The following is a 229554-nucleotide window of genomic DNA, read 5'->3' as shown; positions in this document are numbered from 1 at the left end:
CCAGAGCCTGCGCACTGCCCCAGGCACGCAGTTCATCGGGCCGGTGGGCATCGCTGGCCATCGCGGTGTGCACCAGCGGCAGCCGGACGCCGTCCAGCCTTTCCTCGGCGTGGGCGAAGTCGTCCTCGGCGCTGTGCCCCGGGTAGAGCAGTCCGATGGTGGTCATGGTCGGCCTCCTTCTCGTGGCCCCAGAAGTTCCAGGATGGTCAGTGCGTAGGTCCGAGCCGCCGACAGTAATTCCTGCAGGGGCACGGATTCGTCGGCTCGGTGGGCCTGTTCGGACACCGAGCCCGGGCCGTAGACGACGACCGGCAGCCCGGCGTCGCGGGCCAGGAATCCGCCGTCACAGGCAGCAGTCCAGCCACCGGGGTCATGATCGGGAGCCGACGCTGCCCGAGCCGCCGACCGGACAGCGAGCACGAGCTGATCATCGGCCGCGGTCTCGAAACCAGGCATGTCCAGCCCCACCGATACCTCGGTCCGGTAGCCGTCGGCGGACAGCCCCAGTTGATCGAGACGGCCGGTCAGGGTCTTCAGAGCGTCCGTACCGGTTTCGCCGGGGAGCAGCCGACGGTCGGCGGTCAGTTCGCATTCGGCGGCGACGATGGAGGCGCCGGTGCCGCCGTCGATCCGTCCGACACTGACCGTCGCCGGACCGGCCAGCGGGTGCGCGTCGGCGGCGAGCTCGCGATGCCACCGGGACAGATCGTCGATCACCCGTCCGGCGCCGACGATCGCGTTCAGCCCGTCCGACGGGTGCCCGGCATGGGCCGCCCGGCCGGTCACCCGCACCGTCAGATAGGCGTCGCCGCGGGCGGCGATGATCGGCTGCAGCTCGGTCGGTTCACCGACGATGCAGCCCAGATGATCATGACCGTGTCCGGCCGCCAGGTAATGCTGCACACCGAGGGCGGCGTCCTCCTCGTCGACGGTGACCGCGAGCTCGACCGGGCCGCTGAGCGGCACCCCGGAACGACGCAGTGCGCCCATCGCGACGATCATCGCTGCCAGACCGCCCTTCATGTCCGACGACCCGCGCCCGTAGAGCCGCCCGTCACGGACCAGACCGCCGTACGGATCGGTGGTCCAGCCGTCGCCGACCGGCACCACGTCGGAATGCCCGAGCAGCAACACCCCCGGACCCGAGCCACCGGGCAGCACCGCCCGCAGGTTGGGTCGATCGGGCCGGACCTCGTCGGTTTCATGATCAAGTCCGCGCAGCGCGCAGGCCTGGGCCAGCACGTCAACGGTCGCCTGTTCCTGGCCCGGCGGATTCTCTCCCGGCGCGACCACCAGACCGGCAGCCAGTGAGGTGATCTCCTCGACACCGATCAGGTCCAGCACCGAAGCCTGCAGCAGGCTGAGCTCAGCCATCGACAGCACGCCGCAGCCGGGCAACCCCCTCGGCGATCCGGTCCGGCGTACTGGAGGCGAAACAGAGTCGCAAGGCATCACCGAACCGGCCGGACGGAGAGAACGCCGGACCCGGGATGTAGGCGACGCCGGCAGCCAGCGCCCGTTCGAAGAGCCCCTGGGTGTCGATGCCGGGCAACGTCACCCAGAGGAAGAAGCCGCCGGACGGATCGGTCCAGGTCCCCAGATCGGCGAAGTGCTCGGTCAACGCCGACTGCATCGCCGTCTTGCGTTCGGCGTAGCGGGCGCGCTGCTCGGTCAGATGGCCGGCCAACCTGCCCTCGGACAGGAACCCGGCGATCAGCCGCTGATTGGGCAGGTTGGCGCAGGTGTCCATCGCCTGCTTCGCGTTGATCAACAACGGCTGCAACGCAGGATCGGCGTCCACCCAGCCGACCCGCAGACCGGGGGCGATGATCTTGGAGAAGGTACGCACCGAGAAGACCAGCGGATCTCCCTCAGCCAACGCCCGCAGCGACGGGATCTCGGAATCGGCGAACCGCAGCATTCCGTACGGGTCGTCGTCGATGATCATCGATCCCCAGTCGCGGGCCAATTCCAGCAGCCTCAGTCGGCGCTGCAGACTGAGCGTCGTGCCGGACGGATTCTGGAAGGTCGGGATGACGTAGATCGCCTTCGGCTTCCGCCCGGCAGCCGCGACCGCGGCCTCCAACTCGTCGACGATCATGCCGTCGGCATCGACACCGACCTCGAGCAATTCAGCACCGTAGGACAGCGCGGTGGCACTGCCGTTGGTGTAGGTCGGCGACTCGATCACCACCAGGTCGCCCGGGTCGATGAAGAGTTTGCCGAACAGATCGAGCCCCTGCATGCCGCCGGCGGTGATCGTCAACCGGTCCGGCGTGGTTTCATCGGTCGTCCCGGACAGCATCTCCAGCAAGGCGGAACGGAGCTTCGGGTCGCCCTCGGTGGCGGCGTAGTCGAAGGCGTCGGCGCTCAGCGCATCGGCAGCGACAGAGGAGAAGTCCGGGATCGCCTCGGCGGCCGGACTGCCCATCGCGAACCGTACGATGTCGTGGCTCTGCTTCTGCAGCAGCGAAGTCGAGGAGTCGATCACCGACCCCACCAACTGACCCGTCCGGGCCGCCAACAGGGTGTCCCTGGTCACTGCACTCATCGCATCCTCACCTCTTCACTCGTAGCCCTTGATCAACTTCGGTCAGTCGCTCGGCGCCGTCAGCACCGATCAGGATCGGCTCACTCATCTCGTACCCCCAGCCGTCCATCCACATCCCGGCGATCACGTGGAACGCCATGTTCTCGGCCAGCACCGTCTGCTCGCCACGGCGCAGACTCACCGTCCGTTCACCCCAGTCCGGCGGGTAGCCGATCCCGATCGAGTAGCCGACCCTGGACTCCTTGGTGAGTCCGTGCCGGACCAACACCGCGTCGAAGGCGGCGTGGGCCTCGTCCCCGGTGATCCCGGGTTTGACCAGATCCAGCAGGGCCGCCATCCCATCGGTGATGATCCCGGCCACCCTGGACAACCGCTGCGGCGGCCTGCCCAGCATCACCGTGCGGGCCAGCGGTGCGTGATAACGCTGGTAGACCCCGCAGAGCTCGATCGTGGTCGCCTCGCCGGCGACGAACCGGTCCGCGTTCCAGGTCAGGTGCGGCACCCCGGCCGAGGTGCCGGTCGGCAACATCGGCACCATCGCCGGGTAGTCACCACCGAATTCGGTGGTCCCGGACGCCTGAGCGGCGCTCACCTGGGCGACCACGTCGCACTGCCGCATCCCGACCTCGACCGCCTGCATCGCTGTCAGCATGGCGTTCTGGCAGATCGTGCCGGCCCGACGCAGCCGGGCGACCTCGTAGTCGGACTTGACCAGGCGTACCCAGTTGACCAGTTCGGCACTGTCGACCAGCCGATCTGCACCGACCCTGGCACCGAGCGCGAGATAGCCACGGGCGGTGAAGAAGTTGGCATCGGCCTCGACCGCGATCTGCCCGTCCGGTGGCAGCAGCCCGAGCTCACAGGCCCGGTCGGTGATCCAGTCAAAGGGATGCACGTCGGACCGGTGCACCAGGTCCTCGGGATAACCGTGGACCCGGTCGCGATCCTCGGCCAGGTCGGAGCCGAAACCGGCGCCGGCGGCATCCATGGCGCGGGCGAAGAAATGCGGTACGCCGTCGGCCGGGATGATCAGGCATTGCGGCATGTAGAACGACCACGCGTTGTAGCCGGTCAGGTAATACAGATTGGCCGGGTCGGCTACCACCAGTGCAGCCAACGATCGGGCCGACATCTCCCGATGGACCAATCTGAGCCGCCGTTGGTATTCCTCCGGCGGTGCGGCAGTCAGTGGATCGGTGTCCAACTGCCGGGCATTCAGTGGAGCAGGACTCAATGCAGACTCCTCATCGGTTCGGCGGTCAACATCTCCGGGGTGGCCCGTCCCGGACCCCGGGGTGGTGCAGGGATCGAGCTGCCGCTCTCGATCAGTCGTTGGCCGGGTCCGACGGCCTGCCGTCCGACCAGTCGCAACGCGGCCCACATGGTGGCCTGATTGGCCGTGATCACCGGCTTGCCCAACTCGGCCTCCAACTCCGCGATCAGGTCATAGCTGGCCAGATTCGTACAACACACCACGATCCCGTCGGCATCGTCACGATCAGCGGCCAGCAACAACTGCCGCGTGGTCGCATAATCGACCCGCCAGATGTCGTGCATCATCCCCAGATTCCGCGACCCGGCCACCTCCAGACCGACCTCGTGCAGATAGTGCTCGAACGCGACCGAGATGTCATCGGCATACGGGTTGGCCACCGCCACCCGACGCAACCCCAGCTGCCGGATCGCCCGCACCAACGCACCACTGGTGGTCACCGACGGACGACCGGTCGTGGTGGTGATCGCATCCAGAATCGCCTGCTGCCCGGCCTCACCCCGGATGAAACTGCCCGACGTACAGCCATAGGCATAGGCCAACGGCTCCACGGTGACCAGATCGGTCGCCGCCCGCCCGATCATCTCCGGATCACTCAGATCGGTGACCAACTCCGCCGTCACCTCCAACGGCGAATACGGCGTCCGGGTGAACAACAACGTGACATCGTCGGGGGTCCAGCGCCACAACTCACGATCCAGCGCCATGTCGTGCGGGACCACGACCCCGATGGCGAGCCCGCTCCCCTCGACGTACATCAGCTAACCTCCTGCGCCCGACACATGCCGTGTCCCGCGAACGCGTGAAGCAACGACCTGCTGCGTTGTCGCCGCCCTACTTGCGCCCGGCATGCGCACCTCCTCCGCCTCGCAACCCACTCCGTCAGACGCCCGACCGATGCACCGCATTTCGGGTCTACGACACCTAGTCTGCATGCCAAGTAGATTGTTGACAATCTGCCATGCCGATTCCTAGGCTCGTGTCGTGCGCAGAACGATCGCGGTGCTATGCCGAGATGATCATGATCGCCCACCAGGACTGGAGGAGTTGACCGATCGAGCCGATGTGATCTACGCCACCGCGGACACCCTGCCGGAGGCGATCGAGACCGCCGACGCGTTGTTCGTCTGGGACTTCTTCTCCCCCGCCGTGCGGATCGCCTGGCCCCGCGCTCGCCGACTGGAATGGATCCATGTCGCCTCGGCCGGTGTGGACGCACTGCTGTTCGACGATCTGGTCGGCTCCGAGGTCCTGGTGTCCAATGCGCGAGGAGTCTTCGACCAGCCGATCGCCGAGTACGTGCTGGCCGCGATCCTGGCCCAGGCCAAACAGCTCTACCGCAGCAGGGACCTGCAGCAGGCCCACCGCTGGCAGCACCGGGAGACCAGGTCGATCGCCGGGATGCCGGTGCTGGTGATCGGCACCGGTGGCATCGGCCGGGCCATCGCCCGACTGCTCCGAGCCGCCGGTATGCAGGTCACCGGAGCCGGCCGCCGAACCGCCACCGACGACCCGGACTTCGGCACCGTGGTGGACAGTGCGCGGCTCGTTGATCATGTCGGCACCGTCGATCATCTGGTGATGGCCGCGCCGCTGACCGCACAGACCACCGGCATGATCAACGCCGACGTGTTGGCGGCCATGCGGCCGGGCGCCCACCTGATCAATGTCGGCCGAGGTCCCTCGGTCGACGAGGACGCGGTGCTGCAGAGTCTGCGGTCGGGGCACCTCGGCGCGGCCTCGCTGGACGTCTTCGTCGACGAGCCGCTGGCCGATGATCATCCGTTCTGGGACGAACCGGGGATGCACATCAGCCCGCACCTCTCCGGCGACACCGAGGGTTGGCTCGATCGACTGGCCACCCAGTTCGTCGAGCAGGCCGACCGCTGGCTCGACGGCCGCGAATTGATCAACATCGTGGACAAGCAGCGAGGCTATGCCGCGCCGACCGGAAGGGGGCAGCAATGAACGAGTTGTCCATGATCACTGCGACCGACCTGGTCGACCGGTATCGCAGCAACACGGTCTCTCCGGTCGAGGCGACCGAGGCCGCTTTGCAAGCCATCGAGCAGTTCCAGGACCGGGTGAACGCGTTCGTGCTGGTCGACCCCGACGGAGCGCTGGCAGTTGCTGCCGAATCGGAACGCCGCTGGCAACAGGGTCGACCGCTCGGACCGCTGGACGGCGTGCCGATGTCGATCAAGGACATCTTCCTCACCGACGGCTGGCCGACCCTGCGGGGCAGCAAACTGATCGACAAGGCCGGGCCGTGGACCGAGGACGCGCCCGCCGTCGCCCGACTGCGGGCCGGCGGTGCAGTGTTCCTGGGCAAGACGACGACCCCGGAGTACGCCTGGAAGGGTGTCACCGACTCTCCCGCCTACGGTGCCACCGGCAACCCGTGGGACGCCCATCACCATGCCGGCGGCTCCAGCGGCGGTTCGGCGACCGCGGTCGGGCTCGGGATGGGCCCGGTCTCGATCGGCACCGACGGCGGCGGTTCGGTCCGCATTCCGGCGTCGTTCACCGGGACCACCGCGCTGAAGCCGACCTACGGCCTGATCCCGATGTATCCGCCGAGCCCGTTCGGCACCCTGTCCCATGCCGGACCGATGACCCGGACCGTTGCCGACGCCGCGATCCTGCTGGATCTGATCACCGGTTTCGATCATCGGGACTGGTCGGCGATGCCGACCCCGCAGGGTTCCTTCGCCGACGGTCTCGGTGACGGTGTCGAGGGTCTACGGATCGGCTTCTCCGCCGATCTCGGCTATGGCCGTAATGCTCCCGGCGTGCTGGCAGCGGTCCGGGATGCGGTCACCGTGTTCGCCGAGGCGGGCGCGCAGGTCACCGAGGTCGATCCCGGTTTCGCCGACCCGGTCGAGGCGTTCCATGTGCTCTGGTTCTCCGGTGCAGCCAAGGTGCTGCAGGGCCACGACGAGGAGTTCGACTCCATCGATCCCGGCCTGCGCAGGATCGTCGAGACCGGGCGTGGGTTCAACGCGTCGGACTATCTGGATGCGACCGCGGTGCGGATGGCGATGGGCGTCACGATGGGCGCGTTCCACACCGACTACGACCTGTTGATCACACCGACGATGCCGATCACCAGTTTCGGCACCGAGCGGCAGGCGCCGGAGGGCTGGCCGTCGCAGCTGTGGACGAGCTGGACGCCGTACACCTATCCGTTCAACATGACCCAGCAGCCGGCGCTCAGTGTGCCCTGCGGCTTCAGCGACGGTCTGCCGGTCGGCCTGCAGATCGTCGGGCCCCGGCATGCCGACCGGCTGGTGTTGCGGGCCGGGCAGGCGTTCCAGGACCGCACCGACTGGCACCTCCGGCTGCCGAACCTGATCACCGGATGAACCCGGAAAGCACCCAAGGAGATATCTGACCATGACGCGTTACCTGCGCATCACCCTCGAATCACGCAATGTCAGCTGCCGGGCCAAGCTGCTGGACGACGAGGCGCCACGGACCGCGAACGCCGTGTGGGATGCGTTGCCGCTGTCCGGGCAGGTATACCACGGCAAGTACGCGCGCAACGAGATCTACAACCTGGTGCCGGCCTTCGCCGCAACCGAACCGGGCAAGGAGAACACCACCGTCACACCGATTCCCGGCGACCTGTGCTACTTCGCGTTCGACGGTAATGATCTTGTCACCCCGTCGCACGGCTACGAGACCGAGGACGGTCCGTTGCACGGCGAGGACAGCTCGGCGAAGGATCAGCAGAAGATCATTGATCTTGCCGTCTTCTACGGCCGCAACAACCTGCTGCTGAACGGTGATCAGGGCTGGGTTCCGGGCAACGTCTTCGGCGCGATCATCGAAGGCCTGGACGAGTTCGCCGCGGCGTGCAACGACATCTGGATGTCCGGCGCGCGCGGCGAGACGTTGAGCTACGCTCGCGACGAATAGGCCGCACCCCGTTACTCTTCTGGGGTGAGCACCGACACCCCGGCCAGGCGACCGACCATGAAGATGGTCGCCGCCCGTGCCGGTGTATCGGTGGCGACGGTGTCCTTCGTACTGTCCGGCCGGCCGAGCGGCCGGGTGGCTGCCTCGGCCGAGACGGCCGAACGGGTCCGGGCGATCGCCGAGGAGTTGGGCTACCGTCCCAACCAGGCGGCCCGGGCGGTCCGCACCGGCCGATCGGGGCTGGTGCTGTTGTCGCTGACCCAGCTGTCCGATCCGTGGTGTCAGTCGGTGAGCCAGGCGGTCAGCGCGGCTGCCTCCGGACACCGTCTGCAACCGTTGATCCTGGCCGATGGGGATTGGGGCGACGTGTTGGACGGCCAACCGGTCGACGCCGCCTTCCTGGACGCCGCCAGTGCCGATGACCTTCCCCGGATCCGCACCCTGGTCGACCGCGGGCTGCAGCTGATCGTGTTCTCCGATGATCTTGAACCGGACGGCTTCGACGTGATCCGCAGCCCACAACGTCCGGGCTGCGAGCTGGCGATGGCGCACCTGCTCGCGAGCCACTCCCGGATCGGTTGCCTGACCGGCACCGACCCGGATCGTCCGGGATGGCATCGTGAGCATGCCTACCTGGACGCGCTGCAGCAGGCGGGCATCGAACGACGACCGGACGACCTGCAGCGCTACACCCGTGATCAGGTCGGCGTGTACGAGGCTGCGTTGCGGATGCTCGACCGCGAAGATCGCCCCACGGCAGTCTTCGCCGCCTCCGACTTCGCCGCCATCACCGCGATCAACGTCGCCCTGCGGCTGGGGTTGTCGGTGCCGGATGATCTTGCCGTGGTCGGGGTCGGCAACACCGAGGAGGGCGCGCTGATGCATCCGTCGCTGACCTCGGCCGGACCGACCGACTTCTTCGCCTCGCTGGCCGAGTTGATCATCACCGTCGCCGGCCGACCGACCGACCATCGACCACGACGTCACGACTTCCCGTGGCGGGTGCACCTGCGCGAGTCCAGCCCGGCCTGACCGGGCGGGCAGCCGGAGCGCGCGCTAACGTAGCGGGCAACCCGACCGCGGCGTCGTACGTCGGCCGGGACCGACCCAGGCCGCCGTAGGAGGAGCCCGTCCCGATGTCTGCCAACCCACCCGTGCACGCCAAGCCGCTCGCCGCCAGCGATCTCGAGCGGCTGCGCAAGGAGTTCGACGCCGACCCGACCGCAAAACTGCTGCAGAACGCACTGACCACGGCCGAGTTGAAGGACGTCGCTCTTGATCATGACATCGTCGTCTCGACCGACACCTCGATGTCGAACCGGCTGGACGACTGGAAGGTCACCAATCAGAAGCAGAGCGGCCGATGCTGGCTGTTCGCCGGGCTGAACCTGCTGCGGGTCGGGACGGCGGAGAAGCTCGGCGTCAAGGACTTCGAGTTCAGTCAGAACCACGCGATGTTCTTCGACAAGATCGAACGCGCCAACTACTTCCTGCAGGCGGTGATCGATCTCGCCGACCGGCCGACCGACGATCGGACGCTGGCCACGCTGCTCGACGACTGCATGAGTGACGGCGGCCAGTGGAACATGTTCGCCGCGGTGATCGCCAAGCACGGGCTGGTACCCAAGTCGGCGATGCCGGAGACCATCAGCTCCTCGGGCACCCGGCAGATGAACGCCTCGTTGCGGACCATCCTGCACACCGCCGCCCGGGACATCCGGGTCGCCGCCGCCGACGAACGGTCCGGCATCGCCGACGCAACCGTGGCGACGGTCTGGCGGGCCCTGTGCCTGCATCTGGGCACCCCGCCGGAGCGGTTCTTCTGGCAGTGGAGCGACAGCGACAAGAACTTCCACCGGGACGGCTGGCTCACTCCGCAGGAGTTCGCCGGCAGCTACCTGACCCTCGATCTGGCCGACTACGTCTGCCTGGTGCACGACCCGCGGTCCAGTTCGCCGGTCGGACGCACCTACACCGTCGAGATGCTCGGCAACGTGCTCGGCGGGCCGCCGGTCACCTACCTGAACGTCGAGATCGACCAGATGAAGAAGATCGCCGCCGATCTGATCGTGGACGGCACCCCGGTCTGGTTCGGCTGCGATGTCGGCCAGCAGATGGATCGCGAACGCGGGATCTGGGATGCCAAGCTGCATGACCTGCCGTCGATCTACGACACCGAACTGACCCTGGACAAGGCCGGTCGACTGGAGTACCACCAGACCCTGATGACGCACGCCATGTTGTTCACCGGCGTCGACATCGTCGACGGTGCACCGCGGAAGTGGCGGGTGGAGAATTCCTGGGGTGACGAGAATGCCGATCAGGGCTTCTACACCATGAACGACTCCTGGTTCGACGAGTACGTCTTCGAGATCGCCGCCCCGAAGTCGCTGCTGCCGGACGATCTGGTCGCAGCTCTCGACACCGAACCGACAGTGCTGCCAGCCTGGGATCCGATGGGGGCCCTGGCCAATCGCTGAAGGTCCCTGAGCCTCGATCCACCGATGTGCCGCGTAGCGAGCGGCACCAGACGGGTGCATCGGCAAGTTGCCGCCGCGAGGGCGGTCTGGTTGACCGTTGAGCGGCGGCAACGCCGCCGATGGGCCCGGATGGGGTCGCGCAGTAGCGGCACAGCGGTGGATCGAGGCTGAGCCCGAGCGAATCAGCGTTCTCGGGCCGGGAGTTCCAGGGCCGCCCAGACGGCGCGCCAGATCGTCTTGCAGTCGATCCCGGCTGCCATCGCCTCGTCGACCGTACGACCGCCGAGGCTGCCCAGATTGTGTTGGGACGCCCAGACCCGGTAGTACCCGTCGCCGAGGTGGGTCCGCATCCGCTCCCAGAATTCTGTCTCCCGCATGATGCTCCAAGCCTAGTGTCAGGGTCGTCGAGGCAGTCGTGAGCTGCAGGATGGAGGAGGTGCGAAGACCCGTCAGCAGGCTGCCCGAGGAGATTGCTGTCGGCTGCTCGTCGGACAGCGATGTGCTCGGTCAACTCCCCCGGTCGACTTGCTAACCTCTGCCTGGATCCGGACGACGAGCAAGGAAGAGTGCGCTGAGTGGGCATCTACGAAGAGATCGATGGGCTGCCCCACGACGATCCGCGCTGGATGTCGCTGCTGACCGAAACCGTCGATCACCTCGAGCAGCAGGCACCCGTCGCACGGCGGGCTGCGGATCCCGCACCGGGATCGGCGCCGCCCGGACCGGGACTGTCAGGGTCCGGACTGCGGGCTGACCTGGTCCGGCTTGCGGCCATCGCCAGCACCTGGGCCGAGAAGCTGGGGACGGCCTGCGACCACTACGGCTTCGTCCGCAGCTTCCGCAACCGTGCGATCGGCGGCGGTTCGGGAGCGTTCGAGATCCGTGAACGCGTGATGTGCACCCGATGTGGGGAATCCTTCGGCGACCACACGGGTCGTCCCTGAGCGGGCCTCGGCCCCACCCGCAGCAGACTGTCGGAGTGACGCGGCAGGATGAGGACGTGATGACCGACGCACCTGATCTGATCGGGAGACAGATGTGACCGGGAGCGAGGGGTTCGACGCGCTCGCGGGCTTCGCGCTGCCCACCCGGACCTGGTTCAGCGAGGTCTTCGAGGCCCCAACGGCGGCTCAGGCCGGCGCCTGGCAGACCATCTCCTCCGGACAGAATGCCCTGGTCATCGCCCCGACCGGTTCGGGCAAGACGCTGGCCGCGTTCCTCTGGGCGCTGGACGGTTTGTCCCGCAGCGAGCCGCCGCCGACCAAACAACGCTGCCGGGTGCTCTACGTCTCGCCGTTGAAGGCGCTCGCCGTCGACGTCGAACGCAACCTCCGGGCACCGCTGACCGGCATCGCCCGGACCGCCACCCGGATCGGCGAGACCGTGCCGGAGATCCGGGTCGGCGTCCGCTCCGGTGACACCCCGGCCGGCGACCGGCGCAAGCTGTCCACCCGGCCACCGGACATCATGATCACCACGCCGGAGTCGCTGTTCCTGATGCTGACCTCCGCGGCCCGGGACAGCCTGCGCAGCGTGCGGACCGTGATCGTCGACGAGGTACACGCTCTGGCCGGCACCAAACGCGGCGCCCATCTGGCGCTTTCCCTGGAGCGGTTGGAGGAACTGGTCGGTCATGACGCGGACGGGAAGCCGATCGCGGACCATCGACCGGTGCAACGGATCGGGCTGTCAGCGACCGTACGGCCGCCGGAGCGGGTGGCCGCGTTCCTCGGCGGCAGTCATCCGGTGCAGGTGGTTGCGCCCGCCGCCGAGAAGAACTGGGATCTGCAGATCGTCGTCCCGGTCGAGGACATGGCCGATGTCGGCGCGGTCGCACCCCAGGCCCGGCTCGACCCATCGACCGACGATGTGCAGATCGATTCCTTCGCCGACGAGATCTTCGACGGAGCGGAACGGCCCAGCGGTCCCCCGTCGATCTGGCCGCATGTGGAGTCCCGGATCCTCGACCTGGTCTGCGACCACCGTTCCAGCATCGTGTTCGCCAACTCCCGCCGGCTGGCCGAGCGGCTGACCGCCCACCTCAACGAGTTGTACGCCGAGCGGCTCGGCGTCGAGGTGCCCGACGACGTCAAACCGCCGGCCCAGGTGATGGCCCAATCCAGTGCATCCAAGGGACAGGACGGCAGCGACGCCACCCCGGTGATCGCCAAGGCACATCACGGTTCGGTCAGCAAGGAGCAGCGCGCGATCGTCGAGGACGATCTGAAGTCCGGCCGGCTGCGGTGCGTGGTGGCGACGTCGTCGCTGGAACTCGGCATCGACATGGGTGCGGTCGACATCGTGATCCAGGTCGAGTCACCACCCTCGGTGGCCAGCGGCCTGCAACGGGTCGGCCGCGCCGGACATCAGGTCGGGGCGATCTCTCGGGGCGTGTTCTTTCCCAACCACCGTGGCGATCTGATCGAGTCGGCGGTGGTCGCGACCCGGATGCGCGACGGCCAGATCGAGGAAGTAGCCACGCTGCACAACCCGCTGGACGTGCTGGCCCAGCAGATCGTCGCCATCGCCTCCGACGGCGACCTCGATGCCGATCGGTTGTTCGATCTGGTCCGCCGCGCCGACGGCTTCACCGATCTGCCGCGCAGCGCCTACGAGGCCGTCCTGGAGATGCTCAGCGGCCGCTATCCGAGTGAGGACTTCGCCGAGCTCCGGCCACGGCTGATCTGGCATCGCGACAGCAACCTTCTGCAAGCCCGCAAGGGATCCCAGCGGTTGGCGGTCACCTCGGGTGGGACGATTCCCGATCGCGGGATGTTCGGCGTCTTCCTGGTCGGCGAGGGTGCCGGTCGCCGGGTCGGTGAGCTGGACGAGGAGATGGTCTACGAATCGCGGGTCGGCGATGTGGTCACTCTCGGCACCACGAGTTGGCGGATCGAGGCGATCACCCATGATCAGGTCCAGGTCACGCCGGCTCCGGGCGTTCCGGGACGACTGCCGTTCTGGAAGGGCGATGCGCCGGCCCGGCCGGCCGAGCTGGGGCGGGCGCTGGGCGGGTTCGTCCGCGAGATCGCCGCGCAACCGGCAGCCGAGTCCAAGCCGCGGCTGCTGTCGGCCGGCCTCGACGACTGGGCGGCGGACAATCTGATCGGCTATCTGGCCGAACAGCAGAAGGCGACCCGCGGGCTGCCGACCGACCGGGAGTTGATCTTCGAACGGTTCCGCGACGAGCTCGGCGACTGGCGGGTCTGTATCCATTCGCCACTCGGATCTGCCGTGCACGCACCGTGGGCGTTGGCTATCGAGGCGGCCGCCCGGGAGCGGTACGGTGTCGAGGCCTCGGCGACCGCCACCAACGACGGCATCGTGCTGCGGATCCCGGACACCGAGTCCGATCCGCCGGGCGCGGAGTTGATCATCGCCGATCCCGACGCTCTGGAGCAGATCGTCACTGAGGAGGTCGGCGGTTCGGCTCTGTTCGCCTCCCGCTTCCGCGAATGCGCCGCTCGGGCCTTGCTGCTGCCACGGCGCGATCCGCGGTCCCGTTCGCCGTTGTGGCAGCAGCGGATGCGTTCGGCCCAGTTGCTCGGGGTGGCGTCCCGTTATCCGGAGTTCCCGATCGTGCTGGAGACGATGCGGGAGTGCCTGACCGACGTCTTCGATCTCGACTCGCTGCTGGACGTGCAGCGCAGGATCGCCGGCCAGCAACTGCGGATCGTCGAGGTGGAGACCAAGGATCCGTCACCGTTCGCCAAGTCGCTGCTGTTCGGCTATGTCGGGGAGTTCGTCTACGAAGGCGACGTCCCGTTGGCCGAGAAGAAGGCGGCAGCGCTCTCCCTGGACGCCGGACTGCTGGCCGAGCTGCTCGGCAAGGACGGCCTGGAACAACTGCTCGACCCCGAGGTGATCGCCGAGGTCGAGGCCGACCTGCAATGGTTGAGCGAGGACCGGCGGGCCACCCGCACCGAACAGCTGTATGACCTGATCCGGACGGCCGGACCGTTCCGCACCGACGAGCTCGCTGCCCGGGTCGGTCCCGATGTCGATCTTGATGCCGCCGTCGCCGAGTTGATCAAGGACCGCCGGATCGCCTTGGTCCGGATCGCCGGCGACGAACGGCTCGCAGTGACCGAGGATCTGCCCCGGCTGCGGGACGGACTCGGCATCCCCCTGCCACCAGGCACCGCCGCCGACGTCGGTTCCACCGGAGACCGACCGATCACCGATCTGGTGCAGCGCTGGGCCCGCAGCCACGGTCCGTTCGTTGCCGAGACGATCGCCGACCGCTACGGCCTGGGCATCGGTGTGATCACCGCCGCGCTCAGTGACCTGATCGCCGACGGCACGGTGATCGCGGGCAGCTTCACCCGACCGACCGAGGTCCCTGAGCCTGTCGAAGGGCAGATCCCCGAGCCTGTCGAAGAGCATCAGGCACTCGACCGCCGCCGCCAGTACTGCCATCAACGCAACCTGGCGCTGATCAAGCGCCGCACCCTGGCCAAACTCCGGCACGGGATCGAGCCGGTCGATCAGGTCGCCTATCAACGGTTCCTGACCGACTGGCAGGGCATCGGATCGGGGGTCCGCGGGACCGAGGCGGTGCTCTCGGTGCTGGAGCAGCTGGCCGGCTACCGGTTGCCGGCCAGCATGATCGAATCGATGATCTTGCCGGCCCGGGTGGCCGACTACAGCCCGGCGATGTTGGACGAGCTGACCGCGGCCGGCGAAGTGGTATGGATCGGTGACGGCGCGCTCGGCGACGCCGACGGCTGGATCCGCTTCTATCCCAGGGATTCGGAGTTGCCCGACGCCGGCGGCGACGTTCCCGGGCCGTTGGCCGCGGAGTTGCTGCAACGCTTCGCCGGTGGCGGCGGGTTCTTCTTCGAGTCGCTGATCCCGGACGATCTGGAGCCGGGCCGGCGGGCCGACCTGGTGCAGGCGTTGTGGGATCTGGTCTGGTCCGGTCACGTCACCGGCGACACCTTCGCGCCGGTCCGCGCACTGACCGTCGACGGCACCATGAAGCGGCCCGCGACACCGACCGCCCGGCTTCGCGGCGGCCGCGGGATGCGGCCACGATTCGGCCCCGGAGGTGGGCTGTCCCGGCGGACGCCTCGTCCGGGATTTGCGGCGTCGTCACCGACCACGGCCGGTCGGTGGTCGGCCGTGCCTCGGCCCGCCGAGCCCGATGTCCGCGGTCGATACGCCGGCGAACTGTTCAACCAGCTCGACCGCTACGGAGTGTTGACCCGCGGCAGCGTGCTGAACGAGAACATCGACGGCGGCTTCGGCAACGCCTACCGTGCGCTGAGTACCCTGGAGGAGTCCGGCGAGTGCCGCCGCGGCTACTTCATCGACCACCTCGGCGCCGCCCAGTTCGCGGTGCCGGGAGCGATCGACCGGCTGCGTGATCATCAACGTGATCTTGATCTTGAAACTCCGACGGCCGTGGTGCTCGCCGCGACCGACCCTGCCTGTGCGTACGGCGCCGCCCTCCCCTGGCCCGAACGCGCCGGTCACCGGCCCGGCCGCAAGGCGGGGGCGCTGGTCGTGTTGGTCGACGGTCTGCTCACCCTGTACGTCGAACGCGGCGGACGGACGCTGCTGGCCTTCACCGAGGTCGATCAACTACTGGCGCCGGCAGCCAGGGCGTTGGCCGACGCCGTGACCGACGGCAAACTCGGTCGGGTGACCATCGAACGCGCCAACGGCGAACAGATCTTCACTGCGCAGCGACTGCGGATGCTTCTCGAGGACGCCGGCTTCCGGATGACCCCGCAGGGGTTACGTCTGCGCCCGAGGAGCGGTGATCGCCAACGGTGATCCCGGTGAGGCGATGGTCTGCTCACCACGGAACGGTCCGGCCGGCTTGGTCGAGGAACTGCAGTCCACGCCGTCCGGCCTGCGCTTCGATGACGTCGGCGAGGCCAGCGGTGCTCTGCTCGACACTCAGCGTGGCCTCGGGACCGCCGAGCTCGGTCCGGACCCAGCCGGGAGCCAGCAACAGCAGCGTGTGCGAGTCGTCGGGATGGCGCGCCGCGAAGCTGCGCATCAACTGGTTCAAGGCCGACTTGCTGGCCCGGTAGACCTCCCAGCCGGTTACCCGGGTGTTGTTGGTGATGCTGCCCTGTCCGGACGACGTCACGGCGAGGGTGCCGCTCGGCGTCGTCCGGTCCTGGAAGCGTTCGATGAATCGCATCGGGCTCAACGCATTGGTGAGCATCAGCCGCTGGAACGTGTCGGTGCTGACCTCGGCCACGGTCTCCCATCGGTCGTGTGTCACGCCGGCGTTGATCAGGATCAGGTCGAACGCCGACCCGGCCAGCCGCTGGTGCAGAGCCGTGACCTGATCCTCGCTGTCGATGTCGACCTGCTCCGGCTGCAAGCGGCCCGCGAACCGGTCGGCCAGATCGGCCAGGCCGTGATCGGCAGCGCGGCGGCTGGTCGCGGTCACCTCCCAGTCTCGTTCGAGCAGCCGCTCGACCAGGCCGAGCCCGATCCCCCGTGACGCTCCGATGATCAATGCTTGTTGTTTCGTCATGGTGCTTCTCCTGTCACTCGCCGTACCGCAGATTACCGACGCGGTTGGCGTAGATGGCCGTGGTCTCGGTGCCGGTCAGCTGGTCTTCGATCAGAGCACGCATCTGTGTCATCGGAATGAACGGGTGGTCCGAGGCGAACACGATGCGATCCAGCCCGTAGGTGGCGATCGCGGTGCTCAGCGCGGCGGGGGTCTGCGCGGCGGTGTCGACGAAGAAGTTGTGCCGCAGATAGTGCTCGATCGGCTGCGCTGCTCGACTACCGGGGATCGGGCTGACCCGTCCGACGACGTAGGGCAGCACGCCGCCGAGATGCGGATGGACGAACTGCAACTGCGGCAGCAGATCAAGCAGGCCGCTGTCGATGATCTCCAGCGCAGCCGCGGCCGTCTGATACACCCAGCCCAGCCCGACCTGCTGCCGGAAGCCCCGGGCGTGCGCTCGGAGCGGTGCGCGGCCGGCCGGGTGCAGAAAGATCGGCACATCGTGTTCGGCGATCTGCCGATAGACCGCGATCACGTCCTCATCGACCAGCGGTCGGCCTTCGTTCGCCGTCAGCAGCGACACCCCGCGCAAGCCCAGTTCGCCGATCGCCTGATCCATGATCTTCAGAGCAGCGCCGGCATCCTGCATCGGTAACGCCGCCAGAGCGGCCACCCGGCCGGGGTGCCGGGCCTGGGCATCCGCGTACTCCTGATGGAGCACCGACAGCAGCTCGGTCGCCTCGGCCGGATCGAGATGCAGGATCTCGCCGAGTGTCGCGGGCCCGACGACGATCTGTCCGATGCCGGCGGTGGCCGCCTGCGACAGATGATCATCGATGTCCGCGCTCAACGTCTCGACCGCGGGCTGGGTGAGGTCGCCGTCCAGCTCAAGAAGGCGGGCTCCCCCGTCGACGACCTCGACGCGTGGGTAGTCGCGCCGACCTGCCAACAGGTCCAGGTAACGACGGGGATACCAGTGGAACTGATGATCGACGATGCCGGACTCGGGCACCAGATCGCGGCGCCCCGACCTGTCGGCAGCCCTGCTGCCGGCGCTGGAGAAGTAGCGATCGACGTCGTCGGTCACTGGGTCACCGCCGGCTTCAGGACCTTCTCGGCGAATTCGCGCAACGTCGTCGGGGTCGCGTTCTGCGGTGTGCGGGTCGCAGCGTTGTTGATCCCTCGCTCGGCCGCGCGGTCCATCGCCATCGCCGACTCGGCCATGGCGGGCGACAGCCCGAAGCTGATCATCGTCTCGACATCGGCGGCCCGGTCGCCGGGAACGAACCGGATCGGTGTCCCCAGGACGTCGGAGAGCACCTTCGCGACGTCGTTGTAGGACAGGTCCTCCGGTCCCATCACCTCGACGATCTGCTGCCCGGTCCAGGAGTGGTCGGCCAGCACCTCGGCGGCAACGGCACCGATGTCGCGCGTGGCAACCCACGGCATCCGCAGGTCGGCGGGCAGGGTGCCGGTCACGAACCCCTTGCCGATCGCCGCTCGCTGCCGCAGCAGGTTGTCCATGAAGGTCGGCATCGCCAACACCCGCAGGTCGGCGCCGGTGCTGGCGAACAGGTCGTCCATGGCATGGGAGGCCGACACATGGCCGGCGTAGGTCTGCACCTGCTGCCCCAGCGCCGAGACCGTGACGACCCGCGGAACGGAGTGCCGGACGACCGCGTCGGCGGCGGGGACGGACGCCGTCACGTACGCCTCGTACGGGCTGGTGGCGGTGGGATTCGACGGCGGCAACCAGAACAACGCCTCGGCGCCGTCGAGAGCCTGGTCGATGACCGAGCGATCGGCGTGCGATCCGACGACGACGTCGACCTGGTCGCGAAGATCAGTGGGCAGCCGATCGGCATCGCGGACCACGACGCGGACCTTCTCCCCTCGATCGAGCAACGACCGCAGGACGACGGCACCGATCTGGCCGGTGGCACCGGTGAGAACAATCATGAAGAACTCCTGACCGAAAAAGTAAACTCGACCGTACCGTACCACTTGATGTTAGATTGGGGTATGGCCCGACGAGGAGAAGCACTGCGCGAACACATCCTTGACTCCGCAAAGCTCGCCTTCCTCGAGAGCGGCTTCAGCGGGACGTCGATGGACGGCATCGCGGCGCGGGCCAGGACCTCCAAGCGATCGCTGTACGCCCACTTCGAGACCAAGGATGCACTGCTGATCGCCGTCGTCCAGCGGATGCGCACCCTGTTCGAGGACCGCATCCGCACACCCGGCGACTACTCCGACGATCCCGCCGAGGCGGTCACGAAATTCTGTGCTCGAGTCCTCCAGCTGATCCGCTGGTCCAACGTGGCCCTGACGCTGCGGATCGGGATCGCCGAGGCCGATCGGTTGCCCGAACTGGCCGGCGGCCTGCACGATGCACTCTTCGCCACCACCGAGGAACGGCTCCGCGACTATCTGCGGACGCACTGCCAGCGCAGCGACGACGAGGCCGCGATGATGACCGGACGGATCATCGGTCTCGTCGTCTACCCCGCCCTGCCGAGGGTCCTGTTCGGGCTCGACCCGCTGCAACAGGATCTCGGAGAACTCGGATCCCGTGCCGTCGAGGACGTGCAGTCCCTCGCGGGGACGATGATCGCGCTGGCGACCGGTACTGCCGACGGATAGCCGATCGGGCACGTATCCGCGATCGACGATGGCAGCCCTCGACTCCTCCCCGGTCGATGGATCCGGGCTCAGGCATGCGGCACGTGTTCGTGACGCTGATGCCCGCCCGGCTCGAGCTGGAAGGTGGAGTGCTCGACGCTGACCGGGAAGTGTTCGGCAACGCAGGACTGCAATTGGTCGAGGATCTGTGGTGCATGACCGTCGGTGAAGCAATCCTCGTCGACGATCACATGGGCGCTCAGTACCGGCAGCCCGGAGGCGATCTGCGACGCATGCAGATCATGGACCTCGCGGACATGATCAACTCCGAGCAGGTGGCTCCGGACGGCATCCAGATCCAGCCCCGCCGGCGTGGACTCCAGCAGCACATTGACAGTGTCGCGCAACAGCCGCGCCGCGCGCGGAAGGATCAATGCACCGATCACGATCGCCGCGATCGAGTCCGCCCGCTGCCAGCCGGTCAGCGCAATCACGATCGCTGCGATGATCACGGCAGCCGATCCGAGGGCGTCGTTCAGGACCTCGAGGAAGGCGGCCCGCAGGTTGAAGTTCGCCGCCCGGCCGCCGGCCAACACCATGATCGAGATCATGTTGCCGACCAGCCCGATGATGCCGAAGATCAACAACCCGCGCGAGGAGATCTCCGGCGGCGAGATCAACCGCTGGATCGCCTCCACCAGGACATACAACCCGACGGCGAACAACACCGCCGCCTGGGCAGTCGCGGCAAGGACCTCGGCCCGGGCAAATCCCCAGGTCCGTTGGGATGTCGCCGGTCGCATCATCAGGTTGGCGGCCAGCAACGCGACGGCCAGTCCACCCGCGTCGGTCAGCATGTGGGCCGCGTCGACGATCAACGCCAGCGACCCGGTGATCACCGCTCCGATCACCTCCACGACCAGGATGGTCGCGGTGATCGCGAACGCTATCGCCAACCGGTTCCGATTACCTATCGCGCCGGACGCGTGGTCATGATCATGCCCACTCATTGCCGTACCACCTTCTCAACAACCGTCACCATGATCATGGTCGTGCTCACCGGAGGGCTGCTCGTCGCGGTCCGGTCAGCACCCGGGTGCTCGCCGCCATCAGCAGCAGCTCTCGGTGTCAGCGGTCGCGCAGGTGCGGTCTGCAGCAACGGCGATCACGGCGTTCTGCAGGTCGTCCAGGGCATGGCCCAGCCGGCGATCGGCCAGTTCGTAGCGCGAGCGACGACCATCCGGTACTGCCACCACCAGGCCACAGTCCCGCAGGCAGGCCAGGTGATTGGACAGTCTGGTCCGCGAGATCCCCAGCTGCTCGGCGAGGTCGGACGGATAGGCCGGTGCGTCGCGCAGCACCAACAACAGCCGACAGCGGATCGGATCGGCCAGTGCGCGGCCGAACCGCGCCAACACATCGATCCCGGCGACATCGTCCTTACGGGCTGCCAGCAACATGATCCTGACGATACAAGATGAGCTGAATTCACGAAAGGCTGAACTATCGCGGATCGGTGTGGTTCGGGGTTCGCCGATTCGAGTTGTCGGTGTCGGCGCGTAGCGTACCGGCCATGCCAGCTCCCATTCCGCCGTCGATGCCACTGACTCCGCAACGCTGCGCCGACGCCATCACCGAACACAGCCGCGGATTGGCCGACGCCGTCATCGCCGGCGATCTGCGGGCTCGGGTGGCACACTGCCCGGACTGGAATGTCGCCGACCTGGTGTGGCATGTCACGGGCGTGCACTGGTTCTGGCACACCATCGCCTCCGAACGGCTGTCGGAGCCGCCGGCCGAAGAGCGCCGACCGATTCGTCCGCCGGACGATCGACTCGTGAGCCGATTCCGGGCAGGTGCCGAGGCGATCGCCGAAACCTTGGCCACCGCCGATCAGTCCGCCCCCTGCTGGACCTGGTTCCCGCCGCAACAGGACGTCGCCTTCGTCACCCGACATCAGGTTCAGGAAGCCGTCGTGCACCACTTCGACGCGGCCGACGCCATCGGGCAATCGATCGACATCGCGGCGGACATCGCGGTCGATTGCGTCGAGGAGTTCCTGACCACCTCACTGGCCGACGCCGACGATGTAGCCGCGCTTCGCGAGACGAAGGGCCTCGCATTGGATGGCGAGCTGGTGCTGCACGCCACCGATGTCGACCGTTCCTGGACCGTCTTCGACCAACCCGGTTCGGGGTTGCTCTGGCGACCCGGGGGTGACGCACCTGCCGTCAGCGGCACCGCGGCCGACCTGCTGCTCTGGATCTACGGTCGTACCGAGCTACCCGAGCAGCAACCGGAGCTGATCGAGCGCTTCCGCCGGATGAGCAGCACCGACTGAGCCCGCCCGTGGAGTTCGCCCCAGCTCGGAGCCCGATCCGGATCAATCGACCAGCCGCGCAGCACGCTCGTCGTTTGACGACGCGCCACGAGGGCGTGTCTCTCAAACCGCGCGGGAGCGAGCCGGTGCGCGGTCGAGCGCCTCGGCGTGGCCTGCGAGGGAGACATATCGGGATCTGTCGACCGAGTCCGGCCGCGGCGAGATGCCGACCGCCTGCCGGGCAGCCCCGCGAGATTCAAGAGACACGCCCTAGACCGAGCAACCGCGAGCACTCGGCAGCCGTCTCCCGCAGCACCGGGAGCAGTGCCTGGAGTCTCCGCGGCGCCAGCCTGGTCGCCGGCCCGTTCACGCACAGGGCCGCAGCTACGCCTCCGTCGCCGCCATGGATCGGCGCCGCGATGCCGTTCACGTCGGGAAAGTTCTCACCGACACAGGTCGCGTACCCCAGCCGTCGCACCCGTGCCAGCTGTTGACGTAGCTTGCCGGCCGACGTGATCGTCCGGTCGGACCGTGCCTCGAACGTCAGCCCGTCGATCATCGTCTGGGCTTCATCGTCAGACGCATAAGCCAACAGGACCTTGCCCACCGCCGTCGCATTGAGGTCGGCCGACGCCCGCGAATGATCGCTGCGCAGCACCACCTCCTCGCCGGCATCACGGGCACCATCGACGACGGCGATGTTGAGCTGCCGCCTCTCGACAAGAACGCCGACAGCAACTTGTTCACCGACAGCGGCCGCCAGCTGCTCCAGCTGTGGTTCGAGTCGCCGCCGGACTTCTTCGTGCGCAGGATCGGTGACTCCGGCGAGCCGGAGTACACCACGCCCCAGTTGGTAGCGCCGGGTGCGGCTGTTCCGTTCGATCAGTTCGTGTTGTTCGAGAGTCGCCAGCAGGCGGTGGGCGGTCGATGGGAGCAACCCTGCGGTGTCGGCCAGCTCGGACAATGTCAGGTCGGGTGTCCGAGACACCATCCACAGTATGTCGATCGCACGGTCGACGGATTGGATTGTTTGCGCCATCTGCAAGCTCCTTGTTTGATACGCAAAGAAAAGTTACACCTGTCCTCGTGACCTTCAATGACGAACACCGCGGCAGGCCGAATGTGATCTGGTTCGTTGTGGACCAGATGCGAGCCCAGGCAACGGGCTACGCGGGCGATCCCAACCTGCACACGCCGCACCTCGACCGCCTCGCAGCCGAGGGACACACGTTCACCAGCGCAGTGGCCGGGGCACCGTTGTGCTGCCCGGCTCGCGGATCCCTGCTGACAGGTCGATATCCGCGCTTCTCCGGCGTCGCAGGGCACGAGCACCCGATGCCCGTCGGGACACCGACGATCGCGTCAGAGCTCTCCACCGCGGGGTACCGAACCGCCTACTTCGGCAAGTGGCATCTCGATGGGCGCCGACCAGAGCTCGCGGCGACGGCCGGATACGACGATTCACCTCGTTGGCGGATCATCCCTGCTGAGCGTCGGGGAGGCTTCGCGGACTGGTGGGCCTACGAGAACAACAACCGTCCGTTCGACTGCCTGCTGCACACCGACAGCGGCCAGACGCCCGACGGAGTGGATGTCCTCAGATCGGTCGACGGAATGGAGCAGTTCCGCGCGCCCGGCTATGAGACCGATGCGCTGACCGACCTGGCGATCGACTGGATGCGACGCCGCGAGCGTGACCAGCCCTTCTTCGCTGTCATCTCGGCCCAGCCACCGCACGATCCCTACGTCGCTCCAGCCGAGTGCATGGCACGGCACACACCAGCCGGGATCTCGCTTCGTCCCAATGTTCCACCGTCGCGGGCCGTGCGAGACCGCGCACGCCGCGACCTGGCGGGCTATTACGCGGCGATCGAACGCATCGATCACAATCTGGGGCGGCTGCGTTGCGAACTCGATCGACTCGGTATCGCCGACAACACCTACATCGTCTTCCTCAGTGACCACGGCGACATGCATGGCTCGCACGGCCAATGGCGCAAGACGTCGCCGTGGGAGGAGTCGGTACGGGTGCCGCTGATCATCGGTGGACCGAGTCGGGAGCATCAGTCGGCACATCGGGTCGAGACCTTGATCAATCAGGTGGACATCGCCCCCACCACCTTGGGGATCTGCGGCGTCGACGTCCCTGACCGGATGCAGGGAACCGACTTCAGCGCCGTGATCAGCAATCAGGCGCCGGCTCCCCCGAGCACCTACATCGGCATTCCTGTGCCGACCGGTCACGGGTCCAGCATCGACCAGCCGTGGAGCGGCGTGATCACCGCAGACGGCTGGAAGTACGTCTGTCTGGAGGACCGCCCCTGGCTGATGTTCGACCTGACCGATGACCCGTACGAGCTGGCGAATCATGCGCAGGACCCCGCCTACCACGCACAAAGGGCCGACCTCCACGCCCTGGTGCAGGACACCGAGTCCGCTCTGGTCGGCGGACACGTCGACCCCACCACCCAGGAAGGGTGATCGCTTGTGACCAGACTGATCTCACGCCGAGGGATGCTGTACGGATCGGCGATCATTGCCGGCGCTGCTGCTCTGGCGGGCTGCAGCCATGGTGCCAGCGCACCGGACAGTGGCGCGTCCTCATCCAGCGACGCGCGGGGCTCGGAGACGAAAGCTCTCCGGAAGCCGGGCCGATACCGTCAGGCCCCGAATCTGCCGGCCGACCTACCGCCGGTCGAGGAACGCCTCCCGGACAATCCCTATGTTGTCCCCCATCGTTGGATCCGGCAGGGAAAGTACGGCGGACGCCTGAACATGAACGTCCTCTCGACCTCCGGTGCAGCTGCAGCCTCCTCGGACCGCGAGTTCTTCTACGGCCACTCGTTGTTGCGCTTCCTCAACGACGGGCTGGACATCGGACCGGGAATTGCCGAATCCTGGGAGTCCAACGACGACGCGTCGGAATGGATCTTCCATCTGCGCAAGGGATTGAAGTGGTCCGACGGTCACGACTTCACGTCGGCCGACATCATGTTCTGGTGGGACGAATTCATCCTGGCAGGCAAGATGGGGCAATCAGTGCCGGATGAAGCTCGTTCCGGCAGGGGCACGATCGCGAAAGTCTCCGCCAGTGACGATCACACCCTGAAGATCAGTTTCGATGCCCCGGCGCCTCTGACGGCCGACCGGATCGTCAGCTGGGTCAATGGAGGTATCGGGCAGAACGGACCGATCTGGGTGCTGCCCAGCCACTATCTCAAGCAGTTCCATCCCAAGTACGGCAAGAACGTACCCAAGGACTGGGACACCGTCGGCGGACTGATGGAGCGGAAGGCTGACTGGCATCGCAATCCCGACTGCCCGACACTGATCGGGTACCGCTGCAAGTCATTCGATGCGGACAAGGGTGTCGTCCTCGAGCGCAACCCCTACTACTACGCCGTCACCCCGGACGGTGATCAGTTGCCGTACATCGACGAGATCCAGTTCACCGTCATCGCCGATGCCGAGGCCGGGAAGCTCCAGGTGCAACAGGGGTCGGTGGACTTCTGCCTGGGCTACTTCAATCAGATCGCGCTGACCGATGTCGACGGTCTGCGCAAGAGCAGCACCAAGGCCGGTACCCAGATTCGACTGTGGGACAGCGGGTCGGGAACCGGCTCGATGTTCTTCCTCAACTACGACTACATCGATGACGACCTGCGCCAGCTCTTCCGCAATCCCGCGTTCCGGCAGGCGATCTCCTATGCTTTCGATCGCCAGGTGATCAGGAAGTCGCTCTACTTCAACACCGGTGAGTTGACGACCGGAACCATGAGTCCCAAGGGTGCCGAATTCCACGCCGACACCGCCGGCGAGACCTCGTACCGGACCTGGCGCGACTCCTATGTCGATCATGACCCGGCGAAGGCCAGCGCACTACTCGACGAGATCGGCTGCAAGCGTTCGGAGGACGGCATGCGCAGGCTGCCGAACGGCAAGCCGTTGAAGCTCCGATTGGACTATTCGGCCGACGAGTCGGCCGAGCACAAGGCCAAGGACAACCAACTGGTCAGCGATCTCAAGGCCGTCGGAATTGCGATGGAACTGAACCCCGTTCCACCGCAGGCCTACGACGACCAGTGGAAGTCGGGCAAGTTGATGGCGCACAGCAACTGGGAGGTCGGCGGAGCTCCGCGACTGCTCGCCCAGCCGCAATTCATCGTCCCCATCGAGTACACCCGATGGGCACCGCTGGAGGGCCAGTGGTACCAGCAGCTCGGCACGAAGACCAACGCGACCGAACTCGACGTCGATCCCTGGCAGCGACATCCTCCCCGGATGCCGCCGGAGAAGGGCGGTCCGATCGCACGACTGTGGGAACTGTATGACGCCAGCAAGACCCAACCCGACAGCATGAAGCGCGATCAAGCCGTCTGGGAGATGATCAAGATCCACGTCTCGGACGGCCCGTTCTTCATGGGCTGCGTGGCGAACTACCCACAGGTCGTCGTCGTCAAGAAGGGGCTGCAGAACGTGCCCACCAAAGCCAACCTCGCTCAGGGCGGATTTGTCAATCCATGGATCCATCCGACCCCTGCGGTGTACGACCCGGAATGCTGGTTCTGGGACCAGCCCGATGATCATGGTGACTAGGGCGTCAGCATTCCCCGACCTGCAGACATCGAGCCGCCTCGATCAACCCTTCAGCACCAATCGGACGGTCAGGACAGCCTGACCGTGATCGGCTGAGACCTCTCCGGCGAGCCGGAGGAATCCACCGAAGTGGGCCAGTCGGACGAAGCCGGCGTCGGGACCGGACAGCTGCAAGGTGCTTCCCTCGTCGACCCAGCGGATACCGTCGGCACTGAGCTGGACGCGGAGCGCGATCTCTGCGCCGGCCGGGGTCTGGTCCTCGGCGGTGACGAAGTAGATCGCTTCATCGGCCCAGCCGCATTCGTAGGGGTAGGTGGTGAAACTACCGCTGAACGGCTGCCGCAGGTCGGTCACGCTGGTGTGGAAGGTCCTCATCGGTACTCCCCCGCCTTCTCGTCACCGGCAAGATCATCGTGGCTTGCATAGGAGATCACGACCGAGTCCAGATAGAGATTGACCCGGCGATCGGTATCGGTCTCGACGAAGAACACCGGATTGAGCAGATTGTCGATCCCTGCATACGGATCCGCCAACGTCGGCCCGGCTCCGTCCGGGAAACCGAAGCTCCTGTTGCCGAAACGGAAGTCGTGATAGGTCCGGCGTTCAAGATCAAGAGTGAGAGAGAACGGCATCCAGTTGATCTTGTCGTCGGTCTCGTTGTAGATCGGCTGCTGGATGCCGTCGTCGAACCAGGTCGTTGCCGAAGTGCTGCCGTCGGCGGCACGGACACCGAACCACTGCGGGTCGATACCGGCCTGATGCCAGCCTTCCCGGCCGTAGCTCCAGGCGGCGTCGTCGTCCTCGGTGTGCCGGTAGAACTGCCAGCGGCGTTGCCGGACACCGCCGGTAGTGTTGACGAACCGTACGCCGGGCATGAAGCGGTGCTCGGCGTCCTGCAGATCGATCATCAGCCCGAAGGCACGCATCGCATCGACGCCGAGCCCGGGCCGATCCTGATCGGTGGTGTAGGCGATCATGGTCTCGACCCGCAGCAGCCGGGCATCGTACGGCCGGGACAGCCGTTTGATCGCCAGGCTCATGCTGCCCGGCGCCGGCGCCTGGTCCGGCGCTGCGGCAGGGAATCTGGTGGCCAGCTTGAGCGAATAGGTCCCGGTCGCCGACCCGTGGGTCCCGGAAAAGGGGTACGTCGCACTGCTCAACATCACCGACCCCCAATGTTCGAGGTCGATCTCGTCGTCGTGAGCGGCGAAGTCGGGTCCGACGAAGTTGGGACGCAGGTCGAGCCAGCCGCCCATCCCGTTGTCGAAGTCGTCGGCGGTCAGCAGTCGCGGCAGCGGTCGGAACCAACCAGGCAGCAGCGTGGACGAACCAGTCGAGTTGATCATGTTCAGCGACTCACCGCCGCGTCCCGCTCGAGTTGGTGGGCGTCGGTCCTGGGCAGCGCCGCCGTGCCGGCTGCACACAACAGACAGAGCACACCGCAGTAGACACAGACCAACCACGGCTGGCCGCCGCCGAGGCCGGTCAGCCAGGCCGCAACCAACGGCAGCGTTCCGCCGACGATCGCGCCGGTGATCTCACGGCTGAAGGTGACCGAGGTGTAGCGCAGCCGGACCGGGAACAACATCGACAGCATCGACGCCTGTGATGCCAGCGACATGTCGCAGCAGAGCGTGAAGATCATCACCAACGCCGCCCAGATGATCACCGGGGTGCCGCTGTCCAGCATGAAGAAGAAGGGATAGAACAGCACCGCGCCGGCGATCGATCCGATGATCATGATCGGCTTGCCGCCGAACCGGTCGGACAGCCATCCCGCCGTCGGAATAGTGATCAACTTCAGCAGGTTGGCGATGATGATGCCTACCAGGCCGACCCAGGACGCCGTCCCTACCGACGTCGCCAGATAGCTCAACGCATATACCGATGGCAGATAGCTGAGCACGTTGGGTGCAATGCTCATCAGCATCGCCAGCGGGATCCGGCGACCGCCCTCGGCGAACATGTCGGCGAACCGGCCCCGGACCACGCCGCGCTCGGCGACGGCAGCGGTGAATTCCGGGCTGTCGGTCACCTTCATCCGGATCACGAAGCCTGCGACGGCCAGCACGAAGCTGAGCAGGAAGGGGATCCGCCATCCCCAGGACAGGAACGCCGCATCGGACATCAGGCCCTGCACCAGGAAGAACACCGCAGTCGCGATCACCGAGCCGACGGCGTTGCCGACACTGGCGATCGACGCGTTCAGTCCTCGATGCTTGGCTTGAGCATGCTCGGCCGACAGCAGCATCGCTCCTGCGTACTCACCACCGGCACCGAGCCCCTGGAGGACTCGCAGCACCACCAGCAGGATCGGCGCCAGCAGCCCGATCGTGGCGTGCGACGGCAGGCAGCCGATCAGCACCGACGATGCCGACATCAACAACAGGGTGACGAAGAGCATCTGGCGGCGGCCGAAGCGGTCACCGAGCAGGCCGATGATCACGCCACCGATCGGCCGGGCCAGGAAGCCGACGGCGAACGTCGCCAGTGAGGACAGCACCCCGATCGCCGGGTCGTCGCTGGGGAAGAAGACCTTGGGCAGCACGAGGGCGGCCGCTGTCCCGTACAGGGAGAAGTCGTACCACTCCAGTGCCGTGCCCACCGTCGAGGCAAGGGTTGCGTGTTTGATCCGTCGTGTTGGCTGCGCCATCGCTGCTTGATCCTCCGAGAGAGCCGAGTCGCCGACAACTTAGGCTGCAGGACATCGAAAAGTCAATCTTTTTGCATGTTTCTAACGTGATCGCTAACGTTAGTGCCGTGCCTTCATCCACAGACATCGCAGTCCTCCGACAGGCGATCCGGAGCGCGGATCCCGCCTTGTCCCGATTCGATCCGCTGCCGCGGATCCTCGCCCACGACGATTTCAACAGCGGGTTGCACGGTTGGGTCGAGCTCGGCGGCAACTACAACGGCCGTGGCGACTACGACTCCCTCGATGATCATTTCCGCGACTTCCGTCCGCCGCAGCTCTCCTCCTGCGACTTCTTCGACGTCGGCACCCACGGTGCGATGTCGGGAACGTACGCGATGAAGCTGGCGACCCGGCCCTATCCGGGACACACGGCAACCGCGATCCGCCGGCTCACCATGAGCGGCCGCGGATTGCTGCAGATCGAGGCCTACCTGGCCTTCAAGACCGAGGCGACCGTCGGTGGTGAGGACACCGAGAACGACTTCGGCGACATGGCCTGGGACGGCAATCAACACCCGTCCGAGGCACAGTTCGGCGCCTTCACCGTGGCCACCGACCTGTGCGGTGACGGCGGATTGCGCTATCACAACGTCGCCCGCTATCAGAACGCCGACGCCGACGGCCGACTGACCCGACAGTGGATGTACCCCGTGGTCCCGGAGCCGACGCCACGCGAACACTTCCAGGGCAAGGTCGACTACCCCTACGCCGCCGACTTCACCGCGCCCGACCCCAACGACTGGCGGACGTTCGGCGAGCCACAGGAGCTGTGCGTCAACGAGGTGCCGACCAAGGTCAACTGGCACTACCTGCGCTTCCTGATCAACACCGAGACCCGTTCCAACGTCGAGGTCCAGCTCAATGATCGGGTGATGGACTGGACGGGTGTCCCGGTCCCGCCGTACGAGGACCGCTACGGCTCCCTGGAGAACCTGCTCAACTTCTACTTCTCGGTGCGCACGCTGTCCGGCAAGCGCAACTTCCTCTTCCTCGACTCCGTCGTCATCTCTGCGGATTGGTGATCAACATGCGCGAATCACAGACCGCCGTCCTCGAGCGCGGCGCCATTCTCCATGATCAACTCGCGACCGAGCCGTTCGAGGTCGCGTGGGCCGACCAGGCTCGCTGGTTCGTCCAGTTCCTGACACCCGACGATGCCGAGGTGACGATCACTGTCCAGGTCTCCCCCGACGGCCTGACCTGGGTTGATCATGAAATCACCCCGCGGGTGGTCGTCGCCGACGGCATGACGACCGTGCCGGTGTCCGACCTCGGCCACTGGATCCGCCTGGTGCTGCGCCGAACGGGCGGCAGCAACCCACCCCTGACGAGGATCTACCTCACCCTGAAGGAATAATTCTCCGGAGTTGTCAGAACGGACCTCTGCCATGCGCAACCACGTTCTGCCAACTTTGGCGGGTGGTGGTCGAAGGGTCGATCGGAGGATGGGGCCGTGGCAGCTGGTAGGCGTACGACATTGGGCGACCTCGCCGAGGGGCTCGGGCTGTCGGCGAATACCGTCTCCCGCGCGCTCTCCGGCAAGGACGGGGTCAGCGAACGCACCCGGTCCCTGGTTCTGGCGGAGGCACGACGCACCGGTTACCTCCCGGCCGAGGACGTCACGCGACGCTCGACGAGTTCGCGCCGACCGGACGGGGCGTTGTCGTCGACGATCGCAGTGACGATCCCCTCGGCGACCCATGTCTTCTCCTCCGAACTGATCGGAGCGATCGAGGCGGGCGCCCGCTCGGCCGGCTATTCGCTCGACGTGTTCACCACCGAGGAGAGCGCGGAGGTCGAACAGCAGATCGCGGACATGATCATCGATCATGATCTTGCCGGCGCGATCGTGATCCCGGTGCAGGGTCGCAGCGAACCGTGGGCCTCGGTGGCAGCCTCCGGCCGACCGGTCGTCGCCGCCTCCCGGGAGGTGCCCGGCCTGGACTGCGACTTCGTCACCGCCGACAACGGAGCGGGTGCGTACGCCGCCGTCCGGCACCTGCTGGCGCAGGGCTGCCGTCGGATCGTCCAGTTCGAGGAGGACCTGGCGATCAGCACCATCAACCATCGGCGGGAGGGTTTCGCCCGTGCCATGGCCGAGCAGCCGGACGCGGTTGCGCACACCATCCTGGTCCCCACCCGGCGCTACGAGACCTCCGAGCCGCGCTGGCGAGCGACCGAGGCACATCGAGCCTGCCTGACCTTCCTCGATCAGCCGCGGGACGTCACCTTCGATGCCATCGTCACCGGCGACGACTACTTCGCCCTCGGTGCATTGGCAGCGCTCCGCGAACGAGACATCTCGGTTCCCGATCAGGTCCGGTTGGTCGGCTACGGTGATCATCCGTATTCGGCCTGGCTCGACCCGCCGTTGACCTCGATCCGGATCCCGACCCAGCTGATCGGGGAACTGGCTGTCTCCCTGCTGCTGCAGCGGATTGCTGGCGATTCGGGTCCCGGTGTGCGCCGGATGATCAAGCCGGAGTTGATCATCCGTCGGTCGAGTGTGCCGTCTCCCTGATCACCCGGCCCAGGAAGGCCAACTCGGCCTCGACGGTGCGTTCGTGCTCGTCGAGGAACGGCGCATAGTGGCCGCCGGGGATTTTCAGCAGCTCGGCGTGCGGAATGCGCTCGGCGGCCCGCAGTGCCGGTGCAGCGAGGACCGAACGGTCGTCGCTGCAGATGATCATCATCAGCGGGATGCGGATCCGGGCCGCGGTCCGAGCCGGTCGGTAGAGCATCAGCGGCAGCACCGATCGAGCGGCGATCGTCTGCTGCCAGTCGGGATACCGGTTGCCCGGGTTGAGCGCCCGATCGCCGTCCTGGGCATCCGGAGTGTTCAGCAACGCGACCCTGCCGCGCGGAGCGGCGAGCGGAATCGTCTGTGGTGGCCGACCCAGCAGGCCACCGATCGCATCGGCCAGCGCCAGCAGCGGGAATCCGAGCACAGCGACCGGCGATTCGTAGCTCAATGCCTTCGGCGCCGCCACCAGGTTGTCGGTCATCGGCGACTGGGCGATCACCGCCGCCAGCCGGGTCGGACCGGCTGCGATCCGGAGCAGGTGGCCGGCCGACAGGGAGAAGCTCCAGCCGGCGATCCGGGTCGGGTCCACCTCCGGAAGCTCTGCTGCACAAGCGATCGCGGCGTTCCAGTCCGCGAGCTGCTCGGCGATCCTGATCACCTGTCTCGGACTGCCCGCGCTCTCCCCCAGGTGACGGAAGTCGAAGGCCAGCACGCTGAAACCTGCGGCGTGGAAGCGCGCCGCGAACAGATCGGTCCCCGGCTCCTTGGTGACACCGCCGCCGCCCGCCATCACCACACAGCCGCCGTTGGTACCGGCGTAGTGCCAGCCGACACACTCCTCGCCGTCGCTGACGAATCGCACCTTTTCCCGTACCCCGACATCGCTCATGACTTAAGTGAACCACGTGGTTCACATCTTGTCGAGAGGCACCGGCGGTTCTACTCCGCTGCCTCCTCACGTTCCAGCGCTCGGATCAGACCCGCCATCCCGGCCTCGATCCGTTCCGCGTCGCGGGTGGTGCGCCATTCGGCGAGGAAGCCACGCATGGTGGCCAGGATCAGTTCCGCGACCTCTCGCTTGCGCGCTGCCGACCACGATTCCGGGCACATTTTCAGCAGGGCATCCAGATATTGCGCAGCCGCGTCGGTGGCCAGATGGGCGTAGCGCTCGGGGTCGTACATCGCCAGCCCGATCGCCTGATCGATCACCCGTAGCCCCGAGGCGTCGTCGGCGAGCACCGGCCAGACCCTACGGATCCGCTCGGCCAAGGTGTCGTGCTCGCGGATCGCTGCGGCGAGCACGTTGTCGACCCGGCGACGCCGGAGCCTCGTCAGGGCCTGGGCCAGCAGATCCTCCAGACCGTCGAAGTGATACAGGATCACCTTGTGGGTGGTGCCGGCGGCCCGGGCGGCCCGGCGCAACGAGTAGTCGGTCAAGCCGTTGTCCGCCAGATCGTCGGTGACCTTGTCCAGCAGTTCCAGTCGCCTCGCCTCCCCCCGAGCGGTCCCCGCCGATCGACGGTACGCCGGCTGGTCGGTCTGCTGGGCGTCGCTCATGGCAGCCGATTGTGCCAGTCCAGGACCCTGCCGACGCGCACACCACGTGGGTCATCCGTAGCGCGCTGCCAGCTCCTCGCCGATCGCCGCCAGCTCATGACGCACCGGAGCAGGACCGATCACCTCCGACACCGCGGTCCAACCGGCAAGCTGTTCGGCGACGGCTCGAACCGACTGCGCAGCCACCGTCACGGTCACCCGCTCGGGTCCATGATCATGATCGGCTGGCGCTCGGAGTCGATCATCGACAACCCTGAAGTACCGACCGAAATGCGATCGTATTGCAGACAGTCGGGAACGATCGACGAGCACGGTCGCCGACACTCGACCGCGTTCGGACTCGATCCGGTCGACGACCTCGCGCCAGTTCGCCACCAGGTCGAATCCCTGCGGTCGTTGAAAGATCTCCTCAGTCTCCGTGAGATCGGCGATCCGATCGACCCGGTAGGTCCGGGAGCCACCGGCATCGTCGGGGGTCGCTATCAGGTACCAGCGGCCGTCCTTGTCGATCATGCCCAGCGGCGCGACCGTCCGCGGTCCGGGCGAACCGGTTCGACTGCGGTAGTCGATGATGATCTTGTGCCGGTCGATGATCGCTTGCTGCAGTGGTCCGACCAGCGCGGGCCGTTCCCGGTCCAGGTCGCCCCAGGAGGCGGCATCGGTGCGGACCGCTGCTGCCGCTGCCTCAGCGTCGGCCTGGAACGTCCCGGGGAGGGCCCGGAGCAGCTTGCGCACCGCCGACCTCGCCAACTCCGAATCCGCCGAGCCCGGGCCGAGCAGCAGGAAGAGCTCGTGGGCTTCGGCCGCGGTCAGCCCGCTCAGGTCGGTGCGGGCGCCTCCGACGAGTGACCATCCGCCACCGCGGCCCGGCTGCGGATAGACCGGCACCCCGGCCGTCGACAGTGCCTCCAGGTCGCGGCGCGCGGTCGCGACCGACACCTCGAGCTCGACGGCCAACTCGGCGGCCGTGATCCGACCGCGGGACTGCATCAACAGCAGTGCGGTGATCATCCGCATCGATCTCATACTCTGCATACTGCCCGGAAAAGTGCTCATTCTGTGAGCACTTTCGGCGGAATGCTGGTGCCCATGAACGAGATCACTGCACGCAACGCCGCCGAGTGGGAAGCCTGGCTGGCGGCCCACCACGACACCACGAAGGAGGTCTGGATCCGGACCGCCAAGAAGCACTCCGGCATCGAGTCGATCCGACCGGACGAGGCCACCGAGGTCGCCCTCTGCTTCGGCTGGATCGACAGCCATCGTCGCCGCGTCGACGAGACCTGGTTCCTGCAGCGTTACTCGCCGCGCCGCAAGGGCAGCCACTGGTCGGCGGCCAACCTCACACTGGCTGCGCAGTTGATCGCCGCCGGCCGGATGCGCCCCGCCGGTCTTGCCGAATTCACCCGAGCCCGCTGACGCTGACCCGCTGACCGAACGAGGAGAACCGCCATGTTCACTGGATTCACCACCGTCACCCATTTCGTCGACGACCTGCCGGCCGCGATCACCTGGTACACCGACCTGCTCGGCTACGGCCCGTACTTCGTCCGGCCGGATCGTGACCATCCGGCCTATGCCGAGTTCCGGATCGGCCCGTTCCAGCACGAACTCGGGCTGATCAGCAGCAGCTATCGCCCCGACGGCCTGTCAGCGGCCGTCGGGGGTGGCACCGTGTACTGGCAGACCGACGACGTCGCGGCAGCGTTCGCGGAACTGATCGGGCGCGGAGCCGAGTCGTTGGAACCGGTCACGACCAGGGCCGAGGGATGGCAGACCGCGTCGGTGATCGACCCGTTCGGAATCATCGTGGGGCTGATCCACAGCCCGCTCTACGCCGACGTGATCGCCACCCGTGGGTGGCGATCAGGCCGCGGCCTGGGCCAGCGGACGGACCGGCAGCGGGGTGACGACCTGCTCGTGGATGGCGAGCTTCTCGCTGACTACCGAGAGGATGACCGAGAGCGGAACATCGAGGGCACCGCAGATGGCGGCCAGCAACTCGCTGGATGCTTCCTTCTGTCCGCGCTCGACCTCGGACAGGTAACCGAGGCTGACCCGGGCGGCCTTGGAGATCTCCCGCAGCGTCTTGCTCTGCAGTGCGCGCTCCTCACGAAGGGTCTCGCCGATCAGCTCGCGCAGCAGGATCGACTTCGCGGTTTGGACCTCTCCCATGACAGCCACTCTACTCACCCTCCGAATCACTTCCCCTCAACCTGGGCCTTGGGGTGCGTCATGTTCCACATCCTGATCGGGACCCGCAGTTCCCCATGTGTGGGACAGAACAAGTTTCCCTCTGTGTCACCACGACAACGCCACGGAAGCCGGTATTCATTCCGGTGCCGATCAGTTCGGCGAGCACACCTGCCGCACCTGGCGCAACGCAGCCCGTACGGTCTGGGCACGGATCTCCGCACGGTCGCCCGGTAGCCGCAGTTCCCGGACGCAGACCACGCTGTCCGATTCGCCGTCGTCGAAATCGGGGTCGTCGGTGCGCCGGACGACCGCGGTGAACACGGTGCCCACAGGATGACCTTCCTGCTCGTCAGGGCCGGCGACACCGGTGACCGCGACACCCCAACTGGCGTCGCACCGACGAGCCACCCCGAGCGCCATCTCGACCGCGGTCAGGGCCGACACCGCGCCGTGCTCGGCCAACGTCTGTTGCCGGACGCCGGCCAGCGACGCCTTCAGATCCGTGGCATAGCTGACCACGCCGCCGCGGTAGACAGCGGACGAGCCCGCGACGTCGGTGAATCGCGCCCCGATCAGGCCGCCGGTCAGCGACTCCGCGGTCGCGATCGTCTCACCCTTGGCCGACAGCGTCTCGATCAATTCGGTGACCAGTTCGTACAGGTCCTCGCCCTGGCCGCTGTCCGGCCCCGCACCGTCCTCGACGTCACTCATCGGCGCTCGTCCCGTCACTCGGCCCGGCCCCGGATCCCTGCCCGGCAAGGGCTGCCTTGCGGACCCGATTGGCCTCCAGCAGGTAGTCGACACCGGTCACCACGGTCACCACGAACGCGGCGCCCATCACGATCCAACCGACCCACAGCAGCGGGCCGGGCAGCGGCAACAGCAACAAGCCCAAGGCCACCGCCTGCAACACGGTCTTGATCTTGCCGCCCTTGCGCGCGGCCATCACGCCGTAGCGGAGCACCACGAAGCGCAGCAGCGTGATCCCCCACTCGCGGACCAAGATCACGATGGTGACCCACCACCACAGCTCCCCGATGATGCTCAGGCCGATGAACGCCATCCCGGTCAGCGCCTTGTCGGCGATCGGATCGGCGAGCTTGCCGAAGGTGGTGACGATGTTATGTTTACGGGCCAGGTGCCCGTCCAGGAAGTCGGTGAAGATCGCCACCACGAAGATCACCGCTGAGGCGATCCGCCAGAGCGGGTCGTGCGGATGGCTGAGCAGCACGATCGCGAAGACCGGCACCAGCACCAGCCGGAACGCGGTCAGCGCGTTGGGGACATTGAGTGACGACGGCTTCGACGTGGACCGATCCTCGGGTCCGTTGGGGCGCTGCGGCCCGGCCGCCGACGAGCTCATCATCCGACCTCGGCGATCAGATCGACACCCTCGCTGCCGGTGACCACGGCCTCGACCAGGTCACCGATCTCGGCGGCCCTGACCTGCGGCAGCCGGACCACGCCGTCGACCTCAGGGCCCTGGTGTTCGGCCCGGCCGATCGATTCGCCGTCCTCCTCCGATTCGATCAACACCGTCACCCGCTCACCGATCCGCTCCTCGGCGCGTTGGGCGACGAGTTCCTCGGCCAGGTCGGCGATCTCGGCACGGCGTCGTTCGATCTCGTCCTCGCTGATCTTGTGATCCATGCCGATCGCCTCGGTGTCCGATTCGTCGGAGTAGCCGAAGACCCCGATCGCATCCAGTCTTGCCTCGGTCAGGAAATCAGCCAAGGTCTGGACGTCCTCGGCTGTCTCGCCGGGGAAGCCGGTAATCACGTTGGACCGGATCCCCGCCTGCGGCGCCCGGTCCCGGATGCTGGCGATCAGGCCCAGGAAGGACTCCGGGTCACCGAAGCGGCGCATCCGGCGGAGCACATCGGCCGAGGCGTGTTGGAAGGACAGGTCGAAGTAGGGCACTACCTTTGCGGTGCTGGTCATCGCCTCGACCAGACCGGGTCGCATCTCGGCCGGCTGCAGGTAGGAGACCCGGATCCAGTCCAGGTCGTCGATCTCGGACAGCCGGCCGAGCAGCTTCTCCAGTAGCCGGATGTCGCCCAGGTCCTTGCCGTAGGAGGAGGAGTTCTCGCTGACCAGGAAGACCTCCCGTACGCCCTGGGTCGCCAACCAACGGGCCTCGGCGACCACCTCGTCCGGTGTCCGGGACACGTAGGCGCCGCGGAAGCGTGGAATCGCGCAGAAGCTGCAGCGACGGTCGCAGCCCGAGGCCATTTTCAGAGGGGCACTCGGCCCGGATCCGAGCCGACGGCGCAGGGCGCGCGGGCCGCTGGCCGGCGCCAGGTCGCTCGGCAGATCGGGGGCGGTGTGCATGCCGGGGGTGGCGATCGCACTGTTGCGTCGGTCGACCGGGCTGACCGGCAACAGCTTGCGGCGGTCGGTCGGTACATGCGGGACGTGCTGCTCGCCGGCCAGGATGGCGTTCAGCTTGCCGGCGATGTCGTCGTAGTCGTCGAAGCCGAGGACGGCGTCGGCCTCCGGCAACGAGTCGGCGAGGTCCTTGCCGTAGCGCTCGGCCATGCAGCCGACGGCGACCACGGCCTGAGCCTGCCCGTCGATCTTCAGATCGGAGGCGGCCAGCAGGGTGTCCACCGAGTCCTTCTTGGCGCTCTCGATGAAGCCGCAGGTGTTGACCATCACGGCATCGGCGCCCTGCGGGTCGTCGACCAGCCGGAACCCGCCCTCGGCGAGGCGCGCCGCAAGCTCTTCGGAGTCGACCTCGTTGCGGGCACAGCCCAGCGTCACGAGATGGACACTGGTCAGATCATCGGCGGCCGGGGTGCCCGGGGCGAGGGAATCGGTGCTCATCACTGGCCAGTATGTCAACACCGGGGCCGTTGGTCGTCATCGCTCGGCCGAGGTGCCGTTGGCGTCCAGCAGCCCGCGCAGCTCGGCGTCGACGACGTCGAGTGCCTCTGCTGCGTCCAGACTGCCGGCCAGTACCCGGACGCCGTACCCCTCCGACAGGGCCAGCAGCCGCTGCCCGGTCCGCCGCGGATCGAGATCGTCGCGGACCGTCCCGTCGGCCTGGGCGGCGACGAGCAGGTCCCGGGCGCGTTCGACGCCGTCGCGATGGGCGCGTCGGACCAGATCGGCGATCGCCGGCGAGTCGACCGCCAGCGCGATGTAGGCGTTCCACACGATCGTGCCGACGGCGAACTCCGGCGTCTGCGGAATGCTGTGCCGCACCAGTACGCACAGTTCCTGCCAGGGCGTCAGGTCGTCGGTGTTCCGGGCCAGCGCCTCCTGTGCACCGTCCAACATCATCCGGCAGCCGTGCAGCACCAACTCCTCCCGGGAGGAGAAGTAGTGCTGCACCCGCCCCATCGAGATCTCCGCCTCGGCCGCAACGGCGCGCAGGGTGACGCCGGCAATCCCCCGCCGAGCGATCAGTTGCCAGACGGCATGGACGATCTCGGCGCGGCGCTGCTGGTGGTCGACGACTCGGGGCACGACGAAATTATGCCATGCACTTGCATTGCAAACTTTGCGATGCAACTGTATTGCGATGAGTCGAGACCCCCTGACCGAGCCGGATCCCACCACGAGCGGCCATCGCCGGGAGCCGGGCCGTCATCGCCGACGACTGGTGATCGGAGCGCTGGCCGTCTCACTGCTGGCCAATGTCGTCCTGATCGGCACCCGGGATTCCGGGGGTATCGGGTCCTGGCGCAGCCAGGCGGGGCGGCTCGCCTACCTGTCCGCCTACGACGAGGCACTGGCGGCGATGCCATCCCACCGGGCGTACGACGTGCCGACCGACTTCGGCACCGTCCGCGGCTACCTGTTCGCCAGCCCGACCGTCGAGGATCGTCGGACCAACACCGACACGACGCCGATCGTGCTGCTCCCGGGCTGGGGGTCGGGGACGCCGATGTGGCAGATCAACCTCAGCGGCCTGGTCCGGCACCGCCCGGTCTATGCGCTGGACGCGCTCGGCGACGCCGGCCGCTCGATCCAGTCCGTGCCGCTGGACTCCGCCGCAGCTCAGGCCGCGTGGGTCGAGCAAGCCCTGGCCGGACTCAAGATCAAGAAGGCCCACATCGTCGGCCACTCCTTCGGCGGCTGGTCCGCGACGAACTTCGCGATCAGATATCCGGGACGCGTCGCCTCGTTGAGCCTGCTCGACCCGGTGCAGACGTTCGGACCGATCCGCGCCTCCGTCGTCGTCCGGTCGCTGGCCTTCACCCTTCCGTTGCTGCCGGATTCGTGGCGCGACGCCGCGCTGGCCGACATCGGCGGCACCGAGCAGATCGACCGGAACGATCCGTTGACGCGGATGGTCGCCCTCGGCAATCAGCATTTCGTCTCCCATCGCTCGTTCCCGAGCCGGTTCAGCGACCCCCAGCTGCGGTCGATCAGCTTCCCGGTGTACGCCGCGATGGCAGCCGACAGCGCAGTGAACGGTGACCCCGACAAGGCCGTGGCACGGGCCCGTCGGCTGGTCGCCGGGATCAGCATTCGGAGCTGGCCGGGCGCCTCCCATTCACTGCCGATGGAACGGCCGGCGGAGATCAACGCCGAATTGGTGGCCTTCATGGACCGGATCGGCTGATCAGCACCCGTCGACGACGGGAATGACGTCATGTGACTCAATTCTGACGTCAATTCAGTATTGACGTGGCGTCATCATGGTGCCACGATGACGCCATGACCTCCTCCACTCTCGCCGCAGCGGAGCGCGCCCCGGCCGGTCGGTTCCGACGGTGGGTCGCTACCACGGTCGGCGTCGGTCGCTCCTATCTCGGTCATGCCGAGCTCGTCTGGCGGTCGGCTCCAGCGGCGGTGATCGCCGCGCTGTCGCTGACCCTGGTCGGTGCAGCGGCGTCCACCGCCGGGATCGTGCTGTTGGGCAAGGTGGTCGGAGCTGCCACCGCAGCCGCCGACGGATCGGGCGACCTCGAGCAAGGGCTGCGCTGGATGGCCTGGCTTGCGGTGAGCTTCCTGATCCCACCGGTCTCCGGCGCCGCGGTCAGCGTGCTGAGCCAGCACATCATGTCCGCCGCGGTGGCCCGGGTCGGCGCGTTGACCAGCGAGTTCGCCAGCGCCCCGGACGGGATCGAGCAGTTGGAGGATCCGACCGCAGCACGACGACTGCATCGGATGGTGCAGGCGATCGGCGAATGGACCTATCTGGAAGGCATCGGCGCAACCTGGACGGTGCTGCAGACGAGGCTGAGTGGTATCGGCGCGTTCGCCGTCATCGCCGACTGGCACTGGTGGGCCGCGGTCCTGCTGGCGATCGGCTATCTCACCACCGGTCGCGCGTTGACGGCCTGGCTGCTGGCGATCTTCGCCGACATGGCACTCGAACCACCGATGCAGCGCCGCCGAGCCAGTTACCTGTTCGACGTCTTGATGAAAGGCAACGCAGCAAAGGAGATCCGACTGTTCGGCCTGCCGCAGTGGATGATCGAACGCTACGGCCGGCTCTGGCAGCAGGCGATGGTCGACGTCTGGCGACGCCGCAACCGGACCATCCGGCCGGTGATCGCCACGACGGTGGTGATGTTGCTGTGCGCCGTCGCGTTCTACGGCGTGCTCGGCTGGGAGACCTGGACCGGGATCGTCCCAGCAGGCACAGCAACTGCTCTGGTCGGTGCCTCGATGGGCCTACAGGCCATCGGCATGCTCGGCGACGAGCAGGTGCTCTGCACCCAGGCGATCGCCACCACCGACCGACTTCGTCGGGCCCGGATCGAGGTCGGACTGCCCGGCCTGTCGCCGGCCCCGGACCCGACGCCGCGGCCAGCACCGGTGGCCGATGATCAGCCGACGAGGCCGGCTCGGATCCGGATCGAAGATCTCCACTTCGGCTACCCGAGCCGACAGACGCCGATCTTCTCCGGCCTGGACCTGGAGGTGCCCGCCGGGCAGTCGATCGCCATCGTCGGTGTCAACGGTGCCGGCAAGTCGACCCTGATCAAGCTGCTCTGCGGGCTGTACCGTCCCGATGCCGGCAGCATCCGGATCGACGACGCCGCGCCGGCCGCCGACCGGCGCGCCCGAGAACGGGTGGCGGTGATCTTCCAGGACTTCGTCCGCTATCAGCTGTCGCTGAAGGAGAATGTCGCCCTCGGTGCGCGTGGAGCACCCGATACCGAGGCCGTGGTCAGCCGCTCGCTGCATGATGCCGCCGGCGACGACATCCTGGACCGACTGGGCGGCAATTGGGACACGGTGTTGTCCGGGGAGTATCGCGGCGGCACCGACCTTTCCGGTGGCCAGTGGCAGCGGGTCGCGCTCGCCCGAGCCCTGGCGGCGATCGCCGGCGGCTCCGGCGTGCTGGTGTTGGACGAGCCGACGGCAGCACTCGACGTTCGTGCCGAGGCGCACCTCTTCGACCGGTTCCTGGAGGTCACCCGAGGGATGACCACGGTGCTGGTCAGTCACCGACTCAGCTCGGTCCGCCATGCCGACCGGATCGTGGTGATCGACAACGGCCGGATCGTCGAGGACGGCAGCCATGATCAACTGCTCGAGCGCGGCGGTCGCTACGCCGACATGTTCACCCTGCAGGCCAGCCGATTCGTGGCGGCCTCCGGGGCCGATGCGACCGACAATGAGGAACTCCCATGCTGACCATGATCAGATCCGTCTGGCTGGTGATCGCGGCGTCGATCCGGGTCAGTCCCTGGCAGAGTGCGGTCTGCCTGCTCGAGACGCTCAGCAATGCGGCCGGGCTGCTGCAGCCGCTCTTCATCGCCTGGTTGATCACCGGCGCGATCGAACGCGACCCTGCGCTGGTGTTGCGGGCGGTCTGCTGCCTGGTCGGATCGCTGACCGTGGTGGTGGTGCTGATGATCATCGGCAACAACGCCCGGGTATCCCAGTACGAACGGGTCGGCTTCTGGTTCGACACCGAGATCTCTCGGCTGACCTCCTCGATCGCCACGCTGGATCATCTGCAGAGCGCGGAGTATCAGGACCGTGCACAGACGCTGCGTGATCATCAGGGCCAACTCGGCTTCGCCTTCAACGGCGTGTTGAACGCCTTGCGCGCCGCCGTCACCGGCGTCGGCACCCTGGTGTTGGCGCTGACCGCCGATCCGAGGATGTTGCTGGTCGTGCTGGCCGGACTGCCGGTGGTGCTCAGCACCCGCTGGACCACCCGGTGGCAGACCGCGACCGACGACGCCGCGGCCCAGCCCAGCCGCCACGTCAAGCATCTGCTGGGATTGGCGACCGAGCCCGGACCGGGTGCCGAGGTCCGGGTCTTCGGCCTGCAGAACTGGCTACGGGACGCGACCGCGACCGCGACCCGGGGATGGCTGGACCGGCGGGTCGGCCTGGCCCGCCGGCAGGGCCTGCTGGAAAGTGCCGGCAACGTGATCTTCTTCGTCGTCGCGGTCATCGTGCTGGGCTGGATGTTGATCGACACCATCCGCGGTCAGGTGTCCATCGCCGACTTCGTCCTCGCCGCCACGCTGATCACCCGGCTGCAGATGATCAGCGAGTCGCTGCAGTGGTCGATCCGGATGCTGGTCCGGGTCAGTGACGACGGCGGACGGTTCCTGTGGTTGCGCGATTACACCGCCGCCCAGGCCGCACGACAGCGCGGCACGACGACACCACCGGATCGGCTCAGCACGGGGATCAGCACCGTCGGTCTCGGCTACACCTATCCCGGTGCGGACTCCCCCACCCTGACTGACGTCGACCTCGAACTGCCTGCCGGTGCGGTGGTCGCCGTGGTCGGCGAGAACGGCGCCGGCAAGTCCACCCTGATCGGGCTGCTGACCGGGATGCTCAGACCGACCACGGGTTCGGTGCTGGTCGACGGTGTTGATCTTGAACAGTTCGACATCGCGCAGTGGCGATCACGAATGTCGGGCGCCTTCCAGGACTACGCCCGGCTGGAATTCAGCGCCCAACAGTCGATCGGTGTCGGCAATCTGGACGATCTTGACGACCGGCCGGCCGTCCGGGACGCCCTCGACGAGGCTGCGGCCACCGACGTCCTGACGGCGCTGCCATCAGGTCTGGACACCCAACTGGGCACCACCTGGCCGGACGGCGTGGAGCTGTCCGGAGGCCAATGGCAGCGACTGGCCATCGCCCGCGGCATGATGCGCGATTCCCCGCTGCTGCTGGTGTTGGACGAGCCGACGGCCGCGCTGGACGCCGGCACCGAGCACGCGCTGTTCGAACGGTACGCCGAGGCGGCTCGCCGGACCGGCGGTCATGGTGGCGTCACACTGCTGGTCACCCACCGCTTCTCCACGGTCGCGGCGGCCGACCTGGTGATCGTTCTCCGGGACGGCTCGGTGGCCGAGATCGGGACCCATGCCGAGTTGTACTCCCGGGGCAGCCATTACGCCGAGCTCTACGACCTGCAGGCCCGCGGCTACCGCTGAGTCCGGCTTGGTTCAGCTTGGCACACGACGAGATCGTGTAGCAGGATCTCCCGGGGCTTTTGAGAGGGAGTTGGCCGATGAGTGCTGAGGGTATGCCGGAGGGGCTCGTCGACGATGCGCCGAGCACGGCGACGGGCTGGACCCGCTACGGTCGGGGCGCGGTGCTGGCTGCCGCCGTCGGCTACGGGCTGGACGGCTTCGACCTGTTGATCTTGAGTTTCGCGCTCGGTGGCATCATCAGCTCGCTCGGTCTGTCCGACCCGCAGGCCGGCAGCCTGACCACGGTGACCTTGCTGGGTGCGGTGCTCGGCGGCATCGTGTTCGGCATCCTCAGCGACCGCTATGGCCGGGTCCGGATGCTGACCTACTCGGTGATCTTCTTCGCCGTCTTCACCGGTCTGTCGGCGCTCGCCCAGGGTTACTACGACCTGGCGGCGTACCGTTTCGTCGCCGGCATCGGGATCGGTGGTGAATTCGGGATCGGCATGACGCTGGCCGCCGAGGCGACCTCGGCGCGGCTCCGGGCCCGGGCCACTTCCTGGGTCGGGATCGGCTTCCAGTGCGGTGTTCTGGCCGCTGCTCTGGTGTCGGCGCCGATCATCGCCGTGTTCGGCTGGCGCGGACTCTTCGTCGTCGGCGTGCTCCCCGCGGTGGCGGCGATCATCATCCGCAAGCAGCTGCCGGAGTCGCCGACCTTCCTGCAGCGTCAGCAGGACGGCCCGGTCGGCCGGCAGCGGCTGAGACTGAGTTATCTGGTCGCCGACCGAGCCACCGTGGGCTACACGGTGGCGATGATCATCTTGACCTCGGTGCAGAATTTCGGCTACTTCGGCATCATCAGCTGGCTGCCCACCTACCTGGCCAAGAACGTCGGCCTGGACCTGACGTCGTCGGCGTTGTGGACCGCGGTCACCGTGCTCGGCATGATGACCGGGATCATCACCTTCGGGCAGCTGGCCGACCGGGTCGGCCGTCGACCGACGTTCCGGATCTTCCAGCTCGGCGCCGCGGCGTCGGTGCTGATCTACAGCCAGTTGCACGATCCGACCGCGATCCTGATCGGCGGCTTCGTGATGGGCCTGTTCGCCAACGGGATGCTCGGCGGCTACGGCGCCCTGATGGCCGAGTTGTATCCGACCCGGGCCAGGGCGACCGCGCAGAACGTGCTGTTCAACGTCGGCCGCGGGATCGGCGGCTTCGCGCCGTTCCTGATCGCCCTGGTGGCCAGCGCCAACGGCTTCGGCTTCGCCCTCGCGCTGTTGTCCAGCATCTATGTGCTGGCGTTCCTGGCGATGTTCCTGATCCCCGAACGCAAGGGCACCGAACTGACCTGAGCCGGGATCGCGTCCCGGCCCGGTCCGTCGGCCGAGTCGTCGGTGAAGTGTGATCAGCCGGCTCGGAGGTTCTCCAGCACCGCGTCCAGATCATCGGGCTTGACCAGCACGTCACGTGGCTTGGAGCCCTCCGACGGACCGACGATGCCGCGGGTCTCCAGGATGTCCATCAGTCGACCGGCCTTGGCGAAGCCGACCCGCAACTTGCGCTGCAGCATCGACGTCGAGCCGAGCTGCAGGGTGACCACCAGTTCGACAGCCTGCAGCACCAGTTCGAGATCGTCCCCGATGTCCTCGGCGACCTTCTTGGCCGCCGGTGCCTGGACGACATCCTCGCGATACTGCGGTTTCAGCTGCTCGGTGACGTGCGAGACGACCTTGCGGATCTCCGACTCGCCGACCCAGGCGCCCTGGATCCGGACCGGTTTGCCGGCTCCCATCGGCAGGAACAGCGCATCGCCCTGGCCGACGAGTTTCTCCGCACCCGGGGAGTCCAGGATCACCCGGGAGTCGGTCATCGACGACGTGGCGAACGCCAGCCGGCTCGGCACGTTGGCCTTGATCAGACCGGTCACCACGTCGGTACTCGGCCGCTGGGTGGCCAGCACCAGGTGGATGCCGGCAGCTCGGGCGAGCTGGGTGATCCGTACGATCGAATCCTCGACGTCGCGGGGCGCGACCATCATCAGATCGGCCAGCTCGTCGACGATCACCAGCAGGTACGGGTACGGCTCCAGCTTGCGCTCCGAGCCCTCCGGTGGCGTCACCGTCCCGGCCCGGACCGCCTTGTTGAAGTCGTTCACATGCCGGAACCCGAAGTGCGCCAGGTCGTCGTAGCGCATGTCCATCTCGCGGACCACCCACTGCAACGCTTCGGCGGCCTTCTTCGGCGCGGTGATGATCGGGGTCACCAGATGCGGGATGCCCTCGTAGATCGACAACTCCACCCGCTTCGGGTCGACCAGCAGCATCCGGACCTCGTCGGGTGTCGCCCGCATCAGGATCGAGGTGATCAAGGAGTTCATGAAGACCGACTTGCCGGCGCCGGTCGCACCGGCCACCAACAGGTGCGGCATCTTGGACATGTTGGCGATCACGAAGCCGCCCTCGACGTCCTTGCCCATCCCGACGGTCATCGGATGTTGATCATTGCGCGCGGTGTTGGACCGCAGCACGTCACCGAGGGAGACGATCTCCTTGTCGGTGTTGGGGATCTCGATGCCGATCGCGGACTTGCCCGGGATCGGGGACAGGATCCGGACCTCGTTCGAGGCCACCGCGTAGGCGATGTTCTTGCTCAGCGCAGTGACCTTCTCCACCTTGACCGCCGGGCCGAGCTCGACCTCGTAGCGGGTCACGGTCGGTCCCCGGCTGTAGCCGGTGACCTGGGCGTCGATGTTGAACTGTTCGAAGACGCCGGTCAGCCGTCCGACGACTCCGTCGGAGGCCTCGGTCCGAGCTCGCGGAACCGTTCCCTGCTTGAGCTCTGCGGAATCCGGCAACAGGTACTGGACATCGCCGGAGAGCTGCAGTTGCTCCACCCGTTGCGGCGGCGGCGTGTGCTGCGGCGGTTCCAGCTCGGCGTCGTCGTCCTCTTCGCCGCGGACGTGGAAGCCCGGCGGCAGCCCGGCGGTCACCGGGCCACGATCGGCGACGACCGGTTCCGGCGTCTGCGGCTGCTCCTGATCCGCTGTCCGCGCATCGTCGTCGGTCAAGGGCTCGACGTCGGTCCCGCCGTCGCCGGTCTGCTCCGGCGTGTCCTGGCTCCCGGTGTCCTCGACCAGGTCGACCCGGTCGCCGATCGCCTGCGGCTGCTCGTCCTTGTCCTTCTTCTTCCGACGGGACTTGCGTCCGTCGGTGATCATCGGGGTGTCGTAGGCCTGGTCGGTGTCGTACTCCGGCTCCTCCACGACCTCGCCGTCGATCACCCGTCCCGGCATCATCCGATCACGCAGGTCGGCGAACCGCGACGGCATCTCGTGCAGCGGAATACCGATGATCACCACCACGCCGAACATCATCAGCAGCACCAGCAGCGGCACCACGACGAAGTTGGTCTTCAGCAGGTCGTGCAACAGCGAGGAGGAGATGAACCCGAGGACGCCGCCGGCGGCCCGCAGCTTCTCCGGGTCGTTCGGCCGGGGCAGCCCCTGCGCCAGGTTGATCAATCCGAGCAGACCGAGCAGCGCAGCACTCCAGCCGACGAACTGGCGTCCGCCGGGGCCGTTGTGATCGGGATGTCGCAAGGTCCGCCAGGCCATCGCGGCCAGCAGGATCGGCGAAGCGTAGGCCAGCGTTCCGATCACGCTCGTGACGCCGACCTGCACCCAGTTGCCGACCGGGTTCGGCAAGCCCCACCAGAACTGGGCGGCGACCACGATCGCCATCGCGATCATCAGCAGCCCGGCACCGTCGCGGCGCAGCGCGGGATCGATCTCGTCGCGGCCGGTGCCGACCTTGCGGGCACCGCCTCCGACGGCATGGGCGACCCCCATCCAGGCGCCGCGCAGGCCACGTCCGATCACTGCACCCGCGGACGGGCGGTCCGGCCGCTGCTTGCGCGGCTGATTCCGCGGGGAGGAACCCTTACGAGGGGTCGCCGACTTACGGCTGGTGGGTTTCTTGCTTCCGGGCGAGCGCGAAGTCGACCCGCCCCGCGCGGACGCGGAGCTGGAGGTACGAGTCCGCGCTGGGGAAGACGCGCGGGTCGCCATGCCTCATAACGTACGCCATCGGGCCGGTCAGGCTCTTCGTCTACACGCCGCCCGGGGCGGAATATCGCCGTGCCGGCCACTACGCCTCGATAAGCTCGCGGGGTGCGCAGCGAGGCGATCATCCCGGTCTATGTGCGCATCTCGGCCGGTCATTTCGACGAGGACGCCGATTATGCGACGTTCCGCTCCCGTGGCACCGACGACTGGCTGCTGATCCACACCCTGGCCGGCGCCGGCCGTTTCGGCGACGGCGAGCAGGTTCATCGGGCGGAGCCCGGCCAGGTCACGCTGATCACACCCGGGACCCCGCACGACTACCGGACCGACCCGGACGCCGGCCGCTGGCAGTTCTACTTCGCCCACTTCCGGGCCCGCAGCGATTGGCGATCGCTGCTGGACTGGCCTGCGCTCTCCCCCGGCCTGCACCAGCTGACCGTCGACGGCAACATCCGCGAACAGGTGGAGACCAATCTGGCCGACGCTGTCCGCTGGAGTCACAGTCTGCTGCGGCAGAGCGGCCTGCTCGGTCTGAATCGGCTGGAGGCGGCCCTGTTGTGGTGTGACCTGGCCAATCCGCTCACCCAACCGCTCGATCCCCGGGTCCGCGATGTCGTCCGGACGGTGGAGGAGGATCTGCGGCGGCAGTGGACGCTGGCCGACCTGGCCCGGATCGTCGACCTGTCGGAGTCGCGAATCTCACATCTGTTCCGCAGCCAACTCGGGCTGAGCCCGTTGGGGTTCGTCGAGCAGCGCCGGATGCTGTTGGCCGCGCAGTTGCTCGACCTGACGTCCCGGCCGGTCGGTGCGGTGGCCGCCGAGGTCGGGTACGCCGACCCGCTCTACTTCTCCGCCCGGTTCAAGCGGCAGTACGGCCTCAGCCCGCGCGCCTACCGCCGCCGACCGATCCCGGCCGACGAGCCGAGCTGAACCTGCGCACGGACCGGTCCCCGGCCCGGGTCGATTCGCCCGTTCGGGTGAGGCTTCGAGTTCAGAAGGCCCGGGCGTACTGTTCGGGGACCCTGATCTCACCGCCGAGCTCACGGGCGGCATGCAACGGCCAATACGGGTCACGGAGCAACTCGCGGGCCAGCAGGATGACGTCGGCCTCGCCGTCGGCGATGATCTTCTCCGCCTGGACCGGCTCGGTGATCAGCCCGACCGCGCCCGCCGGGATCCCTGCCTCGTCTCGGATCCGGCTGGCGAACGGGACCTGGTAGCCGGGCTCCAGCGGGATACTGACACCGGCGACGTTGCCACCACTGGAGGTGTCGATCAGATCGACACCGTGCTGTTTCAGTCGGCGGGCCAGCTCGACGGTCTCATCGGCGGTCCAGGCCGGACCGGCGCCGTCGGCCAGCCAATCGGTCGCCGACACCCGGAACAACACCGGCAGCTCTTCGGGCCAGACCGAGCGCACCGCATCGGTGATCTCCAGAGCGAGCCGGATCCGGTTGTCGAAGCTGCCGCCGTAGTCATCGGTCCGCCGATTGCTGACCGGCGACAGGAACTGATGAACCAGATAGCCGTGGGCGCCGTGCACCTCGGCGACCCGGAATCCGGCGGCCAGCGCTCGGGCGGCTGCGGTACGGAACTGCGCCACCATCTCGGCGATCTCGTCGACGGTGAGCTCATGGGGCGTCGGGAAGCCGTCGCTGAACGGCACCGGGCTCGGCCCGACCGGCTGCCAACCGCCGTCGTCGGGCCCGACCGGGCCGCCACCGTTCCACGGTTGCGCGGTGGATGCCTTGCGTCCGGCATGCGCCAGCTGGATCGCCGGCACCGCGCCCTGGGAGCCGATGAAGGAGGTGATCCGGGTGAATGCGTCGGCCTGCTGGTCGTTCCAGATCCCCAGGTCCTGCGGGCTGATCCTGCCGACCGCGCTGACCGCGGTCGCCTCGGTCATCACCAGTCCGGCGCCACCGGTTGCCCGGGCTGCGAGATGGGCGAAGTGCCAGTCGTTCGGAACCCCGGTCGCGGTACCTTCCGATGCCGCGCTGTACTGACACATCGGCGCCACCCAGATCCGATTGGGGAAGGTGACCGAACGCAACTGGTACGGCTCGAACAGCAGGCTCATCGGGGCGGAACTCCTTCATCGGGACGAAAAGATCTCGGCCCGGCGCACAGTGCCGGACAACTGCCCCAACCTCGTGCCGTCGCCCGCTATTCCGAGCGCGTCACGATCGGGTGGTTGCCGGAATGCCAGACCCTCCCCTGCCGCTGATACGCCTTGCCGGCTGCCGCCCGATCGGCCGCTGCTGTGCCGAGCTCGCGTTCGATGATCCACAGGCCGAGGTCGGCGCCACAGAACAGTGCACCGGCGGTGATCCGATTGCCGTCGTCGACAACCCGCTCGTCGATCACCTCGCCGACCAACGGGCGGAGGTCGTCGTAGCAGCTGCGATTGGTGGTCGCCGGCCTGCCGGCCAACAAACCGGCCGAGGCCAGCAGCATGCCGCCACTGCAGACCGAGGCGATCCACGGCATGTCCGGCTCCAGCTCGATCAACCGGGCCGCGAGATCGCCGCGCTGTGCCTCACCCCAGGCGCCGGCGTCGGCCCGGTTGCCCCAACCACCGCCCGGAACGATGATCCCGTCGCAGCGGTCGAGGGTCGTCTCCGGTTCGATCACGATGCCACGCATCGAGCGGACCGTCGTCGATCCGCCGACCGTTGCCAGCTCGACGGCGATGCCGGGGACGGACAACATCTCGTACGGCCCGAACACGTCGATCTCATCGAACCCGTCGAACACGACGATCTGGAGGCGCAAGCTCATGGTCGTCATCGTTGCCACCCAGTGAGTCGCCCGCAACCGAATAGTGCCCGGGCGGGACCGGACCGTCTCGACACTGCGACTGCGCCGAATACTCTCGTCAACGACGCCAAACGCGAGACCGCACGGACCAAGATCAAGTGACCGGACAGTCCGAGATCACCAAGTCGGATCTTCAAGCAGGGCTGGGATCCAGGCCGGCACAAAGTGTCAGACCTCGTGTCTAGTGTTGATCACATGATCGATGGCAGCGGGCTGATGCGCACCGCCCTGAGGGGTGTGGGTGTCGACCCGGCCTGCCTGGCCACCGATCAACTCCTCGACCAAGTCACCGCATCGGATTGGCTGGTCCGCGTCGGACTGAACTCCCGACTGATCAGCATCGCCAACTGGGCCGACCGATTCCCCGCCGACAGCATCGCACCCCACCAACTCGCCATCCCCGGTGGTGACCGGCCGATCCGGCCCGGTGGTGACGGCACTCCCGAGGTCACCCGGTTCTGCGTCACCGACCTCGCTGCCCACCTGCACAAGCCCACCGGCACCGCCGAACGGATGATCGCCGACGCCCTCGACCTGCGGCACCGCTTGCCGCGGGTATGGGCAAGGTTGTGTCGCTATGAGATCGACGGCCTGGACGGTCAGACCATCGCCCGGCAGACCCGACACCTGACCCTGGAGCAGGCGTTGGATGTGGACCGGTCGATCGCCGACTTCGTTGGTCGGTTCAGCTATGGCCGGTTGTTGAGTCAGCTCGAGGCGATCATCATCCGGGTCGACGCGGTCACCATCAAGAAGTTGGCCGAGCAGGCGGCGCAGGAGGTCGGGGTCTGGATCAACCAGAGCAACCAGCACGGCATCAAAGGAATGTTCATCAAGGCCAAGACTCCGGCCATCATCCGGTTCTACGCCCAGGTGACCCGGATCGCCGACATCCTCGCCCGCCGCGGCCACACCGGCAGCAAGGACGAACGAATGGCCGCCGCCATCGACGTGCTGGCCAACCCACTCGATGCGGTCCGGATGATCGCCGAAGACACCGAACCTACCCTGTTCGACCCCGATCCCGACGACGACTCCTTGCTCCCGCGGCCGATGGGCGGCGCCTGCCCGACCGGGCAGGATGCTGCAGCTGACGTTGTCTCAACCACTGGTTCTGCAGACGACGATCGAGAACCCAGCGATCCGACCACCGACAGCCAAGCCACCGACAGCCCAACCACCGACGGGCCGCTCGGCGGGCGTGATGATCACGATGATCTGCTGCCACCCGACCCGGCCGCCGATGCACTCGACCAAGACGACTCGTCGCCACGGTTGCCGCGTGTTGATCAGGATCGACAACTCGCCGAGCTCGCGATCCGAGCGATCGGGCGGATCGACCCGGCCAAGTTCCGACCCAACGCCACCCTGTATGTCCACATCGCCACAGAGACCCTGGACACCGGACTCGGCGTCACCCGGGTCGAGAACATCGGCCCGATGATCTCCACCCTGGTCGCCGACTGGCTCGGAGACTGCAACATCACCGTCAAACCCGTCATCGACCTGTCGGCGGACCTGACACCGGTGGATTCGTATGAGATCCCGAGGGCCATGCGGGAACGCTTGTTCTTGAAGTATCCGGGCAGCATGTTCCCGTTCTCCGGGTCCGTCGGACAGCATCTTGATCTTGACCACAACATCCCCTACGTCGACGGCCTCCCAGCCCAAACCCGGGAAGACAAGCTCGGCCCGAACGGGCGGCGGGAGCACAATGTGATCACCCACGGACTGTGGAAACGGCGACGAGCCGAGCCCGGAACGTTCCTGTTCCGGGCGCCAGAAGGCACAGTGTTCCTGGTCGACGCGACCGGCAGCCACGACCTCGGTCGCGGCGACTTCGCCCAACACATCTGGCAATACGCTGCGCCCACACCACCCTCCGCCTGAAGCGACCATCTGCGCCCGGCGATCGGGCAGCCGCCGAGCCCGGCGTCTGCCAGGGGAACTGATCGTGAACTGAACTGATCAGCCCCTCCACTGACAGACTGTCAGCCATGTCCGGCGACGCTTCGTACACAGTCACGGCCCTGAACGGCATCGGGGACATTCAACCGGGCGACGACGTCGGTCAGGTCATCGCCGACGCACTGGCAGCGACCGGCCGCGAGCTCGCGAACGGCGATGTCATCTGCGTGGCGTCCAAGATCATCTCCGTGGCAGAAGGTCGCAGGACCGCCCTCGACACCATCACACCGACCGAATGCGCACTCCGGCTGCAGGCACAGATCCCTCGCAGGGACGCCCGTGTCGTGCAGACGATCATCGACCAGACGGCTGACCCGACCGGCCGTCGCGTCGCCGTCTCCGGTGACCACATCTCCGGCTGGCTGCCGAACGGACTCGTGCTGACAAGTGCGGGCGTCGACTCGGCCGGGCCCGATGCAGTCCTTCTCCTGCCGACCGATCCTGACGCCAGTGCAGCCGGCATCGCAGCTCACCTTCGGGTCGCGACGGGACGCCAGGTCAGTGTGATCATCACCGACAGCGATGGTCGCCCGGACAAACGCGGAGCGACCCAGGTCGCCGTCGGTGTCCACGGCATCACACCACTGCGCACCAGTCACGGCGACGAGACACTCTGCGACATGCTGGCAGCAGCCGCGGCCGTCATGATGGGACAGCGATCCGCCGGTCGACCCGTCGCTATCGTTCGAGGCGTCGAGTACGCCTACGATCCCACCGCTCGCATCGGCGATGCATTACACGACGCCAACAAGATCGACGGCAGGAGCCAGCGGTGAAAGCCCCCAGCCCGAGACCAGCAGCTGACCACGAATTGGTCGTCATTGCCCCGCTGGCGCCGATCAGCGTCGGCGATCATTTCGAGCAAGGCACAGTTCCGCTGCATCTGACGACGCTGCCGAAGATCCGCGTGCCGCAGGCGAACTTGTCCGCGGTCCTGACCGCATTCCGACGGATCGCAAACGCCACGAAACCGATGACCGCGACCGCTGCGGACTACGACCATTTCGGTGCGGCCGCGGATGTCGGAGTGACGACCATCGAGATCTCGGACCAACTCCGGACGCTGCACCTTTCTCTGCTCGAGGCCGCCCGACAAGCGGCGGCGCTGCCGATCCAGCTTGCCTACCACGGCGACGGATACCGCCCGCATGTCACGCATGCCCACAACGGCGACCGGGTCTGTCCCGGCGACTCGATGGATCTCACCGCACTCGCCGTCCTCGATTGCAGCCGACCGCTGCGATCGATCACCGCGTTCTGGCCACTCGGTGACCAACCGCCAGTGACCTGACTCCGATTGCGCAAACCGGGCGACTGCACGCGAGGCGACGACCGTCCCAGCTGCCGGAATGCTGTGGCAACACGCGACGCCAGCTTTGGGTTCGGTTTGCACTGTCGGGCGCTCAGTGAGGGCTTTCGGACTCCTCAGCACCGACGCTCCCAAGATCATTTTCGGTGCACAGTCTGCAAATATGCAGAGCCCTTTGATAATGGATATTCGGCGACCGCCGGTGCTACGGTCCGGCGGAATTCATCAATCTCCGAAGGGAATTTCTCGATGCGCGTCCGCACCAAGCTTGCGATGGCTGTCGCTCTCGCTCTACCCGCTTTCGCACTCAGCAGCCAGCAGGCCTCCGCCCACGGTTGGAGCGTTCAGCCGGCCGATCGGCAGTCAACCTGTGCCGACCAGGGCAGCTACGCCGAATGCGGCGACATCATGTACGAGCCGCAGAGCGTCGAGGCGCCGAAGGGCTTCCCCGAAAGCGGACCGGCTGACGGCTCGATCTGTTCCGGAGGGATCGAACGGTTCGCGCAGCTGGACGATCCGCGGGACGGCAACTGGCCGACCACCAAACTGACGGCCGGCCAGGGCTACACCTTCGAATGGACGTTCACCGCCGAACACTCCACCGACAAATTCGAGTACTTCATCACTAAGGACGGTTGGGATCCGACCAAGCCGCTGACCCGTGACGACCTGGAGCCCGAGCCGTTCCTGACCGTACCGATGAACGGTGACAAGCCGACGTCCGGTCTCAGCCAGGCCGGAACGATCCCGACCGGCAAGTCCGGCCACCATCTGATCCTGAGCGTGTGGACCGTCGCCGACACTGCGAACGCGTTCTACAGCTGCTCGGATGTGGACATCACCGCCGCCTGACGTCTCAGCCGGCCGGTCCGAACGGGATCCCGATCACGTACCAGGCAAGGAAGAACGCCATCCAGACCACCCAGACCACCGCGGCCAACGGCATCGTGAACGACGCCAGCGTGCCGATCCCTGCCGACTTGCGGTATTGCTGGATGAAACCGAGCGCCATCACGAAGTAGGGGCTCATCGGTGTCACGCAGTTGGTGACCGAATCGGCGACCCGATAGGCGGCCTGGGTGGTCGCCGGTTCGATCCCGAGGAGCAGCAGCATCGGTACGAAGATCGGCGCCGCCAGCGACCACATCGCCGAGCCGGAGGTGATCACGAAGTTCATGATCGAGATGATCACCGCCATCCCGAGCAGGATCAGCCAGCCCGGCGCGGACGCACCCTTGAGCAGCTCGGCGCCCTTGATCGCCATCACCTCGCCGATCCCGGTCCACTTGAAGTAGGCCAGGAACTGCGAGATCGCAAAGAACAGCACCAGGATCGGCGCCATGTTCTTGAAACCCTGGATCATGGCGGCGATGAGGTCCTTGGGTCCGGCATAGCTGCCGGACACGGCACCGTAGATCGCGCCCATCCCGGCGAACAGCAACCCGATCACGCCCGCCATCCCGGAAAAGATCGGCGACTCCAGAATGCTGGCTTCTTCGCCACGGAACGGCGAGCCGTGCGGGATCAGAACGGCCACGACCGCGGCGATGTAGACCAGGCCGAAGATCAACGACCAGCGCAACGCCGCCCGCTGCTTCGCCGAGATCTCCAGCTGTTTGGCGTCGCCCTCCTCGTCGGCGACGTAGTCCTCGTCGACGTGCAGATCGGGCCGCTTGGCCAACACGGTCTCCACCACAACGGTGATCGTGACCGCGATCAGCAGCGACGAGGCCAGTCCGAAGAAGTAGTTGGCCACCGGCGTCACGGTGATCGATTCGTCAATGGTGTGCGCGGCCGCGGTCGTGATCGAGCTGAGCAGCACGTCGGTGGTGGTCAGCGACGGTGACGCGTCGTAGCCGGCAGAGATCGAGACGAACGCAACGATCGCGCCGAGCACCGGCGACTTGCCGACCGCACGGAAGATGATCGCACCGAGTGGGATCAACGTGACGTAGGCGGCATCGCCCGCGACGTGGCTGATCATGGCTGCGAAGGACAGCCCGAAGGTGACGAATCGGGCCGGCATCCGGGTGATCGTCAGCCGCAGCGCCGTGTCGAAGAGCCCGGAACGCTCGGCGATCACGATCCCCAACATCGTGGTCAGGATCGTTGCCAGCGGCGGAAACGACGCATAGTTGTCGACGATGTCGCCGATCATCGTCTGCAGCCCCTCGGCCGACAGGAGCGACTTGATCACCACGGGTTTGTTGTCGGCCGGGCTGATCACCGATACGTCCAGGCCGGCCAGGATCGCGCTGAGGACGGCGACAACCGCGGCCAGGATCCAGAACAGCCAGAACGGATGCGGAAGTTTGTTACCGACTCGCTCGATGCCGGAGAAGATCGCGAACGTCGTTCGCATGCCCTTGGAGGCCGGGCGATCGGTCAGTGTGGGGGAACTCAACGGCTTGCGCACCCTTCCTCGTCATCGGACCGACAACAGGTCGATCATTCGGGGCACGCTATCAACGGTCGCCACATCTTCCGGAATCGGCGGCCGGGCGACGATCAGCACGTCGACACCGAGCTCGGCCGCTACCTCCACCTTGGCGACCGTGTGGTCACCACCGGAGTCCTTGGTCACCAAAAGATCGGGCCGGTGCTGCTCGAAAATCGTCCGTTCATGATCATGGTCGTAGGGTCCACGCGATCGCAGAACCGTCCAGCGGGCCGGTAACGGCGACGTCGGCACGTCGACCAACCGGATCAGCGCATCACGGTCGGCCCAGGATCCGAACGCCGGGAGGCTCTGCCGGCCGGTGGTGATGAACGGCCGACGACTGCCGGTGCCGTGCTCGGCGGCAGTTGCCAGATCGGGCACCCAGTCCCAGTTCGCTGCCACCGGATGATCACTCCAGCCGGGCCGGACCAGCCGGAACAGCGGGATGCCCGTCCGGCGGGACGCCTGGGCGGCGTGGTCGGACATCTGCGCGGCGAACGGATGGGTTGCGTCGACGACCACCGAGATCTTCGTCGCGAGGAGATAGTCGATCAGTCCCGCCGTTCCGCCGAAGCCGCCGATCCGTACGGGTCCGGTCGGCAGTCGCGGATTGCCGACCCGACCGGCCAGCGAGCTGATCACCGGTCGACCGGCACCGGTCAATTCGGCCGCCAGGCTGCGAGCCTCGGCGGTTCCACCGAGGATCAGGATGGTCATGATCGACTCCTCGGCCGACGCCATCTGCCATGCCCCGCGGACATCCCGACGGCGGCCGCCAGGGCCGCACCGCCGACCAGCGCCGAGAGGGACGTACTGCGAGGGATGTCACGTTGATCGGCCGGTCGTCCGGTGCCCAGCTCGCCGCGGTCCTCGACGACTCCGTGGTAGCGGTTGGCCCCGCCGATCGTGACGCCCAGAGCACCGGCGAACGCAGCTTCGACCACACCCGCGTTCGGACTCGGATGTTGCCCGGCCTGGGTCCTGATCGCCGTCAGTGCGTTGCCGGGCCGACCACCGACCAGGACGGCGGACAGCATCGTCAGTCCTCCGGCCAGTCGAGCGGGCAGCCAGTTCGCCACATCGTCCAGTCGCGCTGCAGCCCAGCCGAAGCGCCGATAGCGGTCCGAGCGGTGGCCGATCATCGCGTCCAGGGTGTTGATCGCCCGGTAACCGAGCAACCCGGGCAGGCCTGCGACACCGCCCCAGACCAACGGCGCGACAACGGCATCGGAGGTGTTCTCCGCGACCGACTCCACACACGCGCGGGCGAGTTCGTCGGCCGACAACTCGGCCGGATCCCGGCCGACCAGATGAGTGATCTGTTTCCGCGCACCGTCAAGATCACCGTCCTGCAGCAGCCGATGCACGGCGCCGGCCTCCCGGTTCAGTGAACGTCCGCCGAGCACGATCCAGGTCGCGGCTCCGGTCAACACCGTCCGCAACACGGGCCGGCCCGTGGTCACGGCGGACGCAGCCGCGCCGGCGCCGACAGCGGCACCGACCAGCAGCCCGACATGAAGCACCCCGGCGAGCCGGTCGTCGCGATAGGTCCGGTGTTCCAGAGCAGTCGCCAGCCGGCCGAACCCGGCCACCGGGTGCCAGCGCCGCGGATCGCCGATTGCTTGATCGGCGGCGTAACCGAGCACCAGGCCGCCGATCAGCGCCCGGACGTCACAACGTCGTAGGCTCCTCATTCGTGAGCTCCTCGGAACGAACGATGTTGATCACCGGCGGCGTACGGTCCGGCAAGTCGTGGTACGCCGAACAAGCCGCCACGGCAGCGGCCGTCGACGGCCGGGTCAGCTACGTCGCGCCCGGACCTGCACCCGACCCGGTTGCCGATCCCGACTGGGCGGCACGCGTCGATGCTCACCGTCGCCGCCGGCCCGCGGGCTGGACAACGATCGAGGGCAGTGATCTTGCCGGAGCCATCGGCGGCGGCGACGGCCCAGTGTTGATCGACTGCCTCGGCACCTGGGTGACCGCCGTCATCGACGAGCTGGGGACCTGGGAGACTCCGCTGTCGGAGTGGAAGCCGGATTTCGACGATCGGCTGGCAGCGGTGCGCGAGGCGTGGCGACGCACCGACCGTACGCTGATCGCGGTCAGCAACGAGGTCGGCTGGGGCGTTGTCCCCGCCTACCGGTCGGGCAGGATCTTCGCCGACCTGCTCGGCGAGGTGAATCGGACGATCGCTGCCGTGTCGGACCGGGTCGTGCTGATGGTGGCCGGTCGACCGTTGATCATCCCAGCGGAGCCCGACGACGGCGGTCTCGATGATCATGGCAGCACCCGATAGTCGATCAACGACAGGACAGCGATCACGGTCGCACCGATTTCCACCGAGGCGCCCATCACATCGCCGGTGACACCGCCGAAGCGGCGGACAGCATGCCGGACCAGACCGGCCACGACGGCCAGCGCCGCAGCGACCGCCAGCAGCCCACCGACGATCCCGGTGCCTCCCCACGGGCCGACCACCACACCGCCCAGCGCGATCGCCACGGTCACGATGATCAGCACCGTCGGCCACCCGAGTGAACCTGCAACCAGCGCGCCCAGGCCACCCTGCCGGGCCGGCGGCACCGGACGGGCACAGCAGATCACCAGCGCGGACCGGGACAGGCAGATGATCATCGCCACCGCGACCGCGCCCCGCAGATCATCGGCCAGCGTCCCGAAGCTGACCGCCTGCAATCCGACAACGATGATCATGGCCAGCACACCCATCGGCCCGATGTCGCCCCGCTTCATGATGTCCAGCGCCTTCTGCCTGTCCCAGCCCGATCCGAGTGCGTCCACGGTGTCGGACAGACCGTCCAGATGGAAGGCCCGGGTCCCGAGCGCCGCAGCCGCGACACCGATCAGACCGGCAGCCGGTGCCGGCAGTCCGGCGAGCCGCGCCAGCCAGGTCAGGGCTGCGGTGATGACCGCAACCGGAACCACAGCGAGGGGTGCGAGCATGATCATCCCGCGGGCCAGCGTTGCGTCGATCGGTCGCGGCCGCACCGGGAACACGGTCAACAGCCCTGCCGACGCCGCCAGCGCGTCGAGCAGTCGTCGGCCTCCCCCTGCCGTTATGGCCATCGTCGCCCCATCACAGATCGGCCAACAGACTCATCCGCGACATCAGCAACGCAGCCGAGCGAAGCAGCGGTACGGCAACCAGCGCGCCGCTGCCCTCGCCCAGCCGCATCTCGGCGTCGACCAACGGCCGCATGTCGTGCTTCTCCAGCGCCAGCCGCTGCCCCGGCTCGGTCGATCGATGTCCGGCAGCACACCAGGCCAGCAGCCCGGGTGCCAGGTCCTCGGCGGTGACGGCTTCGGCGACGGCGATCAACCCGTCCAGCAGGATCGGCACGCCGGCCCGGGCCGCGGTGATCATGATCGCCACGGCCGCGACCAGGTCGGCGGATCCGAGTGCGACCAGCCGTTGCCACGGGTCGGCGGCACGGTCACCGATCCGTTGCAGCGCCTGGTCGATGATCATGGTCTTGTGGTGCAGTGCTTCGTCGGCGATCCCGGTCCCCCGGCCGGTGACCTCGGCGGCCGACACCCCCAGTGAAGCGGCGATCAGCGCCGCGGCCGGGGTGGTGTTGCCGATCCCGAGGTCGCCGACGATCAGCAGTCCGGCCCCGGCAGCCAGCTGCTCCTCCGCGATCGCGACTCCGGCCGCATAGGCCGTGGCCGCCTCGTCGGAGGTCAGTGCGTCCTCCACGTTCAGCGGCCGTGACGAGCGCCGGACCTTGTGTCGACCGACCTCCTCGGGCAACCCGCTCAGCTCGTCATCGACGGCGAGATCGTAGATCTGCAACGGAATGTCGTGTTGCTCGGCCAGCACCGTCGCTGCCGCCGTGCCGGCGACGAAGGCGCGGACCATCGCCGGGGTCACCTCTCGCGGGTAGGCCGAGACGCCCTGATCGGCGACGCCGTGATCACCGGCCAGGACGACCGCACGCGGTCGCAGGTCGGGGTCGGCCGGACAGCTGCCCTGACACGAGCTCAGCCAGACCGCCAGCTCCTCCAACCGGCCGAGCGATCCGGTCGGCTTGGCCAGCGCATCGATCCGTTCCCGGGCATGGCTCGCCACCGCCGGATCGGGCGGTGTCACTGGCTCGATGGTGGGAATCATCGCTGTCCTCCCGGTTCGGGTCCGAACGACATCAGGTCCGGGTTCGTCAGGGTCTTGATCAGCTGGTCGGTGGTCTCCGGGTCCCGGACGGCGACCCTGATCCAGGAGGCGTCCAGTCCGGGGAAGGTGTCCCCACGGCGGACGACGATTCCATGATCACGAAGTCGGGATCGGAGCCCGACCGGGCCACGGACCAGCACGAAAGGAGCAGTCGCGGGCTGCACAACAGTCAGCCCGACCCGTTCCAGGCCGACGATCAGCAGCCGGCGGCGGGGCTCGAAGTCGACAGCGGCCCGGGCCGCCTCGGCCCGCGCCGATTCACTGAGACAGGCCACCGTGGCGTCGATCGCCGGCACCGAGACCGACCACGGTGGTTGCTGGGCTCGCATCGCTGCAATGATCGTCGGGTCGCCGACGGCGTACCCGGCACGCAGACCGGCCAGTCCCCAGGTCTTGGTCAACGAACGCAGCACGACGATGCCGGTGAGATCTCCGCCGATCAACGACTCCCTCTCCCCAGGCACGGCATCCATGAAGGCCTCGTCGACGCAGACCACCCGCCCCGGCCCCACCAGTCGCCGGATCCGGTCCGCCGGGTGCAACACACTGGTCGGGTTGGTCGGATTCCCGATCATGATCAGATCGGCGTCGTCGGGAACGGCCGCAGGGTCGAGGGCGAAGCCGTCCGCCTGATCGGTGATCACCCGTCGAGGCACTCGGCCGGCCGTGCGAAGGGCGGCTTCGGGCTCGGTGAACTGGGGATGGACGACGACCGGCCGATCGCCCGCGACGCCGCGGGCGATCAGGGTGAAGGCCTCGGCACCCCCGGCTGTGGGCAGCACCTGCTCCGCCGTGACGCCGTGCGCAGCGGCGATGGCGGCGATCGCCCGTTCCGGGCGTGGATAGCCGGCCAGCGCGTCGACACTGCCCCGCAAGATCTCGGCCAACCAGGACGGCGGCCGATCAAGACGTACGTTGACGGCCAGGTCGGTCAGTCCGTCGGCGATCTCACGGTCCCCGTGATGATCAAGATCATGGTCGGGCGGGTCGGTTCGGCGACGCGATTCCTTCGAGTGCTGGGCGATCGAGGGCGGGGCGATGACGCCACCGGCAGGCTGCGGCACCCGCCGTGCGTAGCTGTGGACGGCGTCGGCGAATCGTCGAGCGACCTGCGGCTGGCCTGCCCAGTGAAGATGCAGGTAGGACGCATGGAGGGTCGGGCGTCCGGATCCGGACGGGTCGAGTGAGTAGCCCTCCGGCCGGTCGTCGATCTGCCAACCGGCCGAGGCGCCCGCCGGCGCGTCGCTCAGCACGGCGGTGCGATGGAACTCGTGCCCGACGACCGTGCCACCTGCCGGTGACAGCAGTTGATCATGGTCGGCGACGGCCGTGCGGTAGCCGAGCCGGAGTCGCTCGGTCATCCCGGCATCCACCGGGAGCGCACCGACCATCGGGGCGCCGTCGCAGCTGCGACACAAGTAGAGCAGGCCGGCACACTCGGCGACCGTCGGCAGGCCGGACGCGATGGCGTCGGCGATGTGTTGCCGCAGACGGTCGTTGCCGGCGAGGTCGGCCGCATGCAGCTCGGGGAAACCACCGCCGAGATACAGGCCGGCCGTACCGTCGGGAAGCCGCTGATCGGTGACCGGATCGAAGATCACCGGCCGACAACCCGCAGCCCGGAGCAGCTCCTCGGTCTCGGGATAGTGAAACGTGAACGCTCGTCCGCCGGCGACCGCAACCACCGGGGCTGCGGAATCCGTGGCGGCGGTCGGATGGGCACCGATCGCCGCGGCGGGATCCCAGGGGGCGCCGCGCAGCCCGGGGGCCCGTCGAGCCACCTCGCGGATCGCATCCAGATCGACCATCCCGGCGAGCAGCTCGGCCAGTCGGGCGACAGCGTCGGCCGCCTCGCCGCGCTCGGCCGCCGGGATCAGGCCGAGATGACGGGACGGTACGGCGATCCCCGCGTCGCGGGGCACCGAGCCGAGCACCGGAAAGCCCTGCTCCGCCAAGGCCGCGGCGACCTCGGCACGGTGTCGATCCGACCCGGCCTTGTTCAGGATCACCCCACCGATCTGCAGCTCGGGGTCGGCCGCGGCGAGGCCCGCGACGATCGCGCCGGCGGTCCGGGACAGCCCGGAGACGTCGAGGACGATGATCACCGGTGCCCCGAGCAGTCCCGCGACATGGGCGGTGGACGCGAATCCGGGCGTACCGAGCTGCCCGTCGTACAGACCCATCACGCCTTCGACGACAGCGAGGTCGGCGCGGTCCGGTACGGCCATCCCGTGCAGGAACAGCGGCAGTATCGCCTCCGGGCTGCACAGCCGGGGATCGAGGTTGCGGCCCGGACGTCCCGTGGCCAGCGCGTGGTAGCCGGGATCGATGTAGTCCGGACCGATCTTGAAACCGGCGACCCGGTCACCAGCGGCCCGCAGCGCTGCCATCAGGCCGGTGGCGACGGTGGTCTTGCCCTGTCCGGAGCCCGGCGCCGCGATCACCACCCGCGGGCCAGCCTGCACCAGGTCGGATCCCCCGACCGTCACCACTCGATCCCCCGCTGGCCCTTCTGGCCGTTGTCGAAGGGGTGCTTGATCTTGGTCATCTCGGTCACCAGATCGGCCTGCTCGATCAACGCCGCGGGCATCCGCCGCCCGGTGATGATCACATGTTGCTGGCCCGTTCGGTTCGTCAACGTGTCCACGACATCGTCCAGGTCGACCCAGCCCCAGTTGATCGGATAGCTGAACTCGTCCAGCACGTACAGCTGATGGGTCTCGGCGGCGATCCGGCGCTTGATCTCCTGCCAGCCCTCGGCAGCCGCGGCGGCGTGATCCTCCGCACTGCCACCCTTGCGGCTCCAGGACCAGCCCGACCCCATCTTGTGCCACTCCATCGGTCCACCGGCGCCGGTGTCGCGATGGATCTGATCAAGCTGTTCCAAGGCCGTTTGCTCACCGATCCGCCACTTCGCCGACTTGACGAACTGGAAGACCGCGCTGGACCAACCCTGGTTCCAGCCCCGCAGGGCGAGGCCGAAGGCGGCCGTCGACTTTCCCTTGCCGTCGCCGGTGTGGATGATCAACAGTGGCCGATTGCGACGCTGCCGGGTGGTCAGCCCGTCGTCGGGTGTGCGCTCCGGTGTTCCCTGCGGCATCAGGCTGCCCCGCTGGACGGGACCCGGCTGCGGACCGCGTCGACGATCACATCGGCGGCGACCTGCTCCACCTGGACGTAGTCAGCCTGCAGTCGGTGCGCCAATTGCCCGGCCAGTCCCATCCGGAATCGTCCGGACTCGCAGTCGATCAGCACCGCATCGATCCCTCGTGCCCGGACCAGATCCGCGGCCTGTCGGGAGCGATCGACCGCGTCGGATCCGTACGTCGCCCGGCCGTCGGTGATCACGATCATCAGCGGCCGTCGCCGCGGGTCGCGGATCCGCTCCACCCGGATCAGGTCGGCAGCCCGCAGCAGCCCTTCGGCCAGCGGTGTCCGACCGCCCGTCGGAAGATCGGTCATCCGCCGGGCGGCCGCGTCCACCGACGAGGTCGGTGGCAGCGCCAGCTCGGCGTGATCACCGGCGAAGGTGATCAACGCCACCCGGTCCCGGCGCTGATAGGCGTCCAACAGCAACGACAGGGTCGCGGTCTTGACCGCCTCCATCCGACGGCGGGCAGCCATCGAGCCGGAGGCATCGACCACCAGCAGCACCAGATTGGATTCACGACCCTCGGTGATCGCCCCACGAAGATCATCACCACGGATCGTCAGTCGGTCCCGGGCCCGATCCGGATGCCGCGCAGCAGCCCGTACGGTGCCGGGCAGATGAACTCGATCGCCACGCTGGAAGCGATCCGCGGCACGCACCACCCGCCCGACACTGGTCACGGCACGCGATCGTCGACCGGCTGCACCGCTGCCCAGACCACCGGCGGTGAAGAGCCTGGTCCGGTAGGGAGCATCGGCCTGCGCCACCCGGCCGGGACGATTGCCGCGCGGCATCTCGGTGTCGGACTGCTCACGATCATCGTCGTCGGCCGTGGCGTCGGACTGTTGGGACGCCTGGTCGGTGCTGGTGTCCGATGCCGATCCGCCGGGCGCCGGTTTGTCCGGTGTCGCGTTCTTCTCTCCCGAATTGTCGGGCTCGGGCCTGTCGGAGTCGGCACTGTCGGAATCGGGACTGTCAGGGTCGGGACTGTCAGGGTCGGGGCTGTCGGGATCGGTCCCGGTCGGTGGCTCGGGATCGGGCTCGTCCTCGGCAAGCAACCGATCCAGCAGCTCTTCGTCCAGGCCCGGCGCATCAAACGGGTTGCGGCGACGCCGGTGCGGCAACGCCAACAGTGCAGCGGCGCGGATGTCCTCGCGGAGCACTCGATCCCGGCCCTGCCACGCGGCGTGGGCGATGGCCGCCTTGGCGGTCACGATGTCGGCCCGCATGCCGTCCACATCGAAGCCGGCACAGACCCGGGCAATCGTGACCAGGCCCCGATCGTCCAGGACGACCGAGGCCAACCGCTCCCGGGCCGCGGCGATCCGGACCCGCAGCTGATCCTCACTCTCGGCGAACCGGTCGCGGAAGCCGCTCGGGTCGGCGTCGTAGGCCATCCGTCGGCCGATCACCTCGGCACGCAGTGCCGGATCACGCGGTGCGGTCACCTCGACGGTGAGGCCGAACCGATCCAGCAGCTGCGGTCGGAGCTCGCCCTCCTCGGGATTCATGGTGCCGACCAGCATGATCCGGGCGGCGTGGCTGACCGACATGCCGTCCCGCTCCACCGTCGAACGCCCCATCGCAGCCGCGTCCAGCAACAGGTCGACGAGATGATCATGGAGCAGGTTGACCTCGTCGACGTACAGGATGCCGCGGTGCGCGGCGGCCAGCAGCCCCGGCTCGAAGGTGGTCCGGCCCTCGCCCAACACCCGCTGCAGGTCCAACGACCCGATCACCCGATCCTCGGTGGCACCGACCGGCAGCTCGACCAGCCGAGCCGGACGGACCTGCCGGCCGACGTCGCGGTGCGGTCCGTCCGGGCAGCCCGGATCGGGCTCGGTCGGATCGCAGCCGAAGCGGCAGCCGTCGACCACCGTCTGGGCGGGCATCACCGCGGTCAACGCCCGCACCATGGTCGACTTCGCGGTGCCCTTCTCCCCGCGAACCAGCACCCCGCCGATCTGCGGCGACACGGTGCACAGGATGAGAGCGAGTGCCATCTGGTCCGAACCGACGACCGCGGTGAAGGGAAAACCGGCGCCGGTGCTGCCGGAGTGATCGGGGCGGTCGGCGAGGCTGGGCTGCTCGTCGGCCGGCGTCACGGTCTGGCTCATGCAAAGTCCTCCCGCAGGTGTCCACGCCTGCGTCGATGGCGGCACGACCGGATGGTCGCGGGCATCGGTCGATACTCTGACTCCCCTGGGTCGCAGGGTCACAGTGGCGGGACCGTTCCGGACTCTCACCGGATTCCTCTCCCGACGCCGGATGCGATCATAACCGGGTGAACGGGATCGACGTGATCGGCGTACCAGCCGAGGGACCGGGTGTGCTCGCCGAACCGGAGCGGGCCGTGCTGGCGGCGGCCGAGCTGATCGTCGGCTCACCCCGGCTGACCGGGTTGCTGGCGGAGTTGCCCTCCGACGCGCGACCGACCGCGGACCGCGCCGACCTGCCGTCGCCGCTGCGCCCCGGCATGCAGCGACTGCTGTCCGAGCACGCCGGTCGTCGGGTCGTCGTGTTGGCCAGTGGTGACCCGCTGGTGGCGGGGGTCGGCAGCACCCTGATCGACCTTTTCGGCGCCGACCGGGTCCGGATCCATCCGGCAGTTTCCTCGGTGGCGCTGGCCCGGGCTCGGATGGGATGGTCGGCCGAGGAATGCCAGGTGATCAGGATCGAGGCCGGCACTCGGCTGGCTGCGGCATTGCACCCCGGCGCCCGGCTGATCCTGCTGAGCAGGGATCGGAACAGCCCCCGGGCGGTCGCCGAGGAACTGGTCGACGCCGGATTCGGTCCCAGCCGGATGACCCTCCTGGCCGATCTCGGGTCGGCGTCCGAGCAGCGGATCGACCGGACCGCATCGGACTGGCAGCTCGCCGACGTACCACGGCTGCAGTTGGTCTGTGTGGATTGCGCGGCCGGGCCGGTGGACGTCGCCGATACGGCGTCCTGGTCCCGGACGCCGGGGCTGCCCGACGACGCTTTCGAGCACGATGGCCAACTGAGCAAGCGATTCCAGCGAGCGGCGGCGTTGGTCGCATTGCGACCGCGGCCCGGTGAGCTGCTGATCGATCTGGGTGCCGGCGCCGGTTCGGTCGCGATCGAATGGTGCCGTCAGCATCCCCGCAATCGCGTTGTCGCCGTCGAGCACAACGAGGAGCGGGCGGCACGGATCCGGCGCAATGCCGCCCGGCTGGGGGCGGACCGGATCGAGATCAGGGTCGGCGAGAACGGCGACGTCCTTGGTTCGTTGGCTCGCCCGGATGCGATCTTCGTCGGCGGCGGACTGACCGTCCAGCTGATCGAGTACGGTCTGGCGGTGCTGCCCCGCCACGGCCGGCTGGTTGCTCACGCGGTCACCATCGAATCGGAGATGATCTTGTACGAAGCCGCTCGCCGGCACGGTGGCGAGCTGACCCGGATCGGCGTCGAGACCCTCGAACCGATCGGTCGGCTGCAGGGCTTCAAACCCGCCCGACGGGTCACCCAGTGGGCGATCGTCAAGGGCTGAACACGGAAATCGGCATCAAGCACGGACAAGGGAGATGATCAGGTGACGGTGCACTTCATCGGCGGCGGTCCTGGGGCGGCAGATCTGTTGACGCTGCGCGCGGTCCGACTGCTGCAGGAATCACCGGTGTGCGTGTATGCCGGCACCTATGTCGATCCGCAGGTCCTCGAGCACTGCTCGGTCGGCACCACCATGATCGACAGCCAGGGTCTCGACCTTGATCAGATCACCGAACGGCTGGTGCAGGCCGATGCGGCCGGTCAGGACGTCGCCCGACTCTGTTCGGGCGATCCGTCGGTCTATTCCGCGGTCGCCGAGCAGGCCCGGCGGCTGGACCGGGCCGGAGTCGACTGGGACATCACCCCCGGCGTCCCCGCCTACGCCGCCGCGGCCGCGCTGGTCGGCCGGGAACTGACCGTCCCGGAGGTCGCCCAGACGGTCATCCTGACTCGCGCCCAGGCCGCTTCCACGGCAATGCCCGAGAGCGAGGCGTTGCCCGGGCTGGCCGCACACCGGGCGACCCTGGTGCTGCACCTGGCGATCCGACGGACCCGTCAGATCGTCGGGCAGTTGGTGCCGTCCTACGGCGAGGACTGCCCGGTCGTGGTGGTGGCCGATGCGACCAAACCCAGCCAGCAGATCCTGCGCGGCACATTGGCCGACATCACCGATCAGGTCGAACGGGCCGGTCTGCGGCAGGCCGCGGTGATCATGGTCGGTCGAGCGCTGCAGGCCGGCGACTTCACCGAGTCACACCTGTATTCACAGCGTCGTCAGCAGTCCGGACGAAACGCGGTGTCCACACCCCGTGCCGACTGATCCGAGTGCTGCTCGCCCCGATGATCAGCAGGCACTTCATGTCCACCGTCGAGGTGTCGATCTCCGCCAGCGTCGTCGTGATCACCTGTTCGCCGGGGCGACCGACGTCGCGGCCGATGATCACCGGCGTGTCGGTGCCGCGGTGCTGACGCAGGATGTCGATCGCCGCATCCAGCTGGCTGCTGCGACTGCGCGACCTGGGGTTGTAGATCGCCAACGCCAGGTCGGCCGTGCCGACGGCGTGCAGCCGCTTCTCGATCACCGCCCACGGCTTCAGCCGATCGGACAGCGACATCATCGCGTAGTCGGCCCCCAGCGGCGCTCCGACCCGGGCCGCGACCGCCTGGGCGGCCGTCACTCCGGGCCGGACCAGGATCGCGACGTCGTCGTAGCGGTCGTCCTCGGCCGCCTCGAAGACCGCAGCGGCCATCCCGAAGACGCCGGCGTCACCACCGGAGACGATGGCCACATCCTCACCCTGTAAGGCCAGATCGAGCGCGAACCTCCCGCGATCGACCTCCACGGTGTTGCCCGACGGGTGCCGGGCCAGGCCGGCACGCTGCGGCACCCGATCGACGTACGGCGCGTAGCCCACCACATGATCGACCTCGGCCAACACGTCCTCGGCCTCGGGGGTCAGCCACTGCTCCGGCCCCGGCCCCAGGCCGACCACGAACACCCGACCGGTTCGTCCGTTCCGGACCGGAGCGGGTGCGGCAGCATGATCTCGGAACCGGTCGGCGCTGTCCTGTCGCCGATCCTGGCCGGGGACGATGATCATGGAGAAGTACGGCACCTGTTCCGGATCCACCTCGGCGACCGGCAGCCGTCGCTCGGCCGCCGAACCGGCCCGTTCGACGTACCAGGCCGCGTCCAGCCGCCCGGCCTGCCGCAGCGCTTCCCGGACGGCGGCGAAGGTGCGCCCGAGTTTCATGATCGCCGCAGCCTGGGTGTCGGCCAGTCGGCGGGCCAGCTCGGGCACCGGCAGCGTCCCCGGCAGCACGCTCAACACGTCCTCGTGCCGGGCGACCGGGGTCTCCAGTGCCGCGGTCGCGGCACTGACCGACGTCACCCCCGGGACGACCTCTGCGGGATAGCGGCCGGCCAGTCGATCATGCAGGTAGCCGTAGGAGCTGTAGAACAGCGGGTCTCCCTCGGCGAGCACGACCACGCTGCGGCCGGCGTCCAGATGCGCGGCCAGCCGAGACGCCGAGGCGTCGTAGAAGTCGTCGATCACGCCGTAGTAGCCGAGCGGATGATCGACCTCACCGGTGGTCACCGGGTAGGCCAGCAGTTCCTCGGTCACGTCGGCGCGGATCAGATCCGCTGCGATCGAACGAGCGATGGACCTGCCCCGGGTGCCGGAATGATAGGCGATCACGTCGGCGCCCGCGATCAGCCGGGCCGCGCGCAGCGTGATCAACTCCGGGTCGCCGGGGCCGACCCCGACGCCGTACAGCTTGCCGGTCACAGCTCCGCCTCCCGGGCCAACGCATTGATCGCCGATGCCGCCATCGCCGATCCTCCCCGCCGGCCCTCGACGACCAGATAGGGAATGTCGAACGGATTCTCCGCGCACGCCTGCTTGGATTCGGCCGAGCCGACGAAACCGACCGGGACACCGATGATGGCGGCCGGCCGTGGTGCTCCGGCGGCGATCAGCTCCAGCAACGTGAACAACGCGGTCGGAGCATTCCCGATCGCCACCACCGCACCGTCCAGATCCTCGGTCCACAAGGAAACCGCGGCCGCCGATCGGGTGGTCCCCCACGCTCGAGCGATCTCGGCGACGCGCGGATCGTGCAGTCGGCAGATCACCCGGTTGTCGGCCGGCAGCCGGCGCCGGGTGATGCCGGCGTCGATCATGGTCGCATCGACCAGCAACGGCTTGCCGTCCTGCAACGCAGCCCGTGCAGCCGGGACCAGTCGCGGATGGATCCGCAGGTCTGCGGTGATGTCGACGTCACCGGCGGCGTGGATCATCCGCACCGCCACCGACTCCGCCCCGGCGGGCACGCCGTCGAGGTCGGCCTCGTCGCGGATGGTGTCGAAGGATCTGCGATAGATCTGCTGCCCGTCGTCCAGGTAGTCGTAGAGCTTGGGTGGTCGATCCATCACGCGCTTCCTGCTGTCGGTTGATCATGGTCGGACCTGGTCCGCCGGCTGGGTGGTTCGCCTTGTCCTGCATCGAGTGCGGCGACCGCGGCTGCGGTGTCGGGCGGCGCGATCAGGTCGACGACCTCTCCGGTCGGACGTCCGCACCGGCGATCACATCCGCTGAGATGGATCCGGCTGGCCCGGCTTTCCCGGGACACCGGGAACGCGCGGCGCGACTCCAGGAAGCTGACCAGCTCGGTGGCCGCGGCCCGGGTGTCGATCGCCGACCGCGCGCAACCGGGTGACCCGACGCAGGCGGTGACCGAGTTCCAGGACGAATCCGCCTCGACGATCAGGCCGGCGGCTGCGAGCTCCGGCAGCCGAGCCGCTGCATCCGGCAGCACAACTCCGCGCCAGGGGGTCAGGATGACGGAGCCGGATCCGTCGCCGGCAGCACCGACGATGGCGTTGATCTGCGGCGCCGACAACCGACCGAGTGGGACCGCGACCGATGCGGCGCCGTCGACCGAGCCGACGGCGACGGCGCCTTCCTCGACCGGCGGGACGTCGCCACCGGCAACGAGCTCGCCGATCGGGCGCAGGCCGCCGGCGAGTCGGCCCGGATCGATCTCCCGCAGATGCCAGCCGGCGGTCGGCGACGTCTCGCGCACTGCGACGAACCGGCGGGCGATCATGATCATCGCCGGCACCGCGTGCACCGTCGGGACCACTGCACCGACGGGCTCGTCGGACGTACCGATCATGATCATCGCGGTGTCCGTGCTCAGCCGGCGGAGGCCGAGGTCGAAGCGCAGCGAACCGACGTCTCCACTGCCGTCGTCCAGGGCGAACAGGAAGCGCCCCGGCAGCGCGGCCAGCTCCGGGGCGGCACACAGAGATCGGTCCAGCTCGGTGATCAGCCGGTCCAGGCTCGGCCGACCGCTCAGTCCGGCCAAGGGCGAGGCGACGATGTTGCGGACCCGGTCGTGCTCGGGCGAGGGCAGCAGCCCGAGCGAGGCGACGGCAGCGCCTAGATCGTCCAGCCGGTCTTCGCTGACCCCGCGCAGCTGCAGGTTGGCGCGGGACGTCAAGTGCAGCTCCGGCTGCCCGTACTCGGCGGCCAACCTCCCCAGACCGGCAAGCTGCACGGTCGTGAGCCGCCCACCGGGAACTCGGATCCGCACCAGCAGCCCGTCCTCAGCCCGATGCGGTGAGAGCAGTCCCGGGCAACGGTCTGCACGCAGATGTCCCGGATCGATCACCGGCACATCATAAGGACCATCGATCCCCCGGTGGTTGCGGCGCCGACCGTCGGACGCGGTCACAGCGGCGGAATCAATCGTCTAGGGTGAGGAGCACTCGCCAGTAACAGGAACCCGGTGTGATTCCGGGACGGTCCCGCCACTGTGATCACGCCCACCGGTGTGAGAGTCAGGAACTGCCTGGTGAGTTCTGTCCCATCATTCGATCCGGGCGAGGACCCGGAGAAGGACTGATCAGCGCATGCGTATCGCCCTGCTCTCCACCTCCGACACCGACCTGTTGTCGGCACGCGCCAGCGGCGCGGACTACCTGCTGGCCAACCCGAGCCGGACCCCGATCGAGGACTATCCGCGGCTGCTCGAGGGTGCCGACATCGTGATCGCGCGATTGCTCGGATCGCCGCAGGCCTACCGGGCCGAGATCGACCGGCTACGTTCGGCCGGTCGGCCGTTGGTCGTGCTCGGCGGTGAGCAGTCACCCGATGCGGCCCTGATGGAACAGTCGTCGGTCCCGATCGGGATCGCCACCGACGCCCACCAGTATCTGGCCGAGGGTGGGCCGGGCAATCTCTCCCAGCTGCATGCCTTCCTGTCCGACACCGTGCTGCTCAGCGGCGACGGATTCGATCCGCCGGTCCGGCATCCTGCCTGGGGACCGCTGCGCACTCCGCCCCATGACACTCCGCCCGAGGGCGACGACCGTCCGAAGATCGCCATCCTCTTCTATCGTGCCCAGTTCGTCGCCGGGAATACCGCCTACGTCGAGGCGCTGGCCGACGCGATCGATGCCGCAGGCGGCCTCGGCGTGCCGATCTTCACCACGTCGCTGCGGGATGCTCCGCCGGAGCTGATCACCCACCTCGGCGACTACCAGGCGCTGATCACGACCGTGCTCGCGGCCGGCGGCAACCGACCGGCAACCGCGTCGGCCGGAGAACAGGACGAGGGCTGGGATGTCGCCGCCCTGGCCGGGCTGGACGTCCCTATCCTGCAAGGTCTCTGCCTGACCACCGACCGGGCGACCTGGGCGACCTCCGACGACGGACTGACCCCGCTGGACGTGGCGACCCAGATCGCCGTACCGGAATTCGACGGCCGGATCATCACCGTCCCGTTCTCCTTCAAGGAGACCGATGCCGAGGGGCTGCCGCACTACGTCGCCGATCGCGAACGCTGCCGCCGGGTCGCCGAGATCGCGGTCGGACACGCCCGGTTGTCGTCGACGCCGCCGGCCGAACGCAAGATCGCGATCGTGTTGTCGGCCTACCCCACCAAGCATTCCCGGATCGGCAACGCCGTCGGGCTGGACACCCCGGTCTCGACCATCAGGCTGCTCCGGCTGATGCGCGAGGCCGGCTACGACTTGGGCGACAGCCACAGCATCCCCGGCCTGGATCCGCTGCCCGCCGTGGAAGACGAGGAGCCGGATACCACCGCAGGCAATGCGCTGATCCACGCGTTGATCGACGCCGGCGGCCAGGATCCGGAGTGGCTGACCGCCGAGCAACTGTCCGGGCAGCCGATCCGGATCCCGGCGGCGACCTACCGCCACTGGCTGGACGAGCTTCCGGTCGAACTGGTCGAACGGGTCACCGACACCTGGGGTGCGGCGCCCGGTGAGCTGTTCGTCGACCGATCCTCCTCCGAGGACGACGGCGAATTGGTGGCCGCGGCGATCCGTTCGGGCAATATCGTGATCCTGGTCCAGCCGCCCCGTGGCTTCGGCGAAAATCCGATCGCGATCTACCACGATCCCGATCTGCCGCCCAGCCACCACTACCTGGCTACCTATCGGTGGCTGGAGAAGGAGTTCGGCGCGCACGCGATCGTGCATGTCGGCAAGCACGGCAACCTGGAATGGCTTCCGGGCAAGACGGCCGGGATGTCGGCGGCCTGCGGGACGGACGCGGCACTGGGCTCGGTGCCGTTGATCTATCCCTTCCTGGTCAACGATCCCGGTGAAGGGACGCAGGCCAAACGACGTGCCCATGCCACGGTGATCGATCACCTCGTCCCACCGATGGCGCGGGCCGAGAGCTACGGCGACATCGCCCGGCTGGAACAGCTGTTGGACGAGTACGCAGGAGCAACGGCGATGGATCCGGCGAAGGCGCCTGCGTTGCGCGGCCAGATCTGGGAGTTGATCACCACCGCCCAGCTGCATCGTGATCTCGGTCTGGAGGAGCGTCCGGACGATGCGGAGTTCGACGAGTTCGTGCTGCACGTGGACGGCTGGCTGTGTGAGATCAAGGACGTGCAGATCCGGGACGGTCTGCACGTCCTCGGACAGCCACCGACCGGTGCGGAGAAGATCAATCTGGTGCTGGCGATCCTGCGCTCGCCGCAGCTCTTCGGTGGCCGGACCGCGGCGGCCGGACTACGCAGCGCACTGGGGCTGGCCGACGACGCGCCGACCCACGAGGTGGACGTCGTCGAGGAGCAGGCCCGCTCGCTGGTCGCCGCGTTGGATGCGGCGGGCTGGTCGGCCGATCGGGTCCCAGACATCGTTCATGATCAACTCGGGTCCCCGTCGGCTGCTGTCGAACAGGCGTTGATCTTCGCCTGCACCGAGATCGTGCCGCGGTTGGAGCGGACCACCGACGAACTGGCGATGGTGCTGCATGCGTTGGACGGCGGCTACATCCCGGCCGGGCCGTCCGGGTCACCGCTGCGCGGGCTGGTCAACGTGCTGCCGACCGGCCGCAACTTCTACTCCGTCGACCCGAAGGCGGTCCCGTCCGCCTTGGCCTATCGCACCGGACGGTCGATGGCCGACTCGTTGCTGGATCGCTACCGCCAGGAGACGGGCGAATATCCACCGTCGGTCGGGCTGTCGATGTGGGGCACCTCGGCGATGCGGACCTCCGGCGACGACATCGGCGAGGTGCTGGCGCTGCTCGGTGTCCGGCCGGTCTGGGACGAGGCCTCCCGGCGCGTCACCGGGCTGGAGGCCGTGCCACTGGAAGAGCTCGGCAGGCCGCGGATCGACGTCACGGTCCGGATCTCCGGCTTCTTCCGGGACGCCTTCCCGCACGTCGTGAGCCTGATCGACGACGCCGTCGGCCTGGTGATCGATCTGGACGAACCCGATGATCAGAACTTCCCCCGCCGGCACGCCCTGGCCGATCAGCAACGGCATGGCGATCGACGTCGGGCCTCGACCAGGATCTTCGGATCCAAGCCGGGTTCGTACGGTGCGGGTCTGCTGCCGCTGATGGAATCGGGCAACTGGCGCACCGATGAGGATCTGGCCGAGGTGTACACCACCTGGGGCGGCTACGCCTACGGCCGTGATCTTGACGGTGTGCCGGCCGGCGAGGACATGCGTGACAACTATCGCCGGATCAGTGTGGCGGCCAAGAACATCGACAGCCGCGAGCACGACATCGCCGACTCCGACGACTACTTCCAGTATCACGGCGGCATGATCGCCACCGTCCGGGCGCTGACCGGCGAGGCACCGAAGGCCTATGTCGGGGACTCCACCAGCCCGGACGCGGTCCGTACCCGGTCGTTGGCCGAGGAGACGTCCCGGGTGTTCCGGTCCCGGGTGGTCAACCCACGCTGGATCGCGGCGATGCGCCGGCACGGCTACAAGGGCGCATTCGAGCTGGCGGCAACGGTGGACTACCTGTTCGGATTCGACGCGACCACCGGGGTCGTCGGCGACTGGATGTACGCCCAGCTCGCCGAGAATTACCTGCTGGACAAGGAGACTCAGGATTTCCTGGCCCACGCCAACCCGTGGGCGATGCAGGGCATGATCGAAAAGCTCACCGAAGCCGCCGACCGTGGTCTGTGGGCCGAACCGGACCCGCAACTGATGGATCAACTCCGCCGGCTCTACCTGGACACCGAGGGCGAACTGGAAGATCGCTGACGTTTCGTCCGAGGCTGTCGCTACGGTCGCAGTCGTGTGAGATGAACGGCGATGGAGGCGACATGAACGGCGAGGTAGCTGGTCCGAAGGGCGTCATCGAGTGGCTGTTGGCCGGTGACCCGGCAGTCCGCTGGCAGACGATGCGGGATCTCACCACAGCGGACGAAGCCGCCGTCGCGGCCGAACGATCCCGTGTCACAGAACAGGGCTGGGGCGCCCGAATGCTGGCGCTGCAGGATGCCGACGGCACCTGGGCCGGCGGCGCCTGCTTCCCCGCCGGTGAGCACGCCAGCGATCTCGGCGACGGTCAACCCTGGATCGCCACCCTGTTCAGCCTGGCGCTGCTGCAGGAGTTCGGCATCGATCCGGACGATCCGACGGTCCGAGCCGCGGTCGAGCGGGTCCGCGACAACGCCCGCTGGGAGCATGACGGCCAGCGCTATTTCGATGGTGAGGTCGAGGAATGCATCAACGGCCGCACCGTCGGCCAGGGTGCGTACTTCGGTTTTGACGTCGACGGCATCGCCGAGCTGCTGCTCAGCGGCCAACTGGCCGACGGCGGCTGGAACTGCGAGTCCGAACGCGGATCGGTGCGAGGTTCCTTCCACAGCACGATCAACGTGCTCGAGGGCCTGCGCACCTATCAGCGGCGTCAGCAACGACCGGGCAGCGACCGACCGGACGTCGCCGAATCGTTGCGGCGCGGAGAGGACTACCTGCTGGATCGTCGCCTGCTGCGGCGCAAGAGCACCGGCGCCATCATCGATGACGATTTCGGAGCCTTCAGCTTCCCGACCCACTGGTACTACGACGTGCTGCGCGCCCTGGACTACTTCCGGGTCGCCGATCGCCGCGATCAACGGCTGGACGAGGCCATCTCGCTGCTGCGCGGCAAACAACAGCCCGACGGGACCTGGCTGTTGGAGAACACCCATCCCGGCAAGGTCCACTTCGCCCTCGAGGACGGCGACGGCCGGCCCAGCCGTTGGAACACCCTGCGGGCCCTCCGCGTGCTCCGGTGGTACGACGGATCAGCTCCCGCTCAGCTGTCGTAGCAATCCCCCAACGTCGACGACAGGACCCGGAAACGCAACCATCAGCCCAGCTACTGCACGGTGAGCGCGAAGTCCTCGCCGGCGGCGACCTCCCCGATCATCTCGCCGCGGCGGAACAGCCGCACCGGATCCGGACCGATCGCCCGGACCCGCTCCGTCGGATCTTCCATCACGCAACCGATCCCGCCGGCCTCGGGGATCCCGATCAGCAGCCGATCCGGATGCCGGACGCTCCAGTCCCGGGCGTGACCCAACCAGTCCGGTGAATAGTGCGGCAGCAGATCCGCGCCGATCAGTCCCAGAGCGGAGTGATCGGCGGCGCCGATCCGGTCGTCGTCGATGCCGGCGGCGATCCCGATGCTTCTCCCGGCGAGGACCGCGCCGGCGCTGCCGCCGTAGTAGCGGCCGCCGTTGCCCAGGAAGCTGCGCAACGACGACTCGAGTCCCGCTGTGCTGAGTCGATGGTGCAGATCGAAGGTGTTGCCACCGCCGACGAAGATCAGGTCGAAAGCTGACAGTGGGTCGCCGGCGTGTTCCGACAGATCCATCCAGGTGGTGACCGTGATCGTCGGCCTGCCGGCAAGTCCGGCACGCAACCATTGCTCGGCACCGGTCAACATCGTCCCGGACAGCGCGACCGGCCAGTACAGCAGCGATCGGACCCCGTCCAGCATCTCGTCCCAGACCGCTGCCTCATCGCTCGCCGAGCCGCCACCACCCAGATACACCGCACCGGACATGTGCCGAGCATGGCAGATCATCCTGGCGCGCAGGTCCCGGCCTCCTCGCTGATCATTCCCCTTCCCGCCGATCATCAGGCCCCGAGCCAGGCCCGGAGGATCTCGGCGGCGTGGGTCTCGGTGAGCGACTCGTCGGCCATCCACCGACTATGGCGTCACCTCGGCACCCGGTCGAGCCGATTTCGCAGCGACTCCCGGACGGAGCAGGTAGATGTCCATCACCCAGCCGCGCCGGTCCCGGGCGGCGGTTCGGGCTGCCCTGATCCGGTCGATGACGTCGGTCAGCCGTCCGGAGATCAGGACCTCGTCCTCGAGTCCGAGCTGGGCTCCCCAATAGATGACCAGGTCCGGATGATCGGCCAGCAGGTCGGCGCAGTGCAGCGAACCGTCCAGCATCACCGCGACGTCTCCGAGCTCGGGACGGTATTCCTCGACGAGCCGGCGTCCGGTGGTGACATGCACCGGGTAGCCCACTCTGTTCAGGGTGATCTTGTGCCGAGCCGCCAGCAGCGCCAGGCTGCTGATCCCGGGCACGACCTCCAGCTCGACGTCCAGATCGGTGTGTGCTTCGATCGATCGGACGATCTTGATCGTGCTGTCGTACAACGCCGGGTCGCCGAGCACGAGGAAACCGACCGTCCCGTGATCACCGACGGAATCGGCGATCGCGGCTGCGTACCGCCGGGCTCGTTCGGCATGCCAGCGCTCGACCCCGGCGCGGTACTCCGAGTTGCCCCGTTCGGCATCGGGTCCTCGCTCCGGGTCGGGCACCTCGACGATCGCGTAATGATCATCATCGATGAACCGGCGACAGATCTCGGTGCGCAACAGCGCCAGATCCTGCTTCGCGGGTCCCTTGTCGGCGACCAGGAACAGGTCGGCGCGATTCAGCGCCCCGATCGCTTCACCGGTGAGGTGATCGGGGTTCCCCGTCCCGATCCCGATCACCAGTGCGGTGATCATGCAACACCTGCCAGGTCGAGGATCAGATCGATGTCGGCATGGTCGTCCAGTGCAGCCGCCAGGCTGTTGATCATGGTCTCCCGACGATCGGCGAAACCGGCGGCGTCCGGGTCCGGTTGCCACCGCGAGCCCGCTGCTGCGGCGACCTCGGCCAGCCAGCCGCGGCGGAAGGCGTCGTTCTCCAAGGTCCCGTGCCACATCGTTCCCCACACCTGACCGGAGCGACAGCCGTCCAGGAATCCTTCCGCACCGTCGATCCGGGCGACGCCATGATGGATCTCGTAGGCCCGGACGGGGTGCCCGTGCCACTGTCCGGTCGGCCGGCCGAGGGTCTTGTCGGCGACGAAATCGACCGTGACCGGCAACAGCCCGAGTCCTTCGACGGATCCGACGCCGGATTCGATCGGGTCGTCGATCGACCGGGCCATCATCTGGAAGCCGCCGCAGATCCCGAGCACCGGCGCCTCCCGTCGGGCCCGGTCCGCCAACGTCGCCGCGATGCCTCGCTCACGCAACCAGCGAAGATCGGAGACCGTCGATCGGGAACCGGGCAGGACGACGAGGTCGGCACCGGCGATCGCCCCCGGGTCGGTGGTCACGGTCACGTCGACCCCCGGTTCGGCGGCCAGCGCGTCGACGTCGGTGGCGTTGGAGATTCGCGGCAGCCGGACCACCGCAACCCGCAGCGCCGTGTCCGGATCGGCCGACCGGCGCACCGATCCGACCTCCAGGGTGTCTTCGGAATCCAGCCATAGGTCGGGCAGCCAGGGCAACACTCCGGCGCACGGCACACCGGTCCGTTCGGTGATCATCTGCAGCCCGGGATCCAACACCGATTGATCTCCGCGGAACTTGTTGATCAGGTAGGCCTTGATCACGGCCCGATCGTCGGCGTCGAGCAACATCACCGTCCCGTAGAGCGAGGCGAGCACCCCACCGCGGTCGATGTCGCCGACGATCACCATCGGCAACTCGAACCGCCGCGCAAGACCGAGATTGACGTAGTCCCCGGCCCGCAGGTTGATCTCGGCGGGCGATCCGGCGCCCTCGCAGATGATCGTCTCGTAGCGTTCGGAGAGGTCTTCGAACGCCTGGTAGGCCGCGGTAGCCAACTGCTGGCGGCCGGTCGCATACTGCCCGGCTTCCAGCGTCCCGTACGGCTTGCCGCGCAACACCACATGCGAGCGGCGGTCCGAACCGGGCTTCAGCAGCACCGGGTTCATCGCCGACTCCGCGGGCACCCCGGCCGCCTGGGCCTGCAGATACTGCGCCCGACCGATCTCCGAACCGTCGGCGCAGACCATCGAGTTGTTCGACATGTTCTGGGACTTGAACGGCGCCACCGCGATACCGCGCCGGGCCAGCACCCGGCAGAGTCCGGCAACGACCAGCGACTTGCCCGCGTCCGACGACGTGCCGGCGACCACCAGCCCGCGACGGCGTACTGCGCTACCGGTCATGCGTAGTGGTCCCAGCCCTGCTCGCCCTCCCAGGCCGAACCGTCCACGGTGATCGTCGGTCCGCCCTCGCCCACGGCGCTGACGGTCCCGACCACGGTCCAATCGGCCGGCACGCTGTCGGCGGCGAAGGTCGCCACCAGGGCGTGGTCCTCACCGCCGGTGAGCACAAAACCCAACGGGTCCGAGCCGGTGGCGGCCGCGACCGCCTGCAACGGTTCGGCGATCGGGAACGATTCCCGGTGCAGGTCGATCGCGACGCCGGATCGCCGGGCGATGTGGCCCAGATCGGCCAACAGCCCGTCCGACACGTCGATCATCGCCGACGCACCGGCCAGGGCGGCGATCCTGCCCTGTCCGTACGGCGGTTCCGGCACCTGATAGGCCTGCACCGCAGCCCGCGGCGACCGGAAGCCGCGACCGAGCACCGCCCAACCCGCACCGGCCCAGCCCAGCCTGCCGCGGAAGGCGACCAGATCACCGGCCCGGGCGCCGTCCCGGCGGACCGGTGGACGCCCGTCCAAGCTGCCCAGCACGGTGACCGAGATCGCGATCTGAGCGGCTCGGGTCACGTCGCCACCGACCAACGAGACACCGGCGGTCTCGCATTCGGCGCGCAGCCCTCGGGCAAAATCCAACGCCCAGCTCTCCGGCGTCTCCCCGGGCGCGGCGAAGCCGACCACCAGCCCGGTCGGCGTTGCTCCCATCGCCTCGATGTCGGCGACGTTGACCGCCACCGCCTTGCGACCGACCGACTCGGCCGGCGACCAGTCGGTCTTGAAGTGCACATTCTCGACCAACAGGTCGACCGAGCAGACCAGCGGCGAGTCGACGGCCAGCACCGCGCCGTCGTCACCTGGCCCGATCATCACGTCGGGTCCCAGGGTGAGCCCGTCGGTGATCTCCTCGATCAGCCGGAACTCACCGACGTCGGCCAGGGTGCGGTCGGACAAACTCATGCCTGCCTGTTCTCTCGATCTGATGTGGCTGCCTCGGGTAGCGTGAGGTCAGCGCGACGAGCGTACCGTTGAGCCCGCAGGCTCTGCGTCAGCGAGGAGGGTGATCCACCGTGACCGTTCAGGCATACATCCTGGTGCAGACCGGCGTCGGCCGGGCGGCGGACGTGGCTGCAGAGATCCGGACGATCAGTGGCGTGACGCTGGCCGAGGACGTCACCGGCCCGTACGACGTGATCGTCCGCGCCGAGGCACCCAATGTCGACGAGCTCGGTTCACTGGTGGTGGCCAAGGTGCAGGTGGTCGACGGCATCACCCGTACGGTGACCTGTCCGGTGGTGCACATCTGACCGCCGCCGAGGCGGTTCTCGCCGGCGCGTTACCCTCGCCCGCGTGGTGAGAACATGTCCGACCGTCGGACGCAAGGTCCCAGGACCGCGGATGATCTTCGGTGCGGTTGTCGCCGCGCTGCTGGTCGCTGTCGGCGGCTGTGCGGCCGAGGTCCCGGCTCCAACACCGAACGCGGCGACGGCGAAGACCTGCCGTTCGCTGGTGTCGGCGTTGCCGCAGATCGTTGATCAACAGCGGCACCGCGAGGTCGAACCGGCCTCGGACTTCACCGCAGCATGGGGACATCCGGCGATCACCCTGGCCTGCGGCGTGACGAAGCCGGCAGGAATGAACGCCGCCAGCAAATGCTGGGAGGTCAACGGGGTCGGCTGGTACGCCGAGGAACGCGACTCCGACATCCGCTACACCACCTTGGGGCGTACGGCGTTGGTCCAGGTCACCGTGCCGAACAAGTACACCCCGCAGGCCAACGCGCTGGTCGATCTCGCCGCCCCGATCAAATCCCAGGTGCCCGTCGTCCGGACGTGCGTCTAGCCACCACCACGCCCCGGCCGCACCGTTTGCGTACCTTCGCACCACGTGTGCACGGTGCGAAGGTACGCAAACGGTGCGGCGGGAGTGGAGTACGGGGTCAGCGGAGGCCGACGGGACGCTGCAGGGCGAGCTGCAGCAGCCGGTCGACCAGCGTCGGATAGTCGATGCCGCTGGCGGCCCAGACCCGGGGATACATCGAGTGCTCGGTGAAACCCGGCATGGTGTTGATCTCGTTGAGCACCAGCCGCCCGTCGGCGGTCAGGAAGAAGTCCACCCGGGACAGTCCTTCGCAGCCGATCGCGTCGAACGCCTTCGCTGCCAGGGCCTGCATCTCCCGGGTCGTCGCATCGTCCAGATCGGCCGGCACGTCAAGATCGACCTGTTCCTCGGGAAGGTACTTCGCGTCGAAGTCGTAGAAGCCCGACTCGTTGTGCATCCTGATCTCGGCCACCGCACTGACCAGCGGAGCTTCACCGCCGGGTGACTGCAGCACCCCACACTCGAGTTCGCGGGCGTTCTCCAGGCCCTCCTCGATGATCACCTTCGGATCGAAGCGGTGGGCGAAATCGATCGCGTCCAGCAACTGGCTCTCGTCATCGACCTTGCTGATCCCGATGCTGGAGCCGTTGCGCGTCGGTTTGACGTACAGCGGGTATTTCAGCGCTGACACGGCCTTCAGGGACTGCTCGCGATCGCGATGCCAGTCGCCCGGGGTGATCACCACGTACGGGTCGACCGGCAGTCCGGAGCGTTCGAAGATCATCTTCATGTAGTGCTTGTCCATCCCGACCGCGCTGGCCAGCACCCCGGCGCCGACGTAGCGGGTGCCCATCATCTCGAACAGACCTTGGATGGTGCCGTCCTCGCCGAACGGGCCGTGCAGCAGGGAGAACGCCACATCGACCGGTCCGAGCTGCGCCAGTCCGGTACCACCGCCGGTGCGCTCGACCAGCTCACCACCGGCACCGGCCGAACCGGGCAGCAGCATGGCGTCGGCGGCGTCCTCGGTCAGTTCCGGCATCTTCTTGCCCTCGACCTGCAGGGCGGCGATCTGCTCGGGCGGCACGACAACCCAGCGGCCGCTGCGCGTGATGCCGACCCCGATCACGTCGTAACGTTCGGAATCGATCGCGCCGACCACGCCACGGGCGGTCAGGCAGGACACCGGATGTTCGTCGCTGGTTCCGCCGAACACCACCGCGACGCGCGGTCTCGTCCCACTGCTCATGCTGCCCTCCTTCTGGGTCGCCCCAGACCCTACCTGGCTGTGGTGGCCCGTCGCCGACGGCGCGCGGCCGCTGTCCAGTTGGCGGCCGCGGTGATCGGAGCGGGCGGCCGTGTCGCAGACTTGGTGGCATGTCCGACCCCGGTTCCGCCACGCCCGCGTCCCGTCCCGTCTCCTCCACCGGCACCGATCCGGGGAGCCCGGTGCTGCGGCCGGAAACGCTGGCGGTGGCGGCCGGACGCCCCGACCCGGTGCCGGACGCGCCGCTGAATCAGCCGATCGTGCCCGCCTCGACCTATGTCGGCGGCCAGGGTACGGACTGGGTCGGCTACGGGCGGTACGGAAACCCCGGCTGGAGCGCCTTGGAGGATGCGGTGTCGGCCCTGGAGGGCGTCGGTCTGCCGACCGGGGCCGACCGGGTCCGGTCGCTCGCGTTCGCCAGCGGGATGGCCGCGGCTGCGGCTGCGCTGGCGACCGTGCCGTCCGATGCCACGGTGGTGCTGCCCGAGCATTGCTATCTCGGCGTCGCCGCCTTGGCCGAGGAGTACCGGCAACGGCATGGCCTGACCGTGCGGACCGTCGACATCGCCGACACCGAGCAGGTGCTGGCAGCTGCCGACGGCGCCCAGCTGATCTGGCTGGAGACGCCGGCCAATCCGACCATGGAGGTCGCCGACATCGCGGCGATCGCCGACAGTCGGCCGGACGACTGCCTGTTGCTGGTCGACAACACCTTCGCCACGCCGATCCTGCAGCAACCGCTGGCCCACGGCGCGGACATCGTGTTGCACTCGGCCACCAAGTTCCTGTCCGGGCATTCCGACGCGTTGTGCGGGATGTTGTCCTTCGCGCCGAGCCGGCCGGAGTCGTTCTCCGTCGCCGAGGCGCACCGCAAACTGCACGGTGCGACGCCTGGCGTGCTGGAGGCCTACCTGGTGCTCCGCGGCATTCGTACGCTGCCGATCCGGGTCCGGCAGGCCGAAGGCTCCGCGCGCCGGATCGTCGCCGAACTGGAGACCCACCCTGCGGTACAACGGGTGCGCTATCCCGGCTTCGGCTCGATGGCGGCGATCGAACTGGCCGACGCGCAGACCGCGGACGCGATGATCGCGCGGCTACGGCTCTGGGTGCACGCGACCAGTCTCGGTGGTGTCGAGTCGTCCCTGGAACGCCGCCGGCGCTGGCCGGCCGAGCTGCCCAGCGTCGATGAGGGGCTGGTCAGGATGTCGGTCGGGGTGGAGCATGTCGATGATCTGCTGGCCGATCTGCGTCAGGCGCTGCCGCACGGCTGACCGCCGGACCGATCGCCGACCTGGTCACCGACGTCGAGCCGACGACCAGCCGAACCGGGGCGAGCATGATCAGCGCGGCGGCGGCGACCACCGCAAAGCTGAGCAGCATCGGCAGTGGGAGCACCAACCACAGCGTGCCGTCGGCGCGGAACGAGGTCTGCACCGACCGGAACGACAGCATCGGAGCGGTGATCGTCCTCGTGGTGAGGAACATCGGTCGCAGCAGGTCCTGTGCCTGCACGATCCAGCAGATCACCAGGGTGAGCAGTGCCGCGCCGACGATCGGCAGCGGGTTGCGCTGCCGGCCGACGACGGCGGCCGCCCGTAGTTCCTCGAACAGCCAACTGAGGACGAAGATCGCCGGCGTGATCACCCAGACCGACGGGATCAACGCGGTCCAGTCCTCGCTCCGCGGTTCGGCGCCGCGGGCGTCGTACTCGGCGACGATCAGCGGAAGGCCACCGGCGAACAGCCACGGTGCAAAGGCGAGCAGCAGCCATCGGCTGTGCCGGCCGATCGGTTGCCACCAGCCGATCGCCGCTCCGGCCAGCAGCGCGACGACGACCTGGATCAGCGCGCCGAGACCGGACGGCACCCAGGTGTTGAACAGGGTCTGCAGGACCAGCGCGCTGTCCGGTCCCGGCAGATCGGTGCCGGCCTGCACCAGACCGACGACCCAGTCCCGATGCAGGATCACCACGACCACGGCGATCACCAGCGGAATCCCGACGGCGACAGCCTTGAGCAGGCCCGGGGATCGCTGCGCCGACAGGGTTACCGGGCTGAGCACGAACCGGGCACGGAGCGCGATCATGATCACACCGGCGGCCAGACCGAGCGCGGCAACGATGATCATCAAGACCGTGCAGACGGCGGCAGCGGTGTCGAAGCGGGCGGACTGCAGGCTGTAGAGGATCAGGTTCGCGGTGCTGACCATCCGTCCGCCGGCGAGCAGTACGGGAGCCTCGAAGGACTGCAGGCCACCGGCCAGACAGGCGATCCCGACCATGATCGCGCCGGCGAGGATGCCTGCACCGGACGGCCGCGTCCGGCGATCGCCGACATCGGCAGCCCGGAAGATCGTCGACCAGAGCAACGCCGACCCGGCGACAGCCACCGGCAGATAGATGATGAACGTGTCCAGCATCAGTCCGGCGACGCCGGTGTAGCCACTGTCGAACAGCAGCCCGAGCACCATCGCGGTCGGCGCGTAGCAGCAGAGCAACAGCCCCAGCAACCCCCGACCGATGACAGCGGTGATGCCGGTGGCGCGTGCCAGCACCAGTCCGGTCACCGGTCCGATGGTCAGGGCCGCCACCAGCAACAGGGCGGCGCAGGCCAGGCTGCCGCCCAGCGCGGCCGCGAGATCGTCGGCGTGCCGATAGCCGTCCACACCGATCGTGCGATGCTGCGATCCGCCGAACGCCGTCGATCCGCGCAGGCTGATCAGCACCGTACGGATGCCGGGCACGAGCAATTGGACGATCATCAGCACCAAGGCCGGCGCCAGCAGCAGCCAGCCGACCCAGGCCGGCCCGAGCCGTACCGGTCGAGCTGGACCGACCCGCGCCGGACCGACACTCATCGTGGATCCCAGCTCATCGCAACTCAGTACCGTTCGGGCTTGGCTGCCCGCGCGAGCAGCGTCTGCACCAGGGCATCGGGAGCGATCTGCCCGTCGATCACCGCGCAGACCGCATGGGTGATCGGCATCTCCACCTGGTAACGGTCGGCCAATGCCTTGATCGACTTGCAGGACTTGACGCCCTCGGCGACCTGCCGGGTCGAACCACTGATCTCGCCCACGGTCCGGCCGCGTCCCAGTTCCTCGCCGAAGGTGCGGTTGCGGGACAGCGGCGAGGAACAGGTCGCCACCAGGTCTCCGATCCCCGCCAGCCCGGAAAAGGTGTGCGGGTCGGCTCCCATCGCCTCGCCCAGCCGGATGATCTCGGCCAGGCCGCGGGTGATCAACGACGCAGCGGAATTGGCGCCGTAGCCCATGCCGGCGGCGACACCGACCGCTAGCGCGATCACGTTCTTCGTCGCGCCGCCGAGTTCGCAGCCCAGCACGTCGTTGTTGGTGTAGGGGCGGAACGTCGCGGTGTGGAAGAGCTGCTGGACCGCGATCGCCGTCTCCTGCCGGGCGCTCGCGACGACGGCTGCGGCGGGCTGGCGGGCGGCGATCTCGTGGGAGAGGTTGGGACCGGTGAGGACGGCGATCCGGTCCGGCGAGATCCCGGTGACCTCCATGATCACCTCGCTCATCCGCATCCCGGTGCCGACCTCGACGCCCTTGGCCAGGCTGACCACGATCGCATTGTCGGGCAACCGCCACTGCCCGAGGTTCTCCCGCAAGGTCTGTGACGGCACGGCCAGGACGACGAACTGCGCGTCGGCCATCGCCCGGGAAGGGTCGGACTCGGCGGACAGGTGATCGGGCAGGATCAGGTCGGGAAAGTAGTCGGGGTTGCGATGCTCGGTGTTGATCTTGCTGCACACCTCCGGCCGGCGCGCCCACAACGTGACCCGGTGATCGTTGTCACACAGGGTCGACGCCATCGCGGTCCCCCAGGATCCGGACCCCATCACCGTTACCGTGCTCATCGCCGGTGATCGTACGCCACCGCGAGCCGAACCGGCCGATGGTCGGCGGGCCGGTTCGCGATCGGCACCCGGTCGCGTCTGCTGCGGATGAGTTGGTCTGCGGGTCAGTCGGTCTGCGGCGGCTGGTGTCGCGCACACTAGCTGCCTCGCAACTCGGCGACCAGGTCGGTGATCGCGTCCATCAGCCGTTCGGTCGCCAGCCGGGCTCCCTCGGCAACCGGCCGATCACGCAGGTCGGACAGATCGACCGGATCGCCCACCAGCATCGAGATCCGTTGACGCGGGAGGAATCGCGGCCAGCCGCGCTTCTTGCCGTACAGGATCCGTTCCGCGCCCCACTGCCCGACCGGGATCAGCGGCCGTCCGGTCTGCAACGCCAGTCGGGCGGCGCCGCTGCGTCCGTTCATCGGCCACAGCAGCGGATCATCGGTGATCGTGCCCTCCGGGTAGATCACCACACAGCCACCTTGCTCCAGTGCGATCACCGCGTGCTGCAGCGCATCGCGCGCGGCGGCCGACCGACGGTGCACCGGGATCTGCCCGATGCCGCGCAGCGCCGCCCCCAGCAACGGCACGCCGAACAACGACTCCTTGGCCAGGAAGCGGGGCCACAACCCGTTCCGGGCAACGAAGGTGCCGACCACCAGCGGATCGACGTTGGAGATGTGATTGACCGCGAGGATGACGCCGCCGGTGTCCGCCCCGGGCAACTTCTCGGTGCCCCGCCAGTCCCGGACGGTCAGCCGATCCACCAGACCGATCACCGACCAGGCCAACGGTTTGACGGGACCGTGCGGGCTGCCGGGGGCTGCCACGGGCTGCTGACGAGCACGATCATCGGTCACATCGGCAAGCATGACAGGATGTGCGACCGTGATGTCGGACCAGCATTCATGGGCGGCAGTTGTCGCGCTCAAGCCGTCGGCGGTGGCCAAGTCCCGGCTCGGTGTGCTGCCGACGCCGCTACGGCAACGGCTCGCCGCGCTGATGGCGTTGGACACCCTCGCCGCTGTGGCATCGGCCGGCATCCGGTTGGTCGTCGTCAGCGACGCCGCGACGATGCCGCAATCCCTTGCCCGGGCAGGAATCACGGCGACGGTGCTGCCCGAACCGTCCCCCGGCGGTCTCAACAACGCGCTGCGCGCAGGCGAGGGCTTCCTCCGTAGCCACGGTGTCCAGCGGGTGTTGGCCTGCGTCGGCGATCTTCCGGCGGTGACCGCGGAGTCGATCGGGACAGCGACCCGGCTGCTCGACTCCGCCGGCCGGGCCCGCGGATTCGTGCCGGATCACAGCGGCACCGGGACCACCCTGCTGATGGCCGACGGTGTCGACCTCGATCCGTTGTTCGGTGGCGAGTCCGCGGCGGCGCACGCCGATTCGGGTGCGGCGTTGATCACTGATCCGGCACTGGCGTCGCTCCGAGCAGACGTCGATGCTCCCGATGATCTCGACCCTGCGATCCGGCTCGGCGTCGGCACGCACACCGGATCGCTGATCAGCAACGGTCGGTTGGCCGACTACGCCGCGATCACCGTCGCCGGACCGCGCGACGCCGACGGCGGCTATCGGGTGATCAGTGACGCCGGCGTCAGCTCAGATCTGGCCGGCACGGTGATCGACCCGGTGGTCCGGCTGCTCCGCCCGGGCCAGCGACTGCACGCCGCAACCGACGACGGGGTGATCATCAGCGCCTGGCCGTGACCCAGCGGTCCGGCAACTGCGAAGGCCCGGGCAGCAGGTTGCTGTCCGGGCCTTCCGCAGTGTGTTCAGTTGTTGATCTTCGGCTCAGCGACGTGCGGTCTTCTTCGCCGTTGCCTTCTTGGCGGGTGCCTTCTTGGCGGTCGCCTTCTTGGCCGCGGTCTTCGCCGGGGCCTTCTTGGCCACCGTCTTGCGTGCCGGCGCCTTCGTTGCCGGTGCCTTCTTGGCCACCGTCTTGCGTGCCGGTGCCTTCTTGGCAGCGGTCTTGGCCGGTGCGGCCTTCTTGGCCGGCGCCTTCTTGGCGGCGGTCTTGGTCGCGGCAGCCTTCGCCGGTGCAGCCTTCTTGGCCGGCGCCTTCTTGGCGGCGGTCTTGGTCGCGGCAGCCTTCGCCGGTGCGGCCTTCTTGGCCGGTGCGGCAGCAGCCTTCTTGGTCGCCCGCGGCGGCTTCTTCTCACCCGAGACGTAGGCCTTCAGCTCCGAGCCTGCACGGAACTTCGGCACCGCGGTGGCCTTGGCCCGCTTGCGCTCACCGGTACGCGGGTTGCGGACCATCCGGGACGGCCGCTTGATCTTCTCGAAGACGCCGAAGCCGGTGATCGACACCTTTTCACCACGGGCCGTCGAGTACGTGATCGTGTCCACGACCGCGTTCAATGCCTTGGCCGCCTGGGCCTTGCTTCCGTCGAACTCGACGGCAAGCGCCTCGATTAACTCAGCCTTGTTCACAGCTTCCCTTCTTCGAACCAGCTTCAACGTGCCCGCACCTTGCGGACGAGTCGGGCGAGCGAACTCACCCATCTGAGGGCTAACGCTAGAGAAGTGAAGGGGTTGAGACAAATACCGCAAGCCCCAAAACGCCGTGTCGTAAGGAATTTCAGGCGATTTTGGGGCTGAAACGGCGATATCGACCTGTTCAGCCGGCCGTTCGGGCCGGAACCGTGGCCGGCAGGAACGGCAGCCGGTTGCCTTCGTAGGCAGTGATTTCGGCCTCCTGACGCAACGTCAGACCGATGTTGTCCAGTCCCTCGAGCAGCCGCCACCGGGTGTAATCGTCGATCACGAAGGAGGTCGTGAAGCCGTCGCTGGCAGTGATCGTCTTGGCCTGGAGATCAACGGTGATCTCGGTCTCCGGGTGATTCTCGACGATCTTCCACAGCTGCTCGACGTCGTCCTGTCCGACCTTGGCCAGCAGCAGACCCGCGTTGCCGGAGTTGTTGGAGAAGATGTCGCCGAAGCGGGAGCCGATGATGACCTTGAACCCGTAGTCCTGCAGGGCCCAGACCGCGTGCTCCCGGGACGATCCGGTCCCGAAATCGGGGCCCGGGATCAGAATGCTGGCGAGCTTGTACTGCGGCAGATTCAGCACGAACTCCGGATCGTTACGCCAGGCGGCGAACAGCCCGTCCTCGAAGCCGGTCCGGGTGACCCGCTTCAGATACACGGCCGGGATGATCTGGTCGGTGTCGACGTTGCTGCGACGCAACGGCAGACCGGTGCCCGTGTGGCTGGTGAACTTTTCCATGATCAGGTCTCCTTGGTCAGCCGATGCGATCAGCCGTTGCGGACGGGCAGGTCAGCGGGCGCGGTCAGTTTGCCGGTGATCGCCGTCGCCGCCGCGACGACCGGCGACACCAGATGGGTACGGCCGCCCTTGCCCTGCCGGCCTTCGAAGTTGCGATTGGAGGTCGACGCGCTGCGTTCGCCCGGCGCCAGCTTGTCCGGGTTCATCGCCAGACACATCGAGCATCCGGCACCACGCCATTCGGCGCCGGCTTCCTTGAACACGACATCGAGGCCCTCGGACTCGGCCTGCAGTCGGACCCGGGCCGATCCCGGGACGACCAGCATCCGTACGGCATCGGAGATCGTGTGTCCCTTGATCACCTCTGCGGCGGCCCGCAGGTCCTCGATCCGGCCGTTGGTGCAGGACCCGAGGAAGATCGTGTCGACGGCGACCTCGCGCATCGGCGTACCGGCCTTGAGGTCCATGTACTCCAGCGCCTTCTGCGCCGCAACCCTGGACGACTCGTCGGTGAAGGTCTCCGGATCCGGCACCGAGCCGGACAACGGCACACCCTGACCCGGGTTCGTTCCCCAGGTGACGAACGGTGACAGGTCGGCGGCGTCAAGATCGACTTCCAGATCGAACGTGGCGTCTGCGTCGGTCCGCAACGACTTCCAGTATTCGACCGCGGCATCCCAGTCGGCACCCTGCGGCGCGTGCGGACGGCCCTTGAGGTATTCGAAGGTCGTCTCGTCCGGCGCGACCATGCCTGCCTTGGCGCCCCACTCGATGCTCATGTTGCAGATCGTCATCCGGCCCTCCATCGACAGCTTCTCGATGGCCGCACCGCGATACTCCGCGACATATCCCTGACCGCCGCCGGTACCGACCTTGGCGATCAGCGCCAGCACGATGTCCTTGGCGGTGACACCCTCGGGCAGTTCACCGTTGACGTTGACCGCCATCGTCTTCGGCTTGCGCTGGGCCAGGCTCTGGGTGGCCAGCACGTGCTCCACCTCGGAGGTGCCGATGCCGAAGGCCAATGCACCGAAGGCGCCATGGGTCGAGGTGTGTGAATCCCCACACACCACCGTCATCCCGGGCTGGGTCAGACCCAGCTGCGGACCGATGATGTGCACGATGCCCTGATCAAGATCGCCGAGCTTGTGGATCCGCAGACCGAACTCCTCGGCGTTCTTGCGCAGCGTCTCCACCTGGGTACGCGAAACCGGGTCGGCAATGGGTTTGTCGACGTCCACCGTGGGAATGTTGTGGTCCTCGGTGAGCAGGGTGAGGTCGGGGCGTCTGACCTTCCGCCCGGCTTGCCGGAGTCCGTCGAAGGCCTGCGGACTGGTCACCTCGTGGACCAGGTGCAGGTCGATGTAGAGCAATTCGGTGTTCTCGTCGGCGGCCACAACGTGGGCGTCCCACACCTTTTCACTCAGCGTCTTACCCATGTCCGGTTCTTCCTGTTGTGATGGTCGGACGGTCGACGCGGCGCGTCGACCCCGGTTCGGTGATGATCTTGACCAAAGATTTGCGGCCGATTCGCCGTCTCGGCTTGCATTCCAGCATTCGAGACGGCAATATCAAGCCATGGACAACTCTAGCGGTGTCGGCGTTCTGGACAAAGCGGCTCTCGTTCTGGGCGCCTTGGAGACCGGGCCGACGACCCTGGCGGGCCTGGTCGCGGCGACCGGGCTGGCCCGTCCGACGGCGCACCGGTTGGCCGTCGCGCTCGAGCACCATCGACTGGTCAGCCGTGACCTCCAGGGCCGCTTCGTGCTCGGCCCACGGCTCGGCGAGCTCGCCTCGGCGGCCGGCGAGGATCGCCTGCTGGCAACAGCCGGGCCGGTGCTCGCCCGGCTGCGCGACATCACCGGCGAGTCGGCCCAGCTGTTCCGCCGCCAGGGCGATTTCCGGATCTGCGTCGCAGCCGCCGAACGTCAATCGGGATTGCGTGACACCGTCCCGGTCGGCTCCCAGCTGACGATGACCGCCGGGTCGGCGGCACAAATACTGCTGGCCTGGGAAGAGCCGGAGCGGATGCAGCGCGGGCTGCGTGGCTCGCGCTACTCCGCGGTGGCACTGGCAGCGGTCCGTCGGCGCGGTTGGGCACACTCGGTCGGTGAGCGGGAGCCGGGTGTCGCCTCGGTGTCCGCGCCGGTCCGATCCCCATCCGGCAAGGTGATCGCGGCGGTCAGCGTCTCCGGACCGATCGAGCGGCTCTCCCGGCAACCGGGCCGCCTGCATGCACCCGCCGTGATCGCTGCGGCCGAACGGCTCAGCGAAGTACTGCGCCGGACCGGCACGGAGTGATCGGTCTTCGACCCGTCGGACCCGGTTTGCGACTGCCGTAATCGGCTGGCGTTCGCAACCTCCTGCTGCGACTCTGCCTGACGTGAACGACTCCGAATTCCTCGACGCGTTGTCCCGGCGACTGGCCGGTCTGCCGCAGGTGCTGGCGGTGGCGCTCGGTGGCTCCCGGACCCAGGGCACAGCCCGGCCGGACAGCGACTGGGACCTGGCGATCTACTACCGCGGCGATTTCGACCCGCGGCATCTCCGGGCGATCGGCTGGCCGGGTGAGGTGTCCGAGCTCGGCGGCTGGGGCGGCGGGATCTACAACGGCGGCGCCTGGTTGACCGTCGACGGTCGCGCCGTCGACGTGCACTATCGCGACCTGGACGAGGTCGACCGGATCTGGGACGAGGCCCGGGCGGGCCGTTTCTGGACCGAGCCGTTGCTGTTCCATGTTGCCGGGATCCCGAGCTACCTACTGCTGGCCGAGCTGGCCGCCAATCGGACGCTGGCGGGCGATCTGCCGCGCCCGGCGTATCCGCCCGCTCTGCAACAGCAGGCTCCCGATCAGTGGTGGTCCCGGGCCCGGATGATCTTCGACTACGCGGCCAAGAATCACGCTCCGCACGGTCGCGCGACGGCCTGCCTCGGCCTGCTCGCCGAAGCCGTGGCAGTGACCTCGCATGCGGTCCTCGCCGCCGAGGGCACCTGGATCACCAACGACAAACAGCTGCTCCGCACGGCGGGACTGGACGACATCGACACCCAGATGATCACTGCCCGCAGCGCCAGTGATCTGCCGGAACTCGTGCAGACGATCCGATCCCGTTGCCGTAGCCGGTTGCGGGAGACCGATGCCGAGCTATCCCAGCCCGATCAGGTGCCCTGATCGGTCAGCGGCCGGAGCCGGTCGTCCACAGCGGGATGATCACCTCGTCGACGATGCTGGTCAGCAACGCCTCGCTGATCGGTAGGCCACCGAACAGGAAGTGATTGCGGAGCATCGCCGGGCCGACCTCCAGCGCCCGTTCGGTGATCGTGGATCGGTCGATCTCGCCGCGCTGATCGGCCCGGTCGGCGATCTCGGCCATCATCGCCGTACTGGTGCTGGCTCCATGATCACGGAGCCAGCCGGAACGGTCCGCCGAGGCAACCGACTCGGCGACGACGACCCGGAGAGCGACACCGGTCGGCCCGTCCAGCTGTGTGGCAATGCTGCGCAGGATCGCCAGCAGGTCGCTGCGCAGGGCACCGGTGTCGGCGAGGTCTGCCGTCCCGGTCAGTCCGTCCCGGACCGCGGCCAACGCGAGCCGACGCTTGGTCGGCCAGCGCCGGTACACCGAGTTCTTGCTGGCACCGGCCCGGGCCGCGACGGCCTCCATTGTCAGCTCGTGATAGCCGGACCGTTGCAGTTCCTGCACCGCGGCGGCCAGGATCGCCTGCTCGAGCTCTGCACCGCGGCGCCGCTTGCTTGTTGGTTCAGCGGACCTGGCCATGATCACCGTCCACGGTCACCCGCTGTCCGTCGGTGAGTCGGCTGGTGCCGTTGCGGGTCCCCATCACTGCCGGGATCCCGTACTCCCGGGCGACGATCGCGGCATGCGACCCGGCGCCTCCGGTGTCGGCGACGACGGCGATGGCGCGCTGGAAGAGCGGCGTCCAGGACGGATTGGTGTTCGGGCAGACGAGCACCTCACCCGATCGCAGCGCACCGAAATCGTCCGGGCCACGGACGATCCGGACCGGTCCGGTGACCTGGCCCGCGCTCGCCGGAGATCCGACCAGCAACGCGTCGCCGACCGGCTCGGGAGCGATCACATTGACCAGCGGAGCCGCGCCGTAGCCGGCCCGGATCGCCTTCCGCTGTTCGACCGCCGCCCTGGTGGTGGCGACCTGCTCCGCGCCGGCATCCTCCGGGGCACCGAGCTGCCTGATCTCCTCCAGCCGCAGGTGCCAGACGTCACCGGCAGCCGCCAGCACGCCGGCGTCCGCCATCCGTTCGCCGATCTCGATCAGTGCCTGCCGCAACAGCGGCGCCGGGCGCATCAGTTCGAAGTGGGTGTCCTCGCGGACCACCACCCCGGCCCGGGCGGCTTCCACCGCGCGCCGGACCCGGTGTCGGGCGAACGCGCTGCGCAGCAAGGGATGGCCGAGCAGTCCCTGCACCGATGTCGTCGATCGATCGTGATCGACGCCGTCGGGCAGGTTCGACGCATGGTCCTCGGTCCGGGCCAGCATCATGATCAGGTCCAGGAGTCGATGCGGAGCGTCACCCCAGGTCGGCGAGCTCACCACCAGCAGGCTGTCGGTCTCCCGGGATCCGTAGTCGGCAAGGAAGTCCTCGAGCTCGGCAACGAACGGGCCGCAGGCCGAATCGTGCTGCACAGCGGTGTACAACTCGGCACCGGAGAGCTGCTCGGCATGGCGCATCAGGTCCGGCGTCGCTCGTGCGGCACCCGCAAGCTCGCTCAGCCGCCGGTTGATCACCGTCGTGATCGTCTGCGCCCCGGTCAGCAGATCGTCGAACTGGCGACGCCGGCCGAGAACGGCGCTGATCAACAGCAACCGCCCCATCCCTGCGCCGGCCGACGGCATGTAGTCCACCCGCAGGTCGGTGATCAGTTGTGCTGCGGCCAACGCGTCCTCGACCCGTTGGAGCAATCCCTGCCAGGAAAGGCCGGATGCCGGACGTCTCCCGAGGTCGTCGAGCTGACGTCGGAACCGCCGGTATCGCGGATCCTGACGCCAGGCATCGGCGTGATAGCGGCGGATCCGGCGCGCCAACGAGACCGGTGCCCGCAACGTTGCCGCGGTCGGATGCGGGTCGACCGGACGGAAGGAGGAGACCACGCCGTCGGTCTCGACGAAGGCGTCGGCCAGGTCGAGCCGGATGCCGATGCTGGCGGCCAGGTCGGCCAGCATCTTGGCCACCCCGCGCTGGGTCCAGGTGGTCAGGTCGAGCGGGTACGGCCGGATCGGCAGATAGTCCAGGACCACCTGATTGGTCCGGCGCTGCAACGGCGTCAGCTCGACCGGTTCGCTGGGCAGGCCGGTCATCGGTCGGGCCTGCAGCAGCCGCACGTCGCCGGCTCGTCCGCCCGATCCCGCGTCGACGGTGTGGTGGTCGGCGGATGCCGCCCGGACGATCGCCCACTCGATGTCCATCGGCCGCCGGTAGTGCGCCGCCACTCGCCCACCGAGTTCGGCCAGTCTGCGCAGCTCCGCCGGCAGCAACTCACCATCGGCTGCGGCGGTCGTCGCGGCGCCGACCACGGTGCCGCGCTCTCCGCTGCGGTGTTCCAGGACCGTGCCGTCGGTGCCGAGCCGGTAGTGGTCAGGGGTGACCAGACCGGAGACCACCGCCTCGCCGAGCCCGGGCGCCGCATCGATGATCACCCGGTCCCGCTCGCCGGACACCGGATCGGCGGTGAACATCACGCCGGCCACCGACGCCGGAGCCATCTGTTGGACGACGACCGCGATCGTCACATCGTCCGGCGCGATCCCCAGCCGGTCCCGATAGGCGATCGCCCGTTCGGTCCACAACGACGCCCAGCAACGCCGTACGGCGTCCAGCAGCGCCTCGTCGCCGTCGATGTCGAGGTAGGTGTCCTGCTGCCCGGCGAACGCAGCGCCGGGCAGGTCCTCGGCGGTGGCGCTGGATCGGACCGCGACCCGACCTCCGCCCGAGCTGCGGTAGGCGTCGACGATCTCCGTCCGCAGGTCGTCCGGGATCACCGCACCGGCCCAGGCGTTCTGCAGGCCGGCCGGCGATCCGGACGGCTGTGGTGTCAGCTCGGCAGCGGACTCGGCCAGCCGGCGGTACGCGTCGGTGGTGATCACGAAGCCGTCCGGCACCGGCATCCCGATCCCGATCAACTCCCCGAGATTGGCCGCCTTGCCCCCTGCGGTGGCCAGGTCCCCGGCACCGACGCTTCCTAACGGACGTATCGCGACTTCCGCTGCACGCTGGTTCATAAGATACGCAGCGTAGCTTATTCGCCGATCAGGTCTGGAGGCGGCGGCGGATGGCGGCGCTCAGCAGGTCCACTGCGATCACCAGGATGAGCACCATCAGGATGTAGCTGAGCAGTTGGTCGAAACGGAACAGTTGGATGGCCTGATTGATCAGGAAGCCGATGCCGCCGGCGCCGACCAGGCCGAGCACCACCGAGCTGCGGACGTTGACGTCGAAGCGATAGAGCAACAGCCCGATGAGCTGCGGCAGCACGGCCGGGAAGATCGCGTGCAGGGCGATCTGGGTCCGCCCGGCGCCGGCGATCCGCAACGCCTCGGCGGGTCCCTGGTCGACCGCCTCCATCGCCTCCGACCACAACTTGCCCATCACTCCGGTGTTGTGGAACATCAACGCCAGCACGCCGGGGAACGGACCGAGTCCGACCGCGGTGACGAAGATCAACGCGAACACGATGTCCGGCACCGCCCGCAGGAACGACAACAGGCCTCGAGCCACCTGGTAGACCACCGCGTTGCTGGTGGTCGCGCGCGAACCCAGGATCGCCAGCAGGAAGCTGAACGGGATCGAGAACGTCGTACCGAGCAGGCCGATCCACAGTGTCACCAGGCAGGCCTGCAGGCCGGGACCGACCACGGTCGGCCAGCTGATGTCGGGTGGCACCGCCTCGCCGATGAAGCGCGCCATCCCGGCCCAGCCCCGGACCAGGGTGTCCGGAGCGATCTCGGTCCCCCGCCAGGCGAGGACGTGCGCTGCGACCAGCACGGCGATGATCACGGCCGCCGAGGTGATCTGCTGCGGTCGCAGGGTCTGCGGAGGTACTGGCATCCGGTCCGGGCGGTGATCATCGACCGATCGGCGCAGGGCGAACCGGGAGCGGGGTACGGCGGAGGTCATGCCGGGATCCGTTTCTGATCATGGTGGGCAACACTGCGAGCGGCCGGCGCCAGGTACAGCCCGTCGACCTGTTCGGCACCGATGTCGGCACTGCGGCCGGCGAAGTCGATTCGCCCGTCGCGCAGCCCGACCAGCCGGTCGGCATGCCGGCGGGCCAGCTCCGGTTGGTGCAGCACGGCCGCGACGGCCAGTCCTTCGGTCCGGGCGAGGTCGACCATCAGCGCCATCACCTGCTCGGCCGCCGCGGGATCCAGGGCCGACACGGGTTCGTCGGCGAGCAGCACGGCGGCGCGTTGACACAGCGCACGGGCCAGCGCGACCCGCTGCTGTTGACCACCGGACAGCGCGGCGACGCGATTATGGGCCCGGTCGGCAAGGCCGACCCGGTCCAGGCAGGCCATGGCCTCCTCGCGCAACGTGCGGGGGAAGGCCGCCCAGATGAAGGAACGACCGAGCGAGAGTCGGCCCAACCCTCCGGAACACACGTTCTGCAAGGCGGTCCGGCGGCGGACCAGATGGATCTGTTGGAAGACCATGGCGGTTCGCATCCGGGCATCGATCAGCGCTCGATCGGTCAACGCGGTCAGGTCTGCCCCCTCGAGCAGGATCCGGCCGCTGTCCGGGCGTTCGATCCCGACGATACATTTCAGCGCGGTCGACTTGCCCGAGCCGTTCGCGCCGAGCAGGGCGACGACCTCGCCGGGGGCGACGTCGAGATCGAAGTCCTGCAACACGATCCGACCGCCGAACTCCTTGCTCAGCCCCCGTACCGACAAACCTCGCATCGACAGCGCCGGCGCCAGCCCGTTCGCGGCCGAACCGGACTCGGGTACGGCGATCATTCCGCGTCCTTCTCGGTCAGCCCGAGGGTCTCGGCCAGCTCGAACAACGGCTGATAGGTCTGCTTGGTGACCGGGACCAGCGGACCGGGCTCGACATCGAGATAGGCACCGACCTTGGCGACGTCGGACTTCGGCAGGCTGGTCAGCGCGTTCTTGATCGACTTCTTCAGCTGCGGGTCAAGATCACCGGGAACGGTGATCGGATCGTTGGGGATCGGCTCCGAGGTCCAGATCCGGCGGAACTTGCTCTCGTCGAAGGTGCCCGCCTCGGCCGCCGTCGCCTGCTGCTGGGTGTTGATCTCGGCGGCGTCGACCTTGCCGTTCACCAAGGCCAGCATCGATTGCGGATGTCCTCCGGCGTAGTCGATCTTGACCGCGGACTCGGCGACGCCGGCCTGCTTGAGCGCGAACCGCGGCAACGCATCACCGGAGGTGGATCCGGTGCTGGACAGCGCCAATGATCTGCCCTTCAGGTCGGCGACCGTCTTGACCGGGCTGTCCTTGGGCACCCAGATGCCGGCCTTGTAGGTGCTGAGCTTGCCGCTGCCGTCGCCGAAGGAGACCAGCGGCTCGGCCTTGGCCCGATCCGAGGCGAACACGTAGCCCAGCGGACCGAACTGGCCGATCTCCAACTGGCCGTTCTGCATCGCCAGAACCTCGGCGGAGTAGTTCTCCACGATCTGCACCTTGACCGGGCAGTTCAGCTTCTTGGACAGCGCATCGCCGAGCACCGTGAACGCGGGTGTCAGTTTGGCCGGATCCTCGAACGGCTCGACTCCGAAGCGGATCTGGCCGTTCGGGCAGGTGGCGGACTCTTCCCCGTCGGCCGCCGACGTGGCATCGGCGCCGCAACCCGACACGGCGACGGCCAGGATCGGGACCACCGCCACCAGTCCGGCGACGGCGGTACGGAGTCTTGTTCGGAAACGGTCTGCAGACATCAGAGGGCCTTTCGGTGGATTCGTTCAGAGCAGGTCGTCGAGGACTGCGGAAGCCAGCCCGTGCGAGGTGGTCATGCCGATTCCGGAAGTGACCGAGACCACGCGGGTGTCGGCGCCCAGTTCCTTGATCAGGAAGTCGGTCTGATCGGAGTCGGCGTAGATCCCGCGCCAGCGCTGTCGGACGGTCAGCCCACCGACTCCCAACAGCCGGGCGGTCTCCCGCAGCACCAGGTCCGCAACGTCTTCGTCGTCGAACGGTTCGTGGGTGAGGGCGTATCGGTGGGTGTCGCCGATGATCAGATCACCGTTGTCGAGCTGGGTGAACATCAGATTCATCACGGCGTCGAGCAGCTCCGGCGCCTGCCGGCCAAAGGATTCCCGGACCGTCGGTGCGGCCGACGTCGCGGCCAGACCGGGATAGCGCAACATCGACAGTCCGGTCAGGACCGCGGGCACGACGCGAAGATCATCGGGAGCCGCCACCCGCAACATCTGCAGGGCACAACGACGCAGGCCGACCTCGTCGGCGATGTCGGGTAGCAGATGATCAACATCGTGGCCGACCGCGACGACGACCTTGCGGGCCGCAATCGGGCCGCGCGTCGTCCGGACCACCCCCTGTTCGAACGACGTCGCCGTGGTGCGTCGGCGGATCTCGACACCCTGGTCGACCAGCCAGCCGGCGATGGCGGCCACAGCGCGGCGGGGATCGGTCCGCAGGTCGAGAGGTAACTCCGCACCGCCGATGACGGCCGGATCATGGCCGGCCAGTCGTCTGCCGACGTCCGCCCTGCCGAGCAGCCGGACCTGATCGCTGCCGCGGCGCTCGGCGAACTCCTCCAGCACACCGAGCTCGGCCGCGCTGCGGGCCAGCACCAGCGTTCCGCATTCCAGGACCGGCACCGACGCCTTGGCCGCCAGCTCGAGCCATCGGGTACGGCCACCGATGGCGAGGTCGAGCGCCCGGCCGTCCTGCGGGGTGATGCAGATGTGGCCGAAGTTGCGTACCGAGGCGCCGACCGCGCGATCATCACGATCGATCACCAGCACCGACAGACCCCGCAGGTGGGCCTCGACGGCATGGGCAAGTCCGATCACTCCGGCGCCGACGACGAGCAGGTCGACCGGGCCGTCGGCCGACAGGGCTGGGGGCAGTTCGGTGGTCACGGGGCACCAGGCTGCCGGGCCGGTTGACCGATCAGCAACCCATCGGCGCCGTTGTTCATACAGCGTCACCGTCTGTTCACCAATGAGCTCATCACAATCTGATGTGACCGTGAATCGGTGATCAACTTGTATAGTCATCGGCCGTGACGGTCCCCCTCCATGCTCGCGTCGCGGACGTCCTGCGACGCCGGATCAGCGACGGCAAACTGGCCATCGGCTCGCCGATCCCGACCGAGGCGGATCTGGTCGAGGAGTTCGGGGCCTCCCGCGGCACGGTGCGGCAGGCGCTGTCAGCACTGCGCACCGAGGGGTTGATCTCCGGCAGCCAGGGCCGACCGCCGACGGTCCGTGCCCGACCGCTCGGGCAGCCGTTCGAGACCTTCCTGTCCTTCACCGCCTGGGCCCAGTTGTCGGGCCGCAAACCCGGGCAGCGGACGATCGAGATCGCCCGGCGAGCTCCGTCGACGCCAGCCGCCCTTGCTCTCGACCTCCCCGACGACGACCGCGCGGTCGACGTCGTACGGCTCCGGTTGCTGGACGGTCAGCCGACGATGCTGGAGCGCAGCACCTTCGTCGATCGGGTCGGGCGACTGCTGTTCGACACCGACACCGACGCCGGCTCGATCTATCAGTACCTGATCGGTCACGGTGTTGATCTTGGTCAGGCCGACCACACGATCGATGCGATCGGAGCCGATCCGCTGGACGCCGAACTGCTGGACGTCCCGGTCGGCACCCCGTTGCTGCGGGAACGCCGCACGGTGACCGGATCCGACGGCTCTCCCGTCGAGTACGCCGACGACCGTTATCGCCCCGACCGGGCCACCTTCACCATCAGCAATGCCGCCAGTCACGGACCGCACCCGGTCCGTCAGCTGGAATTCCGCCGACTCGAACTCCCAGGAGATCATGATCATGACTGACCACGACGACAGTCGGGGGAACGACAGCCGACGGTTCGACCTGGCAGCGCTGGACATGGCGGGCACCACGGTGCAGGAGCACGGCGCGGTGTACGCGTCACTGCGCGGGGCCGTCGAAGATCATCTCGGCCGCCCGATCCCGGATCAGGTGTTCGCCCGCTGGACCGGGACCAGCAAGAAGGAGGCGACCGCCGGGTTGCTCCGCGAATGCGGCGGATCGGCTCCCGATGATCTTGTCGAGACCGTGTACGGGGACTTCCATGGTCGGCTGCTGCGGCGCTACGCCGAAACGCCGCCGACTCCGCTGCCCGGCGTCGAGGGCGCTGTCGCGCGGCTGCGTGCTTCCGGCGTCGCCGTCGTGCTGCAGACCGGCTACTCCCGGGACATCGCCGAGTCGATCCTGAAGACGATGGGCTGGTCGGTCGGCGAGCAGCTGGACGGCTTGGTCACCAGTGACGAGGTGGCCGCCAGCCGGCCGGCGCCGTACCTGATCTTCCACGCCATGGAGCTGGCCGGTGTCACCGATGTCGATCGGGTCTGCGCGGTCGGCGACACCCCGAACGACCTCGGTGCGGGCACCAATGCCGGCGCCGGCCTGGTGGTCGGGGTGCTGACCGGAGCCCACGACGCGACCGCGCTGGGCCGACATCCGCACACCCATCTGTTGGCCGGGGTCGCCGACCTGCCGATCTTGCTCTGAGGCTCGCCGATCGAGGAGATGATCACCAGATGACGGTGTCGCTGCAGCAACTGCAGACCTTCCGGGCAGTCGTCCGTAATCAGTCGTTTTCCTTGGCTGCAAAGGAACTCTTCACCTCCCAGCCGCACGTCTCGAATCAGATCCGCAGCCTGGAGCAGCACTACCGGGTCGCGCTCTTCTCCCGGTCCAAGGGCAAGATCGACCTCACCGAAGCCGGCGCCGCGTTGTATGCCAAGGTGAATGTGATCGTCGAGGAGTTGCAGGATGCCGAACGGATCGTCGGGGACTTCCGCGGGCTGCGGCGCGGCAGCATCCGGATCGCCGCCACCTCCAGCTTCGGCAACCATCTGCTCCCTGGTGTGATCGCCGACTTCCAACAGCAGCGTCCCGACATCACGGTGCTGGCCCAGGTGGCCAACACCGACCGGGTCTGGGAGATGTTGGACAACGACGAGGCCGAACTGGCGATCACCACCGAGCAGCCACCGAAGACCCGACGACTGACCGCCGAACCGTTCGTCGCCGACGGTCTGGTGCTGGTGGCGCCGGTGGGCTGGGAACTGCCCGACCCGGTGACACCGGAGGTGTTCGCCGAACTGCCGCTGGTGTTGCGGGAGGAAGGATCCCTCACCCTGACCGTGCTGCGTCGACTGCTCGGTGATCATGAACCGACGGTCGCCGCGCAGCTCACCGGTACGGCGGCAGTCAACGAGGCGGTCGCGGCCGGAGTCGGGATCTCGCTGGTTCCGGAGAGCTCGGTCGACGCCTGGCAGCGGGCAGCCACCATCGCGGTCCACCGCTGGGCCGATCTCGAACTGCATCACGACTACGTGCTGGTGCACGCCTCCTCGCGTTTCCAGAGCGCGGCGACCAGTGCACTGCTCACCCATCTGCGGGCCTGGGCCGACGAGCGCCGACGCCGTGGCCCGTTCGACAGCTGACCTCTCACCGAGCAAGGAGACGATTCCTCGCGTGCACTTCCCCACCACCGGGTCCGGCAGCATCGTGCCTGCGTCGCCGGGACGACAGACCGCCCGGGTCGCAGTTTTCGATCATGGTCGGGTCCAGCTGCAGGACGTGGAGCTACCGCATCGCACCGCCGGCGAGATCGACGTCGCGATCAGCTCTGCGGCGATCTGCGGCTCCGATCTGCACACCGTCGCCGGACACCGTAGCGCCCCCGAGTTGGCCGCCCTCGGCCACGAGGGCGTCGGCGTGGTCACCGACCTCGACCCGGGCAGCACCGATGCCCGCGGGATGCCGCTGAAGGTCGGGGACCGGGTCGTGTTGTCGATGATCGCCTTCTGCGGTGCCTGCGACCGGTGCCGTGCCGGCTTGACGATGAAATGCCGTCGGCTGCAGAAGTACGGGCACGACTCGGTCCGACGTCCGCCGTACGCGACCGGGATGCTCGCCGACCGGGTACGACTGCTGCCGGGAGTACCCGTCGTCGCCCTGCCCGACGCCGGCGCCGACGACGAGATCCTGGTGTCTGCGGGCTGCGCGACCGCGACCGCGGCAGCCGTCGTCGGTGCGGCGGGTGCGCGGTCGGGCGAGCCCGTGCTGGTGTTCGGGGCCGGCGCGGTGGGCTTCTTCTGCGCGGCGATGCTGGCTACTGCCGGCTGTCGTCCGGTGGTGCGGGACCCCAACCCGGGTCGGCTGGCGCTGCTCGGACCGAGTGGTGCCCGACCCGACACCGGTGAGCACGATCTCTTCCCGGTGGTGATCGAGGCATCGGGCAATCCGGCGGCCTTCGTCGACGCACTTGCCGCGACCGCCGTCGGCGGCCACCTGGTGGCGGCCGGATCGGTCAGTCCCGGAGCGACGAGCCTGCGACTGGACCCGGCCGATCTGGTCACCCGCTCGATCCGGCTGACCGGTGTGCACAACTACCGGACAGCCGACTTCCTCACCGCTGTCGACTGGCTGCAGAGTCATGGCGCCGACGCCGGCGTGGCAGGTCTGATGTCGCCGGCGCATCCACTGTCCGACATCGACGACGCCTTCGAGGAGATGCGGTCCGGCGCGTTCGCCCGCGTCCTGGTCCGGCCTGAAGCCGGGTGAGGGCAGAAGCCCGTAGCGGTCGGCGTCGTCAGCCTAGGAGTGCGCTGAACAATTCGCTCTGCTGCGCGCCACGCTGCACGCACACGGGCGGCGCCGCGCTCGCTCGACCGGCCCGGGCCTTCGCTCCCGCGACGTGCCCGTGCACGCACATCGCGGTGCTCGCGACGAGCCAATTGTTCAGCGCACTCCTAGGGAGAGCTGCATCAGCAGGGTGTCGACCCAGCGGTCGTGCTTGTGGCCGACGCCGGTCAACCGTCCGACCTCGACGAACCCCCTGCGGGCATGGAGCGCCGGCGAGGCCGGATTGTCGGCGTCGGCGATCACCGCGACGAGTTCGCGGATACCGACGGCACGGGTCCGGACGATCAATTCGTCCAGCAGCCTGCCGCCGATACCGAGACCCCGTGACTCCGGCGCCAGGTAGATCGAGTCCTCGGCGGTCTGCCGATAGGCCGGGCGACTCCGATAGGGGCCCGCGTAGGCAAAGCCGACCACCTGATCGTCCAGCGTCGCAACCAGGAACGGCAGCCCTGATTCGGTGATCGCGGCGAAGCGCTGTCGCCATTCCTGCGCCGACGGCACCTCGATCTCGAACGTGATCACGGTGTCGGTGACGTAGGGCGCGTAGATCGCGGCGATCCGCTCGAGATCGTCCGTCGCTGCGGGGCGGATGAGCACCGCCCCCATCCCGTTTACGATAGTGGAATCGATCACTACTATAGAATACATGGATCTTCACCGGCTCGGCCAGTCAGTACAGCGTCTGCGCAACGAACGATCGTTGACCCTGCAGCAGTTGGCGGAGCTGTCCGCGGTGAGCGTGAGCATGCTGTCGGCGGTCGAGCGTGGTGACAAGGCCCCGACCGTGGTCGTGCTGGATCGGATCGCGACCGGCCTGGGGACGACGATGGGACGACTGCTGGAGGATCCCGACGATCGGATCATCATCCGCCGAGCCGACCAACAGGACGCCATCACCGAGCCCGGCGGCTGGCAGCGTACGGTGCTCACTCCGGTCGTGCCCGGCGTCAACTTCGAATGGATCCGATCGACACTGCCGGCCGGCTGCGAACCGACCGGCTATCCGGCGTACGCCCCCGGATCCCATGAGTTCATCTACGTCGAGTCCGGCCTGCTGACCCTGCAGATCGGCGACCGCGAGGTCGAACTGGCCGCCGGTGATTCGATCTACCTGGCCGGCGACCAGGACCTGGGCTACGCCAATCGCAGCAAGCGCGTCTGCAGCTACTACGTGGCCGCCCTGGTGATGCGCCCCCGAGCAGCCGGGCTGCGCTGGCGACCGGCGGAATGAAGCCACGCCCGTCTCCGCTTCACCGGACGACCGGGCAACTGCCAACCGGGCAAACTGGGCGAAAACGCAACCTGCCGCGACACCGATGATGCCGCGGCAGATACTCGATCCAGCTCGAAAGCTGGGGTACCAGGACTCGAACCTGAACTAACTGAACCAGAATCAGTCGGGCTGCCAATTACCCCATACCCCATGGGTTGTTGCCGGTGGGCAACGAGCAAGAACTCTACTGTAATCGGTCTCGCTACCCCAAACCGGCGCGCCCGGTCCCGGGACCGGGAACCGGACGCTGCGGGGTCAGCGCCGACGCGCTACGCCGAACAGGCCCCGGACGATCTCCCGCCCGGCGCTGCGAGCGACCTGCCGGAACAGCGTCGATCCGACCACCTGTTCGACCACGTTCTTCTCTTCGCGGGCCCGGCCGCGCGACTGCGAGCTCCTGGACTCCGAGCGGGGCTCGCGATCCTGCCGGGTCCGTCCCTCCCCCTGCTCGCCGCCGTCCGCACCGGCCTGTTCCCGCTCGTGGGTCGCGGCACCGTCGTCCAGCTTCTTGGCCAGCAGCTCGCGGGCCGACTCCCGGTCGATCGCCTCGCCGTACTTGCTCTGCAACGCCGATGCCTTGACCGCGGCCTCCAGCTGGTCTGCCGGGGCCGGTCCCATCAGCGACTGCGGCGCCAGCATCCGGGTCCAGGCGACCGGCGTCGGCGCACCGTCGGGGTCCATCACGGTGATCACGGACTCGCCGATGCCGAGGGTGGTGAGCAGCTCGCCGAGGTCGTAGTCGGACTTGGGGAAGGTCGCCACGGTCTGTTTCAGCGCCTTGGCGTCGTTCGGGGTGTGCGCGCGGAGCTGGTGCTGGACCCGGGATCCGAGCTGCGCGAGCACCTCGTCCGGCACGTCCTTCGGCGTTTGGGTCACGAAGAAGACACCGACGCCTTTGGAACGGATCAGCCGGACGGTCTGGGCGATCGACTCCAGGAACGCCTTCGACGCGTCGTTGAAGAGCAGATGCGCCTCGTCGAAGAAGAACACCAGCTTCGGCTTGTCGATGTCGCCGACCTCGGGCAGATCGGTGAACAGGTCGGCCAGCAGCCACATCAGGAAGGTGGAGAACAGTGCGGGCTTGCTGGCCAGGTCGGGCAACTCCAGCAGCGAGATGATGCCGTGCCCGGCGTCATCGACGCGCAACAGGTCGGCGCTGTCGAATTCGGGCTCCCCGAAGAACTCCTCGGCCCCTTGATCGGCGAACGCGATCAGGCTGCGCAGGATCACCCCCGCGGTCGCACTGGACAGCCCGCCGAGCTCCTTCAGCTCACCCTTGCCCTCGTCGCTGGTCAGATATTGCAGCACCGCGCGCAGGTCGGACAGGTCGAGCAACGCCAGACCCGCCTTGTCGGCGTAGTGGAAGACCAGCCCGAGGGAGGATTCCTGAGTTTCGTTCAACCCGAGCACCTTGGACAGCAGGACCGGGCCGAAGGACGAGACGGTCGCCCGCACCGGCACCCCCTTGCCCTTGCCGCCGAGCGCGTAGAACTCGGTCGTGAAGCCGGTCGGCTGCCAGTCCTGACCGAGTGCCTCGGTCCGTGCGGTCAGCTTCTCCGAGGTGGCACCGGGCGTCGAGATGCCCGACAGGTCACCCTTGATGTCGGCGGCGAACACCGGTACGCCACCGGCCGCGATCTGCTCGGCCATCAGCTGCAGGGTCTTGGTCTTGCCGGTGCCGGTGGCGCCACAGACCAGTCCGTGCCGGTTCAGCATCCCGAGCGGGATCCTGATCTTGGCCTCGGGAACGGGCTTCTTCTCCTGAACCAGGACGCCCAGCTCGATCGCTGCGGAGTCGAAGGAGTAGCCCTGCTTGATCGCCTCGGTGTTATCGGTCATGGGATGAGATTGGCACATCGGCGCCCGAACCGAACAGTGGGTCGGGGAAAGAAATGCCGATCATCGACGAATATCGATCGCCGAGAAATGCCGATCGCAGAACGGGTTGGGTGCGATCGCAAAGATCAAACCGTACGGTTCCGCAGTTTCAGCAACCGGGCAGCCAGATAGGCCAGCACCGCGAACAGCGCGAACCCGCCGACGTCGAACAGCGCATCCAGCCAGCCGATCGACGTCAGTGCGCGGGATTGTGCGATCGAACTGGTCAGGCCCGCCAGTCCGAAGGCGTAGACGTTGTTGATCACGTGCGCGCCGATGCCGGCCTCCAGGCCACCGGTCTTCATCACCAGGATGGCGGCCAGGATGCCGAACGCGAGCCGGTCCAGGAACAGCGGCGGATTCTGCAGGCCGTGAAACGCCGCGAACACCACCGACGACACCAGCACACCGAACCACGGATTCTTCACCATGCTGCCGAACGCCTGCAACAGGTAGCCGCGGAACAGATACTCCTCACCCGCCGCCTGCAGCGGCGAGGTGAGCAGGATGATGATCATGAAGACCCAGAAGTTCGGCTGTGGCTTGAGCTGGGCCGCCGGCCCGGCCAGCGTGGACAGCGCGAAGACCGCGGCCAGCGACACCGCCGCGATGCCGAGGCTGACGAAGAGATAGGACCAACGGATCCGCGGCCGGATCGACCCGAGCCATCGGGGGCGTACCTGGTGCACCACCATCATCGCGGCAAAGGTGATCGGGATCAGGCAGGCAATCCCCAGATTGGTGCCGAGCATCCCGGCCGGCAGCCGGAACGCCAGGGCGGCCTTCGAATAGTCGGCGTAGGACAGGGTCGGGGAGGTGATCGTCCAGGACAGCATCACCACCCCCTGACTGACCACCGAGACCAGCAGGAAGTACAGCGACAGCGCCACCGCGATGCCGATCAGTGCCCGTCCGATCGCCAGCCGCCGCGGCTCGCCTTCACGCCGCAGCAACTGCGGGTAGAGGACACCGCTCGGCGGCGGGATCTCGACGCCACCGAGGCTGCCGAAGCCGAACCCGGAGATCGCTCCGCCGGTCGCCGGCGGACGCGCCGGCCGTGACGTCGACCGTGATGTCGACCGTGATGTCGAGCCGGGGCTGGTGGACGACGGCCGGCCGGGACCGGACTGTTTCAGCGGCTTGGCGGGATTGCCGCGGCTGCGGCGACGTTTGGTGCTCACCGGGAGGCTCGTCTGCTGTTACTGCGCCGCGACCACAGGATTGCTCAGCTTGCCGATCCCGTCGATCTCGATGCTGACCTGCTGACCGGGGTTCATCGGTCCGACGCCGGCCGGGGTGCCGGTCAGGATCACATCGCCCGGCAGCAGCGTGGTGTAGCTGGTGATATAGACGACCAGATCGACGATCTTGTTCAGCATGTCCCGGGTCGGACCGTGCTGGCGGACCTCGTCGTCGACGGTGGTGGTGATCATCAGGTTCTCGGCCTCGTCGATACCCAGGTGGGTGACGATCCATGGCCCCAGCGGGCAGAACGTGTCCGATCCCTTGGCCCGGGCCCACTGCTTGTCCGGGCCCTGCAGATCGCGGGCGGTGACATCGTTGGCGATCGTGTAGCCGAAGATCACCTCCGGTACGCGTTCGGCCGGCACCTCCTTGCAGATCCGGCCGATCACGATCGCCAGCTCACCCTCATAGCTCAGCTGGTTGGTGTAGGTCGGATAGACGATCGCCTCGTCCGGCCCGATCACCGAGGTGTTCGGCTTCAGGAAGGTCATCGGCGTCTCGGGCACCTCGTTGCCGAGCTCGGCGGCGTGTTCGGCATAGTTTCGACCGACCGCGACGACCTTGCTGCGCGGGATCACCGGGGCCAGCAGCCGGACGTCGGACAGGTCGAACCGCTGACCGGTCAGCTGGACCTTGGTGGCCAGCGGATCACCGGTCACCGCGGAGACGGTGTCGGCGTGTTCGCCGCCATCGACGGCCAGCTCGACGATGCCGTACTGCGGGTCGGAGCCTGCTGAGAATCGGGCAATGCGCATGCCGCCGAGCCTAATGCGTCGGTTCCGACGGCAACGAGTTCCCCTCCCTCCCCCAGCCATCTCCTGAGCAGACCCGGCATCTCCAATCGGACCCAGGCATCTCGAAAGCAGGGATCACCGCGTCCCGAAGTCGGCACGATGGTCGGCGACCCATTCGGCGAAGGTCCGCGCCGGTCGGCCGAGCAGCGTGCCGACGGTCGACGTGACCGGCTCGGGATGGTCGACCCAGGCGGCCTGCCCGGTCAGGATGGACCGTGCGAAGTCGGCAGGTAGTCCGCCGAACAACTCGGCCATCGCCTCTGCGACCGACAGCTCGTGGTAGGTCACCGGACGGCCGATCACCTCGCCGATGACGGCGGCATACTCCCGTTGGCTGAGTTGCTGCGGCCCGGTGAGATGGTGGACGACACCCTCGGCCGATCCGTCACCGTGATCGATCAACTCCCGGACGCCGACAGCGGCAAGATCATCTTCGTGGATCAGCGCCCGTCGGGCACTGCCGTAGGGCCAGCGCACCGTGCCGTCGGCCCGGATCTGCGGCGCCCAACCCAGGGTGTTCGCCGCGAACCCACTGGCTCGCAACAACGTGGATCGGACGCCCGACTCGGTGATCAACTTCTCCAGCCGGGCATGCGAGGCCATGATGCCCCACCCCTCGGGGTCCGCATCCTGAGCCCCGGCAGCGGACAGATAGGCGATCTGCGGACTGCGTTCGGCCAGCGCGCCGACGACCGCGGCGGCGGAGGCGTCGGCCTGCACACTGGGGAACACCAGGAAGGTGCCGTCCACTTCTGGGAGGACCATCAGAGTGTCCGGGTCGTCGAGGTCGGCGACCACGGGCCGGGCCCCCGCCGGCAGTTCCGCGTCCGCGCGACGGACCACGGCCGCCACCTGATGCCCCTCGTCGATCAGGCGGCGTGCCGCCCGCCCGCCGACCCGGCCGGTCGCGCCGGTGACCAGAAATCTCATCATGTCCTCTCCACGGATCCAGACTGAGGGTCCAGCGTCGTCCTTGAACCGCGGTTGAGGTCAAGGCGAGCATGGATCGGGCCGATCGGTGCGGCATACTCGGCTCATGGCCGAGCCCTTCGACGCGCAACAGTTGATCAAGGACAAACGAGACGGCGGCACGCTGACCACCGAGCAGATCAGCTGGCTGCTGGACGCCTACACCCGTGGCGTGGTGGCCGAGGAACAGATGTCCGCGATGAACATGGCGATCTTCTTCCGTGGCCTGGCCGGCGTGGAGCTGTCGGCCTGGACCGAGGCGATGATCAACTCCGGCGAGCGGATGGACTTCGCACGCCTCAGCCGGCCGACCGTCGACAAGCACTCGACCGGCGGTGTCGGCGACAAGATCACGCTGCCGCTGGCTCCGCTGGTGGCCGCCTGTGGTGCGGCGGTCCCGCAACTGTCCGGCCGCGGGCTCGGACACACCGGCGGCACGCTGGACAAGCTGGAGGCGATTCCCGGCTGGCGCGCCGCGCTGACCAACGCCGAGATGCTCGATCAACTGGAGGAGATCGGAGCGGTGATCTGTGCTGCCGGCTCCGGTCTGGCGCCGGCCGATCGCAAGCTGTACGCGTTGCGGGACGTCACCGGCACCGTCGAATCGATCCCGTTGATCGCGTCGTCGATCATGAGCAAGAAGATCGCCGAGGGCACCTCGGCTCTGGTGCTGGACGTCAAGACCGGCAACGGTGCCTTCATGGCCGATCAGGCTCGGGCCCGAGAACTGGCCGAGGCAATGGTCGGGCTCGGGACCGCCGCCGGGGTCCGGACCGTGGCGTTGCTGACCCGGATGGACAGCCCACTCGGCCTGACCGCCGGGAACGGCATCGAGGTCGAGGAGTCGGTCGAGGTGCTGGCCGGCGGCGGACCGGCCGACGTTGTCGAGCTGACCCTTGCGCTGGCCCGCGAAATGCTCGCCGCAGCAGGGATCTCCGACATCGACCCGGCCGACGCGCTGGCGTCGGGACGGGCGATGGATGTCTGGCGGAAGATGATCATCGCCCAGGGCGGCGACCCGGATGCGCCCCTGCCGCAGCCGCGCGAGACGCATCGGATCACCGCCGATCGGGACGGCTATCTGAGCAGATTGGATGCGCTGCCGATCGGGATCGCGGCGTGGCGGCTGGGCGCAGGCCGAGCCCGCAAGGAGGATCCGGTACAGGCCGCCGCCGGCGTCCGGCTGCATGCCAAGCCCGGCGACCGGGTCACCGCCGGCAGCCCGTTGCTGACCTTGCAGACCGACGATGCCGAGCTGATCCCGCGGGCGGTCGACGCGCTGTCCGGCAGCTGGGCGATCACCGACCCGGCGCCGACCACCGAGAAGTTGATCATCGACCGGATCACGGCAAGGTCCTGAGCCTGTCGAAGAACCGCTACCTACGTCAGGGCCCTTCGACAAGCTCAGGGAGCTGCTGGGTCGGCGATATCGAGTCGCGATGGCGTTGATCTTTCGGCAGGCTTGGCGCATGGACCTGAACGAGGTGTGGCCGCCGTACCTGTTGCGGATCAGCAGTGGCGATCTGGAGCTGCGGCTGATCCGCGACGACGATCTGCCTGCGTTGGTCGAGCTCGCCCTCGGCGGCATCCACGATCCCGACCTGATGCCGTTCGCGTTCCCGTGGACCGATGTACCACCGGCCGAACTGCCGGCCAACTTCGCCCGTCACCACTGGTCGGTGCGTGCGGTGTTCGGCCCTGAGCGCTTCAGCCTCGACTTCGCCGTGCGGGTCGGTGGCGAGTTGGTCGGCACGCAGGGGCTCACCACGCACGACTTCGCGGTGACCCGGACCGGGGAAACGGGATCCTGGCTCGCTCGTCGGCACCACGGGCGCGGGATCGGCACTCGGATGCGGCAGGCGATCTGCGCGTTCGCCTTCGACGAGTTGGGCGCAACCGAGATCACCTCCGGCGCCTTCGTGGACAACCCGGCGTCCCTGGGGGTCAGCCGCAAGGTCGGCTATCGCCCCAACGGCATCGACCGCAAGGTCCGGCGCGGCGCCCTGGCCGAGCATCAGAACCTCGTGCTGCGCCCCGAGGACCTGGTCCGCGGCGCCCCGGTCGAGGTCGTCGGCGCGGCTGAGCTACGCAGATTTCTCAAGCTGGACGCCGAAAGCTGAGGCGACGGCGACGGCGGCCGCTGCCGACCAGGCCTGCGGCCGGCACGCTGCCGGGGACGGCACCGGCCTGCTGATCTGCGATGCCGGGTCGCCGGAATGCAACTCCGGCATCCGGTAGCCGAAACCGTCGGCAGCGCGCAACAGTCCTTCACCGAGCACCCTCGCCTCGGCAACCAGCCCCTCTGCCACCAGACCGTTGATGGCGATCGCGGTGTCGTGGGCCCACACCGAGCCACAGTGGTAGCTGAGCGGCCAGTAGCCGGCGTCGGCCGTGCTCATGGTGCGCAGACCGTAGCCGGAGTTGAGTTCGGTCGACACCAGCCGACGGGCGATCAGCTCTGCCTGCCCCGGTTGCAGGATGCCGGTACCCAGCAGGTGCCCCATGTTGCTGGTGACGCTGTCGACACGACGCTTGTCGGCATCCAGCGCGATCGCCGGGTAGCCGCCGGCCGGATCGTCGATCCAGAAGGCGTCGGCGAAGCGTTGTTTGAGCTCCGCCGCCCAGTCGCGCCACCCGGATCCGTCGGTTCCGAAGTGATCCAGCAGCTCCGCTCCGGCGATCGCGGCCTGGTAGGCATACCCCTGCACCTCGCACAGCGCGATCGGCCCGTCGGCCAGCCGGCCGTCGTGCCAGCGGATCGAATCGCCGGAATCCTTCCATCCCTGGTTGGCCAGTCCGTGCCCGGTCCGGTCGATGTATTCGGCAAAGCCGTCACCGTCGGCGTCGCTGTACTCGTCGATCCACTGCAGGGCGGCTTCCAGGTTGGGCAACAGCGCGCGGACCTGGTCCTCCGGCATTCCTGCCTGCCACGCCTCGGACAGCAGGATGACCCAGAGTGCGGTGGCGTCGACCGTTCCGTAGTAGAGCGGCGGCAGGGCGAGCCCGTCGGCCGCCTCCAGGATGTCGGGACGTAGCTCGTGCATGATCTTGCCCGGTTGCTCGGCTGTGTCGGCGACGTCGGACGTGCCCTGCAGGCTCGCCAGGACCCTCAGCGTGGAAGCAGCGATCTCGGTGCCGGTGGACAAGATCAACCGTGCAGCCCAGATCGAGTCGCGGCCGAAGAGGGTGAAGAACCACGGCGCGCCGGCCGCGAGGAACGGCTCGTTCGGCGTCCTGACCGTCGTCATCCGCAATGCGGCAAGATCATCCAGTGCCGTTTCGATCCAGCGTCGGAGCCGGCTGTCGGGCGTCACCGCCTGCAGGCTGTCCCATTGCGGCGCACCGGTCGCCCCTGCGACGACCGCCGCGGAATCCTGCACCCGCAGCGACCACTGCAGGTCGCTCCGGCCGTCGGCCGGGACCTGCACCGACCAGGTGAGGGTCACCTCGAGCCCGTCCTCGGATCGATGTGCGCCGTCCGCGGTGATGATCATCGAGGCAGCCTGACCGTCGGCTTCAGGGATCGAGTTGCCCGCCCTGCCGCCTCTGATCAGTTGCATCGGTGTGTGGTCGCCGACGATCCGGACCGTGACGGCGGCCGACAATGACTCCGCGGTCGGGTTGATCACCGTGATCTGCTCGTCGATCCCACCGTCGCTGACGGTCCGCTCCCGTTCGACACGCACCGGCGCATCTCCGACGCCGACGGTGCGGGCCAAAGACACGTAGCGAGCGCGGGAGGCGTCGATCGGCGCGGTGGCGATCGGCTCGGGTACCGCGTCGTCGATCCGCAGCTCCCAGGCCCGTACGAACCTGGTGTCACCGTGGTAGAAGCCGTGGATCGGCTTGTCGCCGAGGTCGCCCCCTGCCGCCGTCCAGAGCTGACTCGGTGCCTTCAGCAGGATCTCGCTGTCGTGCAGCAGCGGTTGCAGCTCGGTTGCTTCGGGCGTCATCGCGCGGATCACCTCACGGAGTCGGATGATGGCTCGCCGACCGAGCCACTGAGAGAGTCTTCCATGAGGTGCCGGCACCGATCGGCCACCGGTCGGCGCCTCGGTCAGCGTTCCGCATCCTGAGATTTCCTATCCTTACAGTAGGAATAGCCTGCAATACTCGCCGTCATGCGAATGGGACGACCGGTGTTGAGCACCCGGCTGCACGTCGACTTCGCGCTGGTGAAGAGCGCGGTCTGTCGCTGAGCGCGCCCTCCGGAGCCGATGAACGTCCGCCCTGCTCGGCGACTGCAATCCGGATCATCGGCGGTGTTGATCACCAGCGAATCGTGATCACCGGTCCGGCCGGCGCGCCCTTTCCGCCGCAGCACCCCTGAGTCTTCTCCTGCACCCGTTCTGTGCACCCGCATTCCGTTACCTCGATGGGAATCACCATGACTTCGAGTGTCCAGGCCGCCGCCCCGCCGTCGGCCCTCCATGATCATCTTCCGGCAACTGACGCGCCCGGCGTCGTTGCCGGGGCAGTCACCGCGGACTCCTACCGGTCGGCGTTTCGTCGTCATCCCGGTGGAGTCGCTGTGATCACCCTCAACCACGACGGCCGACCCCGCGGGCTGACCGTCTCGTCCTTCCATTCACTGTCCCTGGATCCCCCGCTGGTCGCGTTCAACATCGCTCGGACGTCCTCGGTCTGGCCGTCCTTGGCCGAGGTCGACCGGCATGTCGTCAATCTGCTGGGTCTGGGGCAGATCGCTGACGCCCGCCGATTCGCCACCTCGGGGATCGACCGGTTCGCCGCCCCGACCCGGTGGAGTGCGCTCGCCGACGGCCAGCCGGTGTTGGAGGCCGCCGCGGGATGGCTGCACTGCACCGTCCAGCAGCGGATCGCTGCCGGCGACCACTGGCTGGTCATCAGCAGTGTCGACCAGATCCACGGCGGCGCGGAGGAGGAACCGCTGGTCTTCCACGACGGCGACTTCCACACCACCTCGCGCATCCTGCGGGCCCGGTGATGATCATGAGCAGTCGGCGACACTTCCTGGCTGCCGGTGGCGGGCTGGCAGCCCTCGGACTGCTGGGCAGCGGCTGCGCGGCGACCGCCGGATCGGCGGCGCCCGGTGCGAAAACCCTCGTGGATCCTCCATGGGCGCTGCCATCAGAGGTCCCGGACGGGACGACCTTGGCCATCGGCGATCCCGCCACCCAGGTCGCCCTGAAGTTGTCAGGCCAGATCGACAAGCTCCCCTTCACCGTGAAGTGGGCCAACCTTTCCGGCGGCCCGGAGACCAGCGAGGCGTTCCGCGCCAAGGCGCTCGACGTCGGCTCGGTGGCCGACATCCCGGGCATCAACGCCCATTGGAACAACCTGGAGACCAAGTTCGTCGCCGCGAAGTACCGCAAGGACCCGGTCGGTCATCCGGTCTATCAGCTCGGCATCGCACCGGGGGTGAAGGTCAGACAGCTGACCGACCTCCGCGGCAAGAAGATCGCCTTCTCCCCCACTCAAGCCCAAGGCGCCTTGATCATCCGTGTGCTGGCCAAGGCAGGACTGGACCGCAAGGACGTCACCCTGGTGGAGATCCCCAGCACCGACGACGTCTATCCCAACGCCCTCGGCTCACATCAGGTCGACGTCGCACCGATCGGCGGCACCGCGGTCAAGCGCTATCTCGGCCAGTACGGCAAGGACGGTGGCACGACCGTCAAACACGGTCTCCGCGACGATCCCGGTCACCTGTACGTCCGTGCCGAACTCCTGCAGGACAAGGCAAAGGCGGCCGCGATCGCAGAGTATGTCCGGCATTGGGCCGTCGCCCAGCAGTGGATCATCGATCACCCGAAGGAGTGGGTCGCCGGCTACTACGTCGACGACCAGCGGCTATCGGCAGCCGACGGCCAGTATCTGATCAAGGCCGCCGGCGACTTCGACATCCCGTCGGACTGGACCTCGGCGATCGACCGCACCCAGGAGACGATCGATCTGCTGGCCGACTTCACCGGTCGCGACTCCTATGATGCGAATCTGCTGTTCGACAAGCGATTCGCCTCGGTCGGTGCGGATGCACTGCAGAACGGAGTTCGATCATGACCGACGGTGTTCTCGATCGTGTCGAACCGGTCGTCGACGACCGAAGATCCGACCCCCGCGACCGCACGGCTGCCGACGATCGGGGCACCGACACCCGACGGCGCGGATCCCGACTGTCTCCGGGACGGCCCATTCCCGGACGGGTGGTGATCGGCCCGCTCGCATTGCTCGGGCTGTGGTCCGCCGGGTCCGGACTCGGACTGATCGACGTCCGGATCCTGCCGACCCCGTGGTCGGTGGTCGGTGGTCGGTACCGGCATCGAACTGGTCCAGCGCGGCACCCTGCAGACCGATCTGAGCGTGTCGCTGATGCGAGCCGCCGTCGGGCTGGCATTGGGCATCGTCGCCGGTGTCGCGTTGGCGCTGTTCTCCGGTCTGACCAGGATCGGCGAGGTGATCATCGACGGGCCGATCCAAGTCAAGCGTGCGATCCCTTCGCTGGCCCTGATCCCGTTGTTGATCCTCTGGTTCGGGATCGGCGAATGGATGAAGATCATCACCATCGGTCTCGGTGTGTTGATTCCGATCTATCTGCACACCCACAACGGGCTGCGGTCGATCGACAGTCGTTACGTCGAGCTGGCCGAGACGCTCGGCCTTCGCCGGGCGGACTTCGTCCGCCGGGTGATCCTCCCCGGGGCGTTGCCGGGCTTCCTGCTCGGTCTGCGGTTCGCCGTCACCGGGTCCTGGATGTCGCTGGTGGTGGTCGAACAGGTGAACGCCACCAGCGGGATCGGCTACATGATGACCTTGGCTCGCGGCTACGGACAACTCGACGTGATCTTCGTCGGGCTGCTGATCTACGCGATCTTCGGGCTGCTGTCAGACACCGTGGTCCGCTCCGTCTCCCGAAAGGTGCTGTCATGGCGACGCACACTGGCCGACTGACCGCCGAAGCGACCGCCAGGACCTCGGTCTCGGTACACCAGCTGAACCGCAGTTTCGGTGATCATCAGGTGCTGAACGGTCTGGATCTGACCATCCACGCCGACGAGTTCGTCGCCATCCTCGGCCGCAGCGGCTCGGGCAAGAGCACCCTGCTCCGCGCCATCGCCGGCCTTGATCACGACGTCACCGGCTCAGGAGCGATCGACACACCGGACAGCGTCTCGGTGGTTTTCCAGGACGCTCGACTGCTGCCGTGGGCACGGGTGCTGGACAACGTCATCCTCGGATTGGGCGGCCCGGACACCACGACCAGGGGCATCGAGGCCCTCGCCGAGGTCGGCTTGGCCGGTCGCGAACGAGCCTGGCCGACCGAACTGTCCGGCGGCGAACAGCAACGGGTGGCGCTGGCCAGGTCCTTGGTACGGGCACCGGAGTTGTTGTTGGCCGACGAGCCGTTCGGCGCGCTGGACGCGCTGACCCGGATCCGGATGCATGACCTGTTGCGGACGCTCTGCGTCCGGCACCGGCCGGCCGTCCTGTTGGTCACCCACGATGTCGACGAAGCGATCGACCTGGCCGATCGGGTCGTGGTCCTCGACCAGGGCCGGCTGGCCGCCGACATCACCGTACGGCTGGGTGCCGATCGTGATCATGCCGATCCCGAGTTCGGCCGACTGCGGGCCGAGCTGCTCGGCCACCTCGGCGTCCGGATCGAGCACGCGGCCTGAGCCTGAATCAGAGCGGGCCCACCCTCACGCACCTCATTCTTCCGACCCTTCCGAACCCAGCAAAGGGCCACCATGACCTCACGACAGCTCCATCTCAACGCGTTCCTGATGAGCGCGGGACATCACGAAGCGGCCTGGCGGCTGCCCGAATCCGATCCGACCGGCAGCACGGCGGTCGAGCACTTCGTCGCGCTGGCCCAGCTGGCCGAACGAGGCACCTTCGACTCGCTCTTCCTGGCCGACTCACCGGTGTCCCGCGGCGTTGCGCGGCGCCCGTCGAGCGTGCTCGAACCCACCGTGCTGCTGACCGCCCTGGCCGCGGCCACCAGCAGGATCGGGCTGATCGCAACCGCATCGACCAGCTACAACGAGCCGTACAACCTGGCCCGCCGGTTCGCCTCGCTCGACCATGTCAGTCACGGCCGGGCCGGGTGGAACATCGTCACGACTGCGGGACCGGAGGCCGCTCGGAACTTCAACCTCGATGATCAAGCCGATCATGCCTCCCGCTATCGGCGGGCCGCCGAGTTCGTCGACGTCGCCGTGGCCCTGTGGGACAGCTGGGCCGACGATGCCGTGCTGGCCGACCAGCAGGCCGGCATCTGGGCCGACCCGGAGCGGGTCCGGCCGATCGGCCATCGCGGTGAGTTCTTCTCGGTCGAGGGCGCGTTGAACGTGTCCCGTCCGCCGCAGGGTCATCCGCTCCTGGTCCAGGCGGGATCGTCGGAGGACGGCAAGGCCTTCGCGGCGCGTTACGCCGAGGCGGTGTTCACAGCCCAGCAGACCGTCGAGGATGCCCGGGCCTTCTACGTCGACCTGAAGACCCGGACCGCCGCGCTGGGACGGGATCCGGAGACGATCAAGATCCTGCCCGGCATCGTTCCGATCGTCGGATCGACCGAGGCCGAGGCAGCCGAACGCAGCCGGCTCTTCGACGAACACGTCGATCCCGAGTACGGCCGGGCGCAACTGGCGCGGACGCTACGGGTGCCGCTCGATCATCTCCCGTTGGACGCACAGCTGCCGGCCGATCTTCCTGCCGAGGACGAGATCGAGGGTGCCAAGAGCCGCTATACGTTGATCGTCGAACTGGCCCGCAGTGAACGTCTGACCGTCCGTGAGTTGATCTTGAGGCTGGGTGGCGGTCGAGGTCATCGGACCTTCCACGGCACGCCGGAGCAGGTGGCCGACACCATCGAGGACTGGTTCAGCACCGGGGCTGCCGACGGTTTCAACATCATGCCGCCGGCGCTGCCCGGTGATCTGGTCAGCTTCGTCGATCAAGTGATCCCGATCCTGCGCGATCGCGGGCTGTTCCGTCGTGAGTACACCGGCGCCACGTTGCGTGATCACTACGGGCTGCAACGACCGGCCGGACGGTCCGGGGAGGTTGCCGCGATCGCGTGATCGCTTGGTCAGCCGGCCCGCTGACTCAGGCGTGCAGCAGGCCGTAGCTGTACGCCTCGGCCAGCGCTTCCCAGGAAGCCTCGATCACGTTCTGTCCGACACCGACAGTGGTCCAGCTGCGCAACCCGTCGGTGGTCTGGATCAGCACCCGGATGGTGGCGTCGGTGCCATGTCCTTGATCGAGGATCCGGACCCGGTAGTCGCTGAGCTCGAAGCGTTCCACCGCAGGGTAGGACGGCAACAGCGCCTGCCGGAGAGCATGATCAAGAGCGTTCACCGGACCGTTGCCCTCACCGACGACACGGATCGTGCTGCCGCCGGCCTCCAGCCGCATGGTCGCCTCGGTGTCCACCTCGTGGCGATCGTCGGCGTGGCCGTGGATGGACTGGGTGAAGACCCGCCAGGACCGGGCAACGAAGAACTCCGGCAGTTGATCAAGCTCGGCGCGCAGCATCAGCTCGAAGCTGGCATCGGCACCCTCGTAGGTGTAGCCGGCTGCCTCGCGTTCCTTGACCTTGTCGGTGATCTTCGCCGCCAGGTCCCGGTCGGAGAGGTCGAACCCGAGTTCCTCGCCCTTGATCTGGATGTTGGCCCGGCCCGCCATGTCGGACACCAGCATCCGCATGTCGTTGCCGACCAACGCCGGATCGACGTGTTGGTAGAGGTTCGGATCGACCTTGATCGCGCTGGCATGCAAACCCGCCTTGTGGGCGAAGGATGACAGGCCAACATAGGGCTGACGATTGCTCGGTGGAACGTTCGTCACTTCGGCGATCGCATGGGATAGTCGCGTCGCCTCTGCCAGCGATCCGGCCGGCAGCAACTGCCAGCCGTACTTGAGTTCGAGATTGGCCACCACCGGAAGCAGGTCGGCATTGCCGGTGCGTTCGCCGTACCCGTTGATGGTGCCCTGGACGTGCATCGCCCCGGCATCCACGGCCGCCATCGTGTTGGCGACCGCACAGCCGGAGTCGTTGTGGGCGTGGATGCCGACCTTGGCACCGGTGGTCTCGGCGACCTCGGCGACGATGTCGCCGACCCAGGGCGGCAGCATTCCGCCGTTGGTGTCGCACAGTACGGCGACCTCTGCGCCGGCCTCGGTAGCGGCCCGGACGACCTCGGTGGCGTAGGCCTTGTTCTCCCGGAAGCCGTCGAAGAAGTGCTCGCAGTCCAGGAAGACCCGTTGGCCCTCCGCCACCAGGTGGGCGACGGTGTCGGTGACCATCGCCAGGTTCTCCTGCAACGTGGTCCGCAGGGCACGCAGGACGTGTTGATCATGGCTCTTGGCCACCACGCAGGCGACGCCGGCACCGGAGTCCCGCAGTGCCGCCGTCAACGGATCGTCGGCAGCCTTGCCACCGACCCGGCGGGTGAATCCGAAGGCGGTCAGGGTGGCGTTCTTCAGCACCAACTCCCCCGACGTCGCGGCGGCGAAGAAGGCGGTGTCGTTGGGGTTGGCGCCCGGCCAGCCGCCCTCGATGTAGTCCACTCCCAGCTCGTCCAGGTAGCCGGCGATCTGCAGCTTGTCCTGGACCGACAGCCGCAGGCCTTCCTGCTGCGCGCCGTCCCGCAGCGTCGTGTCGTAGACATGGAACTCGGCGGGCTTGTCGAACGGCGCCGAGGGCTGTGTTGACATGATTTCCTTCGCGGGATGGGGGTCTGTGGCACGACCGGGCATGAAAAAACCTCCCGTTGGACGACAGGAGGTTTGGCGCGCTGGACGAGGTCGCAGCGCGCTAAGTAATGATGAGGGCCTGGAATGCCATGCCGACAGTCTGCGCCGCTGTCGCATTCAAGGCCACCCCATGGTCAGATGCTGAGACGACGAGCAGGACAGCAAGCACTGCAGTGAATCGATTCAGCGGAAAGCACGGCACGGCGAGCACCGGCGGGGCGACTGTTTGTTCACGAGGTAGCGCCGGCAGCCAGAATGACCTCGCGCTGGCTGGCTCGCAAGCCGTCCGGCAGCTCGTCGCGGCGGAAGAATCTCGCCTCGGTCACTTCGACACCATCGACCTGGGGCTCCGCGGCCCCGATCAGCCGACCGATCACACTGACCTCCATCCGCAACCGGAAACCGGAGTTGATCTTGTGGATCGCGACCTGGCCGACCGTGAGACCGGTCTCCTCGGCGACCTCCCGGGCGAAACCCGCCTCGATCGTCTCGCCGCGTTCGATGTAGCCGGACGGCGTACCCCACGGGCAGTCTTTCCAGAAGCGGTGTTTCAGCAACAACACCCGATCATGATCATCGAGGACGACCCCGGTGACGCCGATCATGAAGGTGGCGTGCTTGAGCCACAGGATCCGCCATTGGGCAGGGCCGTGCAGCCGCTTCCAGGTGGTGGCCACGACGCCGGCGACCAGCTCCTTGATCACGGACTCCCCCGGCGTTCAGCGGCCGGCCATGATCAGCAAACCTTGCGGAGCCAGCCGCGACTGTCCTCGGCACGGCCGTACTGGATGTCCAGCAACGCCTGGCGCAGTCCTTCGGTGTGCTCGCCCGGGTGACCGTCGGCGACCGTGTGGACCGCATCGGCCGTCCGCAACGACCCGACCGGATTGATCACGGCAGCGGTGCCGCAGGCGAAGATCTCGGTGATCGACTTGTCGCCGATACCGTCGAAGACCTCATCGATGCTGATCCGTCGTTCTACCGGTTTCAGTCCGCGATCGGCCGCCAGGGTCAGCACCGAGTCCCGGGTGACGCCCTCGAGGATCGTGCCCTCCAGCGACGGTGTGATCAACTCGCCATCGGTCGTGACGAAGTAGATGTTCATGCCGCCGAGTTCCTCGACCCATTTACGCTCCGCACCGTCGGTGAACAACACCTGCTCACAACCGTGGTCGTAGGCCTCCTGCTGCGCGACCAGGCTGGCCGCGTAATTGCCACCGGTCTTCGCTGCACCGGTACCGCCCGGTGCAGATCGGACGTAGTTGGTGGACAACCAGATGTCGACCGGCTGCACACCGTTGGCGAAATAGGAACCGGCCGGCCCGGCGATGCAGCAATAGGTCACGGTCTGCGACGGTCGGACTCCCAGGAACGTCTCGGACGCGAACATGAACGGCCGGATGTAGAAGTTGCCCTCGCCGCCACTGGGAACCCAGGCATGATCGGTTCGCACCAGCGTCTCGATGCTGTCCAGGAAGTCCTCGGTCGACAGTTCCGGCAGCGCGAGCCGGCGCGCCGATCGTGCCATCCGCTCGGCGTTCTTCTCCGGCCGGAACAGCCAGATCGAGTTGTCGGCGTGCCGGTAGGCCTTCAGCCCTTCGAAGATCTCCTGCGCGTAGTGCAGCACGGCTGCCGCCGGGTCGAGTTCGAACGGCCTGTACGGACCCACCTCACGGTCGTGCCAGCCGGCGTCCTTGGTCCAGGTCGCGGTGGCCATGTGATCGCTGAAATACTGCCCGAATCCGGGGTCAGCCAGGATGGCGGCCCGGTCGGCGTCGCTCCTCGGCCGGGTGTTGGGGCGAACGTCGAACTGCCTGCTCATGGTCGGCACGCTAGCACTGCCTTTCTGCTGGAGAACTGGTTGTCGGTGAGTGGGGTGACTGACGGCTGAGATGGGGGCTGGCGTCGACCGGCCTGCTGGCTACGATGCCCCCGTGAGCAGTCAGAATCAGGTCAGCGCGGAGAATCAGAAGCAGGGCAAGGATCTCGCCGTCATCGGCGGTGACGGCATCGGTCCGGAGGTGGTTGCCGAGGGCCTCAAGGTCCTGCAGGCGGTGGCTCCGGACACGTTCAGCCTGACCGAATACGATCTTGGTGCCGAGCGGTGGAAGCGGACCGGCGAGGTGCTGCCGGACTCGGTGCTGGATGAGCTGAGCGGAGCCGACGGGATCCTGTTCGGCGCCGTCGGTGCTGCACCCGGCGACAAGTCGATGCCCAGCGGCATCCTGGAACGCGGCCTGATCCTGAAGATCCGCTTCGCCTTCGACCACTACGTGAACCTGCGCCCGAGCCGGCTGTTCCCCGGCATCGCGAGTCCGCTGTCCGACGCCGTCGTCGGCGGCAAGGAGATCGACTTCGTCGTCGTCCGCGAGGGCACCGAGGGCCTGTACGTCGGCAACGGCGGCGTGGTCCGCGCCGATACTCCAGCCGAGATCGCCACCGAAGTCAGCGTGAACACCGCGTACGGCGTCGAGCGGGTCGTCCGCGATGCCTTCGCCCGCGCCGCCCGCCGGCGCGGCAAGATCACCTTGGTGCACAAGCACAACGTGTTGGTCAACGCCGGCCGGCTGTGGAACCGGGTCTTCGAGTCGGTCGCCGCCGAGTACCCCGACGTCACCACCGACTACCTGCACGTCGACGCCGCGATGATCTTCCTGGCGACCGACCCCGCGCGGTTCGACGTGATCGTCACCGACAACCTGTTCGGCGACATCGTGACCGATCTGGCCGGTGCCGTAACCGGCGGCATCGGGCTGGCCGCCAGCGGCAACATCAACCCGTCCGGTGCCTACCCGTCGATGTTCGAGCCGGTGCACGGTTCCGCCCCCGACATCGCCGGCAAGGGCGTCGCCGATCCGACCGCGACGATCCTGTCGGTCGGTCTGTTGCTTGATCATCTGGGGATGGCCGAACAAGCCGCCCGCGTCGAAAAAGCCGTCCTGGCAGACATTTCGCGTCGCACTCCGGGTGAGTCGCGGTCGACCTCTGCCATCGGCGACGCGATCGCATCCGCCGTCTGACCTCGGCGCGGACCTCCGAGCCCTGAGCTTGTCGAAGGGCTGGATTCGCAATCCGGTCGGTGGATGCCGGGAGGGCCCGGGACCGAGTCCCGCCCGGGGCGATTCCGGGCTCGCAGGCTCGCCCGGAATACGCTTTACGCCCGCCACACCCCGACTCGGTCCCGGGCCCTCCCGGCTCGGTCGGGTGCCGCGAGTTGCGTTCTGGGGTTGCGATTCGCGCTCGTTTGGCAGCTCGCGAGACTCGCCGCGGGTCCGCGACCGCTGGCGCATGCCGCGCCGGCTCGCTCGGCGATTCGATCTCGTCGGGGCCGCGGCCGTGGCGACCACGGCCCGCGACTGGACGACCCGACCCACTCTCCGCACGAGTCGAGGCTCGACGGTCTCCGCGGCTGTCCTGTGGACTTGTCTGGGCCTCATGTGGTCTTGTCTGCGCTGTCGATCTTGGCGCCGGCGGGAGCCGGGACCGGGCCGTGCAGCAACGGGTCGGCGGTGTCCTGCATCCACCGGTCCAGGCGGGCTCGCAGGTCGGTCGCCTGAGCTGCGGCGTACGGTTCGTCGATCACGTTGTTGGTCTCGTTCGGATCGAAGACCAGGTCGTACAGCATCTCGTCGGGGCGCGGCTGCTGGTCCCAACCCTCCTTCTCCAGAAGGGCTTTACTGGGGCCGGCGTCACAGTTGGGGTAGACCCGGCTGGCCCGATGGTCGAAGCGTCGGATGTACTTCCACCGGTCGGTCCGGACACAGCGCTGCGGCTCGTACGCGGCGTGATAGCTGACCTCGGCGAAGATCTCGTCGTGTACGCCGTCGGTCTCACCGCGGACGAGCGGGCCCAGCGGGTGGCCGGCCAGCCCGACCGGCGGCTCGATGCCGGCAAGATCACAAACTGTCGGCAGCAGGTCGATCTGGGACACCATCGCGTCGACCACACCACCTCCGGTGAAGCCACCGGGACCACGCATGATCAGCATCACGCCGATCCCGGCATCGGTCAGATTGCATTTCATCTGCGGGAAGGCGATGCCGTGATCGGTAGTGCAGATCACCAGGGTCCGTTCGCTCAGCCCGTTGGCCTCCAAGGCATCCAGTACCGCACCGATGCCCTCGTCGAGGGTGCGCACACTCCTGCGGTAGCCGGCCATGTCGGTACGTACCTCTGAGGTGTCGGGCAACGGCACCGGCGGCGCGAGAAAGTCGGGATTCTCCCCGTCCGGCGCCGGGAAGGGGCGGTGGGTCTCGAAGAACCCGACATCCAGGAAGAACGGCTCGGACAGGCCACGATCGACGAAATCCACGGCTGCCGGCGCGACGTGTTCGACCCGATGACTCTGCACCGTGCTGACCTCGTCGTATCCGATCCGGTCGACGTCGGTGGAGATGTGCTGCAACCCCGCCAGCACGGTCCGGTAACCCGCTCCGCCCAGCAGCCCGACCAGATGCTGGGTTCCGTCGTTCAGCTCGAAGCCTCGGTGGGTCAGCCCGAGCATCCCGTTCTGATGAGGGTGGCTGCCGGTGAACAGAGCCGCCCGAGACGGCGAACAGGTCGGTGCGGCCGAGAACGCTCGCCGGAAGAGGGTCCCCTGCTCGGCGAGTCGCTGGATGTTCGGGGTCGGCATCGCGTGCCCGTAGGGTGCGACGTACCGGCCGGTGTCGTGCGAATGCAGGTAGACGATGTTCGGACGACTCGTCGGAGCCTGCATGGTCATGGGACGTCCTCCTGGTGCGGTGCACTCATGCGGAGGCGATCAACGCTCGGTCGGCCGATGCCCCTCGCGTACACGAATGATCTCCGGCTCGGTGGCATGGCTGCGACGCGGACGGCGCCGCGGGCGCTCGACCACGGTCCGGTGACGACGATCGTCGTCACCGGCCCAACTATCGGGATACAAGTCGTACATGGCCGCGATTCCCACTCGAAACGGTAAGCTGACAACCGAGATACTAGGACGTCCAAGTAATTGTCCGCCATATCGTGGGACCAGAGTCTCGTATCCTGGACTGCATTCGCCGACGATGCCAGACTGGTTCCGTGAGCGCTCCACCCAACCTTCCCGAGATCGTCACCCGTGCCCTGAAGATGTCCCTGCAACACGGGTACGTGATGGCATCGCGCACCGAGACGGGACGGCTGCTCGCGACCCTGGCCGCGACCCGGACAGGAACGATGGCCGAGTGTGGGACCGGCTGCGGAGTCGGGGCAGCGTGGCTGCGGACCGGCGCCCCGAAATCCACCCGGGTGCTGACCGCGGAGCTCGATCCCGAGCTGGCACACGGCGTGATGGAGATGTTTGCCGGCGATGACATCGACGTGATGCATGCCGACTGGTCGACCCTGGCCGAGCATGCGCCGTTCTCGTTGATCTTCATCGATGCCGAGAGCGCCCGGCACTCCCCCCGCGAACAGATCGTGGACATGCTGGAGACCGGCGGCATGATCGTGCTCGACGACTTCACCCCGTCCAGCAGCTGGCCGCCGATGGACTCCGGCCGCGTTGATCAACTCCGACAGGAATGGCTGACCGACGATCGCTTCACCAGCGTCGATGTGATGGTTGCCGCCGACACCTCGGTGATCATCGCCGTCAAGCGCTGAACGGAGCGCTGCGGCCGGGCGAAGGATCGTGCCGATCCCGAGTGCGGCCGCTGCCGTTTCGACAAGCTCGGGAGTTCATCGAGCTGATCGTGCTCCCCGATGACGGATGTCGAGCGTGCACTCCGGGCCGCGATCATGGCATGCTGCGGGGGTGGCACGGCAGCGGAGACATCGGGGGCGTCGGATCCTGATCGGGATCGGCGTGATGATCGTGTTGGCGGCGATCCCGTTCGTGATCTTGAGTCGCTACGCCGGCGACTGGGGAGTTCCGTACTTCTCTTTCCAGACCGAGCGCGGTTCGACCTGCACCAACGACATCGCCGGCTATCACTGCGACGACGTCACGGTCGAAGACATCCGCTGGTGGGGTGACATCTCTCTCCCGTCCAGCACGACGGTGCTGAGCTCGCACTACCGAGCCACCCACGACTTCACCCTCGACGCCGTGGTGGCCGTGCCCAAACAGGATCGGCCCAAGACCTCGGCCGCCATCAACCGGACCTTCGGAACGTGTCAGTCCGGCCATCCGACCCAACTCGACACCACCGGCCTGTCCGGTGTCTGCACCCGCGCCAACGACGCAACGCTGAGCAGCTCGTCGAGCAAGTTCAGTGACACCCTGTACGAGGTCACCACCGGGATCCGCAAGGACGGCACCATGGTGGTCGGCATCCACGAGGAATCCCGATAACCCTGCCCCAAACCCCGCCGACCCGTCACTTCCTCCTCAGACACGCCGCAAAATGCGGGAGGAAGTGACGGGTCGGCGGGTTATGGGTGGGTGGGGTCAGCGGGCGGCGGAGCCCTCGACGTAATCGTCGTCGTGGCTCTTGACCCAGGCCATCAGATCGCGGAGGTCCTTGCCGACCTTCTCGATCGGGTGCTTCTCGGCGGTCTCCCGGAACTTCTTGAACTCCGGTGCACCGGCATCCTGATCGTCGATGAACCGCTTGGCGAAGGTGCCGTCCTGGATGTCGGCGAGGATGCCCTTCATCGACTCCTTGACGTGATCGTCGATGACCCGCGGTCCGGACACGTAGTCGCCGTACTCGGCGGTGTCGGAGATGCTCCAGCGCTGTTTGGCGATGCCGCCCTCGTACATCAGGTCGACGATCAGCTTGAGCTCGTGCAGGCACTCGAAGTAGGCGACCTCCGGCTGGTAGCCGGCATCGGTGAGGGTTTCGAAGCCGGCCTGGATCAGCGCGCTGGCGCCGCCGCAGAGCACGGCCTGCTCACCGAACAGGTCGGTCTCGGTCTCCTCGGTGAAGGTGGTCTTGATGCCACCGGCCCGCAGGCCCCCGATGCCCTTGGCGTAGGACAATGCGACGTCCCAGGCCTTGCCGGTGCCGTCCTGCTCGACAGCGACCAGCACCGGGACACCGCGCCCCTCGGCGTACTCACGACGGACCAGGTGCCCCGGGCCCTTCGGAGCGACCATGCAGACGTCGACGCCCTCCGGGGGCTTGATGTAGTCGTAGCGGATGTTGAAGCCGTGGCTGAAGAACAGCGCATCACCCGGGACGAGGTTCGGCGCGATGGCCTCCTCGTACACCTTGCGCTGGCTCGGATCGGGAGTGAGGACCATGATCAGGTCCGCTTCCTCACAGGCCTCGAACGGGGTCACGACCCGCAGGCCCTGGGCCTCGGCCTTGGCGCGGCTCTTGCTGGTCTCCGGCAGGCCGACCCGGACGTCAACGCCGGAGTCACGCAGCGACAACGCGTGGGCGTGTCCCTGGCTGCCGAAGCCGAGGATGGCTACGTTGCGACCTTGGATGATCGACAGGTCGGCGTCATCGTCGTAGAACATTTCTGCGGGCACTTTGTCTTCCAACTCCTGATTTCGATGGTGCTCTGTGGTGGTGCCGGTGGGGTCGACCCGGGTCGACTCCCCTGCCGCATCGTAGACCGGTGGGTCTAGACCGCGCGGATGGCCTTGCTGCGTTCGGTCCTGGGCGCACGATCGGTGATCGACCGACTGCCGCGTCCCAGCGCCACCAGACCGGACTGGACCAGCTCTCGGATGCCGTACGGTTCCAGCATCTCCAGCAGCGAGTTCAGTTTGTCCGGGTTACCGGTGGCCTGAATGGTGATCGTGTCGGCACTGACATCGACCGATTTGGCCTTGAAGAGTTGCACGATCTCGAGCACCTGACCGCGGATCGACTGATCCGCACGGACCTTGACCAAGATCAGTTCGCGGCGCACCGAGTCCGGCTCCAGCTCGACGATCTTGAGCACCTCGACGAGCTTGTTGAGCTGCTTGGTGAGCTGCTCCAGGACAGCGTCGTCGACGCTGGTCGCGATCGTGATCCGGGAGACCTCGGGATGTTCGGTGGGTCCGACGGCGAGCGAATCGATGTTGTAGCCGCGACGGGAGAACAGGCCGGAGATCCGAGCCAGGACGCCGGGCTTGTTCTCCACGAGCACCGACAAGGTACGGGCGGTCACAGCTCTTCCCCTTCCCAGTTCGGAGCAAGATCACGGGCGATCTTGATCGCGTCATTGCTGGTCCCGGCAGGAACCATCGGCCACACCATCGCGTCCTTGTGGACGACGAATTCGACCACCACCGGGGCGTCGTTGATGCTGAGCGCCTTGTCGATCACGGAGTCGACGTCGGCCGGCGTCTCGGCACGCAGCCCGACACAGCCCATCGCCTCGGCGAGCTTCTGGAAGTCCGGGACCCGATTGGTCTTCAAGTCGGTGTTGGAGTAGCGGCCCTGATAGAACAGCGTCTGCCACTGCCGGACCATGCCCAGGCTCTGGTTGTTGATCACCGCGATCTTGACCGGGATCCCTTCCAGGGCGCAGGTGACGAGCTCCTGGTTGGTCATCTGGAAGCAGCCGTCGCCGTCGATGCACCAGACCACCGAGTCGGGTTGTCCGACCTTGGCGCCCATCGCGGCCGGCACGCCGTAGCCCATCGTCCCGGCACCGCCGGAGTTGAGCCAGTGGCCCTGCTTCTCGAAGGGCAGGAAATGGGCCGACCACATCTGGTGCTGACCGACGCCGGTCACGTAGTAGGCGTCCGGTCCGGTCAGCTCACCGATCCGCTTGATCACGTGCTGCGGAGACAGCGAGCCGTCCTCCGGCTCGTCATACCCTGTCGGGTAACGGCTCTGCAGGCTGTCCAGGTATGCCTTCCAGCCCAGGAAGTCCGGCAGCTGGGTGGTCTGCAACGCCGAGGTCAGCTCGGTGATCACTTCGGCACAGTCACCGACGATCGGCACGTCGGCCGTCCGGTTCTTGCTGATCTCGGCGGGGTCGATGTCGGCGTGGATGACCTTCGCCTCAGGGGCGAAGCTGGACAACTGACCGGTCACCCGATCGTCGAACCGGGCGCCCAGCGAGATCAACAGGTCGCTGCGCTGCAGCGCACCGACCGCCGCCACCGTGCCGTGCATCCCGGGCATCCCGTAATTCAGCGGATGGCTGTCGGGGAAGACGCCCCGGGCCATCAGCGTGGTGATCACCGGGATACCGGTCGCCTCGACCAGCTGGCGCAGTTGCTCGCCGGCGTGCGCCTTGACGGTGCCGCCGCCGACGTAGAGCACCGGGCGTTCCGAGGCCGCGATCAGCTTGGCGGCCTCCCGGATCTGCTTGGCGTGCGGCTTGGTCACCGGGCGGTATCCCGGCAGCTCGACCCGCTTGGGCCACTGGAAGGGTGCGGTGCCCTGCAACGCGTCCTTGGTGATGTCGACCAGCACCGGACCGGGCCGTCCGGTGGCCGCGATGTGGAACGCCGCCGCGATCGCGTGCGGCACGTCGGCGGCGGTCTTGACCAGGAAGCTGTGCTTGGTGATCGGCATGGTGATGCCGGTGATGTCGGCTTCCTGGAAGGCGTCGGTGCCGATCGACCCGGAGGCCACCTGCCCGGTGATCGCCACGATCGGAACCGAATCCATATACGCGTCGGCGATCGCGGTCACCAGGTTGGTCGCCCCTGGGCCTGAGGTGGCCATGCAGACACCGACCTTGCCGGTGACCATGGCGTACCCCTCGGCGGCATGTCCTGCGCCCTGCTCGTGGCGGACGAGGATGTGCCGGACAGCATCGGAGTCGTACAACGGGTCGTAGGCGGGGAGGATCGCTCCCCCGGGGATCCCGAATACGACGTCGGCACCGACCCGCTCGAGTGAACGAACCAGTGCTTGCGCTCCGGTCAGGCCCGCATCGGCGGGCGTGGCGTCTGACCGCTCCTCAGCCATCTCTTTCTCCTGACTTGTGCTGGACGACGTGCGTCGTGATCGTGCTCATGCAACAAAAAACCCCCGCCGCCGGGTGGCAGACGAGGGAGCGTGTCGACGAGGTGAGCTGTGATGCTCAGTCGACACGCTTTTCGATTACGAGAAGCTCGAACGCGAAACGCACGGATGCAACGATCCTCCAACAGCCCGACAATGTCAACCACCAAGACGGCCCGTCTTGACATCCGGATACCGGTCGCGGATGCGGGTAGCCGGGACCGAAGACTGAGCACAGCCTCAGCCGTGGATCAATCCTGGTCGCGGGATTCATCACGGCTGGGTGTCGCTCAGCATGCCGCGCTTGACGCCGGGGTCCGTCGGGGATACGACTGAGGACGTCGTGATCCGCACGACCTGCACGACTCGCACCCGTTCATCGATGATCGGAGGCCTATGGCGACACCGCAGTGGCGGTCGCATCGGCGGAGCGCGACGACGCGGCCGCACCGACCGGCCGGGCGGTCCGCGGCCCGACCTCGGCTGCTGGCCGCGATCGCGGCGGGATTGGTCTGCTGCCTGCTCGCCGCCTGCGGCGCTGCGGACAAACGCCCGGGTGTCTCGTTGATCTTGAAGACCCAGACCAACCCCTACTTCGTGGCCATGAAGAAGGCGGCGCTGGAGGAAGCACATCGGCAGGGCGTCAAGCTGTCGGTCGCGGCCGGCACCCAGGACGGCGACACCCAGAACCAGATCAACCAGATCTACACCGCGATCGCGCGCGGCGACAAAGGAATCCTGGTCACCAGCAACGGCAACTCGATCAACGCCGCGTTGCGGCAGGCGAAGGAGTCCGGACTGTACGTCAGTGCCCTGGACACCCCGCTGACGCCGGTGGAGACCGCGGACAACACGTTCGCCACCGACAACCATCAGGCCGGGCAGCTGATCGGCAAGTACGCCGCGGCCAAGCTGAACGGCAAGAAGGCGACGATCGCGATGCTCGACCTCTACAACGACCAGGTGGTGGCGGTCGACACCGAACGTGATCACGGCTTCCTGGACGGCATGGGCATCCCCAACGACCGCAGCAAACAGAACGGACTGGAACCCAAGAAGGGCAAGTACACCGGAGGCAAGGGCGGGCAGTATCAGATCGCCTGCCACCGGCCGACGACCGGCGCCATCGACGGCGGCCGGCAGGCGATGGAGCAATGCCTGTCGGCCAACTCCGACATCAACGTGGTCTATGCGATGAACGAGCCTGCCGGCCAGGGCGCCTACGCCGCGCTCAAGGCGGCCGGCAAGGAGAAGGACGTGATGCTGGTCGTGATCGACGGAAGCTGTGACGGCATCGACCTGGTCCGCAGTGGTGTCTTCGACGCCGACGCCACCCAGTATCCGGGCAAGATGGCCGAGCTCGGGGTGGACGCGATCGCCAAGATCGCCCGGGGCGGCGCACCGCCGGCCAAGACCAAGGGCAAGGACTTCTACGACACCGGGACCGCGTTGGCCACCGCCGATCCGGTGCCCGGCGTGAAGAGCCAGACGCCCGACGAGGCCTCCAAAATCTGCTGGTGAGATCTGCTGGTGAAAGGAATGCGATGACTACCGAGGTGAGCAATCCGGCCAGCGTCGAGGACCTGCTGAGCCGACGGCGAAGTCCGCTGGAACGCGTCCAACATCTGTTGCACGGCAACCCTGCGCTCAGTCCGTTGATCGTGTTGATCGTGGCGATCATCGTCTTCGGAATCGTCTCCCAGGGCTTCCTCCGCCCGGAGGCGCTGTCACTGCTGGTCCAACAGATGGCGGTGGTCGGCACCTTGGCCGCCGGCCAGACCTTGATCATCCTGACGGCCGGCGTCGACCTGTCGATCGGGATGGCAATGGTGTTGGCCTCACTGGTGATGGCCAAGCTGAGCTTCAGCGGGACGCCGGGGATCCTCGCCTTGCTGATCGGGATCGCGGTAGCCATCCTGACCGGCCTGCTGAATGGTTTCCTGGTCACCCGGATCAACCTGCCGCCGTTCATCGTCACCCTCGGCACCTTCTCGATCTTTACCGCGCTCTCCCTGCTGTACGCCCAGGGCCAGACGGTGTCACTGGATCCGGATGCGTTCCTGTTGATCACCGGGTCGAGTTTCACGATCGGTCCGGTGAGTGTGACCTGGGGCGTGATCTTGATGCTGGCGGTCTTCTTGATCCTCGGCTTCGTGCTCCGCAACTCCGCCTGGGGTCGTCACCTGTACGCCACCGGTGACGATCGCGAGGCGGCCCAACTGGCCGGCATCTCGACCCGCAAACTGCTGTTCAGCGCCTACGTCGTCGCCGGTGTCTGTGTCGGCATCGCGGCCTGGATCGTCTGTGGCCGGGTCGGCGGCGCGGACCCGAACGCCGGTCTGAACTACAACCTGTTGTCGATCACTGCCGTGGTGATCGGCGGCACCAGCCTGTTCGGCGGGCGTGGCTCGGTGGTCGGCACCCTGATCGGAGCGTTGATCGTGCAGACGTTCAACAGTGGTCTGGCGTTGGCCGGCGTCGACCCGAACTACCAGGTGCTGGCCACCGGCATCCTGGTCATCCTGGCGGTGGCGATCGATCAATGGATCAGAAGGGTGCGGGGCTGATGACCACAGAGACCAAACCGCAGCATGCCGCGGAGGTTGCCGGCGACGAACCGGTGCTGCAGGCTCGTGGCCTGGTGAAGCTGTTCGGCCGGGTGGTCGGGCTGCGCGGCGTCGACGTCGACCTCTACCCCGGCGAGGTGCTGGCAGTGATCGGCGACAACGGCGCCGGCAAGTCGACCTTGATCAAATGCCTGTCCGGGGCATTGACGCCGGATCAGGGGACGATCCGGATCGACGACCGCACGGTCAGCTTCGGCAGCACCCAGGACGCCCGTGAGGCTGGTGTCGAGACGGTCTATCAGAATCTTGCCGTCGCTCCGGCACTCGACATCGCCAGCAACATGTTCCTGGGCCGGGAGATCCGGCGCCGTGGTGTGCTCGGATCGGTGCTGCGGATGGTGGACAAGCCGGCGATGCGGGAACAGGCCAAGCAGTTCATCTCCGAGCTCGGGATCACCACCCTGCAGAACATCGACCAGGCCGTGGAGACGCTGTCCGGCGGACAGCGCCAGGTCGTCGCCGTCGCCCGGGCCGGAGCGTTCGGCAGCAAGGTGGTGATCCTGGACGAGCCGACGGCCGCGCTGGGCGTCCGGGAGACGGGCCAGGTGCTGAAGCTGGTCCGCGACCTGCGGGACCGCGGCCTCGGGGTGATCCTGATCAGCCACAACATGCCGAACGTCTTCGAGACCGCCGACCGGATCCACATCCAACGACTCGGCGGGATGGCCGGAGTGATCACTCCCCAGTCGCACAGCATGGAGGACGCCGTCGCGATCATGACCGGCGCCAAGACCCTGTCCCCCGACGAGTGGCACCAGCGAGGTTGATGATCATGAACATCGTTGTCGGATACATCCCGACGCCGGAGGGCACCGCGGCCTTCGAACACGCCCGCGAACTGGCCGCCGGGCTCGGACATCGGCTGGTGGTGGTCAACACCGGCCATCACGGCAACAACGCCACCGCGCATTTCGCCTCCTCCCAGGACCTGGACGCGATCGACACCGAGCTGAACGACGCCGGAGTCGATCATGAGGTGCGGCAGGCGGCCGGCAGTGACTCGGCAGCCGACGTCATCCTGGACGCGGCCCGACAGACCGACGCCGGTCTGATCGTGATCGGCCTGCGGCGACGCAGTCCGGTCGGCAAGATGATCACCGGCAGCACCGCACAGGCGATCCTGATGGACGCCGGTTGCCCGGTGCTGACCGTCAAGCCCGATCAGCGTTATCTCGAGTAGCAGATCGCGGGCAGTCTGATGTCGGAGCACAGGACGGTTCCCGAATCGCCGGACCCGGACCCGGCGCGCCGACCGTGGAGTTGCGACACCTTCGTCGCACTACCCGACGCGACCCGGGACGGGCGTCTGCTGTTCGGCAAGAACAGTGATCGGCCGGCTCGCGAAACCCAACCGGTACGACGATTCCCGGCCCGACAGGGCAACGGCGTGTTGCAGCTCGCCTACTGTCGGATCGACGACGCCGTGCCGACCTTCGAGCACCTCGGGTCCGGGCCGTACTGGTGTTGGGGTCACGAGATCGGGCTGAACAGCCGCGGTGTCGTGATCGGCAACGAGGCGCTGTTCACCCGGGACCTGGCCTCGACCGCACAGGCAGATCGAACGGCGATCGCCACCGGCGTCACGCGCCCGTCCCCTGGCCTGCTCGGGATGGAACTGCTGCGGCTCGGGCTGGAGCGCGGCGGTTCTGCCGAGGAGGCCGTCGAGGTGATCATCGGACTGTTGCGCCGATACGGCCAGTGGGCGGCCGGCACGATCTCAACCGACCGCGCCGCCGCTGCCTACGACAACTCCTACGTCGTGGCCGATGCCGACCGGGCGTTCCTGCTGGAGACCAGTGGTCGGGACTGGGCGATCCGCCGGGTTGAGACCGGCATCGCGGCACTGTCCAATCAGCCGACCATCCGGACCGACTGGAGCCGGCTGGCCGACGGGTTGATCGAGCGGGCCGAGTCCCTCGGGTGGCCCGGCCGAGATCGGGCCGACAGTTCGGTCCAGGACTGCGCGGGCCCGGATGTTTGGGACTTCGCCGAAGCGGTCACCGATCCGGGCACGCCGTTGCAGCTCTCGCAGATCCGGCTGCAACGGTCCCGGCAGTTGCTGGCCGACGGAATGACCGCCGGAGGCGTCGACTGGGAGACTGCCCACAGCGTGCTCGCCGACCACTACGAGGGCAGCTTCCTCGACGGTCCGGCCTTCAATGCTGCGCGGCCGGATTTCCTCACGCTCTGCATGCATGACAGTCCGGCCGGGTTCACCTGGGGCAACACGGCAGCCTCGGTGATCGCCGTGCCGGGTGCGCCGACGCCCTATTGGTGGTGGGCGCCGACGACGCCGTGCACGAGTGTCTACCTGCCGATCGCGGTCGGCACCGATCCGCCGCCGGCGCTCGGCACGGCCGGATCGGCCTCCGGGACCGGCCCGAATCCGGAGCTAGCCTCGGTCGACGGTCCGGCACCCGGGTCCTACTGGTGGACCTTCGCCCTGCTGCTGGAAGCCGTCTGCGGCAACCCGGACGGGACCCGGTATGCCGACCGGCAACCACGCGTACGCGAGATCCTCGACCCGTTGCAGGACCGATTCCTCGCCGATGCGGCGGAGCTGGAGTCACGCGGCGCGCCTGCCGAGGACTGGCAGCATCTGACCCGTCGCTGCGCAGCGGCGGCACAGGCTGCCGTGGACCGACTGCTGGCCGACTTCGCCGACTGAGTCCGTGGCGTCACCCGACCGATTCGTCTCATCCCTTCATCCCGGTGGTCGCGATGCCGTTCAGTAATTGGCGCTGGAAGAGCAGGAAGAAGATGATCACCGGTGCCAGCGATACCACCGACATCGCCAGCATCTGACCGTAGGAGGACTGACCGAGCCCCTGGATGAACATGTTCAGGCCGATCGGCACGGTGTAGGTGAAGGAGTCGTTGAGATAGATCAACGGTGTCAGGAAATCCTCATAGGTCCAGATGAAGCTGAACACCGCGGTGGTGACGATGGCCGGGCCGGTCAGCGGTAGCACGATCCGAGCGAACGTGGCATAGCGGCCGCAGCCGTCCAACTCGGCGGCCTCGTCCAGCTCGGCGGGCAGGCCGCGGATGAACTGCACCATCAGGAAGACGAAGAAGGCATCGGTGGCCAGGAACTTCGGGATGATCAACGGCAGGTAGCTGCCGATCCACCCGAGCGTGTTGAACATGAAGTACTGCGGGACCAGCAGCACGTGCCCGGGCAACATGATGCTGCCCATCATCAGGCCGAACCAGACCCTCCGGCCGGCGAATCGGATCCGAGCGAAGGCGAAGGCGGCCAGTGAACAGGACACCACGTTGCCGAGTGCACAGAGCAGGCAGACCATCAACGAGTTGATCATGTACTGACCAAAACTGACGTCGCCGGCCGACCAGCCCGTACGGTAGTTGTCCGCCGTCGGGTGCAGCGGCAGCGCCGAGGCGCTGGTGAAGATGTCCTGGTCGGGCTTGAACGACGAACCGAGCAGCCAGAGCAGCGGATACACCATCACCAGAGTGATCAGGGTGACGACTCCGTAGCTGACCAGCCGGCCGCGTGAGGTGCTGGTCATCGTGCCTCCTGGGTGTCGGTGTAGAAGACCCAGAACCGGGAGCTGGCGAACAGCAGTCCGGTGACCAGTCCGACGATGCCGAGCATGATCCAGGCCATCGCCGAGGCGTAGCCCATCCGGAACTCGCCGAATCCCTGCTGGTACAGGTACAACGAGTAGAACAGCGTCGAGTCGACCGGACCGCCGCTGCCGTTGCTGATCACGTAGGCAGGCGTGAACGCCTGGAAGGCGACGATCACCTGCATCACGGTGTTGAAGAAGATGATCGGGGTCAGCAGCGGCAGCGTGATCGCGAAGAACCGCCGGGCACCACCGGCGCCGTCGACACTGGCGGCCTCACCGATCTCGGCCGGAACCTGACGCAGCGCGGCCAGGAAGATGATCATCGGTGATCCGAACTGCCAGGCGGCCAGGATGATGATCGTGCCCAACGCGTACTGCGGCTCGGAGACCCAGGCCGGCGGATGGTCGACGCCGACGACGCCGAGCAGCCGGTTGACCATCCCGTCCGCGCCGAACACCTGCCGCCAGAGCACCGCGACCGCCACACTGCCGCCGAGCAACGACGGGACGTACAGCGCCGCCTTGAAGAAGGCCGAGCCGACGGTCAGCCGATTGACCAGCACCGCGACGGCGAGTGCGACGGCCAGCCGGACCGGGACCGAGACGACGACGTAGATCGATGTCACCACCAGCGACGTGATCAGCCGCGGATCGTCGGTGAAGGCGATGACGTAGTTCCGCAGCCCGATGAAGTTCGGGCTGGTCAGCAGCGAGAAGTCGGTCAGCGACAGGTAGGCCGAGGCGAGGACCGGCCCGGCGACCAGGAGGAAGAACCCGCACAACCAGGGCAGCAGGAAGACGTAGCCGGCACGATTGTCCCGACGTCTCCTCTCATGACCACTCCGAGGCGCTCCGGGTCGGGGTCGAGTGATCCGGTCGTGGTCAGGCGGCATCGTTCTTGGCTGCAGCTGCGAAGAAATCGGAGACTCCCTTCTGTACCGAGGTCTTGCCGAAGCCGATCGACTCGTTGATCCGGGTGAACTCGGTCCGCAGCACGGTGAAGGCCGGTGGCCAGAGCCGGTTGAGCGGCCGAGAGTGTTCGGTGATCGCCTGCATGAACTCGATCGCCGCCTTGTCCGGGCCGTCGAGTGTCGGAGCGACGATCTTGCGAGCCTGCTCGGTGGGCGGGCCGCCGAGGACGGTCTTCAGCGTGCGTGCCGATTCCTCGGAGGTGACCAGATGGTTGATCAGCCCCACCACGTCGTCGGAGTGCTTGGTATCGGCCGACGCCGACCACAGGCTGGCGGCATTGATCCAGTTGCCCTCCTCCTCCCCCGCCGACGGCAACAGCGTGATCCGCAGGTCGTCGTCGACCAGACCACTGAGCGAGACGAAATCCTGGGTCCAGGCGATCCCCATGGCCGCCTTCTTGGTGACCAGACCGGAGGTACTGATCTCGCCGCTGCCCTGGGCGGTGAGCTTTGCCGGCATCACGCCGCCCTGCTCGCGCATCCGTTGCCACCAGGCGAGCCAACCGGCGAACTGCTGCCGGGATGCCGCCAGCTTGCCGTCGTCGTCGAACAGTTCGGTGCCCTGCTGACGCAGCCAGACGGTGAACGCCACCAGATCGCCACCGGAATCCTGCAGCCCGTAGACCTTGCCCGAGGACAACTTGTTGATCTTGGTCGCCAGCGAACCCAGTGCATCCCAGTCCATCGCGTCGGTCGGGTCCTTCAGGCCGAGGCCGGCCAGCGCGTCGTGATCGGTCACCAGGCCGAGAGCGTTGGTTGCGGCGACGACGGCGTACAGCTTGCCGTCCACACTGCCGAACTCGGTCAATCCCTCGTCCAGTGCCGCCGTGTCCAGTGATGCGGTGTCGGTTCCCTTTCCGACGTGGTCGTCCAGGGCGAGCAGTGTCTTCTTGGAGGCGTACTCCGGCAGGTAGCTGGCACTCATCATGATCAGATCCGGCGGGTTGCCACCACCGGTCTGGGTCGCCAGCTTGTCCCAATAGCCGTCGAACGGTGCGGATTCGGTCGACACCGCGAGACCATGGCTGTCGGCGTATCCGGACAACACCGTCCGCACGGCCTTGTTCAGCGCATTGTCGCCCCACCAATAGGCCCGGATCCTGTTTCCCGAGCCGGGAGCGCAGCCGGCGACGGAGAACGGCAGCAGTCCCACGCTCACCGCGGCCGCCGCGCCACCCAGCATCGCCCGTCGGTTGAAGGCCGACGAATTCGTGATTCCTCCGGTCATGATGTCTCCTCACTGAGACGAACGCGCAGCGCGTTCGCGGTCTGTTCTCGATATGTAGCGTTAAAGTCGGCGTGCGCACGGAGCCGACCACCGCGACGAGTCGATGGACTCAGTCGACCTGCGGCGGTCGGCCCGTACTGTGTCTGACCACGAGTTCGTGGCCGGCCGTCACCGCCTCGGGACGACGCTCGCCGTCCAGGCGTTCGACCAGAAGTCTCAGCGACTGCTCGGCGATCGCGGCCCGGTCCGGCCGGACGGTGGTCAGCGGAGGCAGCAGATAGGCGGCCTCCTCGATGTCGTCGAAGCCGACCAGCGACACGTCCTCGGGGACCCGCAATCCCCGCTCGGCAAGACAGAACCGTGCACCGACGGCCTGCAGATCACTGAGACAGAACACTGCCGTCGGCGGTTCGTCGAGCTGCAGCAGATGGGTCATCGCCCGGTATCCGTCCGCCCGGTGATACTCCGGCGCATCGACCACCAACTCCGGCCGGTAGGTGATCTTGGACCGCCGCAACGCACGGGCATAGCCGAGCAGCCGACGATTCGGCTTGCGGCTCTGCGGATCGAGGTGCGGGCCGAGGACCGCGATCTTGCGGTGTCCGAGCTCCAGCAGATGTCGGGTCGCCTGCTCGGCCGCGGCGGCGTTGTCGATCACCACATGCGCGGCATTGGCGAAGACCTCCGAGCCACCGAACAGCACGATCGGGACGGTGCTGGCGACATGATCGAGATCATCGTGGGTGAGGGTGGCCGGGTAGAGCAGCACCCCGTCGGTCAGGTCACTGCCCCGACCACGCAGCACCTCCAACTCCCGGTCCCGATCCCAGCCGGTCTGGTTGATCATGATCCGGCAGGAGTGTCGTTCGGCCGCCCGCATCATCGAACTGGAGATCTCGGCGAAGTACGGGATCTCGACCTCGGGGATGCACAGGCTGAGCACTCCGGTCCGCCCACGGGCCAGGCTGCGCGCCGAGAGATTCGGCCGATACAGCAACTGGCGGATCGACTCCTCGACCAGCAGCCGGGTCTCCTGCGAGACCCCCGGCCGGTTGTTGACGACATTCGACACCGTCATCACCGACACGCCGGCATGCTTGGCGACGTCGCGCATGCTCGTCATCGACGCACCCCCTCTCATCCTCCGCCGAACGCTATCGTCGCAGACTACTGTAGCGTTAAAGTCCGCATTCCGTCCGGACCGCGAATGTCGCCGGTCCACCACTCGAGGAGGATTCCTGTGCCCGATCGACAGGTCAGCCTGGTCACCGGGGCCGCATCCGGTATCGGCCGAGCTGCCGCCATCGCGTTCGCCGATCGCGGCGACGACGTCGTACTCGCCGACGTCGATGCCGACGGCCTGACTGCGACCGCCGACCTGCTCCGCAACGCCGCCGGCCCGCAGGCGGTGATCGATGCGGTGCCGGTGGATGTCAGCGACGAACGGTCGGTCGGCGACCTGCTGGGTCACGTCAGGTCTCAGCACGGGCGGCTGGACTATGCCTTCAACAATGCCGGGATCGAGCAGCAGCGGGCGACGATCGTCGACTGCACCGAGGACAACTGGGATCGGACGATCGCGATCGACCTGAAGGGCATCTGGCTGTCGATGAAGCACGAGATCCTTCTGATGCGCGAGTCGACGACCGGCGGCGGCGATGCGGCGATCGTGAACACCTCCTCGGTGGTCGGCAGCCGCGGCGTCTTCGGCGCACCGGCCTATGTCGCGGCCAAGCACGGCATCATCGGACTCACCCGCTGTGCCGCGGTCGAGGAGGCTCCGAACGGGATTCGGGTCAACGCGGTCGCGCCCGGCCACATCCGTACGCCGCTGGTGCAACGGGTGATCGATCGGGAACCTGCCAAGGAGCAGACCTACCGGGACAACGCGCTGCTCGGTCGGCTCGGGCAACCCGAAGAGGTCGCCGGCGCCGTCACCTGGCTGTGCAGCGACGCGGCATCGTTCGTGACCGGAGATGTGATCTCCGTCGACGGCGGGGTGCTGGTCCGATGAGCCGCCCGCTGTTGACGTCCGCCGGCCTGCTGGATGATCATCGACCGCTGTCCCGGGTCGTGTTGGCCGACGATTTCGATCATGGTCTGCAGGGCTGGACGTTGCTGACCGGCAACTACGAGGGCAGCCTGGACACGGTGCTTCCCGAGCAGCGCGACTTCCGTCCGCCGATGCTCAGCAATCTGACGATGTGGGACACCGGCACCGCCGGCTCGCTGCACGGCAGCTATGCCATGAAGCTGGCGACCAGGGCACGCCGGGACAGCATCGCCGTTGCGTTGAAGCGGCTGACCTGGCAGCGCGCGGAGCCGATCCGGATCGAGGCCTGGCTGACCAGTAAGCCGGAGGCGACCACGATGACGCTGTCGGACCGGGACGTCCGCAGCTTCGGCATCTTCCTCGACCTGCAGGACCATGATCATCGGGTGATGCCGCACCTACGATTCCTGAATGCCGACGGTGACCGCCGGCAGCACCGGTGGCAGTACAAGCCGGCGCCGCGGCGCGCGACCCAGATCTCCGGCGAGACCCGGACCCATTTCCATCTCGGTAACGACGGCTGGGTCGATGTACCCGGCGGCCAACAGGACCTCTGCTACAACGAACTGGCCACGAAGCAGAACTGGCACCACTTGACCGTCGACTTCGATCTGGCGACGATGCGCTTCCTCGGCTTCGCCTTCAACGATCGCCAATGGTCCGGTGCCGAGCTGGAGCCGCTGACGATGCCGGCCTGGCCCAATCTCGACACGATGCTGAACATCGGCTTCTGGGTCGACGCCAACACCGACACCCGATCCTTCCTGTACGTCGATTCGGTCGTGCTGTCCACCGGCGAGGAGGTCGACGATGCGTGAGTCACACACCGCCATCCTGGAGCGCCGCAACGCCCTCGACCATGATCATCTGACCGAGCCGTTCGAGTGTGCTTGGGCCAGCGAGGCGACCTTCTACGTCTACCCCACCGGCCCCGGGCCGGCCGTGCGGCTCCGCGCGGAGTGTTCGGCCGACGGACAGCGCTGGGTGCCGCACGGCGCCGACACCGAGGTGGCCGCCGACGGGTCCGGGGCACGGTTGCCACTGTCCCATTTCGACGGCTGGCTGCGGCTGCGGCTGAGTCGATCCGACGACTCGGCGACGACTGTCGCCTACGACGTCTATCTCACCCTGAAGGAGTGACCGCGTGACCACCACGATCCGTGTCGACCCGACGGCAGAGGGCGCGGCCATCTCGCCCGACATCTACGGTCAATACCTGGAGCATGTCGAGGACTGTGTGGATCCCGGGCTGATCGACGAGCACGGGCTACGGTCCGACGTCATCGAGCTGTCCCGGGATCTCACGGTGCCGGCGATCCGTTGGCCGGGCGGATGCTTCGCCGACGTCTACCACTGGACCGACGGCATCGGTGATCATCGCCCGGTACGACCCAACTGGCATTGGGGCAACGGAGAACTGGAATCGAACCGGTTCGGCACCCACGAATTCCTGGACTGGTGCGAGCGGGTCGGTGCTACGCCGTACATCAACACCAATCTTGGTACCGGTTCGCTGACCGAGGCGTTGCGCTGGCTGGACTACTGCACCGGGACGGCCGACACCGACGACGTACGGCTCCGGCGCGCCAACGGCCGGGACGAACCGTGGGACGTACGTTACTGGGGCATCGGCAACGAGACCTGGGGATCCTGGGAGGCCGGCCACAGCGACGCCGCACAGTACGGCAGCACCCTGGCCAACTGGTCGGACTTCTTCCACCGCTACGATCCCGAGGCGGTGATCGTCGGCGTCGGCTCCTCCGAAGCTCGGGATCCGGACTGGGATCGTACGGTGCTGGACCTGGCCGGTGATCATCTCGGTCTGTTGTCGCTGCACGTCTACGGCGCGACAGTGATCGGTGAGCCGGGCGACCGGCGAGCAGCGCTCGCTCACTTCCCCGCCTACGTCGAGCAGCGCATCGCCGCCATGGGCAAGCTGATCACCGAGCACAACGACCGCCACCGGACCTCGATCGGGATCGCCCTGGACGAATGGAACATCCGACACTGGCAGCGCGACGGCGACGGCCATCGACTGCAGCGCGCGGATCCCAGAACCGGCACCGATGCGTTGTGCGCGGCCGGCTTCTTCCACGCCATGATCAGAAACGCCGACCTGGTGCGGATGGCCAACTACGTCTTCCTGGTCAACGGCAACGGCGTGATCGACGCACGCAACGGTCGTGCCGCATCGACCTCGCTGTTCACCGTCTTCCGTGCCTATCAGCAGTGGCTGACCGGAGCCTGTTTGCCGGTCCAGGTCGAAGGAGTGACGGTGGCCACCCCGAGCATGATCAGTGGCTCGCCGGAACGAACGGTCGATCCCGGCGAACTACCGGACCGGCTGCCGGCCGTCGACGCCGTCGCCAGCCGTGATGGCGACCAGATCCGGCTGGCAGTGATCAATCGCAGCGACGATCCGACCCGTGCCCGGGTCGACCTCGGAGCGCCCATCAGCGCGACCGAGCAATGGATCGTCGAGCCCGACACGGAGACTCTTGGTACCTCCGCGGTCACGATCACCGGCTCGGAGCTGACACTGCCGCCGTGGTCGATCACCTTCCTCGGCGGCCGTTGACCTGCTTGGCCAGGGGCGACGGGAACCGCGGCAGGATCCGACGTCCGCCGAGCCATTGCGTCAGCTCCGATGCCTGATCCTGCAGGATGCCGGATCGTTCGGTACCGATGTCTTCCAGCAGCTGCAACCGGACAACGCCGTCGTCGTCCTGCCACCAGCCGCCGACCGCCCGGCCGTCGGCCCAGGCGGTCGGCCCGGCGTTGCCGTTGGAGTCGAACAGCAGTTTGCGATGCTCGGGGTTCAGGTACCAGTCGCGATCGGCCCAGCCCATGATCGTCGGGTCGAGACCGGGTAACAACGCAGTCCACGGCTGGACGGGATCGGCCGGGCCGAGGTCGTCGGCCATCAGGTAGCCGATCGCACCGTCAAGATCGACTTCGACGACCGGCAGCTCGGCCAACGACTTCTTCACCGCTGAGATGGTCGATCCCAGCCACCACTTCAGATCGTTCACCGTGCCGGGCCCGAAGCTGCGCAGCCAGCGCTCGACCATCGCATCGTGTCCGTCCGGGTTGGGACGCAGCGGTTCGCCGAGCCAGGCGTCCATCGCCGTCCACCGGGGTCGGGACGCCGCCCAGTCGCCGCGATTGGATCCGCGGACGATCTTGCCCTCGGCGGACAGGATCGTCAGCACTCGCGGTCCGACCGGGACGTCACCGCCCCAGGACTTGCCGACCCCGTAGACCGTCGCGCCCTGCAGCTCGGGAATGTCGTCGCGGAGCTCGGTCGATGTCGCCTCCCGACCGTCGGCCAGCATCTCCAGCGCGGCAGCCTTGGCGCGCGCGAGCCACCGCTCCGGGTCGTCGAACAGCCCGGCCTTGCGCACATCGGAGAGCAACCGGCGGCTCTCCGACGCCGCCACCCGATCACTGGCCCCGCTCTGTGCATCGGCCAGGGTGTCGCGGTCGAAGACGAACAAGGTCCGTCGCATCGCCATGTGCTTGACCAGGCTGCGATCGATGTAGAACGCCGCGTCGAGATCGTCGGTGCCGAAGCCGTCGACGCGAGTCCAGGCACTCAGATAGATCGTCGCCGGATCCGTCGCGTGCAGCGCCACCAGGCTGTTGGTCAGATCGCCGACATCCCGCGCACGGCTCTCCGCAGCGAGTCGCTGCCGGCGCGCCAATCTCGTCTGTCTGTCCTGGTTCGTGATCCGCATGGCGTCATTGTGGCGTGCCGGACCGACAGCGCACGGCATCCGGTCCTGCCCGAACCAGAGCCAGCGGACCACGACCTGAGGACCGGTCGACGTGGCCTGGCAGCCCGTGCCCAGGCTGCCGTATCAGTTGTGCGGTCACGCCTCCTTGACCCAGAAGGAGGTGGCGGCATTGTTCCAGCCGGTGGGCAGCCGGCCGAGCCGGTCCTCGTTGCGGAGCCAACCGGTGTGCTGACCCTCCATGAAGCTGCGCCCGTAGAGCGACACCGTGCAGCCATGGTAGGTCTTCAGCGAACTGATGCGATTGTTCCAATTCCTCCCGGAATGATCCTTGATGAACCTCAGATCATTCTCCATGAAATTGCAATTTGCGCCAGCCGTCTTGAATCGGTGCGACTTACCTTCCTTGTTCGGCTTTCCCCAGACCTTCAGGATCAGGTTCTTGCCTGCCGCCCGGGACGCCGCAGCATCGGTCTCGTAGCACTTGGTCGTCGACCTGTCGACGTCGGTCACGCAATAGCCGTCGACGGCGGCCTCCCGTGCTTCCGACGGCGCCTGCGACTCGACCGGCGCTGCCTGAGCGACCGAAAGGCCGACGCTCGATACCAGCGCAGCCGCTGCCGCGGTGGACAGCACTGTGGCGCGAGCGCGATGAATTCTCTGCATGATTTCCTCCCGACTATTTCTTGCCTGCGAAGGCATGTCCATCGCCATCAACAGTAACTATCGGAAGGTTCAGCGCCACCAGAAATTCACCGTGCAATGCGCATTTCAACAACCCGCAATGAACCGGCTTGGATTGACCCTATGAGCGATTACCATAAGCCACGTAATGACGGTCAGCCGCACACGGCGCCGAGTTTTGCCGAGCCGACCAGCTTGGCGTATTTGGCCAGCACACCTCGGGGCTGCGGACGGTCCGGCGGGGTCCATGCCGAGCGTCGGCTCGCCATCTCCTCGGCCGACACATCGAGGTCCAGGGTGCCGTCGGCGACGTTCAGGATGATCTTGTCGCCGTCCTGAACCAACGCGATCGGCCCACCCTCGGTTGCTTCCGGGGCGATGTGCCCGACGCAGAGTCCGGTGGTCCCGCCGGAGAACCTGCCGTCGGTGATCAACATGACGTCCTTGCCGAGCCCGGCACCCTTGATCGCGCCGGTGATCGCCAGCATCTCGCGCATCCCGGGACCACCCTTCGGCCCCTCGTACCTGATCACCACCACGTCGCCGGAACTGATGGTGCCGTCGTTCAAGGCGTCCATCGCGGCCCGTTCTCCGTCGAACACCCGGGCAGTGCCCTCGACGATCGTGTCGTCGAAGCCGGCGCTCTTCACCACGGCACCGTCCGGGGCCAATGTTCCGTGCAGGATGGTGATCCCGCCGGTCGGGTGGATCGGTTCGGACAGACTGCGGATGATCTTGCCGTCGATGTCCGGTGGTGCGATGTCGGCCAGATTCTCCGCCATCGTCCGGCCGGTGACGGTCAGGCAGTCACCGTTGATCAGACCGGCATCCAGCAGGGCCTTCATCACCACCGGAACGCCGCCGACCTTGTCGACGTCGTTCATCACGAATCTGCCGAACGGCTTGAGGTCCCCCAGGTGCGGCACCTTCTTCGACACCGCGATGAAGTCGTCCAGACCAAGATCGACCTCGGCCTCGTTGGCGATCGCCAGCAGGTGCAACACGGCGTTGGTCGAGCCGCCGAACGCCATCACCACAGCGATGGCGTTCTCGAAGGCTTCCTTGGTGAGGATCTGACGGGCGGTGATCCCCTGGCGCAGCATCTCGACCGCGGCCTGACCGCTCTTGTGGGCGAAGCCGTCCCGGCGCCGATCGACCGCCGGTGGCGCAGCGGATCCGGGCAGGGACATTCCGAGTGCTTCGGCGGCACTGGCCATCGTGTTGGCGGTGTACATCCCACCGCACGCGCCCTCGCCCGGGCAGATCGCGCGTTCGATCTTGTCCACGTCGGCTTGGCTGATCAGACCGCGGACGCAGGCGCCGACCGCTTCGAACGCGTCGATCAGGGTGACGTCCTTGCCGTCCACGCTGCCCGGCATGATCGAGCCGGCGTAGAGGAAGACGGAGGCAAGATCAAGACGGGCGGCTGCCATCAGCATGCCCGGCAGTGACTTGTCGCAGCCGGCCAGCAGCACCGACCCGTCCAGCCGCTCGGCCTCCATCACGGTCTCCACCGAGTCGGCGATGATCTCCCGGCTGACCAACGAGTAGTGCATGCCGACGTGTCCCATCGAGATCCCGTCGGACACCGAGATGGTGCCGAACTCCAGCGGATAACCGCCGGCGGCGTGCACACCTTCCTTGACCGCCTTGGCCAACCGGTCCAGTGACAGGTTGCAGGGCGTGATCTCGTTCCAGCTGGACGCGACGCCGATCTGCGGCTTACCGAAGTCGTCGTCGGTCATCCCGACGGCGCGCAACATGCCACGGGACGCGGTCGCCTCCAGCCCGTCGGTGACGGTCCGGGAACGCGGTTTGATGTCGGGCTGATCGGATGCGGCTGCCATGTTCGTACGCTACCGCTGTCGTCCGTGCCGTCGAGCCCGGGCACGACGCTGCCCGATGTCACTCCGCCCTCGCAGCGAGAGCATCCCCAGGGATGCCAGGTCGCCGTCGGTGTCCTGGGGATGCTGGGGCGCCGGCCGGAAGTTCGGCGGCGGCGCCAGTCCCGGCGGCGGTTGCTGGTGGTGAGCTCGCGCTCAAGCGCCCGACGTCCGTCGAGGTTACGCACCTCAAATCGGTGCGGGAACGTGCTTAACCTTGATAGATCGAGGTTAGACAGGGCGCCGGCGGATCATCCGGATGGCGGTGCCCACCATCAGGGCGGCGGCTAGGAGCGGGCCGAGGTTGGCGATCAACCGTTGGCCGGCGTTGTAGGAGTTCTCCTCGCCGCCGGCGTACGGGAGCAGGGCCAGCGGCAGGCAGGCGCTGACGTAGACGACGAGGATGCCGGCGCCGATGCTCATCCAGCGGGGCAGCGGGACGTGATCGGCTCGAGCGCCGGGCCAGGGTCGGCGCCGGAGCTGATAGATCGCGGCCAGACCGAGCGGCAGGATCCAGACGAAGTGGTGGGTCCAGGACAGCGGTGAAGCGAGGTTGGTGCCCAACCCGACCATGGCGATGGCCAGCACGTGACCGCCTTGCTTCCACCAGTACGCACCGACGATCGCAGCCAGCACGGCCACCAGGAAGGACAGCAGCAGCCCGATGTGGCTGTTGGTGGTCGTCTCACCGAAGAAGCGCAGGACGACACCGAGCAGCGACTGGTTACCGACGTACAACGGGCCCGAGGTGTGGGTCTCGCCGCCGATCAAGCTCTTGACATAGGTGACGGTGGCTGCCGGCTGCAACGCGGTGCCAACCGCTGTCAGCACGACGAACGTGATCATCGCGGTGATTGCCGGCTTCTTCCGGCCCAAGATCAACAACATCAGCACGAACAGTGCCGGCGTGAGTTTGACCGCGGCCGCAATGCCGATCAGCAGGCCGCCGGGGATCCGGCGTTTGCGGCCCGGTGCTGCCGGCAGCAGGTCGATGATCACCATCGCCATCAGGAAGGTGTTGATCTGCCCGTAGCCGATGGTGGTCCGGATCGGCTCCATTCCGATCACCAGAGCAGCCGACAGCAGCCCGAGCGCCCAGCCACGGGGCACACCGCATCTGATCATCACCGCGTTCTGGGCGATCACCAGCCCGGCGATCCAGACCAGCTGCCAGAACAGGTACGGTCCGATCGCCAGCGGGATCATCAGGATCGCCGAGATCGGCGGATAGATGAAGTACAGATGCCAGTCCGGCGAGGTCCAGGTCATGATGTTCTCGCCGTGCAACATTGCCCGGACTGCGTAGAGATAGACCTGCAGATCGGTGGTCTGCGGCGTCCACGGCCAGAACTTGCCGCCGGAGATGATCACCGGCAGCATCGCCAGCGACACCAGGTAGCCCGGCAGCACCTCGACCAGCCAGCGACGGATCCGCGGCTGACCGGTCAGCCGCCGGCCGGCGAGCTCGGTCTGTTCGGTCACGATGCGGTGATCTGCTGCCAGACGTCGTCGAGCTCCGCGTCCTCGGCGCCCGGCTTGGGTCCGAAGAGGTTGCGGAGCCCGCCGGTCTCGGCGTAGCGCGGTACCAGGTGGACATGCAGATGGAAGACCTCCTGGCCGGCGACCGCACCCGCCGAGGAGAAGAGGTTCATCCCGTCCGCGCCGAGCTTGGTCTGCAGCAGTCGGGAGACCCGATCGACGGCGCCGGTGATCTCGGCCCATGCGGGCGGGTCACTGAGGAAGCTCTCGACGTGCCGCTTCGGGACGACCAGAGTGTGTCCACGGTGGAACGGCGCGATGTCCAGGAAGGAGTACGAGGTGTCGTCCTCGTCGACCTTCCGGCTGGGGATGTCGCCGGTGATGATCTTGCAGAACAGACAGTCCGGTGTGGTCATGCCATCGCCTCCTCTTTGATGATCACGTTCTTCAGCGAATCGCCGGCGGCGTAGCGGCGGAGCTGGTCCGCGGTCAGCGCGTCGGCACGCGGCTGGAAGGCGCTGCTGGCGCCACCGACGTGTGGGCTGATCAGCACCCCCGGTGTGGTCCAGAGCCGATGGTCGACGGGCAGCGGCTCGGGATCGGTGACGTCAAGACCGGCGGTGATCCGTCCCGTCTCGGCCTCGGCGAGCAAGGCATCGGTGTCGACCAGTTTGCCGCGACCGACGTTGATCAACTGGGCGCCGTCCGGCAGCAACGCCAACGCCGCGGCATCGATCAGCTTCTCGGTCTGTGGGGTGGCCGGAATGATCAGGATCAACACGTCGGTGTCGGGCAGGATGGACGGCAGGTCATCGATCGCCTGTACCGGCACCGGGTGACCGTCGGCGTTGGTCTCGGTCCGCGCACTGCGGGCGACCCGGGTGATCGAGCCGACCTCGAAGCCGGTCAGCCGGCGCTCGATCGCCTGGCCGATGTGTCCGTAGCCGATGATCGTCACCCGCTTGTCGGCCAGTGAGTTCCCCCAGCCGAACTGCCAGTCGCCGGTGGTCTGGTTGCGGGCGTACTCGTCGAGCCGACGGCCGACGGCCAGCGACAGCGCGATCGCGAGTTCGGCGGTGCTGGCGTCGTGCAGTCCGGCGGCGTTGCAGAGAGTGACGCCGTCGGGGACGTAACGCTGGATGTGCTCGAAGCCGGCGGTCAGTGTCTGGACCACCTTCAGCCGGGGCATCGTCGCCAGCCGTTCCCAGGCGGCTCTGTCGGTGCTCAGGTACGGGTCGACGTAGAACTCGACCTCGTCCACCGATGCGGGCGGTTCGCCACCGTTGAAGATGTCGATCTCGATCCCGTCGGGCAGCTCACCGAGCCGTCGTCGGGCTTCGGCCTCACTCTCGTACGGCAACCACACGCGCATCCGTATCGCACTCTCCCCACTCAACGATCTGCCTGCTGCATCCGACCGGCGTGCTGCACACGCCGGGACGATCCTGCCATCTGGTCAGCTGCGAACCGGGTAACCCGCGGCTTCCAGCGCCTTCTTCACCTCGGCGATCCGCAGCGTTCCGAAGTGGAACACGCTGGCCGCAAGGACCGCGTCGGCACCCGCTTCGACGGCCGGCGGGAAATCCTCGGCCCGGCCGGCGCCACCGGAGGCGATCAGCGGGACCTCGACCTCGCGGCGTACCGCCCGGATCATCTCCAGATCGAAGCCACCGGTGGTGCCGTCGGCGTCCATCGAATTGAGCAGAATCTCCCCCACGCCCAGCTCGACGCCGCGGCGAGCCCACTGCACCGCATCGAGGTCGGCGGATTTGCGGCCGCCGTGGGTGGTGACACCGAAGCCGGACGGCTGGTCACTCTCCCGGCGGGCATCCACCGACAGCACCAGCACCTGGTTGCCGAACCGACGGGTGATCTCGCTGATCAGCTCCGGCCGGTGGATCGCCGCGGTGTTGACCGCGACCTTGTCGGCCCCGGCACGCAGCATCCGGTCGACGTCGTCGACCGAGGCGATGCCGCCGCCGACGGTCAGCGGGATGAACACCTCACCGGCGGTCCGGTGGACCACCTCCACGGTGGTCTCCCGGCCCTCGACCGACGCGGAGATGTCCAGGAAGGTCAATTCGTCCGCACCCTCGACGTCGTACACCCCGCCCAACTCGACCGGGTCGCCGGCGTCTCGGAGGTTTTCGAAGTTGACCCCCTTGACCACCCGCCCGTCGTGCACGTCAAGACAGGGGATGACACGCACCGCCAGACTCATGGCGCCAACCTTATCCGTGGCTGCCGTTCCGCCTTCGACCGTGCTCGAAACAACTGCCTCGAGCACCCGTCGGATGTCTACCGTCCTATTTCCAGCTACAGAACGACACCGCACGAAGACCACAGCGGCAGGGGGAACTGGCATGACGACCGCATCGAGCATCCGCCCGCCCGGCACCGAGCATCGGGAGTACGCCCTCGGCGCCAGCGACCGGTTGGCGACCGAACAGCTCGATCATCTGGCGACGCTGCTCGACCGGCAGTCGATGAACATCCTCGACGCCACCGGCCTCGGCGCCGGCTGGCGCTGCTTGGAGGTCGGAGCCGGCGGCGGGACGATCGCCGCCGGGCTCGCCGACCGCGTCGGCCCCGACGGCTCTGTCGTCGCCGTCGACATCGACACCCGCCGACTGCAGTCCCGCATCGGTTTGGAGGTCCGGCAGCACGACATCAAGGACGGCGTGCCCGGCGGTCCGTACGACCTGATCCACGTTCGCCTCGTCCTGATGCACCTGAGCGCACGGGAACAGATCCTGCAGAGCCTGGTCGACGCCCTGGCGCCCGGCGGCTGGCTGGTGATCGGCGAGTGGACCGGGCCGCAGACGACGATCCTGTCCTCCCCCAGCCCGGAGGACACCGAAGTGTTCCGCCGGGTCCAGCATGCCGCCCACAACATCATCGGCCGAGGTGTCGGGATCTCCTACGAGTGGGCGCGGCAGGTCGATCAGGCGATGCTCCGTGTCGGTCTGCGGGACGTCGAGACGGTGGAATACACCCATACCAGCGCCGGTGGCAGCTCCGGCTGTCTGTTGAGTCTGAACTACATCCGCCAGTTGCACGATCCGTTGCTCGCCACCGGGCTGACCGAGGCCGACCTGACCCGCTACCGCGCACTGATGCATGATCCGCGGTTCCGCGCCTGGTTCTACCCGTTCCTGTGCAGCCGCGGTCGGCGGGGCGCGGGCTCGGTCGACGGCTCGAGTTCGGAGCCGAACGGGCGACCGGGAGCCGCTCCGCACTGCTGACCGACCTTCACTGATCCGGACCTAGGGCCGCAGGTCCCGATCATCGCGAATCGGCCGCGCGGTGGTGTGATCACCGCTACTGTTCTGATCGTCGACCACGACGCCATCCACCGGCCACCTCTGATGTGGCCATGTCCCGGTGCTTGCCCGTCCGAAACGGTCGATCCATCACTGGTTTCTCATCATCGTGGGGGTCCCATGAAGTTCCTGCGCGCCCTGGCGAGCCTCTTGGTCGTCGCCGGTCTGGTCTCGGGGTCGCTGATCGCGACCACGTCGAACGCCGATGCAGCCTCGAAGCTGCGGTTCACCAAGCTGTACGCGGATTCGCCCGGCACCGACCGAGGCTCGAACAAGTCGCTGAACGCCGAGTACGTCGTGGTCAAGAACACCGGCTCGAGCAAGATCAAGATCGCCGGCTACAAGATCAAGGACAAGGCCGGTCACACCTTCGTCTTCCCGAAGGGCTTCGTGCTCAAGGCCCGCAGGAGTGTGACCGTGCACACCGGCCGAGGCACCAACACCGGCAGCCACCTCTACTGGAAGCAGCGCTGGTACGTCTGGAACAACACCACCGACACCGCCTACCTGCTGAACACCAGGGGAAGCCGGTTGGACACCTGCACCTTCCCCAGAAAGCATTCCAAGGCGTACGTGACCTGCTGACTGCTCTCCCGACCTCCGCCGGGCCAATCTTCCCCGGCCCGGCGTCGGTCGGCCGTCAGCCGAAGTCCCCGGCCCGCATCCGGCGAGCATGCTCGGTGACGTTGGCGATCAGATCACCGGGATAGCGGTAGCCCAGATGCTCGGCCACCTCGCGGGCGATGGTGGCGAACAGATCGATCATCGCGAACAGAGCCGTCCAGTTGGCCTCCGGATCGGCGCCGGTGAAGGTGTTCTCCATCGCCTGCCAGATGCTCGGCGGCAGGTGCTGCTTCAGCCCCTTCCCGAGATTGCCCGACTTCAGTGACCAGTCGTGGTCGCACTGCACCCGCCATTCGATCATCGGCACCAGGTAGTTGAAGCGCATGTCGAAGTCGAGCACCCACTTGGTGGGCAGCAGTTCGTCGCGCAGCAACCCCTTGGCCACGTACGGGACGCCGATCAGGAAGTCGGTGATCAACCGCTGGTAGCCGGCCTCATCGGGGCGCCGCGGTATGTAGGACCGATAGGTCGGCGCCGGCAGGCCGGCGGTCAGGCCGCTCTTGTCCAGCAGCACCCGATGACCGGCGTCCAGTTCGGGATCGGCTCGTGGACCGGAAGTCAGCTCGGTGAAGTAGCGGGCATTCCACAGACTGAAGTCGATCTTGAGACCGTCGACGTAGTTGGTGATGTTGCCGACCTGCACGGCTCCGGTCGCGGCGTCGCTCTCGACCGGATCCCAGTAGTCGATCAACACCTCACCGAACTCCGCCAGCCAGCCGGTGTCGCTGACCATCGCCTCGACGCCTTCGACGACGGCGATCACGTCGTAGTCGGAGTACGCGTCGGTGTGCCCACCCGGGATCGCCCGGGTGCTGGTCAGGATCAGGGCAGCAACGTCGGCGCGTCGCTCACCCCAGGCCACCAACTGATCGATGATCTTGTCCTGCTGCCCCACCGAGCCTGCACCGGAGTTCGCCATGGCAGCACCGTAACGGCCGCTCCGCCGATCAGTCGAAGTCGGCTTCGGTCATTCCACCCTTGCTGCCGTCCGGCCACTGGACCAGCTCGATCCGGTAGCCGTCCGGATCGGTGACGAAACAGGTCGTCGGCCCGTCGGGTCCACCGGGATGCCCGATCGGTGTCGGCTTCAGACCACCGGCGACCAACCGGGCCCTGGTCCGGACGAGATCGTCCACCTCGATCGCCAGATGATCGAAGCCGGACTCCCCCGAGATCGGGCCGCCGCTGGGCCGACACACCAGCTCCAGCGATACCGAGGACTCGTCCGGCAGCCGAAGCATCACCAGCTCGGCGGTCTCGACGTCGACCCGACCGACCTCGAGATAGCCCAGCGTCGTGTAGAAGGTCAGCGATCGGTCCCGATCGCTGACCCGGTAGGAGACCAAGATCGTTTTCACCGTGATCAACTTCCCGTGGTTGGCACCGGATCGGCCATGATGGTGGTGTGAACGACGGTACCGTCTCCGGCTTCCATCATGTCGAGCTCTGGCTGCACGATCTCGGTGACCAGCTCCCCGCCTGGGACTGGCTGTTCGAGCGTCTGGGGTGGACGCCCTATCAGGACTGGCAACACGGTCGGTCCTGGCGCGCGCCCGACGGCAGTTACCTGGTGATCGAGGAGTCACCGGATCTGGCGACTGACGTCTTCGACCGGACCAGGGCCGGTGTCAATCACCTGGCGCTGAACACCACCCGGGACGCCGTGGACGCGATCACGGCCGCGTGCGGTGATCATGGATGGTCGGTGTTGTTCGGCGATCGACATCCGCATGCCGGTGGACCGGATCATTACGCGGCGTATTTGGAGAACGCGTACGGGTTCGAGATCGAGCTGGTCGCGACCTGAGGGTGCATCCCAGCTCCGCCGGCCTCACGCCCCATCGGTGACCCGTCAACTCCTCCGCGACACGCCGCGAAACTGGGGGAGAAACTGACGGGTCGGCGGGTTGGGGCGGGCGGATCAGGTGGGTGGGGCGACGGTGTCGCCGGGGTCGAAGCCGCAGGCCAGGGTGGTGCGGATCGGGCCGGAATCGGTCGCGGACAGTAGTTCGAGCAGGATCCGGACGGCTTCGCGGCCCATCTCCCGGCGCGGGATCATCAGGTGGGCCAGGCCGGGATCATCGGCCGGTTCCGGTGGGACGGTCAGGGTCAGGATCGACAGATCGCCCGGAACCGAACGCCCGGCGCGCAGCGCTGCGGCTCGGACCGCCATCGCGGTGTCGGTGCGTTCGACCACCATCGCGGTGATCGATTCCCTCGCCGCCAACGCGATCAGCGCATCGAGGTCCTCGACCTTGCCGACGTCGTCGGCGACGTTGTCCCGGGCCAGGGTGAGCAACGGCCGATCAGCGTCGTCGATGCCGGCCTCGCGGCAGCCGGCCAGGAAGCCCGGCCGGCGTCCGGGGACCGGTTCGCCCGCACCGGCCTCCTGGATCATCGCGATCCTCCGATGCCCCAGCTCGGCGAGCCGACGGACGATCGCCGCCGTGCCGCCGTGATAGTCGGCTGCGACGAAGGACAGTTCGACGCCTTCGGGACGTCGTTGCCCGATGTAGACGAACGGGTAGTTCTCCGCCGCCATCCGGGCGAGCTCGTCGCGGCTCTCCCCCGCGCCGAGCAGCACGGCCCCGTCGGCCAACTGCAGGTTGTTGACACCGCCGGCGAAGATCGACCGGTCGCCGGACGGGGTCCGCGCCCCGGTCACCAACAGCAGGTTGTACGCAGCCTCCTCGGCGGCGTCCTCGACGCCCATCAGGAAGTCGTGGTAGAAGTCCCGGCTGGTCGAGGGAAAGACCGGCTGGTAGGTGAAGACACCGATCAGTCGATTGCTGCCGCGGGCAAGACTGCGAGCCGCAAGATTCGGTACGTAGCCCAGCTCGCGGACCGCGGCCCAGACCCGTTCCCGGGTGGCGTCGCTGACCCGGATCGAGCCGTAGTCCCGGTCGTTGATCACCGACGACACGATGCCGGCCGAGACCTTCGCCGCACGGGCGACGTCGGCCTGGGACACCCGATGGGGCCTGTCTCGTCTCACGCGCTGTTGTCCTCCGGTTGAGCTGGGCCCGGATCTGAGATCGGTCGGGATCCACGGTTGACGCATCGTACCGAACCAATTAGCGTTCAGCGCATTACCTGATGCGCTTTATCACGAGAGGTTCGCAGTGTCGCCGACCAGCCAGCAGTCCCGTTCCCACTCCTCCGAACAGCAGACCGACGTCCTGATCGTCGGCGGTGGCCTGGGCGGCGTCGCCGCCGCACTCGCCGCCTGCGAACTCGGCGCCCGGGTGGTGCTGACGGAGGAATCGCCCTGGCTGGGCGGCCAGCTCACCTCCCAGGCGGTGCCGCCGGACGAACACCCGTGGATCGCCGAGCAGGGCGCCACCCGCAGCTATCTGCAGCTGCGGCAGCGGATCCGGGACTACTACCGCCGCAACTATCCGCTGACCGAGGAAGCGGCCGCCGACCCGCTGCTCAATCCCGGCGGTGGCGGAGTCAGCGCGCTGTGTCACGAACCGCAGGTGGCTGTTGCGGCGATCGACGAACTGCTGGCGCCCTACCGTCCCGACGGGCAGCTGACGGTGTTGCTGCACCACGCACCGATCGCCGCCGCGACCGACGGCGATCAGGTCCGCGCCGTCACCCTGCGGGACGGTTCGCCCGACGGCAACGGGCGCGAGCTGACCGTCCAGGCGTCGTTCGTGATCGACGCGACCGAGCTCGGTGATCTGCTCGAGCTGGCCGACGTGGAGTATGTCAACGGCGCCGAGAGCCGGGCCGACACCGGCGAGCTACATGCCATCGACGGACCGGCGCAACCGCTGGACCAGCAGTCCTACACCTGGTGCTTCGCCCTGGACTACTTCGCCGACGGCGACTTCACCATCGACCGGCCTGCCCGGTACGACTACTGGCGCAGCTACCAGCCCGACTTCTGGCCGGCGCCACTGCTGTCCTGGGACGACGTCGAACCGCGCTCGCTGGACAAGCGGCATCGGGAGATCTTCAGCGACGCCGAGACACCGCGCGGCAAGCCGGGACCGGACTTCTGGCACTACCGTCGGATCTTCAACCTGCGACATCATCGACCCGGCCGCTACGCCAGCGACGTCACGCTGGTCAACTGGCCGCAGATCGACTACTTCGACGGCCCGCTCCTCGGTGTCGACGACGCCACCCGGGACGCACACCTGGAAGGCTCGCGGCAGCTGAGTCTTTCGTTCCTGTACTGGATGCAGACCGAGGCGCCGCGGTTCGACGGCGGCACCGGCTATCCCGGGCTCCGACCGCGCGGCGACCTGCTCGGCAGCCCCGATGATCTTGCGCTGCGCCCCTACATCCGGGAGTCGCGACGGATCAAGGCCGAGTTCACGATCCTGGAGAAGCACGTCGGAGTCGAGAATCGGCAGTCCGAGGGGCTGCCGCCGGGCTCGGAGATCTTCGCCGACAGCGTCGGTGTCGGCTCCTACCGGATCGATCTGCATCCCAGCTTCGGCGGCGAGTTGCCGGCACACAGCTACATCGACATCTCCGACTATCCGTTCCAGATCCCGCTCGGAGCGCTGATCCCGCAACGGGTCGAGAATCTCCTGGCCGGCAACAAGAACATCGGCAGCACCCACATCACCAACGGCTGCTACCGACTGCATCCGGTGGAGTGGTCGATCGGCGAGGCTGCGGGTGCGTTGGCCGGCTACAGCCTGCGGACCGGTCACACTCCCCGCAAGGTCCGGGCCGACAGCTCGCTGCTCGCCGACTTCCAGCAACTCCTCACCGACACCCTCGGCTTCCAGCTCTCCTGGTCCGAGGAGATCCGCACAACTGTCCGCTGACGTCCCACGACTCGACCACCCGATCGGTGTGAACACAAGGAAGTGATCGCCCCATGTCCATCCGCAACTTCTCCGCCCAGCCCGTTTCTCGGCGCCGACTGCTCGGCGCGGCCGGAGCGATCGGGCTGGCCGCAGCCTCCGGCGCCTCGCTGTCCGGCTGTTCCGATCCGACCAAGGACACCAACACCGCCGCCCGGAACAGCAAGGCGGTGTTGCCGACCTACGTCCCGGTCGAGTTGATCAAGCCGGATCTGCCCGGGTCCGAGCTGCTGATGCCGGGCTACTACGCCTACCCGAAGGATCCGAAGCCGGTCTTCGACGATCCGCCGGGAGCCGGCCTGGGATCGGTGTCGGTGATGTACACCACCTTCGTACCGACACCGCCGAGTGCGGACAAGAATGCCTTCTACGCAAGGCTTCAGGAGCGGCTCGGCTGCGAGCTCAAGATCAGCGCCATCCCGTCGGACGACTACGGCGCCAAGTTCCAGACGATCATTGCCGGCGGCGACGTGCCGGACGTGTGCAACTTCCCGCTCCCCACCCCGGACCAGCCGCGGGTGATGAACAAGGTGTTCGCCGATCTCGGCCCGTATCTCGGCGGAGACGCCGCCAAGGACTATCCCTACCTGGCCAACATTCCGACCGCGTCCTGGAAGCCGACCGTCTCCAACGGCACCATCTATGCCGTCACTCAGCCGCGCGCCCTGTCCGGTGCTTCGATGTACACCCGCCGGGACATCATCGACCAGCTCGGCGCCAACCAGGAGCCGAAGAATTACCAGGAGTTCCTGGAACTGCTGACCGCGGTTACCGACAAGAAGAAGAATCGGTGGGCGTTCGCCAATCCCACCAACATGGTCATGCACCTGAAGATGATGTTGGGCGCACCCAACGGCTGGTCCGAGTCGGGCGGCACGTTCACCTCGGCGGTCGGTGACGAACGCCACCGCGAAGCGGTCAGCCTGACGGCAGGAATGATCAAGAAGGGTCTGTTCCATCCGGACTCCGCCTCGATCGCCTACACCAAGATCAGGGACCTGTTCTTCGGCGGACGAGTCGCCCTCACCAGTGACGGCTACGCCGGCTGGGATCTCTTCGTCCGCCAGCTCGGCGGTGGCGAGAAGGGTGCGGCCAAGCTCGGCCTGATCGTGGAGCCCAAGCACGAGGGCGGCGGCGATGCCGCTCACTTCGCCGGCACCGGCTTCCAGGGCATCACCGTGATCAAGAAGGACCTCCCCGAGGACAAGATCAAAAAGATCCTGAACGTGCTGAACTTCCTGGCCGCGCCGATCGGCTCCCGGGAGCATCTGGAACGCAAGTACGGTGTCGAAGGCACCGACTACACCTGGACCGACGGCCTGCCCGCGCTGAACTCCACCGGCAACCGGGAGTTCATGGATCTGCAGTACATCACCGACGCCCAGACGATCGTCGGCCCCGGGGTGAAGGCCGGTGTGGACTATCAGCACGCCTGGAACGAGCGGGTCACCAAGGATCTGGTCCACGATCCGACCATCGGCCTCTACTCCGACACCTACAGCCGCAAGGGCAAGCAGCTGAACAAGATCCTGGACGATGCCCAGTCCGACGTACTGTTCGGACGCAAGCCGATGAAGTCGCTGGAGGAGGCGTACAAGACCTGGCGCAGCCAGGGTGGCGACGACATCGCCAAGGAGTACGCCGAGTCCAAGAACGCCGCCGGCTGACCTACCCTGAGTCGGACCTGGGTCGGACTCAGGCCGGACCGGGGCCCGGGCTCCGGGCGACCATGGACAGTTCCGAGTGCCGACCGTCGCCGAATAGTTTCGGCTCATGTCCACCAGAATTCGACTGGCCATGTCAGCAGCGGCCTGCTGCGTCCTGCTGGCCGGAGCGGCCTGCGCACCCGAACAGGTCGCCGACGGACGGCCGAAAACACAACGGTTCACCGTCGACGGCCCGACGCTCACGATCGACTCCGATCTGGGCTCGGTCGCCCTGGTCGCAGCGCCGGCGGACAACAGGACCGACGGTCATCGGATCAAGGTCACCCGACGCTTCGATGCCGCCCGGGTCGGCGGCACGGTCGGCAACGAAGTACGTCAGACGTCACCGGACACGCTGCAACTCAACACCCGGTGCTCGGGCGTGGTGGTCAGCTGCTCGGTCAGTTATCGGATCGAGGTCCCCGCCGACCTCGCGGTGGACCTCACCGCCGACGACGGCCACGTCCGCGCCGAGGATTTCACCGCACCCCTCAAGGCCCGGGTGACCGACGGCAATGTGAACCTCGAACGTCTGTCCGGCCGCGTCCGACTCGAGGTCGAACGCGGTAGCGTGCGGGCCGAGCACCTCTCGGCCGATCGGGTGCACGCCGACGTCAGCGACGGCTACCTGGTGATGGGCTTCGACCGGCCACCGGGACACCTCGGCAGCCGATCCGTCCGCGGCAACTCGACGCTGCGGCTGCCGGACACCGATTATCGGATCGGCACCGACCTGACCCGGTCGCGAGCCAAGATCGGTGTTCGACGGGCAGCCGACTCCGAGCATCGGATCGACGCCGCCGTCACCGACGGGCGGCTGCGGATCACGCACCGCTGAATCGGGACATTCGGTCTGGATGATTCTGTACATTCTGCGATGTCGAGACGGTTCTGCCCGCTCCGTCCCCGGTACACCGGCGGCCACACGGGCCGTCCGATGAGCAGGAGTCACCGCGATGATCATGCAGCAGACCACCGTCACCGAAGTCCTGGACCGGCCCTTCAGCCGGGAGCTCCTGGCCCGCGACATCACCCGACTGGCCTATGTCGCCAAGGACGGCACACCCCGTACGGTGCCGATCGCGTTTGCCTGGAACGGCACCGAGATCGTCATGTGCACCTCGAAGAACGCACCGAAACTCCATGCGCTGAAGGCCAATCCGTCCGTCGCGCTGACGATCGACACCGAGGTGCACCCGCCCAAGATCTTGTTGATCCGCGGCCGGGCCGAGCTCGACTACGTGGACGGCATCCCGGACGAATACCTCGAGGCCAACACCAGCTACGCGATGACGGCCGAGCAGCGGGTGGAATGGGAGGCCGAGGTCCGGTCGCTCTACCGCGACGGGATGGTGCGGATCGTGGTGACCCCGACCTGGGCCAAGCTGATCGACTTCGAGACCACGCTGCCGAGCGCCGTCGCGGAATTGGTCGAGCAGCGGGCCGAACGCCAGCTTCCGGAGTCCGATGTCGAGAACGGGCCGGCTGCTCCGTCCCCGGCGTGACAGCGGCCGTACCGAACGACCGCAACGATCAAGGAGAACGAGATGGCCAAGTACCTGATTCTCAAGCACTACCGTGGCGGCCCGGCGCCGATCGTCGACTACCCGACGGCCGACCACTGGAAGCCCGAGGAGTGGGATGCCCACATGAAGTTCATGAAGGACTTCGAGGCCCGCCTGGTGGAGTCCGGCGAGTTCGTCGAGGGCCAGGCGCTCAGCCCCGACGGCGCATTCATCCGCTACGACGGCGAGGGGCGGCCACCGGTCACCGACGGCCCGTTCGCCGAGACCAAGGACCTGATCGCGGGCTGGTACGTCATCGACGTCGACTCTTGGGACCGAGCGGTCGAGCTGGCCGGTGACCTGTCCGCGGCACCGGGGCCGGGCGGCACGCCACTCCACGAATGGCTGGAGGTCCGACCGTTCATGACCGAGTCCTCCTCAGCAACCGAGTGAACGACGGCGTGGACCGAACAGCATGGACGAAACAGCACTGCGGGACCTCGTCCCCGCGGTGATCGGGATCCTCGTCCGGCGCGGAGCAGACTTCGCGCCGGCCGAGGACGCTGTCTCCGATGCGCTGCTGGAGGCGGTCAGGGTCTGGCCCGACGACCCGCCACGAGACCCGAAGGGTTGGCTGGTCACCGTTGCCTGGCGCAAGTTCATCGATGCGACCCGGTCCGAGACATCCCGACGACAGCGGGGAGGAACGGGCCGAGGACGAGCCGACGACCGGGCCGGTCAGCGACAGCGACGACACCCTGCTGCTCTACTTCCTGTGTGCGCACCCGTCCCTGACACCGGCGTCGGCGGTCGCCCTCACGCTGCGCGCTGTCGGTGGCCTGACCACCCGTCAGATCGCCCAGGCCTATCTGGTGCCGGAGGCGACGATGGCACAGCGGATCAGCCGCGCCAAGCGGACCGTTTCCACGGTGCGCTTCGACCAGCAGGGCGACGTCGGCACCGTGCTGCGGGTGCTCTACCTGGTCTTCAACGAGGGCTACTCCGGCGACGTCGACCTGGCCGCCGAGGCGATCCGGCTGACCCGGCAACTGGCGGCCAGGATCCACCACGAGGAGGTCGCCGGGCTGCTGGCGCTGATGTTGCTGCACCACGCCCGACGAGCAGCCCGGACCGACGCCGACGGTCGGCTGGTGCCACTGGCCGACCAGGATCGCAGCCGCTGGGACACCCGGCTGATCCTCGAGGGCGTCGACATCCTGCAGGCCGCGCTGTCCCGGGACCGGTTGGGTGAATTCCAAGCCCAGGCAGCGATTGCGGCGCTGCACGCCGATGCGCCGACGGTGCAGCAGACCGACTGGGTGCAGATCGTCGAGTGGTACGACGAGCTGCTGCGGCTGACGGACAATCCGGTCGCCCGGCTGAACCGAGCGGTTGCGGTGGGCGAGGCCGACGGCGCGCCGGCCGGGTTGGCCGCGTTGGCCGAACTCGATCCGTCACTCCCCCGGTACGCGGCCGCGGCGGCGTACCTGCAGGAGCGTGCCGGTGACCTGGACAGTGCTGCCCGGCTCTACGCCGACGCCGCGCGATCGGCGCACGATCTGCGCGAACGCGATCACCTCACGCGCCAGGCCGCGCGGCTCAACTCGCGTCGATCATGGTGACCGGGTAGTCGTGGAAGCGCTGATCAGCCGTCACGACCACCATCCGCTCGGTGACCGCCTGCGCAATCAGCAACCGATCGAAGGGATCGCGATGGTGCACCGGCAGGTCGGCAACGGCGAGACCGTGTTCTGCAGACAGCGGCAGGGTGCGGAGACCCAACTCGTCAACGCGGTCGATCAGATCAGCTGGGACGTCGAGCTTGCCGACCGCGACCTTGACGCCGATCTCCGCATACGACACAGCACTGAAGCGAAGTTCGCGCGCGTCGGAGATGGCATCCTTCGCCGCGTTGCTGATGTCACGATCACCGCTGAGCTGCCAGAGCACGACCTGGGTGTCGAGCAGCAGCCTCACCGGTCCTCCATCGCGTCGAGCTCGTCCTCGGTGAACTCGAAGTCATCACCGATGCGAATCCGGCCGCGGAGCGTTCCTCGACCTGCAAGGAATCTGGCGCCCGGCCCGGCGGTCGCGATCGGGACCAATCGCACCACGGGAACGCCGTTCCGCGCGATCTCGATCTCCTCACCGGCTTCGGCGCGAGCGAGGAGCTGGGACAGCTCCGACTTCGCCTCTCCGACGTTGACCCTGGTCATGAGCCCACGGTAGCGCGCTTGGCCAAGCTTGGCCAAGCGTTCGTCAGTTGGTAGCCGGTCGTCAGTTGATCATGCCCGCGCCGACGGTGACGCCGGTGGCTTCGTCGATCAGGATGAACGAACCGGTGGTCCGGTTGCGTTCGTAGGAGTCGACCAGCAGCGGCTGGGTGACCCGGAACTGGATCCGGCCGATCTCGTTCAGGTTGAGTTCGTCGACCTCGAGGTCACGGTGCAGGGTGTTCACGTCCAGCCGGTACTGGATGTCCTTGACCATGGTCCGAGCGGTCCGGGTGGTGTGCTTGATCATCAGCTTCTGCCGCGGCTTCAGCGGCGTGTTGATCATCCAGCAGACCATTGCGTCGATGTCCTGGGTCTGCCGCGGCATGTTCTTGGTCCGGCAGATCATGTCGCCGCGGGACACGTCGACGTCGTCGGCCAGCCGGACCACCACCGACATCGGGGAGAACGCCTCGTCCAGCTCACGATCGAACATGTCGATCGCTTCGATGGTGGAGGTCATGCCGCTGGGCAGCACCATCACCTCATCGCCGGGCTTCAGCACACCGCCGGCCACCTGACCGGCATAGCCGCGGTAGTCGTGGTACTGATCGGACTTCGGCCGGATCACCGATTGCACGGGGAACCGGACATCGCGAAGATCGCGATCGGAGGCGATGTGCAGATGTTCCAGGTGATGCATCAGCGACGGGCCGTCGTACCACGCCATGTTCTGCGACCGGGTGACCACGTTGTCGCCCTGCAGCGCAGAGATCGGGATCACTTGCAGGTCAGGGATGTTGAGCCGGGAGGCGAAGGTGGTGAACTCGGAGTCGATCTTGTCGAAGACCGCCTGATCGTAGTCGACCAGGTCCATCTTGTTCACCGCCAGCACCAGGTGCGGCACCCGCAGCAGGGACAGCAGCACCGCGTGCCGCCGGGACTGCTCGGTCAACCCCTGGCGGGCATCGACCAGCACCAGACCAAGATCAGCAGTGGACGCGCCGGTCACCATGTTCCGGGTGTACTGCACATGCCCCGGGGTGTCGGCGATGATGAATTTCCGCTTCGGGGTGGCGAAGTAGCGGTAGGCGACATCGATCGTGATGCCCTGCTCCCGCTCCGACCGCAGCCCGTCGGTGAGCAACGCCAGGTCGGTGTAGTCATATCCCCGGGACTGGCTGGTCGCCTCGACGGCCTCCAGTTGATCTTCGAAGATCGCCTTGGAGTCCAGCAACAGTCGCCCGATCAGCGTGGACTTGCCGTCGTCGACCGAGCCGGCCGTGGCAAAGCGCAGCAGATCGGCTTCGGACTCAATCAGCTCGGTCATCAGAAGTAACCTTCCTTCTTCCGGTCCTCCATCGCTGCCTCGGAGAACCGGTCGTCCCCACGGGTCGCGCCGCGTTCGGTGACGCGGGCGATCGCGATCTCGTCGATGATCTTGCTCAACGTGTCGGCTTCGGACTCCACACAGCCGGTCAACGTCATGTCCCCGACCGTGCGGAACCGAACGGTCTTCTCCACCACGCTCTCGCCGTCCTTGGGCTGGACGTAGTTTGACTCCGACAGCAACATGCCGTCCCGCGGGATCACCCGCCGCCGGTGCGCGAAGTAGATCGACGGGATCTCGATCTGCTCCCGGGCGATGTAGTGCCAGATGTCCAGCTCGGTCCAGTTGGACAGCGGGAAGACCCGCATGTGCTCGCCCTCGTGCAGCTTGCCGTTGTACAGCGCCCACAACTCGGGCCGCTGATTCTTCGGATCCCACTGACCGAACTCGTCGCGGTGGGAGTAGATCCGCTCCTTGGCGCGGGCCTTCTCCTCGTCCCGCCGACCGCCACCGAACGCCGCGGTGAAGCCCTCGGCCTCGATCGCGTTCAACAGGGTGCCGATCTGCAGCCGGTTCCGGCTGGTCTTGCCGTCATCCACCACGATGCCGTCGGCGATCGCTTCCTCCACCGAAGCAACAATCAGCCGGACACCGAGCCGATTCACCCAGTTGGTCCGGGTCTCCAACACCTCGGGGAAGTCGTAGCCGGTATCGACCTGCAACACCGGGAACGGCAGCTTGGCCGGGAAGAACGCCTTCTCCGCCAGCCGCATCATCACGATCGAATCCTTGCCGCCGGAGAACATCAGCACAGGCTTCTCGAACTCGGCGGCGGCCTCACGGAAGATGTGGATCGACTCCGCCTCCAGCTCATCCAGTTGGCTGAGCCGATAATCACTTCGGGTCGGTCGTGAGGTCGGTGAAGACGGTGCTGACATCAGTTCGTATTGCTCCCCTGATCAGGCTCCCGCGGTCACGGGATTGGATGACAGGACGTTCGGCGGCTGCCTCGGCGCTCCAGCGAGCGTACCGGACCGAGTGACGATTCCCGGTAGGCGACCAGGAGACGGGACTGGCTCGGTCGCGGAAGGATTTCAGTCGAAGGACCCTACGAGTGCCGGACGTTGACCGAAACCGGATCGGACTCGTTCCACAACCGGTCCAGGGCGGTCACCACGTAGGTCGAGCCGTCACCACCGTGTGCACCGGACGTCCGGCCCTCAGCTTCCGGGCGGACGTCGGCCCAGCGCATCCCGTTGCGGACGCCCTCGGCCGCAACCACGGCGGCCAGATAGGTCGCGTCGGCGAGTCGCGGGTCGCCGCGCCGGATCGGCCGATGGGTCAGCGGCAGCCGGTAGATCGCGTACCGGGCCACGTCCTTGTCACCGGAGACCACCCTGAGCTCGACCCCGCTGCTGCTGCGCACTGCGTTCAGATTGCGCCGACCGACCGGATCGGGCGGGGTGTCGTCGATCCACGGCATCGGCGGCACCAGAGCCGGCCGGCTGTACCAGGTCTTCTCCATCCGGGTCATGCCGCCGAGCGGATCGTCACGGACATAGGGAATGGAGAAGTACACATTGCCGACGACCTCCTCGGAGCGGGAGTCGTGCAGCAGGTGGTTGCTCATCTCTTCGGGGTCGGCCCAGGTCGGCTGGGCGGGATCGCCGATCTTGTAGGCGGCCTCGCCGATGTAGAGCGAGATGTCGCGGCCGCGGACCTGGTCACACCACCAGTCGACCACCGTGTCGTACGGGGCGACGGTGAAGCTCTGCGCCCAGTAGACCTGCGGGCAGATGTAGTCCAACCAGCCCTGCTGCACCCAGTGCCGGGTGTCGGCGTAGATCGTGTCGTAGGACTGCGAACCGGTGGTGTCCGACCCGGCGGGATCGGTCGCCGCATTGCGCCAGATCGCAAACGGCGAGATGCCGAACTTGACGTGCGGCTTGGCCTGCTTGATCCGCTCGGCCATCTCACGGACCAGGGTGTTGACGTTCTCCCGGCGCCAGTCGGCCAACTCCAGGTCACCGCCGTAGCGGGCGTAGGCGTCGGCGTCGTCGAAGGTCTGCCCGTCCACCGGGTAGGGGTAGAAGTAGTCGTCGAAGTGCACCGCGTCGATGTCGTAGCGCTTGACTGCGACCATGATGGCGTCCTCGACCCACTGCCTGGCCTCCGGCAGCCCGGGATTGAAGTACTTCGCACCGGCGTAGGCGACCGCCCACTCGGGATGGGTGACCGACGGGTGGTTCGGGGCGGTGTTGTGATTCTGGCCGGCGCGGACCAGCTGGTACGGGTTGAACCAGGCGTGCAGCTCCAGGCCGCGCTGATGGGCGGCCGAGACGGCGAACCCGAGCGGGTCGTAGCCGGGATCCTCGCCCTGGGTACCGGTCAGATAGGCCGACCAGGGCTCCAACGGCGAGTCGTACAACACCTGGGCGGCGCTGCGTACCTGGAGCATCACGGCGTTGTAGCCGCGATCGACGGCCAGGTCGAACCACGCATTCAGCTCCAGTTGCTGCTGCTCCGCGGTCAGACCCGGCTTGCTCGGCCAGTTGAGGTTGACCACCGTCGCGATCCACAACCCACGCAGCTGCCGCTTCGGACGGTACGGATCGGTGTGCCGGCGCACCGGCTCGGCGGCGGCCAACAGCCCTCCCGAGCCCAGCCCGCCGGACCCCACTCCACCGGCCACTGCGGCGGCGGCCAGGCCACCGGCCGCGGCAACCATCACAGTTCGACGAGTCGGCATCGGTCCTCACTCCTGCGGACAGCTCGGGATGGGCGGTAGCCAGCTCCCGCCACGATTCGTCCCCCAGTCTGGCAGCACCGAGGCCATTCCGCGCTGGGATCGGGTATCCATACTCTGACACCAGGGATCTGGACCCCGATCGGTGGGTGATGATCACCATCGGACATCGACTCCGACTCGCCCGGCCGGGCCACCCCGTTCCGCCGGCCCGATTCGGGTTAGATGATCATGATCGGATGGGCCGGCGGGCAATCGGCATCCGGCAAGGCGCCAGCTACCGGTGAGACGAGGGGGCGAGCAGGTAACCATGAGGTCGGCCCGACGACGCGCGCTACGTGCCAATGCGGTCGGCTATGCCTTGCTGGCGCCGAGCCTGGTCGGTGTCGGCTTGTTCCTGATCGTGCCGGTGTTCGTCGCGATCGCGGTCAGCTTCCAGTCCTGGAACATCATCACGGCCCCGACCTGGCTCGGCCCGGACAACTACCTCTCGGTTCTCACCGACCCCGATGTCTGGCACTCCTTCGGAGTCACGGTGCAGTACACGGTGCTGGTGATCCCGACCCAGACACTGCTGGGACTCGGCCTGGCGGTGTTGCTGTCCAAGCGACTGCCGGGTTCGCCGGTGTTCCGGGTGATCTTCGCGCTGCCCTGGATCTGCGCGCCACTCACCCTCGGCGTGGTCTGGAAGTGGATCTTCGCACCCACCGACGGCGCGCTGAATGCGATCCTCGGCACCCGGATCGCCTGGTTGTCGGACTTCGCGACCGCTCTGCCCGCGGTGTCCTTCGTCAGCGTCTGGACCCAGGTCGGCTACGTCGCCCTGTTCTACCTGGCCGGCCTGACCGGCGTACCCGCCGACATCCAGGACGCGGCCCGGGTCGACGGCGCCACCGAGCTCGGGGTCTTCTGGCGGATCACGATGCCGCTGCTCCGGCCGACGACGTTCTTCGTGCTGGCCACCAGCATCATCTCCTCCTTCCAGGTCTTCGACACCGTGTACGCGATGACCAGCGGCGGTCCGGGAGCACCCGGCCGGACCGATGTGATCGCGCACCGCATCTACAATCTCGCCTTCGAACGGCTCGACCTGGGCAAGGCCTCGGCGCTGTCGGTGTTGCTGATGCTGGTGTTGATCACCGTCACCGTCATCCAGCAGGTCTACTTCCGCCGCCGGATCACCTACGACGTGGTGAACTGATCATGAGTACTGAAGCGGTCTCTGGTGCTCGCGCCCGTCGCGCCCGTCTCGGTGGTCGGGGTGGTCGCCGAGTTCTCAGCACGCTGGCGATCTACGCAGTGTTGATCTTCGGAGCGGTGCTGATCGTCGGCCCGTTCCTGCTCAGCTTCGGCACCGCCCTGAAGTCTCCCCGACAATTCGCCACCAGCTCCGCGCTGACGCCGCCGGCGCCGCTCACCGCTCAGAACTTCAGCCGGCTGTTCGGTGCCGAGCACAATTTCATCTCGCCGATCGCGGTCACCGTCCAGGTGACCGTGGTGATCCTGGTGGTCCAGCTCGGCTGCTCGATCCTGGCCGCGTACGCCTTCGCCCGGCTGCGGTTCTGGGGTCGGGACGTGATCTTCTGGGCCTACCTGGCGACCATGATGATCCCCAGCGTGACCACCATCGTGCCGCTGTACGGGATGCTCACCGCCGCCGGGCTGCGGAACACCTTCTGGGCGTTGGTGCTGCCCACCCTGTTCGGTTCGCCGTACGCGATCTTCCTGCTCCGGGAGTATTTCCGTTCGGTGCCGGCAGACCTGGAGGCAGCGGCCCGGATCGACGGCTGCGGCACCCTGCGTGTCCTCTGGTACGTGGTGCTGCCCTATTCCCGCCCGATCATCGCTACCCTGACCGTGATCACCGTCGTCACGCAGTGGAACAACTTCCTGTGGCCCCGGGTGATCACCACCGGCAACGATTGGGCGGTGTTGACCGTGGCCACTGCCGCCCTGCAGAGCCAGTACAACGGCAATTGGACGCTGGTGATGGCCGCCACCACCATCGCGTTGTTGCCGCTGTTGTTGATCTACCTGATCTTCCAGCGTCAGATCACGAATTCGATCGCGATCGGCGGTTTCAAATGATGTACGAGATCAAGAAAGGTGCCCGGCCATGACCAAGCCGCAGCTCTCCCCCGTCCGTGCGCAGACCTTCGGGCGCAGGCACGCCCTCGGCCTGCTCGGTGCCGGTGCCGGGACGGCGTTCCTGGCTGCCTGCTCCCCCAACCAGCAGGCCGAGAAGGGGTCCGGCGCCGGCAGTGGCGGCGCCAAGACGACGGTCGGCTTCCGGCTCTGGGACGAGAAGGTCGCCGAGGCCTACCAGCGGTCGTTCGCCGCCTTCAGCAAGGACAACCCCGACATCACCGTCAAGATCAACGTCGTCCCCTGGGCCAACTACTGGGAGCAGTTGCCGATCGACGTCGGCGGCGGCACGGTGGACGACCTGTTCTGGACCAACTCGACCAACTTCACCCAGTACGCCGACGCCGGCAAGATCACCGACATCGCAACCCTGCTCGGCGAGGCGGACGACGATTGGCAACAGTCGCTGGTCGAGCAGTACACCTACAAGGACAAGCTCTGGGCGGTTCCGCAGGTCGCCGACGCCAACGGCATCTTCTACAACAAGACGATGCTGGACGAGGCCGGCGTCGACCCGACCAAGCTGACCTGGCGGCCGGGTGGCGGTTCGGGTGACACCCTGCTGCCGGCGCTGAAGAAGCTGACCAAGGACAGCACCGGCAAGTCCGCGGACGATTCCGGCTTCAACCCGAAGAAGCTGAAGGTCTACGGGCACAATGCGGCGTACGACCTGCAGGGCATCTACTTCCCGTTCTTGGCTTCCAACGGTGGCAAGTGGCAGGCCGACGGCTCGAACAAGTTCGTCTTCGGCAGCGATCAGAAGACCGTGCAGGCGTTCCAGTACCTGATCGATCTGATCAACAAGCATCACGTCGCACCGTCGGCCGCCGACACCAACGACAACGGCGATTTCAGCCGTGATCAGTTCCTGCAGGGCAACCTGGCGATCTTCGAGTCCGGCACCTACAACCTGTCCAACGTCGCCGACGGCACCAAGTTCGAGTGGGGCGTCACCGCCAACCCCGCCGGCCCGGCCGGAAGCTACGGCGTCGCCAGCGGTGTCGGGCTGGTCGCCAGCTCGGCGACCAAGAACACCGACGCGGTGAAGAAGGTGCTGAAGTGGCTGGGGTCGGAGGACGGCAACGCCTACATCGGTGAGTCCGGTAGCGCGCTGCCCGCCGTCACCAGCGCCCAGGAAGCCTGGGTCGAGCACTGGAAGGGCAAGGGCATCGACGTCCAGCCGTTCGTCGATGCCGCCGCCGGCAAGACGATCCAGGCACCGAAGGGAACCGGCGGCTCGGGCTCCCAGGACTACTACGAGCCGATCCTGAAGGAGATCTTCCTCGGCCGCACCCCGGTGAAGTCCGGACTGGCCAAGGCCGAGAAGGGCGCCAACGCAGCCATCGGCAAGTAGTCGTCGTCTCGTCCGTGGAACCCGACCGGTCAGCGTTTCAGCAGGTCGATGATCTCGGCGGTGCTGCCGGTCTCGCCGAGCCGCGGAAAGATCCGCTCGAGACTGTGCCGATGGGATTCGGCGGACATGTCGGTCATCGCATCGGTGGCCAGGGTGACGTGGTAGCCGTGCTCATGCGCAGCGCGGGCCGTCGACTCGACCCCGATGCTGGTGGCGATACCGGCGAGCACGACCTGGGTGATCCCACGGCGGCGCAACTGGACGTCCAGATCGGTGCCGTGGAAGGCACCCCAGTTGCGTTTGGTGACGATCAGGTCGTCACCGGTGAGCAGTTCGGGGACGATCTCGTCCCAGCCGGGCGCGGGTGTCGTCCGGCTGCCGGCCTGCTCGGTCCGACCGGGGGCCATGTCGGAGCCGTCAGCGGCGAAACTCACCCGGACCAGCACGACCGGCAGATCGCGGCTGCGGAATGCCGCTGCCAGGTCCGCCGATCGGGCGACCACGTCACGACCGGAATACGGTTCGGTCGAAGCCCCGGCGATCCCGTGTTGCAGATCGATGATCACCAGTGCGGTGCGCTCGTCGAGTGTTGTCAATGCCATCAGTTGTTTCCTTCGTTGGTGGTGCTTGATCGGGACTCCGGCTGCGCTGCCGGTGCCGGGCAGTTGTCGGCGCCGATCCGGCGCAGTGACCGGTCGGTGATGCTCAAGATCAGGAACAGCGCGGCGAAAATGATCATGAACGTGGCGAGCTCGTGCATCGATGCCGAGTCAGCGCGTGGTTTGAGGAAGGCGCCCTGTGCAGCCGAAGCGACCATCGAGCCGAGGTAGACGAAGGTCCGCATCAGACCGGCCGAGGAAGCGATCCGGCGCGGATCGGCCTGGTAATAGACCGCGTTCTGATTGGCCAGTCCGGTCAGCCCCTGGGAGACTCCGGCGACGGCCGTCACCACCAGCAGCAGCCAGTACGGTGTACCGCCGCCGAGCATGATCATCACCGCACAGGCGATCAGTTGCGCGATCGCCCCGACCATCAGCTTGGCGCGGACCGCCTGCCGACGACCGGTGATCAGTGAGATGACGATCGCCATTCCGGACAGCGGCAGCAGCGCCAGCCCGGCCGGGGTCGGCGCCAGCTGCCGGCCGTCCTCCAACCATTGGGTGAATCCGTACAGCAGGCCGTAGCTGACCGTCGCGGTCAACAACGCGCGCAGGTAGGTGAGCACCAGGGGCGGATTTCCGGCGAGCACCCGGAGATCGATGAACGGTTCCGCTGCCCGCAGCTCACGGATGCCGAATCCGACCGCAGCCAACCCGGCGATCACCGGCAGGTACCACCGGTCCGGCCGGATATCGATCAGGAAGATCATCAACGGCACCACGACCGCGGCGAACGCGAGGATGCCGACGACATCGATGTGCACCGCCGGCCGGGTGGCCGACGCCTCGCGACGCGGCAGCCGCCGGCTACCGATGACCAGGCAGGCGACCGCCAGCGGCACGTTGATCGCAAAGGTGGCCCGCCAGCCACCGAGGGCCATCAACAGGCCGCCGAGGGTCGGGCCGATCGCCATCACGGTCTGACTGGACAGCGCCAACAGGGTCAGCACGACCTGCGGACTGTCCTGACCGGTTCGCCGATTCTCCCGACGGATCAGGTGCATCGAGGCCGGATACCCGGCGCAGGTGCCGAATCCGAGCAGCACCCGCGCGGCGATCAGCACACCGAGCGACGGGGCGAACATCCCCATCACCCCGGCCACCCCGACCATGGCCGAACCGATCAGATAGAGCGGCCGTGGCCCGAAGGCGTCGACCAACTTGCCGAACAACGGCTGTCCGACCGCGGTCGCCAGGTACAACGCCGACACCAACCAGGTCGTTTCCGCGGGCGGCGCACCGAAGGCCATCCCGATCGGAATCAGTGACACCGCGATGATCGAGGAGTTGATCGGATTCAGCATCGCCCCGAGCAACATCGGCGGAATCAGCCGCCGGTCGAAGGATGCGGCTCTTGCAGGCGTGACGCTCACACCTCTCATTAGGTATATTAACGACTTCGTTCGTTATGCTAATGACTTGTGAGTGGCGAGACAAGCAACACCGCACGGTCGGCTGAGGCCGACCTGAGGGAACTACGCCAGGAGGTGGCGACCGCGGTCGTCCGGCTCTACCGCCGCTTCCGATCCGACCGGATCGACGGCGACCTCGGCGATGCCGCGATCACCGTGCTCACGATCCTGGTGAAGGACGGACCACAGACATTGCGGGAGCTGAGTGACCAGGAGCGGGTCACGCCGGCGTCGATGAGTCAGACGGTGAATCGGCTGACCGCGGCCGGCTACGCCGTCCGCGGACCCGACCCGCACGACGGCCGCAAGGTCCGGTTCAGCACGACGCCGGCCGGCGATGCACTGGTCGCCGAGGACCGCAGCCGTCGCCACAACTGGTTCCTGTCCCACCTCAGCGAACTCTCCCCCGCCGACCGCAAGGCACTGGCCCGAGCAGCCAGCATCCTCCGCGAGATCGCCGACGGCGACTGAGCGTTCGCGTGACCGCGCGACCAACAGTCGGTGAACGCCGGCCCGGCAGTGTCCGCTTCTGCCGCAAACGGTTGCCAAGCTCGTTGCCGCGGGCCAGACTTCAGCCGTGAGCCTTGAGCAGCCACTGTTCCGCTTCGGCCTGATCGCCGATGTCCAGTACGCAGACGACGAACCGGATATCGCTCTCGATCGGCACTTCCGGGCATCACCGGGCAAGTTGTCGGCCGCCATCGCCGAATTCGAGCGGCACCAGGTGTCCTTCGCGATCCACCTCGGAGATCTGATCGATCATGATCTGGCGAATGCCGCGCCGATCCTGGAGCTGATGGACGCATCGTCGGTCGAGTTCCGCCAGGTGCTCGGCAATCACGATTTCAGCACTCACCGGTCGGACACCGTCAACGACCAACAGACGGTCTGCCGGGCGTTCGGCATGGCGGAGCCGTACTACGCCTTCGATCTGCCGGGCTGGCGTTTCCTGGTGCTCGACACCAATCAGGTCGGGGTGATCGCGACGGCTCCGGGGACGCCCGCCCGGGAGGACGGTGATCGACTCCTGCAGCGACTGCGTGCCGCAGGTCGGCCGAACGCCAATCCGTGGAACGGCACCATCGGTCCGGCTCAGAGGGACTGGTTGGCCGACCAGCTCACCGACGCCGAGCACCGCGGCCTGCGCGCCATGATCTTCGCCCACCACCCGGTCTTCCCCGATCACCACGACAACCTGCTCGATGATCAAGAACTCCGCGACTGGTTGGCAGACTTCGGGGCGCTCGCGGCCTGGGTCAACGGTCATCAGCACCAGGGCGGCTACGGCAGCTACCGGGGCGTGCACTACCTGACCCTCTCCGGCGTGCTCCAGACCGCCGACAGCAACGCCTATGCGATCGCCGAGGTGTATGCGGACCGGATCGAGATCACCGGCTACGACCGTGAGCCGTCGCGCACTCTCAAGATCACCGTGGCAGGCTGATGATCATGGCTCACCTGCGCTGCGACTTCTACTCCGACGCCCTCGGACTCAGCACCTCGATGACCGTGCTGCTTCCGCAACAGACTCGCACCCAGATCGGCATGGCTGGCACGGCATCCGACGCGCCGCCGCCGCTGCTGTACCTGCTGCACGGCCTCAGCGACGATGACACGACCTGGTTGCGCCGGACCTCGATCGAACGATACGCCGCACCCCTCGGCCTCGCGGTGGTGATGCCGCAGGTGCATCGCAGCTTCTATCACGACCAGGCCTACGGCGGCGCCTACCAGACCTTCCTCACCGAAGAGCTCCCGGCCCTGGTACACAGCATGTTCCGGGTCTCCGACCGTCCGGAGGACACCTTCGTCGCCGGGCTCTCGATGGGCGGCTACGGCGCACTGCACTGGGCACTGAGCAAGCCCGAACGCTTTGCCGCAGCAGCCAGTCTGTCCGGTGCGGTGAACATCACCGGACTGCGGACCAATCGACCCCGACCGGACGATCCGCGGATGTTCGAACGGATCTTCGGTGATCAACCGATCCCCGACTCGGCCGACCTGTTCGCGTTGCTGTCCTCGATCGACGTCGCCGAGTGTCCCGCGCTGTATGTCGGGTGCGGCACCGAGGACGCCCTGGAGCCGGACAACCGGAAGCTGGTCCGAGCCATCGAGGACGCCGGCCTGCCGGTCCGGACCTCCTTCGTCCCGGGGGAACACGAGTGGGGACTGTGGGACGCCGAGATCCGCCAGGTGCTGGAGTGGCTGCCGCTGCCAGCCGACTCGACAACCGAATCGACCGAGAGGTGAAGAACTGATGCCGCGAAGGATCCTGAGCACCGTGCTGTTGACTGCGCTGACCGTGACCACCGCCCTGAGCGCCGCGTCGCCGACCGCGGACGCCTCGACCGGACCGAGCCGAGTGGTCGACGTGATGACGTTCAACATCCATCACGCGGCCGGAACCGACGACGTCCTGTCCTTGGACCGGATCGCCTCGGTGATCACCTCATCCGGCGCCGACATCATCGGCCTGCAGGAGGTCGACAACCACTACTCCGAACGCAGCGAGTGGACCGACGAGGCGGCCGAGTTGGCCGAACGCACCGGCTTCCATGTCGTCTTCGGCGCCAACATCGACAACGACCCGCCCGCCGGCAGCACCGATCGGATCCAGTACGGGACCGCGATCCTGTCCCGCTACCCGATCGTCGCCTCGGACAACACCCACCTCTTCCGCAGCCCTGATCAGGAGCAGCGCGGCCTGCTGCACGCCACCATCGACGTCCGCGGCCGGCAACTCGACTTCTACAACACCCATCTGTCGGCAAGCTCACAACTGGACCGGCAGCAGCAGGCCGAGCAGATCGTCGACCTGATCGGCAGCGACGACCCGGCGATCCTGACCGGCGACCTGAACGCCGAGCCGGACGATCCCGAGCTGAAGCCGTTGACCACCGCCTACATCGACAGTTGGACCGCGGCCGGCAAGGGTGATGGTTGGACCCACCCGTCCGAAGCACCGACCAAGCGGATCGACTTCATCCTCGGCACCGACGCGGTCAACCCGGTGCGGACCCGGGTGCTGGACAACACACCGGAAGCCTCGGACCATCTGCCGGTGATCTCCCGGATCGTCCTGGGATGATCACCGGTCAAGATCATCGACACTGAGTGTCCGAACCGAGTTGGTCGTCGCCAGATGGATCGGCCACACCGTCAGCCGGAGCGCGCCGCTGCTGCGGGCCGAGGAGCAGGCGGCGATCAGTGGATTGGCCCAGCGCCGGTCCTGATCGGTGACCGATCCGGTCCCCGGCCGGGACAGCGCCAACGCGACGCTGGCCGCGCCCATCTCGGCGGTGCGATCGATGATCCAGATCAGATTGTCCAACCACGACTGATCGAAGCTCGGCCGCAGGTTGCCGATCGGCATCACGGCCGGCAGCTGTCGGCCGTGGGCATCGAACCACATCATCCATAGCGTGCTGCCGCCGAATCCTCCGGCGCCCATCATCGAGCGCCACCGTTGTCTCAGCGCCTCGGTGGTCCGCACCGGCGGCGCAACCCGCGGATCCTGCAGCGGCAGGATCGGGTCGTCTTCCAGTAATGGTTCGGTCATACCAGGTGATCTTGGACCTCCGAGCCCGCTCCGACGTCGGGTTGTCCACAGGCTCGCAGCGCAGCCGACCGTCGGCTGCCCTGCGCAGCGCGTCGGCGTGCAGCGGTAGACTGGCGGCGTCCGGCCGCGACGACGACGTCGCCGCCGTTGCTCGAAAAATGGGCAATAGAGATCCGACAGCGGTTTCCTCAAGACATATACGGCCACCACACCGTCGTCTTCGGAGGAATGCATCATGCCGACCGTTTCCGCCACTGTCGCCCGGACCTTGACGCCGTACCTGTCGCACTGCTTCGGCGTGATGGGCAACGGCAACGCCTATCTGCTGGACGCGCTGGCCGACACCGACATCGGCTACGTGCCGGTCCGGCACGAGGTGGCCGGCGTCGTCGCTGCCGACGCCTACTATCGGGCGTCGGCACGGATCGCCGCCGCTACGGCGACCTACGGCCCCGGATTCACCAACACCCTGACTGCGCTGGCCGAAGCGGTGCAGGCTCACACCCCGCTGCTGCTGATCGTCGGCGACCGGCCGAGCAGCGGGCCGCGGCCCTGGGACGTCGACCAGCCAGGGCTCGCCGCAGCCGTCGGGGCAGCGACCTTCACCGTCGACGCCGACGATCCCGGCCGCATCACGATCGCCGCCCTGCAGCATGCGCTCGACGAGCGGACCGCCGTGGTGCTGGCGATCCCGTACGATCTCGCCGCTGCGCCGGTCGCGGCGACCACGCCGCCGACGTTGATCAGCCGGCAGCCGCCGGCACCGGACGCCAGATCGGTGACGTCCCTGCAGAGGTTGCTGAGCCGCGCCGAGCGGCCGCTGCTGCTTGCCGGCCGCGGGGCCTGGTTGTCCGATGCCGGCGAAGCCCTGACCGAGCTGGCCCACCGGATCGGTGCGCTGACCGCGACCAGTGCCGGCGGCGTCGGCATCTTCGACACCACACCGGACGGTCGGGATGCCGATCTCGGCATCTGCGGTGGCTTCGCCGACGACGACGCCGCGAAGTTGATCAACGCAGCCGACCTGGTGCTGGTCGCCGGTGCCGGGCTGAATCCGTTCACGATGCGGCACCAGACGGCGTTCGCCGAGGACGCCACGGTGGTACAGATCGACTGCGCGCCCACCGCGACCCACGAGCGAGTCGATCATTTCCTGCACGGCGACGTCCGCACCACCGTCGAGGCACTGCTGCCGCATCTCGATCCGGCTTCGGCACGTCAATGGCGGCAGCAAGCGGCGAACCGCGGTGATCATCGGCACCCCGGCACCGGCCTGGCTCCCGACGGGCTGCTGGATCCGCGGACCGTTGCCCATCGGCTGAACGGCGTCCTGCCCGCTGATCGGACCGTGGTCTCCGACGGCGGACACTTCATCGGCTGGGCGCCGACCTACTGGGACATCCCGTCACCCAACCGGTTGATCATGGTCGGCACGCAGTTCCAGTCGATCGGGCTCGGCCTGCCCAGCGCGGTCGGTGCCGGTGCCGCGCTGAGCGACAGCACGATCGTCCTGACCACCGGCGACGGCGGCGGGTTGATGGGCGCTGCCGACCTGGAGACCATGATCAGAACCGTCCGCCGCGGTGTCGTCGTGGTCTGGAACGACGGCTACTACGGCGCCGAGTTGCACCAGTACGGTTCCAAGGGTCTGCACACCGAGCCGATGCGGATCCCGACCGTCGACTTCGCCGGCGTGGGCCGTGCCCTCGGCGCCGAAGCGGCGGTGATCGCCGTACCCGATGATCTTGACCGGCTGCAGCAGTGGCTCGACTCCGGCGTCGACGGCGTCTTCGTCGCCGACTGCCGGATCTCGGCCCAGATCCGTGCGCCCTATATGCAGACCCAGCTGTCGATCACCGCTCGCTCCGGCCGCTGACAAGCCCGCGCTATCGGCCAATGCCCTCCGCGAGGGTTCCGTCCTCCTCGGACTCGATGCTCAGATCGATCCCCTGCCGATCCCTCAGCAACAGCGTCGCGGTCAGGCCGATCACCGTCATGATCAACAGATAGAACGAGACCGCCTGCGTCGTGTGGAATCGCTGCACCAGCGCGGTCGAGATGGTCGGGGCGAATGCGCCACCGACAATCGCACCGATCGCGTACGAGACGGCGACACCGGAGAAGCGGATCGAGGCCGGAAAGATCTCGGCGTACCAGGCCGGCTGCGGACCGTAGGTCAGGCCGAGTCCGATGCTGAGCAGTCCGAGGCCGACGAACAGCCAACCGATGCTGCCGGTGTTGATCAACCAGAACAGCGGGAAGACGACGATCAGCTGACTGATCCAGCCGATCAGGTAGGTGATCCGACGGCCGATGGCGTCGGCCAGGAATCCCGCCAGCACGGTGAAGATCAGCCACAGCGCGGCCGAGCCACTGACCGCCAGCAGCACCGAGGTCTTGTCCAGACCGAGCACACCGCCTTCGGCCTTCGGCGTGCTGGCGTAGTTCAGGACATAGCCGCCGGTGGTCATGTAGCCGACCGCATTGTTACCGGCGAACACCAACGCGGCAAGGATCACCAGTCGCCAGTGCCGACGGAAGAGTTCGACCAGTGGCATCCGGGTCTGTTTACGCTGCTCGGCGATCTCGGTGAACACCGGCGATTCCGCAACGCTCCTGCGCACGATGTAGCCGACGATGATCAACACGAAGCTGAGCAGGAACGGCACCCGCCAGCCCCACGCCGCGAACGCGGCGCCCGGAGCGATCACGCCGGTCATCAGGGCCAGGATTCCCGACGCAGCCAACATCCCGATCGGCACGCCGAGCTGGGGAAACATCCCGTAGCGTCCGCGCTTGCCGTCCGGTGCATGCTCGACCGCCATCAGCACCGCACCACCCCACTCGCCGCCGGCGGAGACGCCTTGCAGGATGCGCAGGACGATCAGCAGTACCGGAGCCAGCACGCCGATGGTGGCGTAGGTGGGCAACAGTCCGATCAGCGTCGTCGCCAGCCCCATGCAGAGCAGCGTCAACACCAGCATCAGTTTGCGGCCGACCCGGTCGCCGAAGTGCCCGGCCAACGCCGCGCCGAGCGGACGGAACAGGAACGAGATGCCGACCGTGGCGAAGGACAGCAGGATCGACAGCTGTGGCCCGGCCGGTTTGAAGAACAATGATTGGAACACCAAGCCGGCAGCATTGGCATAGATGAAGAAGTCGTACCACTCGATCGTGGTTCCGACGACGGTGGCGACGGCGACCCGGCGTCGCTCGCGAGCAGACATCCTGACTCCCTTGTCGAGGCTGGTTCCTGCGGATGATATACGATCGCTTCATGGAGCACACCGCGGTGCGTGAGCTGACCGACGTTCTTCCCGGCCGCCCGGGCAAGATCATCGCCGTCCACCTGAACTATCCGTCGCGTGCTGCCCAGCGTGGTCGGACTCCGAAGCTGCCCTCCTATTTCCTGAAGCCGCCGTCGTCGGTGATCACCGACGGCTCGCCGATCGAGCGCCCGGCGGGCACCGAACTGCTCGCCTTCGAGGGCGAGATCGCGTTGATCATCGGCCGGACGGTCCGCCGGGTCGAGCCCGATCAGGCCTGGTCGGTCGTGGCCGGGGTCACCGCGGCCAACGACTTCGGCGTCTACGACCTGCGTTACGCCGACAAGGGATCCAACCTGCGCTCCAAGGGCGGCGACGGCTTCACCCCGCTCGGACCGGCGGTGATCGACGCGGCGGACATCGCCGTCGACGGACTGCGGATCCGGACCTGGGTGAACGGCGAGCTCGCCCAGTCCGACAGCACGGCCACCCTGCTCTTCGGCTTCGACCGACTGATCGCCGACCTCTCCCAGTTGATCACCCTCGAGGCCGGCGACGTCATCCTCACCGGTACCCCGGCGGGGTCCTCGGTGGTGCAGCCCGGTGATCTCGTCGAGGTGGAGGTGGACGCGCCGGACCATCCTCGACAGCCGAGCACCGGCCGGTTGCGGACGCCGGTCATCCAGGGCGAGACGCCGCTGGCCGACTTCGGCGCCCGACCTCAGGTCGACGACCGGCAACGCGCCGAGGCCTGGGGACACAGCGAACCGGTCTTCACCCTGACCGACGACCTCCGCGACAAGATCAACTCCGTCGGCACGGCGACGCTCAGCTCACAACTGCGCAAGCGTGGACTCAACAACGTCTCGATCGACGGCGTCCGCCCCACCCATCCCGGCCAACGGCTGCTCGGCACCGCCAGGACACTCCGGTTCATCCCCCACCGGGAAGATCTGTTCGACCGGCACGGCGGCGGCTTCAACGCGCAGAAGCAGGCCTTCGACACCCTCGGCCACGGTGAGGTGTTGATCATCGAGGCCCGCGGCGAGACCGGCACCGGCACCGTCGGCGACATCCTGGCCAAGCGGGCCGAGGTCAGAGGTGCCGCAGGCATCGTCACCGACGGCAGCGTCCGGGATCTCGCCGCCGTGTCCGAGTTGGCGATCCAGGTCTACTGTGGTGGGGCCCATCCCGCCGTCCTCGGCCGACGCCACGTGCCGTGGGAGACCGACGCCACGGTCGGCTGCGGCGGCACCGCAGTGCAACCCGGCGACGTCATCGTCGGCGATGACGACGGGGTGCTGGTGATCCCACCGACGTTGATCATCGAGATCACCGAGGCCGCCGTCGAACAGGAACGCCAGGAGCGATTCATCGCCGAACAGGTGGCCGCCGGTGAGAGCGTCGACGGCCTCTACCCGATGAATGCGTCCTGGAAGCAGCGCTACGCCGGATGGTCGGAGGACTGATGATCAGCCCGGTCGACACATCGGCCGCCTCGAAGGCGGAGCTGGCGCACCGCTGGATCACCGAGCGGATCGCCGATCGGACCTACCGGCCCGGCCACCGGCTCGTCCTCGCGCCGATCGCCGCCGAGCTCGGCATCTCGGTGGTCCCGGTCCGGGAGGCGATCCGGCTGCTGGAGGCGGAGGGGTTGGTCACCTTCACCCGTAACATCGGCGCCCAGGTGGCAGTCATCGATCCGGACCGCTACACCGATGCGATGGAGACCCTCGGCATCCTGGAAGCTGCGGCCACCGCCCTGGCCGCGCCGCTGCTGGACCGCGAGGATGTCGAGCGCGCCCGCCGGATCAATGCCGAGATGATCAACAGTCTCCCCGATCCGTCGCATCCCGACGACTTCGTGCCGCACGACTTCACCGAACTCAATCTGCGTTTCCACACGGTGCTGTTCGAGCAATGCCCGAACGCCCAAGTGTTGGCCGACGTCCATCGCAGTTGGCAGCGACTGAACACGATCCGGGACTCCACCTTCGCCGTGGTGCCGGACCGTGCCCGGGAGTCGGTCGCCGAGCACGAGCGGCTGTTGATCATGATCGAGAACCGCAGCGATCCGTGGCAGATCGAGAGATCGGCGCGGGAGCACCGGCTGGCCACCCTGCACGCCTACCGGGACCACAACGCTCGGGCCCGGAGCGCCGAACCGACCGACGGAGGGACGAGATGAGCTACGGAGAAACGAGATGAGATTCAGGGGGACGAGATGAGATTCAGGCGCGATCCGGGAACCATCCGCGGATCGATCGCACCACTGATGACACCGTTCACCGCGACCGGCGAGGTCGATCACGCGAGTCTGGCCAACCTGGTCGGCTGGCAACTCGCCGCCGGGTCGCACGGCATCTCGATCGGCGGATCGACCGGCGAGCCGAGCGCCCAGAGTGTCGCCGAACGGGCAGCTGCGATCCGTACCGTGATCACCGCCGTCGATGATCGGGTGCCGGTTGTCCCCGGCACCGGGACGGCCAAGCTCGACGAAACCCTTGAGCTGACCGCGCTGGCCGCGGAGGCCGGGGCCGACGCCGCGTTGATCATCACGCCGTACTACGCCCGGCCGACCCAGGAGGCCTTGTACGTCTGGTATTCGACCGTCTGCCGGGAGTATCCCGAGCTGCCGATCATCGCCTACAACGTGCCCAGTCGGACCGCGGTCGACATTGCACCACAGACCGTCGCCCGGCTCTTCACCGAGCACGACAACTTCGTCGGGGTGAAGGAGACCACGAAGGACTTCGAACACTTCTCCCGGGTGTTGCAGCTGTGCGGCCGCGACCTGTTGGTCTGGTCCGGGATCGAGCTGCTCTGCCTGCCGCTGCTGGCCCTCGGCGGGGTCGGATTCCTCAGCGCAACCGCCAACATCGCACCGGCTGCCTGCGCCCAGCTCTACCAGGCCTGGACCGCCGGTGACCTGGAGACCGCGCAGCGGATCCACTACGGCCTGCATCCGTTGGTCGACCTGCTTTTCACCGAGACCAATCCGGCACCGGGCAAGTGGGTGCTGCAGCAACGCGGGCTGATCTCGTCCGATCACGTCCGGCCGCCGCTGATCACAGCGACCGAACAGGGAATCGCCACGATCACGAAGCTGATGGCCCAGGGCTCGGAGTACCTCACCCCCGTCGACGACACATTCCTGATCTCCGGGAGGCCGGCATGAAGCAATCCGCCAGACCCGACGACCTGCCGTCCACGATCCGGCACTACATCGCGGGCGCCTTCGCCGACAGCGTGTCCGGGCAGACGTTCGAGGTGCTGGACCCGGTCAGCAATACCGGCTACACGACTGCCGCCGCGGGCCAGCCCGAGGATGTCGACCGTGCCGTCGCCGCCGCTCGGACCGCGTTCGTCGACGGTCCGTGGCCCGGACTGGTTCCCCGTGCCCGCGCGACGATCCTGAACAGGATCGCCGACGGTATCGCCGCGCAGGACCGACGACTGGCGGAGCTGGAGTCCTTCGACACCGGATTGCCGATCACCCAGGCCCTCGGCCAGGCACAACGGGCCGCGGAGAACTTCCGCTTCTTCGCCGATCTGATCGTCGCCCAGGCCGACGACGCGTACCAGGTGCCGGGCAGGCAACTGAACTACGTCAACCGCAAACCGATCGGCGTCGCCGGCCTGATCACGCCGTGGAACACCCCGTTCATGCTGGAGAGCTGGAAGCTCGCCCCGGCTCTGGCGTCGGGGTGCACGGTGGTGCTGAAGCCGGCCGAGTTCACGCCGTTGTCGGCCGGCTTGTGGCCGCAGATCTTCGCCGACGCCGGCCTGCCGGACGGCGTGTTCAACCTGGTCAACGGGATCGGCGAGGAGGCGGGTGACGCCCTGGTCCGGCATCCGGACGTGCCACTGATCTCCTTCACCGGAGAGAGTGCGACCGGTGCGCTGATCTCGGCCAACGCGGCACCGCAGCTGAAGGGGCTGTCGATGGAGCTCGGCGGCAAGTCACCGGCCGTGATCTTCGACGATGCCGATCTTGAAGCCGCGCTCGACTCGACCTTGTTCGGAGTGTTCTCGCTGAACGGCGAACGCTGCACGGCCGGCAGCCGGATCCTGGTCCAGCGTTCGGTCTATGACGACTTCTGTGCCCGCTATGCCGACCGCGCGAGCAAGATCATCGTCGGCGATCCGTCCGATCCCGCCACCGAGGTCGGAGCGCTGGTCCATCCCGACCATGCCGCCAAGGTGCTGAGCTACATCGAGATCGGCCGTACCGAGGGCAGGCTGTTGGCCGGCGGTGGCCGTCCGGCGGAGCTGCCGGAGGGCAACTACGTGTCCCCCACCGTGTTCGCCGACGTCCCGCCGACCGCACGGATCTTCACCGAGGAGATCTTCGGCCCGGTGGTGGCGATCACCCCGTTCGAGGACGAAGCCGAAGCGCTGCAGTTGGCCAATGCCGTGGACTACGGGCTGGCTGCCTACGTCTGGACCCGCGACCTGGAACGGGCCCACAGCTTCGCCCAGCGGATCGAGGCAGGCATGGTCTGGCTGAACTCGCACAACGTCCGTGATCTGCGGACACCGTTCGGAGGGGTCAAGGCATCGGGTCTCGGACACGAGGGCGGCTACCGGTCCTTGGATTTCTACACCGACCAGCAGGCCGTGCACATCTCACTCGGCGCGGTCCACACGCCGCGATTCGGTGCCGGTTCCGAAGAATGAGGAGTGTGCGATGACAGCGCTGACATCGAACCTGACGGCACCGGACATCGTCCGCTGCGGCTATCTCGACCTGGTCGTCACCGATCTGGCGGCAGCCCGTGCCTTCTACGTCGACGTGCTCGGACTGGTGGTGACGGCGGAAAATGATCATGAGATCCAGTTGCGGACCTTCGAGGAGTTCATTCATCACAACCTGGTGCTCCGGCAGGGGCCGGTCGCCGCGGCGGCTGCGCTGGCGTTCCGGGTCCGGACTCCCGAGGACGTCGACCGCGCGGAAGCGTACTACTCCGATCTCGGTTGCCCGGTCCGACGGGACCGGAACGGCTTCGCCCGCGGTGTCGGCGACGCCGTCCGCGTGACCGATCCGCTCGGCTTCCCGTACGAGTTCTTCCACGCCGTCGACCATGTCGAGCGGCTGACCTGGGCCTACGACCGGATGCCGCCGGGTGCGCTGGTTCGGCTGGACCACTTCAACCAGGTCACCCCGGACGTACCGCGAGGCTGTGAATACCTGCAGGGATTGGGATTCGGCATCACCGAGGACATCCAGGACAGCGACGGCGTGGTGTATGCCGCCTGGCTGAACCGGAAGGCCACCGTGCACGACACCGCGCTGACCGGCGGCGCCGGCCCGCGTCTGCATCACATCGCCTTCGCCACCCATGAGAAGCACAACATCCTGGCGATCTGCGACAAGCTCGGTGCTCTGCGGCAATCGGATCGGATCGAACGAGGGCCCGGCCGGCACGGTGTCTCCAACGCCTTCTATCTCTATCTGCGCGACCCGGACGGCCATCGGGTGGAGATCTACACCCAGGACTACTACACCGGCGACCCGGACAACCCGAGGGTCAGCTGGGACGTGCACGACAACCAGCGTCGGGACTGGTGGGGCAACCCGGTGGTGCCGAGCTGGTACACCGAAGCCTCGCCGGTGCTGGACCTGGACGGCAACCCGCAGCCGGTCGTCGATCGCGACGAACCGTCCGAAATGGCTGTCACGGTCGGCGCCGACGGCTTCTCCTACACCCGATCGGAGGACCGGCAGCACGGATTCAAGCTCGGCGAGCAACTCTGAGTCGGGCCCTCGCTCGATCACCCCAGCCTGATCAATCCCGCCTGATGAACCCCGCCTGATGAACCCCGCCTGATCAACCCAGCCTGATCAACCCAGCAGGGACTTCTGGATCTTGCCCATCGCATTCCGGGGCAGTGATCCGACGGTACGGATCGCCCGCGGCCGTTTGTGGACCGACAGCTGGCCGGCGACCCAGTCGATCACTGCCCGTTCGTCGACCCGGTCACCGACCACGTAGGCGACGATCCGCTGGCCGAGATCCTGATCGGGTTCACCGACGACGGCGGCCTCCTCGATGCCGGGATAGTCCAGCAGCACCGCCTCGATCTCGCCGGCGCCGACCCGGTAGCCGCCGGACTTGATCAGATCCTGGGCCGCCCGGCCGACGATCCGATGTTGATCATGATCATCGACGGCGGCAACGTCACCGGTGCGGAACCAGCCGTCAGCGGTGAACGATTCGGCGGTGGCCTCCGGACGGCCCAGGTAGCCGTCGAAGACTGTCGTCCCGCGGATCTGCAGATCGCCGATGGCCTCACCATCGGTCGGCACCGGTCGGCCGTGATCGTCGACGATCCGGGCCTCGACACCGGTGATCGGGCTGCCGACCCAGCCGGGCCGTCCCTCGCCACCGGCCCGTGCGGCGAGGGTGATCAAGGTCTCGGTCATCCCGTACCGCTCGATCGGTCCCTGCCCGGCCAATGCCTTGACATCACGGAACACCGTGGACGGCAACCCGGCGCTGCCGGAGATCAACAGCCGAGCCGAGGACAGCGCCCGAGCCGCCCCGGGCGCGGCCGCGATCCGGCTCCAGACGGTCGGGACACCGAAGAACATGGTGCCGCCGCGCTCGGCCGCGGCGGCGTACAGCTCCGGCCGCGGCTTGCCGGTGTGGATCAGACGGCTGCCCACTCGGAGCGGTCCGAGCAGGCCGAGCACCAGGCCGTGCACGTGGAACAGCGGCAATCCCTGCACCAGGACGTCATCCGGCCCCCACTGCCAGGCCTCCGCCAGCCCGTCCAGCTGCGCTGCCAGGGCCCGCCGCGGGATCAACGCACCCTTGGGAGAACCGGTGGTGCCGGAGGTGTACATGATCATCGCCGTGCTGTCCGAGTCCGGTTCGGCGGGTGCCGTGGCCCGCTGCGCAGGATCGACGACGAACGACGGCAGCGTGGCCGGCAGATCGTCTGGACGGTCGCCGATCCAGATCGCTGCGCCGGAGTCGGTCAGCAGATGTGCCCGCTCCCGTGGGCCGGAATCGGGCGGAATCGGGACCGCCGGCACACCGGCCTGCAGGCAGCCCACGATGGCGATCGCAGTCGACAGTGTCGGAGTGGCCAGCACGGCGGCGGCCGGGGCTCCCGCAATCCGCGCAGCGACCGCGGCCGCCGCGCCGAAGAGGTCGGAACGGCCGATCGGGTCCCCGGCGATGGTGATCGCCGCGGACCCGTGGCCGGATACATCGCTGTCGGGGAACAATGACCCGGGGCTGTCGGGGAACAGTGCCATGGGCCCATCCTGCCCGACCTGGGTCAGTTGACCGGGCTCTCCCCCAGAGTCACCGTCGCCGACTGCTCGGCGCCGGTGCCGTCGGTCCAGGTGATCCGCACGGTGTCGCCCGGCTGCTGATCGGCCAGCGCTTCGGTGAGGTCGGACGCCGAGCCGATCGTCGTCGAGTCGACTCCGGTGATCAGATCGCCGGACGTCAGTCCCGCGGTGGCCGCCGGGGTGCCGTCCTCGACAGCGGCGACGGCGGCTCCGCCGGCACCGGTCGTGGTCCGCGGACCCGAGGTGCCGTTCAGGCTGCCGTCGAATCCCGAGCCGTACTGGTCGCCGTACTGATCCTGAGCCGCGGTGCTGTCGGTGACCTGGACTCCGAGGTAGGCCGCCGGACCGATCCTCACCTGGTCGGTCTCGTCGCCGGACTGGATCTGCTCGGCGATCGCCAGGGCGTTGTCGATCGGGATCGCGTAGCCGTCGATCTCGCTGCCCGACGAGGCTGCGGTGTCGATCCCGACGACTTCACCCTCGGAGTCCAACAACGGACCGCCGGAGTCGCCGGCCACCACGTCGGCATCGGTCTCGATCATCTTGGACAGGGTCTCGCTCTGCACCGGCCCCTCTGCTGCGGTGGTGATCTGAGCGTTCAGCGCGGTGACGTCACCGTCGGCGGCGGTCAGCGTGCCGGTTCCGCCGGCGTTGCCGACGGCGGTCACATCGTCGCCGACGGCGACCGCGTCGTCGTCCATGGTGGCCGTGCTCAGCCCGGAAGCGTTCTGCAGTTGCAGCACGGCGACGTCGGACGATTCGTCGGCGCCGACCAGTGCCGCGGTGTAGGTCTTGCCGGTGCTGGCGATCGTCACCTTGATCACCGTCGATCCCTCGACCACGTGGTAGTTGGTCAGGATCTCACCGTCGGCGGTCAGCACGATCCCGGTGCCGGCCGCTGCCGAACCGTCGTACAGTTCGGTGTCGATCAGGGCAACGCCCCGGGATTCGGCGGTGGTTGCCGCCTGCGAGTCGACGGTCGAACCGGCCGATCCGCCTTGTCCGCCCGATCCTCCCGAACGATTGCTGTCGTCGTTCTGGCCGTAGCCCCAGGAGCCGGCGCCGAAGCTGTTGCTGCCGAAGCCCGCTCCGGGGTAGTCCACCAGTCGGATCGCCGACGCCGTGCTCGGACCGATCGCCAGTCCCGCAATCAACAGACCCGAACCGGCCATCACGCCGAGCCGCCGGCCCCACCCACGTCCACCCATGTCATCACACCCTCTGGAAGAAGATCATCTGGATCCAGGAAAGGCGACGGACCGGTGATCTGCCTCGGAGCAGGCTTTGTGCTTGCTGTGAGTGTGGTGGACTGTCGGCGACTCGGCGTGGATTCAGTCCCAGGCTCAGCCCTTCACGCCGGCCGAGACATCGTTCTGCACGAAGTGTCGCTGGAAGATCACGAACAGCACGATCACCGGTACCGCCAATGCTGCGCCACCGGCCAGCAGTGCGCCGTACGGGTTGGTCAGGGTCGGCTGCAACGTGCCCATGAAGTTGGCCAAGGCGACGGCCAACGGCTGCTTGTCCGGATCCTTGGTGATCAGGAACGGCCAGAGGAACTCGTTCCACGGACCGATGAACGTCGTCAGCGCCACCGTCAACAGCGCAGGTCGGGCCAGCGGAACCGCGATCGAGGCGAGGATCCGGAATTCACCGGCACCGTCCATCCGAGCCGACTCGAACAGATCCTTCGGTAGCGAGACGAAGAACTGCCGGAAGATGATCACTGCACCCGAGCTGATCGCGGACGGCAGGATCATCCCGGCGAAGCTGTCGGACAGTCCGTAGCTGACGGTGACCATCACATACAGCGGAATCATCAGCAGTTGGAACGGCACGACCTGGACCAGCAGCGCGGCGGCGAAGACCACGCCGCGGCCGCGGAACTGCAGCGTCGCCAACGCGTAGCCGACCAGCATGCCGAAGAACAGGGTGCAGACCAGGACACCGGCTGTGTAGATGCCGGAGTTGACCAGTGATCGGCCGACGTTGATGAACCCGTTCATCTGGGCGAAGTTGTGCAAGGTCAGGTGTCCCGGGATCGGCAGCAGGCTGGACAGCCCGGAATCGGGGCTCTTCTGCAGCGATCCGATCAGCATGTACCAGAACGGGAAGAGGAAGACGATCGCGCCGACGCCGAGGCCGAGGTAGCGCAGGGTCTTGGATGCCACGGACATGTCGTCAGTCCCTCTCGATCAGGCGACGGGAGATCAAGGACACGGCGAGCACGACGACGATCAGGACCATCCCGATCGCCGATGCTGTGCCGGGCAGGTTCTGTTCGATGCCCTGCTGGTACATCAGCAACGCCGGCGTCATCGACGCACCATTGGGGCCACCGCCGCCGGTCAGCAGATACGGCTCGGTGAAGACGTTGGCACCGGTGATGATCGACAACATCACCACCAGACTGGTCACCGACCGCAACGACGGCACCGTGATCGACAGGAACGTGCGGAACCGGGACGCACCGTCGACAGCCGCGGCCTCGTACTGCTCGGAGCCGATGCTCTGCAGGCCGGCTAGGTAGAGCACCACGAAGAAGCCGAGCTGCTTCCAGGTCACGTAGACCGCGATCAGCGGCATCGCGATCGCACTGTTGGACAGCCAGGACGGGTCGGGAGCCAGCGGGCCGAGCAGGTTGTTGACCAGCCCGTCGCTGCCGAAGAGCAGCAGCCAGACACCGACCACCGCGACGCTGGCGGTGATGTAGGGCAGATAGTAGGCACTGCGGAAGAAGCCGCGGAACCTGAGCTTGGCATTCAGCAGTGTCGCCAACGGCAGAGCGATGATGACGGTCAGCGGAACGTTGATGATCAGGAAGATGCCGATATTGAGGAAAGCCCGCAGCACCAACGGGTCGGACAGCAGGTCGCTGAAGTTCCGCAAGCCCACGAAGGGGCGGTCGACCTCGACCCCGGGTGCGGCGAAGAACCACTCGTGGAAGGCCATCCACACCGCGTAGCAGAACGGATAGGCGAAGATCACCAACACGAAGATCACGTACGGCGCCGCGAACAGCGACCCCGCCGGTTGCCGGCCGAGGACCCGACGAAGTCCCGACGCTCTGGTCCCCGGTGCTCTGTCAGCCACGGTCGATCACTTCCTGGTGGCGAGATCATGGACCTTGGCTCCGGCTTCGGAGAAGGCCTCGCGGACGGTCTGGTTGCGGTAGACGACGGAGTTGGTCCAGGCGTCGCGAAAGGTCTGCCAGATCTGGATACTGTTCTGCACCTGCGGCGAATCCACCGCGGTCGGGACAGCGGCGGCGAATCGCGCATAGTCCGGATTGTCGGCGAAATATTGCGGGTAGCTCTGCTTCAGCTCACGACGCAGCGGCATCTGTCCGGTGTCCTTGAGCAGTGCACCGTCGGCTTCCTTGCTGGTCGTGGTCCTGAGGAAGTCCCACGCGGTCGCGCGGTTGGCACACGCCGTCATCAGGCCGACGTTCTTGGAGTCGCCGTAGGTCGGTGGCGGCTGGTCCGAGGGTTCGGGCGACGGCACCGCCACCGCACCCCAGTCCACCTGGTCGGCGTAGCTGGCGATCGCCCACGGACCGGCCAGGGCCATCGCCGCGTCGCCGGTGGCGAAGGGGTCGATGCCCTCCGGTGCACTTTCTCGCGGCGCAAGCCGTTCGTCGTAGAGGGTCTGATACAGCTTGCCCGCCGCCAGCCCCTGGACGCTGTCGAAGTTGGGATGGCCGTTGTCGCCGACCAACTGCTTGCCGGTCGCGGCGACGTAGAACGGGTAGAAGTCGCTCCACGGCGCGTAGTACTCGCTGCCCACCGACGGCCACATCGCATACTTCGCCGCTCCGGACTTCTTGATCTTGCGGGCCGCGGCGAGGACGCCGGCGTAGCTGTCCAGGCCGGGATCGTCGGGATCGAGGCCGGCCTTGGCGAAGGCCTTCTTGTTGTAGAACAGCTGGACCGGGTTGCTCTTCCACGGGAACTGGTAGTACTGACCGTCGGCGGAGGTGAACTGATCGGCGACCGGACCGGTTCGCTGTTCGATGTAGGCCTTGCCGCCCGGCATCGTGTCGAGCGGCACCAGACCGCCCTGCTTCTCGAAGTCCGGTTCGGCCGAAGGCGCGATGTTGTAGACCAGGCACGGTGCGTTGCCGGCGGTGATTGCAGCACGGAGCACCCCCTCCGACGTCGCGCCGGACGGAATCGGCAACACCCGGACCTCTTGATCGGTGTGGGTCTTGTTCCACTGTTCGGCCATCTGCTGACCCCAGCCGAGCTCCTGCTCGTTGCTGGACATCCAGACCGTGATCGGGCCGCGGGACGTGTCGGCCACGGCGGCCTCCGGTGATGACGCCTGCGCACACGAGGAGAGCACGACGGCTGCCATGGTGGTCACGGCCACAGCCGCGATCGCCCTTGTCCTGTTGAGCATGTCCTTCTTCCTCATCACGCCGGTGCTGGTCCGGTCGATCCGCGGACGGCGAGCTTGGCAGGCGCGATCTCGACATCCTCGGGCTGGTGCTGGTCGATCAGATCGAGCAGCAGGGCCGCGGCCTGCCGGCCGACCTCGGCCGGATCGGTGATCACCGTGGTCAGCGCCGGAGTCACGTACTGTCCGATCTCGATCCCGTCGTAGCCGGTGACCGAGACGTCGTCGGGGACGGCCAGTCCGAGCTGTCGTAGTTTTTGCATCGCGCCGATCGCCATCAGGTCGTTGGCGCAGACGATCGCCGTCGGTCGCGGGGTGTGTCCCAGCAGTCGTTCGGTCGCCGCTGCCCCGCCGGCGACGGTGAAGTCGGCGAACTCGACCGGGCCGGGCTGCAGCCCGCTGTCGATCATGGACTCCCGCCACGCGGTCAGCCGCTGCTCGGTGTGGATGACCGACGGCAACCCGCCCAGGTGTGCGATCTGCTGGTGGCCGAACGCCGCGAGGTGTCGGACGATCTGTGCGATCCCCTGCCGGTGGTCCTGCCGGACCACCGGTGTCGGAAAATCGGGCCCGGCCATCAGCGCGACGGCCGGCAGGCCCAGCTCCTCCAGTAGTGCAGGACGATGATCATCGAGCTCGAGATCGGACAGGATGACGCCGTCGACACGGCCCTCGGCGACCAGCCGACGGTAGCGGCGTACGGTCGATTCACGATCCTGACTGACCTGCAGGACCAGGGCCCGCTCACGGGGTTCGAGCGCGGCCTCGACGCCGGCGATGAAGGTGGAGAAGAACGGGTCGAGACTGAGCACCGAGGGATTGCGTTCGATCACCAGCCCGATCGCATAGGCCCGCCGGCCGGACAGACTCCGAGCACGCACCGACGGGATCCAACCGAGTCGTCGGGCGACCTGTTGGATGTGCTGCCGGGTCGTGTCGGAGACGCCGGGCTGTCCATTGAGCGCGAAGGACACCGAGGTGATCGACACTCCGGCTTCGCGGGCGATGTCGGAGATGGTGATCTTGGACATCCGTTCCCCTCCTCGCCTCATCCTTGCCGGCAGTCAGTCACCAAAGCGCTTTAGTTGCAGGGTAACTCCGGGCCGCAATCACCACAACCCCGGACGCGGCTCTTGATACAGACATGCGAGGAAGCCCTTGCATCACTGGCTTCCCAGCATCGTCCTGGTCTAGGCTGCCCTGTGCCGGAAAGGAACTCCGGCTACTAAAACTTTAGTTGAGAGGTTCGCCAGGATGTCATCTGCCGCCCCGCGGTTCCCGCTCGGCCCGTTCACGCCGTACGGGGAGAACCCGATCATGCGACCCCGTGGCGACAGCTGGGAGTCGAGCAATCTCTACAACCCGGCGGCGATCGTCGAGGACGGTCAGGTGCTGCTGCTCTACCGTGCACATGCCGAGGACATCGTCTCCCACGTGGGGTTGGCGCGCAGCGACGACGGCTACCACTTCGAACGGGAGGACCAGCCGATCCTGTCCCCTGAGCATGACTACGAGAGCCACGGCTGTGAGGATCCGCGGATCAGCAAGATCGACGGCACCTTCTACCTGACCTACACCGGGTACGACGGCACCACCGCGCAGCTCTGCCTGGCGACCTCCACCGATCTCCACTCCTGGACCAAGCACGGGCCGATCCTTCCCGAAGGCTTCGACACCTTCGCGCCGGTTTCCGGCAACACCGGGCGGACCTGGAGCAAGGCCGGCGTCATCCACCCGAACAAGATCGACGGCCGGTACTTCATGTACTTCGGCGAGGGCGCGATCTTCTACGCCACCTCCGAGGACCTGATCCACTGGACGCCGTGCCCCAACGACCAGCCGATCTACACCCCGACCAAGGGCGACTGGGACGAAGCGCTGGTGGAGATCGGCGCTGTTCCGGTGCAGACCGACGACGGCTTGTTGATCTTCATGATCAACGGAGCGCGAGCCGGCGAGCAGACCAGGGTGGACTACCGCTGCGGCCAGATCGCCATTGCCTTGAACGAGCCGACCCAGGTGATCGCCAAGATGACCCGGCCGTGGCTGCGACCGCAGACCTTCGAGGAGCTGAACGGGCTGGTCTCCAACGTGACCTTCGTCGAGGGCCTGGTCTGGTTCAAGGACCGGTGGCTGGCCTACTACGGTCAAAGTGACACCACCCTCGCCGTCGCCGAGTACGTCCCCGGCCGGGACAGCTACAACGCCTGAGGGCGTTGTAGCTCGGATCGTGATCTTGGAGCCTTTGCGGTGAGGTCGACCGGCTGTTTCACTGTCTGACGACGACATAAGTCGGGACCGTGGGGTTGCCAGATGGAGACACTTCCGCAACGACTGCTGGTGGAGGTCCGCCACCGGTACGGCGTCAACGCTGTCGACACCGAGGCGATCCACGGCGGCTCCGCGAGCAAGTTGTGGCGTCTGGATTCCGAGCCCGCGGTGGTGCTCCGCCTGTCGCAGTACTACGGACTGCAAGATCAGCAACGGTCCTGCAGGATCGCCGCCGAGCTTGCCCGCAGCGTCGCCGAGGTGATCCCCGCGATCGTCGGATCCGACGGTGAGTCTGTGTTTGTCTGGAACGGTCGACCGATCACGCTGTGGCCGTTTGTTCAGGGTAGGTCGCTCGACAGGCAGAACCGTGATGAACTCCGGCGGGCCGGTGACCTCCTCGCGCGACTACACAGGGCGTCAAGCGGTCCCACCGGTCGAGCATCCGGCCGGTTGGTCGTGCGAATCACTGGCCGCGGTTGTCGTGGTCAGCGGTCGGGTGCGACTGCATCGTGGGCCGCTCGCCCTCCTGCAACTCGTGCGGCGTAGCCGGGCTCCAGCCGAGGTCGTCAGAATCGGATCGGCAGGCGCGTGACCTTGGTCGTCCACAGATCTCTGCGACCTTGGTGATGATCCGGCAGGACTGTCGGTGCCGGGTGAGACGATGGCGACGCCGATCATTGCGACCTTGATCAACTAGTCACGGGATGGAGGATTTACCCTTGTTTTGTTGGGATATCTCATGATCAACTCTTGAACACGATTGACTGTTCGAGTACAATCCGGGTATGGCCACGGAAGTCCATGAGCCCGCAGGGCTCCCCACCGATCCGGTGATCGGTGGGCGTGCGGATGCCGACGGCCAAGCAGTGAGTTGCGAAGCGACACCGTCTGCACCAACTGCCCCGGTCGGCACCGCAGCGACGGGCAACCCGCCCGGGTCGATGTCGGGCACGGACGAGGCCGCCGCCGAAAGGACGACGCCCGACAGCAAAGTACCTACCGGCGCAGCATCCGCCAGTTCCGTGTCCGACGGTTCTGTATCCGCCAGTTCCGTGTCCGACAGTGCAGTGTCCGCCAGTTCTGTGTCCGGCAGTGCAGTGTCCGCCGGTGAGGTGCTTGATAGGGCGGCGACGGACAACGCTGTCGCCGTCGGTGCGGCGGCCGTCAGTGCCGCGGCCAACGGTCCGGCCGTCGACGACGTCGGGGCCGACAGCCGACCACTGATGGCCCGACGGCCAACGGTCCGACCACCGACGACGCGGCGACCAACACGTCGATGGCTGACAACGTCGCGAACGACAGCCCCGCGACTGACAGCCCGACAGCCGACAGGCCCGCGGCTGACGACCCGACAGCCGACGATCCGATCACGAGATCGGCGGAAGCCTTGTTGGCCGAGTTGGATCGGGCAGTTGCGGGTTTGATTGCCGGGGTGTCGGCCGAGGAACTCACCGTGGTGGGTGATGACCGGTTGGTCGGGTTTATCGGCCGGCTGGAGGAGGTGCGGAACCGGCTCGGGCTGGTCGATCACGAGATCGTGCACGCCTGCCAGGCCACCGACCTGCCGCACCGGCTCCAGTTGCGCACGGTGGCGAACCTGTTGGGACAGGTGACCCGGATCCAACCCGGCCAGGCCCATGCCCGGGTCCGGGCCGCCGACACGCTCCGGGCAGGCCGTTCGATGACCGGTGAACCCCTGGCCCCGACATGGCCCCGGCTGGCCGCCGCCGTCGCCAGCGGTCTGGTGCCGCCGGTGCAGGCCGACATCGCCCTGCGCTGCCTGTCGAGGATCGAACGACTGCCGTGGACCAACCGAGAAGCCGTCGAGATCGCCGAGGCCGAGTTGGCGGCCGGGGCGGTGGTGTTCCCACCCCGCGAGTTCGCCGAAATCGTGCAACGCGTCACCGACCACAACGATCCCGACGGCACCCTGGCCGACGACCAACTCCACGAAGCCACCCGGCGGGTCACCTTCTACCAAGCCCGCGACGGCTCCTGGCGGATGGAAGCCCGCTTCACCCCGACCGTCGGCGCCCAGATCAACGCCGTCATCGGACCCCTGACCAAACCCCAACACGGCCCGGACGGCCAAGACCTCCGCAGCCCCGAAGAACGCGCCCACGACGCGATCGCCGACGTGTTCGCCCGGATCCTGCGCGCCGGCGATGCCCCCGCTGCGGGTGGGGTGCCGGCCACCGTCGTGGTCACCATCGACTACCGACACCTCCTCGACGACACCGGGTACGGCAGGTTGCCCGACGGGACCCCGATCGCCCCCAGCACCCTGCTCAAGTTGGCCTGTGAGGCCGACATCATTCCCGTCGTCCTCGGAGCCTTCGGCGAGGTGCTCGACCTCGGACGAAATCACCGGGTGGCGAACAAGACCCAAACGATGGCGTTGATCGCCCGCGACAAGGGCTGTTCGTTCCCGTCCTGTGGTCGACCCGCGGCCTGGTGTGAACGACACCACATCATCGGCTGGGAGATCGGCGGACTGACAGATCTGACCAATCTCACCCTGCTGTGTCGCTATCACCACCAGCACTTCCAACGCCAAGGCTGGCAATGCGACATGATCGACGGCCTGCCCTGGTGGATCCCTCCCCGCTGGATCGACCCCGACCAAACACCCATGATCAACAACCGCATCCGACCACCCGAACCACACCGCAGGACCTGAGCGCCCCACGGGCAGTCCGAGAACAGGGATCCAGCAGCGCAGCACAAAGGGAGGCGACCCGGGTCACCGGACCAGTTAGCTGTCAGAGGTACTTGCGCGCCTCGCGGATGGACAGCGGCGAGAGCTGTTCGGCGTGCTCATCGACGAACCGGCGGACCCAGGCCGCTGCTTCCGGGCCGTGCTTGCTGTGTGAGCGCAGCGCCCAGCCGATCGCCTTGCGGATGAAGAACTCCTCGCCGAACGGGGACCCCGTGAGGTTGTTCTCGATCACCTCGGCGAGGAGCTGCTCGTCGAGTGTCCGGTGTCGCTCCTGGCTCAGGATCGCCGAACGGCGCACCCACAGCTGATCGGCCATCGACCACGCCCGCATCGTGTCGGCAACATCCGGGTCCGCGGCCAGCACCGCGCCGACGAGATGTTGGGAGATCTCATCCACGACGTCCCACCAGGCGCCGTTCTCGATCAACTCGCGATACAGCGGCAGCGCGTCGGCAGACGTCGCCCAACCACGAAAACGACGATGCTGCGCCAGGCTGATCGCGACATACCACTCCTCGCGGAATCGTGCACCGTGCCACAGCTGCCGGATCGCTGCCTGCCAAGCCTGGACATCGGCGAAGCCGACCTCTGCGAACCAGTCGCGCTGCAGCCGCCGCAACTCGGGGCGCGCAACACCTGCGTACGGCAACGCCGAATGCATGTACGCCTGCTGCTGCACGGCACGCTCTGACCCCCCTGCGGCGACAAGGTCATCGCGGATCCGACGCTGCAACGACGTTGTGGCCGTCATCTCGTCAGGACCGCCCGGTCCGTTCCCGGTGCTGACATCCGGGCCAGCAACACGGCCGCCGCATCCCTTCTTCCAGCTCCTCCTGGGTCCGACGGATCCGCCGTTCCCGGGTGGCCGGCTGCTTGGCGTCCTCGACCCAGCAGATGAACTCGTTGCGCGCCAGCGGCGTGATGTCCTGCCACGCCTCCAGGGCAACGGCGTTGCCGGCGAGCGCGCTGCGCAGATCGTTCGGCAGCTGGTGCACCACACCGCCCGGCACGCGTTGACTGTTCATCCTGCAACGGTAGCCGCTGGACCATGATCAGCTCCAGCGTTCCGCACAGCGCGGCACCAAGGAGCGGCACAACGCGGCGAGCGAATTGGTCCGGCCAGCGGCGTCGGGAACTCCACTGAAGGCGATCACCACGTCATGAGTCGGCGAGACATACAGTCCCTGGCCACCGAATCCGGTCTTGATCATGTCCCCGTCGGCGTGGACGAGATTCCACTGGCCCGCAGGATGCGCACCATGCGGCCACTCGCCGTAGCTCGGAACGAGCTCATGCCGGTCCCGCCGGAGCATCGAGGCATAGCTCGCCGGCACCGCCAGCCGGTGTCCCGCGGATGCACCGGACGGCGTGAACAGTGTTCCGAACCGAGCAAGATCATCGACGGTCATGATCAAGCCGCCGTGCGCGACCGCGGTGCCGCGTCCGTTGACACAGAATGCCGCATCGTTGTCCAGCGCGAGGTGGTCCCAGACCAGTGACTGGACGGCGTCGACATAGTCGAGTCCGGTCACCCGCTCGACGACCCAGGCGAGCAGGAAGGTGTTCACCGACGTGTACTCGTACCGGGTGCCGGGCCGGCCGAGCCGCTGGAAGCCGAGCGTCAATTCGTAGGGACTGCTCGGTTGCTGCGCCGGCCGCCACCCCAGGCTGGCCTCGAACCGATAGAACGGGTGCGACGGATCCCGATAGGCTCCTGGGTCGCCGACCTCCGGGCAGACGACACCGGATGCCATGTCCAGCACATCCTGCAGCCGACAGTGCCGCCACTGTTCGCCGAGCTCGGGTAGGTAGTCACGAACAGAAGCCAGGTAGCGCAGTCGATCTTGATCGACGAGGACGCCGACGGCCAGCGACGCGACAACCTTCGACACCGACATCAACAAGTGCGGCACGGACGCCGACCCCATCGACCACCGCACGGCCGGCCGTCCACCGACCAGGACGGTGATCGCATCCACCAGCCCGGAACGGAGCTGCTCGGCCAGTTCGGCGAATTCCGCGATCGCCAGATCTGCCGGGTCGGTGCTGACCTCTGCCATCGTGTCCACCTCGGCCCGGCTGCCGGGGACCAGAGGTCGTACGGCGAAGAGTTGATCGGTGTGTCGATAACTCCAGGCCGACACGATCCCACCGAGGTCCCAGTTGGACAGGGTCAACTCCGGCGGCCTTGGCATGATCGTCATCGCGTCACTGTGACCGTGGCGAGAGCGGCTGTCAACCAGGTAACGACCACCCGATCAACTGCTCAGCCGAGCGGGCGATCATGGTCCTCAGCTCCGGCCCTGCGGCTCCAGGTCCTTGCTCCACAGGATCGCGCCGGAGTTGTCCCGCAGGTTGACCGTCATCACCTCACTGTCGGCAGCGATGGTGACCTGGCCGAAGAACTGGAACTCGGTCGCCGGCGAGGCGTTGGCGTAGTCGGGCGACTTGACGAACACCTGCTGGGCACGAACGTCTTGTCCACCGGGCTGGCCGGGAAGGAGCCGGCGTTCAGCGGTCCGCTGGTGAACTGCCAGAACGGATCGAAGTCGCTGAACGCCGCCTTGTCCGGATCGAAGTAGTGCGCAGCCGTGTAGTGCACGTCGGTGGTCACCCAGACGACGTTGCTGATCTTGTGCCGCTTGATGAAACGCAGGATCTCCGCGATCTGTAGCTCGCGCCCCATCGGCTGACCGTCGTCACCGTTGGACACCGACTCGTAGTCGGTGTCACCGTCCGCAACGATCTCCCCCAGCGGCAGGTCGTTGGAGATCACCTTCCAGGTCGCTCGGGAGTGCAGCAGTTCACGTTCCAGCCAACGCTGCTGTCGCAAACCCAGGATGCCGCCGTCGTTGAACTCCTGACGGTTCGGAGAGTTCGGATCCTTGTACCAGCGCATGTCCAGCACGAACACGTCCAACAGCGGCCCCTGATGCAAGGTCCGGTAGACCCGCCCGTCGTCGGAGTAGCGCGGGTTGATCGGGACGTACTCGTGGTAGGCCTGCTGGGCGCGATACTTCAGCACGTCGACCCGCTTCTCGGTGTAGGCGTCGTCGTCGAGGATCTCGCCCGGGTACCAGTTGTTGTGGGTCTCATGATCATCCCACTGCTGGATCTGCGCGACCTCGGCGTAGAACCTCTTGATGTTCTCGTCGGTCAGGTTGTACTTGTAGTTGCCGCGGTATTCGTCCAGTGTCTCGGCGACCTTCGACTTCTCCTCGGTCACCAGGTTGTGCCAGATCTGCCCGTCGGGCATCTCCTGGGTGGCCTCGATCGGACCGTCGGAGTAGATGTTGTCGCCGTTGCAGATGTAGAAGTCGGGTGACAACTTCCGCATCTGTTCGAAGATCCGGAATCCGCCGCGGTCGACGTCGATCCCCCAGCCCTGACCGGCAAGATCACCGGACCAGACGAAGGAGACGTCGCCCTTGCGCCTGCTGACGGTGCGAAACCGTCCGGTGAGCTGTTGACCGGCAAGATCATGATCACCACGACCGTACGGCGTCACCCGATAGTAGACTTCGGTGCCCGACGGCAGCCCGTGCAGCACGGTCTTGCCGGTGAAGTCGGTCTCGGCCCGCAGTCGCGCACCCGGGATGGTGTGCGAACGGCGGAACTCGGGATCGAGACTGACCTCGACGAACATCCGAGCCTCCCGATCGGCCCTGGTCCAGATCGTCGCCGAGTCGGCCGTCACATCGCCACTCTGCAGTCCGTGGGTCAGGCTCGGCCGCCCACCGCGGCCCAGCCGGGGAGTCGCGGAGGCGGACGGCAGGCCGGAGTCGATCAGACCACTCCCGACAATCAGACCCCCGGCTCCCAAGGCTCCGCCGAGCAGCGTGCGGCGAGAAACGGGGAGCTGACGACCAGCATCGGGCAGCGACATGACGACCTCCAGGCGAACGGCAGAATCCGACAGCCGTCATGCCTATCCCGGGATCGCGAACTCCCGATGATCACCCGGTAACAGGATCAGGTCATTGCACCGACGACTCGACAGCCCGGATGGTCGCGACCGCAGTCCGGACGTAGCTGCGCTCATCGAAGTCGGGGAACACATTCCGCTGGATCACATAGCCGCTCATGATCGAGATCAGCAGCTGGATCGTCTCCTCGGCCCACCGGGTGGCCCGTCGACCGCTCATCCCCGCGCTGGTCCGTGCCCACCGCTGCAACGGGTCGAAGAAGCCCTTCTTGATCGCCCTCATCTGATCCTGCATCAGTCCGAGCACCACCGGATTGACCGCTGCCTCGGCCCAGAACTGGATGATCAACGTGCTCAGCAGGGTGCCGTCCTCGATGGAGGACTCGCCGATCGTGGTCAGCGCGATCTCGACGATCCGTGATGGAGCGGGCGTCTCGCCGTTGCGCTCGAACGTCTCCATGGTGCGCAGGAGCTGGCTCTGCACCAGCGACGCGGCGACCGAGACCAGGATCTCGTCCTTGCTCCTGAAATGGTTGTAGATCGCTCCCGCCGACAGTCCGGACTCGTTGATGATGTCGGCCATCGACGTCTGGTGGACGCCCTTGGTCACGAAGCAGCGGGAAGCCGCTGCGGTGATCTCGGCACGACGGTCGCTTCGGTACTGCGCTGTGACTTTGGGCACGCACCCAGCATAAAAACGAATGATCGTTCTTGACAAGCAGTCGCGACAGGTGCTCAATGGAATCAAGAACGAACATTCGTTTTTAGGAGCATCCGATGTCCGGCACAACCCACAGACCAGCGCTCAGAAACCGAACCGACGCTGATCCCGCAACACCCGCAGCCACGCCCACCGCAGAGAACGTCGTCGATCCCGACGACCGGGACCCCGAGCCGACCGATGTTGCGGCCGGCCATCGCCGGCCGCCGTACGCGAAGTCACTGGCCGTAGCACTGGCTGCCGCGGCAGCCGTCGCAGGCATTCTGATCGCCTTCAGCTGGCCGACCCTGACCGCCGAGCCGCGCGACGTACGACTGGCGATCACCGGACAGCCGCAGCTCGTCCAACAGGTCGGTGGAGCGCTCTCCCGGCAGGCCGACGGCGGTCTCGACCTCCAGGTCGTCGTGGACCGTGACGCTGCGATCAGCCAGATCAGGCAGCGCGAGGTCGTCGGGGCGTTGATCCTCGAACCGCGCGCACCCGAGGTGCTGATCGCCTCGGCCGCCGGCACCGGCCCCACCCAATTGATGAATCGGCTCAGTGACGACCTTCGGGCGCGACTGACCCAGCAGGCGACTGCCGCACATCAACCACCACCGAAACTCACGATCACCGATCTCGTCCCGTACGCTGCCGACGACTCGAGCGGCACCCGGTTGATGATCGCCGCACTGCCGCTGGTGATCGGTGGCGTCCTGGGCGGAGCGCTGCTGTCGATCGCGCTGACCGGTCGCGGCCAGCAACTGGTCGGGCTCGGCGGGTTCGCTGTCGCCGGCGGCTTCGGGCTGGCCGCGATCCTGCATTACTGGTACGGCGCGCTGCCCGGCGACTACCCGGTCTTCGCATCGGTCATCGCCCTCGCCCTGCTGGCGATGGCGTCGGTGGTGATCGGACTGCGTCGACTGCTCGGGCGTGCCGGTATCGGTGTCGCCGCGGCACTCTTCATCCTCGGCGGCAACCCGATCTCCGGTGCGAGCGTCCCCCGGGAGTTCCTCCCCGAGCCCTGGGGTGCCGTCGGACAGGCGATGCCACAGGGTGCAGCGGCGAACCTGCTGCGCGACCTCGCCTACTTTCCCGATGCCGCGATCGGGACCGGTTGGCTGGTGCTGGGCTGCTGGGCGTCAGCAGGACTGCTGTTGATCATGATCGCAGGTCGACCTCAGCGGGCCGCGATGCCGACCGCGACCGACAGCACAGCAACCAGCAGGTAGCCGACGGTGACCAGGGTGTCGCGACGTCGCCAGCGCGACTCCCGGGCAACCGTCCGCCGGACCCCGGAGTCGAATCCGCGGGAGTCCATCGCGGCCGACAGCCTGGTCGCCCGGCGGACGGCGGCGACCAGAACCGCGGACAGCGAGCCGACGAACAGACCGACCGCCTGCAACGGATTGCGGCCGATCAGACCACGGGTCCGGCGGGCGGCGCGGGACTGCCGAAGATCGCCGAGCACCAACGGCGCCATCCGCAGCGCGGCCAGCGAGCCGACCGCAATCCGCGGCTTTGCCCGCCATTGGGTCACCAGGGCGTCGGCGAGATCGGTCGGGTCGATCCGGGCGAACAGCACCACCCCCGGAATCGCCAGCGCCAGCAGCCGCAGCGCGACCGCTGCTGCCGCGGCCAGTCCATCGGAGGTGATCCAGATCGGCCCGGTTTGGATCAGCGTCACACCGGATCTGAGGTCGGTGAACAGCAGGTTGGCGACGATGATCCCGGCCAATGCGCCGGCCAACGGCCAGGCCCGCATCGCCCACTCCCGGGGCGACAGCCGGGCCAACAGCAGCAGGGGCAGTTCGGCGATGATCATGATCACCGACGCCCACGGCGACAGGGTGACGATCATCGCTACGGCGACGATCGCGATCACCAACACGCTGACCAGCGGATTGAGCGTCTGCAGCACCGTGCGCCGCCCGGCGGCGACGGCTCCGAACGTCATCGGGCCACCTCCGGGACCGCCGCGGCTCGATCGTCCTCGGGACGGGTCAGGGCGATGATCTGATCGGGCAACGCCCGGATGAGCAGTCGGTCGTGCGACACACACACCAGGGCGATGCCGTCGTCGGCGAGCTCGGAGAACAACCGAGCCAGTTCGATCCAGGTCCGACGATCCTGCCCGAAGGTCGGCTCGTCCAAGATCACCACCCGCGGCCTGCCGGCCAGCGCCGTGGCCACCGAGAGCCGGCGCTTCTCGCCGCCGGAGAGGGTGAACGGGTTGGCATCGGCCAGGCCCGCCAGGCCGAGCCGTTCCAGTAGCTCGTCGGCCCGCTCGGCGTAGGCCCGTCGGCTGTGTCGCGGCCCGAGGGCAACCTCGTCGGCCACCCGGCCGGTGAGGAACTGGTGCTCGGGGTTCTGGAAGACCGTGCCGATCCGAGCGGCGAGTTGCTCCGACGGCCAGCGACGGATCGGCCGGGCGGCCGTCCGCGGGCGCATCCCGGACACCAGCTCGGCACTCGGTGCGACCACGCCGAGTTGTGGTGCCGCCAGACCCGACAGCATGCCGGCCAGCGTCGACTTGCCGACCCCGTTCGGGCCGATGATGCCGGTCACCGAACCGGCCGTGATGCTGAGCTCGACCGGGCCGGGCAACAGCGGACCGTCGGCGGCGTAGCGTCGCTGCGGCGCCTCGACGCGAAGCAGTTCGACCCCGGACCTCGCCGCGGCACGGTCGGCCGACCAGGGAAGTCGATCATCGACCCAGACGCCGTTGGCGGCGAGTCGATCATGCTGCTCGGCCAACACGCGCTGGGGATCCCCGTCGGCGATCACACCGTGTGCGGGATCGATCACGACCACCCGATCGACCAGCGCAAGGACCGGGGTGATCCGATGCTCGATCATGATCATGGTCGCCGACCGGTCGGCGGTGACGGCGGCGATCGCGTCGATCACCTGCTCCGCACCGTCCGGGTCCAGATTGGCGGTCGGCTCGTCGAGCAGCAACAACCCGGGGTCGAGCGCGAGCACGCCGGCCAGCACCAGTCGTTGCCGTTCGCCGCCGGAGAGCGCCCGGGTCGGCCGATCCAGCGGATAGCGGAATCCCACCGCCGCCAGGGCTCGACGGACCCGCGGCCAGATCTGCTCGCGGGGGACGCCGGCGTTCTCCAGCCCGAACGCGACCTCGTCCCCGCAGCGATTCATCACCAGCTGGCTGTCGGGGTCCTGGAAGACGATGCCGGTGCGGGACAGACCGTGGCCGCCCGAGGCGGGCGTCGGTGCGGCGCCGTCGACGGTGATGCTGCCTTCGACGTCACCGGTCTCGGAGTCGAGCAGGCCGGCGATCGCGTGCAGCAGCGTCGACTTGCCCGCACCCGACGGCCCGAGCAGCAACACTCGCTCCCCTGGCTCGATCCGCAGATCGATGCCGCGGACCGCCCAGTCGGGACGGATCAGATGGCGGAAGCCGAAACCCTGCAGGCGGACCCGGCTCGGAGGAGGACCAGCAGCCATGTGTGACGCCGCCTTCAGGAACGGCGGGCCGGCAGCGCACCCGACGACCGCAGCGTCGCATACAGCACCAGGGTGAGTAGACCACCGATGATCGAGGTGGAGATGATCGCAGCGATTCCGTAGCTGATCTTCCAGCCCGCTGCCCAGGTCGGGTAGTACAGCGCGGTGTCCAGGACGGCCGGCGCCAGGGCGGCCGTGGCGCCGGCGATGAAGGGATTGATCTTGCGCCACATCCGGTAGCGGAAGATCAGGTAACCGAGTTCGGCGGCGACGCCTTGGGCCAGACCGTAGAGCACCAGGGTGCCGCCGCCCAGGCCGGCGATCAGTTCGACCACGGCGGCGATCAGCTCAGCCAGCACACCGGCGCCGGCCTTGCGGGTGATGAACGGCGCCAGGACGCCGGGCACCAGCCAGACCCCGTACAGCAGGGCCTGAGCCGGTGGGAACGCGGTGAACAGCGGTCCGGTCGCGGAATACAACGCCGTCCAGGCGATGAAGATCACCCCGAACACGACGCCGATGGCGGCGGTGATCAGGATGTCACTGGTCCGCCACCGACCGAACGGACGGTCGGTGGTCGGACGGGTGGTCGCGGTAGTCATCTAGGACTCCCTTCGCTGGCATTACCCAGATCAGGTCCGAGGGTCTGCGGTTGCCCGCACTCTCAGCGCTGTCGCGCTCCCCTGTCGGTGAACTTGTACAGACCTCCGAAACTACCACTGCCCCCGATCGGACGGATATATCCGTCCCACGGTGGATCCTTCCCTCCCCCGACAGCAGGTACGGTTGCGGGCGTGTCAGCACCCGAACACCCGGCCGAGACGACGGCATCGGCCGACGCCGAACAGCAGGACACGCCCCAGCAGGACGGGCCCCTGCAAGACGGTGTCGCCGACGAAGGCGGAGCCGGCGATCGGCCGAACGACACCGCAGAGCCGGCGCCGAAGGAATGGTGGGACGACTCGCGGATGCCGTGGAAGGGCAAACCGGGACGCTCCGACATCCTGTGTTGGGCGGGTTTCTCGCTGAGCGGCATCATCGGACTGATCATGATCCCGCTGCGACCGATCCTGATCGCACACAACGTGTTGCTGCTGGTCGCGATCACCGGCTCCCGTTCGGGCCTGGTGACCAGCGGTGCGCTGGCTGCGGTCGGCCGGGCCGACTGGTGGCCGGTGGCGCTGGTGCTCGGCATCATCAGCAGCATGAAGTGGGATCCGCTGTTCTGGTGGGCCGGCAAGCTCTGGGGACGCGGGCTGATCGACGTCGTCGCCGGCCGCTCCAAGTGGGCTGCCAAGAACGCCGACCGGGCCGAGCGACTGGCCCGCCGGTTCGGCATCCCGGCGATCCTGATCGTCTACATCGTGCCGCTCCCCGCCGCGGTGATCTATGCCACCGTCGGGATGGCCGGGATGCGGCTGCGGACCTTCCTGGCGGTCGATCTGCTCGGGTCGGCGGTGATGTGCTCGCTGTATGTCTACCTCGGCCACCGGCTCGGCCAGCGCGCCGTCGACGTGGTGGAGGTGATCGCTCGCTACTCCGGCTACATCTCGCTGGCGCTGCTCGCGCTGATCATCGGCCAGGCGATCTGGCGGGCCCGGCGCAAGGCGCGTACCGCCGCCGTCTGATCCTTTGCCGCTCGATCTGTGCCGGGCAGCGCTCAGCTCAGTGCGGGGTGTCGCGAGCTCGGCAGGTCGATCGCCACGGCCAGCCGTCCGGATGCGGCCGACAGCCGATCTCGAGCCGCCGCCACGTCGTCGCCGCGGCGCAGCATCACCACGGCCGTTTTGACCTCGAAATCGCAGCCTTCCAGCACGCCGAGCGCGGTCGGCTCGTCGACCTCGGCGATGGTCGCGACCAGCCGGGTCGCCCGGACCCGCAGCTTGGCGTTGGTGGCGTGCACATCGACCATCAGGTTGCCGTAGGTGCGGCCGGAGCGGACCATCAACGCGGTCGAGATCATGTTCAGCACCTGCTTCTGAGCGGTGCCGGCCTTGAGTCGGGTCGACCCGGTGAGCACCTCGGGACCGGTGTCCAGCTCGATCGGATGCGCCGCATGCCGGGACAACTCGGCGCCGACGTTGCAGGACACGGCGACGGTCAGTGCACCGCGGCCCTTGGCCTCGATCAGCGCACCGATCACGTACGGGGTCCGTCCGCTGGCCGCGATCCCGACCACGACGTCGTGCCCACCGACGTCCAGTGCCGCCAGATCGGCGGCCCCTTGCTCGGTGTCGTCCTCGGCGCCCTCCACCGCATCCACCAACGCGGTCGGGCCGCCGGCGATCAGCCCGACCACCCGGGACGGATCGGTGTGAAAGGTCGGCGGGCATTCGGCGGCGTCCAGGACGCCGAGCCGGCCGGAGGTCCCGGCACCGACGTAGATCAGTCGGCCGCCGTCGGCGAACAACGGTTCGGCCGCGGCGATCGCGGCCGCGATCGATTCCTGAGCGGCACGAATCGCCTCCGGGACCGCAAAATCGGCGGCGTTCATGGTCGCCACGATCTGCGCCGGCGACATCTCGTCCAACGCAGCCGACGCCGGATTGGGGCGTTCGGTCCCGATCGCCTGGGTCACCGCACCGCCCTCCGGGTCACGACCGCACCCCTGTGTAGATGATGTGCACGAATCGTGGCGTCCTGGTCAGTTCTCACCACACCATTAAAGCCGATCCGACGCCGCCGGACACCCCGCAGCCCAAGTTCGGGCCCCAGGTCAGCCCCGGATCAGCCGCTGCGGCGTGCGTCGTGGCGGCTCTCGACGGCGGCGGCGGTCGCGTCCAGCGCCTCGATCGACTGGTCGTAGGAACGCTGCGCGACACCGGCGAAGACGCAGTCCACCAGCGCCAGTTGAGCGATCCGACTGGACATCGCGCCGGACCGGAAGGTTGCCTCGTGCGCCGCCGTGACCAGCACCAGATCGGAGACCTTGCTGATCGGTGACCGGTCGAAGTTGGTGACCGCGATCGTGGTGGCGCCGTGCCGCCGCGCCATCCGAAGCGCATCGATGGTGTCGAAGGTGGTGCCGGTGTTGGAGAAGCCGATCGCGACGTCGTCGGAGCTCAACACGGCAGCGGCGGTGAGCGCCAGGTGCGGGTCGGCCCAGGTGAACGACACCCGACCGATCCGATGCAGCTTGTAGTGCAGATCCTGAGCCACCAGGGCGCTGGCACCGGTGCCGAAGATGTCGATCCGGCGGGCACCGGCCAACGCGTCGACGGCCTGTTCCAGCACCGCCAGGTCCAGCGCGCGGGCGGTGTCGGTGATTGCCCGCGCGTCGGCGTACGCGGTCTTGTTGACGACGTCGGCCAGCGAGTCGGTCGAGCTGATCCGGCCGGTCGACGGGGCGCCACCCTCCTGGTCGGTCTCCTCCCACTGGGCCGCCCGAGCCAACGCGATCCGCAGCTCCGGATAGCCGGCCAGACCGATCGCCCGGCAGAACCGGAGCACTGTGGTCTCGGAGGTCTCACAGCGTTTGGCCACTGTGGTGATCGAACTCTCCGAGACTCCTGCCGGATCGTCCAGTACGGCCTGGGCGACGCGTTGCTCGGCGGGTCGCAGATTGGGCATCGCCCGGCGCACCTTGATCAGGACCGACAGGTTCTTGCCGCCGGCGGTGGCCGACCCGCCCGTGTTCTCGGCTGTACTCATCGCCGTACTCCCTCGCTGTCGGTGATCCGCCAGGTACGCATGTTGCTACTGAGGGTATCGGCCCTCACAGTTGTCAGAACGTAGTTGGGTATAACGCAACGACGTCCTGACAACTCCGGGGTTTGGGGAGAATGTGGAGAGAATGAAGGTATGAGTCGCGGTGTGCTTCGGGTTTACCTGGGTGCCGCACCGGGTGTCGGCAAGACCTTTGCGATGTTGTCGGAGGGCCGCCGCCGCCGGGACCGCGGCAGTGACGTCGTGGTCGCGTTGGTGGAGACCCATGGCCGACCGCACACCGCCGAGTTGCTGGACGGCCTGGAGGTCACTGACCGGTGCCGGGTCGAGCATCGGGGTACGACGCACTTCGAGTTGGATGTCGAGGCCGTGCTCCGGCGCCGGCCCGAGGTGGTGCTGGTCGACGAGCTCGCGCACACCGTCATCGGTGACCCGGCCGGTCCGACCAAACGCTGGCAACAGGTCGACCGGTTGCTGGCCGCCGGGATCGACGTCATCTCCACGGTGAACGTGCAGCATCTGGAGTCGCTGAACGACGTCGTTGCCGAGATCACCGGGATCCGTCAGCAGGAGACCATCCCCGACGAGGTGGTCCGGGCGGCAGACCAGATCGAATTGGTCGACATGTCCCCCGAGGCGCTGCGCAGGCGGCTGGCGCACGGCAACGTCTATCACGCCGACAAGGTCGACGCGGCGCTGTCGCACTTCTTCCGGGTCGGCAACCTCGGCGCGCTGCGCGAACTCGCCCTGCTCTGGGTGGCCGATCGGGTCGACGCCGGACTGGCCCAGTATCGCGCCCAGCACGGCATCGATCAGCCCTGGCCGGCCCGCGAGCGGGTGATCGTCGCGCTGGCCGGCGGCCCGGAAGGCGAGACGCTGCTGCGCCGCGGCGCCCGGATCGCCCAGCGCGGCGTCGGCGGCGAATTGATCGCCGTCCACGTCGGCCGCAGCGATGGGCTGCTGCCCGGCCAGGCCGGCAACCTGGAGGCCCAACGCGCGCTCACCGAACGGCTGGGCGGCTCGTTCCACCGGATCGTCGGCGACAACATCGCCGAGGCGATCACCGACTTCGCCCGCGGCGCCAACGCGACGCTGATCGTGATCGGCGCCAGCAGCAAACGGCCTTGGCAGTCCCTCTTCGTGGGCAGCGTCAGCAACGCCGTCGTGACCGGGGCCGGCGAGGCGATCGACGTGCACGTGGTCACCCATGATCGAGCACGCCGTGGGAGCCTGCCGCGACGCAAGGATCTGCTCGGGCTGCGGCGCCGGGTCGCCGGCTGGATCGCTGCCATCATCGTGCCCGCGGCTCTGGTCGCCGCCGAGTCACTGGCGATCACCAGCATCGGACTGACCACCGAAGCGGTCCTGACCATCGCGGTCACCGTCGGGGTCGCGCTGTTGGGTGGGCTCTGGCCGGCGATCGTGGCAGCGGTCTGGGGATCGCTGCTGCTGAACTGGTTCCGCACTCCTCCGCTGCACACCATCACCATCGCCAGCCCGGGCAACGCCTTGGCTCTGTTGATCACCGTTGTCGTCGGCGCGGCGGTGGCGTCGGTGGTCGACATCGCGGCCCGGCGGAGCAACCAGGCGCGGCGGGCGGGCCGGGACGCCGAGATCCTGTCCATCCTCGCCGGCAGTGTGGTCCGCGGCGAGGACACCGTCGCAGCGATCCTCGAGCAGCTGCGGACCACCTTCAAGATGACATCGGTCAGCCTGGTCGAGCGGGATGATCCCCGCAGCGCGTGGCGATCGGTGCAACAGACCGCGTCCCCGGCCGCAGACCCCACCGGCTCACCGGCCGGAGTCGACCGCCCGGCCCAGGACGACATCGAGATCCGGGTCACCCCGACCCTCGGCCTGGTGCTCCGCGGGCCCGATCTGGACGGCGGTTCGCGGCGGGTGCTGGAGGCGTTCGCCGCGCAGGCGACGGTGGTCCTGGAACGGGAGCGGCTGCGGCAGCGGGCCGAGGAGGCCGGCCGGTTGGAAGCCGGCGATGCGATGCGCCGCACCCTGCTGGCCGCGGTCTCCCATGATCTTCGTACGCCGCTGGCCTCGATCAAGGCCAGCGTCACCAGTCTGCAGCAGCGCGACGTCGACTTCAGTCCCGAGGACCATGATCAACTGCTGCAGATGGTCCAGCAGTCGACCGTCCAGCTGGAGCGGCTGGTGGATAACCTGCTGGACATGTCCAGGTTGCAGTCCGGGACGGCCCGGCCGCGGTCCCAGCAGATCAGTGTCGACGAGGTGGTGTGGCCGGCGCTGGCGTCGGTGCCGGCCACCCGGGTCCGGGTCGAGGTGGACGAGACACTGCCCTTGATCATCACCGATCCGGGTCTGCTGGAGCGCGCGCTGGGCAATATCGTGGAGAACGCCGTCCGGCACACCCCGGACGACACGGTGATCACGATCACGGCCCGCCTGGACCCGACGACCGGCGACCGGCCGATGATCGAGATCCGCGTCGTCGATCATGGTCCCGGAGTCTCCGACGATGCCAAGGAACGGATGTTCGACTCCTTCCAGCAGGTCGGCGATCGTCGGCGAGCCGGTGGACTGGGGCTCGGGCTGGCGGTCGCCCGCGGCTTCTCCGAGGCGGTCGGCGGTCGGCTGACCGCGGAGGACACCCCGGGCGGTGGACTGACGATGGTGATCTCGGTGCCGACCGCAACGGGTGCTGCAGCATCACCTGCGCCGAGCGAGACCCTGGAGGGGTTGCGATGACGGCACCGGGCCTGCCGACGGTGCTGCTCGTCGACGACGAGCCCGCCCTGGTCAAGGCGTTGTCGATCAATCTGCGGGCACGGCACTGGGAGGTGATCACCTCCGCCGACGGTGCCGGCGCGCTGGATGCCGCGGCCAAGCACCGGCTGGATGTCGTGGTGCTCGATCTCGGGCTGCCGGATCTGGACGGTATCGAGGTGATCGAAGGGATCCGCGGCTGGTCCCGGGTGCCGATCATCGTGTTGTCGGCCCGGCACGATTCGGAGGAGAAGGTCGCCGCGTTGGATGCCGGCGCCGACGACTACGTCACCAAACCGTTCGGGATGGACGAACTGTTGGCCCGACTGCGGGCGATGGTACGACGTGCCCAACCCGCCGACGACAGCGACGAAGCCGTCGTCGAGTCCGGTGCGTTGCGGATCGACCTGGCGCGCAAGAAGGTGAGCCGCAACGGTGCCGATGTCCGCTTGACGCCGACCGAATGGCACCTGTTGGAGGTGCTGGTCCGCAACCGCGGCAAGCTGGTGTCACCGCAGCAATTGCTCGGCGAGGTCTGGGGACCGGGCTACCGCACCGAGACCAACTATCTGCGGGTCTACTCCGCTCAACTGCGACGCAAACTGGAGGACGACCCGTCGCATCCGCGCCATCTGATCACCGAGCCCGGCATGGGCTACCGGTTCGAGAGCTGACTGCCGGGTCCGTGGCTCAGTTGAGCTCCGGATCCTCTGTCCAGGTGGAGAAGTAGGCCAGTTCGTCACCCTGCCGGCGGAGCACGTCGCGCCACAGGTCCAACGGCCGGGAGGAGAACACGTCGGCGTAGGTGGCGGGCACGATGTGCCACATCCCTTCGGCGATCTCGCCCTCCAACTGGCCCGGTGACCAGCCGGCATAGCCGGCGAAGATCCGCAGATCGCGGTAGGCGCCGCGGACGATCTCGATCGGTGTGTCCAGATGCAGCAGGCCGACCCCGGAGAACATCCGTCGCCAGCCGGGAGGTTCCTCGGACGGGTCGGCCACACTGGCCAGACAGATCGCGCCGTTGGGCGAGACCGGCCCACCGTGGAAGAGATACTGCGGCCCCGAGACGGCATTCACCCAGTCCGGGAGGACGGCGTCCAACGGGGTCTGGGAGATCTCGTTCAAGATCACCCCGAGCGCCCCGTCGGCGTCGGAGTCCAAGATCAACACGACCGACTGGTTGAACACGCCGTCGCCGAGCTGCACGCTCGCGACCAACAGCGAGCCCGCCCTCGGCCCGGTACCCGATCCTGTGCTGCCGCTCACGCGCTACTCGACCTCGGTGTCCTTCGGCAGCTCGGCCGGACCGCCGGCGGCCGTACGGACAGCGGCGGCGACAGCGGTGTGGACATCGGAGTGGAACACGCTCGGCGTGATGTAGGCGGCATTCAGTTCCTCGTCGGTCACCACACCGGCCAAGGCATGCGCCGCAGCCACCAGCATCGGCGTGGTGACCTCGGCGGACTGCGCATCCAGTAACCCGCGGAACACACCGGGGAAGGCCAGCACATTGTTGATCTGGTTGGGAAAGTCCGACCTGCCGGTCGCCACCACGGCGGCATGCTGGCTGGCCTCGGCCGGGTCGACCTCGGGATCGGGATTGGCCAGGGCGAAGACGATCGAGTTGTCCGCCATGGTCGCCACGTCGTCGCCGGTCAGCACTCCGGGGGCCGAGACACCGATGAACACGTCGGCGCCCGCGACGGCTTCCTTCAGGGTGCCGCCGAAGTCCAGCTTGTTGGTGTGTTCGGCGATCCATTCCAGCTGTCCGGAGATCCCCGGCCGATCGGTGCGGACCACTCCGTCGACGTCGGCGACCACCAGATTGGTGGCGCCGGCGGCCAGCAGCAGCTTGATGATCGCGGTCCCGGCGGCTCCCGCCCCGGACATCACGATCCGCACCGACTCGATCTGCTTCTCCACCACCCGGAGGGCGTTGATCAACGCCGCCAGCACGCAGATCGCGGTGCCGTGTTGATCATCGTGGAAGACCGGGATGTCCAGCTGTTCGCGCAGCCGGGCCTCGATCTCGAAACAGCGCGGCGCGGAGATGTCCTCCAGGTTGATCCCGGCGAATCCCGGCGCGACCGCCTTCGCCACGGCGATGATCTCCTCGGTGTCCTGGGTGTCCAGGCACAGCGGCCAGGCGTCGATGTCGGCGAACCGCTTGAACAACGCGGCCTTGCCCTCCATCACCGGCAGTGCGGCGTACGGTCCGACGTTGCCCAGTCCGAGCACCGCGGAGCCGTCGGTGATCACCGCAACCGTGTTGCGCTTGATCGTCAGCCGGCGGGCGTCCTCGGGATTCTTCGCGATCGCCGACGACACCCTGGCCACGCCCGGGGTGTAGACCATCGACAGGTCGTCACGGTTGCGGATCGGGCGCTTGCTGTTCATCGCGATCTTGCCGCCGATGTGGGCCAGGAAGACCCGGTCGCTGACCTTGCCGATCGTGACACCCGGGACCTGACGCATCACCTCGACCAGCTCGTCGGCGTGATCGGTGTCGCGGGCCGCGCAGGTCACGTCGATGCGCAGCCGCTCGTGGCCGGATGCGGTCACGTCGAGGGCGGTGATGGTGCCACCGGCCTGCTCGACCGCTGTTGTCAGCCCGCTCACCGAGGCGCCACCAGCTGGCACCTCCAGGCGGACGGTGATGGAGTAGGAAACCGATGGGACAGCGCTCACCCGGCGATCTTCTCACGTCCCGGCCCCAGCCATCGGTTGCGTCGCCGGTGTCGGAGGAGCCTGCCACGATGGAGTGGTGGGTGTCCGCGAATTGTCGTTGCTGAAACTGCTCGACCAGCTTCCCGGTGTGACTCGGCACGAGACGACCAACTACACCTCCTTCAAGGTGCAGGGGCGGACCTTCGGTTACCTGTGGCCGCGCACCCAGACGGTCGGGCTCAAACAACCGCTGGCCGAGCAGCTGGCGCTGGTCGCCGAGCGGCCGGACGTCTTCGAGGTGCAGTTCACGGCGGGCCAGTTCGGCTGGGTCGTGGTCCGGCTGGCCGGGATCGATCGTCGCGAACTCGCCGAGCTGACGTTCGAGGCGTGGCGGCTGACCGCGTCGCCGGAGCTGGTCGAGCAGCGCGCCGACCGGTTGCCGCGGTGACCACACCGGTTCGGTGTTCCGCCGCAGGTCACGCGAACCTTAAAGGGTTAAGCTGACCTCATCTGCGGCCCGGGACGGGCCGGAGCAGAGAGGATGGTCGAACCGCAATGGCGCGCGTCACGATCGATGATCTGGCAGCCCGACTCGGGCTCTCCAGAGCGTCGGTGTCCTATGCCCTGAACGGCCGCCCCGGGGTCGGCGACGAGACCCGGATGCGGGTCACCGCGCTGGCCGCCGAGCTGGGCTGGCAGCCCAGTGTCAGCGCTCGATCATTGTCTCGACGACGGGCCGACGCCTACGGGATCGTGCTCAACCGGCAGCCCGAGGACCTCGGCTCCGAGCCGTACTACATGGGGTTGCTGTCCGGTATCGAGTCGGCACTGTCCGAGACCGGCGTCAGCCTGATGATCAGGTTCGTCGCCGACCAGGACAGTGAGGCCGCGGTCTACCGCACCTGGAACGCCGAGGGCCGGGTCGACGGCGTGTTGCTGACCGACCTGCGCACCGACGACCCGCGCCCGGCCCTGCTGGACGAGCTGACCCTGACCTATCTGGTGCACGGCGGTCGTCGGGCCGCCGACGGCTGGAACTTCGACCAGGCCACCGATGCGGCGACCCTGGTCGATCATCTGGCCGAGCTGGGTCACCGCAGGATCGTCCACATCAGCGGACCACCCGATCTGCTGCACGAGACCGAGCGTCGGCGAGCCGTCCGGGAGATCGGCGGACGCCGTGGGATGGAGGTGATCACCGTCCAGGGTGACTACACCTTCGACGGGTCCCGCGAGCTGACCGGTTCGCTCCTGGAGGACCGGCGGCGTCCCACGGCGATCATCTACTCCAACGACCTGATGGCCGTCGGCGGCAGCATCGCGCTGCGTTCGGCGACCGAGCCGATCGCCGTCCTGTCCTGGGACGACTCACTGCTCTGCCGCACCGCGTCGCCGTCGATCACTGCCCTGCAACGAGATCCGTACGGCGCCGGCCGGTTCAGCGCCGAACGGTTGATCAAGCTCGTCGAAGAAGATGATCATTCCGAATTGTTGCCGCGGTCCCGCAGTGCACTGATCATCCGGGAGTCCAGCCTGCGTCAGACGCCGTGAGTCGCAGCCGGGCCAACACCGCACGACCGCGCGGCGACAATCGGTATCCGACCCGCAGGCTCTCGGTCAGTCCGAGTTCCTTCAGCCGTCTGATGTCGGCCTTGAACGGAAGTTTGTCCCGCCCGATCGAGGTAGCCAGGGTCTCGGCCAGTTCGCCGGGGTGCCGGTCGATCAGCGACAGGTGTTGCCGGGTCCAGGCGCCGTGTCGGCTCCGCCCATCCATCGTCCGGAGTCGTTCGACGATCTCGTCCAGCTCCGCCCCGTCCGGCGAACGGTCTCGCAGCGCCGCCCGTTCGTCGGGGCCGGCGTATCGCACGCCGATCCGGTAGATCTCCCCCGGTTTGGTGGTCAGGAAGCGTCTGAGCCGGGCCAGGTCGGTGCCGGCGCGGCCGGCGTCGGACTCGGTGATCTCGTCCAGCTCGACCCGGTCGATCGCGGTGAACTCGACCACTCCGGCGTGGGTACGCTGCCGGCCGCCGACCGCGTGCATCGGACGTTTCCAGCTGCGGAAGGCGAGATCGACCTCTCCGCTGACTATCCGTTCCAGATCGGCGTTGGAGAACAGCACCATTCCATCTTGGCTCATCGGCCCAGGGAAATCCTGATGATCAACCCCACGCCGAGGGCGTAGCGTTCGGCCGGTGAGCGATCAGTCCGACCTGTCCACCATCCTGGCCGCCGGTGACGATCCCGCCGACGGGTGGTTCCCCGAGAGCGTTGCGGCCGACTACGACAATCCCGGCGGCGCCAATGAGGCCGCAACGATCATGGCGGCGGTCGACGTCCTGGAGGCGTTGGCCGACGGCGGGCCGGCGCTGGAGTTCGCGGTCGGCACCGGCCGGATCGCTGCACCGCTGGCCGACCGCGGCGTCACCGTCAGCGGTATCGAGCTGAGTCGGGCGATGGCGGAGCGGGTCGCCGCCAAACCCGGCGGCGATCGGGTCGACGTCACGATCGGCGACATGACCAGCACCCGGGTGCCCGGCGACTTCTCGCTGGCCTTCCTGGTCTTCAACACGATCAGCAATGTGACCAGCCAGGACGGGCAGGTCGACGTGTTCTGCAATGCGGCGGCGCATCTGCGTCCGGGCGGTCTGTTCGTGATCGAGGTCGGAGTGCCCGGGCTCCGGCAGTTGCCGCCCGGGCAGGACACGGTGCCGTTCACGGTCGCGCCGAACGCCGACCGTGGCGGTTATGTCGGTTTCGATCAGTACGACGTCGTGACCCAGCAGTTCACGTCCAACCACGTCAGCGTCACCGCGGACGGCGCGGGCCGCTTCTACCGGATCCCGTTCCGCTACGCGTGGCCGGCGGAGATGGATCTGATGGCACGGATCGCCGGGATGCGGCTGAAGCACCGCTGGTCCGGCTGGGATCGTGCGGAGTTCACCGCCGACAGCACCAGCCACGTCTCGGTCTGGCAGAAGGACTGATCAACCGTTGCGGCCGGTGACCGCAACACTGACGCCGACCCCGATCACGGCCAGACCGCCGGCTCCGCCGATCGCCGACATCCGCCGCGGCGACCGGGTGAACCAACCGCGGACCGTGCCGGCGGCCAGTGCCCAGGTCGAATCCATCAGAACCGCCACCAGCGGCACGAGGGTGCCGGCGACCGCCATCTGCACCGGCAGCGGGATGCCGGCCGCGGGTTCGGTGACCTGAGGCAGCGCGACGATCAGGAAGACGATCAGGAAGACGATCATCTTCGGATTGGTCGCGCCGACCAATAACCCGTCGGCGAGGGCACGCAGCGGACGGACCGGTTCGATGCCGCCGGCCAACGCCGCCGCCAGCCGGCCACGGTGTCGGATCGCCTGCACACCGAGGAAGATCAGGTAGCCGGCGCCGGCGAACCGGAGCACCGTGACGACCTCCGCGGCGCGGACGATCAGGACTCCGAGACCGGCGGAGACCGCAGCCACCTGGAGCAGGCAACCGACGGCGTTGCCGACGACGCCGAGCAGCGCCGTACGCCGACCGTAGGTCAGTGCCCGGCTGATCGTGAACAGGACGGACGGCCCGGGAATCGCGACGATCACGATCACCGTTGCCAGGAAGGTCAGCAGATGAGTACCGGACATGATCAGCTTCCGTTCAGCTCAGGCCGAAGTTGGCCATGTCGACGACCGGGCGGTAGCCGAGCCGTTGATACAGCTTGTTGGAGACCGGGTTGGCCTGATCGGTGAACAGGCAGACCCGCGCGTCGAGGTCGAGCAGTCGGCGAGAGACACCGGCAACCGCGGCGGCGGCGTAGCCATGGCCGCGGTATTCCTTCGGTGTCAGCACCGGCCCGATCCTGGCGACCCCCAGGCTCGGCAGGTTGGCCCCGGTCACGTGCACCGGTCGGCCGTCGACCTCCCAGACCCAGAGCCGCCCGTCCCTGATCCGGCGGCTCGTCTCGTCCCGATCATGCTCGACCAGCTCCGGTGCCGGCCGGTCCCCCTGCTCGGCCGCCTCGGCGCCGAAGATCGTCAGCCAGTTGTTCAGCAGCTCGAGATCAGCGGGCACCGCGGCCCGCAGAGTGCCGCCGACACCGACCGGCGGAGTCAGGGTGTCGAGCTCGTACAGTCGTGTGTGGGAACGGATCTCCGCGCGCTTGCCCCACAGTCGGGCGCTCTCCTCGGCCATCAGTCGGGTGGCCGGCAGCGACCCGTTCATCGCGCCCGCGAACTCGCCGCGATCATGCAGCGCGTGGGCCAGCTGGACCGCGGCCTCGGGCGGCATCTCGGTCACCCACAGCGCATGGTCCGGACCCGGAGCGGTCCGCATCGCGGTGCCGACGATCTCGCCATCATGATCAACATCTCGGGCATGATCAACAAGCCCGACATGATCAACGATCGTGACGAACCACCAGGGCCGGTCGGGATCGCGCTGGATGCCCTCGGCGTCCTCGGCTACGGCTCGGTCGGCGATCGTGGCGATCACCGTGCTGAGCACCGGCTGTCGGGCAAGCCGATCTCCCGCTGTGGCCAGGAAGCCGGCGGCGTCCGGGGTGAACCTCAGCTCGTACATGTCCCGATCGTTGTCGGCGCTGCTGCCCGCGTCAACGCGATTATCGCGCTACCGATGTCGGGCCGATCATCAGCCGACGGCGTTACTCAGTGCTCGATCGGGGATCTCGGCATGATCGGTCAGATAGCGGGCGACTCCGCGGGCGGCGACCCGGCCGGCACGGTTCGCGCCGATGGTGCTTGCCGACGGGCCGTAGCCGACCAACTGGACGCGCGGATCGCGGACGGCGGCGGTGCCGCGGCCGTGGTTGTCGAGCTGGATGCCGCCGCCGGGTCCCCGCAACTGCAGCGGCGCCAGGTGGGCGACGGCGGGACGGAAACCGGTCGCCCACAGGATCACGTCGACGAACTCGAAGCTGCCGTCCGGCCAACGGACGCCGTCCGGCTCGATCGAGGAGAACATCGGGCGTCGGCGGTCGTAGGCGCCGAGCCGTTCGGCGGCCCGCTCCTGGTCCCGCAGTGCCAGCCCGGTGACGCTGACCACGCTGGCCGGTGGCAGTCCGCGGGCGACTCGTTGCTCGACCAACGCGACGGCGGCCCGGCCGGCTTCCGGAGTGAAGTCGTCGGTCCGCCAGACCGGTTCGCGCCGGGTGACCCACAGCGTGTCGGTGATCGGCGCCAACGCGCCGATGAACTGCACGGCCGAGGCGCCACCGCCGACGACCAGCACCCGCTTGCCGCGGAAGTGCTCCGGGCCCGGGTAGTCCACGGTGTGCAGTTGTTCGCCGACGAAGGTCTCCATCCCCGGATAGTGCGGGATGAACGGGTGGGTCCAGGTGCCGGTGGCGTTCACGATCGTCCGGGTCGGACGATCGGCGTCGTCGGCGTGCACGATCAGCAATCCGTCGGAGTCGGTGACCCGGGTGACCCGGACCGGCCGCAGCACGGGCAGCCGATGACGCCGCTCGTAGTCCCCGAACGATGCCGGAACGGCCTGGTTGGCGCGCCGCCCGTCATGCACGGGCGGCGGGTTGTCCGGCAGTTCGGCGACCCGATGCACGTCGCGCATCGTCAAGGCATCCCACCGATGCTGCCACGCCCCGCCCGGTGCATCGTCGGCGTCCAGGACGACGTGCTCGATCCCCAACCGCTGCAGGTGGTACGACGCCGACAACCCGGCCTGCCCGGCCCCGATCACCACACTCGACATCACGTCCACACCGACACAACGCATCAGCCTCGCCGCAGCTTCCCGAATGCCGCCGCCGAGCGGCGCGGCAGCCCCGCCGAGGGCGATATCGCAACACGAACTGCAATATCGCCGCCTGGCCAGGAGTTGATCAGTGGCGATCGAGATCGTTGGCGGATGGGCGAATCACGGCGCCGACGACGGCCGCCGGGCGACTGCCCAGTGGCAATACGACTCAACCACCCGTTCCTGCGCGCCAGCGCGGGAACAGCGGGCGTCTGGGGGTCGCCCCCCAGAAGACAACCGGCCGACCCGGCGAAATGCACCCCAGGCGGCACCACAGGAAAGACAAACGCCCGCCAGGCGATCCCAGCGGCAGGACTCAACCACCCGTTCCTGCGCGCCAGCGCGGGAACAGCGGGGGTCTGGGGGTCGCCCCCCAGAAGACAACCGGCCGACCCGGCGAAATGCGCCGCAGGCGCATGAGCAGGGTCGGCCGTCGGCCGGTGGAGGTGGCGGGAATCGAACCCGCGTCCTCGAGCAGCGAACCAGGTCTTCTCCGGGCGCAGCTGATGATGTCGTTCTACTCGGCCCCTGCACTCACATCAGCATGTTGCAGACAGGCCCAGCCTCAGTTGATGTCCCCGCTGAGCCCTGAGACAAGTCTCAGCGGGTTAGTCCCCTTAACGAGGCCAGGGTCCGGGACGGAGACACTCCCGGTCTGACCCTTCGGTTACTGCTCAGGCAGCAAGAGCGAAGTCAGTGCGCTTAGAATTGGCACTTGTTGTTTTCCAAGGGTCGTTTACGAGTTGACCTTGGATCCTCGGCCCGCTTCTCCTGGGACTACCGTCCCGAGTCGAAACCGATCACCCCCTGTTGAGTTGTGCACTCCACCGTACGTCGCAGGTTCACCACGCGCGGTCGAGCAGTGACCCAGTCTACCCGGCCGCGTGGCCGTCGCGCAGCCGGATATCGGCGAGTGTCACTTCTCCGGCAGCACGTCCAGCTTGATGACCTTCTTCACCGGGTTGGTCCAGTCCTCGCCCTGAGCGGCCTTCACACCGCCGACGATGGTCAGGATGAACCAGGCCAGGCTGCCCAGGCCGACCAGGAAGTTGATGATGCCCCAGTCGGTGACCGCCGCCAGGGTGCCGCCGACGATCAGGCCGATCAGGCTGATCAGCTGGAAGTTGAACGCCTTGGCGGCCTCCTTGCGGGTCTGGCTGCCCGGTTTGGAGATCGCGTAGCCGATGCCGGGACCGATGATCATGCCGGTGAACAGCCCGCTGAAGTGGGCCAGCGCTCCCCCGGTGCTGCCTTCCTGGCGGCGCGCCGGATAGTTGCTCTGACCACCGTACGGCGCGGTGCCGTAGGTCGCCGGCGAGTAGCTGGTGGTGGCTGGCGGCACCTCGACCAGTCCGTAGAAGGCGTCGTTGAGTTCCTTGCGGTTCTGCGCGCCGAGGACCTGGCCGATCCGACGCTCGAATTCGTCCTCGGTGATCCTGCCCTCGGCGTAGGCGGTCTGCAGGTGCTCGGCGGCGCGGTCGCGCTGCTCGGTGGTCACCGGGGTTCGCAGGCTGGGGTGCTCAAAACTGGCGCTCATGAGACAAGGATGCGTTGTCCCGGCGCCGAACACCATCAGGGAGCGACCCCAACCTGCCCCTTACCCGGCTGCCACAGGCGGCCGCGCGGTCCCGTACCGTTGTCGCTCATGACCGAAAAACCAGAAGTTGACTTCCCCGACGGCCCGCCGCCCGCCGACCTGCAGGTCACCGACCTGACCGTTGGTGACGGCGCGGAGGCGACCAAGGGCAGCACCGTGTCGGTGCACTACGTCGGTGTCGCCTACAGCACCGGCGACGAGTTCGACGCCAGCTACAACCGCGGTACGCCGCTGGAGTTCCCGCTGGGCGCCGGTTACGTGATCTCCGGCTGGGATCAGGGCGTCGCAGGGATGAAGGTCGGCGGTCGCCGGCAGCTGGTCATCCCACCCCATCTCGGGTACGGCGACCGTGGCGCCGGCGGTGCCATCAAGGGCGGCGAGACGCTGATCTTCGTGGTCGATCTGGTGGACGTGAAGTAGCAGGTTCGGCACCGGTGCCGCGGCGCCGTAGCGCGCCGCGGGCACCAGCGCCGTTTTCCGGGTTGGGGTCACCGCGACCATCGTCGCTTCCGTCATGCTCACCAACTCGATGAGCCGCCACCGCCACCGCCTCCTCCGGAGAAGCCGCCGCCGGAGAACGAACTGCCGCTCGAGCCGAAGCCGCCGCCGCTGTAGCCCGACCCGCCGGACCAGCCAGACCCGGACGCTGCCGGCGGCGGAGGGTGCAGCGAGCTGTTGATCGTGCTGGTCAGGGTGATGGTGGGGAACTGGGCGAAGGTGCTGTCGCCGGGGCTCGCGTACCAGTCCGGGGACCGATCGGGCAGCCGGCCCAACTCGACCAGACGCTGGCACACCTGCTGCCAGCGGGTCGCCAGGCCGAAGATGATCGCCCACGGCAGGTAGCGGGAGAAGATGTCCTGCCCGTCCTCGAATTTCACCTGTTCGGCCTCGGCCGTGGACAGGTATTCGCGGAATCCTTCCACCTGGTCGAGCATCGCCCGGCCGGACGCAGAACGCTTACCGCGTTTGATCTTCGGGACGACGAGGGCGAGCGTGATGACCAAGGACGCGACGGCGAACAACATGATCATCGCCACCACCCCGCCGCCTCCGGCGAGGCCGCCGAGCCAACACGCGGCGATCAGCCCGGCACAACCCACGCAGATCAGACCGAACGCGATCGTGCCCGGCGCATCACGTCGGGGGGCGAACCAGCCACGCTCCTGCACCGCCTTCTCGGTGGCATGCGTCAGCCTCAGGTGGGATCTCTCCAGGGTGCCGGGAGTCAGTTCCGCTCGCTGGTTGTCACCGAAGACGTCGGTGCAGAAGCGCGATTGCGCCGGTGTCAGCCGGTGTCCGGCAGGCTGGCCGTCGGACAGCGGGCCGCCGACAAGCTGCAGTTTGTAGGTCAGATCGTCGCTCGCGTCGGCATCACCGTCGTCCTGGGTCTGATCATCGCCGTCTTGATCATCGCCGTCTTGATCATCGCCGTCTTGATCATCGGACGGGACATCGGTGTCGTCCTCGTCGCCGCGGCTGCGCGGACTGCGTTCGACGGTGAGAACACCGGCAGCAGCCAACTCGACGATGGTGGCCGCTGTGATCCGTTCGTCGGTCCGGTTCTCCGCGAGCCGCGCCGCCTCGGCGACTGGGATGTCGGGCGGGGTGAACGCGACCGGCACCTCGACACCGGGATCAGCCCCGACCCGGGGTTCGGCGCCGGATGAAGGAACGCTGCCGGGCGGCAGATCGAGGTAGCGGTCGTCGGTCAGCCAGCGCTTGACCAGTCGCATCCCCAGCACCGGCGCGCCGATCGTCACCAGCAGAGCCAGCAGCGTCGCGCCGACGCTCCGCGGTCCGATCACCGACGCCTTGGCCACCAGGTGCGGCTTGTTGTCCGCGATCAGTCCCGGATCGACCCGGACACCGATCGTGACATTCTCGCCGGCGGCCAGGTCCCGATGACCGAACCGGGCGCTGTGGTCGCCGCCGATCGCGGTCTTGTCACAGGCCCGCGTACTGCCGATCGGCCCGGCGAAGCAGGTGACCTGTTGCGCGCCACCCGGGACCTCGGCTCGGACCGACAACCGCTCGATGCGCGGATTGCCCGACCCGGTCACATCCCAGTAGAGCTCGTCGTGATCATCGAAGTGCCGCAGCGCGCCGGCGACGTCGTACTCCAGGACGTAGGTCACGTTGTCGGAGTAGATCCCGCGATCCGGGTCACCGATCCGGTAGACCGTGCTGCGTCGCCGGTCCGATTCCCGTCCGATCTGCTTCTCGGTGATCATGGTGGAGACGTCGTCGGGGCTGGACGCGGTGACATTGCTGATCGTGTAGACGATGTCCTGATCCGGGTGGTCGGCGTCGGGTTCGCGGGTGATCAACTCCCGCTGGATGCCGTGTTTGGTCTCGCAGCAGCCGAACTCCCAGTCGAACACTTCGCGCACATGCAGTACGCCCGACGGCCGCACGCTGTATTCGATCGCCAGATCGCTGATCGCATCGGAGGTGTCGGCCTGGGCCGTCGTGCTGGTCAGCGAGATCAGCACCGCTGCTGCCACCGCGGCCAGCAGCCGGACGATCCGCCGCACCGCCCGTGCGGCGCTGCCCGGTCGACCGGCCACCGGCCGGCGCGATGACCCGACGGCGAGGTCCATGATCACCAGCTCGAGGAGCCGCCGCCGCCACCACCGCCGCCGGAGAAGCCACCGCCACCGCCGAAGGAGCTGCCGCTCGATCCGCCGCCGGAGCTGGAGGAACTGACCGGTGTCGCCGCGGTGGTCAGTGAGCCGGTCAGGTAGCCGATGCTGAAGGCGTTGAAGCCGCCGCCCCGGCCGGAGTACCAGTACGGCGACTGGTCGGGGATCCGGCCGGCGTCGACCAACTGCTGGCAGACCCGCTGCCAGCGGTCGGCCAGATCGAAGGCGATCGCCCACGGCAGATAGCGGGAGAAGATGTCCTGGCCCTCCTCGAACCGCAGCTGGTCGGCCTCGGCGGTCTCCAGGTACTGCTTGAAGCCTTCGACGTGGTCACAGGCTGCGCGGCCGAGTGCCGTACGCCGTCCGCGTTTCAGCACCCGACCGACCATCGTGACGGTGAGCACCACCGAGATCAGCGGGATCGCCAACAGCAGCAGCACCGGGCTGACATGACCGGCGGAGAACACGAACCAGCCGGGGATGAAGAGGAACCCGAGACAGCCGACGCCGAGCGAGCCACCGGAGGCCTTCGGCACCTTGGTGAACCAACCGCGATTGCCGACCTGCTGACGGATCTGGGTGACCATCGCCTTGTGCGTGGTGGTCATCTTGCCGCGCCCGTCCAGGGAGGTGACAGCGCCCGGCGGCCGGCCGCCGAACAGCCTGTTCAGCATCACGTTCTCGTGCGGCGCCGCGGTGCGACTCGGGTCCAGCAGCCGGACCGACATGCCGCCGGTGTCCTCGATCTTGATCACGCCCCGGACGGCCAGGTCGATCAGCGTCGCGGTGGTGTCCCGGACGTCGACCTGTCCGTCGATCAGCACGCCGGCCTCACCGACCGGGATCGGTGGCGGGCTGAAGGCGACCGGGATCTGCAGATTGGGATCGCTCTTGCCGATCTTGGCGTCGGTCCCGTTCGGCGGCACGGTGCCCGGCGGCAGGTCGACGAAGCGGAAATCGGTGCTGCGCGCCTTGGCGATCCGGTAGCCGAGGATCGGCACCGCGGTGGCGATCGCCACCATGATCCCGCCACCGATCAGGAAGCCGGGCGAGGTGATGATCGACAGCACTCCGGCCTTGCGTTCCAGATGCGGCTTGTTGTCGGCGATCAGCCCGGGTTTGATCTTGACCCCGATGGTCACCCCGCCGTACTCGGGGATGTTGTGCTGGGTGAAGACCGCCTGCTGGCCGTCGACCTTGGCGCTGGTGCAGTCCTCGGTGCTGCCGTAGACACCGGTGGCGCACTCCACATCCTGGGCACCGCCCGGCACGGTGGCGGTGATGGTCGCGGTCTTGATCAACGGATTGTCGTGACCGGTCGCGTCCCAGTAGAGCTCGTCGTAACTGCCCGAGCTGCGCAGCGCGCCGGTGACGTCGTAGCTCAGTGTGTAGGTGACGACGTCGATGCTGGTCGAGATGGTTTCGTCCGGGTCACCGATCCGATAGGTGGTGCTGCGCTCCCGGTCGGTTGCTCCGCCGTTGGAGATCTCGTTGACCTGGTCGCTGACCTCCGGATTGTCCGTGCTCGCCTCGAAGTTGTCGATCTCGTAGACGATGTCCTTGTCCTTGTTGGCACCGGTGTCGGGCTCCCGGGTGATCAGCTCGCGCTGCATCCCGTGCCGGTTGGAGCTGGTCCCGAACCGCCACGCGAAGGTCTCCTCCACGTGCATCACGCCCGACGGCTTGACCTCGTAGTTGATCTTGAGGCTGTCGATCTGGTCATCGGAGGCGGCGGACGCGGTCGGGGCGTTACCGAAGACTGCGGCCGAGCCGAGGACGACGAACACGAGGGCCAGCAACAGCCGGACGACTCGTCGCCCGGGCCGCCCGTCCCCGGGGCGGGTGCCGGTGAGGCGGTCGTCGTCCGCCCGCTCGCGGAAGCGTTCGTAGGCCCTCGTCATGGTCCCCTCTACTGCTGATCGTCGGCGCTGCTGTCGCTCCACCCTAAGGGCAACACCGGCTCACCAGCGGGCAGGCCACTCCAACGTCGACAGCTTGCGACGCGGTCGGTTCAGGCTCGGGCCCGGCGGTTGCGGGCGGCCAGGGCGCGGGCGGCTTCGCGGTCGGCGTCCCGCTTGGCGATCGCCTCGCGCTTGTCGTATTCGCGTTTCCCGGTGGCGACGGCGAGCTCGACCTTGGCGTAACCGTTGCTGAAGTAGATCGCCAGCGGGACCAGAGTGGTGCCGGACGACCCGAGCTCGCGTTCCAGGCGGTCGATCTCCTTGCGGTTGAGCAGCAGCTTGCGGGTCCGGCGGGCGGCGTGGTTGGTCCAGGTGCCGTGGCTGTATTCGCCGATGTGCGCTGCCCGCAGCCAGACTTCACCGTCGTCGACGGTGGCGAATGCGTCGGCCAGCGAGGCCCGCCCCTCCCGCAGCGACTTGACCTCGGTGCCGCCCAACACCAGGCCGGCCTCGACGGTGTCGTTGATCTTGAAGTCGTGCCGGGCCCGTCGGTTCTGGGCGACGATCAACCTGTCGCCGCCCTTGGTGCCCGGCGCAGGCTTGCCGGTCGACTTGCCGGCCTGTCCACCGCCGGTCGGTGTCGCCTTGTTGCTCTTCGCCATGTCTCCATCCTCCCGCAAACCCGGCAACCTTACGCGCCGACCACCCGTCGGCCCAAGAGATTTGCCATCGGTCGCCGGCCGCGGAAGTTGCCGGCGCCTCTCGGTCACGTCACGAGATCACTACTACCGATCCATCCGGTCAAGATCGCTGTACGGGGACGTCTCTCGCCCCTTCGGAGGACTCGCGGTCGGACAGGCTGCTGGTCGTCGGACGGATCGGCCGCCCGGCGAATCGAACGAAGGATGATCATGTCTCAGCTGTTCCCAGCGGTCCGGCCGGCGTCTCTGCGGCGGATCGTCGCGGTGTCCGCGGCCGCGTCTGCCGTCGCACTGACCGCCGGTGCTGTGGCCCCGGCTACCGCATCGGCTGCGTCGTCGGTCTGTGGATCGGTCGCGCACTGCACCGTCGTCGACCATGCCGACGTGGACGGTGACGGTCACGCCGACACCGTCGCGGTCGTGCCGCACAAGATCGACAAGCGGGGCAACGCCGGATCCGCGACGGTCCGGGTCAAGACGTCGAAGGGCAAGCTGCTCACCCACACCGTCAAGGGCCTGCAGATGGTGCCTGCCGACCACCTGCTCCGGGCCTCCACTGCGATCGACGGAGAGCAGGGCGCCGAGCTGGTCATCACTCACAAGAACGGTGCGCACACCGTCTGGTACCAGGTGCTGACCGAGAAGCGAGGCGAACTCCGGGTGTCCCCCGCGCCCCGACTCCCCGGCCGGGCCCACACCGTCGACTGGCTGACCGACGGCTCGGTCACCACCACCGGCGGGATCTACCGCCACAAGACGGCAGGCAAGGCGCCGACCGTCACCGTCAAGACAGGCGTGCGGGACGACGACTCCTCGCGGCTGAAGGGACGCAGCGTCGCCTTCCGCTGGCAGCACGGCGGCTGGAAGAAGGTGTCGTCCAGCAAACACCGCTGGACGCCGGAACAGGCCGCAAAGATCAGCGGCTGGCATGTCAAGGGCATCGACGGCGACCTCTGATCCACGACCGAGCAGGCACCCCCGACGTCGGCCCGGTCACAGGCCGATCGCCTGCCGGGCCGCCGCCAGGGTCGGCCCGGCCGTGGACCGGGCCCGCTCGGCCCCGGCGGCGAAGACGGCGTCCACCTGATCGGGCGCCAACTCGGCATACCGGCGTTGGATCGGTTCCAGGGTGGCGATGACGGCGTCGGCGGCGGTGGCCTTCAGCGAGCCGAACGAGTCGTGATCGTCGGCCACCTCGGTGACCGATCGCCCGGCGCAGGCCGCCACGAGTTCGAGCAGGTTGGCCAGACCGGGGCGCCGGTCGGGTTGGTAGCTGATGCCCGGTTCGGAGTCGGTGACGGCTCTCCTGATCTTGCGCCGCACCGCATCCGGGCCGTCCAGCAGATAGATCACCCCGGCCGGGTTGGTGGCCGACTTGCTCATCTTGATCGTCGGTCGCTGAAGATCGCGGAGTCGTGCCGCCACCGGCGGATTGACCGTGACCGGCACGGTGAACACCGGACCGTCCTGCCCCGGATAGTCCCGGTTGAAGCGCTGGGCGAGGTCACGAGCCAGCTCGACGTGCTGGGACTGATCCTGGCCGACGGGCACTTCGGCAGCCTGATAGAGCAGGATGTCCGCCGACATCAGCACCGGGTAGCTGAGCAAGGACATCCGGGTCTCGCCGTTGTCCCGGCCCTTCTCCTTGAACTGGATCATCCGGCCGAGTTCACCGACCCGGGCCACACATTCCAGCAGGTAGTGCAGGCCGGTGTGCTCGGGCACCGCGCTCTGCCGGAACAGCACCTGTCGGACGGGATCGAGCCCGACCGCGAGCATCAGTCGTTGGAATTCGGCTGTCCGCTCGCGCAACAGCGACCGATCGTGCGGCATCGTCATCGCATGCAGGTCGGAGACGCCGAAGTAGCAGTCGCCCCTCGCCTCCCGCATCGGCGCCAGGGCTCCGATGTAGTTGCCGATGGTGAGATGACCGCTCGGCGTCAACAGGCTCAGCTGTACGCCGGTCGAGGTCGGCTGCCCTGTCGAGGGATGGATGGTGGTCGGTTCGGTGATCATGGTGCTCCGTGGGTCGATGCCCCGGCCGGAGTGCAGCACAGAAAAAGCCGCCCTGGTCGGGGCGGCTGAAGGTGATTTCGCGTACGCGTCGCAGGCCGCCCTAGGCGGCCCACCACTGATTCGTACGCAACTGCATGACCGCCAGTGTAGTCCCACGAGGCCGGGCCGGGTCCCATGCCGCCCGAGTGTGCGTCATCTCGCTGTACCCGGACGGCATGGAGCCGATCACTTCTCGTCGAGGATCCGCTGCATGGTGGCGATCTCCTGACGTTGGCTGGTGATGATGGTGCGGGCGAGCTTGCGGGCAGCGGGATAGCGGCCGCCGTCCCGTTCTTCCTGGGCCATCGTGACCGCGCCGCGATGGTGTTCGATCATGCCGGACAGATACAGCGTGGTCGCCCGGTCGCCGGAGGCCGAACGAAGCTCCTCCATGGCCGCTTCGTCCATCATCCCCATGTCGCCGTGATCATGGCCGGCGGGTGGGGTCCTGCTGACGCCGAAGTCGGTCAGCCATCCGGTCATGGTGTCGATCTCGGGAAGCTGGGCGGCCTTGATCTGGCGGGCCAGCTTCTCGACCCGCGGGTCGCTGATGTCCTTGTCGAGCAGCAGATCGCTCATCTCGACGGCCTGTCGATGGTGCGGGATCATCATCTGCGCGAACATCACGTCCGCGGCGTTGTGGGACGCGGTCGTTGCCGACGCGCTCGGAGAGGTGCTGGAGCCGGCAGGACCGGCATCGGGTCCGCCGTCGGTCGTCGAACAGCCGGTGACCGCCAGGGTGGCGGCCATGATCGACGGCAGCAGGGCGCGCTTGATCGTCACAACAGGGTGCATCTGAGTTTCACTTTCGTTGCCGGGGAACATGTCGGGCCAGTGGTGTCGCTACACCTCAGGTCCGGCAGACCGACAACTCCTGCAAGGACATCGCGTTCCGACGTCGCGGGACGACGACCGAGATCCGCGGCGGGAGTCGGCTGCCGATCACCGCCGGGTAGCACCGCACCCGCGGACTGAGCCAGAGCAGCCAGGCCAGCAGCATCAGCCCGATCACCGCCAGGCAGGTCATCGTTCCGAGATCATGATCGTCATGGTCCGGCATCGCCGGCCCCGCGACAGAGGACACAGCGCCGGAGGACACCGCGCCATGGGACACGGCGTGGTGATCATCGGAGGTCATCGGGTCGGACCGGTCACCGTGTGGTGCCGCCGGCAGGACGTGATCGGCAGCCATCGGTGTGACGACGGTGTGCCCGATCGACAGCTGATGCATCGCGATCATCCCGCCCGCGACAGCCAACACCGCGAGTACGGCGGACATCGGCAGCAGTCGGGCGAGCCTGGACATCGTGTGCCCAGCCTAACCCTGACCGAGACCGGCGCCGACCACCGACGCCGTCAGTCGGCGAGCCAGCGGCCGATCGAGGCCAGCAGCACGTCCGGATCGACGGGCTTGGTGACATAGTCACTCGCCCCGGCCGCGAAGCTCTTCTCCCGATCCCCCGCCATCGCCTTGGCGGTGACCATGATGATCGGCAGCCGGTCGAATCGGGCCATCTCCCGGATCGCGGCCGTTGTCGCATAGCCGTCCATCTCGGGCATCATGACGTCCATCAGAATCAGGTCCACGTCGGGATCGGCGAGCAGTTCGTCGATGCCCTTGCGCCCGTTGGTGGCGTGCCGGACGATCATCCCGTTCAGCTCCAGGATTCCGGCCAGGGCCAGCACGTTGCGGGCATCGTCGTCGACGAGCAACACCTTCCGTCCGGCCAACCGGCCGGCGCCGGTCGGCTCGGACGACGACTCCGGCGTCCGGTGCGGTTCAACGGCAACCGGGAGCGGGATCGCCGGCCGTCCGAGCCGGTCCAGGAACCGGTCCCGCAACTCGTCCAGTGAGGACAGCAACTCGATGCTGCCGGCGGCCGCGAGCAACCGGACCTGCGCGGCGGTCAGCGTCCGGGTCGGATGGGCCAACACCGGTACCGGACCTGAATGTCCCGCTTCGCCGAGTCGCTGCAACAACGGCAACGCCGACGCGCT

General features: G+C 67.5%; 214 protein-coding genes, 1 tRNA gene, 1 other RNA gene, 2 pseudogenes and 3 riboswitches (2 of these 221 only partly in view). Of the genes and pseudogenes, 96 read left to right on the top strand and 122 right to left on the bottom strand.

What is annotated here, in order from left to right:
• The 5 genes in view from BLU38_RS26280 to BLU38_RS26260 are tightly spaced (at most 7 nt apart) and all read right to left on the bottom strand, a layout consistent with a single transcriptional unit that may run on beyond the window.
• Nucleotides 1-166, bottom strand: the start of a protein-coding gene (locus BLU38_RS26280; protein WP_091529145.1) for a maleate cis-trans isomerase family protein. It extends 578 nt beyond the left edge of the window; 166 of the gene's 744 nt are visible here — the first part of the coding sequence; it begins with the start codon at nt 164-166; the stop codon falls past the left edge of the window.
• Nucleotides 163-1374 carry a M20 family metallopeptidase gene (locus tag BLU38_RS26275; protein ID WP_091533191.1) on the bottom strand — a complete coding sequence of 404 codons (1212 nt, stop codon included), beginning with the start codon at nt 1372-1374 and terminating at the stop codon, nt 163-165. Before BLU38_RS26275 ends, BLU38_RS26280 begins: the two co-directional genes overlap by 4 nt.
• A complete protein-coding gene (locus BLU38_RS26270; protein ID WP_091529142.1) occupies nt 1367-2551 on the bottom strand; it encodes an aminotransferase-like domain-containing protein in 1185 nt (394 codons plus the stop codon). The genes BLU38_RS26275 and BLU38_RS26270 overlap by 8 nt, the downstream gene beginning before the upstream one ends.
• A 7-nt stretch (nt 2552-2558) precedes the next feature.
• On the bottom strand, nt 2559-3785 hold the full coding sequence (locus tag BLU38_RS26265; protein ID WP_231920048.1) for a M24 family metallopeptidase: 1227 nt from the start codon (nt 3783-3785) through the stop codon (nt 2559-2561).
• A complete protein-coding gene (locus tag BLU38_RS26260; RefSeq protein ID WP_172836227.1) occupies nt 3782-4582 on the bottom strand; it encodes a maleate cis-trans isomerase family protein in 801 nt (266 codons plus the stop codon). The genes BLU38_RS26265 and BLU38_RS26260 overlap by 4 nt, the downstream gene beginning before the upstream one ends.
• A gap of 226 nt (nt 4583-4808) precedes the next feature.
• On the opposite strand from BLU38_RS26260, the gene BLU38_RS26255 reads away from it, so the two are divergent.
• From BLU38_RS26255 to BLU38_RS26235, 5 genes are all read left to right on the top strand, one after another.
• Nucleotides 4809-5792 carry a D-2-hydroxyacid dehydrogenase gene (locus BLU38_RS26255; protein WP_091529139.1) on the top strand — a complete coding sequence of 328 codons (984 nt, stop codon included), beginning with the start codon at nt 4809-4811 and terminating at the stop codon, nt 5790-5792.
• A complete protein-coding gene (locus tag BLU38_RS26250) occupies nt 5789-7189 on the top strand; it encodes an amidase (protein ID WP_172836226.1) in 1401 nt (466 codons plus the stop codon). The genes BLU38_RS26255 and BLU38_RS26250 overlap by 4 nt, the downstream gene beginning before the upstream one ends.
• A 31-nt stretch (nt 7190-7220) precedes the next feature.
• On the top strand, nt 7221-7745 hold the full coding sequence (locus BLU38_RS26245; protein WP_091529136.1) for a DUF3830 family protein: 525 nt from the start codon (nt 7221-7223) through the stop codon (nt 7743-7745).
• Nucleotides 7746-7769: 24 nt separating this feature from the next.
• Nucleotides 7770-8777: a LacI family DNA-binding transcriptional regulator gene (locus BLU38_RS26240; protein WP_197679871.1), complete on the top strand. Its 1008-nt coding sequence runs from the start codon at nt 7770-7772 to the stop codon at nt 8775-8777.
• A 104-nt stretch (nt 8778-8881) separates the two neighbouring features.
• A complete protein-coding gene (locus tag BLU38_RS26235) occupies nt 8882-10225 on the top strand; it encodes a C1 family peptidase (RefSeq protein ID WP_091529134.1) in 1344 nt (447 codons plus the stop codon).
• A 182-nt stretch (nt 10226-10407) separates the two neighbouring features.
• Here the strand turns inward: BLU38_RS26235 and BLU38_RS26230 are convergent, their stop codons facing one another.
• A complete protein-coding gene (locus BLU38_RS26230; protein ID WP_091529132.1) occupies nt 10408-10602 on the bottom strand; it encodes a DUF3046 domain-containing protein in 195 nt (64 codons plus the stop codon).
• 198 nt (nt 10603-10800) lie between these two features.
• On the opposite strand from BLU38_RS26230, the gene BLU38_RS26225 reads away from it, so the two are divergent.
• Nucleotides 10801-11169 (top strand): hypothetical protein, encoded by a 369-nt coding sequence (locus BLU38_RS26225; protein WP_091529130.1) that lies wholly within the window; start codon nt 10801-10803, stop codon nt 11167-11169.
• Nucleotides 11170-11263: 94 nt separating this feature from the next.
• Nucleotides 11264-16006 carry an ATP-dependent helicase gene (locus BLU38_RS26220; RefSeq protein ID WP_091529128.1) on the top strand — a complete coding sequence of 1581 codons (4743 nt, stop codon included), beginning with the start codon at nt 11264-11266 and terminating at the stop codon, nt 16004-16006.
• Nucleotides 16007-16028: 22 nt separating this feature from the next.
• On the opposite strand, the gene BLU38_RS26215 is transcribed toward BLU38_RS26220, so the two are convergent.
• The 3 genes from BLU38_RS26215 to BLU38_RS26205 are packed head-to-tail and all read right to left on the bottom strand — an operon-like array spanning nt 16029 to nt 18665.
• Entirely contained in the window at nt 16029-16724 is a 696-nt protein-coding gene (locus BLU38_RS26215) for an SDR family NAD(P)-dependent oxidoreductase (protein WP_091529125.1), read from the bottom strand.
• A 13-nt stretch (nt 16725-16737) separates the two neighbouring features.
• Nucleotides 16738-17793 (bottom strand): amidohydrolase family protein, encoded by a 1056-nt coding sequence (locus tag BLU38_RS26210; RefSeq protein WP_157683725.1) that lies wholly within the window; start codon nt 17791-17793, stop codon nt 16738-16740.
• Nucleotides 17790-18665, bottom strand: a complete 876-nt coding sequence (locus BLU38_RS26205) for an NmrA family NAD(P)-binding protein (protein ID WP_091529120.1) — start codon at nt 18663-18665, stop codon at nt 17790-17792. The genes BLU38_RS26210 and BLU38_RS26205 overlap by 4 nt, the downstream gene beginning before the upstream one ends.
• Before the next feature lie 63 nt (nt 18666-18728).
• Here BLU38_RS26205 and BLU38_RS26200 point away from each other — a divergent pair, with 63 nt between their 5' ends.
• Entirely contained in the window at nt 18729-19349 is a 621-nt protein-coding gene (locus BLU38_RS26200) for a TetR/AcrR family transcriptional regulator (protein WP_091529117.1), read from the top strand.
• Between the two features lie 68 nt (nt 19350-19417).
• On the opposite strand, the gene BLU38_RS26195 is transcribed toward BLU38_RS26200, so the two are convergent.
• A complete protein-coding gene (locus BLU38_RS26195) occupies nt 19418-20284 on the bottom strand; it encodes a cation diffusion facilitator family transporter (RefSeq protein ID WP_231920047.1) in 867 nt (288 codons plus the stop codon).
• Between the two features lie 153 nt (nt 20285-20437).
• On the bottom strand, nt 20438-20788 hold the full coding sequence (locus BLU38_RS26190; RefSeq protein ID WP_091529110.1) for an ArsR/SmtB family transcription factor: 351 nt from the start codon (nt 20786-20788) through the stop codon (nt 20438-20440).
• Nucleotides 20789-20901: 113 nt separating this feature from the next.
• Between BLU38_RS26190 and BLU38_RS26185 the strand changes: the two genes are divergently transcribed.
• Complete coding sequence (locus BLU38_RS26185) at nt 20902-21669, top strand: maleylpyruvate isomerase family mycothiol-dependent enzyme (protein ID WP_091529107.1); 768 nt, start codon at nt 20902-20904, stop codon at nt 21667-21669.
• 235 nt (nt 21670-21904) lie between these two features.
• Here the strand turns inward: BLU38_RS26185 and BLU38_RS26180 are convergent, their stop codons facing one another.
• Nucleotides 21905-22687 (bottom strand): IclR family transcriptional regulator, encoded by a 783-nt coding sequence (locus BLU38_RS26180; protein WP_157683724.1) that lies wholly within the window; start codon nt 22685-22687, stop codon nt 21905-21907.
• A gap of 11 nt (nt 22688-22698) precedes the next feature.
• Between BLU38_RS26180 and BLU38_RS26175 the strand changes: the two genes are divergently transcribed.
• Nucleotides 22699-24129, top strand: coding sequence for a sulfatase family protein (locus BLU38_RS26175; RefSeq protein ID WP_157683723.1), 1431 nt, complete (start codon nt 22699-22701; stop codon nt 24127-24129).
• 6 nt (nt 24130-24135) lie between these two features.
• Nucleotides 24136-26244, top strand: a complete 2109-nt coding sequence (locus BLU38_RS26170) for an ABC transporter substrate-binding protein (protein WP_331715053.1) — start codon at nt 24136-24138, stop codon at nt 26242-26244.
• Between the two features lie 42 nt (nt 26245-26286).
• Here the strand turns inward: BLU38_RS26170 and BLU38_RS26165 are convergent, their stop codons facing one another.
• The 3 genes from BLU38_RS26165 to BLU38_RS26155 are packed head-to-tail and all read right to left on the bottom strand — an operon-like array spanning nt 26287 to nt 28897.
• The gene (locus tag BLU38_RS26165; protein ID WP_091529098.1) at nt 26287-26619 is read right to left on the bottom strand and encodes a hypothetical protein; all 333 of its coding nucleotides are present in this window, start codon (nt 26617-26619) and stop codon (nt 26287-26289) included.
• Nucleotides 26616-27590: a DUF6772 family protein gene (locus BLU38_RS26160; RefSeq protein ID WP_091529097.1), complete on the bottom strand. Its 975-nt coding sequence runs from the start codon at nt 27588-27590 to the stop codon at nt 26616-26618. The genes BLU38_RS26165 and BLU38_RS26160 overlap by 4 nt, the downstream gene beginning before the upstream one ends.
• A 2-nt stretch (nt 27591-27592) precedes the next feature.
• Nucleotides 27593-28897, bottom strand: coding sequence for an MFS transporter (locus BLU38_RS26155; RefSeq protein WP_091529095.1), 1305 nt, complete (start codon nt 28895-28897; stop codon nt 27593-27595).
• Between the two features lie 107 nt (nt 28898-29004).
• Here BLU38_RS26155 and BLU38_RS26150 point away from each other — a divergent pair, with 107 nt between their 5' ends.
• The 3 genes from BLU38_RS26150 to BLU38_RS26140 all read left to right on the top strand — a co-directional run bounded on the left by BLU38_RS26150 (nt 29005) and on the right by BLU38_RS26140 (nt 31460).
• The gene (locus BLU38_RS26150; protein WP_197679870.1) at nt 29005-29961 is read left to right on the top strand and encodes a DUF6772 family protein; all 957 of its coding nucleotides are present in this window, start codon (nt 29005-29007) and stop codon (nt 29959-29961) included.
• A gap of 5 nt (nt 29962-29966) precedes the next feature.
• The gene (locus BLU38_RS26145) at nt 29967-30296 is read left to right on the top strand and encodes a hypothetical protein (RefSeq protein ID WP_157683722.1); all 330 of its coding nucleotides are present in this window, start codon (nt 29967-29969) and stop codon (nt 30294-30296) included.
• A gap of 96 nt (nt 30297-30392) precedes the next feature.
• Nucleotides 30393-31460: a LacI family DNA-binding transcriptional regulator gene (locus tag BLU38_RS26140; RefSeq protein ID WP_091529091.1), complete on the top strand. Its 1068-nt coding sequence runs from the start codon at nt 30393-30395 to the stop codon at nt 31458-31460.
• On the opposite strand, the gene BLU38_RS26135 is transcribed toward BLU38_RS26140, so the two are convergent.
• Genes BLU38_RS26135 through BLU38_RS26125 form a run of 3 tightly spaced genes read right to left on the bottom strand, consistent with a single transcriptional unit; the run spans nt 31429 to nt 34046 of the window.
• Nucleotides 31429-32352 carry an alpha/beta hydrolase gene (locus tag BLU38_RS26135; protein ID WP_091529088.1) on the bottom strand — a complete coding sequence of 308 codons (924 nt, stop codon included), beginning with the start codon at nt 32350-32352 and terminating at the stop codon, nt 31429-31431. The genes BLU38_RS26140 and BLU38_RS26135 overlap by 32 nt on opposite strands.
• Nucleotides 32353-32402: 50 nt before the next feature.
• Entirely contained in the window at nt 32403-33020 is a 618-nt protein-coding gene (locus tag BLU38_RS26130) for a TetR family transcriptional regulator (RefSeq protein WP_091529086.1), read from the bottom strand.
• Between the two features lie 51 nt (nt 33021-33071).
• Entirely contained in the window at nt 33072-34046 is a 975-nt protein-coding gene (locus BLU38_RS26125) for a helix-turn-helix transcriptional regulator (RefSeq protein WP_091529083.1), read from the bottom strand.
• Nucleotides 34047-34109: 63 nt separating this feature from the next.
• Here BLU38_RS26125 and BLU38_RS26120 point away from each other — a divergent pair, with 63 nt between their 5' ends.
• Nucleotides 34110-34439 carry a YdeI/OmpD-associated family protein gene (locus BLU38_RS26120; protein ID WP_091533177.1) on the top strand — a complete coding sequence of 110 codons (330 nt, stop codon included), beginning with the start codon at nt 34110-34112 and terminating at the stop codon, nt 34437-34439.
• A 33-nt stretch (nt 34440-34472) separates the two neighbouring features.
• Nucleotides 34473-34817: pseudogene (locus BLU38_RS32440) on the top strand (VOC family protein); the annotation flags it as partial.
• Between the two features lie 69 nt (nt 34818-34886).
• On the opposite strand, the gene BLU38_RS26110 reads toward BLU38_RS32440, so the two are convergent.
• The 5 genes from BLU38_RS26110 to BLU38_RS31070 form a co-directional block, all read right to left on the bottom strand.
• A complete protein-coding gene (locus BLU38_RS26110; protein ID WP_091533174.1) occupies nt 34887-35195 on the bottom strand; it encodes a helix-turn-helix domain-containing protein in 309 nt (102 codons plus the stop codon).
• Between the two features lie 171 nt (nt 35196-35366).
• Nucleotides 35367-35927, bottom strand: coding sequence for a CinA family protein (locus tag BLU38_RS26105; protein ID WP_091529080.1), 561 nt, complete (start codon nt 35925-35927; stop codon nt 35367-35369).
• On the bottom strand, nt 35920-36579 hold the full coding sequence (gene pgsA, locus BLU38_RS26100) for a CDP-diacylglycerol--glycerol-3-phosphate 3-phosphatidyltransferase (RefSeq protein WP_197680290.1): 660 nt from the start codon (nt 36577-36579) through the stop codon (nt 35920-35922). The genes BLU38_RS26105 and pgsA overlap by 8 nt, the downstream gene beginning before the upstream one ends.
• A complete protein-coding gene (gene rimO / locus BLU38_RS26095) occupies nt 36579-38042 on the bottom strand; it encodes a 30S ribosomal protein S12 methylthiotransferase RimO (protein ID WP_091529074.1) in 1464 nt (487 codons plus the stop codon). Before rimO ends, pgsA begins: the two co-directional genes overlap by 1 nt.
• Nucleotides 38043-38078: 36 nt before the next feature.
• Entirely contained in the window at nt 38079-38687 is a 609-nt protein-coding gene (locus BLU38_RS31070; RefSeq protein ID WP_197679869.1) for a TetR/AcrR family transcriptional regulator, read from the bottom strand.
• Nucleotides 38688-38742: 55 nt separating this feature from the next.
• Here BLU38_RS31070 and BLU38_RS26085 point away from each other — a divergent pair, with 55 nt between their 5' ends.
• The 4 genes from BLU38_RS26085 to BLU38_RS26070 all read left to right on the top strand — a co-directional run bounded on the left by BLU38_RS26085 (nt 38743) and on the right by BLU38_RS26070 (nt 44925).
• Nucleotides 38743-39789, top strand: a complete 1047-nt coding sequence (locus tag BLU38_RS26085; RefSeq protein ID WP_091529072.1) for an alpha/beta fold hydrolase — start codon at nt 38743-38745, stop codon at nt 39787-39789.
• A gap of 95 nt (nt 39790-39884) precedes the next feature.
• The gene (locus BLU38_RS26080) at nt 39885-41816 is read left to right on the top strand and encodes an ABC transporter ATP-binding protein (RefSeq protein ID WP_091529069.1); all 1932 of its coding nucleotides are present in this window, start codon (nt 39885-39887) and stop codon (nt 41814-41816) included.
• Between the two features lie 2 nt (nt 41817-41818).
• The gene (locus BLU38_RS26075) at nt 41819-43591 is read left to right on the top strand and encodes an ABC transporter ATP-binding protein (RefSeq protein WP_231920046.1); all 1773 of its coding nucleotides are present in this window, start codon (nt 41819-41821) and stop codon (nt 43589-43591) included.
• Between the two features lie 77 nt (nt 43592-43668).
• On the top strand, nt 43669-44925 hold the full coding sequence (locus tag BLU38_RS26070; protein WP_091529063.1) for an MFS transporter: 1257 nt from the start codon (nt 43669-43671) through the stop codon (nt 44923-44925).
• Nucleotides 44926-44978: 53 nt separating this feature from the next.
• On the opposite strand, the gene BLU38_RS26065 is transcribed toward BLU38_RS26070, so the two are convergent.
• Nucleotides 44979-47639: a DNA translocase FtsK gene (locus BLU38_RS26065; RefSeq protein WP_091529061.1), complete on the bottom strand. Its 2661-nt coding sequence runs from the start codon at nt 47637-47639 to the stop codon at nt 44979-44981.
• Between the two features lie 102 nt (nt 47640-47741).
• Here BLU38_RS26065 and BLU38_RS26060 point away from each other — a divergent pair, with 102 nt between their 5' ends.
• A complete protein-coding gene (locus BLU38_RS26060; protein WP_231920045.1) occupies nt 47742-48566 on the top strand; it encodes a helix-turn-helix domain-containing protein in 825 nt (274 codons plus the stop codon).
• A gap of 61 nt (nt 48567-48627) precedes the next feature.
• Here the strand turns inward: BLU38_RS26060 and BLU38_RS26055 are convergent, their stop codons facing one another.
• Together BLU38_RS26055 and BLU38_RS26050 are read right to left on the bottom strand one after the other, a co-directional pair.
• The gene (locus BLU38_RS26055) at nt 48628-49716 is read right to left on the bottom strand and encodes an NADH:flavin oxidoreductase/NADH oxidase (RefSeq protein ID WP_091529058.1); all 1089 of its coding nucleotides are present in this window, start codon (nt 49714-49716) and stop codon (nt 48628-48630) included.
• Between the two features lie 86 nt (nt 49717-49802).
• Nucleotides 49803-50417, bottom strand: a complete 615-nt coding sequence (locus tag BLU38_RS26050; RefSeq protein ID WP_157683720.1) for a DJ-1/PfpI family protein — start codon at nt 50415-50417, stop codon at nt 49803-49805.
• Between the two features lie 204 nt (nt 50418-50621).
• Here BLU38_RS26050 and BLU38_RS26045 point away from each other — a divergent pair, with 204 nt between their 5' ends.
• The 4 genes from BLU38_RS26045 (at nt 50622) to BLU38_RS26030 (ending at nt 54585) form a co-directional block, all read left to right on the top strand.
• Complete coding sequence (locus BLU38_RS26045; protein ID WP_172836225.1) at nt 50622-52346, top strand: hypothetical protein; 1725 nt, start codon at nt 50622-50624, stop codon at nt 52344-52346.
• Between the two features lie 107 nt (nt 52347-52453).
• On the top strand, nt 52454-53200 hold the full coding sequence (locus BLU38_RS26040; RefSeq protein ID WP_091529050.1) for a coenzyme F420-0:L-glutamate ligase: 747 nt from the start codon (nt 52454-52456) through the stop codon (nt 53198-53200).
• Nucleotides 53197-53715 carry a 2'-5' RNA ligase family protein gene (locus BLU38_RS26035; protein ID WP_157683719.1) on the top strand — a complete coding sequence of 173 codons (519 nt, stop codon included), beginning with the start codon at nt 53197-53199 and terminating at the stop codon, nt 53713-53715. Before BLU38_RS26040 ends, BLU38_RS26035 begins: the two co-directional genes overlap by 4 nt.
• Before the next feature lie 267 nt (nt 53716-53982).
• Nucleotides 53983-54585, top strand: a complete 603-nt coding sequence (locus BLU38_RS26030; RefSeq protein ID WP_091529045.1) for a lytic polysaccharide monooxygenase auxiliary activity family 9 protein — start codon at nt 53983-53985, stop codon at nt 54583-54585.
• Between the two features lie 4 nt (nt 54586-54589).
• Here the strand turns inward: BLU38_RS26030 and BLU38_RS26025 are convergent, their stop codons facing one another.
• From BLU38_RS26025 to BLU38_RS26015, 3 genes are read right to left on the bottom strand one after another with little or no spacing between them, the layout of a single operon-like run.
• Entirely contained in the window at nt 54590-56137 is a 1548-nt protein-coding gene (locus BLU38_RS26025) for an AbgT family transporter (protein ID WP_231920044.1), read from the bottom strand.
• Nucleotides 56138-56158: 21 nt separating this feature from the next.
• Complete coding sequence (locus BLU38_RS26020; protein ID WP_091533169.1) at nt 56159-56890, bottom strand: cobalt-precorrin-6A reductase; 732 nt, start codon at nt 56888-56890, stop codon at nt 56159-56161.
• Nucleotides 56887-57867, bottom strand: coding sequence for a cobalamin biosynthesis protein (locus BLU38_RS26015; RefSeq protein ID WP_091529043.1), 981 nt, complete (start codon nt 57865-57867; stop codon nt 56887-56889). The genes BLU38_RS26020 and BLU38_RS26015 overlap by 4 nt, the downstream gene beginning before the upstream one ends.
• 2 nt (nt 57868-57869) lie before the next feature.
• Between BLU38_RS26015 and BLU38_RS26010 the strand changes: the two genes are divergently transcribed.
• Complete coding sequence (locus BLU38_RS26010) at nt 57870-58472, top strand: bifunctional adenosylcobinamide kinase/adenosylcobinamide-phosphate guanylyltransferase (RefSeq protein WP_231920043.1); 603 nt, start codon at nt 57870-57872, stop codon at nt 58470-58472.
• Here the strand turns inward: BLU38_RS26010 and BLU38_RS26005 are convergent.
• Genes BLU38_RS26005 through BLU38_RS25985 form a run of 5 tightly spaced genes read right to left on the bottom strand, consistent with a single transcriptional unit; the run spans nt 58454 to nt 65519 of the window.
• Entirely contained in the window at nt 58454-59260 is an 807-nt protein-coding gene (locus tag BLU38_RS26005; protein WP_091529037.1) for an adenosylcobinamide-GDP ribazoletransferase, read from the bottom strand. The two genes, BLU38_RS26010 and BLU38_RS26005, sit on opposite strands and share 19 nt — an antisense overlap.
• A gap of 10 nt (nt 59261-59270) precedes the next feature.
• Entirely contained in the window at nt 59271-60305 is a 1035-nt protein-coding gene (cobT, locus tag BLU38_RS26000; RefSeq protein WP_091529034.1) for a nicotinate-nucleotide--dimethylbenzimidazole phosphoribosyltransferase, read from the bottom strand.
• Entirely contained in the window at nt 60302-62833 is a 2532-nt protein-coding gene (locus tag BLU38_RS25995) for a cobyrinate a,c-diamide synthase (RefSeq protein WP_197680288.1), read from the bottom strand. Before BLU38_RS25995 ends, cobT begins: the two co-directional genes overlap by 4 nt.
• A gap of 17 nt (nt 62834-62850) precedes the next feature.
• Nucleotides 62851-63465, bottom strand: coding sequence for a cob(I)yrinic acid a,c-diamide adenosyltransferase (cobO, locus tag BLU38_RS25990; RefSeq protein WP_091529032.1), 615 nt, complete (start codon nt 63463-63465; stop codon nt 62851-62853).
• Nucleotides 63465-65519 carry a VWA domain-containing protein gene (locus BLU38_RS25985; protein ID WP_197680287.1) on the bottom strand — a complete coding sequence of 685 codons (2055 nt, stop codon included), beginning with the start codon at nt 65517-65519 and terminating at the stop codon, nt 63465-63467. The genes cobO and BLU38_RS25985 overlap by 1 nt, the downstream gene beginning before the upstream one ends.
• Nucleotides 65520-65714: 195 nt before the next feature.
• Nucleotides 65715-65769: riboswitch (cobalamin riboswitch) on the bottom strand.
• Nucleotides 65770-65800: 31 nt separating this feature from the next.
• Here BLU38_RS25985 and cbiE point away from each other — a divergent pair.
• Together cbiE and cobM are read left to right on the top strand one after the other, a co-directional pair.
• Entirely contained in the window at nt 65801-67027 is a 1227-nt protein-coding gene (gene cbiE, locus BLU38_RS25980; protein WP_197679868.1) for a precorrin-6y C5,15-methyltransferase (decarboxylating) subunit CbiE, read from the top strand.
• 42 nt (nt 67028-67069) lie between these two features.
• On the top strand, nt 67070-67846 hold the full coding sequence (gene cobM / locus BLU38_RS25975) for a precorrin-4 C(11)-methyltransferase (RefSeq protein ID WP_091529028.1): 777 nt from the start codon (nt 67070-67072) through the stop codon (nt 67844-67846).
• Here the strand turns inward: cobM and BLU38_RS25970 are convergent.
• From BLU38_RS25970 to BLU38_RS25960, 3 genes are read right to left on the bottom strand one after another with little or no spacing between them, the layout of a single operon-like run.
• A complete protein-coding gene (locus tag BLU38_RS25970) occupies nt 67770-69317 on the bottom strand; it encodes a precorrin-2 C(20)-methyltransferase (protein WP_091529026.1) in 1548 nt (515 codons plus the stop codon). The genes cobM and BLU38_RS25970 overlap by 77 nt on opposite strands.
• Nucleotides 69314-69961 carry a precorrin-8X methylmutase gene (locus tag BLU38_RS25965; protein WP_091529023.1) on the bottom strand — a complete coding sequence of 216 codons (648 nt, stop codon included), beginning with the start codon at nt 69959-69961 and terminating at the stop codon, nt 69314-69316. Before BLU38_RS25965 ends, BLU38_RS25970 begins: the two co-directional genes overlap by 4 nt.
• Nucleotides 69961-71205, bottom strand: coding sequence for a hypothetical protein (locus BLU38_RS25960; RefSeq protein WP_157683718.1), 1245 nt, complete (start codon nt 71203-71205; stop codon nt 69961-69963). The genes BLU38_RS25965 and BLU38_RS25960 overlap by 1 nt, the downstream gene beginning before the upstream one ends.
• A gap of 64 nt (nt 71206-71269) precedes the next feature.
• Nucleotides 71270-71404, top strand: a riboswitch (cobalamin riboswitch).
• Between the two features lie 42 nt (nt 71405-71446).
• Here BLU38_RS25960 and cobN point away from each other — a divergent pair.
• Together cobN and BLU38_RS25950 are read left to right on the top strand one after the other, a co-directional pair.
• Nucleotides 71447-75085, top strand: a complete 3639-nt coding sequence (gene cobN / locus BLU38_RS25955; RefSeq protein ID WP_091529020.1) for a cobaltochelatase subunit CobN — start codon at nt 71447-71449, stop codon at nt 75083-75085.
• Nucleotides 75086-75147: 62 nt separating this feature from the next.
• Nucleotides 75148-76140, top strand: a complete 993-nt coding sequence (locus tag BLU38_RS25950) for a hypothetical protein (RefSeq protein ID WP_091533162.1) — start codon at nt 75148-75150, stop codon at nt 76138-76140.
• A 50-nt stretch (nt 76141-76190) separates the two neighbouring features.
• Here the strand turns inward: BLU38_RS25950 and BLU38_RS25945 are convergent, their stop codons facing one another.
• The 4 genes from BLU38_RS25945 to BLU38_RS25930 all read right to left on the bottom strand — a co-directional run bounded on the left by BLU38_RS25945 (nt 76191) and on the right by BLU38_RS25930 (nt 80259).
• A complete protein-coding gene (locus BLU38_RS25945) occupies nt 76191-76880 on the bottom strand; it encodes a Type 1 glutamine amidotransferase-like domain-containing protein (RefSeq protein ID WP_157683717.1) in 690 nt (229 codons plus the stop codon).
• A 147-nt stretch (nt 76881-77027) separates the two neighbouring features.
• Entirely contained in the window at nt 77028-77843 is an 816-nt protein-coding gene (gene cobF, locus BLU38_RS25940) for a precorrin-6A synthase (deacetylating) (protein WP_091529014.1), read from the bottom strand.
• Nucleotides 77840-79303 carry a cobyric acid synthase gene (locus BLU38_RS25935; protein ID WP_091529012.1) on the bottom strand — a complete coding sequence of 488 codons (1464 nt, stop codon included), beginning with the start codon at nt 79301-79303 and terminating at the stop codon, nt 77840-77842. Before BLU38_RS25935 ends, cobF begins: the two co-directional genes overlap by 4 nt.
• Nucleotides 79300-80259, bottom strand: coding sequence for a thiamine-phosphate kinase (locus BLU38_RS25930; protein WP_091529009.1), 960 nt, complete (start codon nt 80257-80259; stop codon nt 79300-79302). The genes BLU38_RS25935 and BLU38_RS25930 overlap by 4 nt, the downstream gene beginning before the upstream one ends.
• A gap of 110 nt (nt 80260-80369) precedes the next feature.
• Here BLU38_RS25930 and BLU38_RS25925 point away from each other — a divergent pair, with 110 nt between their 5' ends.
• Both BLU38_RS25925 and BLU38_RS25920 read left to right on the top strand, forming a co-directional pair.
• Nucleotides 80370-80606, top strand: coding sequence for an Lrp/AsnC ligand binding domain-containing protein (locus tag BLU38_RS25925; RefSeq protein ID WP_091529006.1), 237 nt, complete (start codon nt 80370-80372; stop codon nt 80604-80606).
• Nucleotides 80607-80649: 43 nt separating this feature from the next.
• Nucleotides 80650-81141: a DUF3515 domain-containing protein gene (locus BLU38_RS25920; RefSeq protein WP_231920042.1), complete on the top strand. Its 492-nt coding sequence runs from the start codon at nt 80650-80652 to the stop codon at nt 81139-81141.
• A gap of 97 nt (nt 81142-81238) precedes the next feature.
• Here the strand turns inward: BLU38_RS25920 and BLU38_RS25915 are convergent, their stop codons facing one another.
• A complete protein-coding gene (locus BLU38_RS25915) occupies nt 81239-82369 on the bottom strand; it encodes a D-alanine--D-alanine ligase family protein (protein ID WP_091529000.1) in 1131 nt (376 codons plus the stop codon).
• 128 nt (nt 82370-82497) lie between these two features.
• Between BLU38_RS25915 and BLU38_RS25910 the strand changes: the two genes are divergently transcribed.
• Nucleotides 82498-83658 carry a trans-sulfuration enzyme family protein gene (locus BLU38_RS25910; RefSeq protein ID WP_091528998.1) on the top strand — a complete coding sequence of 387 codons (1161 nt, stop codon included), beginning with the start codon at nt 82498-82500 and terminating at the stop codon, nt 83656-83658.
• On the opposite strand, the gene BLU38_RS25905 is transcribed toward BLU38_RS25910, so the two are convergent.
• The 3 genes from BLU38_RS25905 to BLU38_RS25895 all read right to left on the bottom strand — a co-directional run bounded on the left by BLU38_RS25905 (nt 83585) and on the right by BLU38_RS25895 (nt 87107).
• Complete coding sequence (locus tag BLU38_RS25905; RefSeq protein WP_091528995.1) at nt 83585-85243, bottom strand: hypothetical protein; 1659 nt, start codon at nt 85241-85243, stop codon at nt 83585-83587. The two genes, BLU38_RS25910 and BLU38_RS25905, sit on opposite strands and share 74 nt — an antisense overlap.
• A 23-nt stretch (nt 85244-85266) precedes the next feature.
• Nucleotides 85267-86262 (bottom strand): NAD(P)H-dependent glycerol-3-phosphate dehydrogenase, encoded by a 996-nt coding sequence (locus BLU38_RS25900; RefSeq protein WP_091528992.1) that lies wholly within the window; start codon nt 86260-86262, stop codon nt 85267-85269.
• A 137-nt stretch (nt 86263-86399) separates the two neighbouring features.
• Nucleotides 86400-87107 (bottom strand): lysophospholipid acyltransferase family protein, encoded by a 708-nt coding sequence (locus tag BLU38_RS25895; RefSeq protein WP_157683716.1) that lies wholly within the window; start codon nt 87105-87107, stop codon nt 86400-86402.
• A 31-nt stretch (nt 87108-87138) separates the two neighbouring features.
• On the opposite strand from BLU38_RS25895, the gene cofC reads away from it, so the two are divergent.
• Nucleotides 87139-87963, top strand: a complete 825-nt coding sequence (gene cofC / locus BLU38_RS25890; RefSeq protein ID WP_157683715.1) for a 2-phospho-L-lactate guanylyltransferase — start codon at nt 87139-87141, stop codon at nt 87961-87963.
• A gap of 84 nt (nt 87964-88047) precedes the next feature.
• On the opposite strand, the gene BLU38_RS25885 is transcribed toward cofC, so the two are convergent.
• The 3 genes from BLU38_RS25885 to leuC all read right to left on the bottom strand — a co-directional run bounded on the left by BLU38_RS25885 (nt 88048) and on the right by leuC (nt 90921).
• Entirely contained in the window at nt 88048-88686 is a 639-nt protein-coding gene (locus tag BLU38_RS25885) for an HU family DNA-binding protein (RefSeq protein WP_091528984.1), read from the bottom strand.
• A 187-nt stretch (nt 88687-88873) separates the two neighbouring features.
• A complete protein-coding gene (gene leuD / locus BLU38_RS25880) occupies nt 88874-89482 on the bottom strand; it encodes a 3-isopropylmalate dehydratase small subunit (RefSeq protein WP_091528982.1) in 609 nt (202 codons plus the stop codon).
• A 29-nt stretch (nt 89483-89511) separates the two neighbouring features.
• Nucleotides 89512-90921: a 3-isopropylmalate dehydratase large subunit gene (gene leuC, locus BLU38_RS25875; RefSeq protein WP_091528980.1), complete on the bottom strand. Its 1410-nt coding sequence runs from the start codon at nt 90919-90921 to the stop codon at nt 89512-89514.
• 139 nt (nt 90922-91060) lie between these two features.
• Here leuC and BLU38_RS25870 point away from each other — a divergent pair, with 139 nt between their 5' ends.
• Nucleotides 91061-91783: an IclR family transcriptional regulator gene (locus tag BLU38_RS25870; RefSeq protein ID WP_091528977.1), complete on the top strand. Its 723-nt coding sequence runs from the start codon at nt 91061-91063 to the stop codon at nt 91781-91783.
• 82 nt (nt 91784-91865) lie between these two features.
• Complete coding sequence (locus BLU38_RS25865; protein ID WP_091528975.1) at nt 91866-92654, top strand: nucleotidyltransferase domain-containing protein; 789 nt, start codon at nt 91866-91868, stop codon at nt 92652-92654.
• 4 nt (nt 92655-92658) lie between these two features.
• On the opposite strand, the gene BLU38_RS25860 is transcribed toward BLU38_RS25865, so the two are convergent.
• From BLU38_RS25860 to BLU38_RS25835, 6 genes are read right to left on the bottom strand one after another with little or no spacing between them, the layout of a single operon-like run.
• On the bottom strand, nt 92659-93261 hold the full coding sequence (locus BLU38_RS25860) for a TetR/AcrR family transcriptional regulator (RefSeq protein WP_091528972.1): 603 nt from the start codon (nt 93259-93261) through the stop codon (nt 92659-92661).
• On the bottom strand, nt 93245-95743 hold the full coding sequence (locus BLU38_RS25855; protein WP_091528969.1) for a PEP/pyruvate-binding domain-containing protein: 2499 nt from the start codon (nt 95741-95743) through the stop codon (nt 93245-93247). The genes BLU38_RS25860 and BLU38_RS25855 overlap by 17 nt, the downstream gene beginning before the upstream one ends.
• Nucleotides 95744-95771: 28 nt before the next feature.
• Nucleotides 95772-96638, bottom strand: coding sequence for a phosphonate ABC transporter, permease protein PhnE (gene phnE, locus BLU38_RS25850; RefSeq protein WP_172836224.1), 867 nt, complete (start codon nt 96636-96638; stop codon nt 95772-95774).
• Complete coding sequence (locus tag BLU38_RS25845; protein ID WP_231920041.1) at nt 96635-97480, bottom strand: phosphonate ABC transporter ATP-binding protein; 846 nt, start codon at nt 97478-97480, stop codon at nt 96635-96637. Before BLU38_RS25845 ends, phnE begins: the two co-directional genes overlap by 4 nt.
• Entirely contained in the window at nt 97477-98421 is a 945-nt protein-coding gene (locus tag BLU38_RS25840; protein ID WP_091528967.1) for a phosphate/phosphite/phosphonate ABC transporter substrate-binding protein, read from the bottom strand. The genes BLU38_RS25845 and BLU38_RS25840 overlap by 4 nt, the downstream gene beginning before the upstream one ends.
• A 24-nt stretch (nt 98422-98445) precedes the next feature.
• On the bottom strand, nt 98446-99588 hold the full coding sequence (locus tag BLU38_RS25835) for a TIGR03364 family FAD-dependent oxidoreductase (protein WP_231920040.1): 1143 nt from the start codon (nt 99586-99588) through the stop codon (nt 98446-98448).
• 143 nt (nt 99589-99731) lie between these two features.
• Between BLU38_RS25835 and BLU38_RS25830 the strand changes: the two genes are divergently transcribed.
• From BLU38_RS25830 to BLU38_RS25815, 4 genes are read left to right on the top strand one after another with little or no spacing between them, the layout of a single operon-like run.
• The gene (locus BLU38_RS25830; RefSeq protein ID WP_091528963.1) at nt 99732-100511 is read left to right on the top strand and encodes a GntR family transcriptional regulator; all 780 of its coding nucleotides are present in this window, start codon (nt 99732-99734) and stop codon (nt 100509-100511) included.
• Nucleotides 100504-101211 carry a phosphonatase-like hydrolase gene (locus BLU38_RS25825; protein WP_091533156.1) on the top strand — a complete coding sequence of 236 codons (708 nt, stop codon included), beginning with the start codon at nt 100504-100506 and terminating at the stop codon, nt 101209-101211. Before BLU38_RS25830 ends, BLU38_RS25825 begins: the two co-directional genes overlap by 8 nt.
• Nucleotides 101212-101240: 29 nt before the next feature.
• Nucleotides 101241-102152 carry a LysR family transcriptional regulator gene (locus BLU38_RS25820; RefSeq protein ID WP_091528960.1) on the top strand — a complete coding sequence of 304 codons (912 nt, stop codon included), beginning with the start codon at nt 101241-101243 and terminating at the stop codon, nt 102150-102152.
• A gap of 31 nt (nt 102153-102183) precedes the next feature.
• Complete coding sequence (locus tag BLU38_RS25815; protein WP_197679867.1) at nt 102184-103275, top strand: alcohol dehydrogenase catalytic domain-containing protein; 1092 nt, start codon at nt 102184-102186, stop codon at nt 103273-103275.
• A 177-nt stretch (nt 103276-103452) separates the two neighbouring features.
• On the opposite strand, the gene BLU38_RS25810 is transcribed toward BLU38_RS25815, so the two are convergent.
• Complete coding sequence (locus BLU38_RS25810) at nt 103453-103962, bottom strand: GNAT family N-acetyltransferase (protein ID WP_091528957.1); 510 nt, start codon at nt 103960-103962, stop codon at nt 103453-103455.
• A gap of 40 nt (nt 103963-104002) precedes the next feature.
• Between BLU38_RS25810 and BLU38_RS25805 the strand changes: the two genes are divergently transcribed.
• Nucleotides 104003-104587, top strand: a complete 585-nt coding sequence (locus BLU38_RS25805) for a helix-turn-helix domain-containing protein (RefSeq protein ID WP_091528954.1) — start codon at nt 104003-104005, stop codon at nt 104585-104587.
• Nucleotides 104588-104708: 121 nt separating this feature from the next.
• Here BLU38_RS25805 and BLU38_RS25800 read toward each other — a convergent pair.
• From BLU38_RS25800 to BLU38_RS25780, 5 genes are all read right to left on the bottom strand, one after another.
• Nucleotides 104709-104780: transfer RNA gene (locus BLU38_RS25800), tRNA-Gln, on the bottom strand.
• Nucleotides 104781-104884: 104 nt separating this feature from the next.
• Nucleotides 104885-106468, bottom strand: a complete 1584-nt coding sequence (locus tag BLU38_RS25795; RefSeq protein WP_091528951.1) for a helicase HerA-like domain-containing protein — start codon at nt 106466-106468, stop codon at nt 104885-104887.
• Between the two features lie 125 nt (nt 106469-106593).
• A complete protein-coding gene (locus BLU38_RS25790; protein ID WP_091528949.1) occupies nt 106594-107688 on the bottom strand; it encodes a CPBP family intramembrane glutamic endopeptidase in 1095 nt (364 codons plus the stop codon).
• Between the two features lie 18 nt (nt 107689-107706).
• Nucleotides 107707-108507, bottom strand: coding sequence for a fumarylacetoacetate hydrolase family protein (locus tag BLU38_RS25785; protein ID WP_091528946.1), 801 nt, complete (start codon nt 108505-108507; stop codon nt 107707-107709).
• 114 nt (nt 108508-108621) lie between these two features.
• Nucleotides 108622-109479 carry an NmrA family NAD(P)-binding protein gene (locus BLU38_RS25780; protein ID WP_197679866.1) on the bottom strand — a complete coding sequence of 286 codons (858 nt, stop codon included), beginning with the start codon at nt 109477-109479 and terminating at the stop codon, nt 108622-108624.
• A 103-nt stretch (nt 109480-109582) separates the two neighbouring features.
• Here BLU38_RS25780 and BLU38_RS25775 point away from each other — a divergent pair, with 103 nt between their 5' ends.
• On the top strand, nt 109583-110875 hold the full coding sequence (locus tag BLU38_RS25775; RefSeq protein ID WP_091528944.1) for a thymidine phosphorylase: 1293 nt from the start codon (nt 109583-109585) through the stop codon (nt 110873-110875).
• A gap of 109 nt (nt 110876-110984) precedes the next feature.
• Nucleotides 110985-111635 carry a GNAT family N-acetyltransferase gene (locus BLU38_RS25770; protein ID WP_091528941.1) on the top strand — a complete coding sequence of 217 codons (651 nt, stop codon included), beginning with the start codon at nt 110985-110987 and terminating at the stop codon, nt 111633-111635.
• Here BLU38_RS25770 and BLU38_RS25765 read toward each other — a convergent pair.
• Nucleotides 111600-113468: a glycogen debranching N-terminal domain-containing protein gene (locus BLU38_RS25765; RefSeq protein ID WP_091533150.1), complete on the bottom strand. Its 1869-nt coding sequence runs from the start codon at nt 113466-113468 to the stop codon at nt 111600-111602. The genes BLU38_RS25770 and BLU38_RS25765 overlap by 36 nt on opposite strands.
• Before the next feature lie 434 nt (nt 113469-113902).
• Between BLU38_RS25765 and BLU38_RS25760 the strand changes: the two genes are divergently transcribed.
• From BLU38_RS25760 to BLU38_RS25740, 5 genes are all read left to right on the top strand, one after another.
• Nucleotides 113903-114481, top strand: a complete 579-nt coding sequence (locus tag BLU38_RS25760) for a flavin reductase family protein (protein ID WP_157683714.1) — start codon at nt 113903-113905, stop codon at nt 114479-114481.
• Nucleotides 114482-114486: 5 nt separating this feature from the next.
• Nucleotides 114487-115557, top strand: coding sequence for an ABC transporter substrate-binding protein (locus BLU38_RS25755; RefSeq protein ID WP_172836223.1), 1071 nt, complete (start codon nt 114487-114489; stop codon nt 115555-115557).
• Nucleotides 115558-115800: 243 nt separating this feature from the next.
• Nucleotides 115801-116445 (top strand): ABC transporter permease, encoded by a 645-nt coding sequence (locus tag BLU38_RS25750; RefSeq protein WP_231920039.1) that lies wholly within the window; start codon nt 115801-115803, stop codon nt 116443-116445.
• Nucleotides 116421-117173 carry an ABC transporter ATP-binding protein gene (locus BLU38_RS25745; protein ID WP_091528935.1) on the top strand — a complete coding sequence of 251 codons (753 nt, stop codon included), beginning with the start codon at nt 116421-116423 and terminating at the stop codon, nt 117171-117173. The genes BLU38_RS25750 and BLU38_RS25745 overlap by 25 nt, the downstream gene beginning before the upstream one ends.
• Nucleotides 117174-117245: 72 nt before the next feature.
• Nucleotides 117246-118580 (top strand): LLM class flavin-dependent oxidoreductase, encoded by a 1335-nt coding sequence (locus BLU38_RS25740; protein ID WP_091528932.1) that lies wholly within the window; start codon nt 117246-117248, stop codon nt 118578-118580.
• A 25-nt stretch (nt 118581-118605) separates the two neighbouring features.
• On the opposite strand, the gene cimA is transcribed toward BLU38_RS25740, so the two are convergent.
• From cimA to BLU38_RS25725, 3 genes are all read right to left on the bottom strand, one after another.
• Nucleotides 118606-120216 carry a citramalate synthase gene (gene cimA / locus BLU38_RS25735; protein WP_091528930.1) on the bottom strand — a complete coding sequence of 537 codons (1611 nt, stop codon included), beginning with the start codon at nt 120214-120216 and terminating at the stop codon, nt 118606-118608.
• Between the two features lie 269 nt (nt 120217-120485).
• Nucleotides 120486-120959: an NUDIX domain-containing protein gene (locus BLU38_RS25730; protein ID WP_197679865.1), complete on the bottom strand. Its 474-nt coding sequence runs from the start codon at nt 120957-120959 to the stop codon at nt 120486-120488.
• 32 nt (nt 120960-120991) lie between these two features.
• On the bottom strand, nt 120992-122077 hold the full coding sequence (locus tag BLU38_RS25725; protein WP_091533146.1) for a branched-chain amino acid aminotransferase: 1086 nt from the start codon (nt 122075-122077) through the stop codon (nt 120992-120994).
• Between the two features lie 112 nt (nt 122078-122189).
• On the opposite strand from BLU38_RS25725, the gene BLU38_RS25720 reads away from it, so the two are divergent.
• The gene (locus BLU38_RS25720) at nt 122190-123275 is read left to right on the top strand and encodes a 3-isopropylmalate dehydrogenase (protein WP_231920038.1); all 1086 of its coding nucleotides are present in this window, start codon (nt 122190-122192) and stop codon (nt 123273-123275) included.
• Nucleotides 123276-123688: 413 nt separating this feature from the next.
• Here BLU38_RS25720 and BLU38_RS25715 read toward each other — a convergent pair whose 3' ends face one another.
• Entirely contained in the window at nt 123689-124978 is a 1290-nt protein-coding gene (locus BLU38_RS25715; protein WP_197679864.1) for a sulfatase family protein, read from the bottom strand.
• Between the two features lie 323 nt (nt 124979-125301).
• Between BLU38_RS25715 and BLU38_RS25710 the strand changes: the two genes are divergently transcribed.
• Both BLU38_RS25710 and BLU38_RS25705 read left to right on the top strand, forming a co-directional pair.
• Entirely contained in the window at nt 125302-125865 is a 564-nt protein-coding gene (locus BLU38_RS25710) for an O-methyltransferase (protein ID WP_091528925.1), read from the top strand.
• A 151-nt stretch (nt 125866-126016) separates the two neighbouring features.
• Nucleotides 126017-126556 (top strand): hypothetical protein, encoded by a 540-nt coding sequence (locus BLU38_RS25705; protein ID WP_091528923.1) that lies wholly within the window; start codon nt 126017-126019, stop codon nt 126554-126556.
• A 96-nt stretch (nt 126557-126652) separates the two neighbouring features.
• Here the strand turns inward: BLU38_RS25705 and ilvC are convergent, their stop codons facing one another.
• The 3 genes from ilvC to BLU38_RS25690 all read right to left on the bottom strand — a co-directional run bounded on the left by ilvC (nt 126653) and on the right by BLU38_RS25690 (nt 130073).
• Nucleotides 126653-127696, bottom strand: a complete 1044-nt coding sequence (ilvC, locus tag BLU38_RS25700) for a ketol-acid reductoisomerase (RefSeq protein ID WP_407939625.1) — start codon at nt 127694-127696, stop codon at nt 126653-126655.
• 83 nt (nt 127697-127779) lie between these two features.
• Nucleotides 127780-128313 (bottom strand): acetolactate synthase small subunit, encoded by a 534-nt coding sequence (gene ilvN / locus BLU38_RS25695; protein WP_091528918.1) that lies wholly within the window; start codon nt 128311-128313, stop codon nt 127780-127782.
• Nucleotides 128310-130073, bottom strand: coding sequence for an acetolactate synthase large subunit (locus tag BLU38_RS25690; RefSeq protein WP_091528916.1), 1764 nt, complete (start codon nt 130071-130073; stop codon nt 128310-128312). Before BLU38_RS25690 ends, ilvN begins: the two co-directional genes overlap by 4 nt.
• A gap of 432 nt (nt 130074-130505) precedes the next feature.
• Between BLU38_RS25690 and BLU38_RS25685 the strand changes: the two genes are divergently transcribed.
• From BLU38_RS25685 to BLU38_RS25665, 5 genes are read left to right on the top strand one after another with little or no spacing between them, the layout of a single operon-like run.
• A complete protein-coding gene (locus tag BLU38_RS25685; protein ID WP_091528914.1) occupies nt 130506-131630 on the top strand; it encodes a substrate-binding domain-containing protein in 1125 nt (374 codons plus the stop codon).
• Nucleotides 131631-131653: 23 nt separating this feature from the next.
• On the top strand, nt 131654-132676 hold the full coding sequence (locus tag BLU38_RS25680; RefSeq protein WP_091528911.1) for an ABC transporter permease: 1023 nt from the start codon (nt 131654-131656) through the stop codon (nt 132674-132676).
• The gene (locus BLU38_RS25675; RefSeq protein WP_197679863.1) at nt 132676-133503 is read left to right on the top strand and encodes an ATP-binding cassette domain-containing protein; all 828 of its coding nucleotides are present in this window, start codon (nt 132676-132678) and stop codon (nt 133501-133503) included. Before BLU38_RS25680 ends, BLU38_RS25675 begins: the two co-directional genes overlap by 1 nt.
• Nucleotides 133504-133508: 5 nt before the next feature.
• Nucleotides 133509-133916, top strand: a complete 408-nt coding sequence (locus tag BLU38_RS25670; RefSeq protein ID WP_091533142.1) for a universal stress protein — start codon at nt 133509-133511, stop codon at nt 133914-133916.
• A gap of 18 nt (nt 133917-133934) precedes the next feature.
• Nucleotides 133935-135404: a C45 family peptidase gene (locus BLU38_RS25665; protein WP_091528905.1), complete on the top strand. Its 1470-nt coding sequence runs from the start codon at nt 133935-133937 to the stop codon at nt 135402-135404.
• 28 nt (nt 135405-135432) lie between these two features.
• Here the strand turns inward: BLU38_RS25665 and BLU38_RS25660 are convergent, their stop codons facing one another.
• The 4 genes from BLU38_RS25660 to BLU38_RS25645 all read right to left on the bottom strand — a co-directional run bounded on the left by BLU38_RS25660 (nt 135433) and on the right by BLU38_RS25645 (nt 139654).
• Nucleotides 135433-136269 (bottom strand): carbohydrate ABC transporter permease, encoded by an 837-nt coding sequence (locus BLU38_RS25660; protein ID WP_197679862.1) that lies wholly within the window; start codon nt 136267-136269, stop codon nt 135433-135435.
• On the bottom strand, nt 136266-137225 hold the full coding sequence (locus BLU38_RS25655) for a carbohydrate ABC transporter permease (protein ID WP_091528902.1): 960 nt from the start codon (nt 137223-137225) through the stop codon (nt 136266-136268). Before BLU38_RS25655 ends, BLU38_RS25660 begins: the two co-directional genes overlap by 4 nt.
• On the bottom strand, nt 137215-138531 hold the full coding sequence (locus BLU38_RS25650; RefSeq protein ID WP_091528899.1) for an ABC transporter substrate-binding protein: 1317 nt from the start codon (nt 138529-138531) through the stop codon (nt 137215-137217). The genes BLU38_RS25655 and BLU38_RS25650 overlap by 11 nt, the downstream gene beginning before the upstream one ends.
• Nucleotides 138532-138640: 109 nt before the next feature.
• Nucleotides 138641-139654, bottom strand: a complete 1014-nt coding sequence (locus BLU38_RS25645) for a LacI family DNA-binding transcriptional regulator (RefSeq protein WP_172836222.1) — start codon at nt 139652-139654, stop codon at nt 138641-138643.
• A gap of 117 nt (nt 139655-139771) precedes the next feature.
• Between BLU38_RS25645 and BLU38_RS25640 the strand changes: the two genes are divergently transcribed.
• Genes BLU38_RS25640 through BLU38_RS25625 form a run of 4 tightly spaced genes read left to right on the top strand, consistent with a single transcriptional unit; the run spans nt 139772 to nt 143162 of the window.
• Nucleotides 139772-140545, top strand: a complete 774-nt coding sequence (locus BLU38_RS25640; RefSeq protein ID WP_197679861.1) for an SDR family NAD(P)-dependent oxidoreductase — start codon at nt 139772-139774, stop codon at nt 140543-140545.
• Nucleotides 140542-141402: a DUF6772 family protein gene (locus tag BLU38_RS25635; RefSeq protein WP_091528891.1), complete on the top strand. Its 861-nt coding sequence runs from the start codon at nt 140542-140544 to the stop codon at nt 141400-141402. Before BLU38_RS25640 ends, BLU38_RS25635 begins: the two co-directional genes overlap by 4 nt.
• On the top strand, nt 141395-141724 hold the full coding sequence (locus BLU38_RS25630) for a DUF6385 domain-containing protein (RefSeq protein ID WP_091528889.1): 330 nt from the start codon (nt 141395-141397) through the stop codon (nt 141722-141724). The genes BLU38_RS25635 and BLU38_RS25630 overlap by 8 nt, the downstream gene beginning before the upstream one ends.
• A 4-nt stretch (nt 141725-141728) precedes the next feature.
• Nucleotides 141729-143162 carry an alpha-L-arabinofuranosidase C-terminal domain-containing protein gene (locus BLU38_RS25625; protein ID WP_091528887.1) on the top strand — a complete coding sequence of 478 codons (1434 nt, stop codon included), beginning with the start codon at nt 141729-141731 and terminating at the stop codon, nt 143160-143162.
• Here the strand turns inward: BLU38_RS25625 and BLU38_RS25620 are convergent.
• The 7 genes from BLU38_RS25620 to hisF all read right to left on the bottom strand — a co-directional run bounded on the left by BLU38_RS25620 (nt 143140) and on the right by hisF (nt 150585).
• A complete protein-coding gene (locus tag BLU38_RS25620; protein WP_091533137.1) occupies nt 143140-144321 on the bottom strand; it encodes a winged helix DNA-binding domain-containing protein in 1182 nt (393 codons plus the stop codon). The two genes, BLU38_RS25625 and BLU38_RS25620, sit on opposite strands and share 23 nt — an antisense overlap.
• 135 nt (nt 144322-144456) lie before the next feature.
• Nucleotides 144457-145032: a hypothetical protein gene (locus BLU38_RS25615; protein ID WP_157683713.1), complete on the bottom strand. Its 576-nt coding sequence runs from the start codon at nt 145030-145032 to the stop codon at nt 144457-144459.
• Between the two features lie 125 nt (nt 145033-145157).
• Nucleotides 145158-146849 (bottom strand): dihydroxy-acid dehydratase, encoded by a 1692-nt coding sequence (gene ilvD / locus BLU38_RS25610; protein WP_091528881.1) that lies wholly within the window; start codon nt 146847-146849, stop codon nt 145158-145160.
• 267 nt (nt 146850-147116) lie between these two features.
• The gene (locus BLU38_RS25605) at nt 147117-148367 is read right to left on the bottom strand and encodes a glycosyltransferase 87 family protein (RefSeq protein ID WP_091528878.1); all 1251 of its coding nucleotides are present in this window, start codon (nt 148365-148367) and stop codon (nt 147117-147119) included.
• Nucleotides 148364-148780: an HIT family protein gene (locus BLU38_RS25600; RefSeq protein ID WP_091528875.1), complete on the bottom strand. Its 417-nt coding sequence runs from the start codon at nt 148778-148780 to the stop codon at nt 148364-148366. The genes BLU38_RS25605 and BLU38_RS25600 overlap by 4 nt, the downstream gene beginning before the upstream one ends.
• On the bottom strand, nt 148777-149736 hold the full coding sequence (locus tag BLU38_RS25595; RefSeq protein WP_091528872.1) for a 2-hydroxyacid dehydrogenase: 960 nt from the start codon (nt 149734-149736) through the stop codon (nt 148777-148779). The genes BLU38_RS25600 and BLU38_RS25595 overlap by 4 nt, the downstream gene beginning before the upstream one ends.
• Nucleotides 149737-149820: 84 nt before the next feature.
• Nucleotides 149821-150585: an imidazole glycerol phosphate synthase subunit HisF gene (gene hisF, locus BLU38_RS25590; RefSeq protein WP_091528869.1), complete on the bottom strand. Its 765-nt coding sequence runs from the start codon at nt 150583-150585 to the stop codon at nt 149821-149823.
• Nucleotides 150586-150727: 142 nt separating this feature from the next.
• On the opposite strand from hisF, the gene BLU38_RS25585 reads away from it, so the two are divergent.
• Both BLU38_RS25585 and BLU38_RS25580 read left to right on the top strand, forming a co-directional pair.
• The gene (locus tag BLU38_RS25585) at nt 150728-151609 is read left to right on the top strand and encodes a methyltransferase domain-containing protein (RefSeq protein ID WP_157683712.1); all 882 of its coding nucleotides are present in this window, start codon (nt 150728-150730) and stop codon (nt 151607-151609) included.
• 198 nt (nt 151610-151807) lie between these two features.
• Nucleotides 151808-152272, top strand: a complete 465-nt coding sequence (locus BLU38_RS25580) for a lamin tail domain-containing protein (protein ID WP_157683711.1) — start codon at nt 151808-151810, stop codon at nt 152270-152272.
• A gap of 55 nt (nt 152273-152327) precedes the next feature.
• On the opposite strand, the gene BLU38_RS25575 is transcribed toward BLU38_RS25580, so the two are convergent.
• Both BLU38_RS25575 and BLU38_RS25570 read right to left on the bottom strand, forming a co-directional pair.
• Nucleotides 152328-153230: an aminoglycoside 6-adenylyltransferase gene (locus tag BLU38_RS25575; protein ID WP_091528859.1), complete on the bottom strand. Its 903-nt coding sequence runs from the start codon at nt 153228-153230 to the stop codon at nt 152328-152330.
• 28 nt (nt 153231-153258) lie between these two features.
• Complete coding sequence (locus tag BLU38_RS25570; RefSeq protein ID WP_091533135.1) at nt 153259-153669, bottom strand: VOC family protein; 411 nt, start codon at nt 153667-153669, stop codon at nt 153259-153261.
• Nucleotides 153670-153716: 47 nt separating this feature from the next.
• On the opposite strand from BLU38_RS25570, the gene BLU38_RS25565 reads away from it, so the two are divergent.
• Complete coding sequence (locus BLU38_RS25565) at nt 153717-154118, top strand: VOC family protein (RefSeq protein WP_091528857.1); 402 nt, start codon at nt 153717-153719, stop codon at nt 154116-154118.
• Between the two features lie 114 nt (nt 154119-154232).
• Here BLU38_RS25565 and BLU38_RS25560 read toward each other — a convergent pair whose 3' ends face one another.
• Nucleotides 154233-155306, bottom strand: a complete 1074-nt coding sequence (locus BLU38_RS25560) for a LacI family DNA-binding transcriptional regulator (protein ID WP_172836221.1) — start codon at nt 155304-155306, stop codon at nt 154233-154235.
• 127 nt (nt 155307-155433) lie between these two features.
• Between BLU38_RS25560 and BLU38_RS25555 the strand changes: the two genes are divergently transcribed.
• The 7 genes and pseudogenes from BLU38_RS25555 (at nt 155434) to BLU38_RS25530 (ending at nt 161973) form a co-directional block, all read left to right on the top strand.
• The gene (locus BLU38_RS25555; protein WP_091528853.1) at nt 155434-157101 is read left to right on the top strand and encodes an FAD-dependent oxidoreductase; all 1668 of its coding nucleotides are present in this window, start codon (nt 155434-155436) and stop codon (nt 157099-157101) included.
• A 53-nt stretch (nt 157102-157154) separates the two neighbouring features.
• A complete protein-coding gene (locus tag BLU38_RS25550; RefSeq protein WP_091528851.1) occupies nt 157155-158807 on the top strand; it encodes an extracellular solute-binding protein in 1653 nt (550 codons plus the stop codon).
• 106 nt (nt 158808-158913) lie between these two features.
• The gene (locus BLU38_RS25545; RefSeq protein WP_157683710.1) at nt 158914-159684 is read left to right on the top strand and encodes a DUF4097 family beta strand repeat-containing protein; all 771 of its coding nucleotides are present in this window, start codon (nt 158914-158916) and stop codon (nt 159682-159684) included.
• 118 nt (nt 159685-159802) lie between these two features.
• A complete protein-coding gene (locus tag BLU38_RS25540; protein ID WP_231920037.1) occupies nt 159803-160351 on the top strand; it encodes a pyridoxamine 5'-phosphate oxidase family protein in 549 nt (182 codons plus the stop codon).
• A 42-nt stretch (nt 160352-160393) separates the two neighbouring features.
• Entirely contained in the window at nt 160394-160804 is a 411-nt protein-coding gene (locus tag BLU38_RS25535) for a YciI family protein (RefSeq protein ID WP_091528846.1), read from the top strand.
• A 22-nt stretch (nt 160805-160826) separates the two neighbouring features.
• Nucleotides 160827-160976: pseudogene (locus tag BLU38_RS32205) on the top strand (RNA polymerase subunit sigma-24); the annotation flags it as partial.
• A gap of 40 nt (nt 160977-161016) precedes the next feature.
• On the top strand, nt 161017-161973 hold the full coding sequence (locus BLU38_RS25530) for an RNA polymerase sigma factor (protein WP_331715050.1): 957 nt from the start codon (nt 161017-161019) through the stop codon (nt 161971-161973).
• On the opposite strand, the gene BLU38_RS25525 is transcribed toward BLU38_RS25530, so the two are convergent.
• The 5 genes from BLU38_RS25525 to BLU38_RS25505 form a co-directional block, all read right to left on the bottom strand.
• Nucleotides 161951-162328, bottom strand: coding sequence for a type II toxin-antitoxin system VapC family toxin (locus BLU38_RS25525; RefSeq protein WP_091528844.1), 378 nt, complete (start codon nt 162326-162328; stop codon nt 161951-161953). The two genes, BLU38_RS25530 and BLU38_RS25525, sit on opposite strands and share 23 nt — an antisense overlap.
• Entirely contained in the window at nt 162325-162567 is a 243-nt protein-coding gene (locus tag BLU38_RS25520) for a type II toxin-antitoxin system Phd/YefM family antitoxin (protein ID WP_091528842.1), read from the bottom strand. The genes BLU38_RS25525 and BLU38_RS25520 overlap by 4 nt, the downstream gene beginning before the upstream one ends.
• A gap of 61 nt (nt 162568-162628) precedes the next feature.
• A complete protein-coding gene (locus BLU38_RS25515; protein ID WP_091528840.1) occupies nt 162629-163894 on the bottom strand; it encodes a sulfate adenylyltransferase subunit 1 in 1266 nt (421 codons plus the stop codon).
• Nucleotides 163894-164832 (bottom strand): sulfate adenylyltransferase subunit CysD, encoded by a 939-nt coding sequence (gene cysD / locus BLU38_RS25510; protein ID WP_091528836.1) that lies wholly within the window; start codon nt 164830-164832, stop codon nt 163894-163896. Before cysD ends, BLU38_RS25515 begins: the two co-directional genes overlap by 1 nt.
• Nucleotides 164833-165002: 170 nt before the next feature.
• Nucleotides 165003-166643: a glycoside hydrolase family 10 protein gene (locus BLU38_RS25505; protein WP_091528833.1), complete on the bottom strand. Its 1641-nt coding sequence runs from the start codon at nt 166641-166643 to the stop codon at nt 165003-165005.
• 149 nt (nt 166644-166792) lie between these two features.
• Here BLU38_RS25505 and BLU38_RS32115 point away from each other — a divergent pair, with 149 nt between their 5' ends.
• Genes BLU38_RS32115 through BLU38_RS25490 form a run of 4 tightly spaced genes read left to right on the top strand, consistent with a single transcriptional unit; the run spans nt 166793 to nt 170139 of the window.
• Complete coding sequence (locus BLU38_RS32115) at nt 166793-166927, top strand: hypothetical protein (protein ID WP_269458139.1); 135 nt, start codon at nt 166793-166795, stop codon at nt 166925-166927.
• Nucleotides 166928-166950: 23 nt separating this feature from the next.
• On the top strand, nt 166951-167841 hold the full coding sequence (locus BLU38_RS25500) for a carbohydrate ABC transporter permease (RefSeq protein ID WP_091528831.1): 891 nt from the start codon (nt 166951-166953) through the stop codon (nt 167839-167841).
• A 2-nt stretch (nt 167842-167843) separates the two neighbouring features.
• Nucleotides 167844-168728 (top strand): carbohydrate ABC transporter permease, encoded by an 885-nt coding sequence (locus tag BLU38_RS25495; protein ID WP_091528829.1) that lies wholly within the window; start codon nt 167844-167846, stop codon nt 168726-168728.
• A gap of 28 nt (nt 168729-168756) precedes the next feature.
• Nucleotides 168757-170139, top strand: coding sequence for an ABC transporter substrate-binding protein (locus BLU38_RS25490; protein WP_091528826.1), 1383 nt, complete (start codon nt 168757-168759; stop codon nt 170137-170139).
• A gap of 29 nt (nt 170140-170168) precedes the next feature.
• Here the strand turns inward: BLU38_RS25490 and BLU38_RS25485 are convergent, their stop codons facing one another.
• Both BLU38_RS25485 and BLU38_RS25480 read right to left on the bottom strand, forming a co-directional pair.
• Nucleotides 170169-170741 carry an isochorismatase family protein gene (locus BLU38_RS25485; RefSeq protein ID WP_091528824.1) on the bottom strand — a complete coding sequence of 191 codons (573 nt, stop codon included), beginning with the start codon at nt 170739-170741 and terminating at the stop codon, nt 170169-170171.
• Nucleotides 170741-172171, bottom strand: coding sequence for an MFS transporter (locus BLU38_RS25480; RefSeq protein WP_197679860.1), 1431 nt, complete (start codon nt 172169-172171; stop codon nt 170741-170743). Before BLU38_RS25480 ends, BLU38_RS25485 begins: the two co-directional genes overlap by 1 nt.
• A 48-nt stretch (nt 172172-172219) precedes the next feature.
• On the opposite strand from BLU38_RS25480, the gene BLU38_RS25475 reads away from it, so the two are divergent.
• The 4 genes from BLU38_RS25475 (at nt 172220) to BLU38_RS25460 (ending at nt 175298) form a co-directional block, all read left to right on the top strand.
• The gene (locus tag BLU38_RS25475; RefSeq protein WP_091528819.1) at nt 172220-172681 is read left to right on the top strand and encodes a MarR family winged helix-turn-helix transcriptional regulator; all 462 of its coding nucleotides are present in this window, start codon (nt 172220-172222) and stop codon (nt 172679-172681) included.
• Nucleotides 172682-172787: 106 nt separating this feature from the next.
• The gene (locus BLU38_RS25470; RefSeq protein ID WP_157683709.1) at nt 172788-173654 is read left to right on the top strand and encodes a metallophosphoesterase; all 867 of its coding nucleotides are present in this window, start codon (nt 172788-172790) and stop codon (nt 173652-173654) included.
• Nucleotides 173654-174460 (top strand): alpha/beta hydrolase, encoded by an 807-nt coding sequence (locus tag BLU38_RS25465; protein ID WP_197679859.1) that lies wholly within the window; start codon nt 173654-173656, stop codon nt 174458-174460. The genes BLU38_RS25470 and BLU38_RS25465 overlap by 1 nt, the downstream gene beginning before the upstream one ends.
• Before the next feature lie 7 nt (nt 174461-174467).
• Nucleotides 174468-175298, top strand: coding sequence for an endonuclease/exonuclease/phosphatase family protein (locus BLU38_RS25460; protein WP_091528816.1), 831 nt, complete (start codon nt 174468-174470; stop codon nt 175296-175298).
• Here the strand turns inward: BLU38_RS25460 and BLU38_RS25455 are convergent, their stop codons facing one another.
• Nucleotides 175299-175769, bottom strand: a complete 471-nt coding sequence (locus BLU38_RS25455) for a hypothetical protein (protein ID WP_091528814.1) — start codon at nt 175767-175769, stop codon at nt 175299-175301.
• 235 nt (nt 175770-176004) lie between these two features.
• Here BLU38_RS25455 and BLU38_RS25450 point away from each other — a divergent pair, with 235 nt between their 5' ends.
• Complete coding sequence (locus BLU38_RS25450) at nt 176005-177645, top strand: thiamine pyrophosphate-binding protein (RefSeq protein WP_091528813.1); 1641 nt, start codon at nt 176005-176007, stop codon at nt 177643-177645.
• A 10-nt stretch (nt 177646-177655) separates the two neighbouring features.
• Here the strand turns inward: BLU38_RS25450 and BLU38_RS25445 are convergent, their stop codons facing one another.
• On the bottom strand, nt 177656-178996 hold the full coding sequence (locus BLU38_RS25445) for an MFS transporter (RefSeq protein WP_091528812.1): 1341 nt from the start codon (nt 178994-178996) through the stop codon (nt 177656-177658).
• Nucleotides 178997-179046: 50 nt separating this feature from the next.
• On the opposite strand from BLU38_RS25445, the gene BLU38_RS25440 reads away from it, so the two are divergent.
• The 5 genes from BLU38_RS25440 to hpaD are packed head-to-tail and all read left to right on the top strand — an operon-like array spanning nt 179047 to nt 184793.
• Complete coding sequence (locus BLU38_RS25440; protein ID WP_091528811.1) at nt 179047-180504, top strand: fumarylacetoacetate hydrolase family protein; 1458 nt, start codon at nt 179047-179049, stop codon at nt 180502-180504.
• A complete protein-coding gene (locus tag BLU38_RS25435; RefSeq protein ID WP_231920036.1) occupies nt 180504-181223 on the top strand; it encodes a GntR family transcriptional regulator in 720 nt (239 codons plus the stop codon). Before BLU38_RS25440 ends, BLU38_RS25435 begins: the two co-directional genes overlap by 1 nt.
• Before the next feature lie 36 nt (nt 181224-181259).
• Entirely contained in the window at nt 181260-182213 is a 954-nt protein-coding gene (gene dapA, locus BLU38_RS25430) for a 4-hydroxy-tetrahydrodipicolinate synthase (protein ID WP_091528807.1), read from the top strand.
• Nucleotides 182210-183715: a 5-carboxymethyl-2-hydroxymuconate semialdehyde dehydrogenase gene (gene hpaE / locus BLU38_RS25425; protein WP_091528806.1), complete on the top strand. Its 1506-nt coding sequence runs from the start codon at nt 182210-182212 to the stop codon at nt 183713-183715. The genes dapA and hpaE overlap by 4 nt, the downstream gene beginning before the upstream one ends.
• 10 nt (nt 183716-183725) lie before the next feature.
• Nucleotides 183726-184793, top strand: a complete 1068-nt coding sequence (hpaD, locus tag BLU38_RS25420) for a 3,4-dihydroxyphenylacetate 2,3-dioxygenase (RefSeq protein ID WP_091528804.1) — start codon at nt 183726-183728, stop codon at nt 184791-184793.
• An 87-nt stretch (nt 184794-184880) separates the two neighbouring features.
• Here the strand turns inward: hpaD and BLU38_RS25415 are convergent, their stop codons facing one another.
• The 6 genes from BLU38_RS25415 to BLU38_RS25390 form a co-directional block, all read right to left on the bottom strand.
• On the bottom strand, nt 184881-186302 hold the full coding sequence (locus BLU38_RS25415; RefSeq protein WP_091528802.1) for an AMP-binding protein: 1422 nt from the start codon (nt 186300-186302) through the stop codon (nt 184881-184883).
• A gap of 23 nt (nt 186303-186325) precedes the next feature.
• Nucleotides 186326-187549, bottom strand: a complete 1224-nt coding sequence (locus BLU38_RS25410) for a S1C family serine protease (protein WP_091528801.1) — start codon at nt 187547-187549, stop codon at nt 186326-186328.
• A gap of 135 nt (nt 187550-187684) precedes the next feature.
• Nucleotides 187685-188518 carry a carbohydrate ABC transporter permease gene (locus tag BLU38_RS25405; RefSeq protein WP_091528799.1) on the bottom strand — a complete coding sequence of 278 codons (834 nt, stop codon included), beginning with the start codon at nt 188516-188518 and terminating at the stop codon, nt 187685-187687.
• A 4-nt stretch (nt 188519-188522) separates the two neighbouring features.
• Nucleotides 188523-189434 (bottom strand): carbohydrate ABC transporter permease, encoded by a 912-nt coding sequence (locus tag BLU38_RS25400; RefSeq protein ID WP_091528797.1) that lies wholly within the window; start codon nt 189432-189434, stop codon nt 188523-188525.
• 6 nt (nt 189435-189440) lie between these two features.
• On the bottom strand, nt 189441-190742 hold the full coding sequence (locus BLU38_RS25395; RefSeq protein ID WP_091533129.1) for an extracellular solute-binding protein: 1302 nt from the start codon (nt 190740-190742) through the stop codon (nt 189441-189443).
• Nucleotides 190743-190756: 14 nt separating this feature from the next.
• Complete coding sequence (locus BLU38_RS25390; RefSeq protein ID WP_091528795.1) at nt 190757-191770, bottom strand: LacI family DNA-binding transcriptional regulator; 1014 nt, start codon at nt 191768-191770, stop codon at nt 190757-190759.
• Between the two features lie 223 nt (nt 191771-191993).
• Here BLU38_RS25390 and BLU38_RS25385 point away from each other — a divergent pair, with 223 nt between their 5' ends.
• From BLU38_RS25385 to BLU38_RS25375, 3 genes are all read left to right on the top strand, one after another.
• A complete protein-coding gene (locus tag BLU38_RS25385) occupies nt 191994-192950 on the top strand; it encodes a glycoside hydrolase family 130 protein (RefSeq protein ID WP_091528793.1) in 957 nt (318 codons plus the stop codon).
• Between the two features lie 102 nt (nt 192951-193052).
• Nucleotides 193053-193556 (top strand): phosphotransferase, encoded by a 504-nt coding sequence (locus tag BLU38_RS32435; protein WP_091528790.1) that lies wholly within the window; start codon nt 193053-193055, stop codon nt 193554-193556.
• Nucleotides 193557-194442: 886 nt separating this feature from the next.
• The gene (locus BLU38_RS25375) at nt 194443-195690 is read left to right on the top strand and encodes an HNH endonuclease signature motif containing protein (RefSeq protein WP_172836220.1); all 1248 of its coding nucleotides are present in this window, start codon (nt 194443-194445) and stop codon (nt 195688-195690) included.
• Between the two features lie 82 nt (nt 195691-195772).
• Here BLU38_RS25375 and BLU38_RS25370 read toward each other — a convergent pair whose 3' ends face one another.
• From BLU38_RS25370 to BLU38_RS25350, 5 genes are all read right to left on the bottom strand, one after another.
• Nucleotides 195773-196480 (bottom strand): DNA alkylation repair protein, encoded by a 708-nt coding sequence (locus tag BLU38_RS25370; RefSeq protein WP_091528784.1) that lies wholly within the window; start codon nt 196478-196480, stop codon nt 195773-195775.
• Between the two features lie 4 nt (nt 196481-196484).
• Nucleotides 196485-196754: a YdeI/OmpD-associated family protein gene (locus BLU38_RS25365; RefSeq protein WP_091528782.1), complete on the bottom strand. Its 270-nt coding sequence runs from the start codon at nt 196752-196754 to the stop codon at nt 196485-196487.
• 27 nt (nt 196755-196781) lie between these two features.
• A complete protein-coding gene (locus BLU38_RS25360) occupies nt 196782-197933 on the bottom strand; it encodes a serine hydrolase domain-containing protein (protein ID WP_091528780.1) in 1152 nt (383 codons plus the stop codon).
• A 161-nt stretch (nt 197934-198094) separates the two neighbouring features.
• Nucleotides 198095-199615 carry an alkaline phosphatase D family protein gene (locus BLU38_RS25355; RefSeq protein WP_197679857.1) on the bottom strand — a complete coding sequence of 507 codons (1521 nt, stop codon included), beginning with the start codon at nt 199613-199615 and terminating at the stop codon, nt 198095-198097.
• Nucleotides 199616-199706: 91 nt separating this feature from the next.
• On the bottom strand, nt 199707-200336 hold the full coding sequence (locus BLU38_RS25350) for a TetR/AcrR family transcriptional regulator (RefSeq protein WP_157683708.1): 630 nt from the start codon (nt 200334-200336) through the stop codon (nt 199707-199709).
• A 95-nt stretch (nt 200337-200431) separates the two neighbouring features.
• Here BLU38_RS25350 and BLU38_RS31065 point away from each other — a divergent pair, with 95 nt between their 5' ends.
• A complete protein-coding gene (locus BLU38_RS31065) occupies nt 200432-201586 on the top strand; it encodes an ABC transporter permease (RefSeq protein ID WP_157683707.1) in 1155 nt (384 codons plus the stop codon).
• Here BLU38_RS31065 and BLU38_RS25335 read toward each other — a convergent pair.
• The 3 genes from BLU38_RS25335 to BLU38_RS25325 all read right to left on the bottom strand — a co-directional run bounded on the left by BLU38_RS25335 (nt 201535) and on the right by BLU38_RS25325 (nt 204424).
• Entirely contained in the window at nt 201535-202311 is a 777-nt protein-coding gene (locus BLU38_RS25335; protein WP_091528770.1) for an energy-coupling factor transporter transmembrane component T family protein, read from the bottom strand. The two genes, BLU38_RS31065 and BLU38_RS25335, sit on opposite strands and share 52 nt — an antisense overlap.
• Nucleotides 202308-203822, bottom strand: coding sequence for an ABC transporter ATP-binding protein (locus tag BLU38_RS25330; RefSeq protein WP_091528767.1), 1515 nt, complete (start codon nt 203820-203822; stop codon nt 202308-202310). Before BLU38_RS25330 ends, BLU38_RS25335 begins: the two co-directional genes overlap by 4 nt.
• A 14-nt stretch (nt 203823-203836) precedes the next feature.
• Nucleotides 203837-204424, bottom strand: a complete 588-nt coding sequence (locus BLU38_RS25325; protein ID WP_091528765.1) for an ECF transporter S component — start codon at nt 204422-204424, stop codon at nt 203837-203839.
• A riboswitch (TPP riboswitch) is annotated at nt 204415-204517 on the bottom strand. (Overlaps the previous gene by 10 nt.)
• A 99-nt stretch (nt 204518-204616) precedes the next feature.
• On the opposite strand from BLU38_RS25325, the gene BLU38_RS25320 reads away from it, so the two are divergent.
• Nucleotides 204617-205450, top strand: coding sequence for a DedA family protein (locus BLU38_RS25320; protein ID WP_091528762.1), 834 nt, complete (start codon nt 204617-204619; stop codon nt 205448-205450).
• A gap of 32 nt (nt 205451-205482) precedes the next feature.
• On the opposite strand, the gene murQ is transcribed toward BLU38_RS25320, so the two are convergent.
• Nucleotides 205483-206400, bottom strand: coding sequence for an N-acetylmuramic acid 6-phosphate etherase (gene murQ / locus BLU38_RS25315; RefSeq protein ID WP_091528760.1), 918 nt, complete (start codon nt 206398-206400; stop codon nt 205483-205485).
• A 149-nt stretch (nt 206401-206549) separates the two neighbouring features.
• Nucleotides 206550-207473 (bottom strand): MurR/RpiR family transcriptional regulator, encoded by a 924-nt coding sequence (locus BLU38_RS25310; RefSeq protein ID WP_091528758.1) that lies wholly within the window; start codon nt 207471-207473, stop codon nt 206550-206552.
• A gap of 150 nt (nt 207474-207623) precedes the next feature.
• Between BLU38_RS25310 and BLU38_RS25305 the strand changes: the two genes are divergently transcribed.
• Together BLU38_RS25305 and BLU38_RS25300 are read left to right on the top strand one after the other, a co-directional pair.
• Nucleotides 207624-210209: an ATP-binding protein gene (locus BLU38_RS25305; protein ID WP_091528755.1), complete on the top strand. Its 2586-nt coding sequence runs from the start codon at nt 207624-207626 to the stop codon at nt 210207-210209.
• On the top strand, nt 210206-210901 hold the full coding sequence (locus BLU38_RS25300) for a response regulator (protein ID WP_269458138.1): 696 nt from the start codon (nt 210206-210208) through the stop codon (nt 210899-210901). The genes BLU38_RS25305 and BLU38_RS25300 overlap by 4 nt, the downstream gene beginning before the upstream one ends.
• 16 nt (nt 210902-210917) lie before the next feature.
• On the opposite strand, the gene BLU38_RS25295 is transcribed toward BLU38_RS25300, so the two are convergent.
• The gene (locus BLU38_RS25295) at nt 210918-211496 is read right to left on the bottom strand and encodes a YqgE/AlgH family protein (RefSeq protein WP_091528753.1); all 579 of its coding nucleotides are present in this window, start codon (nt 211494-211496) and stop codon (nt 210918-210920) included.
• 3 nt (nt 211497-211499) lie between these two features.
• A complete protein-coding gene (locus BLU38_RS25290; RefSeq protein ID WP_091528750.1) occupies nt 211500-212918 on the bottom strand; it encodes an NAD-dependent malic enzyme in 1419 nt (472 codons plus the stop codon).
• Nucleotides 212919-212994: 76 nt separating this feature from the next.
• On the opposite strand from BLU38_RS25290, the gene BLU38_RS25285 reads away from it, so the two are divergent.
• Both BLU38_RS25285 and BLU38_RS25280 read left to right on the top strand, forming a co-directional pair.
• Nucleotides 212995-213345: an MmcQ/YjbR family DNA-binding protein gene (locus BLU38_RS25285; RefSeq protein WP_091528747.1), complete on the top strand. Its 351-nt coding sequence runs from the start codon at nt 212995-212997 to the stop codon at nt 213343-213345.
• A gap of 107 nt (nt 213346-213452) precedes the next feature.
• Nucleotides 213453-214448 carry a LacI family DNA-binding transcriptional regulator gene (locus BLU38_RS25280; RefSeq protein ID WP_091528745.1) on the top strand — a complete coding sequence of 332 codons (996 nt, stop codon included), beginning with the start codon at nt 213453-213455 and terminating at the stop codon, nt 214446-214448.
• Here the strand turns inward: BLU38_RS25280 and BLU38_RS25275 are convergent.
• Nucleotides 214414-215034, bottom strand: a complete 621-nt coding sequence (locus BLU38_RS25275) for a hypothetical protein (RefSeq protein WP_231920035.1) — start codon at nt 215032-215034, stop codon at nt 214414-214416. The two genes, BLU38_RS25280 and BLU38_RS25275, sit on opposite strands and share 35 nt — an antisense overlap.
• Nucleotides 215035-215089: 55 nt before the next feature.
• Here BLU38_RS25275 and BLU38_RS25270 point away from each other — a divergent pair, with 55 nt between their 5' ends.
• Nucleotides 215090-215881, top strand: coding sequence for a class I SAM-dependent DNA methyltransferase (locus BLU38_RS25270; RefSeq protein WP_231920034.1), 792 nt, complete (start codon nt 215090-215092; stop codon nt 215879-215881).
• Here BLU38_RS25270 and BLU38_RS25265 read toward each other — a convergent pair whose 3' ends face one another.
• The 5 genes from BLU38_RS25265 to BLU38_RS25245 form a co-directional block, all read right to left on the bottom strand.
• A complete protein-coding gene (locus BLU38_RS25265) occupies nt 215882-216532 on the bottom strand; it encodes a LysE family translocator (RefSeq protein ID WP_091528742.1) in 651 nt (216 codons plus the stop codon).
• 13 nt (nt 216533-216545) lie between these two features.
• A complete protein-coding gene (locus tag BLU38_RS25260; RefSeq protein WP_091528739.1) occupies nt 216546-217466 on the bottom strand; it encodes a GNAT family N-acetyltransferase in 921 nt (306 codons plus the stop codon).
• A 69-nt stretch (nt 217467-217535) separates the two neighbouring features.
• Entirely contained in the window at nt 217536-218615 is a 1080-nt protein-coding gene (locus tag BLU38_RS25255; RefSeq protein WP_407939624.1) for an NAD(P)-binding domain-containing protein, read from the bottom strand.
• 483 nt (nt 218616-219098) lie between these two features.
• Nucleotides 219099-219468, bottom strand: a transfer-messenger RNA (tmRNA) gene (gene ssrA, locus BLU38_RS25250).
• Between the two features lie 108 nt (nt 219469-219576).
• Nucleotides 219577-220197, bottom strand: coding sequence for a DUF1707 and DUF4870 domain-containing protein (locus BLU38_RS25245; RefSeq protein ID WP_172836219.1), 621 nt, complete (start codon nt 220195-220197; stop codon nt 219577-219579).
• 108 nt (nt 220198-220305) lie between these two features.
• On the opposite strand from BLU38_RS25245, the gene BLU38_RS25240 reads away from it, so the two are divergent.
• The gene (locus tag BLU38_RS25240) at nt 220306-220677 is read left to right on the top strand and encodes an FKBP-type peptidyl-prolyl cis-trans isomerase (RefSeq protein WP_091528733.1); all 372 of its coding nucleotides are present in this window, start codon (nt 220306-220308) and stop codon (nt 220675-220677) included.
• A 98-nt stretch (nt 220678-220775) separates the two neighbouring features.
• Here the strand turns inward: BLU38_RS25240 and BLU38_RS25235 are convergent, their stop codons facing one another.
• The 3 genes from BLU38_RS25235 to smpB form a co-directional block, all read right to left on the bottom strand.
• A complete protein-coding gene (locus BLU38_RS25235) occupies nt 220776-222857 on the bottom strand; it encodes a DUF2207 domain-containing protein (RefSeq protein ID WP_157683706.1) in 2082 nt (693 codons plus the stop codon).
• 2 nt (nt 222858-222859) lie between these two features.
• Nucleotides 222860-224800, bottom strand: a complete 1941-nt coding sequence (locus tag BLU38_RS25230) for a DUF2207 domain-containing protein (RefSeq protein ID WP_091528728.1) — start codon at nt 224798-224800, stop codon at nt 222860-222862.
• A gap of 110 nt (nt 224801-224910) precedes the next feature.
• Nucleotides 224911-225462, bottom strand: coding sequence for an SsrA-binding protein SmpB (smpB, locus tag BLU38_RS25225; protein ID WP_091528726.1), 552 nt, complete (start codon nt 225460-225462; stop codon nt 224911-224913).
• 249 nt (nt 225463-225711) lie between these two features.
• On the opposite strand from smpB, the gene BLU38_RS25220 reads away from it, so the two are divergent.
• A complete protein-coding gene (locus tag BLU38_RS25220) occupies nt 225712-226458 on the top strand; it encodes a hypothetical protein (protein ID WP_157683705.1) in 747 nt (248 codons plus the stop codon).
• Between the two features lie 36 nt (nt 226459-226494).
• Here the strand turns inward: BLU38_RS25220 and trpS are convergent, their stop codons facing one another.
• The 4 genes from trpS to BLU38_RS25200 all read right to left on the bottom strand — a co-directional run.
• A complete protein-coding gene (trpS, locus tag BLU38_RS25215) occupies nt 226495-227517 on the bottom strand; it encodes a tryptophan--tRNA ligase (RefSeq protein WP_091528721.1) in 1023 nt (340 codons plus the stop codon).
• A 225-nt stretch (nt 227518-227742) separates the two neighbouring features.
• A complete protein-coding gene (locus tag BLU38_RS25210) occupies nt 227743-228351 on the bottom strand; it encodes a DUF305 domain-containing protein (protein WP_091528718.1) in 609 nt (202 codons plus the stop codon).
• 55 nt (nt 228352-228406) lie between these two features.
• Nucleotides 228407-228862, bottom strand: a complete 456-nt coding sequence (locus BLU38_RS25205; protein ID WP_091528715.1) for a hypothetical protein — start codon at nt 228860-228862, stop codon at nt 228407-228409.
• A 50-nt stretch (nt 228863-228912) separates the two neighbouring features.
• Nucleotides 228913-229554: the final stretch of a HAMP domain-containing protein gene (locus BLU38_RS25200; RefSeq protein WP_091528712.1), read on the bottom strand. 3780 nt of this gene lie beyond the right edge of the window; 642 of the gene's 4422 nt are visible here — the last part of the coding sequence; its start codon lies beyond the right edge, outside the window; it ends in the stop codon at nt 228913-228915.

The organism is Microlunatus soli (assembly GCF_900105385.1).
GTDB lineage: Bacteria > Actinomycetota > Actinomycetes > Propionibacteriales > Propionibacteriaceae > Microlunatus > Microlunatus soli.
The sequence above is the reverse complement of the archived record's forward strand: the minus strand, read 5'-3'. Positions and strand labels throughout refer to the sequence as shown.

Coding starts and splice junctions, on each gene's coding strand:
- BLU38_RS25690 (WP_091528916.1), bottom strand. CDS start 130,073: ATGGCTGAGGAGCGGTCAGACGCCACGCCCGCCGATGCGGGCCTGACC.
- BLU38_RS26275 (WP_091533191.1), bottom strand. CDS start 1,374: ATGGCTGAGCTCAGCCTGCTGCAGGCTTCGGTGCTGGACCTGATCGGT.
- BLU38_RS25355 (WP_197679857.1), bottom strand. CDS start 199,615: ATGTCGCTGCCCGATGCTGGTCGTCAGCTCCCCGTTTCTCGCCGCACG.
- BLU38_RS25930 (WP_091529009.1), bottom strand. CDS start 80,259: ATGAGTTTGTCCGACCGCACCCTGGCCGACGTCGGTGAGTTCCGGCTG.
- BLU38_RS25535 (WP_091528846.1), top strand. CDS start 160,394: ATGGCCAAGTACCTGATTCTCAAGCACTACCGTGGCGGCCCGGCGCCG.
- BLU38_RS25230 (WP_091528728.1), bottom strand. CDS start 224,800: ATGACGAGGGCCTACGAACGCTTCCGCGAGCGGGCGGACGACGACCGC.
- BLU38_RS25580 (WP_157683711.1), top strand. CDS start 151,808: ATGAAGTTCCTGCGCGCCCTGGCGAGCCTCTTGGTCGTCGCCGGTCTG.
- BLU38_RS25550 (WP_091528851.1), top strand. CDS start 157,155: ATGTCCATCCGCAACTTCTCCGCCCAGCCCGTTTCTCGGCGCCGACTG.
- BLU38_RS25545 (WP_157683710.1), top strand. CDS start 158,914: ATGTCCACCAGAATTCGACTGGCCATGTCAGCAGCGGCCTGCTGCGTC.
- BLU38_RS25740 (WP_091528932.1), top strand. CDS start 117,246: ATGACCTCACGACAGCTCCATCTCAACGCGTTCCTGATGAGCGCGGGA.
- BLU38_RS25675 (WP_197679863.1), top strand. CDS start 132,676: ATGACCACAGAGACCAAACCGCAGCATGCCGCGGAGGTTGCCGGCGAC.
- BLU38_RS25390 (WP_091528795.1), bottom strand. CDS start 191,770: ATGTCCAAGATCACCATCTCCGACATCGCCCGCGAAGCCGGAGTGTCG.
- BLU38_RS25490 (WP_091528826.1), top strand. CDS start 168,757: ATGACCAAGCCGCAGCTCTCCCCCGTCCGTGCGCAGACCTTCGGGCGC.
- BLU38_RS25485 (WP_091528824.1), bottom strand. CDS start 170,741: ATGGCATTGACAACACTCGACGAGCGCACCGCACTGGTGATCATCGAT.
- BLU38_RS25805 (WP_091528954.1), top strand. CDS start 104,003: ATGGATCTTCACCGGCTCGGCCAGTCAGTACAGCGTCTGCGCAACGAA.
- BLU38_RS25810 (WP_091528957.1), bottom strand. CDS start 103,962: ATGGGGGCGGTGCTCATCCGCCCCGCAGCGACGGACGATCTCGAGCGG.
- ilvD (WP_091528881.1), bottom strand. CDS start 146,849: ATGGCAGCCGCATCCGATCAGCCCGACATCAAACCGCGTTCCCGGACC.
- cobN (WP_091529020.1), top strand. CDS start 71,447: ATGCGTATCGCCCTGCTCTCCACCTCCGACACCGACCTGTTGTCGGCA.
- rimO (WP_091529074.1), bottom strand. CDS start 38,042: ATGAGCACCGATTCCCTCGCCCCGGGCACCCCGGCCGCCGATGATCTG.
- BLU38_RS25245 (WP_172836219.1), bottom strand. CDS start 220,197: ATGAGCGCCAGTTTTGAGCACCCCAGCCTGCGAACCCCGGTGACCACC.
- BLU38_RS25395 (WP_091533129.1), bottom strand. CDS start 190,742: ATGCTCAACAGGACAAGGGCGATCGCGGCTGTGGCCGTGACCACCATG.
- BLU38_RS25635 (WP_091528891.1), top strand. CDS start 140,542: ATGAGCCGCCCGCTGTTGACGTCCGCCGGCCTGCTGGATGATCATCGA.
- BLU38_RS26055 (WP_091529058.1), bottom strand. CDS start 49,716: ATGAGCCTGCTGTTCGAGCCGTACCAGTTGCGTTCGGTCACCTTCCCC.
- BLU38_RS25665 (WP_091528905.1), top strand. CDS start 133,935: ATGTCGGAGCACAGGACGGTTCCCGAATCGCCGGACCCGGACCCGGCG.
- BLU38_RS25760 (WP_157683714.1), top strand. CDS start 113,903: ATGACTTCGAGTGTCCAGGCCGCCGCCCCGCCGTCGGCCCTCCATGAT.
- BLU38_RS25985 (WP_197680287.1), bottom strand. CDS start 65,519: ATGGCACTCGCTCTCATCCTGTGCACCGTGTCGCCGCAGATCGGCGGG.
- BLU38_RS25495 (WP_091528829.1), top strand. CDS start 167,844: ATGAGTACTGAAGCGGTCTCTGGTGCTCGCGCCCGTCGCGCCCGTCTC.
- BLU38_RS25825 (WP_091533156.1), top strand. CDS start 100,504: ATGACTGACCACGACGACAGTCGGGGGAACGACAGCCGACGGTTCGAC.
- BLU38_RS25785 (WP_091528946.1), bottom strand. CDS start 108,507: ATGCGCATTGCCCGATTCTCAGCAGGCTCCGACCCGCAGTACGGCATC.
- BLU38_RS25455 (WP_091528814.1), bottom strand. CDS start 175,769: ATGACCGAACCATTACTGGAAGACGACCCGATCCTGCCGCTGCAGGAT.
- BLU38_RS25265 (WP_091528742.1), bottom strand. CDS start 216,532: ATGTCCGGTACTCATCTGCTGACCTTCCTGGCAACGGTGATCGTGATC.
- BLU38_RS25515 (WP_091528840.1), bottom strand. CDS start 163,894: ATGACCGAGCTGATTGAGTCCGAAGCCGATCTGCTGCGCTTTGCCACG.
- BLU38_RS26030 (WP_091529045.1), top strand. CDS start 53,983: ATGCGCGTCCGCACCAAGCTTGCGATGGCTGTCGCTCTCGCTCTACCC.
- BLU38_RS26250 (WP_172836226.1), top strand. CDS start 5,789: ATGAACGAGTTGTCCATGATCACTGCGACCGACCTGGTCGACCGGTAT.
- BLU38_RS26050 (WP_157683720.1), bottom strand. CDS start 50,417: ATGAGCTTGCGCCTCCAGATCGTCGTGTTCGACGGGTTCGATGAGATC.
- BLU38_RS25670 (WP_091533142.1), top strand. CDS start 133,509: ATGAACATCGTTGTCGGATACATCCCGACGCCGGAGGGCACCGCGGCC.
- hpaD (WP_091528804.1), top strand. CDS start 183,726: ATGACAGCGCTGACATCGAACCTGACGGCACCGGACATCGTCCGCTGC.
- leuD (WP_091528982.1), bottom strand. CDS start 89,482: ATGGAAAAGTTCACCAGCCACACGGGCACCGGTCTGCCGTTGCGTCGC.
- BLU38_RS26270 (WP_091529142.1), bottom strand. CDS start 2,551: ATGAGTGCAGTGACCAGGGACACCCTGTTGGCGGCCCGGACGGGTCAG.
- BLU38_RS26065 (WP_091529061.1), bottom strand. CDS start 47,639: ATGGCGACCCGCGCGTCTTCCCCAGCGCGGACTCGTACCTCCAGCTCC.
- BLU38_RS25860 (WP_091528972.1), bottom strand. CDS start 93,261: ATGGCCAGGTCCGCTGAACCAACAAGCAAGCGGCGCCGCGGTGCAGAG.
- BLU38_RS25520 (WP_091528842.1), bottom strand. CDS start 162,567: ATGACCAGGGTCAACGTCGGAGAGGCGAAGTCGGAGCTGTCCCAGCTC.
- BLU38_RS25440 (WP_091528811.1), top strand. CDS start 179,047: ATGGAGCACACCGCGGTGCGTGAGCTGACCGACGTTCTTCCCGGCCGC.
- BLU38_RS25820 (WP_091528960.1), top strand. CDS start 101,241: ATGACGGTGTCGCTGCAGCAACTGCAGACCTTCCGGGCAGTCGTCCGT.
- BLU38_RS25965 (WP_091529023.1), bottom strand. CDS start 69,961: ATGGATCGACCACCCAAGCTCTACGACTACCTGGACGACGGGCAGCAG.
- BLU38_RS25275 (WP_231920035.1), bottom strand. CDS start 215,034: ATGAGCCAAGATGGAATGGTGCTGTTCTCCAACGCCGATCTGGAACGG.
- BLU38_RS25780 (WP_197679866.1), bottom strand. CDS start 109,479: ATGATGAGATTTCTGGTCACCGGCGCGACCGGCCGGGTCGGCGGGCGG.
- BLU38_RS25650 (WP_091528899.1), bottom strand. CDS start 138,531: ATGACCGGAGGAATCACGAATTCGTCGGCCTTCAACCGACGGGCGATG.
- BLU38_RS25435 (WP_231920036.1), top strand. CDS start 180,504: ATGATCAGCCCGGTCGACACATCGGCCGCCTCGAAGGCGGAGCTGGCG.
- dapA (WP_091528807.1), top strand. CDS start 181,260: ATGAGATTCAGGCGCGATCCGGGAACCATCCGCGGATCGATCGCACCA.
- BLU38_RS25415 (WP_091528802.1), bottom strand. CDS start 186,302: ATGGCACTGTTCCCCGACAGCCCCGGGTCATTGTTCCCCGACAGCGAT.
- BLU38_RS26005 (WP_091529037.1), bottom strand. CDS start 59,260: ATGGCCATAACGGCAGGGGGAGGCCGACGACTGCTCGACGCGCTGGCG.
- BLU38_RS25595 (WP_091528872.1), bottom strand. CDS start 149,736: ATGCGCGTGTGGTTGCCGTACGAGAGTGAGGCCGAAGCCCGACGACGG.
- BLU38_RS25745 (WP_091528935.1), top strand. CDS start 116,421: ATGGCGACGCACACTGGCCGACTGACCGCCGAAGCGACCGCCAGGACC.
- BLU38_RS25220 (WP_157683705.1), top strand. CDS start 225,712: ATGTCTCAGCTGTTCCCAGCGGTCCGGCCGGCGTCTCTGCGGCGGATC.
- BLU38_RS25910 (WP_091528998.1), top strand. CDS start 82,498: ATGTCCGACCCCGGTTCCGCCACGCCCGCGTCCCGTCCCGTCTCCTCC.
- cimA (WP_091528930.1), bottom strand. CDS start 120,216: ATGTCAACACAGCCCTCGGCGCCGTTCGACAAGCCCGCCGAGTTCCAT.
- BLU38_RS26230 (WP_091529132.1), bottom strand. CDS start 10,602: ATGCGGGAGACAGAATTCTGGGAGCGGATGCGGACCCACCTCGGCGAC.
- BLU38_RS26015 (WP_091529043.1), bottom strand. CDS start 57,867: ATGAGGAGCCTACGACGTTGTGACGTCCGGGCGCTGATCGGCGGCCTG.
- BLU38_RS25645 (WP_172836222.1), bottom strand. CDS start 139,654: ATGACGAGCATGCGCGACGTCGCCAAGCATGCCGGCGTGTCGGTGATG.
- BLU38_RS25330 (WP_091528767.1), bottom strand. CDS start 203,822: ATGGCTGCTGGTCCTCCTCCGAGCCGGGTCCGCCTGCAGGGTTTCGGC.
- BLU38_RS25655 (WP_091528902.1), bottom strand. CDS start 137,225: ATGCCGCCTGACCACGACCGGATCACTCGACCCCGACCCGGAGCGCCT.
- BLU38_RS25775 (WP_091528944.1), top strand. CDS start 109,583: ATGGCCGAGCCCTTCGACGCGCAACAGTTGATCAAGGACAAACGAGAC.
- BLU38_RS25500 (WP_091528831.1), top strand. CDS start 166,951: ATGAGGTCGGCCCGACGACGCGCGCTACGTGCCAATGCGGTCGGCTAT.
- BLU38_RS25765 (WP_091533150.1), bottom strand. CDS start 113,468: ATGACGCCCGAAGCAACCGAGCTGCAACCGCTGCTGCACGACAGCGAG.
- cobF (WP_091529014.1), bottom strand. CDS start 77,843: ATGATCACCGCACTGGTGATCGGGATCGGGACGGGGAACCCCGATCAC.
- BLU38_RS25305 (WP_091528755.1), top strand. CDS start 207,624: ATGAGTCGCGGTGTGCTTCGGGTTTACCTGGGTGCCGCACCGGGTGTC.
- hpaE (WP_091528806.1), top strand. CDS start 182,210: ATGAAGCAATCCGCCAGACCCGACGACCTGCCGTCCACGATCCGGCAC.
- BLU38_RS26160 (WP_091529097.1), bottom strand. CDS start 27,590: ATGATCAACTCGACTGGTTCGTCCACGCTGCTGCCTGGTTGGTTCCGA.
- BLU38_RS25755 (WP_172836223.1), top strand. CDS start 114,487: ATGAGCAGTCGGCGACACTTCCTGGCTGCCGGTGGCGGGCTGGCAGCC.
- BLU38_RS25680 (WP_091528911.1), top strand. CDS start 131,654: ATGACTACCGAGGTGAGCAATCCGGCCAGCGTCGAGGACCTGCTGAGC.
- phnE (WP_172836224.1), bottom strand. CDS start 96,638: ATGACCTCCGCCGTACCCCGCTCCCGGTTCGCCCTGCGCCGATCGGTC.
- BLU38_RS26135 (WP_091529088.1), bottom strand. CDS start 32,352: ATGAGCGATGTCGGGGTACGGGAAAAGGTGCGATTCGTCAGCGACGGC.
- BLU38_RS26205 (WP_091529120.1), bottom strand. CDS start 18,665: ATGATTGTTCTCACCGGTGCCACCGGCCAGATCGGTGCCGTCGTCCTG.
- BLU38_RS25325 (WP_091528765.1), bottom strand. CDS start 204,424: ATGACTACCGCGACCACCCGTCCGACCACCGACCGTCCGTTCGGTCGG.
- BLU38_RS25310 (WP_091528758.1), bottom strand. CDS start 207,473: ATGAGTACAGCCGAGAACACGGGCGGGTCGGCCACCGCCGGCGGCAAG.
- cysD (WP_091528836.1), bottom strand. CDS start 164,832: ATGTCAGCACCGTCTTCACCGACCTCACGACCGACCCGAAGTGATTAT.
- BLU38_RS26085 (WP_091529072.1), top strand. CDS start 38,743: ATGAGTCGAGACCCCCTGACCGAGCCGGATCCCACCACGAGCGGCCAT.
- BLU38_RS32435 (WP_091528790.1), top strand. CDS start 193,053: ATGGAGACACTTCCGCAACGACTGCTGGTGGAGGTCCGCCACCGGTAC.
- hisF (WP_091528869.1), bottom strand. CDS start 150,585: ATGAGTCTGGCGGTGCGTGTCATCCCCTGTCTTGACGTGCACGACGGG.
- BLU38_RS25575 (WP_091528859.1), bottom strand. CDS start 153,230: ATGGCGAACTCCGGTGCAGGCTCGGTGGGGCAGCAGGACAAGATCATC.
- leuC (WP_091528980.1), bottom strand. CDS start 90,921: ATGGGTAAGACGCTGAGTGAAAAGGTGTGGGACGCCCACGTTGTGGCC.
- BLU38_RS25685 (WP_091528914.1), top strand. CDS start 130,506: ATGGCGACACCGCAGTGGCGGTCGCATCGGCGGAGCGCGACGACGCGG.
- BLU38_RS25205 (WP_091528715.1), bottom strand. CDS start 228,862: ATGTCCAGGCTCGCCCGACTGCTGCCGATGTCCGCCGTACTCGCGGTG.
- BLU38_RS25935 (WP_091529012.1), bottom strand. CDS start 79,303: ATGACCGGTAGCGCAGTACGCCGTCGCGGGCTGGTGGTCGCCGGCACG.
- BLU38_RS25870 (WP_091528977.1), top strand. CDS start 91,061: ATGGACAACTCTAGCGGTGTCGGCGTTCTGGACAAAGCGGCTCTCGTT.
- BLU38_RS25370 (WP_091528784.1), bottom strand. CDS start 196,480: ATGACGGCCACAACGTCGTTGCAGCGTCGGATCCGCGATGACCTTGTC.
- BLU38_RS25460 (WP_091528816.1), top strand. CDS start 174,468: ATGCCGCGAAGGATCCTGAGCACCGTGCTGTTGACTGCGCTGACCGTG.
- BLU38_RS25855 (WP_091528969.1), bottom strand. CDS start 95,743: ATGAACCAGCGTGCAGCGGAAGTCGCGATACGTCCGTTAGGAAGCGTC.
- BLU38_RS26200 (WP_091529117.1), top strand. CDS start 18,729: ATGGCCCGACGAGGAGAAGCACTGCGCGAACACATCCTTGACTCCGCA.
- BLU38_RS25445 (WP_091528812.1), bottom strand. CDS start 178,996: ATGTCTGCTCGCGAGCGACGCCGGGTCGCCGTCGCCACCGTCGTCGGA.
- BLU38_RS25770 (WP_091528941.1), top strand. CDS start 110,985: ATGGACCTGAACGAGGTGTGGCCGCCGTACCTGTTGCGGATCAGCAGT.
- BLU38_RS25840 (WP_091528967.1), bottom strand. CDS start 98,421: ATGTCTGCAGACCGTTTCCGAACAAGACTCCGTACCGCCGTCGCCGGA.
- BLU38_RS25905 (WP_091528995.1), bottom strand. CDS start 85,243: ATGAGTGTCGGTCCGGCGCGGGTCGGTCCAGCTCGACCGGTACGGCTC.
- BLU38_RS26020 (WP_091533169.1), bottom strand. CDS start 56,890: ATGACCATCCTGATCCTCGGTGGAACCGCCGAGGCTCGCAGCCTGGCG.
- BLU38_RS25600 (WP_091528875.1), bottom strand. CDS start 148,780: ATGACCACACCGGACTGTCTGTTCTGCAAGATCATCACCGGCGACATC.
- BLU38_RS25845 (WP_231920041.1), bottom strand. CDS start 97,480: ATGATCGCCGTACCCGAGTCCGGTTCGGCCGCGAACGGGCTGGCGCCG.
- BLU38_RS26120 (WP_091533177.1), top strand. CDS start 34,110: ATGAACGAGATCACTGCACGCAACGCCGCCGAGTGGGAAGCCTGGCTG.
- BLU38_RS26235 (WP_091529134.1), top strand. CDS start 8,882: ATGTCTGCCAACCCACCCGTGCACGCCAAGCCGCTCGCCGCCAGCGAT.
- BLU38_RS25280 (WP_091528745.1), top strand. CDS start 213,453: ATGGCGCGCGTCACGATCGATGATCTGGCAGCCCGACTCGGGCTCTCC.
- BLU38_RS26105 (WP_091529080.1), bottom strand. CDS start 35,927: ATGAGTGACGTCGAGGACGGTGCGGGGCCGGACAGCGGCCAGGGCGAG.
- BLU38_RS25945 (WP_157683717.1), bottom strand. CDS start 76,880: ATGTCCGGTGCGGTGTATCTGGGTGGTGGCGGCTCGGCGAGCGATGAG.
- BLU38_RS26075 (WP_231920046.1), top strand. CDS start 41,819: ATGATCAGATCCGTCTGGCTGGTGATCGCGGCGTCGATCCGGGTCAGT.
- BLU38_RS26190 (WP_091529110.1), bottom strand. CDS start 20,788: ATGTTGCTGGCAGCCCGTAAGGACGATGTCGCCGGGATCGATGTGTTG.
- BLU38_RS25410 (WP_091528801.1), bottom strand. CDS start 187,549: ATGGGTGGACGTGGGTGGGGCCGGCGGCTCGGCGTGATGGCCGGTTCG.
- BLU38_RS25240 (WP_091528733.1), top strand. CDS start 220,306: ATGACCGAAAAACCAGAAGTTGACTTCCCCGACGGCCCGCCGCCCGCC.
- BLU38_RS26125 (WP_091529083.1), bottom strand. CDS start 34,046: ATGAGATCGATGCGGATGATCACCGCACTGCTGTTGATGCAGTCCCGC.
- BLU38_RS25725 (WP_091533146.1), bottom strand. CDS start 122,077: ATGAGCAGGCAGTTCGACGTTCGCCCCAACACCCGGCCGAGGAGCGAC.
- BLU38_RS25210 (WP_091528718.1), bottom strand. CDS start 228,351: ATGCACCCTGTTGTGACGATCAAGCGCGCCCTGCTGCCGTCGATCATG.
- BLU38_RS26040 (WP_091529050.1), top strand. CDS start 52,454: ATGTCCGGCGACGCTTCGTACACAGTCACGGCCCTGAACGGCATCGGG.
- BLU38_RS25900 (WP_091528992.1), bottom strand. CDS start 86,262: ATGAGCACGGTAACGGTGATGGGGTCCGGATCCTGGGGGACCGCGATG.
- BLU38_RS25360 (WP_091528780.1), bottom strand. CDS start 197,933: ATGACGATCATGCCAAGGCCGCCGGAGTTGACCCTGTCCAACTGGGAC.
- BLU38_RS25795 (WP_091528951.1), bottom strand. CDS start 106,468: ATGACCGATAACACCGAGGCGATCAAGCAGGGCTACTCCTTCGACTCC.
- BLU38_RS25405 (WP_091528799.1), bottom strand. CDS start 188,518: ATGTCCGTGGCATCCAAGACCCTGCGCTACCTCGGCCTCGGCGTCGGC.
- BLU38_RS25715 (WP_197679864.1), bottom strand. CDS start 124,978: ATGACCATGCAGGCTCCGACGAGTCGTCCGAACATCGTCTACCTGCAT.
- BLU38_RS26180 (WP_157683724.1), bottom strand. CDS start 22,687: ATGGCGCAAACAATCCAATCCGTCGACCGTGCGATCGACATACTGTGG.
- pgsA (WP_197680290.1), bottom strand. CDS start 36,579: ATGAGCTCGTCGGCGGCCGGGCCGCAGCGCCCCAACGGACCCGAGGAT.
- cofC (WP_157683715.1), top strand. CDS start 87,139: ATGTCGGACCAGCATTCATGGGCGGCAGTTGTCGCGCTCAAGCCGTCG.
- BLU38_RS32115 (WP_269458139.1), top strand. CDS start 166,793: ATGATCACCATCGGACATCGACTCCGACTCGCCCGGCCGGGCCACCCC.
- BLU38_RS25365 (WP_091528782.1), bottom strand. CDS start 196,754: ATGAACAGTCAACGCGTGCCGGGCGGTGTGGTGCACCAGCTGCCGAAC.
- BLU38_RS25300 (WP_269458138.1), top strand. CDS start 210,206: ATGACGGCACCGGGCCTGCCGACGGTGCTGCTCGTCGACGACGAGCCC.
- BLU38_RS25585 (WP_157683712.1), top strand. CDS start 150,728: ATGACGACCGCATCGAGCATCCGCCCGCCCGGCACCGAGCATCGGGAG.
- smpB (WP_091528726.1), bottom strand. CDS start 225,462: ATGGCGAAGAGCAACAAGGCGACACCGACCGGCGGTGGACAGGCCGGC.
- cobT (WP_091529034.1), bottom strand. CDS start 60,305: ATGATTCCCACCATCGAGCCAGTGACACCGCCCGATCCGGCGGTGGCG.
- BLU38_RS25260 (WP_091528739.1), bottom strand. CDS start 217,466: ATGTACGAGCTGAGGTTCACCCCGGACGCCGCCGGCTTCCTGGCCACA.
- BLU38_RS26080 (WP_091529069.1), top strand. CDS start 39,885: ATGACCTCCTCCACTCTCGCCGCAGCGGAGCGCGCCCCGGCCGGTCGG.
- BLU38_RS25335 (WP_091528770.1), bottom strand. CDS start 202,311: ATGACGTTCGGAGCCGTCGCCGCCGGGCGGCGCACGGTGCTGCAGACG.
- BLU38_RS26130 (WP_091529086.1), bottom strand. CDS start 33,020: ATGAGCGACGCCCAGCAGACCGACCAGCCGGCGTACCGTCGATCGGCG.
- BLU38_RS26185 (WP_091529107.1), top strand. CDS start 20,902: ATGCCAGCTCCCATTCCGCCGTCGATGCCACTGACTCCGCAACGCTGC.
- BLU38_RS31065 (WP_157683707.1), top strand. CDS start 200,432: ATGTCCGGCACAACCCACAGACCAGCGCTCAGAAACCGAACCGACGCT.
- trpS (WP_091528721.1), bottom strand. CDS start 227,517: ATGATCACCGAACCGACCACCATCCATCCCTCGACAGGGCAGCCGACC.
- BLU38_RS25505 (WP_091528833.1), bottom strand. CDS start 166,643: ATGCCGACTCGTCGAACTGTGATGGTTGCCGCGGCCGGTGGCCTGGCC.
- BLU38_RS25540 (WP_231920037.1), top strand. CDS start 159,803: ATGATCATGCAGCAGACCACCGTCACCGAAGTCCTGGACCGGCCCTTC.
- BLU38_RS26245 (WP_091529136.1), top strand. CDS start 7,221: ATGACGCGTTACCTGCGCATCACCCTCGAATCACGCAATGTCAGCTGC.
- BLU38_RS25620 (WP_091533137.1), bottom strand. CDS start 144,321: ATGCGGATCACGAACCAGGACAGACAGACGAGATTGGCGCGCCGGCAG.
- BLU38_RS26110 (WP_091533174.1), bottom strand. CDS start 35,195: ATGGGAGAGGTCCAAACCGCGAAGTCGATCCTGCTGCGCGAGCTGATC.
- BLU38_RS25915 (WP_091529000.1), bottom strand. CDS start 82,369: ATGAGCAGTGGGACGAGACCGCGCGTCGCGGTGGTGTTCGGCGGAACC.
- BLU38_RS25235 (WP_157683706.1), bottom strand. CDS start 222,857: ATGGACCTCGCCGTCGGGTCATCGCGCCGGCCGGTGGCCGGTCGACCG.
- BLU38_RS26155 (WP_091529095.1), bottom strand. CDS start 28,897: ATGGCGCAGCCAACACGACGGATCAAACACGCAACCCTTGCCTCGACG.
- BLU38_RS26260 (WP_172836227.1), bottom strand. CDS start 4,582: ATGTACGTCGAGGGGAGCGGGCTCGCCATCGGGGTCGTGGTCCCGCAC.
- BLU38_RS25450 (WP_091528813.1), top strand. CDS start 176,005: ATGCCGACCGTTTCCGCCACTGTCGCCCGGACCTTGACGCCGTACCTG.
- BLU38_RS25630 (WP_091528889.1), top strand. CDS start 141,395: ATGCGTGAGTCACACACCGCCATCCTGGAGCGCCGCAACGCCCTCGAC.
- BLU38_RS25950 (WP_091533162.1), top strand. CDS start 75,148: ATGAACGGCGAGGTAGCTGGTCCGAAGGGCGTCATCGAGTGGCTGTTG.
- BLU38_RS25660 (WP_197679862.1), bottom strand. CDS start 136,269: ATGACCAGCACCTCACGCGGCCGGCTGGTCAGCTACGGAGTCGTCACC.
- BLU38_RS26070 (WP_091529063.1), top strand. CDS start 43,669: ATGAGTGCTGAGGGTATGCCGGAGGGGCTCGTCGACGATGCGCCGAGC.
- BLU38_RS25385 (WP_091528793.1), top strand. CDS start 191,994: ATGTCATCTGCCGCCCCGCGGTTCCCGCTCGGCCCGTTCACGCCGTAC.
- BLU38_RS25615 (WP_157683713.1), bottom strand. CDS start 145,032: ATGGCGATGGACATGCCTTCGCAGGCAAGAAATAGTCGGGAGGAAATC.
- BLU38_RS26145 (WP_157683722.1), top strand. CDS start 29,967: ATGCGCGAATCACAGACCGCCGTCCTCGAGCGCGGCGCCATTCTCCAT.
- BLU38_RS26215 (WP_091529125.1), bottom strand. CDS start 16,724: ATGACGAAACAACAAGCATTGATCATCGGAGCGTCACGGGGGATCGGG.
- BLU38_RS26165 (WP_091529098.1), bottom strand. CDS start 26,619: ATGAGGACCTTCCACACCAGCGTGACCGACCTGCGGCAGCCGTTCAGC.
- cobO (WP_091529032.1), bottom strand. CDS start 63,465: ATGCCGCAGGGAACACCGGAGCGCACACCCGACGACGGGCTGACCACC.
- BLU38_RS25255 (WP_407939624.1), bottom strand. CDS start 218,615: ATGTCGAGTGTGGTGATCGGGGCCGGGCAGGCCGGGTTGTCGGCGTCG.
- BLU38_RS25465 (WP_197679859.1), top strand. CDS start 173,654: ATGATCATGGCTCACCTGCGCTGCGACTTCTACTCCGACGCCCTCGGA.
- BLU38_RS25530 (WP_331715050.1), top strand. CDS start 161,017: ATGCGACCCGGTCCGAGACATCCCGACGACAGCGGGGAGGAACGGGCC.